Origin of the sequence: Rhizobium sp. BE258 (assembly GCF_031457345.1) — a bacterium.
GTDB lineage: Bacteria > Pseudomonadota > Alphaproteobacteria > Rhizobiales > Rhizobiaceae > Rhizobium.
The window spans coordinates 508584-734899 of the sequence record NZ_JAVDWL010000004.1 but is presented as its reverse complement, the minus strand read 5'-3'; the positions used below and the strand labels follow the sequence as shown (position 1 = coordinate 734899).

The 226316-nt window shown below is 57.0% G+C and carries 228 protein-coding genes and 4 pseudogenes (2 of these 232 cut by a window edge); 119 read left to right on the top strand and 113 right to left on the bottom strand.

Features of this window, described 5'->3' with window-relative positions; all coding sequences use genetic code 11:
- The 3 genes from J2X43_RS18145 to J2X43_RS18135 all read right to left on the bottom strand — a co-directional run.
- Positions 1 to 185, bottom strand: partial view of a YafY family protein gene (locus tag J2X43_RS18145; protein WP_112517590.1) — the start only. 532 nt of this gene lie to the left of the window's left edge; 185 of the gene's 717 nt are visible here — the first part of the coding sequence; the start codon lies at positions 183 to 185; its stop codon lies off the left edge, out of view.
- 568 nt (positions 186 to 753) lie between these two features.
- On the bottom strand, positions 754 to 972 hold the full coding sequence (locus J2X43_RS18140) for a hypothetical protein (protein ID WP_310295934.1): 219 nt from the start codon (positions 970 to 972) through the stop codon (positions 754 to 756).
- Positions 973 to 1290: 318 nt separating this feature from the next.
- On the bottom strand, positions 1291 to 3117 hold the full coding sequence (locus J2X43_RS18135) for a glycoside hydrolase family 15 protein (protein ID WP_405049620.1): 1827 nt from the start codon (positions 3115 to 3117) through the stop codon (positions 1291 to 1293).
- Between the two features lie 1505 nt (positions 3118 to 4622).
- Here J2X43_RS18135 and J2X43_RS18130 point away from each other — a divergent pair.
- Positions 4623 to 4949, top strand: coding sequence for a hypothetical protein (locus J2X43_RS18130; RefSeq protein ID WP_310295930.1), 327 nt, complete (start codon positions 4623 to 4625; stop codon positions 4947 to 4949).
- A gap of 357 nt (positions 4950 to 5306) precedes the next feature.
- On the opposite strand, the gene J2X43_RS18125 is transcribed toward J2X43_RS18130, so the two are convergent.
- The 4 genes from J2X43_RS18125 to J2X43_RS18110 all read right to left on the bottom strand — a co-directional run bounded on the left by J2X43_RS18125 (position 5307) and on the right by J2X43_RS18110 (position 10155).
- Positions 5307 to 6365, bottom strand: coding sequence for an HD domain-containing phosphohydrolase (locus tag J2X43_RS18125; protein ID WP_310295928.1), 1059 nt, complete (start codon positions 6363 to 6365; stop codon positions 5307 to 5309).
- Between the two features lie 10 nt (positions 6366 to 6375).
- Positions 6376 to 8571 (bottom strand): ATP-binding protein, encoded by a 2196-nt coding sequence (locus J2X43_RS18120; RefSeq protein WP_310295926.1) that lies wholly within the window; start codon positions 8569 to 8571, stop codon positions 6376 to 6378.
- Positions 8571 to 9071 (bottom strand): molybdopterin-dependent oxidoreductase, encoded by a 501-nt coding sequence (locus J2X43_RS18115; RefSeq protein WP_310295924.1) that lies wholly within the window; start codon positions 9069 to 9071, stop codon positions 8571 to 8573. The genes J2X43_RS18120 and J2X43_RS18115 overlap by 1 nt, the downstream gene beginning before the upstream one ends.
- Positions 9072 to 9420: 349 nt before the next feature.
- A complete protein-coding gene (locus tag J2X43_RS18110) occupies positions 9421 to 10155 on the bottom strand; it encodes an autoinducer binding domain-containing protein (RefSeq protein ID WP_310295922.1) in 735 nt (244 codons plus the stop codon).
- 905 nt (positions 10156 to 11060) lie between these two features.
- Between J2X43_RS18110 and J2X43_RS18105 the strand changes: the two genes are divergently transcribed.
- The 7 genes from J2X43_RS18105 to J2X43_RS18070 all read left to right on the top strand — a co-directional run bounded on the left by J2X43_RS18105 (position 11061) and on the right by J2X43_RS18070 (position 17640).
- Positions 11061 to 12833, top strand: coding sequence for a PAS domain-containing methyl-accepting chemotaxis protein (locus J2X43_RS18105; protein WP_310295920.1), 1773 nt, complete (start codon positions 11061 to 11063; stop codon positions 12831 to 12833).
- Entirely contained in the window at positions 12833 to 13333 is a 501-nt protein-coding gene (locus J2X43_RS18100; RefSeq protein ID WP_310295919.1) for a chemotaxis protein CheW, read from the top strand. The genes J2X43_RS18105 and J2X43_RS18100 overlap by 1 nt, the downstream gene beginning before the upstream one ends.
- A gap of 34 nt (positions 13334 to 13367) precedes the next feature.
- Positions 13368 to 13538, top strand: a complete 171-nt coding sequence (locus J2X43_RS18095) for a hypothetical protein (RefSeq protein ID WP_310295917.1) — start codon at positions 13368 to 13370, stop codon at positions 13536 to 13538.
- A 343-nt stretch (positions 13539 to 13881) separates the two neighbouring features.
- Positions 13882 to 14106 carry a hypothetical protein gene (locus J2X43_RS18090; RefSeq protein ID WP_310295915.1) on the top strand — a complete coding sequence of 75 codons (225 nt, stop codon included), beginning with the start codon at positions 13882 to 13884 and terminating at the stop codon, positions 14104 to 14106.
- A 242-nt stretch (positions 14107 to 14348) separates the two neighbouring features.
- The gene (locus tag J2X43_RS18085; RefSeq protein WP_310295913.1) at positions 14349 to 15860 is read left to right on the top strand and encodes a globin-coupled sensor protein; all 1512 of its coding nucleotides are present in this window, start codon (positions 14349 to 14351) and stop codon (positions 15858 to 15860) included.
- Positions 15861 to 15930: 70 nt separating this feature from the next.
- The gene (locus J2X43_RS18080; protein WP_310295912.1) at positions 15931 to 16239 is read left to right on the top strand and encodes a metalloregulator ArsR/SmtB family transcription factor; all 309 of its coding nucleotides are present in this window, start codon (positions 15931 to 15933) and stop codon (positions 16237 to 16239) included.
- A 1068-nt stretch (positions 16240 to 17307) separates the two neighbouring features.
- The gene (locus J2X43_RS18070) at positions 17308 to 17640 is read left to right on the top strand and encodes a hypothetical protein (protein WP_310295911.1); all 333 of its coding nucleotides are present in this window, start codon (positions 17308 to 17310) and stop codon (positions 17638 to 17640) included.
- On the opposite strand, the gene J2X43_RS18065 is transcribed toward J2X43_RS18070, so the two are convergent.
- The 3 genes from J2X43_RS18065 to J2X43_RS18055 all read right to left on the bottom strand — a co-directional run bounded on the left by J2X43_RS18065 (position 17613) and on the right by J2X43_RS18055 (position 19442).
- Positions 17613 to 18296, bottom strand: a complete 684-nt coding sequence (locus tag J2X43_RS18065; RefSeq protein WP_310295910.1) for a CBS domain-containing protein — start codon at positions 18294 to 18296, stop codon at positions 17613 to 17615. The two genes, J2X43_RS18070 and J2X43_RS18065, sit on opposite strands and share 28 nt — an antisense overlap.
- 91 nt (positions 18297 to 18387) lie before the next feature.
- Positions 18388 to 18894, bottom strand: a complete 507-nt coding sequence (locus tag J2X43_RS18060) for a cytochrome b (RefSeq protein WP_310295908.1) — start codon at positions 18892 to 18894, stop codon at positions 18388 to 18390.
- A 53-nt stretch (positions 18895 to 18947) separates the two neighbouring features.
- Positions 18948 to 19442, bottom strand: coding sequence for a sulfocyanin-like copper-binding protein (locus J2X43_RS18055; RefSeq protein WP_310295906.1), 495 nt, complete (start codon positions 19440 to 19442; stop codon positions 18948 to 18950).
- A gap of 463 nt (positions 19443 to 19905) precedes the next feature.
- Here J2X43_RS18055 and J2X43_RS18050 point away from each other — a divergent pair, with 463 nt between their 5' ends.
- The 3 genes from J2X43_RS18050 to J2X43_RS18040 all read left to right on the top strand — a co-directional run bounded on the left by J2X43_RS18050 (position 19906) and on the right by J2X43_RS18040 (position 26546).
- On the top strand, positions 19906 to 21450 hold the full coding sequence (locus J2X43_RS18050; RefSeq protein WP_310295904.1) for a hypothetical protein: 1545 nt from the start codon (positions 19906 to 19908) through the stop codon (positions 21448 to 21450).
- Positions 21451 to 21723: 273 nt separating this feature from the next.
- Complete coding sequence (locus tag J2X43_RS18045; protein WP_310295902.1) at positions 21724 to 22944, top strand: ATP-binding protein; 1221 nt, start codon at positions 21724 to 21726, stop codon at positions 22942 to 22944.
- 314 nt (positions 22945 to 23258) lie between these two features.
- Positions 23259 to 26546, top strand: a complete 3288-nt coding sequence (locus J2X43_RS18040; protein WP_310295900.1) for a DEAD/DEAH box helicase — start codon at positions 23259 to 23261, stop codon at positions 26544 to 26546.
- 155 nt (positions 26547 to 26701) lie between these two features.
- Here J2X43_RS18040 and J2X43_RS18035 read toward each other — a convergent pair.
- A pseudogene (locus tag J2X43_RS18035) lies at positions 26702 to 27468 on the bottom strand (SDR family NAD(P)-dependent oxidoreductase).
- A 211-nt stretch (positions 27469 to 27679) separates the two neighbouring features.
- Here J2X43_RS18035 and J2X43_RS18030 point away from each other — a divergent pair.
- Positions 27680 to 27901 carry a hypothetical protein gene (locus J2X43_RS18030; protein WP_112446096.1) on the top strand — a complete coding sequence of 74 codons (222 nt, stop codon included), beginning with the start codon at positions 27680 to 27682 and terminating at the stop codon, positions 27899 to 27901.
- A 668-nt stretch (positions 27902 to 28569) separates the two neighbouring features.
- Here the strand turns inward: J2X43_RS18030 and J2X43_RS18025 are convergent.
- Positions 28570 to 28878: a hypothetical protein gene (locus tag J2X43_RS18025; RefSeq protein WP_310295897.1), complete on the bottom strand. Its 309-nt coding sequence runs from the start codon at positions 28876 to 28878 to the stop codon at positions 28570 to 28572.
- Between the two features lie 621 nt (positions 28879 to 29499).
- Complete coding sequence (locus J2X43_RS18020) at positions 29500 to 30477, bottom strand: 3'-5' exonuclease (protein WP_405049606.1); 978 nt, start codon at positions 30475 to 30477, stop codon at positions 29500 to 29502.
- A 286-nt stretch (positions 30478 to 30763) separates the two neighbouring features.
- Here J2X43_RS18020 and J2X43_RS18015 point away from each other — a divergent pair, with 286 nt between their 5' ends.
- The 3 genes from J2X43_RS18015 to J2X43_RS18005 are packed head-to-tail and all read left to right on the top strand — an operon-like array spanning position 30764 to position 31651.
- The gene (locus tag J2X43_RS18015) at positions 30764 to 31123 is read left to right on the top strand and encodes a hypothetical protein (RefSeq protein WP_310295895.1); all 360 of its coding nucleotides are present in this window, start codon (positions 30764 to 30766) and stop codon (positions 31121 to 31123) included.
- Positions 31123 to 31335 carry a hypothetical protein gene (locus J2X43_RS18010; protein WP_310295893.1) on the top strand — a complete coding sequence of 71 codons (213 nt, stop codon included), beginning with the start codon at positions 31123 to 31125 and terminating at the stop codon, positions 31333 to 31335. Before J2X43_RS18015 ends, J2X43_RS18010 begins: the two co-directional genes overlap by 1 nt.
- Before the next feature lies 1 nt (position 31336).
- Positions 31337 to 31651 (top strand): hypothetical protein, encoded by a 315-nt coding sequence (locus J2X43_RS18005; RefSeq protein WP_310295891.1) that lies wholly within the window; start codon positions 31337 to 31339, stop codon positions 31649 to 31651.
- A 559-nt stretch (positions 31652 to 32210) separates the two neighbouring features.
- On the opposite strand, the pseudogene J2X43_RS18000 reads toward J2X43_RS18005, so the two are convergent.
- From J2X43_RS18000 to J2X43_RS17985, 4 genes and pseudogenes are all read right to left on the bottom strand, one after another.
- A pseudogene (locus J2X43_RS18000) lies at positions 32211 to 32459 on the bottom strand (aminoglycoside phosphotransferase); the annotation flags it as partial.
- A gap of 76 nt (positions 32460 to 32535) precedes the next feature.
- Complete coding sequence (locus J2X43_RS17995) at positions 32536 to 35799, bottom strand: error-prone DNA polymerase (protein WP_310295888.1); 3264 nt, start codon at positions 35797 to 35799, stop codon at positions 32536 to 32538.
- Positions 35796 to 37307, bottom strand: a complete 1512-nt coding sequence (locus tag J2X43_RS17990) for a DNA polymerase Y family protein (RefSeq protein WP_310295886.1) — start codon at positions 37305 to 37307, stop codon at positions 35796 to 35798. The genes J2X43_RS17995 and J2X43_RS17990 overlap by 4 nt, the downstream gene beginning before the upstream one ends.
- On the bottom strand, positions 37228 to 37983 hold the full coding sequence (locus tag J2X43_RS17985; protein WP_310295884.1) for an ImuA family protein: 756 nt from the start codon (positions 37981 to 37983) through the stop codon (positions 37228 to 37230). Before J2X43_RS17985 ends, J2X43_RS17990 begins: the two co-directional genes overlap by 80 nt.
- Positions 37984 to 38179: 196 nt before the next feature.
- Here J2X43_RS17985 and J2X43_RS17980 point away from each other — a divergent pair, with 196 nt between their 5' ends.
- The 3 genes from J2X43_RS17980 to J2X43_RS17970 all read left to right on the top strand — a co-directional run bounded on the left by J2X43_RS17980 (position 38180) and on the right by J2X43_RS17970 (position 40515).
- Positions 38180 to 38443, top strand: coding sequence for a hypothetical protein (locus J2X43_RS17980; protein ID WP_310295882.1), 264 nt, complete (start codon positions 38180 to 38182; stop codon positions 38441 to 38443).
- Between the two features lie 40 nt (positions 38444 to 38483).
- Positions 38484 to 39584: a DNA polymerase IV gene (gene dinB, locus J2X43_RS17975; protein ID WP_310295880.1), complete on the top strand. Its 1101-nt coding sequence runs from the start codon at positions 38484 to 38486 to the stop codon at positions 39582 to 39584.
- 157 nt (positions 39585 to 39741) lie between these two features.
- Complete coding sequence (locus tag J2X43_RS17970) at positions 39742 to 40515, top strand: SOS response-associated peptidase (RefSeq protein WP_310295878.1); 774 nt, start codon at positions 39742 to 39744, stop codon at positions 40513 to 40515.
- A gap of 93 nt (positions 40516 to 40608) precedes the next feature.
- Here J2X43_RS17970 and J2X43_RS17965 read toward each other — a convergent pair whose 3' ends face one another.
- The 3 genes from J2X43_RS17965 to J2X43_RS17955 form a co-directional block, all read right to left on the bottom strand.
- Entirely contained in the window at positions 40609 to 40848 is a 240-nt protein-coding gene (locus tag J2X43_RS17965; protein ID WP_310295876.1) for a hypothetical protein, read from the bottom strand.
- Positions 40849 to 40929: 81 nt separating this feature from the next.
- Complete coding sequence (locus J2X43_RS17960) at positions 40930 to 41400, bottom strand: metallophosphoesterase (RefSeq protein WP_310295874.1); 471 nt, start codon at positions 41398 to 41400, stop codon at positions 40930 to 40932.
- Between the two features lie 270 nt (positions 41401 to 41670).
- Positions 41671 to 42846 carry an NAD(P)/FAD-dependent oxidoreductase gene (locus J2X43_RS17955; RefSeq protein WP_310295872.1) on the bottom strand — a complete coding sequence of 392 codons (1176 nt, stop codon included), beginning with the start codon at positions 42844 to 42846 and terminating at the stop codon, positions 41671 to 41673.
- A gap of 41 nt (positions 42847 to 42887) precedes the next feature.
- On the opposite strand from J2X43_RS17955, the gene J2X43_RS17950 reads away from it, so the two are divergent.
- The gene (locus tag J2X43_RS17950) at positions 42888 to 43583 is read left to right on the top strand and encodes a TetR/AcrR family transcriptional regulator (RefSeq protein WP_310295871.1); all 696 of its coding nucleotides are present in this window, start codon (positions 42888 to 42890) and stop codon (positions 43581 to 43583) included.
- 103 nt (positions 43584 to 43686) lie between these two features.
- Entirely contained in the window at positions 43687 to 44145 is a 459-nt protein-coding gene (locus tag J2X43_RS17945; RefSeq protein WP_112386556.1) for a hypothetical protein, read from the top strand.
- A 24-nt stretch (positions 44146 to 44169) separates the two neighbouring features.
- Here J2X43_RS17945 and J2X43_RS17940 read toward each other — a convergent pair whose 3' ends face one another.
- From J2X43_RS17940 to J2X43_RS17920, 5 genes are all read right to left on the bottom strand, one after another.
- Complete coding sequence (locus J2X43_RS17940; protein WP_112386557.1) at positions 44170 to 44484, bottom strand: chaperone modulator CbpM; 315 nt, start codon at positions 44482 to 44484, stop codon at positions 44170 to 44172.
- Positions 44485 to 44493: 9 nt separating this feature from the next.
- The gene (locus J2X43_RS17935; protein ID WP_112386558.1) at positions 44494 to 45396 is read right to left on the bottom strand and encodes a DnaJ C-terminal domain-containing protein; all 903 of its coding nucleotides are present in this window, start codon (positions 45394 to 45396) and stop codon (positions 44494 to 44496) included.
- A gap of 263 nt (positions 45397 to 45659) precedes the next feature.
- Entirely contained in the window at positions 45660 to 46016 is a 357-nt protein-coding gene (locus J2X43_RS17930) for a VOC family protein (RefSeq protein ID WP_112386559.1), read from the bottom strand.
- A gap of 94 nt (positions 46017 to 46110) precedes the next feature.
- The gene (locus J2X43_RS17925) at positions 46111 to 46746 is read right to left on the bottom strand and encodes a glutamine cyclotransferase (protein ID WP_310295868.1); all 636 of its coding nucleotides are present in this window, start codon (positions 46744 to 46746) and stop codon (positions 46111 to 46113) included.
- A 30-nt stretch (positions 46747 to 46776) separates the two neighbouring features.
- Positions 46777 to 47997 (bottom strand): HTH domain-containing protein, encoded by a 1221-nt coding sequence (locus J2X43_RS17920; protein WP_112446092.1) that lies wholly within the window; start codon positions 47995 to 47997, stop codon positions 46777 to 46779.
- 110 nt (positions 47998 to 48107) lie between these two features.
- Between J2X43_RS17920 and J2X43_RS17915 the strand changes: the two genes are divergently transcribed.
- Both J2X43_RS17915 and J2X43_RS17910 read left to right on the top strand, forming a co-directional pair.
- Positions 48108 to 48899, top strand: a complete 792-nt coding sequence (locus J2X43_RS17915) for a DUF899 family protein (protein WP_310295866.1) — start codon at positions 48108 to 48110, stop codon at positions 48897 to 48899.
- Between the two features lie 4 nt (positions 48900 to 48903).
- Complete coding sequence (locus tag J2X43_RS17910) at positions 48904 to 49176, top strand: hypothetical protein (protein ID WP_310295864.1); 273 nt, start codon at positions 48904 to 48906, stop codon at positions 49174 to 49176.
- Here J2X43_RS17910 and J2X43_RS17905 read toward each other — a convergent pair whose 3' ends face one another.
- Complete coding sequence (locus J2X43_RS17905) at positions 49177 to 49887, bottom strand: YafY family protein (RefSeq protein ID WP_112386564.1); 711 nt, start codon at positions 49885 to 49887, stop codon at positions 49177 to 49179.
- 88 nt (positions 49888 to 49975) lie between these two features.
- Here J2X43_RS17905 and J2X43_RS17900 point away from each other — a divergent pair, with 88 nt between their 5' ends.
- The 4 genes from J2X43_RS17900 (at position 49976) to J2X43_RS17885 (ending at position 53980) form a co-directional block, all read left to right on the top strand.
- On the top strand, positions 49976 to 50374 hold the full coding sequence (locus tag J2X43_RS17900) for a VOC family protein (RefSeq protein ID WP_112386565.1): 399 nt from the start codon (positions 49976 to 49978) through the stop codon (positions 50372 to 50374).
- A gap of 350 nt (positions 50375 to 50724) precedes the next feature.
- A complete protein-coding gene (locus J2X43_RS17895; RefSeq protein WP_310295858.1) occupies positions 50725 to 52245 on the top strand; it encodes a mechanosensitive ion channel family protein in 1521 nt (506 codons plus the stop codon).
- Between the two features lie 155 nt (positions 52246 to 52400).
- Positions 52401 to 53447 (top strand): catalase family peroxidase, encoded by a 1047-nt coding sequence (locus J2X43_RS17890; RefSeq protein WP_310295857.1) that lies wholly within the window; start codon positions 52401 to 52403, stop codon positions 53445 to 53447.
- Positions 53444 to 53980, top strand: coding sequence for a cytochrome b/b6 domain-containing protein (locus tag J2X43_RS17885; protein WP_310295856.1), 537 nt, complete (start codon positions 53444 to 53446; stop codon positions 53978 to 53980). The genes J2X43_RS17890 and J2X43_RS17885 overlap by 4 nt, the downstream gene beginning before the upstream one ends.
- Before the next feature lie 136 nt (positions 53981 to 54116).
- Here J2X43_RS17885 and J2X43_RS17880 read toward each other — a convergent pair whose 3' ends face one another.
- Positions 54117 to 54419 (bottom strand): BA14K family protein, encoded by a 303-nt coding sequence (locus tag J2X43_RS17880; protein ID WP_310296031.1) that lies wholly within the window; start codon positions 54417 to 54419, stop codon positions 54117 to 54119.
- A 369-nt stretch (positions 54420 to 54788) separates the two neighbouring features.
- Between J2X43_RS17880 and J2X43_RS17875 the strand changes: the two genes are divergently transcribed.
- Positions 54789 to 55304 (top strand): ACT domain-containing protein, encoded by a 516-nt coding sequence (locus J2X43_RS17875; RefSeq protein WP_310295855.1) that lies wholly within the window; start codon positions 54789 to 54791, stop codon positions 55302 to 55304.
- Between the two features lie 79 nt (positions 55305 to 55383).
- Here the strand turns inward: J2X43_RS17875 and J2X43_RS17870 are convergent, their stop codons facing one another.
- Complete coding sequence (locus tag J2X43_RS17870) at positions 55384 to 56361, bottom strand: magnesium transporter CorA family protein (RefSeq protein ID WP_310295853.1); 978 nt, start codon at positions 56359 to 56361, stop codon at positions 55384 to 55386.
- Positions 56362 to 56457: 96 nt separating this feature from the next.
- Positions 56458 to 56826, bottom strand: coding sequence for a hypothetical protein (locus J2X43_RS17865; RefSeq protein ID WP_310295851.1), 369 nt, complete (start codon positions 56824 to 56826; stop codon positions 56458 to 56460).
- Positions 56827 to 57377: 551 nt separating this feature from the next.
- Between J2X43_RS17865 and J2X43_RS17860 the strand changes: the two genes are divergently transcribed.
- On the top strand, positions 57378 to 57755 hold the full coding sequence (locus J2X43_RS17860) for a hypothetical protein (protein ID WP_112538801.1): 378 nt from the start codon (positions 57378 to 57380) through the stop codon (positions 57753 to 57755).
- Positions 57756 to 57957: 202 nt separating this feature from the next.
- Here the strand turns inward: J2X43_RS17860 and J2X43_RS17855 are convergent, their stop codons facing one another.
- Entirely contained in the window at positions 57958 to 58353 is a 396-nt protein-coding gene (locus J2X43_RS17855; RefSeq protein ID WP_310295849.1) for a nuclear transport factor 2 family protein, read from the bottom strand.
- 26 nt (positions 58354 to 58379) lie between these two features.
- The gene (locus tag J2X43_RS17850) at positions 58380 to 59129 is read right to left on the bottom strand and encodes a glucose 1-dehydrogenase (protein WP_310295847.1); all 750 of its coding nucleotides are present in this window, start codon (positions 59127 to 59129) and stop codon (positions 58380 to 58382) included.
- Positions 59130 to 59235: 106 nt separating this feature from the next.
- Here J2X43_RS17850 and J2X43_RS17845 point away from each other — a divergent pair, with 106 nt between their 5' ends.
- From J2X43_RS17845 to J2X43_RS17820, 6 genes and pseudogenes are all read left to right on the top strand, one after another.
- On the top strand, positions 59236 to 60138 hold the full coding sequence (locus J2X43_RS17845; protein ID WP_310296029.1) for a LysR family transcriptional regulator: 903 nt from the start codon (positions 59236 to 59238) through the stop codon (positions 60136 to 60138).
- Between the two features lie 716 nt (positions 60139 to 60854).
- Entirely contained in the window at positions 60855 to 61145 is a 291-nt protein-coding gene (locus tag J2X43_RS17840) for a hypothetical protein (protein WP_310295845.1), read from the top strand.
- Between the two features lie 98 nt (positions 61146 to 61243).
- Positions 61244 to 61492, top strand: a complete 249-nt coding sequence (locus J2X43_RS17835; protein ID WP_310296027.1) for a DUF1488 domain-containing protein — start codon at positions 61244 to 61246, stop codon at positions 61490 to 61492.
- 106 nt (positions 61493 to 61598) lie between these two features.
- Positions 61599 to 61733, top strand: a complete 135-nt coding sequence (locus J2X43_RS17830; protein ID WP_310295843.1) for a hypothetical protein — start codon at positions 61599 to 61601, stop codon at positions 61731 to 61733.
- Positions 61734 to 62339: 606 nt separating this feature from the next.
- Positions 62340 to 63065, top strand: coding sequence for a Crp/Fnr family transcriptional regulator (locus J2X43_RS17825; RefSeq protein WP_310295841.1), 726 nt, complete (start codon positions 62340 to 62342; stop codon positions 63063 to 63065).
- Between the two features lie 710 nt (positions 63066 to 63775).
- Positions 63776 to 64181, top strand: a pseudogene (locus J2X43_RS17820) (alpha/beta fold hydrolase); the annotation flags it as partial.
- A gap of 82 nt (positions 64182 to 64263) precedes the next feature.
- Here J2X43_RS17820 and J2X43_RS17815 read toward each other — a convergent pair.
- Together J2X43_RS17815 and J2X43_RS17810 are read right to left on the bottom strand one after the other, a co-directional pair.
- Positions 64264 to 65091 carry a PHB depolymerase family esterase gene (locus tag J2X43_RS17815; RefSeq protein WP_310295839.1) on the bottom strand — a complete coding sequence of 276 codons (828 nt, stop codon included), beginning with the start codon at positions 65089 to 65091 and terminating at the stop codon, positions 64264 to 64266.
- A 163-nt stretch (positions 65092 to 65254) separates the two neighbouring features.
- Entirely contained in the window at positions 65255 to 65707 is a 453-nt protein-coding gene (locus J2X43_RS17810) for an NUDIX hydrolase (RefSeq protein WP_310295837.1), read from the bottom strand.
- 103 nt (positions 65708 to 65810) lie between these two features.
- Between J2X43_RS17810 and J2X43_RS17805 the strand changes: the two genes are divergently transcribed.
- The 4 genes from J2X43_RS17805 (at position 65811) to J2X43_RS17790 (ending at position 69188) form a co-directional block, all read left to right on the top strand.
- Complete coding sequence (locus J2X43_RS17805) at positions 65811 to 67262, top strand: CHAD domain-containing protein (RefSeq protein ID WP_310295835.1); 1452 nt, start codon at positions 65811 to 65813, stop codon at positions 67260 to 67262.
- Positions 67263 to 67818: 556 nt separating this feature from the next.
- A complete protein-coding gene (locus J2X43_RS17800) occupies positions 67819 to 68118 on the top strand; it encodes a hypothetical protein (protein ID WP_310295833.1) in 300 nt (99 codons plus the stop codon).
- Between the two features lie 101 nt (positions 68119 to 68219).
- Entirely contained in the window at positions 68220 to 68519 is a 300-nt protein-coding gene (locus J2X43_RS17795) for a hypothetical protein (RefSeq protein WP_310295831.1), read from the top strand.
- A gap of 198 nt (positions 68520 to 68717) precedes the next feature.
- Positions 68718 to 69188 (top strand): hypothetical protein, encoded by a 471-nt coding sequence (locus J2X43_RS17790; RefSeq protein ID WP_310295829.1) that lies wholly within the window; start codon positions 68718 to 68720, stop codon positions 69186 to 69188.
- Positions 69189 to 69344: 156 nt separating this feature from the next.
- Here the strand turns inward: J2X43_RS17790 and J2X43_RS17785 are convergent, their stop codons facing one another.
- Both J2X43_RS17785 and J2X43_RS17780 read right to left on the bottom strand, forming a co-directional pair.
- A complete protein-coding gene (locus J2X43_RS17785; protein WP_310295827.1) occupies positions 69345 to 69581 on the bottom strand; it encodes a DUF2934 domain-containing protein in 237 nt (78 codons plus the stop codon).
- 479 nt (positions 69582 to 70060) lie between these two features.
- Positions 70061 to 71749, bottom strand: a complete 1689-nt coding sequence (locus tag J2X43_RS17780) for an FAD/NAD(P)-binding protein (RefSeq protein WP_310295825.1) — start codon at positions 71747 to 71749, stop codon at positions 70061 to 70063.
- A gap of 272 nt (positions 71750 to 72021) precedes the next feature.
- Between J2X43_RS17780 and J2X43_RS17775 the strand changes: the two genes are divergently transcribed.
- Entirely contained in the window at positions 72022 to 72570 is a 549-nt protein-coding gene (locus J2X43_RS17775) for a response regulator (protein ID WP_112386587.1), read from the top strand.
- Positions 72571 to 73013: 443 nt separating this feature from the next.
- On the opposite strand, the gene J2X43_RS17770 is transcribed toward J2X43_RS17775, so the two are convergent.
- Both J2X43_RS17770 and J2X43_RS17765 read right to left on the bottom strand, forming a co-directional pair.
- A complete protein-coding gene (locus J2X43_RS17770) occupies positions 73014 to 73625 on the bottom strand; it encodes a general stress protein (protein ID WP_310295823.1) in 612 nt (203 codons plus the stop codon).
- 20 nt (positions 73626 to 73645) lie between these two features.
- A complete protein-coding gene (locus J2X43_RS17765) occupies positions 73646 to 73957 on the bottom strand; it encodes a PepSY domain-containing protein (protein WP_112386589.1) in 312 nt (103 codons plus the stop codon).
- Between the two features lie 785 nt (positions 73958 to 74742).
- Between J2X43_RS17765 and J2X43_RS17760 the strand changes: the two genes are divergently transcribed.
- On the top strand, positions 74743 to 74934 hold the full coding sequence (locus tag J2X43_RS17760; protein WP_112386590.1) for a CsbD family protein: 192 nt from the start codon (positions 74743 to 74745) through the stop codon (positions 74932 to 74934).
- Between the two features lie 158 nt (positions 74935 to 75092).
- Here the strand turns inward: J2X43_RS17760 and ligD (J2X43_RS17755) are convergent, their stop codons facing one another.
- The 3 genes from ligD (J2X43_RS17755) to J2X43_RS17745 form a co-directional block, all read right to left on the bottom strand.
- The gene (ligD, locus tag J2X43_RS17755; protein ID WP_310295821.1) at positions 75093 to 77747 is read right to left on the bottom strand and encodes a DNA ligase D; all 2655 of its coding nucleotides are present in this window, start codon (positions 77745 to 77747) and stop codon (positions 75093 to 75095) included.
- A 754-nt stretch (positions 77748 to 78501) separates the two neighbouring features.
- The gene (locus J2X43_RS17750) at positions 78502 to 78885 is read right to left on the bottom strand and encodes a response regulator (protein WP_112386592.1); all 384 of its coding nucleotides are present in this window, start codon (positions 78883 to 78885) and stop codon (positions 78502 to 78504) included.
- A 17-nt stretch (positions 78886 to 78902) separates the two neighbouring features.
- On the bottom strand, positions 78903 to 79136 hold the full coding sequence (locus tag J2X43_RS17745; RefSeq protein ID WP_112386593.1) for a hypothetical protein: 234 nt from the start codon (positions 79134 to 79136) through the stop codon (positions 78903 to 78905).
- A gap of 320 nt (positions 79137 to 79456) precedes the next feature.
- Between J2X43_RS17745 and J2X43_RS17740 the strand changes: the two genes are divergently transcribed.
- Positions 79457 to 79981 carry a sigma-70 family RNA polymerase sigma factor gene (locus tag J2X43_RS17740; protein WP_310295817.1) on the top strand — a complete coding sequence of 175 codons (525 nt, stop codon included), beginning with the start codon at positions 79457 to 79459 and terminating at the stop codon, positions 79979 to 79981.
- Positions 79982 to 80002: 21 nt separating this feature from the next.
- On the opposite strand, the gene J2X43_RS17735 is transcribed toward J2X43_RS17740, so the two are convergent.
- The 4 genes from J2X43_RS17735 to J2X43_RS17720 all read right to left on the bottom strand — a co-directional run bounded on the left by J2X43_RS17735 (position 80003) and on the right by J2X43_RS17720 (position 83116).
- Positions 80003 to 80731 carry a Crp/Fnr family transcriptional regulator gene (locus J2X43_RS17735; RefSeq protein WP_310295816.1) on the bottom strand — a complete coding sequence of 243 codons (729 nt, stop codon included), beginning with the start codon at positions 80729 to 80731 and terminating at the stop codon, positions 80003 to 80005.
- A gap of 110 nt (positions 80732 to 80841) precedes the next feature.
- Complete coding sequence (locus tag J2X43_RS17730) at positions 80842 to 81333, bottom strand: DUF892 family protein (protein WP_310295814.1); 492 nt, start codon at positions 81331 to 81333, stop codon at positions 80842 to 80844.
- A 322-nt stretch (positions 81334 to 81655) separates the two neighbouring features.
- Positions 81656 to 81799, bottom strand: coding sequence for a hypothetical protein (locus tag J2X43_RS17725; protein WP_162702755.1), 144 nt, complete (start codon positions 81797 to 81799; stop codon positions 81656 to 81658).
- 180 nt (positions 81800 to 81979) lie between these two features.
- Positions 81980 to 83116: an NAD(P)/FAD-dependent oxidoreductase gene (locus tag J2X43_RS17720; RefSeq protein ID WP_310295812.1), complete on the bottom strand. Its 1137-nt coding sequence runs from the start codon at positions 83114 to 83116 to the stop codon at positions 81980 to 81982.
- Positions 83117 to 83260: 144 nt separating this feature from the next.
- On the opposite strand from J2X43_RS17720, the gene J2X43_RS17715 reads away from it, so the two are divergent.
- Complete coding sequence (locus J2X43_RS17715) at positions 83261 to 84301, top strand: phosphatidylglycerol lysyltransferase domain-containing protein (RefSeq protein WP_310295810.1); 1041 nt, start codon at positions 83261 to 83263, stop codon at positions 84299 to 84301.
- Positions 84302 to 84381: 80 nt separating this feature from the next.
- On the opposite strand, the gene J2X43_RS17710 is transcribed toward J2X43_RS17715, so the two are convergent.
- The 3 genes from J2X43_RS17710 to J2X43_RS17700 all read right to left on the bottom strand — a co-directional run bounded on the left by J2X43_RS17710 (position 84382) and on the right by J2X43_RS17700 (position 86642).
- Complete coding sequence (locus J2X43_RS17710) at positions 84382 to 85071, bottom strand: AprI/Inh family metalloprotease inhibitor (RefSeq protein ID WP_310295808.1); 690 nt, start codon at positions 85069 to 85071, stop codon at positions 84382 to 84384.
- Positions 85072 to 85862: 791 nt separating this feature from the next.
- The gene (locus J2X43_RS17705) at positions 85863 to 86240 is read right to left on the bottom strand and encodes a response regulator (protein ID WP_112390517.1); all 378 of its coding nucleotides are present in this window, start codon (positions 86238 to 86240) and stop codon (positions 85863 to 85865) included.
- A 258-nt stretch (positions 86241 to 86498) separates the two neighbouring features.
- Positions 86499 to 86642 carry a DUF1127 domain-containing protein gene (locus J2X43_RS17700; protein ID WP_112390516.1) on the bottom strand — a complete coding sequence of 48 codons (144 nt, stop codon included), beginning with the start codon at positions 86640 to 86642 and terminating at the stop codon, positions 86499 to 86501.
- A 122-nt stretch (positions 86643 to 86764) separates the two neighbouring features.
- Here J2X43_RS17700 and J2X43_RS17695 point away from each other — a divergent pair, with 122 nt between their 5' ends.
- From J2X43_RS17695 to J2X43_RS17685, 4 genes are all read left to right on the top strand, one after another.
- The gene (locus J2X43_RS17695; protein WP_162706086.1) at positions 86765 to 87127 is read left to right on the top strand and encodes a hypothetical protein; all 363 of its coding nucleotides are present in this window, start codon (positions 86765 to 86767) and stop codon (positions 87125 to 87127) included.
- A 214-nt stretch (positions 87128 to 87341) separates the two neighbouring features.
- Complete coding sequence (locus tag J2X43_RS31135) at positions 87342 to 87587, top strand: DUF982 domain-containing protein (protein WP_112444211.1); 246 nt, start codon at positions 87342 to 87344, stop codon at positions 87585 to 87587.
- A gap of 61 nt (positions 87588 to 87648) precedes the next feature.
- Positions 87649 to 87903, top strand: a complete 255-nt coding sequence (locus J2X43_RS17690) for a hypothetical protein (protein WP_112444213.1) — start codon at positions 87649 to 87651, stop codon at positions 87901 to 87903.
- Between the two features lie 195 nt (positions 87904 to 88098).
- Positions 88099 to 88644: a hypothetical protein gene (locus J2X43_RS17685; RefSeq protein ID WP_310296025.1), complete on the top strand. Its 546-nt coding sequence runs from the start codon at positions 88099 to 88101 to the stop codon at positions 88642 to 88644.
- 177 nt (positions 88645 to 88821) lie between these two features.
- Here the strand turns inward: J2X43_RS17685 and J2X43_RS17680 are convergent, their stop codons facing one another.
- A complete protein-coding gene (locus tag J2X43_RS17680) occupies positions 88822 to 89661 on the bottom strand; it encodes a DUF1932 domain-containing protein (RefSeq protein ID WP_310295806.1) in 840 nt (279 codons plus the stop codon).
- A gap of 190 nt (positions 89662 to 89851) precedes the next feature.
- Here J2X43_RS17680 and J2X43_RS17675 point away from each other — a divergent pair, with 190 nt between their 5' ends.
- Entirely contained in the window at positions 89852 to 90739 is an 888-nt protein-coding gene (locus J2X43_RS17675) for an adenylate/guanylate cyclase domain-containing protein (RefSeq protein WP_112444217.1), read from the top strand.
- A 186-nt stretch (positions 90740 to 90925) separates the two neighbouring features.
- Positions 90926 to 91909: a L,D-transpeptidase gene (locus tag J2X43_RS17670; protein WP_405049619.1), complete on the top strand. Its 984-nt coding sequence runs from the start codon at positions 90926 to 90928 to the stop codon at positions 91907 to 91909.
- A gap of 144 nt (positions 91910 to 92053) precedes the next feature.
- Here J2X43_RS17670 and J2X43_RS17665 read toward each other — a convergent pair whose 3' ends face one another.
- Entirely contained in the window at positions 92054 to 93463 is a 1410-nt protein-coding gene (locus tag J2X43_RS17665) for a peroxidase (RefSeq protein WP_112390510.1), read from the bottom strand.
- Positions 93464 to 94716: 1253 nt separating this feature from the next.
- On the opposite strand from J2X43_RS17665, the gene J2X43_RS17660 reads away from it, so the two are divergent.
- A complete protein-coding gene (locus J2X43_RS17660) occupies positions 94717 to 95217 on the top strand; it encodes a cupin domain-containing protein (protein ID WP_310295803.1) in 501 nt (166 codons plus the stop codon).
- Positions 95218 to 96308: 1091 nt separating this feature from the next.
- Here the strand turns inward: J2X43_RS17660 and J2X43_RS17655 are convergent.
- The 10 genes from J2X43_RS17655 to J2X43_RS17610 form a co-directional block, all read right to left on the bottom strand.
- Positions 96309 to 96686, bottom strand: a complete 378-nt coding sequence (locus J2X43_RS17655) for a helix-turn-helix domain-containing protein (protein ID WP_112517533.1) — start codon at positions 96684 to 96686, stop codon at positions 96309 to 96311.
- Positions 96687 to 97486: 800 nt separating this feature from the next.
- The gene (locus tag J2X43_RS17650) at positions 97487 to 97642 is read right to left on the bottom strand and encodes an entericidin A/B family lipoprotein (RefSeq protein ID WP_112390507.1); all 156 of its coding nucleotides are present in this window, start codon (positions 97640 to 97642) and stop codon (positions 97487 to 97489) included.
- Between the two features lie 420 nt (positions 97643 to 98062).
- The gene (locus J2X43_RS17645) at positions 98063 to 98437 is read right to left on the bottom strand and encodes a hypothetical protein (protein ID WP_310295800.1); all 375 of its coding nucleotides are present in this window, start codon (positions 98435 to 98437) and stop codon (positions 98063 to 98065) included.
- Positions 98438 to 98732: 295 nt separating this feature from the next.
- Positions 98733 to 99155 (bottom strand): PilZ domain-containing protein, encoded by a 423-nt coding sequence (locus J2X43_RS17640; RefSeq protein WP_162702752.1) that lies wholly within the window; start codon positions 99153 to 99155, stop codon positions 98733 to 98735.
- A gap of 14 nt (positions 99156 to 99169) precedes the next feature.
- Complete coding sequence (locus tag J2X43_RS17635) at positions 99170 to 100957, bottom strand: EAL domain-containing protein (protein WP_310295799.1); 1788 nt, start codon at positions 100955 to 100957, stop codon at positions 99170 to 99172.
- A 1157-nt stretch (positions 100958 to 102114) separates the two neighbouring features.
- Complete coding sequence (locus J2X43_RS17630) at positions 102115 to 103101, bottom strand: DJ-1/PfpI family protein (protein ID WP_310295797.1); 987 nt, start codon at positions 103099 to 103101, stop codon at positions 102115 to 102117.
- Positions 103102 to 103625: 524 nt separating this feature from the next.
- Positions 103626 to 104324 carry a DUF899 family protein gene (locus J2X43_RS17625; RefSeq protein ID WP_112444222.1) on the bottom strand — a complete coding sequence of 233 codons (699 nt, stop codon included), beginning with the start codon at positions 104322 to 104324 and terminating at the stop codon, positions 103626 to 103628.
- Between the two features lie 97 nt (positions 104325 to 104421).
- Positions 104422 to 104754 carry a hypothetical protein gene (locus J2X43_RS17620; RefSeq protein ID WP_112517526.1) on the bottom strand — a complete coding sequence of 111 codons (333 nt, stop codon included), beginning with the start codon at positions 104752 to 104754 and terminating at the stop codon, positions 104422 to 104424.
- Positions 104754 to 105545: an exodeoxyribonuclease III gene (gene xth / locus J2X43_RS17615; RefSeq protein WP_310295794.1), complete on the bottom strand. Its 792-nt coding sequence runs from the start codon at positions 105543 to 105545 to the stop codon at positions 104754 to 104756. The genes J2X43_RS17620 and xth overlap by 1 nt, the downstream gene beginning before the upstream one ends.
- A 94-nt stretch (positions 105546 to 105639) precedes the next feature.
- Complete coding sequence (locus J2X43_RS17610) at positions 105640 to 106128, bottom strand: hypothetical protein (RefSeq protein ID WP_310295792.1); 489 nt, start codon at positions 106126 to 106128, stop codon at positions 105640 to 105642.
- A gap of 988 nt (positions 106129 to 107116) precedes the next feature.
- Between J2X43_RS17610 and J2X43_RS17605 the strand changes: the two genes are divergently transcribed.
- The 3 genes from J2X43_RS17605 to J2X43_RS17595 all read left to right on the top strand — a co-directional run bounded on the left by J2X43_RS17605 (position 107117) and on the right by J2X43_RS17595 (position 108342).
- On the top strand, positions 107117 to 107254 hold the full coding sequence (locus J2X43_RS17605; protein WP_162702750.1) for a hypothetical protein: 138 nt from the start codon (positions 107117 to 107119) through the stop codon (positions 107252 to 107254).
- Positions 107255 to 107762: 508 nt separating this feature from the next.
- Positions 107763 to 107981, top strand: coding sequence for a hypothetical protein (locus J2X43_RS17600; protein WP_310295789.1), 219 nt, complete (start codon positions 107763 to 107765; stop codon positions 107979 to 107981).
- 19 nt (positions 107982 to 108000) lie between these two features.
- Positions 108001 to 108342, top strand: a complete 342-nt coding sequence (locus tag J2X43_RS17595) for a hypothetical protein (RefSeq protein ID WP_112390497.1) — start codon at positions 108001 to 108003, stop codon at positions 108340 to 108342.
- Positions 108343 to 109207: 865 nt separating this feature from the next.
- Here the strand turns inward: J2X43_RS17595 and J2X43_RS17585 are convergent.
- Entirely contained in the window at positions 109208 to 109780 is a 573-nt protein-coding gene (locus J2X43_RS17585; RefSeq protein WP_112390494.1) for a TetR/AcrR family transcriptional regulator, read from the bottom strand.
- Between the two features lie 134 nt (positions 109781 to 109914).
- Here J2X43_RS17585 and J2X43_RS17580 point away from each other — a divergent pair, with 134 nt between their 5' ends.
- A complete protein-coding gene (locus J2X43_RS17580) occupies positions 109915 to 110262 on the top strand; it encodes a DoxX family protein (protein ID WP_310295784.1) in 348 nt (115 codons plus the stop codon).
- A gap of 105 nt (positions 110263 to 110367) precedes the next feature.
- Positions 110368 to 110940 (top strand): flavodoxin family protein, encoded by a 573-nt coding sequence (locus tag J2X43_RS17575; RefSeq protein WP_310295782.1) that lies wholly within the window; start codon positions 110368 to 110370, stop codon positions 110938 to 110940.
- 123 nt (positions 110941 to 111063) lie between these two features.
- Here J2X43_RS17575 and J2X43_RS17570 read toward each other — a convergent pair whose 3' ends face one another.
- A complete protein-coding gene (locus J2X43_RS17570; RefSeq protein WP_112390491.1) occupies positions 111064 to 111453 on the bottom strand; it encodes a helix-turn-helix domain-containing protein in 390 nt (129 codons plus the stop codon).
- 85 nt (positions 111454 to 111538) lie between these two features.
- Here J2X43_RS17570 and J2X43_RS17565 point away from each other — a divergent pair, with 85 nt between their 5' ends.
- Positions 111539 to 112270 (top strand): SDR family oxidoreductase, encoded by a 732-nt coding sequence (locus J2X43_RS17565; RefSeq protein ID WP_310295780.1) that lies wholly within the window; start codon positions 111539 to 111541, stop codon positions 112268 to 112270.
- Between the two features lie 808 nt (positions 112271 to 113078).
- On the opposite strand, the gene J2X43_RS17560 is transcribed toward J2X43_RS17565, so the two are convergent.
- Positions 113079 to 113483, bottom strand: a complete 405-nt coding sequence (locus J2X43_RS17560; protein ID WP_310295778.1) for a PAS domain-containing protein — start codon at positions 113481 to 113483, stop codon at positions 113079 to 113081.
- A 976-nt stretch (positions 113484 to 114459) separates the two neighbouring features.
- On the opposite strand from J2X43_RS17560, the gene J2X43_RS17555 reads away from it, so the two are divergent.
- Entirely contained in the window at positions 114460 to 115362 is a 903-nt protein-coding gene (locus tag J2X43_RS17555) for a hypothetical protein (protein ID WP_310295776.1), read from the top strand.
- Positions 115363 to 115561: 199 nt separating this feature from the next.
- Here J2X43_RS17555 and J2X43_RS17550 read toward each other — a convergent pair whose 3' ends face one another.
- Positions 115562 to 115741 carry a DUF3309 domain-containing protein gene (locus tag J2X43_RS17550; protein WP_310295774.1) on the bottom strand — a complete coding sequence of 60 codons (180 nt, stop codon included), beginning with the start codon at positions 115739 to 115741 and terminating at the stop codon, positions 115562 to 115564.
- A 330-nt stretch (positions 115742 to 116071) separates the two neighbouring features.
- Here J2X43_RS17550 and J2X43_RS17545 point away from each other — a divergent pair, with 330 nt between their 5' ends.
- The 6 genes from J2X43_RS17545 to J2X43_RS17520 all read left to right on the top strand — a co-directional run bounded on the left by J2X43_RS17545 (position 116072) and on the right by J2X43_RS17520 (position 120161).
- A complete protein-coding gene (locus tag J2X43_RS17545) occupies positions 116072 to 116233 on the top strand; it encodes a hypothetical protein (RefSeq protein ID WP_310295772.1) in 162 nt (53 codons plus the stop codon).
- Between the two features lie 879 nt (positions 116234 to 117112).
- Entirely contained in the window at positions 117113 to 118030 is a 918-nt protein-coding gene (locus J2X43_RS17540) for a Ku protein (RefSeq protein WP_310295770.1), read from the top strand.
- A gap of 13 nt (positions 118031 to 118043) precedes the next feature.
- The gene (locus tag J2X43_RS17535; protein ID WP_310295768.1) at positions 118044 to 118874 is read left to right on the top strand and encodes a Ku protein; all 831 of its coding nucleotides are present in this window, start codon (positions 118044 to 118046) and stop codon (positions 118872 to 118874) included.
- The gene (locus J2X43_RS17530) at positions 118861 to 119124 is read left to right on the top strand and encodes a hypothetical protein (RefSeq protein ID WP_310295766.1); all 264 of its coding nucleotides are present in this window, start codon (positions 118861 to 118863) and stop codon (positions 119122 to 119124) included. The genes J2X43_RS17535 and J2X43_RS17530 overlap by 14 nt, the downstream gene beginning before the upstream one ends.
- Positions 119125 to 119782: 658 nt before the next feature.
- A complete protein-coding gene (locus tag J2X43_RS17525) occupies positions 119783 to 119944 on the top strand; it encodes a hypothetical protein (RefSeq protein ID WP_310295764.1) in 162 nt (53 codons plus the stop codon).
- The gene (locus J2X43_RS17520; RefSeq protein ID WP_310295762.1) at positions 119934 to 120161 is read left to right on the top strand and encodes a hypothetical protein; all 228 of its coding nucleotides are present in this window, start codon (positions 119934 to 119936) and stop codon (positions 120159 to 120161) included. The genes J2X43_RS17525 and J2X43_RS17520 overlap by 11 nt, the downstream gene beginning before the upstream one ends.
- Before the next feature lie 461 nt (positions 120162 to 120622).
- On the opposite strand, the gene J2X43_RS17515 is transcribed toward J2X43_RS17520, so the two are convergent.
- The 6 genes from J2X43_RS17515 to J2X43_RS17490 all read right to left on the bottom strand — a co-directional run bounded on the left by J2X43_RS17515 (position 120623) and on the right by J2X43_RS17490 (position 125099).
- Positions 120623 to 121096, bottom strand: coding sequence for a GNAT family N-acetyltransferase (locus J2X43_RS17515; RefSeq protein ID WP_310295760.1), 474 nt, complete (start codon positions 121094 to 121096; stop codon positions 120623 to 120625).
- A gap of 92 nt (positions 121097 to 121188) precedes the next feature.
- The gene (locus J2X43_RS17510) at positions 121189 to 121371 is read right to left on the bottom strand and encodes a hypothetical protein (RefSeq protein ID WP_310295758.1); all 183 of its coding nucleotides are present in this window, start codon (positions 121369 to 121371) and stop codon (positions 121189 to 121191) included.
- Between the two features lie 89 nt (positions 121372 to 121460).
- Positions 121461 to 121652: a hypothetical protein gene (locus J2X43_RS17505; protein ID WP_310295756.1), complete on the bottom strand. Its 192-nt coding sequence runs from the start codon at positions 121650 to 121652 to the stop codon at positions 121461 to 121463.
- A gap of 281 nt (positions 121653 to 121933) precedes the next feature.
- Entirely contained in the window at positions 121934 to 122857 is a 924-nt protein-coding gene (locus J2X43_RS17500; RefSeq protein WP_310295755.1) for a hypothetical protein, read from the bottom strand.
- A complete protein-coding gene (locus J2X43_RS17495) occupies positions 122847 to 124322 on the bottom strand; it encodes an N-6 DNA methylase (protein ID WP_310295753.1) in 1476 nt (491 codons plus the stop codon). Before J2X43_RS17495 ends, J2X43_RS17500 begins: the two co-directional genes overlap by 11 nt.
- Positions 124323 to 124955: 633 nt before the next feature.
- Positions 124956 to 125099, bottom strand: coding sequence for a hypothetical protein (locus J2X43_RS17490; RefSeq protein WP_310296040.1), 144 nt, complete (start codon positions 125097 to 125099; stop codon positions 124956 to 124958).
- A gap of 793 nt (positions 125100 to 125892) precedes the next feature.
- Here J2X43_RS17490 and J2X43_RS17485 point away from each other — a divergent pair.
- Positions 125893 to 127296, top strand: coding sequence for an efflux transporter outer membrane subunit (locus J2X43_RS17485; protein WP_310295751.1), 1404 nt, complete (start codon positions 125893 to 125895; stop codon positions 127294 to 127296).
- 17 nt (positions 127297 to 127313) lie between these two features.
- Here the strand turns inward: J2X43_RS17485 and J2X43_RS17480 are convergent, their stop codons facing one another.
- Entirely contained in the window at positions 127314 to 128084 is a 771-nt protein-coding gene (locus tag J2X43_RS17480) for a metallophosphoesterase (protein ID WP_310295749.1), read from the bottom strand.
- Positions 128085 to 128610: 526 nt separating this feature from the next.
- On the opposite strand from J2X43_RS17480, the gene J2X43_RS17475 reads away from it, so the two are divergent.
- The 20 genes from J2X43_RS17475 to J2X43_RS17380 all read left to right on the top strand — a co-directional run bounded on the left by J2X43_RS17475 (position 128611) and on the right by J2X43_RS17380 (position 152133).
- The gene (locus J2X43_RS17475; protein WP_310295747.1) at positions 128611 to 130047 is read left to right on the top strand and encodes a glutamate-1-semialdehyde 2,1-aminomutase; all 1437 of its coding nucleotides are present in this window, start codon (positions 128611 to 128613) and stop codon (positions 130045 to 130047) included.
- Between the two features lie 133 nt (positions 130048 to 130180).
- Entirely contained in the window at positions 130181 to 131419 is a 1239-nt protein-coding gene (locus tag J2X43_RS17470) for a class I SAM-dependent methyltransferase (RefSeq protein WP_310295746.1), read from the top strand.
- On the top strand, positions 131416 to 132729 hold the full coding sequence (locus J2X43_RS17465; protein WP_310295745.1) for a DUF4910 domain-containing protein: 1314 nt from the start codon (positions 131416 to 131418) through the stop codon (positions 132727 to 132729). Before J2X43_RS17470 ends, J2X43_RS17465 begins: the two co-directional genes overlap by 4 nt.
- Positions 132726 to 133463 (top strand): SDR family NAD(P)-dependent oxidoreductase, encoded by a 738-nt coding sequence (locus J2X43_RS17460; RefSeq protein WP_310295743.1) that lies wholly within the window; start codon positions 132726 to 132728, stop codon positions 133461 to 133463. The genes J2X43_RS17465 and J2X43_RS17460 overlap by 4 nt, the downstream gene beginning before the upstream one ends.
- A gap of 457 nt (positions 133464 to 133920) precedes the next feature.
- Positions 133921 to 134745: a family 16 glycosylhydrolase gene (locus tag J2X43_RS17455; protein WP_405049618.1), complete on the top strand. Its 825-nt coding sequence runs from the start codon at positions 133921 to 133923 to the stop codon at positions 134743 to 134745.
- Entirely contained in the window at positions 134745 to 135929 is a 1185-nt protein-coding gene (locus J2X43_RS17450) for a glycosyltransferase (protein WP_310295739.1), read from the top strand. Before J2X43_RS17455 ends, J2X43_RS17450 begins: the two co-directional genes overlap by 1 nt.
- Positions 135930 to 135941: 12 nt before the next feature.
- On the top strand, positions 135942 to 136934 hold the full coding sequence (locus J2X43_RS17445; protein WP_405049605.1) for a glycosyltransferase family 2 protein: 993 nt from the start codon (positions 135942 to 135944) through the stop codon (positions 136932 to 136934).
- Positions 136931 to 137869: a glycosyltransferase family 2 protein gene (locus J2X43_RS17440; RefSeq protein ID WP_405049604.1), complete on the top strand. Its 939-nt coding sequence runs from the start codon at positions 136931 to 136933 to the stop codon at positions 137867 to 137869. Before J2X43_RS17445 ends, J2X43_RS17440 begins: the two co-directional genes overlap by 4 nt.
- Entirely contained in the window at positions 137859 to 138824 is a 966-nt protein-coding gene (locus J2X43_RS17435) for a glycosyltransferase family 2 protein (RefSeq protein ID WP_310295732.1), read from the top strand. Before J2X43_RS17440 ends, J2X43_RS17435 begins: the two co-directional genes overlap by 11 nt.
- The gene (locus J2X43_RS17430; RefSeq protein ID WP_310295730.1) at positions 138821 to 141202 is read left to right on the top strand and encodes a GNVR domain-containing protein; all 2382 of its coding nucleotides are present in this window, start codon (positions 138821 to 138823) and stop codon (positions 141200 to 141202) included. Before J2X43_RS17435 ends, J2X43_RS17430 begins: the two co-directional genes overlap by 4 nt.
- 44 nt (positions 141203 to 141246) lie before the next feature.
- Positions 141247 to 142326, top strand: coding sequence for an NAD(P)-dependent oxidoreductase (locus tag J2X43_RS17425; protein WP_310295728.1), 1080 nt, complete (start codon positions 141247 to 141249; stop codon positions 142324 to 142326).
- 17 nt (positions 142327 to 142343) lie between these two features.
- Entirely contained in the window at positions 142344 to 142934 is a 591-nt protein-coding gene (gene rfbC, locus J2X43_RS17420) for a dTDP-4-dehydrorhamnose 3,5-epimerase (RefSeq protein WP_310295726.1), read from the top strand.
- A gap of 62 nt (positions 142935 to 142996) precedes the next feature.
- The gene (gene rfbF / locus J2X43_RS17415) at positions 142997 to 143773 is read left to right on the top strand and encodes a glucose-1-phosphate cytidylyltransferase (RefSeq protein ID WP_310295724.1); all 777 of its coding nucleotides are present in this window, start codon (positions 142997 to 142999) and stop codon (positions 143771 to 143773) included.
- A gap of 212 nt (positions 143774 to 143985) precedes the next feature.
- Positions 143986 to 144669 (top strand): sugar transferase, encoded by a 684-nt coding sequence (locus J2X43_RS17410; protein WP_310295723.1) that lies wholly within the window; start codon positions 143986 to 143988, stop codon positions 144667 to 144669.
- Between the two features lie 29 nt (positions 144670 to 144698).
- The gene (locus J2X43_RS17405) at positions 144699 to 145991 is read left to right on the top strand and encodes a polysaccharide biosynthesis/export family protein (protein WP_310295721.1); all 1293 of its coding nucleotides are present in this window, start codon (positions 144699 to 144701) and stop codon (positions 145989 to 145991) included.
- Between the two features lie 12 nt (positions 145992 to 146003).
- A complete protein-coding gene (locus J2X43_RS17400; RefSeq protein WP_310295719.1) occupies positions 146004 to 147302 on the top strand; it encodes an O-antigen ligase in 1299 nt (432 codons plus the stop codon).
- Entirely contained in the window at positions 147299 to 148450 is a 1152-nt protein-coding gene (locus tag J2X43_RS17395) for an acyltransferase (RefSeq protein WP_310295717.1), read from the top strand. The genes J2X43_RS17400 and J2X43_RS17395 overlap by 4 nt, the downstream gene beginning before the upstream one ends.
- Positions 148451 to 148541: 91 nt before the next feature.
- Entirely contained in the window at positions 148542 to 149504 is a 963-nt protein-coding gene (locus J2X43_RS17390; protein WP_310295715.1) for a glycosyltransferase family A protein, read from the top strand.
- Between the two features lie 51 nt (positions 149505 to 149555).
- Positions 149556 to 150635 (top strand): glycosyltransferase family 8 protein, encoded by a 1080-nt coding sequence (locus tag J2X43_RS17385; RefSeq protein WP_310295713.1) that lies wholly within the window; start codon positions 149556 to 149558, stop codon positions 150633 to 150635.
- Positions 150636 to 150684: 49 nt separating this feature from the next.
- The gene (locus J2X43_RS17380) at positions 150685 to 152133 is read left to right on the top strand and encodes an oligosaccharide flippase family protein (RefSeq protein WP_310295710.1); all 1449 of its coding nucleotides are present in this window, start codon (positions 150685 to 150687) and stop codon (positions 152131 to 152133) included.
- A 312-nt stretch (positions 152134 to 152445) separates the two neighbouring features.
- Here the strand turns inward: J2X43_RS17380 and J2X43_RS17375 are convergent, their stop codons facing one another.
- Positions 152446 to 152712 carry a hypothetical protein gene (locus J2X43_RS17375; RefSeq protein ID WP_310295708.1) on the bottom strand — a complete coding sequence of 89 codons (267 nt, stop codon included), beginning with the start codon at positions 152710 to 152712 and terminating at the stop codon, positions 152446 to 152448.
- On the opposite strand from J2X43_RS17375, the gene J2X43_RS17370 reads away from it, so the two are divergent.
- The gene (locus J2X43_RS17370; protein ID WP_310295707.1) at positions 152713 to 153261 is read left to right on the top strand and encodes a hypothetical protein; all 549 of its coding nucleotides are present in this window, start codon (positions 152713 to 152715) and stop codon (positions 153259 to 153261) included.
- Between the two features lie 3 nt (positions 153262 to 153264).
- Here the strand turns inward: J2X43_RS17370 and J2X43_RS17365 are convergent, their stop codons facing one another.
- Positions 153265 to 153897, bottom strand: coding sequence for a sugar transferase (locus J2X43_RS17365; RefSeq protein ID WP_310295705.1), 633 nt, complete (start codon positions 153895 to 153897; stop codon positions 153265 to 153267).
- 420 nt (positions 153898 to 154317) lie between these two features.
- Between J2X43_RS17365 and J2X43_RS17360 the strand changes: the two genes are divergently transcribed.
- Both J2X43_RS17360 and J2X43_RS17355 read left to right on the top strand, forming a co-directional pair.
- Positions 154318 to 154587, top strand: a complete 270-nt coding sequence (locus J2X43_RS17360) for an exopolysaccharide production repressor protein (RefSeq protein WP_310295704.1) — start codon at positions 154318 to 154320, stop codon at positions 154585 to 154587.
- A gap of 64 nt (positions 154588 to 154651) precedes the next feature.
- The gene (locus tag J2X43_RS17355; RefSeq protein ID WP_310295701.1) at positions 154652 to 155788 is read left to right on the top strand and encodes an NAD(P)/FAD-dependent oxidoreductase; all 1137 of its coding nucleotides are present in this window, start codon (positions 154652 to 154654) and stop codon (positions 155786 to 155788) included.
- Positions 155789 to 155793: 5 nt separating this feature from the next.
- Here J2X43_RS17355 and J2X43_RS17350 read toward each other — a convergent pair whose 3' ends face one another.
- Both J2X43_RS17350 and J2X43_RS17345 read right to left on the bottom strand, forming a co-directional pair.
- Entirely contained in the window at positions 155794 to 156840 is a 1047-nt protein-coding gene (locus tag J2X43_RS17350; protein ID WP_310295699.1) for a glycosyltransferase family 2 protein, read from the bottom strand.
- Positions 156833 to 157087, bottom strand: a complete 255-nt coding sequence (locus tag J2X43_RS17345; RefSeq protein WP_310295697.1) for a hypothetical protein — start codon at positions 157085 to 157087, stop codon at positions 156833 to 156835. The genes J2X43_RS17350 and J2X43_RS17345 overlap by 8 nt, the downstream gene beginning before the upstream one ends.
- 299 nt (positions 157088 to 157386) lie before the next feature.
- Here J2X43_RS17345 and J2X43_RS17340 point away from each other — a divergent pair, with 299 nt between their 5' ends.
- On the top strand, positions 157387 to 159012 hold the full coding sequence (locus J2X43_RS17340; protein ID WP_310295695.1) for a GMC oxidoreductase: 1626 nt from the start codon (positions 157387 to 157389) through the stop codon (positions 159010 to 159012).
- Positions 159013 to 159136: 124 nt separating this feature from the next.
- Positions 159137 to 160144 carry an acyltransferase gene (locus J2X43_RS17335; protein WP_310295693.1) on the top strand — a complete coding sequence of 336 codons (1008 nt, stop codon included), beginning with the start codon at positions 159137 to 159139 and terminating at the stop codon, positions 160142 to 160144.
- A gap of 23 nt (positions 160145 to 160167) precedes the next feature.
- On the opposite strand, the gene J2X43_RS17330 is transcribed toward J2X43_RS17335, so the two are convergent.
- From J2X43_RS17330 to J2X43_RS17305, 6 genes are all read right to left on the bottom strand, one after another.
- Positions 160168 to 162072 carry an acyltransferase family protein gene (locus tag J2X43_RS17330; protein WP_310295691.1) on the bottom strand — a complete coding sequence of 635 codons (1905 nt, stop codon included), beginning with the start codon at positions 162070 to 162072 and terminating at the stop codon, positions 160168 to 160170.
- A 1229-nt stretch (positions 162073 to 163301) separates the two neighbouring features.
- The gene (locus tag J2X43_RS17325; protein ID WP_310295690.1) at positions 163302 to 164390 is read right to left on the bottom strand and encodes a hypothetical protein; all 1089 of its coding nucleotides are present in this window, start codon (positions 164388 to 164390) and stop codon (positions 163302 to 163304) included.
- A gap of 513 nt (positions 164391 to 164903) precedes the next feature.
- Positions 164904 to 165590: a hypothetical protein gene (locus J2X43_RS17320; RefSeq protein ID WP_310296021.1), complete on the bottom strand. Its 687-nt coding sequence runs from the start codon at positions 165588 to 165590 to the stop codon at positions 164904 to 164906.
- A gap of 357 nt (positions 165591 to 165947) precedes the next feature.
- Positions 165948 to 166493 (bottom strand): hypothetical protein, encoded by a 546-nt coding sequence (locus J2X43_RS17315; protein WP_310295689.1) that lies wholly within the window; start codon positions 166491 to 166493, stop codon positions 165948 to 165950.
- Positions 166494 to 166522: 29 nt separating this feature from the next.
- Positions 166523 to 167101 (bottom strand): hypothetical protein, encoded by a 579-nt coding sequence (locus J2X43_RS17310; protein ID WP_310295687.1) that lies wholly within the window; start codon positions 167099 to 167101, stop codon positions 166523 to 166525.
- A 106-nt stretch (positions 167102 to 167207) separates the two neighbouring features.
- On the bottom strand, positions 167208 to 167633 hold the full coding sequence (locus tag J2X43_RS17305; protein WP_310295685.1) for a SyrB-like regulator: 426 nt from the start codon (positions 167631 to 167633) through the stop codon (positions 167208 to 167210).
- Positions 167634 to 168208: 575 nt separating this feature from the next.
- Here J2X43_RS17305 and J2X43_RS17300 point away from each other — a divergent pair.
- Both J2X43_RS17300 and J2X43_RS17295 read left to right on the top strand, forming a co-directional pair.
- The gene (locus J2X43_RS17300; protein WP_310295684.1) at positions 168209 to 168445 is read left to right on the top strand and encodes a hypothetical protein; all 237 of its coding nucleotides are present in this window, start codon (positions 168209 to 168211) and stop codon (positions 168443 to 168445) included.
- 126 nt (positions 168446 to 168571) lie between these two features.
- Positions 168572 to 168784, top strand: a complete 213-nt coding sequence (locus J2X43_RS17295; RefSeq protein WP_310295682.1) for a hypothetical protein — start codon at positions 168572 to 168574, stop codon at positions 168782 to 168784.
- On the opposite strand, the gene J2X43_RS17290 is transcribed toward J2X43_RS17295, so the two are convergent.
- From J2X43_RS17290 to J2X43_RS17275, 4 genes are all read right to left on the bottom strand, one after another.
- On the bottom strand, positions 168749 to 169657 hold the full coding sequence (locus tag J2X43_RS17290; RefSeq protein WP_310295680.1) for a hypothetical protein: 909 nt from the start codon (positions 169655 to 169657) through the stop codon (positions 168749 to 168751). The two genes, J2X43_RS17295 and J2X43_RS17290, sit on opposite strands and share 36 nt — an antisense overlap.
- Before the next feature lie 1124 nt (positions 169658 to 170781).
- On the bottom strand, positions 170782 to 170985 hold the full coding sequence (locus J2X43_RS17285) for a hypothetical protein (protein WP_310295678.1): 204 nt from the start codon (positions 170983 to 170985) through the stop codon (positions 170782 to 170784).
- 161 nt (positions 170986 to 171146) lie between these two features.
- On the bottom strand, positions 171147 to 171737 hold the full coding sequence (locus J2X43_RS31130) for a LysR substrate-binding domain-containing protein (protein ID WP_405049617.1): 591 nt from the start codon (positions 171735 to 171737) through the stop codon (positions 171147 to 171149).
- Positions 171738 to 171822: 85 nt separating this feature from the next.
- Positions 171823 to 172026 (bottom strand): LysR family transcriptional regulator, encoded by a 204-nt coding sequence (locus tag J2X43_RS17275; RefSeq protein ID WP_310295674.1) that lies wholly within the window; start codon positions 172024 to 172026, stop codon positions 171823 to 171825.
- Between the two features lie 287 nt (positions 172027 to 172313).
- Between J2X43_RS17275 and J2X43_RS17270 the strand changes: the two genes are divergently transcribed.
- Complete coding sequence (locus J2X43_RS17270; RefSeq protein WP_405049616.1) at positions 172314 to 172589, top strand: ArsR/SmtB family transcription factor; 276 nt, start codon at positions 172314 to 172316, stop codon at positions 172587 to 172589.
- Positions 172590 to 173286: 697 nt separating this feature from the next.
- Here the strand turns inward: J2X43_RS17270 and J2X43_RS17265 are convergent.
- Positions 173287 to 173412, bottom strand: a complete 126-nt coding sequence (locus tag J2X43_RS17265; protein WP_310295670.1) for a hypothetical protein — start codon at positions 173410 to 173412, stop codon at positions 173287 to 173289.
- A 191-nt stretch (positions 173413 to 173603) separates the two neighbouring features.
- On the opposite strand from J2X43_RS17265, the gene J2X43_RS17260 reads away from it, so the two are divergent.
- The 3 genes and pseudogenes from J2X43_RS17260 to J2X43_RS17250 all read left to right on the top strand — a co-directional run bounded on the left by J2X43_RS17260 (position 173604) and on the right by J2X43_RS17250 (position 175648).
- Positions 173604 to 173840 (top strand): hypothetical protein, encoded by a 237-nt coding sequence (locus J2X43_RS17260; protein WP_310295668.1) that lies wholly within the window; start codon positions 173604 to 173606, stop codon positions 173838 to 173840.
- A 465-nt stretch (positions 173841 to 174305) separates the two neighbouring features.
- Positions 174306 to 174767, top strand: a pseudogene (locus J2X43_RS17255) (transposase); the annotation flags it as partial.
- Between the two features lie 314 nt (positions 174768 to 175081).
- Positions 175082 to 175648 (top strand): pyridoxamine 5'-phosphate oxidase family protein, encoded by a 567-nt coding sequence (locus J2X43_RS17250; RefSeq protein ID WP_310295666.1) that lies wholly within the window; start codon positions 175082 to 175084, stop codon positions 175646 to 175648.
- Positions 175649 to 176190: 542 nt separating this feature from the next.
- On the opposite strand, the gene J2X43_RS17245 is transcribed toward J2X43_RS17250, so the two are convergent.
- Entirely contained in the window at positions 176191 to 177147 is a 957-nt protein-coding gene (locus tag J2X43_RS17245) for a YbhN family protein (RefSeq protein ID WP_310295664.1), read from the bottom strand.
- Between the two features lie 684 nt (positions 177148 to 177831).
- On the opposite strand from J2X43_RS17245, the gene J2X43_RS17240 reads away from it, so the two are divergent.
- Positions 177832 to 178329: a hypothetical protein gene (locus tag J2X43_RS17240; RefSeq protein ID WP_310295662.1), complete on the top strand. Its 498-nt coding sequence runs from the start codon at positions 177832 to 177834 to the stop codon at positions 178327 to 178329.
- A gap of 196 nt (positions 178330 to 178525) precedes the next feature.
- Here the strand turns inward: J2X43_RS17240 and J2X43_RS17235 are convergent, their stop codons facing one another.
- A complete protein-coding gene (locus J2X43_RS17235) occupies positions 178526 to 180256 on the bottom strand; it encodes a hypothetical protein (RefSeq protein WP_310295660.1) in 1731 nt (576 codons plus the stop codon).
- A 183-nt stretch (positions 180257 to 180439) separates the two neighbouring features.
- Between J2X43_RS17235 and J2X43_RS17230 the strand changes: the two genes are divergently transcribed.
- Together J2X43_RS17230 and J2X43_RS17225 are read left to right on the top strand one after the other, a co-directional pair.
- Positions 180440 to 181003: a transglutaminase-like cysteine peptidase gene (locus J2X43_RS17230; RefSeq protein ID WP_310295658.1), complete on the top strand. Its 564-nt coding sequence runs from the start codon at positions 180440 to 180442 to the stop codon at positions 181001 to 181003.
- Positions 181004 to 181045: 42 nt separating this feature from the next.
- Complete coding sequence (locus J2X43_RS17225; RefSeq protein WP_310295656.1) at positions 181046 to 181279, top strand: hypothetical protein; 234 nt, start codon at positions 181046 to 181048, stop codon at positions 181277 to 181279.
- 255 nt (positions 181280 to 181534) lie between these two features.
- Here J2X43_RS17225 and J2X43_RS17220 read toward each other — a convergent pair whose 3' ends face one another.
- The 7 genes from J2X43_RS17220 to J2X43_RS17190 all read right to left on the bottom strand — a co-directional run bounded on the left by J2X43_RS17220 (position 181535) and on the right by J2X43_RS17190 (position 189507).
- Positions 181535 to 182299, bottom strand: a complete 765-nt coding sequence (locus J2X43_RS17220; RefSeq protein ID WP_310295654.1) for an exonuclease domain-containing protein — start codon at positions 182297 to 182299, stop codon at positions 181535 to 181537.
- A gap of 490 nt (positions 182300 to 182789) precedes the next feature.
- Positions 182790 to 183689 (bottom strand): sugar phosphate isomerase/epimerase, encoded by a 900-nt coding sequence (locus tag J2X43_RS17215; protein ID WP_310296019.1) that lies wholly within the window; start codon positions 183687 to 183689, stop codon positions 182790 to 182792.
- A gap of 77 nt (positions 183690 to 183766) precedes the next feature.
- Complete coding sequence (locus J2X43_RS17210) at positions 183767 to 184705, bottom strand: ABC transporter substrate-binding protein (RefSeq protein WP_112389159.1); 939 nt, start codon at positions 184703 to 184705, stop codon at positions 183767 to 183769.
- Positions 184706 to 184770: 65 nt separating this feature from the next.
- A complete protein-coding gene (locus J2X43_RS17205) occupies positions 184771 to 185754 on the bottom strand; it encodes an ABC transporter permease subunit (RefSeq protein WP_310295649.1) in 984 nt (327 codons plus the stop codon).
- 29 nt (positions 185755 to 185783) lie between these two features.
- A complete protein-coding gene (locus J2X43_RS17200; protein WP_310295648.1) occupies positions 185784 to 187328 on the bottom strand; it encodes a sugar ABC transporter ATP-binding protein in 1545 nt (514 codons plus the stop codon).
- Positions 187325 to 188731, bottom strand: a complete 1407-nt coding sequence (locus J2X43_RS17195) for a carbohydrate kinase (protein ID WP_310295646.1) — start codon at positions 188729 to 188731, stop codon at positions 187325 to 187327. Before J2X43_RS17195 ends, J2X43_RS17200 begins: the two co-directional genes overlap by 4 nt.
- Positions 188731 to 189507 (bottom strand): DeoR/GlpR family DNA-binding transcription regulator, encoded by a 777-nt coding sequence (locus J2X43_RS17190; RefSeq protein WP_112389163.1) that lies wholly within the window; start codon positions 189505 to 189507, stop codon positions 188731 to 188733. Before J2X43_RS17190 ends, J2X43_RS17195 begins: the two co-directional genes overlap by 1 nt.
- Positions 189508 to 189699: 192 nt before the next feature.
- Between J2X43_RS17190 and J2X43_RS17185 the strand changes: the two genes are divergently transcribed.
- From J2X43_RS17185 to J2X43_RS17175, 3 genes are read left to right on the top strand one after another with little or no spacing between them, the layout of a single operon-like run.
- Entirely contained in the window at positions 189700 to 190782 is a 1083-nt protein-coding gene (locus J2X43_RS17185; protein WP_310295644.1) for a class II aldolase/adducin family protein, read from the top strand.
- The gene (locus J2X43_RS17180; protein WP_310295641.1) at positions 190779 to 192059 is read left to right on the top strand and encodes an FGGY-family carbohydrate kinase; all 1281 of its coding nucleotides are present in this window, start codon (positions 190779 to 190781) and stop codon (positions 192057 to 192059) included. Before J2X43_RS17185 ends, J2X43_RS17180 begins: the two co-directional genes overlap by 4 nt.
- Positions 192052 to 192900, top strand: a complete 849-nt coding sequence (locus J2X43_RS17175) for a TIGR01459 family HAD-type hydrolase (RefSeq protein WP_310295639.1) — start codon at positions 192052 to 192054, stop codon at positions 192898 to 192900. The genes J2X43_RS17180 and J2X43_RS17175 overlap by 8 nt, the downstream gene beginning before the upstream one ends.
- Positions 192901 to 192952: 52 nt before the next feature.
- Here J2X43_RS17175 and J2X43_RS17170 read toward each other — a convergent pair whose 3' ends face one another.
- Positions 192953 to 194179 (bottom strand): adenylate/guanylate cyclase domain-containing protein, encoded by a 1227-nt coding sequence (locus tag J2X43_RS17170; protein ID WP_310295637.1) that lies wholly within the window; start codon positions 194177 to 194179, stop codon positions 192953 to 192955.
- 600 nt (positions 194180 to 194779) lie between these two features.
- On the opposite strand from J2X43_RS17170, the gene J2X43_RS17165 reads away from it, so the two are divergent.
- From J2X43_RS17165 to J2X43_RS31125, 3 genes are read left to right on the top strand one after another with little or no spacing between them, the layout of a single operon-like run.
- Positions 194780 to 195688: a Ku protein gene (locus tag J2X43_RS17165; protein WP_310295634.1), complete on the top strand. Its 909-nt coding sequence runs from the start codon at positions 194780 to 194782 to the stop codon at positions 195686 to 195688.
- A gap of 10 nt (positions 195689 to 195698) precedes the next feature.
- Entirely contained in the window at positions 195699 to 196511 is an 813-nt protein-coding gene (locus J2X43_RS17160; protein WP_310295632.1) for a Ku protein, read from the top strand.
- A gap of 3 nt (positions 196512 to 196514) precedes the next feature.
- On the top strand, positions 196515 to 196856 hold the full coding sequence (locus J2X43_RS31125; protein WP_405049603.1) for a DUF982 domain-containing protein: 342 nt from the start codon (positions 196515 to 196517) through the stop codon (positions 196854 to 196856).
- Positions 196857 to 197518: 662 nt separating this feature from the next.
- On the opposite strand, the gene J2X43_RS17155 is transcribed toward J2X43_RS31125, so the two are convergent.
- Positions 197519 to 197779 (bottom strand): DUF982 domain-containing protein, encoded by a 261-nt coding sequence (locus J2X43_RS17155; protein WP_112389171.1) that lies wholly within the window; start codon positions 197777 to 197779, stop codon positions 197519 to 197521.
- Between the two features lie 225 nt (positions 197780 to 198004).
- Here J2X43_RS17155 and J2X43_RS17150 point away from each other — a divergent pair, with 225 nt between their 5' ends.
- From J2X43_RS17150 to J2X43_RS17140, 3 genes are all read left to right on the top strand, one after another.
- A complete protein-coding gene (locus tag J2X43_RS17150) occupies positions 198005 to 198241 on the top strand; it encodes a hypothetical protein (protein ID WP_112444268.1) in 237 nt (78 codons plus the stop codon).
- A gap of 141 nt (positions 198242 to 198382) precedes the next feature.
- Positions 198383 to 198526, top strand: coding sequence for a hypothetical protein (locus J2X43_RS17145; protein ID WP_310295630.1), 144 nt, complete (start codon positions 198383 to 198385; stop codon positions 198524 to 198526).
- 589 nt (positions 198527 to 199115) lie between these two features.
- Positions 199116 to 199487, top strand: a complete 372-nt coding sequence (locus tag J2X43_RS17140) for a response regulator (protein WP_310295627.1) — start codon at positions 199116 to 199118, stop codon at positions 199485 to 199487.
- Positions 199488 to 201219: 1732 nt separating this feature from the next.
- Here the strand turns inward: J2X43_RS17140 and mctP are convergent.
- The 7 genes from mctP to J2X43_RS17105 form a co-directional block, all read right to left on the bottom strand.
- On the bottom strand, positions 201220 to 202698 hold the full coding sequence (mctP, locus tag J2X43_RS17135; protein ID WP_310295626.1) for a monocarboxylate uptake permease MctP: 1479 nt from the start codon (positions 202696 to 202698) through the stop codon (positions 201220 to 201222).
- The gene (locus tag J2X43_RS17130; protein ID WP_112444283.1) at positions 202688 to 202888 is read right to left on the bottom strand and encodes a DUF3311 domain-containing protein; all 201 of its coding nucleotides are present in this window, start codon (positions 202886 to 202888) and stop codon (positions 202688 to 202690) included. The genes mctP and J2X43_RS17130 overlap by 11 nt, the downstream gene beginning before the upstream one ends.
- A 192-nt stretch (positions 202889 to 203080) precedes the next feature.
- A complete protein-coding gene (locus J2X43_RS17125) occupies positions 203081 to 203731 on the bottom strand; it encodes a response regulator transcription factor (protein ID WP_310295623.1) in 651 nt (216 codons plus the stop codon).
- Positions 203728 to 205107, bottom strand: a complete 1380-nt coding sequence (locus J2X43_RS17120) for a cache domain-containing protein (protein ID WP_310295621.1) — start codon at positions 205105 to 205107, stop codon at positions 203728 to 203730. Before J2X43_RS17120 ends, J2X43_RS17125 begins: the two co-directional genes overlap by 4 nt.
- 1131 nt (positions 205108 to 206238) lie before the next feature.
- Positions 206239 to 206688, bottom strand: a complete 450-nt coding sequence (locus J2X43_RS17115; protein ID WP_310295619.1) for a helix-turn-helix domain-containing protein — start codon at positions 206686 to 206688, stop codon at positions 206239 to 206241.
- 94 nt (positions 206689 to 206782) lie between these two features.
- Complete coding sequence (locus J2X43_RS17110; RefSeq protein ID WP_310295617.1) at positions 206783 to 207154, bottom strand: hypothetical protein; 372 nt, start codon at positions 207152 to 207154, stop codon at positions 206783 to 206785.
- A 25-nt stretch (positions 207155 to 207179) separates the two neighbouring features.
- A complete protein-coding gene (locus J2X43_RS17105; protein WP_310295615.1) occupies positions 207180 to 207530 on the bottom strand; it encodes an ethanolamine utilization protein in 351 nt (116 codons plus the stop codon).
- Positions 207531 to 207681: 151 nt separating this feature from the next.
- Here J2X43_RS17105 and queC point away from each other — a divergent pair, with 151 nt between their 5' ends.
- The 8 genes from queC (at position 207682) to J2X43_RS17065 (ending at position 213731) form a co-directional block, all read left to right on the top strand.
- A complete protein-coding gene (gene queC, locus J2X43_RS17100; protein WP_310295613.1) occupies positions 207682 to 208392 on the top strand; it encodes a 7-cyano-7-deazaguanine synthase QueC in 711 nt (236 codons plus the stop codon).
- Positions 208392 to 208748: a 6-carboxytetrahydropterin synthase QueD gene (queD, locus tag J2X43_RS17095; RefSeq protein ID WP_112517489.1), complete on the top strand. Its 357-nt coding sequence runs from the start codon at positions 208392 to 208394 to the stop codon at positions 208746 to 208748. The genes queC and queD overlap by 1 nt, the downstream gene beginning before the upstream one ends.
- A complete protein-coding gene (gene queE, locus J2X43_RS17090) occupies positions 208745 to 209470 on the top strand; it encodes a 7-carboxy-7-deazaguanine synthase QueE (protein ID WP_112389186.1) in 726 nt (241 codons plus the stop codon). The genes queD and queE overlap by 4 nt, the downstream gene beginning before the upstream one ends.
- Positions 209471 to 209821: 351 nt before the next feature.
- Complete coding sequence (locus J2X43_RS17085; protein ID WP_310295608.1) at positions 209822 to 210547, top strand: SOS response-associated peptidase; 726 nt, start codon at positions 209822 to 209824, stop codon at positions 210545 to 210547.
- 104 nt (positions 210548 to 210651) lie between these two features.
- Positions 210652 to 210843 (top strand): CsbD family protein, encoded by a 192-nt coding sequence (locus J2X43_RS17080; protein WP_112517488.1) that lies wholly within the window; start codon positions 210652 to 210654, stop codon positions 210841 to 210843.
- A 127-nt stretch (positions 210844 to 210970) separates the two neighbouring features.
- Complete coding sequence (locus J2X43_RS17075; RefSeq protein WP_162698886.1) at positions 210971 to 211153, top strand: hypothetical protein; 183 nt, start codon at positions 210971 to 210973, stop codon at positions 211151 to 211153.
- Between the two features lie 1204 nt (positions 211154 to 212357).
- Positions 212358 to 213395, top strand: coding sequence for a non-homologous end-joining DNA ligase (gene ligD, locus J2X43_RS17070; protein ID WP_310295604.1), 1038 nt, complete (start codon positions 212358 to 212360; stop codon positions 213393 to 213395).
- Between the two features lie 96 nt (positions 213396 to 213491).
- Positions 213492 to 213731 (top strand): hypothetical protein, encoded by a 240-nt coding sequence (locus J2X43_RS17065; RefSeq protein WP_310295602.1) that lies wholly within the window; start codon positions 213492 to 213494, stop codon positions 213729 to 213731.
- A 324-nt stretch (positions 213732 to 214055) separates the two neighbouring features.
- On the opposite strand, the gene J2X43_RS17060 is transcribed toward J2X43_RS17065, so the two are convergent.
- Positions 214056 to 214244, bottom strand: coding sequence for a hypothetical protein (locus J2X43_RS17060; protein WP_112540929.1), 189 nt, complete (start codon positions 214242 to 214244; stop codon positions 214056 to 214058).
- A 13-nt stretch (positions 214245 to 214257) separates the two neighbouring features.
- Here J2X43_RS17060 and amyA point away from each other — a divergent pair, with 13 nt between their 5' ends.
- On the top strand, positions 214258 to 215745 hold the full coding sequence (gene amyA / locus J2X43_RS17055) for an alpha-amylase (protein ID WP_310295600.1): 1488 nt from the start codon (positions 214258 to 214260) through the stop codon (positions 215743 to 215745).
- Positions 215746 to 216061: 316 nt separating this feature from the next.
- Here amyA and J2X43_RS17050 read toward each other — a convergent pair whose 3' ends face one another.
- From J2X43_RS17050 to J2X43_RS17040, 3 genes are all read right to left on the bottom strand, one after another.
- Entirely contained in the window at positions 216062 to 216328 is a 267-nt protein-coding gene (locus J2X43_RS17050) for a hypothetical protein (protein WP_310295598.1), read from the bottom strand.
- Positions 216329 to 216407: 79 nt separating this feature from the next.
- On the bottom strand, positions 216408 to 216605 hold the full coding sequence (locus J2X43_RS17045) for a hypothetical protein (protein WP_112389195.1): 198 nt from the start codon (positions 216603 to 216605) through the stop codon (positions 216408 to 216410).
- Positions 216606 to 216882: 277 nt separating this feature from the next.
- A complete protein-coding gene (locus J2X43_RS17040) occupies positions 216883 to 217134 on the bottom strand; it encodes a hypothetical protein (protein ID WP_310295594.1) in 252 nt (83 codons plus the stop codon).
- A gap of 76 nt (positions 217135 to 217210) precedes the next feature.
- Between J2X43_RS17040 and J2X43_RS17035 the strand changes: the two genes are divergently transcribed.
- Positions 217211 to 218089, top strand: coding sequence for a Ku protein (locus J2X43_RS17035; RefSeq protein WP_310295592.1), 879 nt, complete (start codon positions 217211 to 217213; stop codon positions 218087 to 218089).
- Between the two features lie 14 nt (positions 218090 to 218103).
- Positions 218104 to 218922: a Ku protein gene (locus J2X43_RS17030; protein ID WP_310295590.1), complete on the top strand. Its 819-nt coding sequence runs from the start codon at positions 218104 to 218106 to the stop codon at positions 218920 to 218922.
- Between the two features lie 81 nt (positions 218923 to 219003).
- Here the strand turns inward: J2X43_RS17030 and J2X43_RS17025 are convergent, their stop codons facing one another.
- Positions 219004 to 219192 (bottom strand): helix-turn-helix domain-containing protein, encoded by a 189-nt coding sequence (locus J2X43_RS17025; protein WP_310295588.1) that lies wholly within the window; start codon positions 219190 to 219192, stop codon positions 219004 to 219006.
- 155 nt (positions 219193 to 219347) lie between these two features.
- Here J2X43_RS17025 and J2X43_RS17020 point away from each other — a divergent pair, with 155 nt between their 5' ends.
- Positions 219348 to 219542, top strand: coding sequence for a hypothetical protein (locus J2X43_RS17020; RefSeq protein ID WP_310295586.1), 195 nt, complete (start codon positions 219348 to 219350; stop codon positions 219540 to 219542).
- A gap of 559 nt (positions 219543 to 220101) precedes the next feature.
- Here J2X43_RS17020 and J2X43_RS17015 read toward each other — a convergent pair.
- Entirely contained in the window at positions 220102 to 220314 is a 213-nt protein-coding gene (locus J2X43_RS17015) for a hypothetical protein (protein WP_310295584.1), read from the bottom strand.
- 602 nt (positions 220315 to 220916) lie between these two features.
- Here J2X43_RS17015 and J2X43_RS17010 point away from each other — a divergent pair.
- The gene (locus tag J2X43_RS17010; RefSeq protein WP_310295582.1) at positions 220917 to 222599 is read left to right on the top strand and encodes an adenylate/guanylate cyclase domain-containing protein; all 1683 of its coding nucleotides are present in this window, start codon (positions 220917 to 220919) and stop codon (positions 222597 to 222599) included.
- A gap of 670 nt (positions 222600 to 223269) precedes the next feature.
- On the opposite strand, the gene J2X43_RS17005 is transcribed toward J2X43_RS17010, so the two are convergent.
- The 4 genes from J2X43_RS17005 to J2X43_RS16990 all read right to left on the bottom strand — a co-directional run.
- Positions 223270 to 223620, bottom strand: coding sequence for a hypothetical protein (locus J2X43_RS17005; RefSeq protein WP_310295580.1), 351 nt, complete (start codon positions 223618 to 223620; stop codon positions 223270 to 223272).
- 66 nt (positions 223621 to 223686) lie between these two features.
- Positions 223687 to 224451: a glutamine amidotransferase gene (locus J2X43_RS17000; RefSeq protein WP_310295577.1), complete on the bottom strand. Its 765-nt coding sequence runs from the start codon at positions 224449 to 224451 to the stop codon at positions 223687 to 223689.
- Between the two features lie 57 nt (positions 224452 to 224508).
- Positions 224509 to 225513: a rhamnose ABC transporter substrate-binding protein gene (locus J2X43_RS16995; RefSeq protein ID WP_310295575.1), complete on the bottom strand. Its 1005-nt coding sequence runs from the start codon at positions 225511 to 225513 to the stop codon at positions 224509 to 224511.
- Between the two features lie 54 nt (positions 225514 to 225567).
- Positions 225568 to 226316, bottom strand: partial view of an ABC transporter permease gene (locus J2X43_RS16990; RefSeq protein ID WP_310295573.1) — the 3' portion only. It continues 262 nt past the right edge of the window; only the last 749 of its 1011 coding nucleotides appear in the window; the start codon falls outside the window, past its right edge — the gene reads right to left on this strand; it ends in the stop codon at positions 225568 to 225570.

Here is a 226316-nt window from a genome sequence, read left to right as displayed (position 1 = left end):
CGCAGTAGAAACCCGACGCCCGCCTGCCCGTCGAGAGGTGCTCCGAGCAGACGAAGCGTTTCGATGTCCCGATATACGCTTCTTTCGGAGATCCCAAGTTCCTGCGCCAGCTCCAGCGCGGTTACCGGCGTTCGTCGTGTGCGAAGCATGCCCAGCATTTCGAAGAGGCGGCTCGTTCTCGACATTCAGCGAATGGTCCTGTCTTTCGGTCTGAGATATCTAGTGCTTTCGCGGGCGGCGTCCAAGAAGGGACATCTATTGGAAATTCCGCGCCTTCACTTTAAGGGTATCGATGTGACGATCGCGTTCGTCCATGTCCCTGACCTTGGGCGACGTCGTGTCCCCCATTATCGGTACGATGTCGTTGTTCCGCCGCCGCCCGAGACGCACGAGTCGTACGCCGCGATGGCATCGTGTTCGATACAGGAGATCCTTTAGAGCTTTTCGATGCCGACCATCGTCCCATGCGGCAGGCAAAACGACCCGGTCGTCAGACGTCGCCCCGTGCAGTTGCTACATCAGGCGTGTCTAGTTATTAACCGCAACGCACCTCGTGTTCTTTTTGGCTGCTCCGCAACATAGAAATCATCGTCGACGAAGCGATGGACGACATCGTGGCGACCGGCCTTTCGTGCGAGGCCGTCAAAGCACACGACGCGTTGCTCGAATGGAGCAAGGGGCCGGATTCCGCGGTCTGGTTTGGCATGTCGTGGGCCGACGGGGTTCGCCCAGCGTGGCCTAAGCCGCCTGCCCTTAAGGCAGCGCGCCGGGCCATTCGTTCGAAGGTTCCTCGGCCTCCGCACCCGGCCTGTCTTCGGCCGGGTCTGGATCGCGGTCGTATGCCTTCTGTAGGGTTCCGATTTCATCGACGATCGCGTCATAGACGTCGCACTGCTTGGCACCTTTCACGACTAGAGAGTCGACCAAGTCTTCGAGCTGGTCACGTAGATTGTCTTTCCAGTCGCCGCTCATTTGCGATCCTCGGGCTGCAGTCTAACGCCCGTGCAGAGCATCCCCCATGTCGAGTAGCGAGTGGAACTTCTTGAGATCGGCGCCCCGCCGTCGTCCGGTTCCGGATCCGGAAGCGGTTCTTCGCCCGGAATTCGATCGGGGTCCGGCGGATTGTCGAGCGGGGGCACTTTCGGCGGCGGCGCGACTGGCTCGAATGGGACTGACATTTGGCATTCCTCCTCGTTTGTGAGAACGCGGAGGATGAAGGCAAGTTCCGGCGGCGATCGAGCCCGACCATCACCTGTGCTCAGTCAAAGCAAAATGCACCACAGGCCTATTTTACGGACGCCATTCTTGGCTGTTTCGATCATCAAGCTCCCGGTCGAGATAGAACGCAGCGCTGATCAAGGCCAAATGGGTAAAAGCTTGCGGGAAATTGCCGGCTAGTCGCGCCTGGGCGTCGAACTCTTCGGCGTAAAGTCCGAGATGGTTGGCGTAGTTCAAGGCCGCTTCGAAAACCCTGCGAGCTTTCTGACTCTTCCCTGCCCGAGCCAGGCACTCAGCATACCAGAATGAGCAGGCGGAAAAAGCGCCCTCTTCCCCGTCGAGGCCGTCGTCGCTTCTGTACCGGTGAACGACGCCGTCGTCAGCCAACTGTGCGCCAATAGCCTCCAGCGTTGAAAGCCACCGCGGATCGGTTGCGCTAACGAACCTCACAAGCGGCATCAGGAGAAGCGAGGCGTCGAGCATTTCGCCGTCCTTGGTCTGGACAAAGTGACCCTTCTCTTTATTCCAGAAGTTGGTCCAGATATCGTTATAGATATCGTTCCTCACGTCTTGCCACTTGACGAAAGGAGCGGCTAGCGATCGTTTCGTCGCCAGACGGATTCCGCGGTCGACCGCCACCCAGCACATGAGCCGCGAATGAAGGAATTCCTGGGGCTCTCGGCGCATCTCCCAGATCCCAGCATCAGGATCCTGCCAGTGGTCGCAGACGTACTCGATCACCTCGCGGACGCCCTCCCAGTGATCGTGAGAGATCGCATGCCCATATTTGTTGCTCAAATAAATTGAATCGAGGAGCTCGCCGTATATGTCGAGCTGGGACTGCTCGGACGCCTTGTTGCCAACACGCACAGGTGTGGCGCCGCCATATCCTCGTAGATGATCGAGGTTGATCTCGTCTGGCACCTCTCCACCATCTACCGCGTACATGATCTTCAGGCGGCCGCCAGCGTCGCATGCGGCTGCACGCTGCCCGATCCAGTTGTTAAATGCCATCGCCTCTTGTCGATAGCCAAGCCTCATCAGCGCGTAGACCGTGAAGGATGCGTCTCTGATCCAAGTGGCACGGTAATCCCAATTGCGGCTGCCGCCCGGCGCCTCAGGCAAACCGAACGTTGCCGCAGCGATCACTGAACCGTGTTTGCGCGACGTCATGAGCTTCAACGTCAGCGCGGAACGGTTGACCATTTCGCGCCACCGCCCGCGGTAGGTCGACTGCCTTGCCCAGTCCTGCCAAAAGGCGACGGTCTGGTCCTCCATCCTTTGAGGTGTCTCATCGAACCCGTCGTCGCCGTCGTCGAGTATGAAATCGACGACCTCGCCCGCGCGGAGCGTGATCTGCGCGGTGACGGCGCCGTCGATCTCGCCGAGTGGTGCGCCCGCCACCAGCCGCACCACCTCGCCATTGGGATGTCGCCAGGTGGCTGTGACGCCATCAAGCTGCGGGGATATTCGTTTGGAGGCGTAATCGAATCTCGGGGAGCAGGTCGCGCGGATCGTCATCGTGCCTCGGGTCGCTCTGAACCGTCGGACCAGCATGCTGGACCCATCGCTACGCCGGTTCTTCACATACATGAAGTCCGTAAGCTCTCCGCTGGCCTCGTTCGCCATCCATCGTGTCAGCAAGACGTTCGTGTCCGGAAAGTATTGTTGGGTTACGCGGGCATTGGGAAGGTCCGGTGCGATCTGAAACATTCCGCCGCGCTCCGGATCGAGCAATGCAGCGAATATCGACGGGCTGTCGAAGTCAGGCCAACACAGGAAGTCGATCGTACCGTCTGTCGCGACGAGCGCGATCGTCGCAAGATCGCCAATGACGCCGTGGCTCTCTATTGTTCGCGGAATATTCGCCACGGCGCGCGCCGTAACATCCGCGTCCATCGCACTCCCCGTCACCTCGATTTTGTTATCCATCGCGTCCTCTTTCTAGTCTGTGATGCACCGTGCCCGCTACTTGGCGATCTGGCGCACCTGACATAAACGACAAGGAAGAGCATGCTGAAGGCCGCTATAGGGAGTGCCGGCCCTTGTACAATCGGTGCTTCTATTGGGTAATCCACGCAATCGGGGTGCAGGCGCCGACATCCGCGACCGTCGTGCGAACCGACCACGAACGGCGGATTCCATTCGGTTCAATTCTGATGCGGCTATAGACCTAGGGCGGCGACCTAGAGCGGACCAGCCTGGCACCACAAGGTGCTGTAGTCGGCAATCTTCACGTGGATCAGCGCGCTTGCAAGGCCTTGGACGGGGCGGGGTCGGTTTCGCGAAGTCATGCGCCCTGAATCTGATGGTTACCGTACCGCCAGTCGTTGCCTTCAGGTCGCCTCCGGCCGTGATCCCGAGGCTTGCCAGCCCCACTTTCACGCCCCCACTCACGGTTTTGGTGACAGTGATACCCATCTGATAGGAGTTTCCATCGGACTGCGCTTTCGGAAGCCGAAGGCAAATGTCGCTTGCATCGCTTCCGGTCTGCAACGCCGCGGCCCAGAGGTTGATCATTGCCCTTGCCAGTGGGGCGGGATCGAGGATTCGCTTATCGAACGTGATGGGATAAGGGCTGGTAACGACGTCTTCCGATAATACGAAGCGCTGCAATGGCATAGTCTAGAGCTATGCCGATCCCCCGTTCCATTGCTCGGTGCATTTTGTGCCAAAACCTGCCGGCGCCCTCTTCCCGATTGTCGAGATCCCAGACGGCCATAGGGTCCCGGTGAAGGCGAGACGCCCGGGGCCGAATGGCATACGACCCCGCCTGCCAGCGGGCGACAATCCTCCCCGAGCAGATCATGGTCTCCTTCATCGAACGAAAGCGTGCTTCGTGTTACAACCTAAAGGCTCGCCAGTTCCTGGCGTCGACTTCCGTTCTTGATGGGGCGGTGGTGGGGTTGGCCCAAAATAATGTCGGCGCTAAAGTTGCGCAAACGCAAACGCGCGTGGAGCTGCCGCCATGTTCTTCCATAAAGACGATTCGATGCTGTCGCCAGACGAGCTCGCCATCTGCCAACGAGTGTTCAACCATATCTGCACAGTTAAGCAGGTCGCTCTCGACATGCATCGAGAAGAGATTGCAAAGCAAATCCTTCTCGCATGTCGCAATGGCATCAAAGACGAGAAATCTCTCATGAGACTGCTACTTTAATGCGTTGCTCGGCTTCCAGCGTTGTCGTTGGCGAGATCCAAAGCTAAGCAGAACGCGCCCCCTGGCGAGCGCGCTTCCCAATGGCGCTAAAGCCGAAGGAGGGAAGGCTTACGCCGCCAAAATTGAATTGAGATAAGTCGAGAGTTCCGTAAAACTTTAGTGATCGCGTAGTGGGAACATGTGGGATGAACGTAGGTTTGCTTCCTGTCACCAAATGAAAACTATTCCTGAAGGAGGAAACCCTATGAAAATGAAACTTGTGGCAGCATCGCTTCTCGCACTCGGCATGGCGACTTCAATGTCCTACGCTCAGTCCAATCCCGTTCCGAACAATATGGCGACGGACAAGAACGCCAATGAAGATGCCGGCGGCGGCGCTGGCAGCAGCGATAGCTCCGGAACCAAGATGATGAAGCCGATGAGCACAGATTCCACCACGACCAACAGTACCATGAATAAGAACTCGACAGACTGTAAGGACGGCTCGAACACCAAGGGCGCTTTGCAAACGCAGGCCGGCAAAAGCGATGCTACTCCCCAAGGTGTAGCTTGCGGCGAGAACAATCAGTAAATCTCGTTTGATCGAGAACGAGGCCGGATTTTCCGGCCTTTTTCTTTGCCTAAATAAATGGCCCGCAGACAATGATCGGGCGGTGGGGCTGCCTTAGCAGTCCTAGTCGACATACTTGTACCGGCTCAAGAATTTCCAGACCGACATATCATGCCGTCTATCGAGGCTATGCTGGGATTGCGGGGCGGAATCGAGCCTCGCAACGCCAATCGCAGTTCCACTGGACGCACCTTCATAGCTATGTCGCCGATTAGGAAGGACGAGAACCTTTAGGCCAGTGAACATTACCTGGACGACCTTGAGAAAGGTACCAACGGGCCAGAGGCTGGTTGCTTCCACCCCTCACGCAGGTGTTGCCTAAGCGCTCATCTGCAACACCTGCACACCATCCTGCAAGGCATCGCGGGCGGCGAGAATCGCCGGCAGGGCTTGTTCGAAGGCGCGGACACAATCGGGGTCGAACTGGGAGCCCGATCTGTCGCGGATGTGATCGACGGCCTGGTTCACCGACCAGGCTTCCTTGTAGGGGCGTGCCGTCGTCAGGGCGTCGAAATTGTCGGCCACGGCGACGATTCGGCCGGATATCGGGATTTCGTCTCCGGCCAGGCGGCGAGGATAGCCCTGGCCGTCCCAGCGTTCGTGGTGGCTTGCAGCGATGGTAGCAGCAAGCTGGAGGAGGCTGGACTTGGATTCGCGCAGGATATCGCAGCCGAGCAGGGTGTGCTTCTGCATGGCCGCGAACTCCTGTTCTGTCAGCTTGCCCTTTTTCAGCAGAACGGCATCGGGAATGCCGACCTTGCCGATGTCATGCATGGGGGCAGCAAGGCGGATGTCGGAACATTCCTGGACCGAGAGCCCCAGGGCACGCGCGATCAGCTGCGAATATTCGCCGACGCGCTTGGTATGGAGGCCGGTCTCAGCGTCCTTAAAACTGGCAGCGATCGACAGGCGATCGATGATTTCTTCTTCCCGCTCGCGGATCTCAGAGGTCGCCTTGTCGACCTCCTCGCGCAGCCATTCGGCCTTGTCGGCCAGCTTGTTGCGTGCATCGACAAGGGCGATGAGGTTTCTCATCCGCGCCCGGAATTCCAGCGGATTGACGGGCTTGTTGAGAAAATCGATCGAGCCGGCATCAAGACATGCCATGCGGGTCGCCATATCGGTGTCGGCGGTGATCATCACCACCGGCTTGCCGCGGTAGCGCTCGAACATCTCGATCTCGCGCAGCAGCTCGACGCCGTTGTATCCGGGCATCTGGTAGTCAATGACGGCGATATCGTATTCCAGCTTCGGCAGGGCAGCGAGAACCTCAGACGGGTCGAGGAAGGAGATTGCCTCGCAACCCGGCAGCTTGGAGACCAGCTTCGAAAGCAGCACGAGGTTGGTCTGATTGTCGTCGACAAGTAGAATTCGCATCCATTCCTCCTTACGCTGCATAGGCCTGCCGTTGCTCATCAACGGCCTTGGCTATCTCAAGCAGTTCATGTTGATCGACCGGCGCCTCGCGCAGGCGCTGCGCACGGTCGGCGATATCCTGGAGCCCGACATTGCCGGCCGCGCCCTTTAGGCTGTGCAGCATGCGGTCGAGCGTCCGGGGATCGCCCTCTCTGAGGGCAACGGCGAGCCCCGACAGGATCGAAACGGCGTCCGAAAAGAAGCTGTCGAGCAGCTCCGCAAGACCATCCTCGCCGAGGACCTCGATCAGTTCGCGCTGCCGGTCGTTGACCTTGACCTCGACAGTCGGCTTGCGATCAGGAGCCGATGGCTCACCGGGGCGCTGCCCCGCAATCACGGCCGCCAGCTGCGCAAGCGTCAGCGGTTTTGACTGGAAATCGGACATTCCCGCTTCGACACAGAGACTGCGGTCGTCGTCGGAGGCATTCGCCGTCATCGCAACGATCGGAATGTTGCAGACAGGCGCCTGCATCTGGCGGATGTGGCGCGTCGCCTCGATGCCGTCCATGTTCGGCATCTGCATATCCATCAGCACCAAGTCGAAATCCCGCTCCGACAGCGCCATCACCGCTTCGAGGCCGTCGCTTGCCACCACGAAATCCTGATGCAGATGGCGAAGAAAGCCAGCGGCCACCTGCTGATTGACCAAGTTGTCCTCGACCAGCAGAACCCGCAGCGGCGGCAGGCTGCTCGCGTCAGGACCCTTGTCGCGCGGTCCGCCTGCCACGGGCAGAACCTCAGCAACCGGCTGGGCCGGAATCTCGAACCAGAACGTGCTACCCGCGCCGGTGACACTGGCGACGCCGATCGTGCCGCCGAGCGCATCGATGATCTCTTTGCAGATGGTGAGGCCCAGACCGGTGCCGCCATATTTGCGGCTGATCGTTGCATCGACTTGCGAGAACGGTTTGAACAGCTTTTCCTGGCCGGCCTCATCGATGCCAATGCCGGTATCGCTGACCGCGAGCCGGATGACAGGCGTTCCCTCGCTCATGCCGCGCGTCATCTTCAGCACGACGGCACCATCAGACGTAAACTTCACTGCATTGCTGAGGAGATTGAGCACGACCTGACGGACGCGCGTGGCATCGGTGAGGATCCAATCTGCGGCGCCGGCATCGCCGATATCGGCTACCAGCGTGTCGCCGTTTTCGGCGGCCCGGTCCTGCATCATTTCGACGGCGCTGGTGACCACCTCGACGATATTGACAGGCGCCAGGCTGACATCGATGCGGCCGGTCTCCATCTTCGCAAAATCAAGGATTTCATTGAGGATCTCCAGAAGCGTCTGGCCGGACCGGCGGATGGTCTGCACGCCCATCTTGGCCTTGTCAGGGAGGTCGCCGAGTTCAAGCAGCTCGGCGGTGCCGAGAATGGCATTCAGCGGCGTGCGGACTTCGTGACCCATGGTTGCCATAAACTGCGACTTGGCACGATTGCCGGCCTCGGCACTCGAATAGGCCTCCCGCAATTCCCGCACCAGGCCTTCGAAGGCAAGACCAGCCGAGCGCACGGACCGGAGCTGGCGGCGAAGACTGAAGACGAGGAAGCCGACGCTGGCGGCAAGCACCACGGTCAGGGCGCCGGTCTTGATCTGCAGCATCTGCAATGCGTCGCGCGCTTCGGCGCGGTCGGTGCTGACCTTGTTGTTGACCTGCGTCAGCAGCGCTTCCGTATTCTTGACCAGCGGCGCGATATCGTCCGCAAAACCCTGCAGCCGGTCCCTGTCGATCGACTTGCCCTTGGCCAGCGCGTCGAACCAGGAGGCTTCGAACATCACCAGCGGCTCGATCTTCTTGACGATTTCGCCAAGCTGAGGATCTTCGGAAAGCCGCAGGTCGAAATTCGCCCGCTTCAGAATGCTCATGCGCGAGTAGAGGATGTCATATCGGGTGGAAAGCGCTTTGGCGGCCTTCGATGAGAAATCGCCGGTGGCGAGCATGATATTGGCTTCCTCATTCAGGCGGCGTGCTTCGCGGTCCAGCTGATAGACCGACCAGAGCGCGTTCTCGCGCACGCCGTCCTGAAGAGCTTCATATCGCTGATAGATGCCCGACATGAGGTAGATGAGCCCGATCAGAAGGACCATCGCGAAAGCCTGCAGCAGTGCCGTGGCCTTGCTGACCTTCCTGATCACGTCTCCGTTTGCGCGGGCACCGTCAGGCATCACTTCACCTCGATCGCCTTGATCTGCCAGACGGAGCGCGAGAAATAGTTCTCGTTGTAAAGCGAGCCGTCCTTGTCGAAGGGATAAACCAGGAAGACAGGGCCCTTGTCGCGGATCGACATGACTTGGCCGTCCATGCGTGTCGCCAGCATGGTGTCGAGCTTGGCGGCATCCTCGAACGGTACGTCTGCCGCATAGTCGTTCAGTGCAACGAGCTTGAGATCCGAGCCATGCGCACCGGCGGCATCAAGGACGGCGCGGAAAAGCGGTCCCGAGAACTCCACCTTGCCCGTCGTCCAGGGCGTTTCCATGCTGCCGGAGCGGCCTTGCAGCGCTTCCAGCATCTGCAGGTCGAACTGCGCGGTGCCATCGACATTGGGATGATCGAGATTGCCGGTGATCGTCAAGATGACGTCGCCCTTGGGGGCATCGAGAGCGAATGAAGGCATGGGGAGGAGGGCGACGGCGGCGAATGCCACCGAAGTGAGAAGCTGACGCATGTAAACACCTTGAAAGATCAGCGGCGATTGGCGCTGGATGTCACGACGGCATGCCTTGAGGGCGGCGTCCGATGCACTGGAACGCAGGAATGCGTGTCAGGTCATTGCCGACATCATGTCAGCCTAGGCAGTGATGCCCGGACACCCCAAAACTAGGGAGGATTCCTTCACATTTCATAAATCTGATAAAGCAAAATCTAAATAGAACCCCGATTATGGGGTGCGAAGGAAAAACAGCGTTAAGAAAACGGTGAGCGACAAAGTAAATGAAAGCTCTACGCGCATGAATACCGCCGATGTGCCGCCGCACATCGCCAGCTGCCGCCAGGAAATAGAAGGCAATTGCCTATCAGGCGATGAGCCGGCGCCGGATCGCTTCGGCGATGGCCTGCGTCCGGTTGGCAGCGCCTAGCTTTTTGGTTGCAGACTTTATGTAACTGTTGACGGTCTCGAGCTGATAGCCGGTCGCCTTGCCGATACCCTCGCTCGTCAACCCCAGGCTTGCCTGGGAAAGGCACGCCATCTCACCCTTGGAAAGCCGCATCTGTTCAGCGGCGTAGCGCTCCATCAACGGCTTGGTGAAAGCGGTGTGCACAGCCTCCGAGACGAGTTCCAGAAAATTGATCTCATCTTTGTCGAAAGGTGTCTGGCGCGTATAGCCGACAGCTCCGTAGACGACCTCGTCGCGGAAGATGGGCACGATCGTCCGGTTGAAGACCCCGAATGTCCGCTGCAGATAGAGAAGCCTCTGAGGCACCTCGCAATTGGCATAGACCTCGCTCTCGACGACAACCTTTGTCGATGACTTTGCAGCAAGGACGAACGGATCGATCTGAGGAATTTTATCGCCCATATAGGCTTCAATGAAGGCCGGCGGCAGATCGGTATCAATGGAAAAGCCCTGGCCGAACCGGTAGTGATCGACATCCAGACCCGAAATGAAGATGTAGTCGAAGGGCACGGCCTTGCGCAGCCGATCGATCATATCGTTCTGACCGAAATAGCGATGCTTCGGCACGGACCGCAGATCGATATAGTCGTCCAGGGCATCTGGCGAGAGAACGGAAAGGGCGCTGACGGGCATTGCTAAGCACTCGATAGTTGCGGGGTTATCCCAGTTATGGCTTTCGAGCATTAACTGGAGCTTAACAAGGATTTCGGCGGAAACCCGCGGGTCGCGCCGCAGGAGTGGCCATTGGTCAAATGACGCCCGCTACGACATGTTAGCCCCCTCCTCTCGAGTCACCTCGCGAAACCACCAGATTATTGCGGGTTGATCAATATCATCGATCACTAAACCTTGGCGTCGCAAATTAACTCGAACTTAAGATTTAAACCTCAAAGGTAGACCATCGGTTGAACGAACATTCTGCGATACCGCAATCGGCGTTGAAGACTGGTCCAGGAGATTTAGCGGTAGATCTCCGATCAGTGCCAGGCAGGGGGCAGATTGTAGATGACGGGGTCTTCGAGCTGGTGAAGACCGCCGTTTTTCGCCTTTTTTCAAATTCCTGCGACACCTATTGATCAGAGATCAAGGCACAAACAAATCGCCTACCATCCGATGACGGACCGCTTGAGGCATATTCCAGCGTCTCATCTAAACATCTGACATTTATCAATTTTCCTGCTTACGCCCGACCGGTGTTCGGCGGCGAAGCGTTGCGCGGCACACAGCTGCTGACCACCGCAGCGCTCAGGCGGTCGAGTGAGCGAAAATCTCGAAACCGCACATTTGCTCATCTTTGAATATTCGAATTCACATTTCATCAACAAATCCCTCCTATTTATGGGGTAGCGAGCGACTTTAGACAGACTGGCCACCTTCAACGGCTTCGGATGTCGCCCCAGCAGAGAGTCTCTCGCCGTAAGTCAACCGAACGTCCACCGTCGAACATCGGCGAAACCAGCTAGGTTCCCTGCGTCTACCGCACTGCGGCAGCGATCGAAGATCCATGCCCAGACGATGCAGCGAGCCGGAGGAGAAACATGAAACTACCGCTCATCCCCGCCTCCGACGCGGAGCGCGTCCTGCAGGCTATGCATCGCTCGCAGGCAATCATTGAGTTCGATCTCACCGGTCGCATTCTCACTGCCAACGAGAATTTCTGTGCCGTTCTCGGCTATCAGCTCGCCGAAATTGTCGGCCAGCATCACCGCATTTTCGTCGATCCCGCTGAAAGCGCTTCACTAGACTATCGTGACTTCTGGGCAAGGCTCGCTGGCGGCCAGTATGACCGCAGGCAGTACCGCCGGATCGCAAAGGGCGGCCGCGACGTCTGGATCGAGGCGTCCTACAACCCCGTCCTTCGTGGCGGAAAACCCTACAAGGTCGTGAAATTCGCAACCGACATCACGGTGACCAGACTGAAAGCCGCCGAAGATGCCGGCAAGATCGATGCGCTCTCACGCGCCCAGGCCGTTATCGAATTCACGCCCGCCGGCGAAGTCATCACCGCCAACGAAAACTTCCTGAACACGCTCGGCTACCAGCGGTCTGAAATCCAGGGCAAGCATCACTCGATGTTCTGCGACCCCGCATATATCCGTACGGCTGAATATTCCCGTTTCTGGGAACGTCTTCGTGGCGGCGAGTTCATGGCGGAAGAGTTCACGCGCTTCGGCCGCAACGGCAATGCCGTCTATATTCAGGCCTCCTACAATCCAATCTTCGGGCTTGATGGCAAGGTCTTCAAGGTCGTCAAATTTGCAACGGATGTAACCGGGCGCGTCAACAACGTTCTCGAGCTCGGCGCCGGTCTTCAGAAGCTGTCGGAAGGCGATCTTTGCGCCGCAATTGGCGAGCCCTTCATTCCTTCGCTTGACCGGCTTCGTCAGGACTTCAACGCTACGGCAGTCAGACTGCGCGACACCCTGAAGAATGTCGGCGAGAATGCCAGGGCGATCGCCTCCGGATCGGCCGAAGTGCGTTCTGCAGCCGATGACCTCTCCAAGCGCACCGAGCAGCAGGCTGCCTCGGTCGAAGAAACGGCAGCCGCGCTCGATGAGATCACGCAGACGGTTGCCGATTCCAGCCGCCGCGCCGAAGAAGCTGGACGCCTCGTCGGCGATGCGAAGAAAAGCGCCGAAAAATCCGGGATTGTCGTCGGCCGTGCAATCGACGCGATGAGCGCCATCGACAAGTCCTCCAAGGAAATCGCCAACATCATCGGTGTGATCGACGATATAGCGTTCCAGACCAATCTCCTGGCGCTCAACGCCGGTGTTGAGGCGGCCCGCGCCGGGGAAGCCGGCAAAGGTTTTGCGGTCGTGGCGCAGGAGGTCCGGGAGCTCGCGCAGCGCTCTGCCACCGCCGCCAAGGAGATAAAAGCGCTCATCAACCAGTCTACTGATCAGGTGAAGTCCGGAGTTGAGCTGGTGGCAGAGACCGGACAGGCACTCGAGCGCATCGTCTCTCAGGTCCAGGAGATCAACACCAATGTCGCGGCGATCGTCGAGGGGGCCCGTGAACAGGCAATCGGTCTGCGCGAGATCAATGTGGCGGTGAATACCATGGACCAGGGAACGCAGCAGAACGCCGCCATGGTCGAGGAATCGAACGCGGCCTCGCACAGCCTTGCCGGTGAGGCGCAATCGCTGTTCCGGCTCATCTCGCAGTTCAAGGTCGGCAATGACGCGCCCGCCCTCGCTCACGAAGCCGAACCGCTTCAAGAGACGAGATCGCCGGCGCGCCAGCTGCGCCGGGATCTGTCGCGTGCGTTCAACGGCAATGCCGCCGTCGCCCAATGGGAGGACTTCTGATGAACTCCACGACCGAAACCGGCTCCACAGCCGCCGTCGACATCATTGCCTTCAGGTTGCGTGACCAGGCATTTTGCGTCCGGACCACAAGCGTGCGCGAAATTCGGGGATGGTCTGCCTGCACACCGATCCCCCATGCGCCTACCGATGGCCTCGGTGTGATGAACCTTCGCGGAAGTGTCATCCCGATCATCGACCTTGCCGGCAGGCTGGGCATGGGTGCCAATCCGGGCAACGAACGCTGTGCAATCGTCGTCGCTGACGTCGACTCGACAATGATCGGCTTCGTCGTCGACCGGGTATCTGACATCCTGACCATCGACGAAAAGCAGATCCAGCCTGTCCCGAAGATCGCTGTCGGCTTCGACACGAAATTCGCCAGGGGCGTCATCGCTCAGGCGGAGACGATGACCTGCTTCCTCGACTTTTCGGCGATGTTCGCCGGCGATGGCTCCATAGACGGCTTCGAAGATGACCCGCTTTTCGCCGCAAGCCATTGACCTTGTCGAGTCTTTGCTCGAGGCGGGATGCGATATGTGGGCCGTTGGCACCGGCTACTATATCGGCGAGCCCGGTGAGGGCCCCGAGGCCGCAGTCGTTCGCGCGATCCTTCGTGACTTCGGGCCCCGGCGCCATTTGACCGCGGATATCTCGGGCTATCTCAGATCGATCGGCCGGGACATAGAGACCGACTGTACCGAGTGAACATGAGAGGGGCGGCCATCGCCCCTCCTCACCACCCCGGCGACGTGGCACCAACTTGACGCGAAGCATTCTTGGCCTCGATCAAAGAGACCGTTGCGGGACTGCGATAGTGTTTGCTTCGCGGGTCGGGACATTCCCGTGTCAAGATAGGGCAACGGATCCAGGATCAGTCCGTCCAGAGCCTCTCCGGATTATCCTCCCCGCAATTCCTGCGCGCCATCGAAGTGCAGTGATGCATCCTCATTATTTTCGAAACCTTTGAAACGCTAAGGCATTCATTAAATACCTGGCCCATCTTGGGTGGGCGCGCCCGGAAAATGCTTTCACAGCAAAAGAAAACGCGATGAATGCACATGACCGCGCAAGCGAACAGCTCCCCTATCCACAACTCGTCAAACGCGTCGAAGTTCTTGAAGAGCGGATGCGCGCTCATTTCCGCGCCATCGCGATCATCGCTGCAGTGCATGCAGAGTCGCCCAACGCATTGGCGGATATGCTTGCCGTTTACAGGGACCGGCATCTCCCTGGGCGGGAGATGATAGAACGCAGCGCTGGTCGGATGTGGTGATCGCCAACTGAGCCACTGCGATCATCAGCATCATCGAGGCGCGAACCTTTGCCGGCCTCCGCGTCATCAAGGGTGGCATCTCCTAGAATTGCCTCTTTCCGGCCGTGATCTGCAGCCATCCCTTCGAGCGAGGCGAGCGCTCCGGAGCGGCCCCCCTAAATGTGACAACCCTAATTTTAGGGGTAACTTATAATTGACTATTAACCATCTCGGCACAACCTCGCCTCAAACTAGGAGGCACCATGACCCGCACGAACACTGGTAACGACATCAACGACAGACTGGATTTCGTCAATCTGGACGAGGACGCGCGCCGCGCTCTGCTGGAGACCAAGCCGGTGATTGCATCGGCAGTCTCGGCGGCGCTCGAGATCTTCTATGCCAAGGCGACAACCCACCCGCTCACCTCCCGCTTTTTCTCCGACAAGGGGCATGTCGAACATGCCAAATCGCGCCAGGCGAAACATTGGGAGGCGATCACCACCGGCCGCTATGACAATGATTATGTCGAAGCCGTCTCCGCGGTCGGCCGCACGCACGCCCGTCTGGGGCTGGAGCCGCGATGGTATATCGGCGGCTACGCGCTGATCCTCGATGGTATTGTCCGCTCGCTGATCGCCAAGGAACTCAGCGGGCTCCTGACCCGGAAGAAATCGGCCTCGCTGCAGAGGCGTCTCAGTGCAGTCATCAAGGCGGCGCTGATCGATATGGACTACGGCATCACCGTCTATCTCGATGTCCTCGCGGCCCAGCGGGATCGAGCCGAACAGGAACGGCAGGCTGCCAAGGCACGCCAGGACGAGGCTCTGAGTGCCCTGTCTCACGCGCTTTCGAAACTCGCGTCAGGCGATCTGACCGCCCGGATCGATACCGAACTTGCCGAAGAATTCGGCAGCCTGAAGACCGACCTCAACACGTCAGTCGAGGCGCTGGCAACCGCAATGCAGCGTGTCGATGGCTCTGTTCAGCGGGTCAGGGCCGAAGCCAGAAATATCTCGAAGGCTGCCGATGACATTGCCCAGAGAACCGAGCGGCAGGCCTCGGCGCTCGAACAGAGTGCCGCCGCGATCGAGGAGATAACCACGATTGCCGATCAGGCCGCCGTCCGCACCAAGGAGGTTCAGAAGATCGTCAGAGATTCGACCGCCGAGGCCGAGCAATCACGCGCCGTCGTCGGGCACGCCGTCGCAGCGATGCAGAAGATCCAGTCCTCGTCACAGCGAATGACCGACATCATCGGCGCGATCGACGATATCGCGTTCCAGACCAACCTGCTTGCGCTCAACGCCGGCGTCGAAGCTGCACGCGCCGGCGAACAGGGAAAGGGCTTCGCAGTCGTCGCACAGGAGGTCCGTGAACTCGCACAGAGATCGGCCGTCGCCGCCCGCGAAATCAAGGACCTGATCGAGCAGTCCGGCGATGACGTCTGCCGCGGCGTCGAGCTCGTCGGCAAGGCGGGTGATGCCCTCTCCTCGATCGGAAACCGGGTCACCGAAATCGACCGCACCATCGACGCCATCGCGCAATCGGCGCGCGAGCAGGCCACCGGTATCGGCGAGATCAACGCGGCCGTTCGGTCGATGGATCAGATAACCCAGAAAAACGCGGCGCTGATGGAAGAGACAAGCGCCTCCTGTCAGGGACTGCTCGGCGTCGGCGACGAACTCGCCGTCCTTGTCGGCGAGTTCAAGACGAGGTCGGCCGGGCGCCCAGCCGAGGTTGTGACGATGCAAAGGCGGGCATCTCTCGGCTGACGGTCGCCATGAAAGACCACTGCAATCGAATGCGCATAGTTCTGACATCCCCCAACGAGGAGTAAATTCGATGATCGCTGAGGATACCGCACTGGCCGATTACCTGTCAGCGCTTGCCAATTCCAACCGCCTCGCCGTTCTGAGAACGCTCGCTGACGGCGAAGCATCGGTCAAGCAACTGGCGGCCTGCGTCGGCCTCAGCCGATCCGCGCTCTCCCAACACCTTGCCATCCTGAGGCGGCAAAAGCTCGTCGCAACACGCCGCGACGCCCGGACGATATTCTATTCGTTGTCGAACCAACGCAGTGAGAAGGCACTGTCACTGGTGAACAAGATCCTGTTTCCCTACGGAATCCAGATGTCGTTGTTTGGATTCTGATGTCCCGATTACCATCGGGGATGTGGCGAGTTCGTTGCGAAGTGCAGGCAAGCGACCACACCTCGGGCGGCGCTGTTTGATATGTCATTCTGTGGAAAGACCAATGTTTTCGGCCGCGGGATTCGGCTGCTCTTTGTCCCACAGCGTCGCCAATTGCTTTCCTGGGGGCACCCGACCAAACGCAAAATCCCTACGAGGGCTCTGTCTATACTGGGGATAAATCGGAATCGTTGGTTGCGGGGCATGTTTGCGCCGAGACTTGCAAAAGTCGTCACAAGATCCCGCCAGTCCGACCTATCCATGCAATGCTGCCGTCAGCCAAGACTTATATCGATATCCCGCATCAATGGCCTCTGCTGACCTGACACGTAATGAGCGCCGAACGAACGTTAGCCAGACCTACGCCTCGGACGAGGCTCATGCGGCAGCGGCGTCAGCCTTCGAACCAAGGATCTCGTCGACCTGACGATCACGATCGCCGCGATGAACGCCTTCAACCGCTTGGGCGCGCCATTCCGGCTTCCGGTGGCGGCAAAGGCTTGAGCCTCGAAATCAACCTTGAACGCCTTGTCGCTCGGCGAATGACGACTGGCCGTCCCCTCAGGCGAGCATCCGTGTCGCCAAATCCCGAAGCCGTACGGCGTTCTGCTTATCAAGGGCATACGCCCTTGAGTGCGACGGGACAAAAAACGCAGGTGAACCAGATCAAGGCGGTGTCCGACACTGGCGCGAGGGGCGGATAGTCAGTCGGCGGGAAATGCGCTTTAAACCAGCCTTTCTTCGCCGAACTGTCGCCTCACATGCGCCGTTTCGTCATCCTGGATCGAGGAGGTTCACCCATCGCCCTTCTGGATTTCCATCCGATATTCGAGGACGGCATTTTGAAGGGATACACTGCGGCCTTCAAACGCAAGCTCGTCGGAACGACACCCATGCAGAGATTAGTCTCACGAAATTCGCAGCAGGCGTTTTCGTGAGTAGGGACACGCACGCGTCACGCTGGGCTGTCGCCACTTGCCGCCATCGCCGCTAGGGGATTCACGGAGAGCGGCTTCTGGCGGAAGCTGTTTGAACGCGCTCAGACAGGATCCAAAAACGCATATCTTCAATCTTCGTGGTCAGGCAGCTTTCAAGCAACGCTTTCACGGCGAGGAGGCGGCGACTTACATCGCTTCCAAGCACAAGTCCCCGATGGACGGTTGCTCTGCTTCACCTTTTAAAGAGACTCAGATCTCTTCTAGCAATGCGGCGGACGACAGTACCCTCCCGGCTGCCGTCATCTCACTTCCCGTTGCGTCCATCGATCACTGCGGCGAGTACAACGTCGCGTCGGTGACGCCGCGATCATTTCGGAAGTTCCTCTGGCATCGTTTTTACGACCGGAAGCGGCTCAACATCTGATAGGCAATCGTGATTCTGTTCTCGACGCCTACAACGCCTCGGACGCTTTCAGCAGCGACCCTGGCGGCTTCGCGCTCGAGCTCAGACTCGACCTCGCCTGTAAGCGTTACGACGCCATCGACCACTGCAGCTTTGACGTTCGCCGGCATGAGCCCTAGCTCGGCTTGCAGCCGGCTGCGTACGGCCGTGGCAACAGCGTCGTCTCCTGTAGCGGTGCAGTCTTTTGGAATTTCGAGCAGTGCACGCATCAGGTCCCTGCGGCTGATTATGCCGACTAGCCTGCCATTCTCGACGACTGGCAGATGCTTGACTTCGTGAGCGAGCATGAGTTCGGCAAGTTGGCTCCCGGTAGACGTGAGCGTGGCGCCGATGCCGGGTGACGACATGACATCCTTGACGCGCCAGCTCCTGGCTTTGAGATAATCTGCAAGCGCGTCCGCCCTGTCACGCGTGTGTGGTACGGAACGTCTTGTCCAGGAAGATGCCACGCGCCGGATCAGGTCGCCTTCGGTCACGATTCCGGTCAGCCTTCCCTCTGCGTCAACGACGGGCACGGCTCCTATCTTATTGGCGTTGACGATCTCGATCGCTTGTCTGACGTTGTGCCCCTCGTCTATTGTCGTGACGGGGGACGTCATTATGTCTTTGGCCAGCATCACCTTGCCTCCTGGTCTGTGGAGGCGATTGAAGCTTATATTTCGACAGGACGCTTTGATCGGGATCAATCGGGGCACTTCTGCAGCAAGCTCATCCGACCGTCATTCGCCTCAAGACGTTCGTCTTCCAATAGAATTGATGAGCAAGCGCGCCAAGGATATGGGCGGCGATGACGATCCAGAGTACAACTTTCAGCACCTCGGCGTGTACCTCTCCCATGCGGTCGTAACCGAAGTAAAACGCTGCCATCCCGCTGATCGGCAATGCGAAAAGAAGCAGGTAAAGCGTAGCGTGGGCGCCTTTGGCTGCAAAGGTCAGGACGTAAGGTTCCTCGGCGGGCGCGGGAGGCGTTCCCTGAATGAAGCGCAGCACGAGGCGGATACTGATCAGCAACAGTATCGAAATTCCGACATACGCATGGAGATTGGCGCCTGCCAATTGCGCATCAGTTGCCGAACCGGTGTGTTCGATCGCCCGCTGCCACTCGCTCATGCCGTCAGGCAAAAGCAGATTGTAGAAGACGAGCAGCGCCGACAGCCAATGAAGGATGCGTTGCGGCAAGGAGTACGCCGTCGGGTTTTGTGTCAACTTCTTCATCGTCGTCTCCTTGCCACTGATTCTGCTTATACTTATCTTTGACGGGGAAGCCTTTATTTCGTGACGGTCAACATCGCATGCATGCCGGCCTCATAGTGGCCCTTGATATTGCACAGAAGGAGATAGGAGCCAGCAGTGAGGTTCGCCTTCAACTGCCCGTCAGCGCCAGGCTTGAGCTCGGAGACCTCCCCCATGCTCTTCAACTGCTTTTCATCGACGCGATGTTTGCCGGCGACAACGTGGACGGTCGCGTCGGGGGACTTCAATTTGACCAAAACCATCTCGTGTTCCTCCGTCACCGCATCATTATGCACCATGAACACGGTATCGCCGGCCTTGATGGTTGGCTGATCAACCGACAGAGTCATCGGACCACCTCCCTCCCCTCCCTCAACGACCCTGACTGTGGTCGCTGCCAAAGCTGGGGTGACAGCGCCGGCCAGTGCGAAAGCTACCAGAACTCCTCGTATAATCTTCACGTCAGTCGCCTCTCGGTGGTTGAACCAGACCCGCCTAGCCAGTGAAGCTGACGCCTTCCTGAACGTCATTGCTTAATCACCGACCCGCGGTACCACGCCAACGCCAGTTCAGTATCTCCGGCATTCCTCCCCATGGTCTCGCACATATGCGCGGTGCCGGGCGAGTTTTTCATGCAGAAAGGCGACGGCTTGAGGGTGTTTCTCGGCTAGACCGGGAACTCGCGCGATGGCTTCAAGGGCCAAATTACCTTGCTAAGTATCTGGAAAGATTGGTTGCGGGGGCACGCAGCCAACGATTCCTGCGATTGGTTGAGCGAGAAATACCAAAGCTGGCAGCGTAATGAGCTTGAGATAGCGTCATCTGAAATTGCGTAAAAACGGCGGCATTCGGCGGTGAAAAAGTTCGAATAGCATAGGATCGAATAGTGAATTTCGGCACTACTTCGGTTGCAAATTGTTCTTTTTTTGTTCTAAATGATGCTACTCAGATTCTTTTCTCGGCAACCCACGATCGCTCCTTTACATAATTGCCATGGAACACCGCTTCACGCGCCAAGACCTCTATGACCGCGTTTGGTCGAAGCCGATGTCGCACCTGGTTGTCGAACTCGGGACCACGACTGGCAATCTCAGCACATTGCTGCGACGCGCCGATATTCCAACGCCATCGTCCGGGCATTGGATGCGGAAGGAGTTCGGAAAGCCTGTCGAGCAGCCACCTTTGCCGCCGGCACCATCTGGATGTGTCGAGCCGCTGGTGCTGGATACCGAGAAGCCGAGCGTTAAGCGCAAACTGAAGTATTTCAAAACGGACACAGCTGCAGTTTCTGTCGGGACACAGCAGGCTCCGGTGTCCCCTGCTGAAGATCCAGTACAGGCCACGCCAAAGCGACGCCCGACACAGCCGACGACGATGACACGAGAAGAACTCTATGGCGGGGTATGGAAGACACCGATGTCGCGTTTGGCCGAGGATTATGGGATCAGCGGCAACGGTCTCGCAAAGATTTGCGATCGGGAAGATATCCCGTATCCACCACGCGGATATTGGGCGAAGCATGCAGTGGGCAAAGCACCGAAACAGACGCCATTGCCGAAATCGAGCAGCACACACTCCATCACCATTCGTCCAACACCGTTGCCACCGCCTCCCATCGAGCTGCCGTTGGAGGTCAAGCTACAGGTGGAGAAAGCCCGTGCGAGTGAGTCCGCTATTGCGGTGCCTGAACGCCTTCTGAGGCCCCACGCAGTCATCGCCTCATGGCTCACGGAGCACGAACAGAAAAAACGTCGAGCCCGAAGTGAGCGCGATCCATGGAGGCGCAATCTTTATGACCCTGGCGATTTCTCCGAAACGGACCACCGTAAACACCGCATTCTGGATGTGTTGTTCAAGGCGATTGAGCGCCACGGCGGAAAGGTTAAGCAGGGAGAGCGAGGCGTCCTGTTTGCTGAGGTTCTAGGCGAAAAAGTGGAGTTTCAGGTTCGCGAGAAGCAAAAGCAGGAACGTCGGGCTCTGACCGATAACGAAAAGCGATTCAGATCACCTGGCGACAACGGCTGGAAAAAGGAACTGGTGCCGACAGGATGGCTCGTTTTCGAGATCAAAACCTGGCAGTGGCCGAGTGGTCTTCCTCGTCAATGGCTTGAATCCGAAAAACAGCCGATGGAGGGCATGCTGCCGGACATACTGGCCACCTTCGTTGCAGCCGGACCATTGCTCGTTCAACAGCGCAAGGATCGAGAGGCGGCGGAGCGCGAGCGCCAACTGGCCGATCAGCGCCGCTATGAAGAACAGCGGCGTCGCAAGCGCGATGCTAACCGCTGGCGACGCTTCCGGGAGTTAGCGCAGGACTGGCACGAACTCGCCGCCGTGCGCGATTTCCTGGCAGCGCTGCGATCAATGAACGTCACGCCCACCGCCGAAATCGATGGTCGCAGCGTTGAAGAGTGGATCGTATGGGCGGAGGAATGGCTCCAGCGGGCTGATCCAACTGCCGGCGGCATCGGCAGCCTCTTCGAGCAGGTCGCTGAAATCACCGATTGGACCTACCGAGATTTACCAAGTGGACGCTGAGTAAGCGTTGCGATCGTATTTGGACATCGTGGTCTCTGCAGCAGGTGCCAGAAGCCTCTACTCGAGCCATAAACCGTCACGGCAAACTCACTTACGCCCGAATTCTGAGGGGCGTTGCGGGTCTCGCCGCTGCAGAGGGTGCGTCGGCAACGAACCGCCGGCCGGAAGGGATCCTTCTTCCCAGATTACGACCATGCAAGTTCCAATTAGCGGGACATTGACTTCCAATCAGCCGAGAACGATAGTTCCAATCGTCCGAGATTCGAGGGAAGCATGTTCGAAAGGTTTGTAGAGCAGCGGGCGGAGGAAGCCCTTTTGGATACTCCGGTCGTCCTCATCGTAGGACCGCGCCGGGCCGGCAAGACTACACTTGTCCGAAAGATGGGAGAAGCCGGCCGAACTTATATCACCCTCGACGATCAGACGGTTCTCGAAGCCGCCCAATCCGATCCTGCCGGCTTCATTCGGGGCCTGGATAGAGCCATCATCGACGAGATTCAGCGTGCGCCAGACCTGCTGCTGGCGATCAAGAAGACAGTCGATGAGGACTATCGTCCGGGCAGGTTTCTACTTACCGGGTCAGCAAACGTGCTGACTTTACCGCGGATTGCGGACAGCTTGGCCGGGCGAATGGAGACCATCCGAATGCTGCCGCTGGCAAGGGCCGAGATCGAAGGCCGGACGCCGTCCTTTCTGGAACACCTTTTCGACGGAAAGCTAAAGAGCCCGCGGAACTCTATCATCGGAGACGACTTCGTCCAACTCGTTCTGCTCGGGGGATTCCCCGAAGCGATCAGCCGCAACAGCGAACGACGACGGCAAGATTGGGCGCGGTCCTATCTGACTTCTATCCTGACGCGAGATCTCCGGGACATTGCCGATGTGGAGAAGCTGACCGAGCTGCCGAAGTTCGTGCGGCTATTGGCCGAACATACAAGCCAATTGGTCAACTATTCGCAGTTCGGCGGCAGCATCAACGTCAGTCACAAGACTGGGCAGCGTTATGTCGGCCTGCTCGAACAGGTGTTCCTGGTCGCAACGGTACAGCCTTGGTTCACCAATACGCTGAAGCGTATCGTCAAGACGCCCAAGCTGCATTTCCTCGATTCAGGTCTGCTGGCCAGTGTGCGCGGGCTCACCTTCGACCGAGTGAAGGCGGATCGCGGAGCATTCGGCGCGCTGCTGGAGAGCTTCGTGTTTTCCGAAGTTCTGAAGCTAATGACGGCGTCGAACCTGCGGTTGACACCATATCATTTCCGGGATCGGGACATGCGCGAGGTGGACATCGTACTGGAACGCGACGATGGGATGATCGCTGGCATCGAGGTCAAGGCCAGCGCCACGGTCAAGGCCGGCGATTTCGGAGGGCTCCGCGCACTTGCAGAGGCCTGCGGCGATCGTTTCGCCTTCGGCGTCGTTCTCTATGACAGCACTGATGTGGTGCCGTTCGGCGACAAGCTGGCCGCAGCGCCGCTGTCCAGCATGTGGGGCTGAGAATGGTCGCAGAAGCCAAAGGGAGGACCATGCAACACATCGTCGGCCAACGTGTCTGTAGCCGAGAAAAGAAGAAAAGCAAAAAAATCGGGAAATCCCTTTCCGGGTTTCCCGCTGCAGCGCGATCAATTGGACGAGCGTACCTCATGGCCGCTCGCGAACCGCTGCTGCGCAGAGCAAGGGGGTGAGATGGCTCGATTTGAACCTGCGGTCTTCAGGTTATGAGCAAAGAGATCCGCTCTAATGGAACACCCTGATCGAGAAGCCGTTTCTCCAAGCTGGTAAAGTCGCCAGCGAGAGAATGGCAGGTTCCTGTGAGCGTCGTTGAGTCCAGAGATGAAGATGCCTCCACGCTCCCTGATCCGGCCGATCACGCCCAAGTCTGCAACCCTCCGCCGGGTGTCGTAGCGACTAGGCTGGCTGCAGCTTTACAAAGCTTCGAGCTCCCCCTGTGCTATGTGGCACTAAGCGAAGGCGCGGCTGCCAGAATTGCTGAGGCACTCAGTGCGCTGGTTCCTGAGATCGAGGTGATCGTTTTTTCGCCTTGGGACTGCCTGCCCTATGACCGGGTGCCACCATCGGCACATTGTATGGGCCTGCGAATGGATGCTCTACGCATTTGGAGCATGCGGAGCGGCGGGCCGCGGCTGTTTTTGACCTCGTTGGACGCAACACTCCAACGTATTCCGCCAGCGACCGTCATCTCGAAAAGCCATATCGAGCTTGTAGTGGGAAAGCCGTTCGATCGTGATGCGTTTTCCGACTTCGTCCAGCGGGCCAACTATCAGGAAGAAGGTGTCGCGGACGACCCAGGCGAGCTCGCGGTTAGAGAAGGCGTCATCGACATCTACCCTGCCGGCGCGCCCGGTCCGATGCGCATCGTTCTGTCGGAGGATGAGAAGGTCGAGGAACTCAGAGGTTTTGACCGCTTAACGCAGCGGACAGAAAGCTATCTCGACCAAGTGACGTTCGGTCCGGCATCCGAAGCCATTTATTATGATGGTTTTACAGAAGACCATGCTCCGGCTCTGGAGACGATGGAACAACTGCTGCTGCGCCTTTATCAAGACATGCCGACCGTGTTTGACGTACTCGGCGATGCCACTTTCCTTCTGGCTCCCGGCGCAACCGAACGTGTGGAACGCCACCTCGAGATTATCGAAGATGCTCGCCAGTCCCGCGAGGCGTTCGACGATATGGAGCACCCCTCCTCCCGTTCTCTCTATCTGGATAGGGATGAGTGGAAACGGCTCTCCACCAACGTTTTCACAAACGGATTTGATCTCGGAAAGGGACATAAGGTTCCAAAAGAAATATCACGCGCAGACCAGCGCAAAGCCTTGGTCGAATTCGCGCAAGGTCATCTGCACAACGGGCTGAAGGTTTTGATTGCTGGGCAGGGCAAAACGGCCGAAGCGATCGGTCGGCGTTTGGCAAAATCAGCCGGGAAAGCGCCAAGGTCCGTCGACACATGGGAGGCGGTCTTGGAGGCACAGCCTGGCACCCTCTTAAGCTTGGCCTGCGACTTAGAGCAAGGTTTTGTCGACGTCGGGCAGAATGTCGTCGTCATTGCCGCAACCGATAGAGCGGGTGGGATAGCGAATTCGAGTGCCGTTCTGGCGGCAGCAGAGCTTCGAATAGGCGACGTTGTCGTTCACGAAGACCATGGCATCGGCGTCCTGAAAAATTTGGAAAACATCACCGTGGACGACGTCTCTCGGGACGCGGCTCGCTTGGAATATCGCGATGGCGGCTCTCTCCTCGTGCCGATGGAGGAGTTTGGAAAATTATGGCGTTACGGCGCCGAGCCCGAAGCAATCACACTCGATCGCCTCCGCACGGACGTCTGGCAGAGGAGACGCGACGAAATCCAGGCAGACATTCAGTCTACCGCGCGTCATTTTATGACGGTTGCGAAACAGAGGCAGGCTGCGCAAGCAGAAAGATTTGTGCCACCGCGTCTCGAATTTTCTGCCTTCGCCCGTCGTTTTCCATTTTCCGAAACTCCTGATCAGGCCGACGCCATCCAGGCTGTCCTCTCCGATCTCGCCTCCGGACAAGCCATGAACCGTCTCGTTTGCGGAGATGTCGGCTTTGGCAAGACCGAAGTCGCGTTACGCGCAGCAGCAGCGGTCGCACTTTGCGGTGGACAGGTGGCTGTCATTGCACCAACCACAGTGCTCGCTCGACAACACTTTGCCACCTTCAAACATCGGTTCGCGGGGACCGGCATCGCGGTCGGCATGCTGTCTCGACTGCTCAAGCCAAGTGAGGCGAAAAAGACCAGGGCTGCACTTGCCGAGGGCGAGATCCGCATCATCATCGCGACCCAGGCGATCCTTTCGAAAGAGGTTCGTTTCGCACGTCTTTCCCTGGTGATCGTGGACGAGGAGCACCGGTTTGGCCTGAAAGAAAAGCGGGCGATGAACAGCCTAGCACCATCTCTTCACACTCTGTCCATGTCGGCCACGCCGATCCCGCGGACATTGCAATTGGCGATGGTGGGCGTTCAAGAGGTCAGCCTGCTGACCACGCCACCATCTAGGCGCAGGCCCGTCCGCACGTCAATTGCGCCGTTCGACCCGGCGTCCTTGCGGACAGGCCTGATGAGGGAATACCGGCGCCGCGGCCAGAGTTTTGTCGTAGTGCCGCGTATCGAGGACATAGAACAGGTCGAAATACTGTTGCAGAAGATCGTTCCGGGACTTTCGGTCAAGGTCGCGCACGGCAAGATGCCGGCAGCGGCTATGGATGAAGCAATAGTCGGTTTTGCGCAAGGCGATGGCGACGTCCTTCTCGCCACGAACATCATTGAAAATGGCCTCGATGTCCCGCGCGCCAACACGATGTTTATCTGGCAAGCCGATCGGTTCGGCCTCGCTCAGCTCCATCAGTTGCGCGGACGTGTCGGGCGCGGAGCGGTCCAGGGCATCGTTACTCTTTTCACCCAACAGGACGCTGAGCTGGCTGAGGAAACGCGCTTACGGCTTTCAACCTTGGTCGAAAACGACCGACTGGGCGCTGGGGTCGCAATCAGCCTCCGCGATCTCGATCTTCGCGGCGGCGGCGATATCGCTGGCGAAGATCAGGCGGGCCATATGAAAGCGATCGGTATCGAGCTCTATCAAAAGCTGCTTGCAGACGCCGTCGCAAGATTTCGTTGGCAGCCGTCAGGCGTGCAACAGCGCGCGATCGTCAACCTAGGAAACGTCGGGACAATCCCGTCGGACTATGTGTCGGATCCAGCAGTCAGACTTAACCTCTACGCCAAACTGCTGCGGGCATCCGCGGTCAGTGAATTGAACGATCTCGCAGACGAATTCGAAGATAGGTTTGGCCAACCGCCGCACGACGTACTGCTTCTCTTGAGGACGGCAAGACTGCAGCTTATCGCGGGACGGTTGGGTGTTGCCAAGCTTGAGGCCGGGCCAAAAGCGCTTGCAATGACCTTGACAGAGAAGACGTCCGCGAAGCTTGTGGCAGCGTCGACGAAAGCCGGGGCGGTTCGGCGAGAGGAGCGGCTGATATTCGACGCCTCAAGCCTGGCCGGCGAGGACCCCTCCCATTTCTTCGACCGGGTTCTATCGGCAGTAACAGAATAGGGGTTGCAAGAAACATCGAAACAGAAAGACTCAGAAGAGCGGACCGCTCTTGACGGGAGGCGAACCGGCAGCCCCGCTGTTAAGCTACTTTTGCGCGCGCGGTGGAGGCCATTCGTCCTAGCCTCTAAGCAAATATCGTGCGTAGTCAGCGTTCGTCAGCCAAGACTGACACCAGTGATCTCGGCAAGCCTCATTATCCAAGCGATCTTGATAACCGACGTCGCCAACGGCGGCCGAGGGCGGTTGCAGTTGGCGATGGTACCAATAATGACCGCTCACCTTGGCCCTTGCGTCGTCGCTGACGGACAGCCATACCTGCGTGCGATGGCCGTCCTCGAGATCGCCAGGCGCGCCTGCTCCGCCCATCTTCGTCGGAGCCCAGCCTGGATCAACCGCGCTGCTGACGACGCCAGGCCGATATCTCGCGACTGCTGCAGCGAGGGTTGCAACATGAAGCTTGCTCTCGGAATAAGCGGTGACTGGGCTCCATGCGCGCCTCTTCCAATCGATATCGTCCAACGAGGTCCCGGCGTTTCTATGCATGCCGCTGCTAAGGTAGATCAGCCGCGTGGGCGGCCGATCAGTGCTGTCAGGGTGTACGGCGCAAGTACGTTGACTGCGAGCATCGTCGGGTGGCCTTCGGAAGTCGGATTGCGGCTCGCTTGGTGATAGACGCCCGCATTGTGAACCAACGCATCAGCACCGCCGATAGCGTTGACCTGATCGGCGATTGAACGGGCTGGCCAGCGCTCGAAAGGTCGCCAATGACGATGTCCGCCAAGTTTCCAGTTATTGAGGCCAATACGGCCGCGCGTTCTTTCGAGCGGGCATGCAGGATTACGCGGTGCCCGGCGTCCATCAAGGTTTCAGCTGCGGCACGCCCCAGCCCATCAGTGGATCCGGTGACAAAAATGCAACTCATACGGTTTCCATGTTTACGTCATCCCAGTCGGCCGATCGGGTGTCTGAAGCCATTGGACAGCGCTTTCGAGTTGCGATGTCAAGCAGTCGTGACATCCCAGCCAGAAGCACAACGGCAAAGCAGCAATATGCGCCTGGGGATGATGCTAAGCGAGGGATACTCATTTTTGAAAATCCTGATATGATCCGGGGCAGTTGTGGGAGTAGGTGGTATGAAGAGTCTAGTACCTGAGGCTTTCTATTGGGCTCGTTCCGACAGGCACACCGATGGCAAGACGACCATCGTTCAAGTGTCCTCGGTCTTCGGCGAGGATCCGGATTATTGGACCATCGCAGTTCCGGGTTCCGACCAACATTGCATGATAAGCGACTTTGAGATCATCGCGCTTGTCGAACCGTTGGACGGTTATCCACTTCAACATGCGGCCGAATAATTCCGCTTTTGAAGGGCGGAGAAAAGGCACACAACTTCAACTCCTGTATCAGGATTGAAGTGCTCAACATTACGTCGCCGGACGAGGTTCCGCTAATTTCTGACCGTAATTGTCCGCTCCAGTGCTGCCCCCGAGCATAGCCTACCTTGGTTGGACATGACAAACTCGACGAAATCTTGTCAAACTCATGGAACCGCGGGCCCCGCGAAGCTTCAGAAGTATGCATGATGACTGTAAAGTCCGCGCGCGCTCCGTGCAGGTTGACATCGAACTTGGCCGGCGGATCAGGGAAGGCGCAAGCTCATCGGAGTGTCTAAGAACACTCTTGAAGCGCAGCTGGGTCACATTCCCGCACATTTAAAAATTTGAGAAGTGCCAAAAACGCGTTAGGTCAAGCCGTGTATGGGCAATCGCCCAGATTTTGGGACTGTCGCCCCTGCCCTTTTCGGACATTGCGGCGGCCAGGATGCCGCCATCGTTCGAAGTCCCTGCCATCGAACAGTTGGACGGGTGTCCTGACCGGCTGAACTTGAAAAGGGTTCTCGCGAAAATCCGCGATGAAACGGCCCATGGATCGATCATCGCGCTCGTGACGGCGCTCTCAGAAGGCTAAGTGTCTGAGTGTTGAGCGCCGCTGAAATTTTTCAGATGTCGCGATACAGCGTTTGCTATTTGCCGAGCCAGTGGTACTCGGCGATCGAGGCTTTACCGGTCTTCTTGTCGTAAAGGCAGATGAGACTGACGTTCACCTTCGACTTGCCCTTGCCTGTCTGCCCTCGCATGAGCAGAGCAATCTTGCCAGCTGCATCATCGAAGACAACAGGGGCAGATGCCTCTGGTGTGTTCAGGCCCGACTGACCAATACATGTCCCGTTTACCTTGGCAAAAAGCGCGTTCCAGGCCGCATCGCTGGACGCATATGCTGCCTGTGATAGGCAAAGCGCGAAGCCTGCCGCGGCAAGCGTTAGTCTAGTCATAGTAAGGTCCTTTCTGCGAATTTGAATCAGGTGTTTCCAATGCTTCGTCGCTGGTCAACGAGGCCAAACCAAGGCGGTCCCCGGACCGTCAGCCGTCGGGATGTCAGATCGAAACTCTGTGATACATCTGCGGCTGTTGGCGAGCCCCTAACCGGCGGGTCCGAGCTGAGGAGATCGGTGCGTCTGCAGGCCGGGTGTGATCCTCGATCGATCGGATCCTGCGCATGGATCAATTTTCTGGTCTCTCCATCCGAGGCAATGTGCAGGGTTCTGAGCGTTTCTGCTGCGCTCAACAACGCTGTGGACCACCCAAGCAACTGAGAATAATCCACATTAGCTGATGCGTTGAATAGCGCGATGATCTGATCGTTTCGTGTGCCGGTGCCGGCAATCCGAGCGCTCCGCGCAGGCCACTAATTTCGACAATTGCACGAGTGAGCTGCTGACTTCTAGGTGCCGCAGTTTCTCGATCTCGTTAGCTGCCTTTGCCAACTGGGCAATGAAGCTTGTGGTCATGTGATGCCGGTCACCCTGATGCCCGGTCGCTGCCGACGTCTTCCTGGTCGTCGATCATGTGGTGCCAGTAAGCTCACCTAGCTCTTCGCAATCGTCTCCCAAGCGTCAGCTTTTGAACCGTTCGAAAGCAGTCATATATCTCACCGGCGGGTCGGCTTCTTCCCATCCATAGATTTCAGCGCGCAGGTAGTTGATCTCATCCTGGACCCTGTGCTCCTCGATTTCGATCCACCAGGATTTCGGCCCGCCGTCGCTTCCATCTGACCACCGGTAGCCGCGCATCTTCAATTGATCCTTCATCTCGAAGGGACTGTGTTCGGCAAAAATGCGCGCACGGTTCTGCTGGCTCGACAGATAAAGTTCCGAGAACGGCGAGCTGGCGCTATCGCCATGACCGCGATCGAGGATTTCCAGTAGCGCGAAACAGTCATCGACCGCGCGATGCGCCTCATGAAAGTAGCCAGCCTGGCCGATCAGATATCCAAGCTTGTTGCCTTCGAATCCGCGTGCGGCCCAATCGATTTCTGAAACCGAGCAGGCCCAGGCTTTGCGATCGAACAAAGGTGAAAATGCTTCGAAAAACGGCCGGTCGAACCTGGCGTAGTGGGCGATGACCAGATCCGCGGGTTCGACCAGCGATCGCAATTGCTGCGGGTCGATCATATGGCCGGCCACCATTTCGTCAGTAATCCCGGTCAGCCGCGTGATTTCCTCCGGAATCGGCCTGGTCGGCTGGTGTAGCGCGCTGTAGACGCCAGTCACGTCGCCAATCGCCCCCTGCTCGTCAAAGGAGAAGGCGACAATACCGATCTCGATGATTTCGTCTTCTCGATGGTTCAATCCGGTCGTCTCTGCATCAACGAGGACGCCTCTCCGGAGAAAGCCGGGACGTGGAAACGGCACGATCGGCCGGGGCTCAAGCTTGGTGAGGACGCGATAGCGGCCGGTTGCCTCCAGCTGCCGAACAAGCCCGCCTTCGCTGTCAGCGGTGACCACTCGCTTGACGCTACGCCGTCGCCGTGGGCCAAGTGCCGCTGCCTCAGCCTCATCATCATCTGTAAAGAAATCGAACTGCTGCGTCACGCGCCTGTCTCGGATTGATTTCCGGTCAATCAGCTTTAGTCGATTCCCTTGCGCAGATCAGGTGAAATTGCGCCTAGGGGCACAATTCGAAATCAACTGGCGCAGGAGTGCCCAAGCAGACCATCATGACGGGTGACAAGGGGAGGCGCCTGCTTTGGCTCTCCCAATAGATCCGGATTGATCATGTTGACTTCGTAAAAAAACAGAACATAATAGGAACATATAAGGCGAATGCGGCCGCCAATCCGACAGTGAGCAATGGAGAGCGAGGATGTTTGCGCGAAGGATGAACCGTGGCAGCAACGATAATAGCGCTGATGGCTTCGACATGTATATGACGCCTGCTGAGGACGCTTCTGGGCTCGAAATGCATCCTGAGTTGATCCGGATGGTCGGCCTGCGGGTCGCTGGCAGTGTGCGCTTTGCTGTGGCCTGCGCCTTTTGCGTTCCCGACGCCGGCCCCTTTGGCGAGATCGAAATTGCAATAGACGAAGACACAGGACAGGCTTGCGGCTTGCATCGTCTACGCAATCCCGATCGGATCGTCAAAGCGCTCTGGTTTGACTGGAGCGGGACGGTCGATGATGCCGTTGGTGGTGTCTACGATCGCATAATCGCGCATTACCGCCATCAGGAGATGCTCTGATGCCGGAGGCGACCGCTGCACCTATCCTGCTCGTCTCCGCAAGCGAAGACGTTCGCGCAGCGCTTTCATGGCACGACGGTGACGCCTTGGCAACGATCGCTACCCTGATTGAGGATTGCCGTCATCTGAGGGAGCAACTGGCGCATCCCGAAGCTTCGATGAGCGTCGGCTTTGCCCGGGGATGGACGGCCTTATATGAGCGGAGCACCTGACATGCTCGACAAGGTAGCGCCGCGCAAGGCGCTTTTTCGCGCTGCGTTTCGCGACTGGTGGGATGCCCAGCTTCCGTCGTTTCGCGTGCGGACCGACTATAGCAGTGCAAGGTTGATCTTCCGCGCAGGCTATGCGTCGGGCCGCAACCGTGATCTCTCGAGATATACTTTCAAAGCGGGCCGGTTTCGTATCACGGTCTGGGCGGACGGACCTGCCGAGGCCAAGCAGAAAGCCAGAGAAGAGGCTGATTTTCGCCCCACCCGCAAAGGATGGAGTGCTCCGAAGGGCGGCTGGAACCTGGAGGAATTAAAGTGAGCGATATCGATAGACCGGTCCTGCAGCGCGCGCCTGTCCTTGTGGCACGACGCTGCCATTGCGGCGACTGGGCGGGTTTTCCCTTCGGCAAAGGTGAGAACCAGGAATGGTAGTGCTGGAAACATTATCCCTACAAGACATCTTCGCGCCTTGAGGCCGCGAAAGTGGCAGCGATGCTTGAGCGACACGTAGCGTGATGTGTTGTATCGCCTTCAAGGCAATTGAAGCTGAAGGGACGAGCAACGATGATTGTCGTGCCCGCCGAAACATTGCTCGACGCGGCGATGGGGCAAGGACTGGGGCTCGCCAAAAAGATCGCGTTGAAGACGGCCGATGCAGATCAGGTGAAAAAACTCTCTGGGCCAGAGGCTCTACTGCTCTTTGCGGAAGCCATTCAGCTACATGAACGGGCCATGCATCCGAAAAGTAAGGTGAAAAGAATGGCAGCCGTTTCGGCTTGCTTCTCGCCATCGCGGTCCCCTTCAGATGAGTGGGGTGCCTCGACATGGCGATCCGGGTCGGCGTCCTGTCCGTCGCAATCCACAGCGCTCTGGATCGATCAGGTTTCTCGAACTTCGGCAAGCCTCTTGACTGCGTAGTCGTCGCGCCAGCAGACGGCGGCTTCCCAGGCAGCTGCTGCCTGAGCGGCAATATCATACGCGCCGTCGTCGAGGGCGGCGGCGTTTTCGGGCAGCGCCAGATCAAGATCTGCGGCATCGACATGCGCTTCATCCCAGTCGATCAGCGCGACATTGTTTCCGAAAACGCGGATGTTGCGGCGATTGTTCGGGTTGCCGTGAACAACACATGCGTTGATCAGTGACGGAACAGATAATGGAGATTTGAGTCCCCAAAATGTCAGTTCCTATGCGTGGCTGCCCTCGTCAATGGAAGTTCCGACTTTTCACTTTGAGCGTGTCGATATGCAAGTCTGGAATGTAGATATCCCTGACTTTGGGTATAGGCGCCCGATCGCGTGAATCCGGACTACCGGGCGATCCATGAGCGAACTCGTCGCCCCTGCCCGTCGGCAATTTGAAATCGACATGGCGATCGGCCAAACCCGTTAGATCGCTGGAAAGGTCAAACAGCTGCTGGGCGACTAGGTGAACCACGTCGCCTTCCCGCTGTATCCTGCCGTTGATCGCCATCATCGATGACCCCAATACCACCTGACGCCTCTTCTCAAATAGCGACGGCCAGACGACCACATTCGCTGGCCCGGTCTCGTCTTCGATCGTGATGAACATGACGCCCTTGGCGCTCCCAGGCTTCTGCCGGACGAGCACAAGCCCTGCCGTCATCAGCCAGCGACCGTCGCAGGCATTCATGGCATCCGAACAAGTCACGATGTTCCGTTTTTCGAGGTCGTGTCTCAGGAAGCTGATCGGGTGGCCACGGAGTGTCAGCCCGACATGGCCGTAGTCCTGGATGACGTTGTGGCCGTCGGTCATTTGCCGTAGGTGGACCTCCGGCTCCTGTTGCTCGGCGATGACTGCAGCTTCGCGCTCAGCGGCCGCCGCAAACAACGGCAAGGGTTCATCGCGTAGCGCCTTGATTGCCCACAGCGCGTCACGCCGCTCCAGTTCAAGGGAGGGCAGGAAGGCGTCGGCCTCGGCCAACTGGACGAGCGCCTCCGTTGGGACGTTGGATCGCCGCCAGGCGTCGTCGACGCTTTCAAACACGCGGTTCATGCGCGCCGCAATAATGCGCGCGGCGTCGGCGACGGCCAACCCTTTCACCATTCGCATCCCAAGCCGGACGGCATGCCGCCCGGTGTCGCCGATCTCCTCGAGAGTGCAGTCCCACCGGGATCGGTTGATGCAGACGGGCCGGACTTCCACGCAGTGGTTTCGGGCGTCTCCGACGATCTGGGCAGGCGCGTAGAAACCCATCGGCTGGGAGTTCAAAAGCGCAGCGCAGAAGACGTCCGGGAAGTGACACTTCACGTAGTTGGACGCGTAGGCAATAAGGGCGAAAGAGGCGGCGTGGCTTTCCGGGAAACCGTAACTTCCGAAGCCCTCCAGCTGACTGAATGTTTTCTCAGCGAATTCAGCGGAATATCCGTTTGTGATCATACCGGACACGAGCTTGTCCTTGAACCGGGAGACGCCACCTGTGAACTTGAACGTCGCCATCGACTTGCGGAGTTGATCCGCCTCACCCCCACTGAAGCCGGCGCAGACCATGGCGACTTTCATGGCGCTTTCCTGGAACAGCGGGACGCCAAGCGTTTTGCCGAGGACGGCCTCTAGTTCCGGCGTCGGATACTCGATCTTCTCTTTCCCCTCTCGCCTGCGCAGATAAGGATGCACCATATCCCCCTGAATGGGACCCGGGCGGACAATCGCCACCTGGATGACGAGGTCGTAGAATGTCTGCGGCTTCAGTCGTGGCAACATCGCCATTTGTGCGCGGCTTTCGACCTGGAAGGTTCCAAGTGTGTCGGCTTTGCGGATCATCGCGTAGGTCGCAGGGTCTTCCTGCGGTATCGAGGCAAGATCGAGCGGCTCATGTTTGTGGTCGCGGATAAGATCGAACGCCTTCTGCATGCAGGTCAGCATGCCAAGTGCCAAGACGTCCACCTTCATGAACTTGAGAGCTTCGACGTCATCCTTGTCCCACTCGATGATCTGGCGATCGGCCATGCTCGCGGGTTCGATGGGGACGAGGTCATCGAGGCGGTCATGTGTCAGGACGAAACCGCCCGGGTGCTGGCCGAGGTGACGCGGCGCTCCCATCAGCTGCTGGGCCAGCTTCAACGTCAGTGCCAGACGACGGTCTGCGGGGTTCAAACCTTGTGTCTTCAGTCGGTCATCGCTGATCAGTTCCTCGGACCAGTGCCACATCCCCGACGACAAGGCTTTGATGATGTCCTCCGGTAGACCCAGAGCCTTGCCGACATCCCGGATCGCGCCCCGGGCGCGGTATCGGGTGACCGTGGAGCAGAGGGCGGCCTTCTCCTTGCCGTAGGTTTTGTAAATCCACTGGATGACCTGCTCGCGCCGTTCGTGCTCGAAGTCGACATCGATGTCAGGCGGCTCGTCGCGCTCCTTTGAAACGAAGCGCTCAAAGAGGAGATCATTGGTTTCCGGGTCGATGCTGGTGATCCCGAGGATATAGCAGATAGCCGAGTTTGCCGCCGATCCGCGCCCCTGACACAGGATACCTTGGCTTCTGGCGAACTTGACGATGCTGAACACGGTCAGGAAGTACGGCGCGTAGCGCATCTCCTTGATGAGATCGAGCTCGTGCCGGATAGAACGCAAAACCTTCCGTGGGAGGCCTTCGGGATATCGCTGCGGGATGTATTCCCGTACGTAATGCTCAAGGGATTGCTGGGCATCCATGCCGGGCACAATCGCCTCCTCAGGATACTGGTATGTCAGCTCCTCCAGCGAGAATTTGCAGCGCTCGACGATATCCATCGTGCGTGCAAGTGCATCTGGATAGCGCTGGAACAGCCGCTCCATTTCTTGCGGTGGCTTGAGGTAGCGGTCAGCATGCCGTTCGCGCTCGAAGCCGACCTCATCGATCGTGGTGTTGTTGCGAATGCAGGTGACGATATCCTGCAATTGTCGCCGTCCGGGTTCGTGGAAGAGGACGTCGTTGGTGACAACAGTGCGCACACGATGCCTGGCCGCCAGATTGGAAATCTCATGTAGCCGCAGCTGGTCGTTCGGCCGCCGGCGCAGCGCGAGCGAGACATAGGCACGATTACCGAAGATCTCGGCCATCTTCCGGAGTTGGACGGCACAGGTTTCATCCGGGAGATCGGGGACGAGGACCGCGATGAGACCCTCTGCGTAGGCCCCGACGTCATCGAGGTGGAGAATGCAGTTGTCCTTCCCTCCCCGGCTCTTTCCAAGCGTGATCAGCCTCGTCAGGCGGGAGTACGCAGCTCTGTCCATTGGGTAAACGAGCATCGACATGCCGTCGTGAAGATCGAGGCGGCAACCGACGACAAGTCTGATGCCGGTGGCACGGGACGCTTCAAGCGCGCGGACGATGCCAGCAAGTGAGTTCCGGTCCACGACGCCCAAGGCTTCGATGCCCAATTGCTTGGCGGTGGCAAACAGCTCGTCTGCCGAGGATGCCCCCCGTAAGAAACTGAAGTGGGTCGTGACCTGAAGCTCGGCGTAGCTCATGCGAATATCCCGTGCACGAACCACTCGCGCGAGCCGGTGGCAGGGTCAACGCCGTCGCCGCGCCGGAAAATCCATAGGCGCTCGCCGCCCTCGCCTTCGATGACGAAGTAATCCCGAACGGCGTCGAATTCACCGTCGCGCCGCCACCACTCTCCAAATACCCGTTCAGGACCGTCAGCGCGGATGACCTTCATCTTTCGTCCGCGCCATGTGATGCTCGCAGGCGGATAGTCCGGCATGAGCGCAATCGCTTCGATCCGGTCGGGTTGTGCCAGCAGTCGGACCGGCCGAGGCCAGTGATGCACCCAGGTCTCGTCCGAGATTGAGGCTGCCGCCGCGATCCGCGCGACACTTCGCTCGGGAACGTCGGAGGCAACAGGAGCGACGCGATAGACCCGCTGGCCGCGATTGCCGAAGATGTCAATCAGCGGCGTGATATCGGGCGTCTCCTCCTCGACCAGTGCGGAGACCTTTTGAAACTCTTCGAAAGGTTCTGCCCTGACGGCCACCAGGGTCAGCTTCTCAATTCCGAAACCCGGCTCGATTGTCTCAGTGCGGTCGCGAAAGAGCTTCTTCAGCCAAACGACATCACGCGACGGCTTTGCCGTTCCGGAACGAACGGCTTGGCGAGTGCCGTCGATCTTTTCGATAATCAGGTCGGCGCGGCGAACACCAAGGCCATGGCGCTGAAGTTCAGCCACCAGGCGGATGATCAAATAGCCGACGTATTTGTCGATCGTCTCGGCGGCCCCGATGGGCTCGGCAAACACACGGCTGACCTCGATCAGCTCAGCGGCTCGGATAGGCTCGATTGGCTCTGCGATGCGTCCGAACATCTGGTCGAGCCGGCGGCCGATCTCAGGACCGAAACGAAGGGCGAGCGGCGCACGAGGTGTTGCCGACAGCTCTCCGATCGTCTTGAAGCCAAGCGTGTGAAGGTCGCCGACGATCTTGGACGAGAGCCGCAGCATTGAGAGCGGCAGCTTCTCGACGGCACGTACGGTCTCGCCCACTGGTACGATCACGCTCTCCTGCCGAGTTGCCCGGGCGCAGGCGTGTGCTGCCCCCCACGTGTCGGCAATAGCAACGCGGGCCGACAGCTTTTTGGCGCGGAAACGGTTGGCGATCCCGGAGACCATCAACGGCTCCCCGCCCTGAAGATGATCGGCCCCCTCGGTGTCCATGATGATCCCGTCAGGGGCATCGACAGCGACGAGCGGCGAATACTGGCCCAAGGCCCAGAGGGTGATCCGTTCGAGTGCCGCTGCATCGGCCACCGGATCGGCGTCGACCAGCATCAACCCATGAAAGATCGCCTGGGCCTTGGCAGCAGGCATACCGACACGGACGCCCGATTTCCTGGCTGCAGCATCGGCGCCCGATACCCACCTTTTCGACCCACTGCGGGCGATCACGGCGATGGCCTGCTCAACGGGAATAGAAGGATCGGCTCGCCTGATCCTGTCCGTCGCCAGCTCCGGAAGATAGATTGATACGACCCTTGGCATCACACGCTCCTACGAAATACTCAGCGCACTCGCCCGCTTTCACTCTTATAAGCTCTAACCGCCACTGTGCTCGACCGACGCCTTGCACAGGAAGCTCCTCGCTCGGAGTGACACTCACCCGCCACCGCGTGGCCGAAGCCGTCGGTTGGCCGAAGTCCCTGGCTTCTGTCTGTCGTCGCCAGCGCCTGACGATCAGCCCCATGGTTCCAGACTTCTCCGCGGCAAGCTGAAGGCGACGCGACTTGGTCATCGGCAACCGCACCAGCTCGCCGACCACGGCACCCAGACCGCCATAGCCCAGGGCCTCCTCCATGTTGGCGATGACGTCGTCCTCGCTGGCGGACTCGACAAAAACGACCCGCTTCGGATGGAGGCCCGCCTGCGCCAGCGCAGGGAAAAACAGGTCCGGTCTTGCAAGGCACCAGACAATCTGGCCCTTGGTGCGGGCAGCAATGCCAGCTACGAAAAGTGCCGCCGCCGCGCCGTCGACAGTTCCCGCGCCGCCGCCGGCAAATTCATGCAGAGCGCCATAGGCCAGGCCTCCGCCTGGCAGGCGATCATCGATGTCGGGTATGTCGAAGGGTAGGACCCGCTTCGGACGCGAAGATGGACCTTCGAGATGCTGAATGCGTTCCCGAAGCTCGGAGATCACGAGATTTGCGGCACCGTGCGCCAAAATTGACCTCTGTCAAAAGCGGGTTTCCATTCTGCACAAAAGCAAGTATGTTCCTTGTTTGTTCCTGATTGGCATTTGAGTCAATCGTCATGTTTGGGCAGATACTCGTGGTCCAACATTCGTCCACAGCGGCTCGACGCGCGATCAGGAAGCAAAATCAATGCGGTAGAAAGAGCTCGTCCACAGATAGGCAAAAATGACAAAGATAAGAAAAAATTCCTTTAAAGATGGGATTATTCTCCGGCAGGTTCGATGCAAGGTTCTCATTGTCGCATGCCGGGCATGTGGTCGCAGCGACGAGATGAATCGCAAGGCAGTTGTGCAGCGGCATGGCGCGGCAATCCCGATACGTAACTTGCGTCGCCGGCTGGCATTGGGATGCGAGAGAATGAATGCCGCCGACGGGATAGACAGGTGCCAGCTCGATGTGGCGGCGAAGCCGGAAACCAGGGAGGCCTGATGCGACCCGGTGGTGGATGGCGCATGATGTGGAATGAGAGATGAGTGCCGAACCGGACAGCCCCGCACCAGAGCGAGTGCGCAAGATCATTCACGTTGACATGGATGCCTTCTATGCATCTGTAGAACAGCGCGACAATCCCGAACTTCGCGGAAAGCCGATCGCCGTTGGTGGCGCTGAGGCCCGCGGCGTCGTCGCAGCCGCAAGCTATGAGGCACGCGCGTTCGGCGTGCGTTCGGCAATGCCATCCGTGACGGCCAAGCGAAAATGCCCGGATCTGATTTTCGTCAAGCCGCGATTTGACGTCTACAAGTCGGTCTCCCTCGATATCAGGGCGATCTTTTCCGAGTACACGCCGCTGGTCGAGCCACTGTCACTGGATGAGGCTTATCTCGACGTCACCGAAAATCTCAAGGGAATAGAGATCGCAACCGAGATCGCGCTCGAAATCCGTGAAAAGATCAAGGCGGTGACAGGGCTCAATGCGTCAGCCGGCATTTCCTACAACAAATTCCTGGCTAAGATGGCGAGCGACCTCAACAAGCCAAACGGACAGGCAGTTATCACGCCGAAGAATGGTCCGGGATTTGTGGCAGCGCTGCCAGTGAAGAAGTTCCACGGCGTCGGACCGGCGACAGCCGAGAAAATGCTGCGCCTCGGCATTGAGACCGGTGCAGATCTTAGAGGCAAGGATCTTGCGTTTCTCGTCAGTCATTTCGGAAAATCAGGACCCTACTACTACGGGATTGCCCGCGGCATCGACGACCGCCAGGTCAAGCCTGATCGGGTTCGCAAATCTGTGGGCGCCGAGGACACGTTCGCGTCCGATATTCATGCCTATGGCCCGGCGATGGATGGCATGATGCCGCTCATTGCCAAAGTCTGGCGCTATTGCGAAGCAAACAGCATTGCCGCAAAGACCGTAACGCTCAAGGTCAAATATTCCGACTTCACGCAGATCACGCGCTCCCGAACGCTGGAAAAAGGATTAAGTTCGGAAGGCGCGATCGAAGACGGCATCCGCCTTCTGCTCGAAGGAGTCTTTCCGGTGTCAAAAGGCATCCGGCTTCTCGGCGTGACGCTCTCGTCCCTGGAGCCTAGGACGCAGCCGTGCACCGAACAACTCTCGCTGACCTGGTAGATCCTTGCATAGTAAGCCACAAGTCTCATTCGGCGACAGATGGCGCGGCCTTGCGGACTTGCTGCTTCGAAGGAGTTCCGTGCTTGACTGAGGTAACGATTTTATTGGCAGGTGCAGCCGCATCGGCTACCGTCGAGGAAATCGGAGGCGGGGATCGATGTGTACGCTCTATCGCATGGAAGACAAGGACTGGGTTACGAAATGGGCTCAGGACGCCGAGAGCCTGATTAACCCGATGCCCGCCTACCAGATCTATACCGACCAGCTTGCGCCAGTCATCAGGAACGTGGCTGACGGTCGCAGGCAGGTCGCAAATTGCCGTTGGGGCCTTCCAGCGCCTTTCTACCTGCAAAAAGCAGCGGCGGAGGCGCGTGCTGCAAAAGCCAGGGCAAAGGGTCTAACTGTCGACATGGAGGAGTTGATCCGCATGGAGCCAGACCGCGGGACACCAAACGTGCGCAAATTGAACCTGCCGCATTGGAAGCGATGGTTCGGTATCGAACACCGGTGCCTGGTGCCGGTAACGTCATTTGCCGAACCCGATCCAAAAAGCAAGACTGGCAAAGAGGCGACACCCAACGCATGGTTTTCTGCCGCTCCCGAAAAGCCGCTGATGTTTTTTGCTGGACTGTGGGTGGCGCAATGGAAAAGTGTCAGAAAGGTCAAAGACGGTCTGACAACTGATGATCTTTTTGGCTTCCTGACCACGGATCCCAATAACGCCGTCCGGCCCGTGCACGAGAAAGCGATGCCTGTGCTCCTGCGCACACGCGAGGAAACTGAACTGTGGATGACGGCACCCTGGGACGAAGCAAAGGTGCTCGCCCGCCCACTGCCGGACGATGCCATCATGATCACTTCGCGTGAGCCCTACCAATACAGCATCGTCTCGAAAACGGGTGAGCGACTTGCCGAGCCAGCTCTACCGTAAAAATCGTGGCCCAGTCGCACGCGAAATCCGGCATCGGGGAAATTCGGACCTGACACTTTGGCGGGCAAGCGTGCAGTGTATCGCTGGCCCCGCTTACGACATCCATTCCTCCACGCTGATCCCGCCATTAGCGGCAATGCCGGTGCAGAGGAAATGAGAAAGCCTGTCATGGCGAATGACGGCGGCGCTGAGCCTGCCCGTCCGGTAGGCGGCGGTGTCGAGCGCAATGCGATTTTGGTAGATTTCGGGCCACAGAGAGTTCGTGATGGTGTGGCCATGCACGACGATATGGTCGAACTGATCGACGTGATCGAGAATCCCGCACGGATCCATCGCAAGTCGTAATCGGTCTGTGCGGCGAGAGGGACGCCGGGGCGCACACCTGCATGCACAAAGCAGAAGCTGCCGGCAACCTCATGGGTCACCGCGCCGTTCAGGAGGCCGATATGATGTGGAAAACGCTCGCGTATCTCGGTTAGGTACCGGCTGGCGTGAATAAGCGCTGACGGTCGCAACGCCGCCCCAATCCATCCAATTGGTTGCATCGTCCTCAGCGAGCTCGTCGCGTAGCAGCGAGCGCAGGTAATGATCATGGTTTCCCAATACGAGCCGCGAGCCGGGATAGCGATCGAGAGCGGAAGAAACGAGATCAAGAACCTCTGGGCTGCGCGGACCCCGGTCGATGAGATCGCCAAGAAACATGATGACGGGCTGCGAGCTACCAGCGCGCTGAATGGCGGCGATATGGCCGAGGAGCGCCTCAAGAAGATCGGCGCGTCCGTGAATGTCGCCGATTGCGTAAATATCGGACAATGAAGACTGGCTCCTGATTGCGATTTTCTGGCGGTAGGTCGCGCTCGATTGGGATGGACAAGAATTTTTCACCGGAGCCGACCTGCTCCGGTTACCTTGCGGGTGGGCGTCAGCGCAAGCACTTCTTGGGGCGATGACCCTTGCAGCCGATGGATTGGTGTCTGCTGCATTTTACCGCGTTCGGTGGGCGATGATCCCGACGCCAATTGCAATCTCTGATCGGTCGGCTATCGAGATCATCGACTTTCCCGGTGTATAGAGGTCACGGTACCCCATCGTGGCACTCTTGCAAGGTCCCGGCGATCCTCTCCGCCGAGGGTTTTTCCGGAGCCGGCCCACGGATCAGGCCTTGGTTGCCGCCTTAGGCTTGCCGAGCAGATCCTGCGCAAATGCCTCAACAAGGCCGTAGGGCGCGTCTTCGGCAAACATCAGCTGGACCAGTTCTGCGGCTTCGATCGCAGCCGAATGGCTGCGCGGGAAGAGTTGCTGTTCGTAGCAAGCAAGTGCCGTCTCGATATCGCCAGGGCTGGCTGCAATGCTTTTGCCAAGCTCGGCGCCATCGAGCATGGCGAGATTGGCCCCTTCACCGGACGGGATCATCAGATGGGCCGCATCACCAAGCAAGGTGACGCCTGAAACCCGTTCCCATCGGTGGTCTTGCGGAAGCGTATGAAGGACGCGCGCGACCAGGTTACGCTCGCAATCGGTGATCAGGGCGGTCAGTTCTGGCGCCCAGCCTTTAAACTCCGCTGCGATCATGGTCTTCGCGCTGGCGGGATCGGAGAAGTCAATGGCATCGATCCAATGCTTCGGCCGATTTAACGCGACATAGGCATGGAGCACGGCATTGGGTTCCCGGTGTGCCATGATTCCCTTGCCGGGCGCGAGACCAAACATCGAGCCGCCGCCAACGGCCGCTGCAGTTGCGGGGTGGCGAGTGTCTGCGTCGTGAAGCCAGGTTTCAACAAACGTCGTTCCCGAATAGACGGGCTTGGCGCCCGAGACGAGGGAGCGAACTTTCGACCACGCGCCGTCGGCGCCAACCAGCAGGTCGGCCACGGCAGTCGAACCGTTGTCAAACGAAAGAAAATGCCTTCCTCTCCCGAGACGTTCGGCGGTCCTCAGTTTATGTCCCCATAATACCGTGCCGGGCGGAAGAGAATCCAGAAGGATCCGCCGCAGTTCGCCACGCTGAACTTCAGGACGGCCGCCAGTGCCATCGTCAGGATTGTCCATCAGGACGTTGCCGTGCATGTCGAGCGCGCGCGACTGCTGCCCTCCAGGATGCACAAGGGCCAGAAACTGTTCATAGAGGTCGGCGTCGCGCAACGCCAGCTGGCCGTTGAAATCGTGGATGTCGAGCATCCCGCCCTGAGGCCGGGCATCGCGATCGGCATCCGCTTCATAGACGGTTGCGGCAATGCCGTGGATATGGAGGACGCGGGCAAGCGTGAGGCCGCCTAGCCCTGCGCCGATAATTGAAACGTTCACGAACAATCTCCTTGAATGGAATGTCATTCCATAGTTGGAATGACATTCCATTCGTGTCAATATCAACTATGAAAAAAGACAGCAGACGACGGTCCGATTCGCTGACGAGGCAACGCATTATCGAGGCGGCGATAGAGCTGCTTGACATCGCCGGCACACGCGGCCTGACCTTCCCGACGCTGGCCGCACACCTCACCACCGGGGCCGGAGCGATATATTATCATGTTGCCCACAAGGCAGATCTCCTGATCGCGGCCTGCGACGCAGCTGTCGAAGCCGTCTTGGCGCCGACCTGCGGAGCATCACCGTTTTTGGAAATCCGTGAAGTTTCGCTCGCTCTCTTCGATGAGGTCGATAAAAGGCCCTGGATAGCTACGGCCCTTGCCCAGGCACCAGGATCGATGCCATCGATCCGGATCCTCGAACGGTTCGGGCAGCAGATCCGAAAGATGGGGATTGATCCGGCGGTCGAGTGGTCGGTCGTGGCCGCCCTATTGAACTATGTTCTGGGTGTTGGGGGGCAGAATGCTGCCAATGCCGAGATGGCCCGCGACCTCGGCCTCGATCGAGAATTATTCCTCCGCGCAATGGCAAAGGACTGGTCTAACCTCAATGCCGCTGCGTTTCCGTTCACCCGCAGTGTGGCGGCTCATCTGCCGGCACACGATGATAGGGCAGATTTCCTGACCGGGCTCGATCTCATCCTGGCGGGTATTAGTGAGCTTGCGACATGGCAGGGACCAGACGGCAGATCACACCTTTAACAACGGCTCATCGGCGTTGGGCCCTCCTCCAAATCTGTGCCTGCCCTAGTTCTTGATTGCACGACCACTTTCGCGCCACCAAATGCCAGACCGGAGTTTGCAGATGGAATTGAACCGCGTTGAATGGAGCCATCCGAAGACAGCGACTGCCTACAGCCTGGAACACCACAATTTCGAGTTCTCGCTACGCCGGAACAAGGGCGGCAAGAATCTGGAGACGCTGCAGTTCGGCACAGACGACAATTTCGAAAGCGCTCCCTTCCCTATCAACGAGAAGTCGGTGTTGGATTACTTCCATGCCCACGAAGAACGGCTGAAGGCACTGTTCACCTTTTCCTTCAAAACCGACGAGGCGTTCCAAGATCGGGCAAATGACTGGGGAAGCGAATTTCCCGAAGCCGAGATTTTCGTCATCTGGGCCGATTCAAATATGGCCGCGTCTCGCTGGGTGGCGGTCGGTTTCGAAAAGGCCGAAGACGCGGAGGTCTTCAAGCACAAATATGTCGACCACCCAGCCAATGCCGAGTTCGAATACAAGAGCACGATGAGCAAGAATGAATGACCTGGCAGGCGTTCTCTGCGGGCATCAGCCCCGATTGAGTGCGCGGCCGAGTGCATTCTGGACCGCGATGTCCTGCGTCGCGATGGCATCCATCAACAAACGCATCCGTTCGCGCAGACTGTGGAGCTGGTCGACAAGATCAATGACCACGTCGATGCCTGCATCATTGACCCCCATGCTTCCGATCAGGTCTAGAATCAAGCGACCCCTTGCCACGTCGGCATCCTCGTAGGAAAAAGCGTCGGGAGATCCAACCGGGATGATCCATCGCTCCTCGACCCACATCTGAAGGGTTGACGTTTCAATCCTCAGGGTACGGCAATATTCAAGCTCGTCCATCGCCTCCTCCTATGTACGCCGCGGATCATGTGACTTGCCCGCTTCCCAGTTGGTCATGAATTCGTTCAACTCTGCGTCCGGCGTGCCCTGCAACACGATCTTCAGGACGACGTATTGATCGCCATGGCCACCATGCTTGTTTGGAAAACCCTTGCCCTTGAGACGAAGCGTCTTGCCGGTGCTGGAATTTGGTGGAACCGAAAGGAACACCGCGCCGGACAGGGTCGGGACCTCCACCTTTGCGCCGAGAACCGCCTCGCGGATTGAAATAGGGACTTCGGTCCTGACGTCATCGCCCTCAAGGGAGAACTGCCTGTCAGGCAGAACGTGGATTTCGATGAGGGCGTCGCCGGCCGGTCCGTCATTATGGCCCGGTGCGCCTTTTCCACGAAGGCGCAGGATCTGGCCGTCCCGGACACCAGCCGGGATCTTGAGCTCCAGGGTCCCGCCTTCGGGAAGCGAAACCGTCCTCTTGCCACCGTTCGCCGCCTCGCGAAGACTGACCTCCAGTCGATACTGCAGGTCGCCACCTTGGTAAGACGCATTGCCCCTGCTCCTTGCTCCGGAAAAGAAGCTCGAAAAGATGTCGTCTCTGTCACCGAAATCGGCAAAACCGCCTGCATTATGATAACGGGCGCCGCTGGCCTGATCCGCAGCATAGTCACGATAGTAGCTCCGCTGTTGCTGCCCTGCGCCCGTCTCGTCGATCTCACCCCTGTCAAATTTGGCGCGCTTGTCTTCGTCACCCAAGATTGCGTAGGCGGCTGACGCTGCCTTGAATTTCTCCTCCGATGCAGCGTCTCCAGGATTGAGGTCTGGATGCAGTTTCTTGGCAAGCTTGCGGTATGCGGTCTGAATTTCCTTCTGCGATGCGCCTTTTGCCACACCCAGTGTTTCGTAGGGGTTCGCCATGAGTATCCCGCCATGCACCTTTGTTACATAAGAGATAGTGCTGGCGACTTTGCCTGCAAGAACCTTGCGGCGTAACACCAGGGGGCTGTCAGGGCGTGCATGAAACGGCTTACATAACGACGGGTGCGCGACCATCGCAGTTGATCTGCACATGGATCGCCAGGTTTCCCGCACCTCTTGCCCGGTTGGCGCTCAATTGCTGTTGGCTGTCCGGATTACCTTGATCCGGTTGGCCGTGTGAAAGCCGTGCCGGCGACGCGAGCCTAACGAGTGAACGCTCTTGAGGGCGGTTCAGCAAGCGTGATGCGGTTGCCGTCTGGATCGGAAATCTGTGCAATCCGGCCATAGTCACCCTGGGCTTCACCCACAAGCTGCACACCGATCTTCCGAAGGGCATTTCTGGCATCGGCCATATCAGGCACGACTATCGTCAATCGGCCGGAACCGGCCGTATCACGATCCTCGAATACCTGAATGTTCGCTCCGGCAACATCGCGCCATTGGATCAATCGCGCCATCGGGCGATCGTCGGCTTCCCGACCGAATAGATAGCTGTAAAATTCTTCTGCCTTCTTGATGTCGGTGGTCGCGAGTGCGGCGTAGACCCCTTGGATTTGCATCTGCCTAGCTCCGCTCGAATCCATTCACTCCTGAAATGATCGAACGCCGCGAAGCGTTCCATTTGCCATGAGAGGGCAGCGTTGCGCCTTGATTTCACGGTCGCGGTCTCCTGATTGCCCGAACCACGGATTGCGTTCCGCCACCGGCAAAGAAGCGATCCTTCCCGTCAGATTCCAAGCCGGAAACGCCGATCCCTTCGGGCATCTCGAGGCGTACCAGAACCTCGCCTGTCCCCGGATCAATACGGCGTACATCGCTGACGTCGCCTTCCCACGTCCCATGCCACAGTTCACCGTCGACCCAGGTGACGCCGGTCACGACCCGATCGGATTCGATGGTCCGCTTGATGGCGCCGGTATCCGGATCGATCTCATGGATTTTGCGGCCGCGATGCTGGCCGACCCAAAGGCTGCCTTCACACCAGGCGAGCCCGGAATCGCCACCGTTTCCGGGCGCCGGAATGGTCGACAGGACCGTGCCGGTCTGAGGGTCGATTTTGATGATCCGATCCTCGGCGATCTGGTAGAGAGAGCGGCCGTCGAATGCGGTCCCTGCATGCGATGCAACATGGATCGTGCTTACCTCGCTACCTGTTTCCGGATCCAGCGCATGGAGCTTCTCGCCGGAAGCGAACCAGATATGCTGCCCGTCGAAGGTCACGCCGTTGACCCTTTGGGCACTATCGAAAGGACCGTATTCACGGATGATCTCGGCTGCGGATCGCTTCATGCCTATTCCTCCATCATTATTTTCGCGACGCTAGCCGCTCGGGAGCGGTCCCGGGAGTAACAATGTTGTCGGGAAACCGATTGCCGGCGTGCTGATCCAGCGCCGCGCCGGTCCATTGCCTACGCTTTCGACCTTGCCCGACGCAGCAAGTGTTTCAAGTGCGCGCTGGACCGTGCGCGTGCTGATCCCGAGCGCGATCGATAAAGCCGAACTCGACCAGCTTTCACCGTCGGCAAGGAGGGCGAGCACAGTACCGTTCTCATTATCGATCGGCGGTGCCAGCACCGCGACATCGGCGCCGTTGGCAGGCAGGAGAACGAAGCCGTCCTGTGTGGCCTCGATGGTCACAAGCCCTTCTAGCGCGGCGCGCAGCCGCCCGACTTCGACCCGCAGACGGGCACGATGGGATTCGTCTACATGGCGCGCACCGAAGGCACGGGCGAGCAGAACGCCGCGCGGCAAGTCATCCGGTGCAGCCTCGGCCAACGCGCGCGCCAGTGAAAACAACACTGGCCTTCCAGCCAAGGAAACGATTCGGGAGCCACGACGGATGGTGAAGCGGCAGGCATCAATGATAAGGCCATCAGAGGAAAGGAGTGCCTCGACCTCATCGAGGTAAAGGGTGCGTTCGTCGCCGTGGACAATTCTTCGGCCCGCGGGCTCATCGAGAACATGAGCTGCGTTTTGCACTTCCGCAACAAGAGCCGGAATATCGGCGTCCCTTGCCGCAGATGCCGCGCGCGCAAAAGCCGCGCGGGCGATCTGGATCTTTAGCCGGCGGACTGCAATGCCGGCGACGGTCAGCTCCAGGCTTGCTCTTGCGGCGGGCGGCAATGGCGATGGATCGAGCATCGCAAGCAGCGTCTCCGCTTCTTCGAGGCGGCCGACAAGCAGCAGGCGGCGAATCTGCAGATTTCGGGCATGGGCTGCATTCGGCCTGTCGCCGTGCCGCTCGAGCGTCTGGCGCGCCATCTCCAGAGCCTTTTCAGGCCAGCTGAGGTCGCGGCTCACAAGGGCGATCTCACCTTCCGCCAGCTTGCAGCGGGCGCGAGCCAGCTCTTCGCGGGAGGTGAAGGCGCGGTGAGCGTTTTTCAGGAGCGCCTTGGCCCGCTCGAAATCACCGAGCTGGGCAAGTGCAATTCCTCTGAGAGCGAGCGCCGGAGCATCGCCACGCAGCGCGACGCGTTTCATAGCGCCGAGCACATCGCCGGCCGCGAGCGCTTGCGCCGCAGCCGTGATCATCGAGTCCATTGAAATCCCGTCACACTTGTAACTCCCACCCTCCGGTCAATCAGACCTAGGGTAACGCCGATCTGCCGGCTACGTGAAGCGCCTGCAGAATTTTGATGAGGAGAAAGATGATGACGACCACTGTGACTGGCACGCGCGAGGCATGGCTTTCAGCCCGGCTTGCCCTTCTTGAAGAAGAAAAAGAGCTGACAAGGCGCAGCGACGAAATCGCGGAGCACCGCCGCCAGCTCCCCTGGGTGAAGATCGACAAACAATATCAGTTGCAGACAGATGCGGGCATCGTGCCTCTTTCGGCGCTCTTCCGGGGGCGCTCGCAGCTCCTCGTCTACCACTTCATGTTCGGCACGGACTATACAGCGGGCTGCCCCTCCTGTTCATCGATAGCTGACGGGTTCAACGGCATTTTCGTACATCTGGAAAACCATGACGTCGCCTTCTGGGCCGTTTCGCGCGGACCACTCGTCAAACTGCAGCAATTCAAGAAGCGTATGGGATGGACCTTCGACTGGGCGTCTTCAGCGGAAAGTGATTTCAATCACGACTTCAATGTCTGGTTCACGCCGGAGGAGCAGGTGAACGGTGGCATCGAGTACAACTATCGCCGTGAGCCACCGATGCCCGAACCGCTCGCCGAGACGGTGCAACAATGGGAGCTCAAGGGCAGCGAGGGGCCCATCGCGCAGATCGCTTCGATGACGGGCACTGATGTAGCAACCTATACACGCGACCGGCCAGGTGTGAGCTCCTTTGCCTTGCATGGCGGCGAGATTTATCACACCTATTCATCCTACGCCCGCGGGCTGGATGGCCTCTGGGGCATGTATCAATGGCTCGACCGGGCACCACTCGGGCGCAATGAGGAAGGCGTCTGGTGGCGCCATCACGATCGCTACGGAGTCTAGCGCCGTGCGCAGATCGTTCATTCACAACGGCATGGCCGGCGCTTCCGCCGGCCGATATCGGACCACGGCGATCAGCCGCTTTCTACACCTTGCCGCCGCTCCTGTCTTTGGCGTCATGGCTTTCCTGAATGCTGGCGATCGATCAACAATGACGATCTGTGCCAGCGACGGCGGCTCGATGCTAAGCGGGATGGTGCTGATGTATGTGCTGATGGCGATTGCCCATCTTGTCCCGTGGGTGCATCTGCTCGGCAAGCGGCACAACCGTGACACCTGATCAGGTGTTGAATGGGAATGCTGAAGGATCCCGGGCGTTTCGCCACCTTTCCCAACGACGCCGCAGTTCGCCTTTTCGCAAGCCGATAGGCTCTTCAAGAACTTCGGCGGCAATCATCCTATCGGTACGAAAATGGCGGAAATCGCTTCGGGTCTCACACCATGCGATCAGCATCCGATAGGCTTCAGCATAACCGAGAATGACTGGCCAAACGATCCGCTCCGTGTGCTCCCCACGCTCGCTGTGATAGCGGAGCCTGATCTTCATACCGGTGCGGATGGCGCTGCGAAGCTGCCTTGCGTCGACGATCTCTGCGGCATCGCCGGCTTTCGGCTTGGTGCCAATGCTCGGTTCAGCAATGTGGGGGCGCAGTCTTTCCGGTATGGCATCAGCGATTTTGGCAATCAGATCGCGGGCAGCAGCTGCAAGCGATGGGTCGGAATGCTGTGCAACCCACTGGGCGCCAAGCACGGCCGCCTCGATCTCATCAGGTGTGAGCATGAGGGGCGGCATGTCGTAGTCTGAATCGAGAATATAGCCCAAGCCCGCTTCGCCAGCGATCGGGACACGTTGACCAATCAAATCGGCCATGTCCCGATAGACTGTGCGGATCGAGATCTCCAGCTCGCCGGCAAGCATGGTTGCCGTTACCGGACGCGACGAGCGACGAAGGATCTGGATGATTTGGAAAAGACGGTCGGCACGACGCATGGCTCACTCCTGCTGCCACCATGCTGTCAGGAGGCTTCGCTTACAAGGTCTCAATGCCGACCAAGCGGCGTTATTGGAGAGATAGATCATGAGACTTGCATCCACCCGCCTTATCGTCAGCGACATCACCGCCGCCGTTTCGTTTTACGAACTGGTGACGGATACCGCCGCTGACTGGCTGGCGCCGGTCTTTGCCGAGATAGTGACGCCTGGCGCGACATTGGCGATCGGCGCAGCCGAGACCGTGGGTCTCTTCATGGCCGGAACCGCCACGCCGGGCGCCAACCGGTCCGCGATACTCGAATTTTTGGTCGATGATATCGATGCGGAGTTCTCACGCCTTAAGAGCAATGTCGAAGTGGTGCACGAGCCAAAACTGCTACCTTGGGGCAATCGCACCTTCCAGTTCAGAGACCCTGAGGGCACGCTAGTATCGTTCTTCATGCCCGCGACGGAAGAAGCAAGAGCTCGGTTTGGCAGCCGCTGATGGCGCTCCAGACGCGAGCATTGTCAACGTTCGTGAAGCAAGAAGCGGTGCCGGATGCATATGTACGGCCAGGAAAATGCTTCACACGAAGAAGTTCTCATTTGGAAGGGAGCTGCGTCTTTTCATCGAAAAGATCTATGAAAACAATATCTATCCTAGACGCCGCGATATCGGTCGCCGAGCCTTGCTCGGGAAGGTCGACCGGATGGCCCGGTAAAAACTATCGCTGCGCGAAGGTAGGTCTTGAATGGTTCAGAATAGGCAGAATGGTGCGAAGATTCCTGTTGACCGTCGATTGCCACCATGCGGCGCTGGGGTAAGGTTGGTTCGGGCATCATCCAGGAGACGCCATGTCAGACCCATTTTCTACGCTGATAGGCCGTGTTCTCGGTGACCCGATCTCTCAGTTCGTGACCCTTGTGGTCTTGATTCTGACAGCGAGAGTCTTTGCAAGAGGACGGCCCGCGCTGCGGTTTTCCGCTCACGTCGTGTTTTTCGTGATGCTGACGGTCCTGCTGATCGCCAACGGTGTCGCGCCATGGTCGACCGATATGACGGCCGAGGATCTGACACACCGTTTGTTTCTCGGCCTTGCGAAAACGACGTGGTGGATCGGCACTGCAATGGTCCTTGTCGCTTCGGTTCGGCTGTTTCTGATTTTCGAGCGAAATCCGAGAGAGGGCCGGCTGATACAGGATCTGCTTGTGGGCATCATCTACGTCGGCGCGGCTCTCTCGATTATTGCCTTCGTGTTCAGTCTGCCGGTCGGCACCCTGATCGCCACATCCGGCGTTTTCGCAATCGTCCTTGGTCTGGCACTGCAAAGTACCCTCAACGACGTTTTTTCCGGCATCGCACTGAATCTCGGCCGGCCCTATAATGTCGGCGATTGGATTGTGCTTGACGACAATGTTCAGGGCCGGGTGGTGGAGACGAACTGGCGCTCCACTCACCTGCTGAGCGGCACCAACGATCTGATCATCGTGCCGAACAGCGCGCTTGCGAAGGCTCGTCTGACGAACCTCACCGCTCCCGACGAGGTCCATGGCGCTACCGTGACGGTTCGAATGCTTCCAACCCGCAGCCCGGCAACGATTGAACAGGCAATGCAGGCGGTCTTGCTCAGCGCCAATTCCATTCTCAAATCTCCGCCTCCATCCGTTTCGATTGTCGGCATGGATGCATCAGGCGTTGATGTTGAGCTCTCCTTCCGCGTGTCGGGGATTTCGAAGATCGCAGCGGCACGAAATGAGATCTACGACCTTGCCTACAGGCATGCCAAAGCGGCTGGAATACAGCTCGGTCCACCGGCCAACGCATCGGCCGGCATAATTCAGGTTCAGGATGCGACATCCAAACACCCGGGAACTCCCTGGAGGCTCCTGAGCTCGATAGGGTTGTTCTCCACTCTGACAGAGGACGAAAGGGAGAACCTTGCGCAGGAGATGAAGCGGCTGACCTTCAAACAGGATGTCGTCATCGCTGCCCAGGACGCTGCTTTGACGTCCCTGATGATCGTGCGAAGCGGGGTGGTCGTCGTCGAGCGTGAGATTGAAGGGGTCATGAGCGAGATCACGAGATTGGCGCCTGGCGACCTGTTTGGCGAACGTGGGGTCCTCATGGGTGCGGTCGAACCGGCCAGAATGCGCGCGCTCACCTTTGTCGTCGTCTACGAAATCTCTAAAGAGGTCCTGGCTGGCGTCATGCGAGACCGTCCTGGACTTGCAGAAGAGCTCGGACTGCTATTGACGCGACGCGTCGAAAGCGAGATTCACCTTTCAAACGACTTGAGGCAATCAGCAGATCAGCACCCGACCTCGATTACAGCAAGAATCCGTCATCTTTTTCAGGTTCCGCATTCGGGGCATTGAGGCCGCCTCCACCGCGACCTCCGATTTGACCGCGATGGACAACAATGCCATTCTTCAAAACCTGAAAGCAGGTGAAGCATCCCCAGCACCACTTGTCGTCGCATCACAATCGATTTCCAGCATCACAGAAAAACTGAAACGACGGAGAGTTTTTCATGCCGGGCTCGCAGCATTCCGCCCTCGGATCCCTCGTGCTGATCAGTGCAGTCGTGGGCTTCAGCGTCGGCGCCTTTGCATACACTGCCGGATGGCTCACACCCGGACGCCTAACACCCATGGAGCTTGTCGCCGCTCTGGCGCCTCCTGGCGGACCCGCGCTGGGGCATCGGAGAAATCATGCGAAGGGGGTGTGCTTCACGGGCAACTTCGAAGCCAATGGCAACGCTGTCGCGCTTTCGAAGGCACCGTTGTTCATCGCGGGACGATATCCGGTTCTCGGACGTTTCAACCTCGCAACGCCTGATCCCAACGCAGCAGATCCTACCGTGCGCGTGCGCGGCATCGGTGTGCAAATTTCAGCTCCGGACGGTAACGTCTGGCGCATGGCGCTGATTGACCCGCCCGTCTTCGCGGTTTCGACGCCGCAGGGATTTTATGACCTGCTCGAGGCTTCAAAGAGCAAGAACCCTGATGCCATGAAGGGCTTTGTGGCAGCACATCCCGAATTTGCCGCATTCGGCGAGTGGGCAAGCAAGGCCCCTTGGACAGCCAGCTATGCCGAGGTGACCTTCAATAGCCTGAATGCATTCATCTTTACGAATGGTGACGGGGCCAAGAACGCGGTGCGTTGGTCACTGCGGCCCGAAACTCAGCCTGTGACGATCGCAGTTGAGGATTTCGCAAAGTTGGGCCCCAATCATCTTGAAGAGGACATCATCGACCGTGTATCCAAGTCGCCCCAGCGCTGGACCCTTGTTCTGACAGTCGCCGACCCTTCAGATCCAACATCCGATCCGACAAAGGCCTGGCCGCCTGAACGAAGGACGGTGGAAGCTGGAACGCTTGTGGTGGAAAAAATCGAGCAAGAGGCGGACGGCCCGTGCCGGGATATCAATTTCGACCCGACAGTTCTGCCGGACGGCATCGAAGTTTCCGATGATCCATTTCCTGCAGCACGATCGGCTGCCTATGCCAGATCCTATGATCTTCGAACCAGTGAAGCGAGCCAGTATCCCCGAACAGCAGCGAGCGCGAAACCATGACCGGCATCACAACACGTTTCTCTTCCGCCCAGCGTCTGTTGCACTGGCTGGTGGCTGTCGGAATTCTGGCCATGCTATTCATCGGCGTCGGGATGGTCTCGACGATCGGTCAGCGGTACGTTGCGTTGCTGGTGACACACAAGACTCTGGGAATCCTCATCCTCGTTCTCGCCGTGGTTCGTCTTGTGGTCCGTTTCATATCGGGTGCCCCGGCTCTGCCACCAGATCTACCGCTGCCGATGAAACTCGCTGCCCATCTGTCGCATCTTGCATTATACCTGCTGATGATCGCCATGCCGCTCATTGGTTGGGCGATGATGTCGGCAGCGGCCTATCCGATTGTGCTCTATGGCGGTGTCCGTCTTCCCCCGATCCTGCCGCAGAGCGCGAGCCTGCACGCTGTACTCTGGAGCGCACATTTCTATCTGGCCTTCGCGTTTTTCGCACTCGTCGTGATGCATCTCGCGGCCGCACTGTTTCACGGGTTGGTTCGCCGCGACGGGGTTCTTCAGACAATGTTGCCAGGCAAATAGTGCCTTTGCTTGGACGGCGTTATCTCACGAGATGTGAATAAGAACGCGTACGTGCCTCGCAGAAACGCCGATCGGACCAAGCCGTTTCATTCGCGGTCAGCCGCTAACGTTTCGCAAGGTATCCGGTGTGCTCGGGCTATCTGGATGCCACCTCGCTAGGCGCACGCGGACCCTCGCAAGCCCTTCGCGGGCCGTCATAGGGCTGGTAGGTGTTGTCCTCGACACGGTATGACTGGTAACGGGCAGAGCACCATGAGGCGGCCGCGGCCGTCACGGACGTAGGCTGGACACTTTCAGCAGCCGTAACGGTGGTCGAAGGACCGCTTTCATAAGGCGAGTAGCAGGTACGAGTCTGGCCGCTGAACGAGCGGTAAGTATTGGTCTTCTCATCGAAGGAGCGATAGCGGTCAATGCACCAGCTCAAATGCTGGCTCGACATTGCCGTGTTCACGACTGGTGCGGCGACTGTGGCCGGGCCTTTGGCAAGACCCGTATTCGCAGATGGTTGCGCGAGGGCGTATGTCGAAAACTGAGCCGGAACCCTTTCGAACGACTGAGCCGACCGATCAATCCTGACTGGCGCTGTAGTCCACAGGTCCGATGCGGTTTCGCTTGCGAATGTATGGCGTTCGGGCGCTGCCATAATGATGGACGCGATCGAAGCTGCCGCAATGCAGGAGCCGACTGCGCAGGTGATTCCAGAACCCAACAATGCAATGGTCTTCATGACGTCCCCGAGGCAAAATAAACTTGTCGGATCAGAGAACGCGAGACACTGAAAATCGTTCACTATCGGGAGGGATAATCGTTGACGATCGAGACCGACAGTAAGTGCTGCAATGCGGTTGTCAGTTTCAGAACAGCTGGCGGACCTGCAGATTATTCCATTCTCCAATGTGAAAATAGATCTCCCCGGGAAACCTGCATGCCTACAATCAAGATTGCTGAACTCGATGGCGAATACGCGATAGTTCAATTGGACGCCACCGCAGAGTTGCCCGGATGGTGGTCCGGACCAGGCTTTGGATCTGTAAGCCGCGGGGACGACGAACTATCGATCGTATGCCTGGCTGACCGTGTGCCTGACGGCGTTTCCAAAGACGGCGGGTGGACGGCTTTCAAGTTCATTGGCCCGTTCGCGTTCGGGGAGACGGGCATCGTCCTGTCGGTCATACGTCCACTTTCGGAAAATGGTGTCGGTATATTCCTGGTATCCACCTTCAATGGCGACTACCTATTGCTGAAGCAGTACGACGTTGAGCGGTCACGAGGTCTGTTGTTGGAAGCAGGACACGAGCTCGTCTCGCTGGCACCCGCTTTCTAAAGTCTCACCCGAGGCCCCCGGCAGAGCCGAGCATCCCGGTCGACAATTCACAGCCTCCGATTCCGCAAACTGGGGATTCTCAAAACCATCCCCGCCGCCAGAACCAGACCAGAGGCGCGATGGCGCTCAGGATGATGGCCGTCCAGGCAAACGGGTAACCCCACTCCCAGCCCAACTCCGGCATGAACTTGAAATTCATGCCCCATATGCCGGCCAACAGGGTCGGGGGCACGCCGACCACCGAGGCGATCGTTAGCACTTTGAAGATGTCGTTCTGCTCGATGGTGATGAAGCCGAGAACTGCGTCCAGGAGAAATTGGGTCTTGTCCGAAAGATGCGTTTCGTAGTCGCTCAACGAGGAGACGTCCTTGGTCACCGCGTGGAGCTGGTCGCGGAATTCGTCCGACAACATCTCGTGACACACATCCAAGGTAAATGAGGCCATCCTGCCAATGCCGAGGAGGACATCGCGGGCCTTCGAGGATCGATCGCCGAGCGCGCCGACTTTAGAAAGCGCGCGTCGCAACGTAAAGTTGGCACTGCGGGGAGAGGCCGAACCTTTGAGGTTTCCTTTGAAGACCGTCCGGGACACCTGGTCTACTGCGGCGGCCAGATGCTCAAGAACATCAGCACCACGGTCGACGATGGCCTCCAGTAGCGCCACGAAAACACCCATGCCGCTGGCAAGCGTTTCATCGTGTTTTATCCGTTCCGCAACAGCATCGAAAGCCGGCAAGTCGTCGAAGCGGATGGTCACCAGAAAGTCAGGGCCGACGATAAAGCCTGCCGGCGAGAGCTCGGCGTGCTCGGTTGTAGCATGACCAACGACGGGTGCGCTCAGGTAAAGCCGGTCCCCCTCTTTGGAAAGCCTGCTCGATACCTCAATTTCGCTCAGGGCATCGCGTGTTGGAACTCTTACCCTTGCACGCCGCTCGACGAATGCGATCTCCTCTTCGTCGGGATCGAGGAGGTCCATCCAGATGACGTGACCAGGCAATGAGTCATCGGCTGCACCTGCCCTGACGGCTCCGTCAATGTCGCGATAGATTTTCAGCAAAGTCGGCTCCTGGGGGCGGCGATAGCAGGGATAGATACGATGTCGTTGCCTCAGCCGCGAGGTGCCAAAAGGTCGCCGGGTCTATTTTGGGGGCCGTCAGTCAGCGTCGTCGGTTGCCTTCGGAAACAGCTGGGTCACGTTGGAACCGGTCGTCTTGTTGACCTGACGCGCCGTCCGTGTGCTTTGCCGGCTTTCCCCCGAGCTTTGCAGGACGCGGACAAAGCCCTCCCCCTGCCGATAATAATCAGGCTTGTCGGGCATACGTAGCGCGTACTCGCTGACCAGACGGTCGATCAGGTCCATCGCTTGCGCCGCAAGGACTGTGTAGCCTTCCCGCCGACGCTCGAAGAAGCCATCAAAATTTCGAGCCGAGAGATCGAGCGCATCAAGGGCACGTCCCAAGTTAAGGACGCGATTGCCAAGCCACATGATTTCATCGGCAATTTCCTCATCAAGGAGCTCCAAGCGATCCGGCGATGGCAACGCCAGGACCGGATCGGGAGTGTGGAGACGAACTTGTCCTCGTTCATCGGATTGAATTCCGGGGTGTCGTGAACGGCTGAATAGCTCGACCCCACGAAGTCGTCCAAAGCCAGAACCGCCTGCATGGCCGCGCTTCGTTCATCAGAGGCTGACCGCCTGCGGGAAAGGACGGACGTAAAAGTGGGAATCAGCGCCCCAAGTGTGACGCAACCTGCCCCAAGGATCGCTCCGATTGCCAGCAGGCCCTGTGAAGTCTCGAAAAATTGCTGCAATCATCACCTCGTTACTCAAGGAGCTTAGCGGCAGAGATTCATAATCGAATCGTCTCCAGTCTGCCCATCGTGCGCCGCGATCGTTGCGGCACAAAGCTCAAAGGTGAGACGCCCACAAGCGGCCGGACCACCGCGACCGTGTTTACCTCCAGCCGGAGACACACTGAAGGTCATATGGCACTCCGTTCGCGACTTTCTGCGGGAGGGCATTGACCAACCCGTTGCCGAGCACGATTTATTCGGCACTAGGAGCCCGTCGTCATGCTTGTCACCGTCTTTATCTTTATTTTTACAGTACTCGGCGTGCTGGCCGCTCGCTACCTCGTCGTCAAAACGAAACTGACGGAAAAGTCTATCGACGACGCGATTTCGCGAAGAATGCGGACTTCAACGGCGATGTTGGAAATGCGCAATCTTCACGAAATGAATGGCATCATGCGCAACCTCCTGATCGATCTTGTTGAAACCGATGAGCTCGCATACCGGGCCGGCGGCACAGATGTGACGCCTGGTGACAAGAGGCGGCTGTTGGCGCTTCGAGAGGCTCGCAGGCGCGAGGTCTGCGCTGAAACCATTGTGTTCTTGAAGCAGACGGGAGGTTTTCCGGCTTCAACGAAAACAAGCAAGACCAAGGGTTGATCGCGTCGCCGGAGGCGACGCGTCAAGGAGCCAACGTGTTGGCGACAGATCGTGGGCCATACGACGGTCGAGCTCTTCTGCCCGATCTCCGACCGTCGCAAATCGACTACGCCGAGACCTGTTTTTAATTATCAAGAAGTGACGGACGGCAGGCGTATCAGGCCCGTTTACTAGGCGAGAACTTGTCTTGGAGATCCGCCGGTCATTGATCATCGTTCAAAGCCGGACTGGTCGGATCAGGCGCACCATCAAAGAACAGGTAAACGGCGGCGATCCGGCCATCTCTTACGACGATGAAGTCGGTGCCCGCATAGGCCGGCGGTTCACCCGGCACACCCGACACCCAGCGCAAGCGTCCCGCCTTATCATGCAGCACGTCAGCACGCCCGAGCGTCGAGTATCGGAATGTCGGATGCAAGGCTCGGATGATCCCAGCTATCCGGACGATTTCGTCTCGTCCGCGATAGATCCCGTGTGGTTCGACGAACACGGCATCGTCATGAAAGATTTCTTCGGCGACCTCTCGCCGGAGGGTATCGTCCCCCTCCCCGAAAATGCCCTGAAGGTTGCGCTCAAGAAGCGTGGCGATATCAGCCATGATGGTTCTCCCTTGCGGCGATGAGCCTAGATCTGTGCCTGGCCGCCATCGACGAACAGCTCGACACCGTTGATGAAGGAAGCGTCGTCCGAAGCCAGGAACAGCACGGCCTTAGCGATCTCTTCGGGCTGACCAACGCGGCCTGCCGGAATGAGGCCGGCAAGGTAGTTCTTGGTGTTCTCGGCGCTTTGGCCGTTGCCGAACAACTCGTTGAGGCCAGCTGTATCGGTCACGCCCGGGGAGATCGCGTTGACGCGGATATGGCGATCTTTCAAATCGAGGATCCAATTGCGCGCGAAATTGCGCACCGCCGCCTTTGTCGCAGAATAGACGCTGAAGGCCGGCGTGCCGGAAATGCTGGTCGTCGATGAGGTGATGATGATCGAGGCCCCGTCGCGCAGAAGCGGCAGTGCCTTTTGAACAGTGAATAGCGTGCCCTTCACGTTGGTATCGAAAGTTTTCTGATAGTGCTCCTCGCTGATTGCGCCGAGCGGCGCCATCTCGCCGCCTCCGGCATTGGCGAAGACGACGTCGATATGGCCATGGTTCTGCTGGACGGCGTCGTAGAGGCGGTCGATATCGACGAGCTTGCTCATGTCGGCCTGCACGCCGGTGACGCGGCCGCCTATCGTCTTGACGGCTGCATCAAGCGCATCTTTGCGCCGGCCGGTGATGAAAACCGATGCGCCTGCCTGCGAAAATGCCTGTGCTGTCGCAAGTCCGATGCCGCTTGTGCCGCCCGTGACGATTACAACCTTGTTTTCAAAAGTTCTCATTGTGTTGCTCCTTGTGGACGGCCTAGTGCCGTTGAAAAAACATGACAGCGGAACGATTATGCAAATAGCCGTCAAATCTGTTACCCATCGTTCCAAACGGAGAACGATGATGCGGTACGATCTGAATGACCTTGTCTATTTTGCGGAAGTGGTCGCCCACGGCGGGTTCGCGGCGGCGGGCCGCGCACTGCGCGAACCCAAGTCGAAACTCAGTCGGCGGGTGGCAGGACTGGAGGCTCGCCTTGGTGTCCGTCTTATCGAACGCTCAAGCCGGCGTTTCCGCGTAACCGATGTTGGCAAGTCCTTCTACGAGCGTTGCAGGGCCATGATGACGGAAGCCGAACGTGCTGAGGCGCTCGTTGCCGAAGCGCAATCGGAGCCGCATGGGACGATCCGCATGAGTTGTCCGACCGGGCTCGTCGAGGCGATCTCTCCGCTCGTCACGCGCTTCCTTGTTCAATACCCAAAAGTTCGCTTGCAGCTGGTGGCTATCGACCGCCCGGTGGATCTCATCGAGGAGCGGATCGACGTGGCCTTGCGCGTGCGCACCTCACTGGAAGGCGATGCCTCGTTGACGATGCGCTCACTTGGAAACTCGACCCGAATCCTCGTGGCCAGCCCGCAGATCGCAAGCCGCATTGGCTCGGTCGAGGACCTTGCTGCTCAACCAACGCTATCGACCACCGACGATCAGGGCGAAGTAAACTGGTTCCTGGAGACCGACGAGGGCCGGATGCATACGTTGCGACACGAACCAAGGATTGGCTGCGCCGACTTCACTGCCGTCCGCACGGCAGCCCTTGCCGGCCTCGGCGTGGCACTACTTCCAGATCATAGCTGCAGACAGGCACTGGGCGAAGGCAAGCTGGTGCGTGTTCTTCCCGCTTGGCGCGGCATGAAAGGGCTTGTCCATCTGGTTTTCACGACAAGGCGCGGCCTGCCGCCAGCGGTGCGCAAATTTATCGATGGGCTTGCGGCAGGATTCCCGAAAGACGTCCTGGCTGAGTGACGATCGAGATGCGTTTTTAGCTCTGCGCCGCTAACAACTCGGAAGCTTGCGTCCGAGCGCGAGGAAGCTCGCATCGGCCCATTGAGACCGACCGACTGAGCGCTTTCATATAGATCTCTGTGCTCCTAAAACTCGCTTCTCATTGGACACTGGCCAGGAAACTAGAAACGCAGCATTGCCGATATTGTGCTGTAGCGTCTGCTCATATTTCCGAACCTTCGAGGGTCTTTCATCATCAGGATTTTCCATGCAATGTAAGATAGTCTTCCCGTCGTGGTCCTTGCATCAAACGGACGGCAAGACAGCGCGGGTCAATGTGCGACATGTTGCGATTTTCCTTTGCACTTGGTTGAAGCGAAATCTGCCAGCTGCCTCTCGCTCCTGGAGGGATGCGTCCCTTCCGGATTGAGCGCCAGGAAAAGTCACAATACACGATCGTTCGATATCACTCTCGTCATCGCTCGCGAAACGCCGGATGGGCTTCTGTGTTTCCGCCACCGGTTCTGTCCAGAGCCTTTCGTTGGCGCTGGATGATAAGGCCAACGGCCATCAACTTCGCTTTACAGACAGCGATTATTCCTCCGGTTTCGATGAAGGCTCGTATTCGTTTGCTTTCTTCGCTCTAGAAGCGCAGGGTTCTTCCTTCAGTAAGCCATGTCCAGGGCGCTGCTGCTTTAGGGTCATCACGCCCTAGCCCCGACCGAAAGGAGGACACAATGTCTTCCGCACTTTCGCCTCCCCTTCTAACAGTCGCCGATATCAACTTTCTTCAAAATGTGCTGAAAGATGCGGGCTACTCAAGCCACGAGCTGACAGGCACGCGCGTGACACCCGCAGGGAAACTACTGATCAAATCGTTTCAGGCAGGGATGGAACATCCGGTGGATCTTCAAACCGAGCTCGAAAATCACTTTGGTCGTTACGAAATGAAAACCCGCGTATCGAGTAAAGCGCTACATCCGTTCGCAATCCCAGGCTTACCGCACCGCGACACGACTGCCACGTAATAACGCCGCTCGCCAGCAAACTTCGGAAGTCAGTTGGTCGCTTGATTGGCGTCATTGGTTTGCGCCATAAAACTGCGAAAATTAAAGGTCGGACCAAGATGTCGCTAGTGTTTCCCAACCGAAGCCGAAGTTTCGACGAAATAAAGAACGGCGTACGCTTCACCGGATACGACGGCATGTTTGAAGTCAAATTCCTGGTTGAGGCGTCAGCGTTGAAGCAGAGGACGGCGGCGCGGTGCCTCAGCGCATTCGACAGCGACCGGGCATCAGTGCTGGAAGCGGCAGCCAAACTCTATGAGCGACGCCGAAGCAATAACCTGACACTCAGTCTCCAGGATATGGCTTGAACTGCCTGATAACGCAACCGCCGGCATTGGCAGATTTCAACGGCAGCCTTTCACGGAGAACAACATGATTAGGTTCAGATCGTCAGACGGCAATGAAGCGAGATCGATGGAAATCGCACTAGAGCTGAAAAAACTGGATGCCGAGATGGCGTCCCCCGATATCAAGGAATCCAGACATGCGGAGCTTAATGCCCTCTATCGAAAGTTGAGCGCAGAGCGAGATGTGCTGACGACACGGTGAGTGTATGCCGTCATGTATTCCGGAAACGTGCGCTACGTCACCACCGAACAGTTGAGCTTGATCGCAGAACTTCTGGGGGATTCTGGCCACAGCACAAATGTATGGGTCAATGCGCCTCCAATCTCGCTGCAAGATTGCTGATCAGACTTGTCCAAGCGAGGTATGACCGACCCAATCGATCTTGCTTGCGAGCTTGAATTGAAGGTGGGAGGGAGGCGAGAGCCCGTTGCACTCCTCAGATCAATCCGGCAACTGACAGACCGTGGTTTCTCGATTCACTTCGGCCCCGAACGACCGTAGCTCTCGCGGTTCTTTCTTATGTAGGCCCTCAACCTCTTGTTTAAAGGCTTTCTGGCAGCGGGTCGTAGCGCCGGGGCCCGATAGAAATGGACGATACCGGACAGACTATAGAGCGTTTTTGCTGAACGTCAGGCCTACACGCGAAGTTTCCAACGTCCGATAAAGTGCACAGGGCTGGCGGCCAATTGTCGGTCAAGATAATCCGACATAAACGAATTGTCGGAGACTAGGCTCTGATCATCGGTTGCAATCAATCTGACGCACCGACTTTGAGACCCGATTGCTCTTGCCTCACGAGGACGAGCAATGCCGGAGATTGCAAAATTACTTTTCCGAAACAATCTCTTAGCCAAGTTGGCGAGGAGCGATCTCGATAGAGTTCGCCCGTTCTTGGAGAAGGTTGATCTCCCGCGTAATGCAAGTCTAGCCGAGCCTGGTACCATCAGCGACTACACCTATTTTCCAGAAACGGGTATCGGCTCGATCGTTGTGGGTCCTCCTGATGGGCGCAAATCTGAAATCGCGCTGTTCGGACGAGAAGGCTTGGCGCCCACCTCCGGAATCGCGGGGACTTCGTCCTTGCCCTATCATGTCTTTATGCACGTTGACGGTTGGGGCTTCCGAATCGCAAATGTTCATCTCCAGGCGGCGATGGCCGAGAGCGTCTCGCTTCGGAATTTTCTGACAAGATACCTTCAGGCAGCGTCGGTCCAAATTGCCTATACAGCGTACACAAACGCCGCTCATCAGCTCGAAGCACGTTTAGCGCGCTGGCTCCTGATGTGTCACGATCGTTCCAACGGGGACCAGATCCATCTCACCCACAAACTTATCAGCATCATGCTGGCGGTGCGCCGCCAAAGCGTTACAGAAATGCTCCATATTCTTGAGGGAAAGCACCTCATCGCAGCGGCGAGAACCTATGTAACAATACGGGACCGGGCGGGGCTCCTCGCAGTGGCGGGCGACGCCTATGGGGTGCCGGAACGAGAATACATGGCAAATATCGGCAGTCTGAAGCCGACAGCCTAGCTTTATTGCAATTCAGGTCTTTTTAGACCTTGGGGCGTTCCGTATCGCTTCCGCTTCGTCTGCTGCCGTTTGCCTGGCGAATATTTCAGCGACAATCTCTACAACATCTGATGTTGACGTGCCCTTCGCCATCTCAGCTCTAATTCTTGCCATCACTAGTTTTTTGTTATCTATCAACGCTTACTCGCCTTCGAGACAGACTTGCTACGATGGTGCAGACCGGGTTCAGCTGTGAAGACGGCCACGCTCCACCTACGCGCCGGGCATACTGTGTTTCTTGATCGTGCTTCCGACTGCGCGCAAACCGGAACATCGCTGGCCGCTCGCGAAAGAGTGTAAGTTGCCGACGGACTTTGTCCTAGTAGATTGCTCAGGGTGGCTGATGCGCCTTACCATCGGCCGTCCAATCCGAATCGCAAGGGGGCCGGCGATCTCGATAAGGACTAGAGCCTCTAAGCAATTGTTGCCTAACGCCTCAAATGCACGTTACCGGACATTTATGCAAGCCAGTGGCAAATCTTTCTCAAAGGTGAACAAACCAGAAATACGACTATGTCCAATTATTAATTTGCGCTGAGAATTAACGTGAACATATCATACATATCCTCAGAACATACCCAAGGAATTGTTGGTATGGAACGCACTTACTCGATTAATTCGTTATGAGCAATGCTTGTGGCCGCGTTGCGATAAATGCACGCTTGAAGACATTGTTCGACGGTCCGCGATCAGCACTCGCTGCCAACCGGTCGAAATTCGTCCGTGATTTCCCGGTGGCCCCGTTTTATGGTTTCAACCGTGAACGCGCAGCTGTGCAGGAAGCGGTGATCCAGAACAGGTGGTGGCAGGGCTCGATGGGCGCCGCAAAAGCACACTAGGACGGCATCAAGGCTTTTCTGAAACGGACCAGACCGAAGATGTCAGTCAATATCGGTCTCCACCCTGGTACTGCACGGTGAAGATGATCAGATAGTCCCACTCGCCGATGCTGCGTGCAAGTCAATCAAGCTTCTAAGAAATGGCATCACCAAGACCTATACGGCCTTTTCGCACGGCATGCTCGCCGTCAATGCCGATGTCTTGAATGCTGACTTGCTGGCGTTCCTTCAGATCTAACGGACAATCGCGATGTTGCGCGAGCAGAACTGCGAATAGCTGGCAGCGTCATGGACGCCCACGGGCAACTGCCGTGACCAACTCAGCGTCTAGGCAGCTCCCACAACCGCATCAATTCAAGAGGCGCTGAAACGTTGGTCGCGAGCACGAAGGGGTCTTTGATGCGCTGGGCGCCGCCGCGCGATTTGATGGGAAGACCATGGGCCATGCCTGCGATCGAATAGAAAGATACTGCGGACCCATTGGCAGCCTTCCACGAATGCAGGTGGCCCCAGGTCTTTGTTTGGACGTCACCTGATCGGCGATCGATGTTCATGGCTCCCAGCCATTGGTCGATGCTGGTATCTGCGTTCGCCGGGTTGACGACGCGATCAGCCGTTCCGTGCCAGATGGTAATTGGGGGCCACAACCGCGGTTTAGGCGAGATGGTCGTGATCCTGCGACCCCATCCCTCAGTGGGCGCGGCAGCGCCAGATTTCATCGCACGAAGAGCCGACATCGCGTCGCGAACGGCCCCAACCGGCATTCCGCCGACGATCGCCGCACCCGCAAAAAGATCTGGATAGGTTGCCAACAGGACTGCGGTCATGGCCCCACCGGCTGAAAGCCCGACTATGAAAACGCGGTTCGCGTTGATCTTATGCCGGCTACTGGCATATTCGATCATCTGCTTGATGGAGAGCAACTCGCCGCGGTCGCGGGCGATGGCGCTGGGGCGAAACCAGTTGAAGCATAACTGCGAATTATTGCTTCTCGTCTGCTCTGGATAGAGAATAACAAAGCCCCTGTCCCTTGCCAGCCGCGAGAAGCCGGAAGCGGCATCCAGACTTTCGGGTGTCTGCCCGCATCCGTGCAAAACAACCACCAGCGCCGGCTTTTTCGGCAGGTTGACAGGTAAAAAGGATTTCATGACGAGCCGCCCGGGATTGGTGCCGACCCCACCGTTGTCACGAGCCGCGGCGAGGCGCTTCGTCTCCGCTTGCGCGCCGGCGGCTGCAGAACGGCTTCCAAGATCTCTGCGACTTTCTTTTGCGAGCGGATTGCCCTCGACAGCGATTTAGCAAAGCTGAACGTCAACGGCCCATGGCTTCCAGCTTTTCGAGCAAGGCCTGAAGGCCCGGCTGGACGGCGTCACGAACGGCGGCCTTCAGTGTAAACCACTTCTGTTTCCGCACCGCTTTCTCGGGGAAGTCTGCCGACAGTCTGGAAACCTCAAGGAGATGGACGGCAACCTGGTAGCGAAGCGGTGAGCTATCCTTTGTATAGCTGAACGTACCGAAAACTTCTCTGTCGACCGCGCCAACCACACCGGCCTCTTCGAAAGATTCCCGTCCCGCGGCGAGATAACTGGTCTCACCGGGATCGAGGTGCCCTTTTGGAACGCCCCAGCGACCGTTCCTGCGACTGCCAACGAGAAGGATGCTGAATTCTCCCTTTTCATTGCGACGATAGCAGATCGCCCCGGCCTGCTGGATGTAACGAGCTGACGTCGTGGTCAAAGAGAACGAGGGGTCATCCGAGAGCATATTGCTTTTCGATTTTTTTCTAACTTTCATCAAAGCGCTGTACCACTGAACTATGACAGCTAGGTCGGCGTTTGAGAGCGACCACTACGAACTGGAGTCGATCGTGTCATCCGAGACCGAAATTAAGCTCGACCTTTCAGATGAAGCGACAGAGGGCCTTCTCGGTTCCCATCTGCTTGGCGAACCTGCGAAGATTTTGAAGCAACGATCGACCTACTTCGATACGAGGGATCGAGCGCTTTGGCAGGAAGGGTACACGCTGCGCATACGAGAGGTTGGTGAAGCGCACGTGCAGACCGTGAAAGCCACCGGCCCGGCCCGGTCGCTTTTTGCGCGATCGGAATGGGAAGCGCCGATCGGGGGGGATGAACCCGTCCTCGACCACACTAGCCCACTTGTCGGCAAGTTTGGCACCAACCTGAAGCTGGAGCCGGTCTTTGACGTTTTGATCGAACGACGCCAATGGGACCTTGAGGAAAACGGCTCGCGCATCGAAGTTGTCATCGACCGGGGTGAAATCATATCGGGCGACCGTCGTTTCCCCATACGCGAAGCCGAAATCGAACTGAAGGATGGAAAGATCAGCGACCTTTTCGTTTGCGCGAGAAAGATCGACGGCGTCGCAGGCTTTCGGTTCGGCATGCGCTCCAAAGCTGAACGGGGCTTCGCGCTGATTGAGGCGCAAAAACAGGCTTTCAAGGCCGAGCGCGTCGATCTCGAACCGGACATGAATGCGGCCAGCGCGTTCCAGGCGATTGCCTTATCCTGCGTCCGGCAATTTCGGCTAAACGAGGACATACTTCTCCAGAAGCGGAACCCAGAGGCTCTGCATCAGGCGCGCGTCGCTCTTCGCCGGCTGAGGTCTGCCTTCTCGCTGTTCAAGATGTTCATCCCCGGCAGCGAACCGGAGCGGCTGAAAGAGGAGCTTCGATGGATTGCCGCGGTCCTGGGCGAGGCTCGGAACGTCGATGTGCTCCTTGTAAAAGCCACCAATGCCGATATCGTCTCCAGGCTGAAAGCGGCCAAAGAGGCCGCTTATCGTGACGCGATAGAAGCCTTGGGTTCATCGAGAGCGAGAGCGCTGATGCTCGACCTCTTCGAATGGCTCGAATGTGGCGAATACCTCCCGGGAATGGGGAGCGCAATGGCGGATATACCGAGTGCTCAGGAGTTTGCGGTGCGTGTGTTGGACAAACAGCGCAAGCGGATAAAGAAGGCCGGGCACAATCTGATGAAGGTCGATGACGAGCATCGCCATGAGGTTCGCAAGGACGCAAAGAAGCTTCGCTATACCACCGAATTCTTCGTTTCGCTGTTCGAGAACAAGCGCGCAGCGCGCCGGCACAGGAAATTTCTTGCCGCGATGGAAGCGCTCCAGGATGACCTCGGCGCCTTGAACGATCTGGCTACCGGGCATGAAGTGCTTGAGAAGCATGGCCTCGCCGAGCATCCCGCAAGAGCGTCCGTGGTGTCTCATGCAGACAAGGAGGCGCTGATCGAAAAGGCGCAAGCATCGCTCGACGATCTTCTCGACGCGAAGCGGTTCTGGCGGTAACTGGCGAGCGTCATGTCATTTGCCACCGGGAGAGCGCACTGTCTAACGAGGCGGCACCGGCTATCGACCTATCATCCAGGGTGGTCGGTTCCTGTCAATCAAGCCGAAATCCAGTATGAGATACTCTCGCTCTGCAATCAGCGTAAAGCGGCGAAACTTGCTCATCTCACGCCACCATGGCCCGAGACGATAGCTCTCGATAACGGGAGAGGAGAGTTGCCCTTTAACGGATCGCTTCCGCCAAGCTGGCGCCAGAGGGTTCGCCCACCCGCTCGTGTATGGGCGAACCCTATCCCCTACGCGCCGTCGGGGCGGGCATTGCGATATGCCCGTGTCGCTTAGATCAGCCGGACAGGCCTCAGGATACTGACCTAATAGAGCTACTGCACGGTATCGGCCCCCCCGATCAGCAGTCTGGGGCTTGGCGGTGACTGTCACCGCCAAGAATTCGTTTGCTATTGTTTGTCGTTGAGAGCAGGTTGACTGCCTTGGCAGCCATTGAACGGGCGCTGCCGATTGAGGCTGTCAAGCTTCGCCCCGACCGAAAGGAGGACTTATGTCTTCCGAAATCAGCACTTCCCATCTGGAAACAGAAGACCTGACGATGCTTCAGGGCATCCTTGTAAGCTGCGGCTATACAGGAAATATCTCGGTACACTCAGACGGCCATATGAACGCTGCAGCCAAGCTTTTAATTAAGCTCTTCCGTGAAGGTGTGAAAGATCCGGCTCAGCTTGCTAACGCGCTGCACCGAAATTTCGACATGACCGATACGGGATCCAAAATCCTGCCGTTTTCGGGCCCGCATAGATATGCCGTTCACGGCGTAACGCCTCAAGGGCGTCGCGTTCACTAACAAGGCTACATAGCTGCTTTTTCGAAACGAGTACGCGCGCGACTGGACTACGGTATTCGCATTGGCAGGTCGTGCGTCCTTCAGAAATAGAGGACTTGAGAATGAGCCACATATCTGAAGGTCAGAGACTGCTGAGGCTCATTTTGAAACGAGCGAATTACGCGACGTCCGATATCCGAGCCGACCCCGGTGAACCGCATTTGGCAGAAATCGAGATCATCCGCCGAATTGAAGGCGCGACCATAGCTGCTGAGAATTATCCGGCGTCTCGACGGCAGCGCTTGAACTCTGATCCTGCTGCCCTGGCCGCCTGGGAGAACGAGGGGGGTGCGGTGCGTTCCAAGCAAAGCCGGCCCAGGCGATTTCATCATTTCGCCCCTCAGAACGATCCCATCGATTGAAGCATCGATCCGTCAAGTTCAGCGCGCGGATCAAAAGGATATTGGCTGAGAGAGAATGGCATAGCCAGCCAAGGGGACTGCGTCCATTATAGTCCCGTGGTTTTGTTCAATTGATCAAAACTGTTGTTTGAAGGTGGCAACACCTCGGCGCGTAGTATCGCATTTACAAAGTTTTCCGGATCCACGCGGTGGCAGTGAATGTCCAATCGATCTTCAGTTGAAGTGTTAGGAAAAGGCATAGTCGAGGACGAGCGCCACATCGCCGGAGGTCATCGTCCCTTAAAGCCAACAGCAGCAAACAATGAAAGACATTACTGGGCCCCCAATTGCGATAGCTGTGCCTTCAAGAGCACTCGTTTCGCGCTAGCAACGTCCCGAGATGCCGCCTACCTCACGAGCGGGCTCGACACGAGCCCGATCCCAAGGAAACGGATCAATGCCATGAAGACAACTGTTAAAAGCATTTCCATCACTCGGCCCTTCCAACTAGCTGGGATGGCCAAGCCACACCCGGCGGGGACCTTTGACCTGCGGATTGATGAAGAGCCGATTGACGTGATGTGGGAAGCCTATCATCGGACGATGACGCTTATTTTGAAATCGAATGGTCTCATCGAGGCTTGGCCTATATCCGAAGAAGATCTGGAAAAGGTGCTGGCCGTTAGTTAACGGCATTGATCCGCTTTCTTTGACGGCCGCGGCGTCGAGACTGCAATCAGCAAATTGCAGCCGGGACGAGGTCCACACTGTGCTAGTGGCCCACACAAAGGTGGGCCAACTTGATTTCTGGCACTGGTCCAAGCCGGCTTGGGTATGTTGACGAAATCAATCCGGAGCGCCACTGGATGGCGGCCTGTCGATCGGCGCCGCCTTTTTTCTATTTTTGCGGTTGAATTCATCGGAGGCGTGTTGGTTGGCTTCAGTGACCGCGGCTGCCTCCTCTTCGGTCTTCTCATGCTGCTCTTCCGCCCGACGCCAGTGGTCGTCATGCTGGCCGTCTGGGCGGCCTTCTTCCTCCCAGATCTTGTAGGCGCGCTCACGTTGGTCTTGATCTCTATCCATCGACGTTCTCCTGTTGGCGACTGATAATCGCGAAGTCCGTCCAATGTTCCTGGAAGCGCGTCGAAGATTTCCCGATGGAACGAAACTCTCCGTGAAGGGCGGCATTCGCCGGAAACACGAGCTGGCCACCCCAAGAGGATCGAATGACGAAACACACTGACGACTACAACCAGGTGGGGGCCGATTTCGGTAATGCCGTGAACATGGCGCGATCGGAACAGGACCAGTGACTACACACCGACGGAAGCCGTGAGAGGGGCTAGATAAAAGGATGGTGGCGCGGGAACGTTCGGTCACCCGGAAGCCGGCTCTTACAGCGGAACGGTCATCGAGATGACCAAACGCTGCGCCATCAATATGCTTGCAATCAGGAATGAAGACCCCGACTTGTTGCGTGCCATAGTCAGAGGGCGCGGCCGTCGGTTCGAAATCTATGGCGCCGTTATCCGCGAGGGAGTAGTTTCGGTCACTGTAGTGGTCTACGTGGCTTCCCTGGAGCCGTCGAACTGAAACAACCGCTCGTCCCTGCTGATTGAGGCTAGGATGGCGCGCGCCACTCGCTTCCCGAGTTCATGCGAGCTGGTGATTCCCTGGACGAAGGGAAGCTTGTGAAGGAGAAACGGTACGGAGACGCAGTAGAGATGATTGGTCAGGTCTGGTCCGACGCGCGGCCGAAAGTCTTCATCGATGTCGATGCCCCCGGTCCTACGGAAAGAAGCGTTGGCCTTGTCCAATTCCCGAATTGTGGTCTGTGCGTCCTTCAAGACGTCGGCGCGCCGCAGGCTCGGGAACGGAAGGTCCGATGCCGACAGTGCATGCTGGCCGGTGGCGTCAATGAACGCCGAAAAGCTCATACTCAGGGTGTCCGTGCTGACGATGGTACCAGGTTCGTCGTCGGTGCGTTGGATATCGTAATCGTCGCCTAAGGCGCGCACATGAAGTTTGCCGACATTGTGCAGGGCCAGTAGGCGTTCGACGGATTGGTGGGGGACGGTAGCATAGTCGTCAACGAACACCGTTTTGAAGTGCTCGTGGAAACGCTTTAGGTCGCTGTCATTAAAGTGGGGCACAGCGAGGGCGACGACCTCATGCATGCGCAGGATCGCATAGCGCCATTCTACTGTCGAGCGAGTTGCCTTGTTAGCTTTTGCCTCAGAGAGATTTCTCGCCGCCCACACGAACGGGTCTGCCTCTTCACGGACCCGGAAATACCTGTCGGCGATATCCTCGACCGTCGACAGTCCCAGTCCTATCCTTGCGGCATAGTCCGGATCGGTCAGGACAATCTCCTGTTTGAAGAGTTCGAAGACCTCGTCCAGGAGACGATCGGGAACGTCGGAAATCAGTCTTTCGACAGCGCTCTTCGTGCACACGACAAGAGGCCTGTAGGGAATTGGACAGTAGAAATCCGCTTCCGGAAGCAATCCCTTGCGTGACATCATGGTGAGGTGAAAACCCTCGCTGTCGGGCTCTGGTTGATAGTGGAGCGTATCATCCTCGTCACGAAGGAACATGCCATGGGCTGTGGCCACGGAAACGACGGCGTCGATTCCGCTCAGCGAGGTCCCGAGGACACCCACCTCGACTGGCCCAATCCGCCGGATCGCGTCGGCGGGCCATGGAGACGAGAAGTAGCCTGGTGCGACCTCGGTGTTTTCCGGCCAGTCATGACCTGTGGCCATTATGACGTGACCGAATTGGGCTTCGCCAGCCTCGCCGCCGCGACGTGCGAATGACAGGGAGATATCGTCTCTCCCGAGCTTGATATCGAGGATTTTGTGACCGGCTTTCACGTCGATGGCGTGACGCGCCGCAATCCCGCGCTTCACAAGCATCCAAAACTGGTCTGCAAAATAGTCCCCAAGCACGACGCGGGGATAGAACTCACGGTCACCAATCGCTCGTCGTTCTATGCCCAGTACGCGCAGCTCATCGTCAGTTCTGGAGCTAAGCCAATCGACAAGGCTCTCGCAGATCGGCGGGATCTCGATACTAGCGATGTTGGCCAGCATCGCGCGGTCGTTTACGGCCGGATGGTACGGCGTCCCCTTCCCGGCATCTGGCGTCTCCTCGAAGATCGTAATGGAAAGCGGCCTCTCCGACGCGATGAGGCCCTTCAACGCATAAATGCCAGTTGGACCCGATCCGATAATAGCTATCCGTGTCATAAAGTCTTTCGATAGTCGCGCCAGAATGGGCGGAGGAAGTTGGGGAGTAAGGAACGTGGGCTGATCCACATGGTTCCGATGTCTCCTGATCCGACTGTGAACACGTTCTCTCACAGGCCCCCGGAATCGCGTCAAGTACTCGGAAATTCGCGGAACCAAATCAAGGCTTCCGCATTTTTCTCCGCCTGTGCAAACGGGGGCAGCAGCAGTCCTCGCTGACCGCTTTTGGATTTCCGGCACACATGCCCACTTCACGCTTGCGAGACCTAGCTATGGATCAAAATAGAAACGATTGGACCGCCGCACGTGCCTATGCTCTTTGGGAGCAAGCTGGACGTCCCTTTGGGCAGGACGATAAACACTGGGCACAGGCCGTGCTCGAACGTGATCTGCTTGAGCTGACACGCGCCTCGAAGGATGGTGCAGAGGTAATCTCACGCGCACGCCCAAACACGCCGGACCGTTTCGCAATGAGCCACAGCGTCCTTATCGTTGAGGACGAGCCCCAGCTCCGCTACAACTTTGTCGATTTCCTTGATGAGGCAGGACATAGTACGTTTGAAGCAGCGAACGCCGACGAAGCCCTTATTCACCTCAGAAATAACAAGATCGATATTCTCTTCACGGACGTCGATATGCCCGGAAGTGTGGACGGCCTAGGTCTGGCTGCGACGGTTCGCACTCGCTGGCCTCAAATCAGAATCATCGTCACGTCCGGATTGATCACGCTTGCCCATCACGATGACGAACTTGGCATTTCGTTTCTCGCAAAGCCGGCATCGGGATTTGAACTGCTTGGACTGATTGCTTCCGGCGGTTAGCCAGCGCGGAAACTTCCCCAGAAGTTGCTCAACGATCGATCCCGAGCCGTCGGAGTGACGCCACTCGACCAACGGCAAAACCATCCCACGATGGAAGCTTGATAGACGCGGCCGCTTGGTCGGAAGTTCTGCGCCCCAATTGAGAGGAGCTGCCGTGACCTCTGTCGCGTCCCAAGCCATTCGATCGGCGAACCTGACGCCAGTGGTTGGAGTCGTTCGGTCGTCCTCGACGCTATAGGACAACAATGGTGGGGTCTGGTCAGGTCGCTCGGTGGCGGACAGGTTCGTGCGTCCACTTCACGAGCGAAGGCATGCGGCGATCGGGAACTCGTTCTGATTGACCAGTCGACACGGGAGCAGCTGAGGAAACGAGGGCGCTACGGCGTTCCTGTAAGAAAAGCCCCGCATAGGCTGCGAGGCTTCCCCTTTTTGTGTTGATGTGGTTACAGACGATTGTCACGATACCGGTCGCGTTCAGCGGCGATCTGCGCCGGCGTGTAGGGATCCGCAGCTTCGTCGAAGCGTGTCCAACCCTGCTCGGTGTAGCTCGCACGGCGAGCGGCGACATCGACGCGCGACGAGTTGAGGATCGCCTCGGCAGGTGCACGTTGGTCATCTTCGACACGGGCTGTCACGACGGAGCCGCCACGACGAACACTCTCTGCGTAGAAGTTCGCGTCCTCCTCCGGCACGCCGGAATCAATCATTGCGCCGACAATACCGCCAACTGCGCCGCCCGCAACCGCACCAGCAACCGCACCGGCTGCAGCCGCAGCAAGCCAGCCAGCAGCAACGACGGGGCCGACGCCGGGAATCGCAAGCATGCCGAGGCCTGTCAGGAGGCCACCTGCGCCCCCCGCGACTGCGCCGATACCGGCGCCGGTGCCTGCACCTTCGCCCGCTCGGTTGCCCTGCCCCTGGATATCGGGGTCGCCATTGGCCTTATTGGTGACAATGCTGATATCGTCCGAGGGGACGCCGGCCTCTTCGAGCGCCTTCACGGCTGCCTTGGCGTCGTCGTAATGGTCGTAAAGTCCTGTGATCGTGGTTTTCATGGGAATTTCTCCGTTATGTTTTATTTGGCGAGCGTGACGTTGCCCTGGAAGTCCAAAGAGACCATTGCTGGCTTGCCATCCTTGGAAGCGGTCGCGCGCCAGACGCCCTGGTCGTCCAGCTTCAGGCCGGATACATCCTTGTAACCGGCTTCCTCGATCCGCGATTTTGCCTGATCTTCGGTGAAGCTGTTTTTGCCAGCGACTGGGGCGCCAGGGTTCTGCTCGGTGTTGACCGCAGGCGTCGTCTGCGAGGTGGTTGGCGTCTGGCTCTGTGCGAAAGCGGCAGATGCTACAAGCACAAGGCTCGCGGTGAGAAGGGTGATTTTCTTCATTGGTGTTACCTCCTGTTGGGTGGAACGGAAACACGTTGAAAACCTAGAAGTTCCAATGATTTGTTCGCGAGGCTGTTGCAACTCGTTTCTTGAACACTATGCGAGATGGACGCGCTTTCAAGCAGTTCGAAACCGTCGCGCTTGACGTGAACAGCGTTCCGAGCAGAGTTGCCCAAGGCCGGGCGTGGACGGCTCGCAAAGGTGGTTCGCCGCAGGGCGACATGGGTCTCTGCAGATTTTTGAGCGAACTTCGGCGCACCCTGCCCTTCTCGACGTAGGCTACCGGGTTTATTTCGCCGACAGTCGAAAGTGTGGGCCCGATCCCTGCAAAGCGCGTGGCGCACCATGCCGCGTCGCCGGTTAGCACGCCCCGAACTTTGACTAGCGATACTTCTGGCAGAGACTTCGTCCCCGTCACCCCGACCTATGAATCGCCCACTGTCACATTGAGTCATCGAGGCTCCTCCTCACCAGAGACGAAGAGCTCACGGGTGGCCGGCCGATGCCCTCGACGTTGACGACCTGATCGTACTCTGCAGAGTGCCGTTTCTGAGCGAAACCTCTACACCGTAGCCGGTCGCGGCGAGGGTGCCGGAATCGTCGAAGCTTAACGTCACACTTCAGCCCCCTTCCTGACGAGTTTTGTTGAAGATCAAATCGGCTGTGCATGCAGTGTGGTCAGATCCATCAGCCGGAGCATCAAAGGAGTGCCTGATGGAACAATCTCTTGAGACTGCCGTTGACATCCCACTGATACAATTCAGGTTCTGAAAAGGAGAAATTCGATGGGCAGCACAGCTGACAAGGTTTCCGGTAAGGCGAACGAACTCGCAGGCAAAGCCCGTCAGGGTGTCGGCAAAGCCACTGGCGACCGCGAGATGCAAGCCAACGGTATTGCGCAGGAAGCCAAGGGCGACGCGCAGCAGGCCAAAGGTGAAGCCAAGGATGCAGTCAAGAAGGTTGTCGACAAAGCGTAAGCTTCTGTTGGCGTGAAGAAGGCCCACCAGAGGTGCTACCCGGTGGGCCTTTTTTGTTACCGTCCGCGTGCGAGACTGTCGGCATAGTGGTTGCCTGCGTTGCTGCCAACGGTCCTCCTTCCAGCGATGGACACTCGAATGACCTGACGTTCGATATGCTATACGGCTCTCGTCTTTCCTCTACTTAGTCGCTTCATCGCCTGTTCGAGGGAGCGCTGACTATCACAGTAACCCTCCCACGCGCTGCTGTTCGTTAAATGCCCCGGCACGGTACGGATGGTATATCGCTTTGGGTCGAGACCTGCCTTCACCTGTGTCCAGTTCAGCGGCATCGACACGGTCGCACCAGGACGAGCGCGCGGCGAAAGCGGTGCGACTGCGGTCGAAGTTCGATCATTGCGCAGGTAGTCCAGGAAGATGCGGCCATTCCTCTGAGCCTTGGACATCTTAATGAGGTAGAGGTCCGGACTATCCCTTGCCATCTCCTGGCAGACATCATGTGCAAACGCCTTACCTTCATCCCATGACAGCTTCTTGCCCTTCGGCACCAATAGCGGCGTCACCACATGGAGGCCCTTTCCTCCAGTCGTCTTGCAAAAACTGACGAGGCCCAGTTCCTCCAACCGGTCCCGAATTTCCCGTGCCCCTTCAACGACGGTCGAGAAATCGACGTCAGGACCGGGATCGAGGTCGAACACCAGGCGACCCGGTACTTCCGGCTGGCCTGGCTCACAGTTCCATGGATGAAGCTCGGTGCCACCAATCTGCGCGATTGCTGCCAACCCTTCAACGCGGTCGATCTGCAGGTAGGGTGCCTTGTCGCCCTTGACCTTCACTTGTTCGATGAGGTTGGAGGTCCCCTGCATGGCATGGCGCTGGAAGAATTGCTCTCCGCCAATCCCATCCGGCGTCCGGATGATCGAGCATGGCCGTCCCTCGATGTGTTCGATGAGCCATGGGCCAACGGCTTCGTAATACTTCGCCAGATCGACCTTCGTAACCGGGTCGTCATCGAGAGCGTCAGGCCACAGGGCTTTGTCTGGGCTAGAGATCAAAACGCCCATGACGTCGACTTTCGCGCCCTTCCGATATTTTGATGGCTTCGGTGTCGTTGGCTTGTCGGTTGTCGGGTCCGGGACATCGGTCGCCGCCGGTTTTGCTGGCTTCTCAGCCTCCACCTCGCGTGCTGGCTTGTCCTCACGCAGCCCTTTGAACGCTGCTTGCCTGACCTGTCCATCAGCGGTCCAGCCGGCAAACTCAATTTCCGCGACCAGTTCTGGCTTAAGCCACACAATATCCGGGGTCTTCTTCGGTGCGCCAATCCCGGTGAACGGTGACCTTGATGCTTCCATTTTCTTGAGGCGCGACAGCAGCTCGGCGACGACGCTGGCCTTGTAGCCCGTTCCTACCCGACCCACGTAGACGAAATGACTACCGCGATTGACACCGACGAGCAGCGACCGGAACTTACCGCTCGTGGTCGCGTATGCTCCGATGACGACCTCGTGCCCTGCCCGGCATTTGGACTTAGCCCAGGTTTTCGTCCTCCCTGATTCATAGGCGGCGTCGGCCTTCTTCGAGACGATCCCTTCAAGAGAAAGCTTGCATGCTGACCGCAAAACAGCGTCTCCGCCGGTCTCGAAGTGTTCGACGAACCTCAGGCGCGGATCATCACCAGCGTCGGACAACAATGTCGCCAACCTCTCCTTGCGCCCTGACAACGGAAGCTCGCGGAGGTCTTCGGCACCTTCAAACATCAGATCGAAAGCGAAGTAGACAAGGTCATCGGTCTTGCCTTCCGAAAGGGCGGCCTGCAGCGCCGCAAAATCCGGGGCGCCATGCTCATCAAGGGCGCAAATCTCTCCGTCAATGATCGCGTCGGGCAGATTTGATCCCGAATGAGCGATAGCAGGATACTTGGATGTCCAGTCCAATCCCTTCCGAGTCTTCAGAGCCACCTCGCCGTCCTGAATGCGCATCTGTATGCGGTATCCGTCGAACTTGATCTCGTGAATCCAGCCGGAGGACGTTGGCGGCCGCTCCAATGTTTCACACAGCTGCGGCTCCACAAACTCAGGCATGTCAGAGACAGCAGCTTTGCGATCTGCTTTAGCCTTGGTGTTCGTTCCGGCTTTCCGACCTTCATTGGCAAGTCCTTCGCTGCTATCCCAGACGGCGTCTGCCCCAACGGCACTTCCTGTTGTCATGAACGTTTTCGGCTTTCGGCCCTTTCCCAAAGCAATCGCTTCCATCGTCCTCCCCGACGCTACCGACGTATCATTATCGTCGAGCACTGCTGCGCCATCTTCCTCGACCGAATAATCGTCATGGTGCTTGATCAGCAGCCAGTTGGTACGTTTTTCACCTTCCTTGCCACGCATTCGAACGAGAACAAAGCTACCGTGAAGGCGGTCGCCATCGAGGGTGAACTTGAAATCGCCTTTCGCCAAGGCTTGTTCTGGGCTCTTGTTTCCTTCTGGTTCCCAGTATCCACGGTCCCATAGCATGACAGTGCCGCCACCATATTGTCCCTTTGGAATGGTGCCTTCAAAATCACCGTAGTCGAGGGGATGATCCTCGACCTCGACGGCCAATCGTTTGTCCTGGGGATTGAGCGACGGTCCTTTGGTGATAGCCCAAGATTTGAAAACGCCGTCGAGTTCGAGGCGTAGGTCATAGTGGAGACGGGTCGCATCATGCTTTTGAATGACGAAACGCAGGCGGTTTGACGACTTAATGGTAGTCTCCCCGCTGGGCTCAGCGGTCTTATTGAAATCTCGCTTGGCGCGGTACTTGGAAAGATTGTCAGCCATGGCGTCTTTTCCGTGTTGATGAACAGTCGAAATGTCCCAACCTTAATCAAGGTTCCCCACCGGGGGTGCGGGCGATTTGCATTCACCATTCGGCCAGGGGGAACGAGTCAGCCTTGCACTTGAGAAAATTATTACTGGCGGGGTACGGCACGCTACGACTACGATTCTAAGCTTAAGACGGGCTGGCCGGGCAGCCGCAGGCCGAGGCGCACGCTTTATCCTGACACCCAGGAAAGTGCAAAGTGAATGCCTGTAAAATCCTGCTCGGTCACCCGAACGACGAATCGCTCTCCTCGAAGGATAAGATCAACAGCCGACTGTTTCATTCTTCGTCCCATAATCGGTGGAAATTCGTTGGGTGCGTCGGAACCGTAGGAGACACTGAGATTTGCGCGCTTTGCCCAATACAGTGAGCAACTCGGTTTTGCTCGTATATCCGGCCTGCTAGGTCGAAGAGGCGCGACGCCAGGGAGCATCCCTCCATGCTGTCCGGAGTGACGCGGTGTGTTGCGCAGTACTCTGCCATGGCCTCGAATGCCGGGGTCACGTCATCCTTGAACGAAATCGCGGAATAGCTCCGACATAGATCGCCCTCCCTGTTAGAGGGGCGAGAGCTCGTATCAACTCCCAAGCGGTCGCTGCCACTGCATTCCGACCGACGATCCAACATACGCCCATCGGTGGATGCTGGGGGTGACGCCGTGAGGTAGTACGGCGAATGTTCTGCATTTCCAAGTTCACTTATGAACGAGCGTCAATGGCGGGTCGCTGACTGGGCCACCGCGACGGCCAATGCGATCACCATTTGCTCCTGCTTGAGAGGCTCTTTCAAAACCGGCACCTTGCCAAAACGCTGTAGCAGCTGCGGTTCGTCGTTTTCTGTTATGAAGACGAAGGGGATCCGATGGGCGAGCAGTCGATCAGCTAGGGAAACCACGCCTGCGAGTTGGACCCGAACACTGACAACGGCGGCATCGACGACCGCGTGATTGATAACCTCGATTGCTTCCGGCACATTCGGATAAGGACCTACGATTTCGCTTCCTTGATCTTCTAGGGAAAGCACTGTTTCGCTGGCCCGGTGATAGTCGTCGTCGACGACAAGGACGTGTTTGCCTATTAGGTCGCTAAAGGTCATCAACAATCCTCTCAAGACTATGACTGGATGTTATCGTTTGATGCAGAGGAGATGACTTCCATCGACCGATGCAGGTCGGCGCTGAGCGCCTCGCGAGTGGCGGCTCCGAAGGCGATCAGATTGAGGGCAATTGAAGCCGCCTGTTTGGCCAGCTGTGTTTCGAGCGAGTTACCCGTAGCCTCGGCCCACTCGGTGAAAACATCTTGAAAAAGCTGAAGTTGTTCTGCATCTGTGAGGTCATCGATTAACATGGTGTCGCTTTCTGTTGCCGAGCGCGCGTGTTCTCTCCCAATCGGCCGGCCTGTAGCAGCGGCCGATGTTCCGGATACACCGAATTACCAGTTATTTGGCATGAATTGTCCGTTTCCGGACATGTTATTCGCTTCGAGAAAGAGCCCCTTGCATAGAGAAGCCTGCTATATCACTCCATAAGTTATTACAATTAAAGCGTAATTGACCAATTCAAATTCGTAAAACTGAGGCGAGACAAAGTAAATGCGTTCGCTATCGTACGTAAATCGGCGGGAACGTCCACGTGGGCACTGCGTTGTGGCTCTTTGGGAGATCGTCAATGCTACACTTACCAGCAAGCGCAGCGCGTAGCCGCGAAATCGTCGAACTGATGCCGGCTCTACGGAAATTTGCTTACCGCTTTACATCCAACGAAAACGACGCCGACGACCTCGTTCAAGAAGTGCTAAAGCGTGCCATTGAACATCTGGATCAGTACTCTGCCGGAACGAGCATGAAATCCTGGATGTTCACCATTATGCGCAACCTTTACGCCACCCGATACAAGGCTGCTAAACGCGAAAGCTGCGGTCTGATTTCCGACGTGGCATTGCAAGATGTGCCGGTGGCAGCCAGTCAGGACTGGAAAATGCGTGCAATTGACGTGAATACAGCGCTGCTTCGTCTTTCCAGCAACGAGCGTGAGGCACTGATGCTTGTCTCCGCCGGTGTGTCTTATATTGAAGCTGCACACTCCGGCGGTTGCGAAATCGGGACGATAAAAAGCCGGGTTTCTCGGGCTCGCCACCACTTGGCCGACCTTTTGGGAGATGCCAGTGTGGGGGAGGCGACTGCAGCTTCGTGACAAGCAAGCGTCAAAGGAACCTTACCAGCGTCGTTGCCCCAGGGTCTGCCCAGTCAGTCTCAGGTATTCTCGTTCGGCTGGACCATATGTGCTCCCTGCAAAGAGAATGAGAGCCTCGCGATTTTTAATTGTGATCATAGAGCGGCTTGTGCCGATGAGACCGTGCTTTTCGAGGACGTGAAGCGCGTCGGTCACGCTCGGACGCCTCACCCCCAGCATGACAGATAGGAACTCATGCGTCAGAGGAAATGCGCTTGACAGCATGCGGTCGTGGACCATGAGCAGCCAACGCGCCAACCTCTGGTCGATATGGGTCTTGCCATTGCAAAGCGTTGTGTAGGCAAGCTGAATGGTGGCGGACCGCGCATAGCGCAAGAGCGACCGTCTCAGTTGATGAGACTGGAAGACGGCGGCTGCAAAAATCGGCGTCGCTATTCTAACCCCTTCGCCAGGCACCTGCATATAGCACTCGAATGGAGTTTGGTCGTCATCGTAGAGAAGCGACGCGCCTGTGAAACCTTCACGACCAATGAGGCCAACCTCGATCTGCAGACCATCGCGTGTTTGGGCGACAACGGAAGCGAGCCCGCTCTCGATAAAGTAGACGAAGTCTATCGGCTGGTGGACCACTTCCAATCGGTGTTTGGCTGGCAAGTCGATGCGTTCGAAATGCGATGCCAACCTCTCGTATGTGGTGTCCGGCATGCTTTGTAGCAGCAGATTTTGGGTCGAATGGCGGATGTGGTCCAACAGCGCTCTACCTCCAGGCGTCAAAGCACGAGACGTCGCGTCGATGTGGAGCAATATGTCTCATCGCTCATCGTAGATGGACGGCTGCGGTTTTCACGCGGCCGTAACCGTCAGGCCGCAGCCGCATTGACGGTCGTTTCAGCGATTTCCGACAGCAACTCGTCGGTCTCCTCTTCCTCATTGAGAGTGAGAGCAAGGAGGTGTGCAACCTCATCCAGACCGAGCGTTTTGGCCCAGGTCACCATCGTACCGCAGCGGCTGATCTCGGAGTGTTCCACTGCCTGCGCGCCGGCAAGCAGTCCTGGGTGGAGAGCGTCGGTCCCCTGAAGTTCTTCCATGACCTCTTTGCCTTCATCGATGATACCGAGAATGGCTTTACAGGTCTTTTGATCGGCTGGCTTGCCGAGGAGTTCGAAGGCTTCTTCCAATCGCTGGACGTGCACTTCGGTTTGTGCACGATGGGTCTCGAAAGCTTCCTTCAGCTCCATCGACTGTGCAGCATCGGCCATCTTCGGAAGAGCATTGAGGATTTGCTTCTCCGCGAAATAAATGTCCCTCATCGTTTCGGAGAGGGGGTCACTAAGGTGTTTTGATCCTGCCATTTTCGCGTTCCCTTTGATCGTCGTTGGGGGTTCGACGTAGGGACATCGAAATGAGTGAGCATGTTAAGCGAACCTCACAGACAACGATCCACTCCTGCGCCACCAAGCGGTCACTAAAGACTGACCGGCACTTGGGACTCCCTAACTGGGACCACCATGGATAGTTCCTTCCAACGCCGCGACTAGGTCAGCTTGTTGACAGTGGGGCAATTTCGAAACGGCTGGTCCTGCCACTCAATCGCCAGTAGCCGTCGTGAGGCCAAGCTGCGCTAGGTTCTGAGGCAGAGCTGCCTGGCAGACAAGCGCCTTGCAATAGAGCCATCTACGCGACCCGTCTTCGCTCGGACTCCGCCTTAATCGCGGCGTCCTTTGCCATCTTTATCAAGTAGGCGACGAACGGTTGATCGCTGAGTTCGGCAAGTTTCTTGGCTGCTTCAAGATGATCGATCAGATGAGCCTGCGACATTCAAACCTCCATTTGCAAATATATATTCATGTTTGCTAACGAACCTTAACCGAGGCTTAATACGCGAGTTTCGTCCGCCACCGGACAACCACAAGAGGCTAAAGGAGCAGCAGGCGCTGCCAGGCCACGGCAATCGCTCGGGCGATCCCGTTTTGAAGGCAACAACACGTTGGACGAGGTCTAGGTGAACTGACGATATCTTCGTGCGCGAATAGCAATGGCTATCTGACGGGACTCACGCCGCACATTGTGAAAATAGCTGATTAGGCCCGGTGTCATACCAACAAACCATAGGCCTTCGTAGGCGTTGCTCTGCCGAATACTCACCCCTTCCGTTCCGTCCAAGGCGGGAATTAGGCTTCCGAGGCCCGCGCCGTATCCCGTGGCGGCAATTATGATCTCTGGATCGATGGATGTGCCGTCCGCAAGGGAAACCATGTCTCCCGAAAATCCCAAGACCTCCGACACGACTTTCGTCCGCCCGTCCCTGATCGAGCGGATTGCCCCGTCATCGACAGGAATGGCGATTTGTTCATTCGAGAGACGCGTCGCTGCACCCTTGTGGGCCGCTGGAAGTCCTGTGTCCGCCAGGCTTCCGAACGCCAAAAACTGCGTCAAGGCGATCGAAACGTCCGCGACCTTCGAGGGCAGCGCGGCTACCAACGGTGACAATCGATGGACTGCAATTCCATGCAAACGTTTCGGTAGGATAGTCGAGCCGCTACGAACTGAGACCCACGTCTGGGCCGGACGAACCCTAGAAAGGTGGTTGAGGACGTCGAAACCGGAATTGCCTCCGCCTATGACCAGAACCCGCTTTCCCTCGTACTGCTTGGCATCACCGAATTGGGATGAGTGGATCAGCAAGCCGCGGTAGCCGTCACCCCCTTGCAAAATGGGCATGACGGGGTAGCGATCCCTGCCCGTCGCGATGACGACGTTCCGAGCCCGGACCGACGCGGCGTTGATTTGCATTGTGAAACAGTCGTCAGTTCGCCTAATGTCTGAAACCGTCACACCGTGCTCAACGGACAGATCGTGCCGTCGCGCGAACTCCTGGAGATGAACCGCTACGTCTGTCCTTCGTGGAAAGGCCGGCGTTCCACGGGGGTACTCCAAGCGCGGCAGGTGGGACACGCTCCTGTGTGTATTCAGAGACAGCTGGGGATGGCGATCGAGCCAAGTTTGACCAATCTTATCATCTTTATCGAAGATACGCGCAGCTATACCTGCGCGTTTGAGCTCGTACGCGGCGGTCAGTCCCGCGAGTCCTCCCCCGACGATCACGGCCTTCTCGATTGTGTCATCGGATTCCATGACACAACATCGCACGGCCGTGCCGAATAGCAACAGTGTTCGGCCAAAAGCGCCTTTAGAATCCCCTAAAACAGTATTCGCGTTAGGTAACTGATGTTGCCTCTGGCACTGCTAGGATGCTGGCTTCCAGCGGGGGGATTCGAGATGCCGGGTGTTCGCAGTTTCATCGATTCAGTGTTCGATCGCCGCGTGGCTAACCTTCCGAACACGCCATATCCCAACGAAGAAAAGCTCGATCTCTGTCGAAAACATGGAGATTTCTCCTTAGCTTATTCGACAGCGGTTCAAGGAAACCTGCGCCATTACGGCGATGATAGCGGATACTTGGCCTACGCCACCAAGATGGGCCACACCTTTGTCCTTGGTGATCCGGTGGCCGCCCCAATCGAAAGACGCAAATACATTGAAGGCTTTGTGAAAGCCGCAGGCCGCCCCTGTTTTGTTCAGATCGGGGCGCAGACGGCTTCCGTGCTGGCTGGGCTCGGTTACCGCGTCAATCGCATGGGCGTGGACACCCGTCTCACACTTGACACCCATGACTTCGCTGGCAAGCGAAACGAGACCGTACGTTATTCTGAGCGCTGGCTTATCAAAAAAGGCTTCTCGATAGTAGAATGCGATGGGACGAAGACCACGCAAGAGCAGATCGAAGCCGTTTCAGAAGACTGGAGATCGGGTCGAATCGTCAACCGGCGGGAAATGTGCTTCCTCAACAGGCCTTTTTTAAGTGCCCTGTCACCAGACATGCGCCGCTTTCTCATCCTTGATCCGGACAACCGTCCTGTCGCAATCCTCGATTTCGATCCGCTCTTCAGTAATGGCGCCGTGACTGGATATACCGCCGCCTTCAAGCGGAAGTTCACGGGGACGACATCCCACGCCGAAATCGGGCTGACTAAGTTCGCGGCGGACCGCTTTCGGGAGGAAGGACGCGCTGTTGTGACATTAGGCCTCTCGCCTCTTGCGGCCATCGGGCGGAGCGGATTTTTGGAAAGTGGATTTTGGAGAAGCCTGTTCAAGCGTGCTTTCGACTCCCGTGCTGTGAATACCCATATTTTCAACCTCCAAGGTCAAGCCGCCTTCAAACGAAGGTTCCATGGCGACGAGGAACCGATGTACATCGCCTTCAAACGGCGGACGCCCTTAGAGATTCTTGCTCTTCTTCGGCTTCTTAAAACCCTCTAAGGACGCTTTTTGCGAGTTCAAAGCGGGTGGATTAGCCATCCTGGGCGAGGCAATCGTCACCGCGCCGTCCGGTCGTTGTGTTACCTCTTCTCCCGTTGAAGCCGGTACTTCCCATCATCGGTCACGAAGCCGTCGGCAGCTGGCATCCAGCCGTAAGACGATTCCTCTCCTGCGGAGAAGGACAGATAAATCTCGGAAATCTGCCAAAAGGTAATTTTGGTCTTTCGGACAGTGGCATTGCAGTCTTTGGAGAGTTCAAGGGCGTTTGCATCGTCGTAGCCCGCCGCTGGAGTATCAAGTAGGGTGACATGGCATAGTGTCTTCCCTTTTCGATCCAACAGAGCCCACGTTCCGGAAACAGCCTTCTTGGTGGGTACTCTTTCCATTGTGCCTGGTTCGGGCACCAAGTAGACCGCCGTCTCGACCTCCAGCGGCGTGCGCCACGGTCCGCCCTCCTGTTCTTCGAAACCGAGTACGGATTTCCGAGTGGCATCGCGGAAGACAATGCCAGGTTCGGCAAAGTCCCATGCAGCAAGCATGTCATGATATGGCGGCCCGCACGGACTTTCTTCAGTTAGCGCGTATCCACCGATCGTCTTGTCCTTTGACAGTTGCACTCTGCAACCGAGCGAACCATCGGCGGAAGCGATGAGCCAGGTCCCCGTAGTCGCCTCGACGATGTCGTCGCTGACCTGCGCCAGCGCGGGTGAAGCAAAAATACTGAGTGAGGCACTGACAATTGCCAGAGAAATACCTCGGAGCCCAAACATGAAATCCCCCGTCGCCTCGTTGCGTCGATCGCAAAGTGTCACGTTAGCCCGACGCCGTACAGAGTGGACGTCTCTTCTGGGCGAGCATTGGCGGGCTAGCCAATACGATGGATTTCGAGGATGCGAGGACTTTTCCCTAAACGGGAGGTCGAAACCTCACTGTGGGACGACGTTTCTGAAACCTGACAGCTTCTGGGAGCTAGGGTTGGTATCTGCTAAACCGGACGCCCAGGACGGTGCAAAATGAAAGCCTCAAAATCCGTCGTCCGGAGCTCGGTACCCTGCCGACGAAACTCCCTCCCCGAAGAATGAGATCAACAGCTGCTGTTTCATGGGTTGCCCCGTGATAGGGGGAAGAGATTGATGAGGTGCGTTGGGGATCGTGCGAACCACTAACATGGCCGTGCCTCGCCCAAAGCAGCCAACAACTCGGTTTTGGTCGTATATCCGGCCTGCAGAAGGTCGAATAGGCGCGATGCCAAGGAGCATCCCTCCATGCTGTCCGGAGTGACGCGGTGCGTTGCACAGTACTCAGCCATGGCCTCGAATACCGGGGTCACGTCATCATTGAACGAAATCGCGCGGAATAGCTCCGACATAGATCGCCCTCCCTGTTAGAGGGGCGAGAGCTGGTACCAACTCCCAAGCGGTCGCTGCCATTGCATTCCGACCGACGATCCAACATAGGCCCATCGGTCAGCACTGCCAATTAACTTTGACATCGTCCATTAGCGGACGAACACCGCATCGGCGACCGATTGATCCGAGGCGGTCGACGGTCCACCTCCCCCTCAGCAGATCGCCGTCATTTGCCGAATATGATTTGCCACCTCAGTGGCCTTGTATGGCTTGGGAAGAAATTTTCCATCTATGTCAAACGCACTGCCCGCCAGGTCATGATGCCCAGACGTCAAAATGATCTTGATCGGCGGCCATCTGTCGCGAACGAAGGCGGCGAGCTTAATCCCATCCATGCTGCCTGGCATATCGATGTCGGTGAACAAAGCGTGGATCGTAGGATTCGCCTGAATGATGGCAATAGCTTCGTCCGCGTTAGACGCCTCGAACACAAGGAAGCCCTCGTCCTCAAGCTCACCGGCGATCGATATCCGCAGGAGTGGCTCGTCTTCTACGACAACCACGGCGATAGGTTTAATGTTCGCTGCCATTTCTTCTCTGTGAGAATACGTCGTAGGCCAACTCAACCGATTGTACGGTTGCGAACATAACTGTCCTCAAGCGGTTCGGGTTCAAGTTGTCAATAAAAATAAAGATATGTCTTTGCGTTGGAAGAATAGGTTGGGCCGCGCAGGGCATATCGCCAGAAATTCCGGTACGACGAGAAGCCGATTTGAAACATCAGTGAATAATGAAAAAGCGCCCGCCGAATATCGGCAAGCGCTCCAGAATTGGCTGTCCGCTATCGGTTAGAGAGAGGCAGCACGTGCGATGTTGCGGATGTCGCTGCGATCAATACCGAGATCGTGGAGTTCGCGATTGGACATGCGGCCCAGTTCGGAGACCGTCTGACGATACTTGCGCCAGTTCTTCAGAGTGCGTGCTACGTTCATGACTATCCCCTTTCGTGGGCTTTCGAAACACAGCTGCCAGTCCTTGGCGCTTCATTTGTCTCGATGACCACTATGTAATGGAGGTCCGGCTAATTTTGCAGCGCTAAGGCGCGATCCCAGCCATGCAGAAAGCGCATAACCTGATTAAAAAGTCATCAAGTCACCGCGTTGCGTGGATCAACCATGGCAGAAGATTTGCCGCCGCTGCCGGCGTACTGTCCCATGAGAACGGCAGCGCGCTGATCGCTCCTTCTTTCAGCGAAGCCCTAGCGACTGGAAACGTGGATTGCGCCGGCGTCGCCAAAGATGCGATGGAGGGTCGGTATCTGGTCGGCTTTGACCATTACCGAGACGATGATTTCGCCGCCGAGCGCAGCATCCATTCTAGTGCCGTGGTTTACCGAGGGAGCATCGCCACCGTTTGGTATTACTCCCGAGCTGTTCGAGTGGCCGCTGGGTTCCACAAAAATATCGGCGCGGTCTAGCCCCGCGTGTTGGACCAGATGTTCGATAGCGAGGTCGGCACCCTCGCGAGCCTGAAAAGTTGCGGTAACGGTCTTCGTGCTCTTGTCCGACATAACGATCTCCATTCAATCTCTGTCTAAGGGCTGGCCGTCCCTAATGTTCCCTCCGGATCCGGAACGTATGTTCGCCGAACGTGTTACGGACTGATATCGACATCGGAGACATTGGACTCTCATGACTTCGGCGGGCTGGTCCAAGACAGTTGTAGTGCAAATCAGACCACGATCGGGTTTTATACCTGTTTCGAACACGCGGACCGCATTTGACCTTCTGATTTCGCGATGGCCAGTCACTTCCGGAAAGGCTTTCTGGGCCGCCCAGGAAATCTGCCTCGCAGCGATGGATCGCAGGGTGCCACACGAAGACGCGCGGCTTGCATTTATCGCCGCCGCGAAGGAAGCAAACATCTCTATGGACTGAGATTGCAGCGTCACCGGGCACCAGCAAGACTGGTGAAAGAACCCGCGGACTGGAGAACATCGTGACGCTGATCGAGGTCATTAATCTGTGCCGTGAAGACTTGGCTGACGAGTCCATAGGAGTTCGCCGCAGCTGGGAGGATTTGTTTCGGTACACTCTCAAACACTACCCGGAGCGAACCGCCCTCGGCCAATTCAACCCGAACGATCTCGAAAAACGATTGCTGGCTTCCGGAGTGAATAGAGCCATCGTCAATGGTTACGTGATGCGATGGCGAGAGGTGATCGAGCGACCTAGAAGCAGGGCCGCCGAATAACCATCAGGCCATCGCGTATTCCCAACCATCGTCAGCCAGTACTCCGCAGTCGGGGAAGGGACCACCGTTACGATCTTCCTGCCTCGTCACGCGGCTGCGGAAGCCAGTCCGGCCACCGCAAAGGCAGAACCTAGCGACTTCCAGTCCGAAAGTGGAGAGACCGTACTGGTGATTGGCGACGAGGCATTGGTCCGCATGCTGGTCGTCGATGTACTCGGGGACGCCGGCTATTGCACGTTGGAAGCCGGTGACGGTCCGGAAGGATTAAAGATACTGCGTCCGGACGTGAGGATTGATCTCCTGATCACAGACGTCGGGCTACCGAACGGAATGAACGGCCGGCAGGTCGCCGACGCGGCGTGTGAGCTTCGTCCCGAACTCAAAGTCATGTTCGTGGACTGGCTATGCCGAAACCGGGGTTCTCGGGCATGGTCATCTCGAACCCGGCATGCAGGTCACCACCAAGTCTTTCGACATAGGCACACACACGAAGCGGGTACAGGAATTGATCAAGTCCTGATCGGGGGCGAAATCTTCTTTGAACGGGCGATGGATGGGCCGCAATCGAGGCCCTATCGTCCGTCTCCATCGCGAGCGGTGTCCTGCCAGCCGACCTCGCAAACAGTCTGCGGGGCCATTGCTACCGGCCTCGAGATCGATGATGCGATCTACGACAACTGCTTTGGATCGGCCGCATCTATCAGTTCTCAGAAGCCCTGGCTCGGCTCGGGATGCTGCTGACGGTCGCCGAGACAGGGTCACTGGCCGGGAAACTGCCTTCGAGCCCCTCCTCTAATTCGTCTTCCAATTCCGCCTGATCTACCGTTGGCTAGCGTTCGGAACGGCCCCGAGGCCGTTGCTGCCGGCATCAAAGTTCCCATTGCTGAGTGCATCGTAGCGATTGATACTGCCCTCGGGTTATCCCATCGCCAGCATTTCGGATAAAGATGCCGCCAGTCCCTGCTCACCCGAATTGTCGACCGCCATCTTCTGAAAAACGGCCGCCATCCCATCAAATACTCTTGCACCAGGCGCATTCGCGCCGAGGAAGGCGGCGATCTCTTCCATCTCGGCCACCCAGCGATAAGCCTTCGGATACATATCAGGAATGCTTGTCGAAAGCTTCGCCAAAAGCTGGGGCTGGCTTTCAGCCAGTTCGGACATGAGCGCCCTGTCAGCTCCGCTCTTTGCCGCAGCCAAGAGCATCGTGGTCGCCAATCCAATCAAGCCTTTGTTGATGCCCGCATAGCTCATCTTCAGGCCAGAGGCTGCACCCAAGCCGCTATCTATCAAACGAGCATCGAGACCGTATTCCACGAGGACCGGGACAACCTGCCCGGCTGCCCCGCTGACATAGAGGCGTGGGCCGTACTTGCCCGGCTCCGGCGGTCCACCGATGATACAGCCATCCAGCACGATCGTGCCGCTTTGATCGGAAGCATCAGCAACCTTGGCCACCGTCTCTGGCGACACGGCGTTGCAGTCAATAAAGACGCCGACAGACTTCTCTGCACGCGCTAGCCTGCCTATCTGTTCGGCTACAGCCAATGCCTGTGATGGCGGAACGATGGACAGAATGATGTCCGACGCCAGCAGTGCTTTTAGATCAGCGTCCTTGATCCCCGAAGCCGTCGCCCGTTCTCGTGTTTGAGCCGAGCGACCTTCAAGGTGAGTGACGATCTCTGCGCCCGAGCAGAGCAGTGTCCTGGCCACAGCACTGCCCATCGCACCCATTCCAATCACTGCGATCTTCGTCACGGCATCTCTCCAGCGTTCTTGTTCATCTCGAAACTAGAGGCGCCAGAGTTTGGTGCAAGCGTGGGGAACCGGTCTTGTCAGCTAAAGGACATTCGTTTTAGGGCAAAGATCGCCGTTAGACCATGTCGCGGAACAACCTTGCGAGATTACACATTCTATTGAAAACACGAACCGTCGGATCGGATCGATCTTGGAAGCACCACCCCTGCAACGAAAACTCGCCGCGATTTTGGCCGCGGACGTCGAGGGTTACTCGCGGCTGATGCATGTCAACGAAGAGCGAACCCTTGCAATACTCACAAGCCATCGGACAGTGGTCGATGGGCTGATTGAAAGTGCGAACGGCCAGATATTCGGAACGGCCGGCGACAGTGTCCTTGCCGAATTTCCAAGCGTCGTCCAGGCGTTCAACTGCGCGATAGCAATTCAGCTTGCCATCGGCCGCGCGAACGCCGATGAGGCGCCAGATCATCAGATGAATTTCCGCATTGGCATCAACATCGGAGACGTGATGGTCAAGGATGGAGACATTTTTGGCGATGGTGTCAACATCGCGGCGCGCCTTGAGGGCTTAGCCGAGATTGGCGGAATCTGTGTGACGAGGGGTGTTCGCGATCACCTCCGCGATCGGGTCGCGGCCAAATTCGAGGACATGGGGGAGCATAGCGTCAAGAACATTCCCCGGCCTATTCGCGTATTTAAGGTGTTGTTTGACCCGGGCTACGACCCCATGCTGTCAGTGCCGAAATCCATCGACTCGCCGTCGAAGGACGCGACAATGGTCGTTGAGGGCGACGCCGCCGAGGTGGCGTTCTGGGAGTCGATCCGCGACGACGATGATGGTGCAGAGCTTCGAATCTATCTTGAGCGCTATCCAAACGGAACCTTTGCCGACCTCGCCCGGACACGCCTTGATCGTGGCCCGACGACCAGCGAGGATCCCGCAGTGGAGGTGTCGTTTTGGGAAAGCGTTCGCGACAGCGGCAATCCGGAAATGATTGAAGCTTATCTTCGACGCTATCCGACCGGGAAATTTGTAAGCCTTGCTGAGATTATTACAGGTCAGAAGTCGCAGTGAGGACAAAAGCTCGATTGCACGATGGGCAACATGCGAGGATCGATCGAGATGACGTCTTATCGCTTCAAGACTTCATTACTCCTCAAAATCTAACAGATGCAGCAACCTGCATGGAATGCATGCGTTCGTACGACAGTGATCGTGAGCGACGATGGAACATCAGAGGGGTTGGCAGCATTAGGCGCAATGATGAAAACATTCCTTCTCAACTCCGTCATCTCCCTCGCGTCGGTGGGAGCAGTTCACGCTCAAGATTTATCGCGCGAGGTGATTAATAACGCTGATCTCTCATCCTTCTCGTCTGAGATTAGCAAGGAAAGCGCGCCGAACGACCAGCCCGATCCCGTGACCATTTACCTTCAGGTGTTGCTAGATCGTGCTGGCGCATCTCCGGGGGTCATTGACGGACTGGATGGCGCAAATGTTCGGAAAGCCATCTCGGGATTCGAAATGCTGCAGGGACTTCCGGTCGACGGGAAGTTGGACGCTGACGTTGTAGCGCGTCTTTCCGATGATAAGGGCGTCGTCGGGCCCTACATCATTTCCCCTGATGACGGCGACGACATCGTTGCAGAGATTCCGAAAGACTACGCCGAACAGGCAAAAATGACCCATCTAGGGTACACCAGCATCGCCGAAAAATTGGCTGAGCGTTTCCATATGGACGTCGACCTTATGTATGCGCTGAACCCGACAGCGCAATTTGTCCCTGGCGAAACGTTGTCCGTGGCCGTAATCGGCGCTCCCCGAACAGGAAACGTTAAGCGGATTGAGGCGCATCGCAAGGCAGGCGAGCTTGTTGCCTACGATGCGAACGACAAAGTCCTGGCCATATATCCCGCGACAATTGGCAGCGAGGATAATCCCTCCCCTTCAGGCAAGCACAAGGTCAACGGCGTGGCTCGCAATCCGCCATATGTCTACAATCCCAAAATCAACTTTCAGCAAGGCAAGAACAAGACGAAACTCACACTTCCGAGCGGTCCTAACAACCCGGTGGGCACCGTCTGGATCGATCTTTCGGAACCGACCTACGGCATCCACGGTACGCCAGAACCGTCACTGATCGACAAGGCCGGCTCTCACGGATGTGTCCGGCTTACGAATTGGGACGTCGAAGAGCTGAGCAGCATGGTCAAACCTGGGGTCATTGTCGAGTTTGACCAGTAGAATGTTGGCGACGCTTATGCCGCGGCCTGGGTCACCTAGCTTAAATCGCCCTATTGTCAGCATTGAGCTGTGTTGAGTGCCTTGATAGACCGCAGCAGCCGTGGTGAAAAAAGGAGGTCGGCGATGATTGCTGACCTCCTTACCTCAGAGGGCCCTAAGGAAGGCCAGTGACGGCATAAAGAAGTATTCTCCACCCTTCATGGTGACGGCTCGCTGCACAGCGGGTGTCGTCATCAGGGCAGCGGGATTTCCCCACTCAGTCGTTCCCTCCATGTCTGGGCGTTGGCCGTCACTCGGCATCTGGCCGATAACGGGGTCGACACCGGGCGAAGGAAAGCCGGCCGGCACCCGTGGGAAACCTGGGTTATTCGCCCAGTTCTTTTGCGTGAACTCGAACTGGTTGCCGATATCGCTGTTAAAGGCCATAAACAGAAGGCCGACGTTTTTGTCCGGCTTGTTGTCAATCCGGCCGTCATTCGGATTGTCAGTCCTGACGCCATAGGTCTGTCCTCGTCGCGCCATTAGGTGCTTGCGTTCACCATCCTGATCTTCGAACCCGCCCGACCCACGTGGATTGGTTTTCCTGATATGTCCGGAGAACGGACACTTCGCGCCGTTCTTGTCGCTGAAATAGTTGAAGTTGTTGGGCACCGGAGATTCAACTCCGTCTTCGAACTGCATAGTGACGGGGGTGCCGTCCTCAAAGCGGCCGACAACCATGGCTCCCGCTATTTCGTTTTCTGCACCGAAGAGCCGATCGGCCAGCTTCTCCTCTTCCTCCTTGAAGAGCCGAACATTTTGCTCGAGTTTGCGATAAACGAAATAGCTTCCAAAATGCACGGTTGGATCGGGGGCCGCCGGATCAGCGACGATGACCTGGCCAAGCGGGAAGTCGGGGTTCCAGTTTGCGGTCCCATCGGTCCCGTTCTCCTCGCCCTCGATATCTTCTGTGAGGAAGAGCGGCTGGCTGCGTCCATCGACATAGCCGAAATGCTCGATCCCTTGGCCGTTGTTGTTGTGCAGGCCCAACCCATCCTGCGAGCCGACAATTTTGACGCCGTAGGAGCTGTTGATCAGGTTGACGACTTGGTCGTGCGCAGCAACCTTTGTCTCGTTGAGCATATCTCCGATAAGGACAACGGCGTGAATGTCATCGCCAAAGTACGGGTCCCAGGTACTGGCATCGGGATCGTTTAGCTCGGACATCTGCATCCCGCTACCAAAGAGACTGTCGCCCGGTGTCTGGGTTATTCCGAGTTTGTCGTAGCCCTTCTTTGTGAGACCAACGCCGACATAGGGTGTTCCAGCCACAGGCGGCGTTGACTTGAACGCCTCGATTTCGTCCAGGTGTTGCTTGGCCGATTTCATCATCGAATTCGATAAAGTCTTGAGAAAGCTCTTCGAACCCGCTTGATCGTCGAATTGGAGAAAGAGTAGGGTCAAAAACTCCCGAACGTGAGCTTTTATGATGTTGGGTTGTAGACTATCCAGCATAGTTGCATCGTCGGGCGCTGCATTCTTCCAGGATATAGACGTGTTCAACGTTACTGACATCTTGCGCTCCTCCATTAGAGACGGCGCATGGAGGCTCTGACCATGTATTAGAGTCAACGCAACTATGATTTCTGGGTTTATATTTTCCAGTTGCAATGAGCGGGAAAGACCTAGCCCCCTTCGAGATTTAGGGGAATTTGACCTGATCTGGACCAAACTCGCGGTGTTGTCCCGGGGAACTTTCCGGCTGTCGCTCGGGGCATCGGCGCAATTCCGGACACCGAGATAGTGTTTAATCTACCTCCCGAGGCAGGTCTTTACGCACTTCGACCCAGTCCGCGAAATGGGGTTCGGTGTCCTCTGCCAGTTCTACAGGGCGCTTCATCTCGGGAAAATGACCTCCCTCGGCATGGTCTCCCCATCGCACAACGGTGGAGACGCGTTCCACCCATGAACGCGGAGGCATGGGCAACTCCTTTGCAAAAGGCGATAGGGGGCGGGCGTAGTGATCCGCTGGCCCGGTTGGAAAGACAAAGGATGTCCCCGGCTCTCCTTGCAAAGCCGCAATGACACTCCAGCGACCACATGGAAATCTCGGTCAGCAGTGTGTGCATACGGAACGCCTTTGGAGGTTTGGGCGTCCTCGTAATCATTATCACATTGACGATGTTTGGGCTGCGGTCTGAGCCAAATTTTTGCGCGATCCTATCTAAACTTTCGAAGCAACTCTTTTTGCCGAATGTTCGTCGAACGGTCCTGCAAGGAACCAATACAGGTCAACCCGCGTTTATGGGGCGCTGGCTTGTTCCTCTGCCGGCTATGTCACTCTCGCGACTCGCCCCGCCACAAGCGGGGCTTTCTTTTGAATTGCTGAAGCGTGACGACCGATGGCCGTCTCGGTCATGCCGGCCAAGTCGAGCTAGGCCGGTGCACTCAAGTGATTGGATCCACGGCGGTGACGCAGGGATTACGGTTTGCACTTGTCCCCCTTGCGATATGGGTGCGTTTCAGTTTCAAAATTCTACTAAAGCGCTAGTGACTTGAGGCGGTAGCCTGGTGCATCGACAGCGAGCGGCCTCGCTAAGGACCTAGACGGGGGAACCTTCACGCGACATGTTGCATTGTCACAATATGGGAGTGATGGAGGAGAGCATGAACGATCGGACAGCCGGATATCTGATCGCAGCTGAGGTCAGTGGATTATTCTGGATCGCGGCCGCCGTTGCAGCGTGGAACCTTTTTTGAACGTCACCACGGGGCAAAGCGGCGACAGCCATTGCAAGGTTGTCAGCCACGGAGGCCGGAGGCAGCAAGTGGACATCGAAAAACTGATCTTCGACGCGAGCGCGTGGGTTCCTAACAACCCTTCCCTTCCCGTTTTGCTTTACCGTGGCGTCTTCATCACCAAGGATGGATCGGAGGAGTTTGCGAGACTGTTTGCTTCGCATGGCTGGACGGGACTGTGGCGGAACGGTGTGTTTGACTACCAGCATTATCATTCGGGCGCGCATGAGGTGCTAGGCGTCGGCAAAGGCCACGCCAAGCTGCTGATCGGCGGGCCTGATGGGAACGAAATCAACTTGAGCGCTGGAGATTGTGTTCTTCTCCCAGCCGGCACAGGCCACATGCGGATTGATGCTAGTGACGATTTTGAGGTAGTCGGCGCTTATCCCAGTGGACAAGAAGCGGACATCCAAACTTCACCGCCTTCAAAGGCAGTTTGCGCCCGGATAGCCCGCCTACATCTGCCCGAGACTGACCCCGTGCAAGGGACCAGCGGTCCCGCTGTCGTCGCATGGTCACGGCTAATCTAGTTGGTTGGATGCCTGAGACTCCCTACTCCGAGGCTGTTTTCGGACCGAACGTCGCCAGATCTGGTCGGTTTGAAAGTTGCGATCGTTAGCACGTCTAAGGACTTCGATGGGTCGGCAACCCTTTGGCTTTTACGAATGCTTGACACTTGGAAGCTATCGTCCGTGAGCGCGATAGATAGTGCGTTCGCGTTTCTCTCCCTTAGGGTTCAGCATGACATCTCCCGCGATCTCTTTGTCAGCCGCGATCTTGATTTTAGCCCTTCTGGTGGCTGCAAACCCCTTTGGCCACGATCTTGTTGACCCGCAGACGACAGCAAGCATTGAGACCCACTGAAACTCCTATTTCTTATTGTCGTGGTCGACAGCTATTCAGTTGTCCGCATAGTCAATAATTCGAATTTCGAACCAATCCGTGTCCAATTTTTAGGAAGCAACGTCTCAAAATTGGTGAAGTGGCGTCTCTGCATCGCGGTCTGTCTTGCAGAATGCAGACCTTTCCAGCTGTTCGAAATTCTTGAATCTAGGAAGACTGAGCCCACAGCCGGGGCGCTCTGCCGGTCCAGCCCATATCTGGGGATTAGACCGACTTGCATAAAGGGGTAGTTTCATGGCACGAACCTGGAGCGACCGCGACAAAATGAACTCGATAACTAGGACCGGCTGCACCCGTGCTCAAGCTGCGCGTAGCGCGTTAACGAGCAAACTGGGATACCTGGCTATCGCCGCGCTGGCGATGTTGGTGTGGGCAAGCGAAGAAGCCCCGCTGTCTACCGAACACCTAGCCATGAGAGACGCTGCGGTCCGTCAGAGTCTGCACTGACGGAATCGAATGGGTGTGCGGCCCTGGGGCATGTCTACGCCCATCAGGCGCTAGCATCAGGGTACGCCCATCGTCGGTACTCGGTCTCCGAGAAAGCCGACGATAAGTACCGTAGACATATTCAAAGGCTGGCAGTCGATTTTCATGGCGTTTCTACTGGACACGCTGGAGACCGAAAGGCAGACGGGATGGTCGATTTCGTCGATCTAGACGACTGCGCCCGGCGTGGCCAACGCCGGCCTCGCCGGTAATAAATCAAACCATCCGCCAATCAGTCGTCGCGTTCGCCTTCGTCGCCTCCAGTGGATTGAAGCAATCTGAAGACCGCGTCTTGAACCTTGTCCGGCGATGCTGCGAAATATCTCAGAAGACGCTGGCCCCGTTTGGTCATGGCCAAGTCTGTCGACTTCGGACGCAGCGGAACCTCCTCGCCCGGACCTTCCCCCGATCCCTCTTCCAAGAAATAGAGGATCGAAACCCCGAAGAGGGCGGCGACGTTGTTGAGCGTCGTGGCTGCAATGCGGTTTGCACCACGTTCATATTTTTGAACCTGTTGAAATGTGATCCCAAGATGGTCGGCTACGACTGTCTGACTTAACCCAGCAGAAAGGCGCGCGACCCGCAGGCGCATTCCGATGAGGGCATCCATGTCGGTCACGCGGCGTGGGTTATGGTCTGGATTACTAACGTTAGCGATGTCGCGGCTCCCATTGGTTGAGAAAAGCCAACTCTATCAGTCGGCCCTCATTATGCGAGAGGTTTTGGTCGGTAGTCTTCGTTTTAGCCGCTGCCAGACGTTGACAGGCGTCGGCTCCTCGTCAAGTCAGCCGACGCTCGGCCGCCCAGCGCTGCTTCCAAGCGACCTGTTGAAGGCGACGGCTGTGGCCGGCGTGATCCTTATGATGTTCACGACGAGTTCGATTGGTTCGAGAATCTTCGACGAGTGCAAAAAGCTCCGCCTGTCACTACGCAATTCCATCGCTTGGCGAAGTGCAAAATCGCGTGAACCTTCCGAGGGCGCTTGTTGCGCAGATAAGGACGGCACCCCCGCCTATCGACCCGACGCCGTTGATCAAGTCCTCGATGATGCGTGGCGTTGCCTCGGCGTTTTTGCGCTGGATAGGTTCAGGCCACCTGACTGAACCCGCACGCAGCTACGGCCACGTGCGGAAAGATCGGCTGGCCGGCGCTTCACTCGCTCCGGTCCCGATGCCTTGGCGGTCACTTCGTTGAGGAAATGCCGGAAGCAAAGACATGCGGCCATCAAACTGGCCTAGACAAAAAAAGCCCGTCGCATTCCGGTGCGACGGGCTTTTGGCATATAGGGGTTTCGATCATCTTATTCTACTGCCCCGACCTAGTGATGGATAAAGAGATCCGCAGTTAATACCATTCAGCCAAAAGGCGTAGCGAGTGCAGAATAAATCCCACCCCCTATCTGTGCCTCACTTAGTTCGAGGCTGCGCGGTTCACTCGGTGGCCAGCGTTCTGTGTAGCGTCCACCGTATTGGCGGTGTCTTTGCCCATGCCGCGGATTGTGTTGCCGCAGCTAGAGAGCGCCACAGTCAACAGCGTTGCAGCGGCAATTGCAGTTATGATTTTCATGTGAGGTTTCCTTTGCACCTAAGGAAACACTAACTTCGCAAACCGCTCGAAGTTCCGGATCGGCCGTCTTTTACCAGCTTAAGAAGTTCACGATAAGTCCGCATTTCGAAGCGCGATGGTGACGCCATCAGTAAGCGCGACACCGGGACATTCTTTTTGGAACTGTTGGACTGCCTTTGCGATGCCGGCTCCAACAGATCTTGCAGACAATACCGCAAGTTTATGGACATATCGCTCGACGCCCTCGTGGGTGAAGACGACTTCGAGAATGGTCGTGTTCTCTCGGATATTGCGTATCACGTTCATTTACTCGGTTAGCGCAAAAAGAAGGCCGCACTCATTGGGGAGCGCGGCCGATAGATACCAGCTACTTCCTGGGGGAAAGAGCACAAAGCATGCTCGGCTTTGGTTAATTTTGAATTAACCGTTCCAGCCCATGGCGCGGCACTGCTTCTCCGCTACTTGTCGAGCGTCATCGAGGCTGTTGTACTTCCCCTGCAGTTCATACCGTCGCCCGTTGAACGAGAAGTAGGCACTCTTATCGATCCTGTTAAACGTCACCATCGGCGCCTGCTCTTTATCGCTCATGTGGGTCTTCCATTCTGTTGGTGACGATAAACCCGCATCGCACCCGTCTGGTTCCAGTACTTCCTCTATCAAGACGCGTTTTCCGGTCGTTAATGTGTTTCGGGGTTGAATAGGCTGTGACCGGCCAAGAACACAATTTACTTGTCCGATTGCCTTACGCATATTGATGGCAATCATTTCGATCGGCGTGAGCGGGATCATCAGCATTGCGGTCGTCCTCTGGCTTACAGAACCATGCCGAGCAGGAGGCAGGCTACGGGCGACAGGTCCAGATTGAAAGCGAACGCGGCAAACCGGAGCAAGACATACGCCGCAATGATTGCCACCGCCGTGAGGTTGCAGCGTCCTTGGCAGGTCACCTGGTCCTCTTTCCGGCCAACCGACTTTGATGGAGATCGTCGCCCGAGCGCCGTAGCCGCCGCTGTCGGAAAGCTCTCAGACTTTCCTTTTCATTGGGCAATGATCGCAGTGTCGACTATACCCCGATCCGAGAACATCAAGATTATTCAGCCGGCGACTCCCACTGCAGAGCGCTACCAACTGGTTGTACCAGCTCATTTCGCAAAAGGCCCTTCAAACTGAATAACGGTGCCAGCGGAAATCTCAGGAGAGCGAAGGCTTCAACAATGCGTCGAGGTTGTTCCTTTATGAACTCGACTGCGAGAAGACTCTCTTCTCTTCGTTTTACGGCACAACCGATGGAGTACTCGAAGTTGCCAATCACGATGTAAAAGTGTTCAGGTATTTCTGCAGAGACGCTGATTAGCGCTCCTCCCTGCGAGACCTCCAACATAACGGCACGACACGATGAAATCGGCTGCTTGAGCGTTTTTTTGTAAGCAAGCCGCACAGCGGCTTTGCATTTGAAGCGCTTGTGTTTTCTGGCATCTACTGGAGCAATCTTTGTTAAGTAATGCCTGTTCATGTCCAGAATCCAATTCATTTATGGACAGATACTGGTAACGCACGTGCAGGTGCGTCCATTGCTTCGCTCCCCATCCGTGCCAGGTTAATTGCGAAGCTTTCTGCGTCGGTTGGGATTCCGAATAGGTAGCCTTGGCCGACCCGACAGCCCATTTCGCCAAGCGTTGCACGCTGTACTTCCGTCTCCACGCCCTCCGCGACCACCGTCAGGCCAAGGGCGCGTCCCAGCTCGATAACAGCGCGGACGATCACCCGCCTGGCGGGTCTGGTTGCGAGTTCGCTGACAAACGTTCGGTCTATCTTGATTTCGGTAACTGGGAACGTCTCAAGGGAGCGCAGGTTCGAATAGCCAGTGCCAAAGTCGTCAACTGAGAGACCGACTCCAATCTGTCGCAGCTGCTGGAATGCGTCCATGACGCCGGGCGTATCGCTAAGGAACATGCTTTCGGTAATCTCGAGGGTCAGCCACTCCGGTTCAGCACCGGTCAGATGCAGGACGCGGTTTAGCATTTCAGCCATGTCATGCTGGAGAAATTCCCCGGCCGACACGTTCACGGAAAAGCGAAGTGCCTTGTCGCGGTGCGCGTTGATCCGCCGGGCGAACGTCGCAACTGTGGTCAGGCTCCGTTCGGTCAGATCAAGTAACAGACCTGATCGCTCAGCGGTCTCAATGAAGCCGCCGGGGAGTTGGCTGCCGAACAGGGGATGGTTCCAGCGAATCAAGGCTTCCGCGCCGAGCCACTCACCGGTGATTAGGTCTACTTGGGGCTGGAAGTGATACACGAATTCGTCGTTCGCGACCGCGACCTTCAACTCGCGTGTCATCCTGACGCGTCGGCTGGCTTGCTCGTGGTCGGACTCGCGAAACCGCCGCGGACCACCCAACGGATCAGATTTGGCTGCCCGAAGGGCAGTACCGGCGTTCCGGATCAATGAAATGGCACTGCCCACTGGCCTGCCTACAGCATATCCGATGGAGAAGCGCAGTGAGACACTGGCACCTGCCACCACGAAGTCGGCTGCGAGCGACGCGGAAACCAGCTTTACCGTCGGGTCTGCACTTGGTTCATCCTGGAGCTCGAAGGCGAGGGCGAACTCGTTCGCGCCCATCCGACCCACTAGTGCAGCGCCCATGTCACGCAGCCGCCGCCCGGTTTCACAGAGCAGAGCATCCCCGACGTCGAAACCGTATCCGGTGTTGAGATCATGAAAGCTGACAACATCCAGCTTCACAACCAGAAGGATCGTCTCGGCATTGGTTTCGAAGCGTCCCTCGGCGGCTTGGATAAATGATTGACGGTTCAAGCAGCCCGTGGTCCCGTCGAGGTTTGCGACACGATCCAGCGCTATATGCGCTTGGCGAAGCGCTGATACATCGCGCAGTATTCCGACGTAGAACAGTTCGTCCCCAACCCAGGCGGGCCTAAGACTAAGACTATTCCAGAAGGCCGAACCGTCCTTTCGATAGTTTTGCAACGTTTCGTCCACTGGCTCGGCCGCCCCGATCGCAGCGCGAATGCGAGCGATCTCGGGTTGCTCACGCTCATTGCCTTGCAGGTAGCGGCAGTCTTTGCCGATAACCTCGGTTCGAGAGTATCCAGTCAGATGTTCGAAGGCCCTGTTTACGTAGAGCAACGGCGAATTGGCACCTAAACGCTTTGCGATGGCGATCCCGTCCGTCATTTCCTCGACAAGTGTCGGAAGAATGGACCTGACGGCGTCAGCGCTCAGAGGCCCATTGTCGGCCGTGCCCCGCGCACGCCTCATGAAGTCCGGCTGTTTGAGTTTCTCAACTTCTTCCATGACAGAAACATGGACTGTGAGCCGAGGCGGGGCAACGTGCAGCCGGGGCCGTCTCAGGACAACCATCAACCGCTTTCGGACAAACTCGGTCTTGCACCTTCGCCAGACTTCCGGAGGCGATCCCTGTGGTCAGACGGTGTCAATCCGACACTCAAAACGAAGGCGAGCGCATCGCTTATTGCAATCCAAAACCACTTCTTTCTGCGATCGATATGATTGACAGCCGGCTCCTCAAAAAGAGAGCCCGCGACGTCAATCTGACATAGACGGATGTCCACAGCGCGACACCATCGCAATCGAAATTGCGGCGTTGCGCCAAAACCTCCCACGGCGGCTGTTTACCGAGATTTACTGGTAAAATCCCAGGCTCGAGCTCCCACTCGAGATGCCGTGGCACCACGACGGGTCCGAACGGCGCGGCATGAAGGCTTTCAGTCGCACCGCGGCTCATTCGGCAGACATATTCATCGGGAGGGTTTTCCGGTGGTAGATCGCCAACGCGCGAACCACGGGGTCGCCGGGACTAAAACAGTAACGCCGATCGGAGATCGCGCCGATTGGCGGGACGAAACATCAGGTGACGTCGAAGCAAAACGTCCTCGCCACAGCCTGCATGCGTTGTAACGCTCCAAGCTTCTTATGGCCGTCCGAATATAGCTAACGACTGTGCGCTGACAGCTTCGTCCAGTGGCGGTCTTGCCCCTGCGCACCACTCAAAGCACTTCCGTTCGCGTCGGCTGGGTGAGATGCCACTCGCGCGATCAGGGTTGGCAGACCCTTGAGAGCGTTAAGAAGCTTCGTCACGTGTATCAAAGTGACGTCACCTCCAATACCTTTTCGGCGAAGCCCCAAGCGGTGACGACAAAAGAGGATTGTTTGTGATCCGAATTGTGTAGCGTGGACGCGAAGGTTGCTGGGATGGCGAAGTTGCGGAGCAACTAGCACGAGCGGGCGCAGCCCGGCGGGGCCTCTTTTTAGTGCCGAATATTTGCCTGCCGCCGCTCACGGACACCACGCACTTGAGGAAATGGACGCAAGGCCCGGCGCGCGCTTTATAAAGTCCACCTGTTGGAGCTTCTCAATGTCTGCCATGACATAAACATGGACTCCGACCCAAGCTGGGGAAACCTGCAGCCGAGGCGGTTCCAGGGCAACCATCAGCCGTTTTCGGACAAACTCGATCTTGCTCCTTCGCCAGACGTTCGGAAGCGATCGCGGTAATCAGACGGCGTCACTCCGACATGCGATAGGAAGGCGCGGCGCATCGCACTTGCCGATCCAAAACCGCATCTTTCTGCGATCAACGTGATCGACAGCCGGCTCCCTTCTAAGAGGAAGCGTGCGACATCGATACGCGTCAGGTCGACATAGTCGGATGGCGTTATCCCAACCTCCTGCGAAAAGACGCGCGTGAAGTTCCGTGCGCTCATCGCCGCGATTTTCGCCAAGGCGGTGACCGAAAGGTCCGCTGTAGCATGGTTCAGAATGTATTCCTGGACTTTGCGTAGACGGCTGCGGTCGATTGCCTGCGCCGCCAGATGCACGCTGAACTGCGATTGGTCACCTGGTCGCTTCAGGAACACGACAAGCCGCCGGGCAACGTAAAGCGCCGCCTCGCGGCCGAGGTCCTCTTCAACGAGAGAAAGCCCGAGATCGATTGCGGCGCTGGACCCGGCCGACGTGATCATCGCACCGTCTCGGACAAAAACACGATCGCTTTCCACCTGCGCCTCAGGGAAGCGCTCGCCAAGCAAGGACGCGAACTGCCAGTGAGTGGTGACACGTCGGCCTGCGAGTAAACCGGCTTCGCCGAGCAGGAATGCCCCTGTGCATACGGAGCCGTAGCGCCGGGTCTCGGGGACGGTATTGGCCAACCAGTCGATAACCTGTCTGCCCGGGGAACGGGGAACGCCGGCGCTCCCGGCTACGAGCAACGTGTCTGGGTCACCTGGATACGCATCGAAAGTGCAATCGGGCAGAACCCTGAGCCCTGATGCGCAACGGATCGAGCCAGCTTCTTCTGCTGTGATGGCAACGTCATAGAAGTTCTTGCCAACACGGGCGTTTGCTTCGGCGAACACGTCCATGAGCCCGGCAAGTTCCAGTGAATGCACGTCCGTGGGCACGAAAATGACAATCCGCATGGGGATATCTTTCGCCGCGCGAGGACTCAAATCTCTCGACGAGCATTTTTGCGTCGACGCCGGTCCTGGCCAACGACAGTCGCACAGTGCCGCCAGGTCGTCAAAGTCAAACGCATCGAGTGATTGCCAACCGAGAGACGGTCCATCTCTGACATTTGCGAGGAAGAGATCCACAATGGCCGACTGCGGTCTTCCGCTTCGCGCCAATGCGGTCATTGGGCATGATGTTTTCAATGGCCGCTGCCGACCCTTGAATCACTTTGGCTGACTGAAGGAATTCGTTTACATTTTGGGGCAACTCGCGCCGGCCGGCGGCCTTTCGCGCCTCGCAGCCAACTGATCGGCCTCCATCGCAATTTGACCGCTTCCGACTTTGCCTGATTGGAGGAGCTTGAAGATCTCTTTTGAGAGAAGCGCGCATATCGAAAGAAGACCTGCTCTTTCAACGACGGACGCTCTGGCAGCTAGTCCACCGGCGCGCCGGCGTGGCGGCGCCACCTACGCCGACTGTCGAAGCCGCCAGATCAATAGTTGAGCTTCGGGTACCAGTCCGTGCCGCGTCCGGCCGGCGTCATGTCCAGTATATTCCAGAGGGGTGCGATATCGACAGCGCCTCGCGGATCCTGCCCGGGATCAGCGGCATCGGCAGGCATCTCGCCGTTGTAAAAAACGCGAACCGTGTTTCCGTCCTTCTGGTAAACGGTGAATGCCGGGTACTCATAGCCCTTGTCGTCGAGCAGTCCGAGGTCTCTGGCATAATCGTCGCCGACGGTCTCTATGAAATCGAGGTCGTGCCAGCCGCGCTCCATCGCAAACGCCCGCTGCCTCTCGACCGGGCTGCGCCCAAGGATCTTGAACGCAACCCGTTGCTTCACGTCGGCGCCGTTCCCATTCGCGCCGCCTAGGAAGTTCGTGCACATGGGGCAAGGCCTCTCGCGCTGCGGACCGAACATCCAAAAATAGGTCACCAAGGTGTGATGCTTTCCGAACAGGTCGGCCAAAGCCAGCTCGCGGCCATTTTCGTCCTTGAAACGATAGTCTTTCTCGACGACAGGGCCAGGAGGAAGCCGCATGCGCTGTTCTGCCAGTTTGGTAAGATATCGCCGGGCTTCGATCTCTTCCGCAAGGAGAGCCGTTCTCGCCGCGGCGTATTCGGCGGTTTCGTTCGGAAATCTGCTGACGCGCTTCGCTGCCAGTTCCGTTGCGGACCTTAACTCGCTCATATCATGTCTCTCCCTTGCTCCGCTTATTCACGTGACATGATAACTAGACGTATGAAGGGGGCCGTTGCCGACAAGGTCGATCCGATTTTTTCGACCGTTATTGACGGCCGCCTGTCATTCGTCGATGCCAAGCCGCATAAGACGTCGTCTTTGCCATGTGACGATTGAGATCAGGCGTGCCGTCATCCCACCACACCGGCCCCCGCTCGCCGAGCGCAATCTTCGCAGCATCGATCGCCTTGCGCACCGCACGCAGCCGCATATCGTCGTCGCCGGCTTCCTTTACCGCCCTTCGAGCAGCCATCAGCTCCGCCACCAAGCGAGTGCGCGTTTCTTCGGGGAGGCTTGGGTTCGTCTTTCGCCAGAGCCGGCCGCGCACAATGATGTATCGGCCGTCAGGTGTCTGTAGAGGTGTGTTCTGCGCTGCCATCAGCCGTGCACCAGGGCTGCCAGATCAAGCTCGATCATGACGGGCGCATGATCGCTCGTGTGTTCCCAGCCCCGAGGCTTCCTGCGCACTTCTGCCGATTGGAGTGACGAGGCGATGGCCGGGCTGAGCAGGAAGTGGTCGATCCGCAAGCCGGCGTCGCGCTCGAACGAGTTCCTCCAGTATTTCCAGAAGGTGTAGATGCGCTCGTGCGGATGCAGATGCCGGACGGCATCGGTCCACCCCTGTGCTACGAGATCCGCATAGGCCCGGCGGACTTCCGGCCGGAACAGCGCGTCGTCCAGCCACCGCTCCGGCTTGTAGACGTCGATATCCGCCGGCATGACGTTGTAGTCACCGGCCAGCACGACTGGCACCTCCAGTTCGAGCAGCTCCGCGGCGTATTCCTGAAGTCGTCGAAACCACGCGAGTTTGTAGTCCCACTTCGGGCCGGGGGCGGGATTCCCGTTCGGCAGATAGAGCGCCCCGATGAGGATGCCGTCGACGGCGGCTTCGATATAGCGGCTGTGCGCGTCGCTCGGATCGCCGGGCAGCCCCTTTCTGGTAAGATGGGGATTCTGACCTCGCGTCAGGATCGCGACGCCATTCCAGCTCTTCTGCCCGTTCCAAACCGCGCCGTACCCGGCTTTCTCAAGCTCTTCTCGTGGGAATTTATCATCGGCGGTCTTCAGTTCCTGAAGGCAGACAACGTCGGGCCTGTCCTCCTTCAGCCATTTCAGGAGGACAGGCAATCGGCCCAAGACGCCGTTCACATTGTACGTGGCAATTTTCAAAAAATCCCCCGATAGAGCGTTTGAGCCTGTCCGGTGAACATCGGCAGATCGTCGACCAGTGCCGACTATAGTCTCATCGAGTGGGTCGGGTTCGTCAACGCGTCGCTCCGAATACGAAGGCGAGCGCAGCGACGATTGCGACCGCCGCGATGGGACGCTCGCGGATCCGCGCCTCGATGTCCTGCACGTAACCGCGGACTTCGGACTTGGCGAGCGACTTGGCTCCCGAGGCGATTTCGCTTGCGGTGTCGCCCAGGCGATCAACGTCCCGTCCAAGAGCGCGAACGCCATCTCTCCCGGCGCGGACACCGTCGAACGCAGGACGACCTTCGCCCGTCGATCGGAGCGCCTCGTCGACCAGCGCATAGTCATCCTCACCTTCCGGCTTCTGCCTCACGCGGTCGGCAGCGTCAGTGTCTGTTCGACCGGAGGGCACTGTGGTGTGCGTGGCGGAAACCGGATCCGACGCGGGGAAGGTGTCTTCAAGCCCAGTCTCGAGATCGCCCTTCGAAGCTCGTTTGCGCTGGGCTTCCTGCTCGATTTCCATCGATCGTACCGCGGGGGAATTTTTAGGGTCTGGCATTTCCGTTCTCCTTTGTGGGGAAGGAAGTCCGGCGTCGTCCCTAAGTTCCATCGCGCCTAACAAACTTTATCTCACCTTTGACCTGGTGGTGCTAAACCAGTCCTTCGCCGCCGATCCTGCATACGCACAGACGACACGAACCAGCCGACCTATCATTTCCTAACACCCGACCACCAAGGCGTCCGGTCCGGGGGGCGAGCTACGTGTTCGAAACGGAACAGGGCCGCGTTGGAAGAGGCGCGAACGCCACTTGGGAGACGGCGGCCGGGCGTCTTCCGACCGCCGACTTCGACACGATCCGTCGGGGTTTGAGCAGAGCACACCAGTTTGCGCCCGCAGATTCTCGACGAGAAAGACAAAGCAAGCAATACCCATCTCTAGTAGCGAGGCGCATGAAGGCGAAACGAGGAGAGCCCAACAATGACGTTTGACCTTCAGGGCAGGTCAGTTCCCCAAAATCGGCCGCACACCACGAGGTAGCGCGCGTCCGGCGTTAGAGAGGCCCGAGCTCGTTGACGCTGCTGTTACCGGCTGCCCGGAAGGCTCTGGGGCTGATCAAGATCATCGATCGAATGGCTCTGGCTCATTCCGTCTTCCACCGGCCGGTCGCCTTCGCAAGCGTCTCACGGATGACCGTTGGGAGGTAGTCGAAATGTTCGTCCACCAGCTTGCACGAGCGAACCTTGGGTGAAGCTGGACCGGCCCTCCTCAGATATTGGCCGATGTCCGCGGAGGCGATGGTCGCCGCATCGGACTGGAATACCCCATCTTTCGAACCACCCGCCTGTTGGTCGCAGTCCGTGTTCCAGCCGTCCAACCACCGGAGCCGCGAGCTACTCTCGCGACTTGCCCCCAGCGCGGAGAGTCGTTTTTCGCGAAAAGCGAAAACGGCTCGCCGTCATTTGAACGGGAGAGATAATCATCCTGCAGCAGGCGTAATCCATATTGGCAAATTGTGAGAAAATCCGACCTTTAGCATGCTCAGACAATGGAAACGCTGCCGTCTCGCCTACGATTATCTTGGATCGTCGCCATCATGCTCTTCACCTTCGCTGGGATGTGGATGATCGATGAGTTCTTCATCAACGTCGAGCAAGAGGTTGAATATCTGCAAGACGAGGAGTGAGCAGGAACCTGTTTTGGTGCTGTTGTCACGCTTGCGTCACGCGACGCCGTTCACCTTTTGTGATTAATTATCCGCGCTGATGCGACCTGGCGGACCACCCGGGAGCATTTCGTGGGACGTACCTGTATGTCGTGGCGAGCTTTTTAATCATTCGCTCGCGCGATGCTGGAACGAATTCCTCTTCTCGGCCCTTTGTCATCAGGCTCCTGGAGGAGGACATGTGATGGTATGGCTGATTGGAATTTCGATTGGACTATCGTTGCCCTGGATAATTCGTTGGAACGCGCTTCTGAACGCCTTCTGTTTCAACGGACCAAGTTCAGGGTTCGCGCTCTGGGGGTTGATCAGCATCATCACGATCCCGATTTCGACCGTTGCAGCCTTCTTCGCCCGCGAAATGCTTTGATGGAACATCGGACGGGCGTGGAGGTAATCCGCACGCCATCACGGAACATTTGCCTCCAGGGTTGATTATAGCGCGCGAACAGAACCCATTTGCGAGATACACATGAAGTTAAGTGAGCTGACTGAAATCTATCGCCGCGGCGGGCGTAAAGAGCTTATCAGCGCCATGGAAGAATTCTCGCAAGCTGAAAAGGCCCAAATGCTTGAGGACATAGGATTGGCGCGGCGCATCGGCCCTGGGCGAGCTCAGGAGAAAACCGCGCTCCAGCCGCTGCTGCGCCTGCCCGCTGGAACAATTACTCTCTCCCAATGTTTCAGATGATCAAACGGAGAACATCGAAATGCACAGAACCATCAAGTTTATACTGATCGGGCTCGCTGCAATGAGCGGCCTGACGGTTGCTCCGGTTATCGCCGGGGCACAGGACATGGAATTGCGAGTCGGACCTGGCGGTGTCGGGATTTATGACCCTAATCGTGACGATGACCGATATGATCGCAGACGAGACCGAGGATGCGATCCGGACGACGCGCTTGACATTGCCCGTGGTGAGGGCCTTCGTCGTGCGCAGATCCTGCGCGTCACGCCCCGAAGCATCGTCATTCAGGGGTATACCCGTCGCGGCCCGGAGCGCATGCAGTTTGCCAACCGTCGCGGATGCCCGGAGATCACCCGGCGGTAAGGGAACGAAGCTAGGCATGAGCGCTGCGATGCTCTTGGAACTGCGTCTTTCAGTCAGCGCTCTATCCCCTATTGCAGGCTCCGGTTTTTGCTGGGGCTTTCTCTCTAGAACGAAATTGAGAGCACCGTCAGGCGCTGTACGACCCCCAGTCGTTCATTAAGTGGCCGCTGCGATTCCTGATATGTTCTTTGCCACTCATTTCCACAAGCAAATCGTTCGCTGATCTGGGTTTTCGACGTTACCGTCGAGGACGGCAAGCTGAGGGCGATCATGGAATACATTGATGCCTAGGCGCTTGACCGCGCATCAGCTTGGTGGTTCTTGCGCGGAAAGCGACTGGCGCGAGCAGCTGGTCAAAATTGGGCGTCGAAGAACATGCGCGGCTATCACAGTCTGCGAGGCTAAGGATGTGGGTTGTCCGCCGCCGATTGGGGCACGTCCAGCTCTATGGTGGCATTCGGCAAAGGACGGGCCGCCGCCCGCTCCCAATCTCGACGAACACCCAGAGACTGACAGCGGGGAACATCCTGGCGGCCAAACTGTTCCTGCAAGACACGAACATGGAGGAACTGAAATGTCTGAAGACCTAAAGGTTGGATTCACTGGGGCTCCGTCAGAACCTGCTACCGGCGTCCGTAAGGTCGCCAGTGACGCATTGGATGCCGTGAAGCGGGAGACGAGCGCCGTCGCGGCGGGCGCGGTCGATCACCCGCACACAGCCACCAGTCTTTTTCTCGGCGTGGGCGCACTGGCATTCGTGGTTGGTTATGTGTTTGGCCGTGGGTATGGGAATGACAGCTCCTCTTGGCGATAGCCGAGCTGTTAGGCTCCCCGCCTCGCTCCGCTCGGGAGCCGCGGGTTAAGGTCAGTCACCTGTCGCAAACATTGCAACAATGAGCCTCACCCGCTCGGCGCGATGCGAGGCCCTTATTCGACCGTGGCGTTCAAGCTCTGCCAATCCGTGTAAAGCTGCCCAGAAATATTCTGTCGCGACCTCGGGGTCAGAGCAAAACGGTTCCACGACGACCATCATAGCGCCAAATGTATCTCGCAGCACTTTGGGCGTATCGGACTTGGCGAATCGAAGGCCACTCGGCAGGACGAACATGGCTTCGTACAGAGCTGGCCTTTCGAAAGCGAATACGAGATAGGCCGTCGCAACGTCTCGGAGTGCGTCTATCGGAGGTGCGCCGTCGCGAACAGAGGCCCGCAACGTCGGGCCTAACTCCGCAAAGCCCTCGAGCGCGACCGCGCCGACGATCGCGTCGCGATTTTCAAAATGGGCGTACAGGACCGGCTGACTGTATTCGATCTCTTGTGCAAGGCGTCGTACGGTGACGGAAGCCCAACCATCACGTTGCGCCAGCGTTCGCGCCGCGGCGACGATCCGCTGTTCCCGTTCCAGTCTCTCACGCTCTTTTCGCTCGCTGATACCCATTTTTTCACCGTCGATCCATGCAGGAAAGACTTTAGCGACCCTAATTAATCAGGGCAATGGTTGACAATCTAGCATCGCTAGATTTAAGTTCATCGCTATCGTAACTGGGCGATTGAACCGAAGGGTCTTTCCAAATGTCCTACCTCATATCGTTTTCACCGGGCGATGCGGCGACGCTCGCGGCCGCTGCGGCATTTCTCGTGGGCAGCATCGTCAACGCCACCGCCCTTAAGACAATCCGCGATGAATTCGTCCGGTACGGATTTCCATGGTGGTGGTGCTGGGTTACCGCTTTGCTGGAATTCACGACAGCCATTCTCCTCGTCCTCCGTCCGACATTTGCGATCGGCGCTGCGCTAGGATCATGCATTATGATCGCCGCAATCTTCGCTGTCGTCCAAGCACGTGACCTCCGTCACACCCTGGCGCCGGCGGTCTTCCTACTTCTGCTCATGATCGCGATTACGGTCCAGGTCTCATAACCTCGGCGACAAGCCTTTAACCTCAACCACCATCAAACAGAAACACTTCGAAACCGCGCCGACTCCCGTCGGCGAGGCGCAAAAACACGGCTAAAGGAGCCAGGCATGACCGTCCACTCACCTTCAAGTATCGTCGTCGTTTATCATTCTGGCTACGGCCATACCCACCGCATGGCTGAGTCGGTCGCCAAGGGAGCCGGAGCAGCGCTCCACGCCATTGATGCCGAGGGTAACTTGTCGGAAGACGGATGGGCGGCGCTCGATGCGGCCGATGCCATCATTTTCGGCGCACCCACCTACATGGGCGGACCAAGCTGGCAGTTTAAGAGATTCGCCGATGCATCTTCGAAGCCATGGTTCTCCGCAAAATGGCAAGACAAGATTTTCGGTGGATTCACGAACAGCGCCAGCCTCAACGGTGACAAGCTAAACACGCTGCAATACTTCGTTCTTCTGGCGGGGCAACACGGTGGTTCCTGGGTCAGCCTGGCTATCAAGCCATCAAACATCAAGGCGTCGCTACGAAACGATGTAAATCGGATGGGATCGTATATCGGCCCGATGGCGCAATCCGACGCCGACGCGCCCCCCGAGGAGATGTCGGTCGGCGATCTTGAAACCGCACGTCTATACGGGGCGCGAGTTGCTGGAATTGCGCGGCATATGTCCACTCGATGAGTTCGACCGAGAAAGTTGGCAAAGCTCCGTACCCTTCCGCGCTATCCGCGGTAGGGTTTTGAGCAGCCACTCCCAAGGCCACTTGGGCGACACCCGACGGCCTATCTCAACGGCCGAGGTGGCTTAGCCCTTGGCCGCCTTGTCGTAGCGTACAGACGCAGCCTCGATGTGAGGCCCATTTTCGAGCGACCATGCGCAAAGCGCTTCGAACGGCTCGCGGAGCGAATGGCCAAGCGGCGTAATCGCATACTCGACGCCGATCGGTTGCGTTGACAATACGGTCCTTGTCACAAGGCCGTTTCGCTCGAGCCGCTTCAATGCATCGGCAAGCGCCTTGTGGGTGATTCCGTTCAGACGCCGTTTGATCTCGTTGAAACGCGAAGGTTTCGGGCAGATCACAGTGAGGATCAAGATTGTCCACTTGTCGGCGATCTTGTCGAGAACAGGACGCACAACGGTCATGTTGTTGAGAGCGCACTGAGAAAGGGTTTCGAGGTCGGTATACTGGTCCATATCTAAGCTACTCAAGGTGCGTAATTGATATCAGATTTACGACGTATATCATCTTCGGACCATCAATAGGAAGGCAGGACGTAGAATGGCCCGTATGCAGGACAAAGTCGCGCTCGTCGTAGGCGGCGCAAAGGGAATTGGTTTGGCGATCGCAAACCGGCTGGCTGCCGAGGGAGCGACTGTCTTCATCACTAGCCGTCGGATTGACGATGTCGAAAAGGCTGCCGCCGAAATCGGCGATAAGGTAGTGGGCATCTCGGCAAACGCAAGTTCTCCAGAAGACATGGTAAACGTCGTGACTCAAGTTCAGCAGGCGAATGGACGTATCGATGCGCTCGTCCTAAACGCCGGAATTTCAGAGCCCGCCCAAATTAGCGAGGAAACGGTTGAACATTTCGACCGTCACTTCGACGTCAACGTACGAGGAACGGTTTTCGCTTTACAGGCAGCTTTGCCGGCAATGCAAGAAGGGAGCTCAGCCGTGCTCATAGGTTCAATCGCGGATGTCGCTGGCATCCCGGCCTACGGCACGTACGCCGCGACAAAAGCTGCGCTTCGATCCTATGCGAGGACATGGACGGCCGAACTGGCCAGCAGGGGTATACGGGTAAATGTCGTCGCTCCTGGGCCTACTGATACTGAGATGATGGCAGCGGTGCCTGAGGACGTCCGCGAGGCCTTGATCGCGCCCATACCCTTGGGACGGATGGCACGTCCAGCTGAAGTTGCAGCGGCAACGCTGTTCTTGCTGAGCGACGAGGCGAGCTATATCGCCGGCGCTGAGCTGTGTGTCGATGGGGGCATGCGCCAAGTGTAGGAATTCTAACTGAACAAATTCGGACGTTCCAGCTCCGCCTGGAGCGTCTGACGCTCACCCAATCCTCTCCATCGTCAATTAAAATTCCGGCTTTTCACCTTCAGAATATCGATGTGCCATTCCGGTGTGCCGGGTCTTTACGGCCGCCCGATAAAACTGGGCGATTATGTGAACCTGTCGCCCGACCGCTGGATTGTCCGCTGGAGCAAATTGGGCGTGTCTGATCTTTGCTGATTTCGCAAGGTAGTCCGCCCGATGGGCGCCGCGATGTCGCCAAGATCTTCCGCATCGCGTGAGAGCGTGTTTTAAGCTGAGGATCCGGGGCCCGGTGGCGCAGCGCTCGGAGGTGGAGGCCGAAGATGCTGACAAAGCCGAGGATAATGCACCCTCCGACATTCCGGAGGAACGCCGATCAAGCTCGATGATGCCGGCATCCGCATCGATCTGAAGAGGATCCGGGGGGCCAAAAGTGATGTTAGTCAAGATCGGACGTTTGTTAGATTAAAAATGGACGGCATTTCACCTTAAACTGGACGGTCATTGATTTAAGAATGGCCGTATGACTGATCATTCGAATTCGAAGCCCCGACGCGAGCCTCTGTGCATCCGTCTGAGACTGAAGCCTGCCGTCCTCAGAGAGTAGCCATGGAGCGGGTCGCAAGGCCGCTAGCAAGCGGAAGGACGGGCGGTGTCAGGACGCCCGTTGGAGACCGATAGCAGCAACGCCCAGTAATCCACCACCGCCAACTGGCCTTGATCCAAAGCCAGGTGCTTGCTCCCCGACCCTATAGTTCAAGGGTTGGCGGCTTCAGTGATTGGCATCCTGCTGTTCATTCTCTGCGATGATCACCATGCCTGAATATGCCACGAGTGTACCGTCTCGCGTATGAAACGCTCTGCCGAAGGCCGCGACGGCTTGATAGGTGTGTTCAAAACTACGAACCCGGTAGACTTGCTGCTGCGGGATGTCCGCCACGATCGTATCTGTTATCGCTTTTGCCAGTGCTGGCCGGTCCTCGGGATGAACTTTGTCAAGGTAGGAATCAAGGGGTAAGCCGTGTTTGGCGTCACCTGGGTCGACACCAAAAAGACGAGCGACAGCGCCGTCAGCAAACACGAGATTAGACCGTATATCCCAGGTGTAGATGCCCGGCTCGCCCGGCAATTCTACGCCCACTTCAGTCGAGAATACTCGGCCAACTCCAATGGACATTGCTGCTCCCCTTGAATTGTTAAGGAGAAGCTAATGCTACGTCGAACAACTTCAAGACGCATGGACGTTGTGTCCAAACTATCGTTCAGCTCGATTTGGCTGCTAGACGATTTAGCATTTCAACCAAGTCCGACACCGATCTGGCATTTGATTTTTCTTGGATCACGTCATCAGACACATGTCCGTTTATTAGGCCAGAAAGCCGGTTCAAATGAGTTGATAGTGCAGATTGGTGAGACGTCTTCTTCGGCAGCGCCGACGCGCCCCTAGACTGTTCTAGGAGCCGTGCGAGGATCTTCTCAATACCGTGCCTCTTGGTGTTTATATCGGATAACATGGACGTGCCTCAAATCGGTGTGAAGTGTCCTTATATTCAGATCGTGACACTTATGCCAGAACAATAGAATGACATTCAATTTACCGGGCCTATCAATCTAGGGTCATTGACGGAGCGTCGGTTGAAATATCATTGGGAGCCTTTGGAACCAGCGGGGAGTGCCGACAAGCCTTGGTTTTGTGAAGAACGACGAAATCGGCACTCATTTTACCGACGTAGACATGCCCGGAAGCGTTTTGTCGCCAAGCCAGCTTCGGGTTCAAGTTACTTGAGTTGATCGCCTCTACAGCTGCTTAATCAAACAGTTCAGATCGGCTTGGTTGCTGCGTGAGCCCCACTGGCGCGCCCCAACGCAAGCGATATGGTCACGCAAAGTGGCAACCCAACGGACGGCTGACGTCGTTACAAACTGATCGTCATAAGGCCGCGAGGTTTTAATGTACTAGCAAGCCAAGTCCCGGCTTCAACTCAACCCGAATAAAGCTCTGGAACCATTGTGCAACTCCCTCGTTTCATGCTCGCAAGATATTCATTTCAAAAGGAGTTTTCATCATGGGTCGCGGCATTCTACTCTGGCTTCTCGGTGTTCCTCTACCGATCATAATCCTTCTCGCTCTTTTTGTAAGATAGGGGTCAAAGATGTCTCTTTTGGAATCACAGGGAGGTATTCCCGTCGAATCCTCCAGATCCGCCATCTCATGGGGCCCGATTTTGGGGGGCGCTTTCGCGGCCATCGGCGTCACGCTCATTCTCTTACTTCTTGGCTCTGGTGTTGGCCTGACGATGGTCTCGCCCTGGTCTGGGGAGAGCAGCTCCGCGGCCACCGTAGGCATTACAGCCGCGATCTGGCTTGTCGTCGTTCAATGGCTCTCTTCGGCGCTTGGCGGTTACTTGACTGGACGGCTCCGGACGAAATGGGCAGCCATCCATACTGACGAAGTCTTCTTCCGAGACACTGCCCACGGCTTCATCAGCTGGGCCATATCGACGGTTTTCGTGGTGGGTTTTCTGGCTTCGTCTCTAACCTCGCTGGCAGGCGCGGGCGCAAGTGCTGCAGGTGCTGCGGCAACGGCGGCTGGAGCGGCTACAGCGGCGTCCACCACTTCGACACAACCCGATCTCGCGACTTCCTATTTCACAGATGCCCTTCTGCGGCCTGAGCGCGTCAGCACGAATGCTTCAAGGGACGACGGCGCGGCTTCGGCCGAGATTTCGAGAATTCTGTTGAACGACGCCGCGAAGGGCGAGATTCCGGAAGGCGACAGGACCTACATCGCGAGCATCGTTGCCGCTCGGAGCGGATTGTCAGAGGCGGACGCCCGTACTCGGGTAGACGCGGTCCTCAAGCAAATCGACGACGCTAAGGTTGCCGCGCAGACTGCTGCTGACAAGGCAAGAAAGGCCGCAGCTACGACGGCGCTTGTCGGATCGATCTCACTTCTCATCGGTGCCTTTATTGCTAGTGCCGCTGCAGCTCTTGGCGGTCGCCAGCGCGACGATGAAGAGGATGTCCTCCTGATGGGCCGCGGCCCGTTCGCGTAATCCGTGGGCAAAATATTCCGTCGATGGTGTCACCATCGACGGATTTCCCTTCTATGCAGGTGTTCCCACCGTTTCAACACGAACTTATAACTGTTACGGCGCTTTCCGTGGCTTACGTTTGCCAAAAAAACCGTGGGTAGGAGACCCACGGTTTCATATTTTTTTCTGAGGACAGTCGGCCCCCCCTCCGCCGCGTATGTCACACAGGAGCTACGGCGCCTCCATGGAGCCCACCCAACAGCCAGAGAACGATCAAGACGACGATAATCAGACCGAGGACGCCGCCGAGCCCGCGGCCTCCATAACGGCCGTGAGCATAGTAGCCGCCGCCGCCGCCTAGCACGAGGATTAACACGACAATAATCAAAAGGGTACTCATGCGTTTTCTCCGAGTTTCTACGAATCAAATGACTTCGACCCGGACCTAAAATGACAGCATTCGCGGCCCAGCTACCGTAAACACTGGACACGCTGGGATTGTTCCCGCTCTAGGCGATCTCCAAGAATATCCGGTCGGCGACGAGAACACATCAACGAGCCGTTGAACATTCCCGCGCCAATGCCCTTCGAGCTGACTCAAGAGTGTTACCGATGAGGGGCGGCTATGGAATTCCGTCCGCAGAACCACCATATCTCACCCAAGCGGCAGCAGTCCCTTCGAGAGGGCCATTGATAGCGCTGCATCACCACAGAAGCACAGGAGAACATCATGACTGACGCCAAGGGCGCACCTGCGTCCGAAAAACCTTACGACGCAATCACGCTAGCGAAGAAACACAGGATCTCCGTCGAGGACGCACAGACGATCATCGAGGAGCACGGAGACAATCGGAAGCTCGTCGACAAGGCCGCCAGGCGCATCGCTGCCTAGCTCGCGGGTCAAGGAGTTCGAGCATGACTATACAGAAAGGAAGGGCAGTCGAGGCTGCGTTGACGAAGACGCAGCGCGATGCAGTAAATGCGATCCGACGGTTTCGTCACCAACGGAAAGTCGGCAGTACGTGGCTGGTCGGAGACCGTCGTCTCTCTCGGGGTGTCATTTCTGATTTGGAGAAGATGAGGCTTGTCCGAGAGGTGACGGCAGGGGGCAGTCCCGTCCTCACATACATCGGTGAAGGCGACTGAGACCATAGGCAACGGCTCCTCATTCCTGCAAATGAAAAGGGCGCTTCTCGACATCACGTCGGAGCGCCCTTGTTCGGAGATGGCGACGTTGCGGCGGGGCCATCGTCCGAGAACAGTATCTGAGCGGATTCGCAAATGCCTCGCAAGTGACGCCTTTCTTCCCGCTTTCGATGGGGCAAGCTCTACCCACATCCTTTCCACTGTCTATCCACAGGGTATCCGCAGGCTAACTGATTGATCTCAGGGCACTCTCGCCTTTCGCCGCCATGGTGTGGATAAATCGAGTGCGACGAAATGGTTACAGAGGGCTTTCCATTGGCCGAAACGGGATTCCGTTTAAGAGTCGATAGGACTATTGTCGCCAACGCTTTCCTTGAGAGCAGGCGGCGGACCTCGGAGAGCGCGGCGGCGAGCACTCGATGCTCCCGCCGCTTCCACGCCCTGGCGAAACGGCCATCTTCCACCGTCTACGACCTGAAGTCGAACTCCACTCGCCGAGCTGCGCACCGGAATCAATTTCTGAGCGCGATTCCGTAAGTCATTGAAAAATGATTCGTTTCGAGTCGGAACGAATCACCCTCGCACGTCTTTGAATCACGACCCAAGTGATTCGGAGTGGAGCGTCATGGCATCGGGACACCGCGCACAGTGGAAAGGCTTTCTTAAATTTGGTGAAGTGAGCTGCGGCGTGGCCCTCTATACAGCGGCCAGCACATCCGAGCGCATCACTTTCAACACGATCAACAAGGCGACGGGTAACCGCGTTAATCGCGTGTTCGTCGACAGCGAGACCGAAGAACGGGTTGAGCGGGAATCTCAGACCAAAGGCTTCGAGATCGAGAACGGGCAATACATCATCATCGATCCCGAGGAAGTAGCAGCGACAATCCCGGAGAGCAACAAGACGCTCGAGATCGACGCTTTCATCCCATGCTCCGAAGTCGACGATGTGTATTTCGACAAGCCTTATTACCTGACCCCGGACAAAATGGGTGCCGACGCTTTCGTGGCCCTTCGCGACGGCATGAAGAAGTCGAACGTCGCAGCCATTGCTAGAGCTGTCCTGTTCCGCCGGGTGCGCTCGGTGTTGATCCGCCCCCATGGCAAGGGCCTGGTGGCAACCACCATGAACTACGACTACGAGGTTCGCTCCTCGAAGAAGGCGTTCGAGGAAGTTCCTAAGCTGAAGATCGAGGGCGAGATGCTCGATCTCGCCAAGCATATCATCAGCACGAAGAAGGGCACGTTCGATCCGGCCACGTTCGACGACCGCTATGAAGCCGCCCTCGCTGAATTGGTGAAAGCCAAGATCGAAGGCAAGGAGCTGCCGAAGGCAAGAAAGGTCGAAGTCTCGAAGCCGAACGACCTGCTAGCCGCCCTCCGCGAGAGCGCCGGATTGCTGAAGTCTGGGGCGTCCACCGAGTCCAAACCGAAACGCACTGCGGCCAATGCCAATCAGGGCACAGGTCGGCAGCGCGCCGCGCGCGGGGTGGCCGCGAAGGCCGCCTCCTCCAAGGCTGCCCCGCAGCGCAAGGCAAGCTGAGGGAGATCGATCGATGGCACCCAAATATTATTGGAAAGGCTACCTCAAGCTCTCGCTCCTCACCTGCCCCGTGGCGATGACCCCGGCGATGTCCGAGTCCGAGAGGGTCCGCTTCCACACCCTCAACAAAGACACTGGAAACCGGGTCGTTTCGCAGTACGTCGACTCCGTGACCGGAAAGGCACTGAAGCAAGGCGCAGAGGCCAAAGGCTATGTCCGTGGCGAGAATGACTATGTGATCCTCACGGACGACGATCTGGATCGGGTCGCTCTCGACACCGTTAAGACCATCGACATCGAGAAATTCGTCCCCGCGGATTCGATCGACTGGGTTTATTTGGAGAAGCCCCACTATCTCACGCCCGACAACGCCGTCGGCAACGAGGCCTTCGCGGTTATCAGAAATGCCATGAAGTCGGACAACGTCGTCGGCGTGTCGAAACTCGTGATCGGTCGCCGCGAGCGCGCTGTCATCCTCGAACCCCGCGAGGAAGGCATTGTCCTATGGTCACTCCGTTTCGGCGACGAAGTTCGTCCGGAGGAAAGCTATTTCGAGGACATCGAGGACAAAGCCGATCCCGACCTGATCCCGCTGGTGCAGAAACTGATAAAGCAGAAATCGGCACACTGGTCGCCCGACATGGTCAGCGATCCAATACAGCCGAGCCTGCTGAATCTGATAGCCGAGAAGAAGAAGGCGATGAAGCCGAAGAAGGCGGCCAGAGGCAAACGTTCGGATGCCGCTCCGAAGGATAACGTCGTCAACATAATGGATGCTATGAGGAAGAGCGTCGATGCCGATCTCCGAGGTAGGAAGGCGGCCTCATCCCATGCATCTTCTTGAAACCAAAGTCGCTCACGAAAAGACAGGGTGGCGCGTAGACTTTCTTGGCGACCACGGGGAGTTGGTGTCGATCAAGGTCGCTGACGGGCACGCATTCAGCGAGGAAGAGGCCATCGTTCACGCCAAGGAGGTAATGGTGCAACTGACTGCATTTGGCACCCGCGGTGGCGGTCGAAGCATTAACGCCTATGACGCTGCGAGCAATGGCAACTTCGACGACGACGAGCCGCCGTTCGGTACTTGGCACTGACATGTGACATTTGGCAGATGGCACGCGTGAATGAGACGTTTTTTCCTCACACGCCTGATGTCGCGGCTTCACGCTGCCTTCAAGCGAAGCTGTGCCTGGGGCAATGGTGGCTCGCTTGATGAAGGTGAATGGCATTATCGCTGAAGATCCGGAAGACGACAGACGCCAATTAAAGCGCCTTTTACAGTTCCAAAAAAGCGCGGCCGCTGTGTTCGTTCCGGGCACGGTCGGGCTACAATCTCGGAATAGTGCGACGGCGTACCAACACTGTCACGAAAGCATCGCCCAAATGCAGAGATGCAAATCCGGCTGCCATGGGGTCGAACTACGCGATAGTCCGGCTTGTATACCTACCCCTTGACTATTGCTTCATGAATGGCGCGCGCGACCTCAGGCTTGTCGCTCATCGAGATAGCACAATATGGTTGGCCCCGCTCAGCACTAAGGGCATGAAAGGCAAAAAGCGCTGCAAGTGGAGCATGCCCGTAACACCGTGTCTGAGTTGAGGTTCCGGGTGAATAAGCCTTCTACGCCAGCACGTGTGAGTGCCGCATCGCATTTCATCCATCCTTGTCTGGGTCGCGTAGCCTTCCTGTCGAGTCCAATCGGTGGAACAGACCGCTCTCGCCGTCGTTACTGCATGAGTATGGAGAAGAGCATGACACGCTACCTTGACACGCCGACTGCCGCGGAGCCGCCAAAGCCTGACCTGAACACGCACATCCGCACCAATCCCAGAGTGAAGGGAATACTATGGACGGCGGGAATTGGCATGGGACTTCTCATCGTGATCGCTGCGGTGATTTCTCATGTCCTATAAGCATGCCAGATCGGTCGATAGCCGCACCCATGTCAGAGAGGATCGCTACCAGGCAATCCCGGGCGAGGACGGCTGGACGGTGGTGGATCGCTTGAGCGGTCTTCCAGCGGCTTCCAACGGCCGCGACTTCATCAAACTAAGAAAAACAGACGCGCGCGACATTTCAAATGAACTCAATAATTGCGAAAGAGAGGGCAAGCCCAGCCCGCTACTGTAATCCTCTGATCGAATTTTGCGCATCAGTGCTTACACGGGAAATCCACATACTTTGACAACTGAGCGGCCCGCCGGCAGCTATTCCGGGGTGTTGGGCCGCTTTTAGAGGCTTCTTCGTAACGGCGGATGTCAGGGCGCCATTCAACTGCCTTTGACGATCGCATAAATTATTTTACGGAAAACCAGCGACCCAACTGCTGGAGAAAAGCATGCGCTCGGGATCGCCATCGAGGTCCTCGGTGATATCGAAAGCAATTAAGCGCTCGACGACCCCATCGAAGTCATGCATCCGCAATGCGAGATGCCAGCTGTTGCGATCAATCGCCGGCCACTTACGGGACGTTCCTTCGTGGTCTACCGCGTAGGATAGGGGCGAAGTTTTGAGATCCGCCGTGATGATCGATGCGTGATGCAGAGCAGGAACGGGATTCTGTCTTCGAACCGCCAGCGCGCAATGCGAGGTCAGGGACCAGAACCATCTAGTGACCAGCACTTGCAGACCGTCGTTTCGGTTGTCCGATACGTTCGAAAACCCATCCGCTCGTAGTACGCCTGTGCAATGTCGTTGGCTATTCCGATAAAGGCCTCGATTTTCTCAAGCCCCGCTTCGATGGCCGCCTGTCGGGTCGTCTCGAACAGCTCGCGCCCGACACCAGTCCTGGCTGCGTCTGGAGAGACATGCGTGCCGACGATGCCCCATCCAACTGGCGTGTCATAGAGATTATCATCAGTCGCTCGGATCAGCGATTGAAAGCCGAGTAGGTTTCCGTTGTCGTCCTCGGCCAGGGAACAGCGGATGCCAGCCGGATTGTCGATATAATGCTCGCGAACGAATTCGACGTCTGCTCTTGCCGTCCGCTTTCCGGCAGCAACCAGCTGCTTGAGCATTTCACTCATAGGAAGAGCGTCTTCAGCCTCTGCTATCCGAATCTTCACTGTAACCTCCCTCCGGAGCTGTGGTGATCGACCGCCGGCCGTCTCAAGATGTCGGCCGCACCGGGAATGTAGGTCGAGACAGCACGACCACGCTAGAGTTGACGACCCTGGTTTTGAGCCTGTTCCAGTGCCAGCGCGTGGCGTTCTTTCTTTGCCTCGCGTCTACGCTGTTCCGCTGTCAGGAAATTTCGTGCCGTTTGCGCGAAGCTTTGACGCGGCTCGTGTTTCCGTAAGTTGGAGAAGTCGCTGGGCTGTGATGCCGAATTTTCGGTCATGGGTGTTTCCTCAATTGCCGGGAGAGAACGCGCCAAGCAGTGAAAGGGTACGGCGTCTGCCTGATTTTTTCATGAGGATGGTATTGTCGTCACGATCGGCCTTCCATCGCCTGGATCATCATCATCGTATAGTCATCCATTGCAGGCGGCGGCACGTCGTTTTTGATCGCCTGCTCCGGCAGGATTTTATGCGCTGGATTGCCACCATGCGCGAATTGACGCGCAGACTTCTTTGCTCGGCTTGCCTTCAGGTCGATGCCGTTGTCTTTGTTGCGTGACATCTTTGTGCTCCGTCTGCGACTTGATTCCGTCATGAACGGCAAGGAAGGAAATTCGTTCCGTGCGGAGTGGCCCGCGAAAAGGAAGAGAAGTGCGTCTCTCACTCGGCCAATGCCTGAATTTCAGGCGTTGACCCTACATCCTGTCGATCTTCCCAAAATGAGCGGGTAAATCACGTTCGCCAAATGTCGTCGTAATACATCACAAGTGGCGGGGATCAAGCGGTAGAACCCGATCTTGAACAAGGTCCGGTACCGACACGGCTTAGCGACGCTGGGCACTGCTACCCAGCTGTTCTGGCGCCGTACATCTGATTGTTGACCTGAATCAAAGCCGGCGAACTGATATCCCACTCGAGCCTACGTGTCACGCGGCTCAGATCTGGCGCGCTGGTAACGAAGCGCTCGTCGTAACGGAGATAGAGTGTCTCGAAGAAACTGGTCGTTGCAAGCGGGCTGGTTTCAGGGGGGAAAGGTTCGAAAAGCTTGTTCTTGGTGGGGCCTTCCATTTCGACCAGGCCGAAACCGATTGCTTCATAGCGGCTGACATCGTCACGGATCCCACGGCGCCCGACAAGCTCGCGCAGCGCATTGTGGAAGCGGACGATCCCGGCCACCGGCTCGCCGCCGATTGCAATCGCAATGTCGTTGGCCGCCAGGGCCTTCGCGGGGGCAGTCTCATTGCTGACGTCGTCAACAGCTTCGGCAGCGATATCGAGCGCGCGTTCCGTTTGTCGGTTTGCCCGCAGCAGGACGAGATAGCCGAGGACGAGAGCCGGATAGGTGATATGCAAGTTGGTGCATTCGCCGATCGTCTCTTCCATGCGATTGGTCAGGTTACGGAACGCACCGGTTACGCCCTTGCAGGAGACAGCGAGTACGGGGCCGATCCCTTCCCTGGTCACGACAACATCGACGTTCTTGGTTTTTAGGCCGCCGAGCACAGTTCGTTCGCCGCCGCCGGCGACGGATGGATCATAGTGGAGAATAGGCACGCGGCCAGATTTGCGCTCTACCCGAAATGGCGGTCGCGGCGTGATGTCGACTGGATCGAAGCCTCCCTCGATCACCAGCCGGCAGGCAACATACCAATGCAGAGGCTTGATGTGGCTAGCACTTTGCGTCTTGCCTGAGAATTCCGCGAATTCCCTGAGCGCGTCTGCTTCGGTCGTCCAACGGCATACATTACCTTCGATTTCAGTCGGCATAGTGTCTCCAGCGCTGAAGCGTCTGGATGGAGTCCAAAATTGCCTCGGAGGACTTCTTGCCTGTCAGGCGACCAGCCGGAAAGAGAATGTTGCCGGCTTCACGCGGCTCCAGCTTCAGCATTCCACCTCCAAGCGCGTGGCCTTCGATCTCGCAGCTCAACCGGACGAAAGGCGTTTCCCACGAGGGGAGGAGTTTCGCTGCGAGCTTACGGTCGCGCAGCCTCACAGCGTGGACACTGTTTGTGCAGGTAACACCTGCGTCGTTTTTGACAAGGCTCGCTGCGCGGCCCGACATGTACTGAAGGATGTAATCGGGCTCCTGGACATCGGGAACCGAATACCAGGGGTCCCTCACCCGGCATTTATAGGCTTGCCGGGCTTGCCGACCAGGATTGCTATTGAGATAGCGCCTGACTGTGGCCGGCACTTCCTGTCCGCGGCCGATCTTGAGCAGCAGCATTGCCTGGTCATTGGCCTGCCAATCCGTCACAGTAGACTGGGTGATAGCGTCTTTCGGGAGCGAGCGCGCGTTGCGCACCGAGGGCTTGAGGAACTGTGATGGGATCCCAAGTTTCTCAGCCAGGGACGGTTTCAGGTGGAAGAAGTCGTTGTCGCCGCTAACATAACCGATCCCAACGGCTGCGAATTCCGAAAACCGACGGCTGTCCGGGTCCGCCGCGGCGCCCTGATAAATCTCTCTTACCTCTTCCGACATTAGGTACGGCCGCAATCTGCTATTCCAGATAGAACGCCACTCTCCGACGTCGACAAAGGTTGTCGCCGCGGGCGGTTGTGCGGCCGGTCTGTATTGATCTACGACTGACAGCTCGATGCGATCGGTCTTTTCGCCGAAGCCGTCGGCATAGAGAAGCCAGCAATCTTCGGACAGTTGCGGGAAGAGCTTCTGGCGCACGGCGACGATTTTCACCTGCCGGAACGAGGCGACGAGATACTCGATCAGCGGCGCAGCATAAGGAGCGTGGCCGATCTCGGCCGGCACGACAAAAGCCAGACGGCCGCCGGCCTTCAAAAGCGTAGCTGTCGACACCAAGAACGGCGCCCATGATGATGTCAGGCCGCTGAAGCGTGCGCCATGCGTTAAGCAATGGGCGAGAGCGCGTTTGCGCATGTCGCCCTTGAAGGTCTGGTAGCGGATGAAGGGCGGATTGCCGGCTGCACACTCGAAGCGCTCCGACGTCTCCGCCGCCCAGGTGAAGAAATCGCCCTCGTGCACGAGCGACCAGGGAGCGCGGTCCATGGCAGAGCGCGCTGATACGAAGTCCTGCTCGATGCCGACGGAATTGCGGTGGTGGACAAGGAAGTTGCCATCGCCGCAGGATGGATCAAGCAGCCGATCGTCGTCATGACGCAGCGCCCAACGTACGAGGGCGGCCGCAATATCATCCGGCGTGAAATACGCGCCCGATTGCTTCTGCGGCAGTCGAATCGATTGTCCTGTGTCCATGGCGCCACCTTAGGGAAATGGGAGTGCTTTTCAAACATAGCCTTGCCGGAGTTTCAAGAACATAAATAGAACAAAGATAGCTTATATTGGTTTGAACATCCTTGCTTTCGGCAAGGCGCCGCCGCTCGAGGGTTCTGCGCGCGCGTCAAAAACTTAGAGCTTGAAGCAGTTTTCCCGGTGCCACTGCAGAAGTCATGGGTGTGGCAGGCCTCTCGAATGATCGTGACGGTACGCTCCTGGAAGAGGGCGTACGATGTCTTCGGCGGCTGCTTTGAAACGGGCTGGTCGTCCGTGTGGCGGGTGCCATTATATCGCTCTCGCCGCCCATTACACCCGCGGATGCAGACCAAGGTCGGCGCAATGCGCGGTACTTTCCATACTGGCAGCCTAAACTTGTCGAGAATCACCGCTCTTGATCGGATATGAACTGCCGACCTTGCCGCTCGTCTCGCAAGTAGATGATCGGACAAAAAACTTCCGGGGAGAAGCATAGCGGAGCTGAAGCCCTGAGATTTGTTGCGAACCACGACTGAGTTGGAGCCGGCCCCGTCGTCCTGAGAAAGTGGTCACCGACAATCTCGCTGACAAAGGCGTCGAGATCCACATCGCAGATTGGTATGACTGACGCCCAAATCAAGCATTTTTCTTGCAAATATAAAAATCTGGACGGGAATGCCCGTGGGTCATCATGTCGAGCTTTTTGAGGCGGAAATCGATCGTCTGGCGCGTGGCGAGCGCTACGGCAATGAGCCGTGAATTTATCCCCGGCCAGATCATCGCCTATCCGTATCTCGGGGCTTGGCAGAACGACCGGGGAGAGACAGAAGGGCGCAAGTCGCGTCGGACTTGCGTCGTCGCGCGGGCCGCACCGCTAAGGACGGCCTCACCCTCCTTGCTCTTTTCGCTGTCACAACGAAGGCCCGCCGCGAGCCTCGCAGAAAAAGGCGGCGCTCAGCTATGAAAACGACGTCCAAGACCCATCGCTGACAGGCAGGGGTTTTCAGTGCGTCCTACCAGACGTGCGACTTCGTCGATCGATTTCCCGGGATAACGCCGCAGCAATAGCTCGGCATTTGACGATATGAGATCGCAAAGGAAATTAAGCGGGTACCGCGAAGGATTGTGCAGAAACGCCTGAAGTAGCGCGTCAAACTCCAACAAGCGTCGTCTATCCTGCAAACTGTCCACCCCTTAATACTTCGCCCCCGACCATCAAACCCAAAGCGTTTGGCCGGTCAATTCATCCTTATGGCTTAGCACATTCGACTGCCCGTGCTTTTTCGGTATCAGTGCTGCGACGCTGGGCGAACCGCGGTGCGGTAGCATCCAATGCCGTCGCAGTTACTGCACTTGGCAAGGCGCCTGCACTTGATATTACTGCCTAGTGTGACTGATATGGCACAGTATTTTGAAATTCTAAGCTGAAGAATTCTTCCCCATATGCTTGAGTTATCGGAGAAGATAGGCGCAACGGGTGCTTCGCCCTCTCGCGCGCGACAGTTATTGATCGAGGGGATCAGGTAAGTTGCGGCTTTATGGATTGTACTTTGCCGGTTTCATTACCGTAAGCATGTCACTTTCGGGCTGCGTGAGCGGTCCGGATCATGTCCCCCCGGAGATGCCGCTTCCCGCGAAGTTCGGTGAAGGCGGGGTCAAGAGCAATGGTGATGTTGCGACCGCCCAGTGGTGGACGGCCTATCGCGACCAGCGGCTGAACGCGCTGGTGGCCCAGGGCATCGGCCAGAACCTCGACGTGCTGCAGGCGCTGGAGCGCATCAACGCTGCCGAAGCCCAGGTGACAGTCGCCGGTGCAGGCGCGCTGCCGAGCCTCGTCGTCGGTGCTTCCCATACTGTCAGCGGCCAGATGGGCAACCTTCGCACCCGCTCCGGCGCCACCAACACCACCGCCGGTGAGGCCAATGTCTCCTGGCTGCTCGATCTGTTCGGCGAATATCGCCGTTCGAAGGAAAGCGCGCTGGCATCGCTGGATTCGGCTTACGCCACCGCCGACGTCGCCAAGCTCACCTTCCTCCAGGATCTGGTCAACAGCTATATCGACGCTCGTTACTACCAGGAACGCATCGCGCTCTCCCAGGCAAACCTGAAGTCGCGCCGCGAGACCTTCGATCTCACCAAGTTCCAGCTCGAAGCCGGTGCGGCCTCGCGCCTCGACGTCGTCCAGGCCGAAGGTCTGGTGCAGTCGACCCAGGCCGAAATCCCCGGTCTCGAAACCAACTTCCGGGTTGCCGCCCATCACATCGCCACACTGCTCGGCCTGCCGGCCTCTTCGCTGGTCAGCGATCTCCAGAAGGGCTCGCATCAGCCGGTGTTCCGTGGCGGCCTGCAGGCCGGCATTCCGGCTGACCTGATCCGCAACCGTCCCGATATCCGCAAGGCCGAACGGGATCTGGCCGCTGCCACCGCCAATATCGGCGTGGCCGAGGCACAGCTCTATCCGTCGATCTCGCTGTCCGGCTCGATCTCGCCCTCCTATGTCCGCCCGGTCGGCGGCAATGGCGGCCTGACCACCTGGTCCTTCGGCCCGACGCTGAATCTGCCGATCTTCGACGGCGGCCGCCTGCGCGCCAATGTCGACATCACCAAGTCGGATGCCAAGGCCGCCTATCTCGCCTGGAAGTCTGCGGTGCTGAGCGCCGTCGAGCAGGTCGAGAACGCGCTGTCGGCGGTCCGCCGCGATGCGCAGACGGTTCAGGCCCTGCGTGCCCAGGTGAAGACCACCCAGGAATCGCTTGAGCTCTCGACCGCCAGCTACAAGGACGGCGCGTCCTCGCTGCTCGACGTTCTCGATGCCCAGCGCAACGTCTCGACGGCCCAGGCAAGCCTGGCCGCCGCCGTCCAGCAGATGGCCAAGGACTACGTCTCGCTCAACGTCGCCGTCGGCGGCGGCTATGCGCCAGATGGCGCAAAGCCCTCGACCGAAGCAAAGATCGAGACGTTCGCCGTCAAACCGTAGGAGCCGGCTCGGGCGATCTAAAGGAAAGTGATTTCGCCGTTTGCGATCTTTAGGATCGACAATGCGCCAGTCGCTGCTGCAGCGGTATCGATGGCAAGACGTTGGCGGCCGAAGGTCGGTTCGAGGACGGGCGTGTGCCCGTGGATAACAAAAATGGGAAGTCCCGGTCCGTCGCTTAGAAACGGTTCGCGGATCCACATCAAGTCGGTATCGGTCTGGCGTTTCAGATCGACGCCGGGGCGCACGCCAGCGTGAACGAAAAGCAGCTTTCCGATCTGCAAACAAACCGGAAAGGATTCAATCAATGCAATATGCTGCTCGTCGACCATCTCGATGACCAGTCTATGCAGTCCGCGAAGGCCCTTCATTCGCACTGTTTGCTCGACGTCGATGCCATATGAGGCAAGTGTTTCTGTCCCGGCAAAGTCGATCCATTCGCCCAGCATCGCCGGGTGACGGTACATGCGAGCAAACTCATCATCATGATTGCCAGCAAGCATGATGCGCCTGTAACCATGAGCAACAGGCGAAGATAGTCGCTCCAAGACCGAGCGACTGTCGGGACCGCGATCAATGTAGTCGCCCAGCAGGACGATGAGCTTCCGTCCGGGTGTAGACGTGCCGTCTTCATAGATCCGACGCTCCGCCTCTCCAAATTCTCTGCAGCAGCCATGGATGTCGCTGATCGCGTAGATCGCAGCGAACTCGTCATCAGGCAGTGTCAGCCGAGATCTGCCGTTCGCATTCTGCGTGCGTGAACGATGCCATAGCATGGGAAAGTGGAACATTGCTCCATGAACTTCAGTGAAAACCACCTCCGCACTACAGGAAATTCCTTAACTGAAGCTCAAGTTCAAATCACGCCATTTAACGTTTGCGTGTTTGCCGCGATCGAAGGACTCGCCAGTACTTCTGCCTCCTGCCATAAACTTAGGCGTTCCGCTCCATTTCTGCCCCGTTAACGTTGTGATTAACACAAAATTAATACTGGTTTACAGCGTTAAACTTTGCTGATAGCCTTTAATAAGTAGCAGTGGAGTATTGTGTATTTGCGTAACTCTCCTGATGGTTTTGCCCGATCTGAGCGCCGTGCAGTGCTGCAATTGCAGTGCTGGGACGACGCGTATAGCGTAAATATAGCCGCTCGATTAGAAAAGCCATTACAACCGGCAGACAGCATATCATCCGAAACGATGTCGCAGGCTCCCGGCGCTTTACCTCTGCTCCCTTCTCACAAACGCGCGCAACGTTGGATTTCCAAACCCTTTGGCTATCCATGCGCGAACGCATTTCGCTCGGCAGGGGTCAGTTGTCATGGCGCATATCATTTCGTGTTTTGAAGCATCCAACACTTTAAGAGAGCGCGCCAAGCGGATCATCCCAGGCGGCGCTCACACCTATGCGAAGGGTGATGACCAGTATCCGGTCCTTTCGCCCGGCTTTATCGCTCGTGGCCATGGGGCACATGTCTGGGACGTCGACGGCAACCGCTATATCGAATACGGCATGGGCAATCGCGCGGTATCGCTCGGCCATGCTTATCCAAAGGTCTTGAGGGCCGTCGAACGGGAAATCAAGAACGGTGCAAACTTCACCCGGCCGGCGTCAATCGAGGTGGCATGCGCCAGCGCGTTCCTCGATACGATCGAGAAGGCGGAGATGGTGAAGTTCTGCAAAGACGGATCGCACGCGACCTCGGGCGCCGTCAGATTGGCACGCGCGGTGACGGGTCGCAGCATGGTCGCGCGCTGCGCCGATCACCCATTCTTCTCGACTGACGACTGGTTTATCGGAACGACACCGATGAATGCCGGTATCCCAAAGGAAGTGCAGGAACTAACGCTGTCCTTTAAATATAACGACATCCAGGGCGCAAGGTCACTGTTCAAGCAGCATCGGGGGAAAATTGCAGCGGTCATTTTGGAACCGTCGAAAGGCGATGAGCCGAAAGACGGCTTCCTGTATCGCCTTCGCGACCTTTGCCACGAGAATGGAGCGCTGTTCATTCTCGACGAAATGATTACCGGATTTCGCTGGCATCTGAATGGGGCACAAGCCTTCTATGATATTGAACCCGACCTTTCCTGCTTCGGCAAAGCGCTCGGGAACGGTTTCGCGATCTCCGCGCTTGCAGGGAAGCGTGAGTTCATGGAACTCGGCGGGATTGAGCAGCGTGAAAAGCCAAGGGTCTTCCTCCTGTCGACAACCCATGGTGCGGAAACGCATGCCATGGCAGCGGCGATCGCAACGATACAGGTCTACCATGAAGAACCTGTCATCGAGCACCTGATGGAAATGGGAGAACTGCTGCGGGCCGGTGTGAGTGAGATTGCCGCCCAGCACGGCCTCTCGGAGCATTTTTATGCCTCTGGGTTTGCAAGCAATCTCGTCTACGGCACCCTCGATCAAGAGCGCATGCCCTCGCAGGCCTTCCGCACGCTGTTCCTACAAGAACTCATAAAGCGCGGTGTCCTGGCGCCGTCTCTCGTTGTGAGCTACACGCACACGAAGCGCGATATCCGAAAGACCCTCGACGCCGTCGACGGAGCGCTGAAGGTCTATCGCAAGGCGCTTGAGAATGGCGTCTCAAACTACCTCGTTGGCAGGCCATCGGATGTTGTTTTCCGGGCGACAAATCGCTTCGTTGCACCGCCGGCGGAGGTTCCGACGCTGATGCCGGAACTTCAGCGCCGCGCACCGCAGCGTGAATCCGACTTTCATTCAGCCGGCTCCAGTTTTACGTTCCCTTAGTAAACCCACAAATTTTTATGAGTATAAGGATCCGCTATATGCTTTCCTGCGCTGGGGACACGTGTGGGCAAGCCAATCAATCTCCTGTCATGAGCCAGCCATAAGCTGGCACCGCAATATTCGAGGGGCCGATATGACACATTTTTCTTGCCGTTTCTGCGCTGCAGAGCTGACCGAAACAGTTGTAGATCTTGGAGCATCACCGCTTGCCAATTCCTATATAGATCTCGACAAGACGCAGCGGGCCGAGCCCTTCTATTCGCTTCACACCTATGTGTGTACGCAGTGCTATCTCGTGCAGGTTCCGCCGATGGCACCACGTGAAGACATTTTCGACAGCGAATACGCCTACTTCTCGTCTTACTCGGCTTCCGTTCTGGAGCACGCCCGCCAGTATGTCGAAGAGATGATGGATCGCTTTTTGTTTACCGAAAATCATCAGGTTATCGAAGTCGCGAGCAACGATGGTTACCTGCTCAAGAACTTCAAGGCACGCGGCGTCCCCGTCCTGGGGATTGAGCCGTCGGGAAATGTTGCCGCTGTTGCGGAAGCCGCCGGCATTCCAAGCCGAGTGCAGTTCTTCGGTGTCGAGACTGCGACGCAACTCGTTGCAGAGGGTATCAAGGCAGATCTTTTGATCGGCAATAATGTTCTAGCACATGTGCCAGACATCAATGACTTTGTTGGCGGCATCAAAAAAGTGCTTGGGCCAACTGGTGTTGTCACGATCGAATTTCCGCACCTGATGAAGATGCTGGATCTCAACTACTATGACACAATCTACCATGAGCACTATTCGTATCTGTCCCTTTTCAGCGCCGAAAAAATTTTCGCCCTTCACGGAATGACGATCTTTGACGTTGATGAAATTAAACCTCAAGGTGGATCATTGCGTATCTATGCGCGTCACACCGAAGACAGTTCTCATCCGCTCACCCCCAGGGTCGACGCGTTGCGCAGCCGCGAGGTCGATGGTGGCGTCAATTCACTGGCCCGCTACAAGACGTTTGCCGATCAGGTCCATCGCACGAAACGAGAGCTCTTGAAGTTCCTGTTCCAGGCAAAGGAGGATGGAAAGACGGTTGTCGCCTACGGCGCACCCGCCAAAGGCAACACTCTCCTGAATTTCTGCGGTATCAAGACCGACCTTATCGACTACACGGTTGATGTCAGCCCGCACAAGCAGAACCGCTTGCTGCCCGGTACACGCATTCCGATCCATGCGCCGGACATGATTGCCGAGACAAAGCCCGATTACGTCCTCATCCTCCCCTGGAACATCCGTGACGAAATCGTTAGCCAGATGAAGGATGTTGCCTCCTGGGGCGGTCGGTTCGTTGTTCCTCTTCCTGAAGTTGAGGTGCTTGCTTGATCAAGCATCAGATCGCTGAGCCGGATGGCGCCGGCGCGCGAATGAGTGCGCTTATGGGCGAACTGTTTCCAATATGCAGAAGCATTACTGGCGACGGCGTCAGACGAACGCTCGACATTATCTCAAGGCAAATACCGCTCGAAATACATTCCGTGCCTTCAGGAACGGCCGCCTTCGACTGGACGGTTCCAAAGGAATGGAAGATCCGTGCGGCCTTTGTGGAGGACGATCAGGGCCATCGGGTGATCGACTTTTCTGATCATAACCTGCACATCGTCAGCTATTCTGCTCCGCTCGACCAGACTGTTTCCCTTGAGGAGCTCCAGGCCCATCTGCACTCCGATCCGAGCCAGCCGGACGCCATCCCCTATCGCACATCCTATTACAAGGAAGACTGGGGTTTTTGTCTTGCGCACAGCGTTCGCAAGACCTTGGCGCCCGGAAACTATCACGTCAAAATAGACAGCGAGTTGTTTGCCGGCGAACTGACCTGGGGTGAGGCTTTCATAAGGGGTGAAACGAGTGACGAGATCGTCATTTCAGCCCATATCTGCCACCCGTCCCTTGCCAATGACAATCTCTCCGGCATCGCAGTCTGCGTCGAACTGATACGTGCTGCGTTGAAAGCGAATCCTCGTCATTCAATCAGGGTTTTGTTCATTCCCGGAACGATCGGCTCGATTGTCTGGCTGTCCCAAAATCAGGCCCGCCTTTCGCACATCAAGCATGGCCTGGTGGCAGTCAATCTCGGTGATAGCGGCCAGATGCACTATAAGCGCAGCCGTTATGGGCACGCAGAGATAGATCGAGCGGTCGAGTATATCCTGAACACGGCAGCCCCCGCACATGTCCTGCGTGACTTTTCGCCCTATGGCTACGATGAGCGGCAGTTTTGCTCGCCTGGGATCAACCTGCCGTTCGGCTGCTTGTCGCGCACGCCGTACGGGGAGTTTCCCGAATACCACACGTCAAACGACAATCTAGCGTTTATCTCGCAGAGTTCACTCGAACACTCGCTCCAGGTTTATCAATCGGTGCTGAACCTCATTGATCGAAACCGCCGTCTCATCAATCTGAAGCCACAATGCGAGCCGCAACTTGGCAAGCGCGGCCTCTATGGCGCACTTGGCGGCCAATCGGATACCAAGACGCGGCAATTGGCGATGCTATGGGTATTGAATTACTCTGATGGAGGGCACGATTTGCTCGATATCGCCTGCCGTTCAAAGATCGATTTCGACATTATCGCCGATGTTGCTGATGTCTTAATCGATCATCAGCTTCTTTCGCAGGCATCGGAGGCATCATGAGCGGGCCGCAGGTTGTGACCCGAAGGGTAGCCGTGGTGACCGGGGCCGCAAGCGGCATCGGTCAGGCAATCGTCTCAGCAATGGCTGCGGATGGGGTTGCGATCCATGCGCTTACGAGGGGACCCATTCCGGCGCTCTCGATCCGACACGGAGCATCGATCAGCTGGCATCATGTCGACCTTGCCGATGATCTGGCGATTGCCGAATTCGTTGCGCGCCTGCGTTCATCCGAACGTGGAATCGACTACCTCGTCCATAGTGCCGGACAGTTTCAGTCGGGGCTGGTCAGTGAAACACGAATTGACGTCCTGGACGATGCTTGGCGCGTCAACGCGCGCGCTCCGTATCTTTTGACACAACTTCTCATACCTAGCCTAGTCCAGTGCAAAGGGTTCGTCGCGTTCATCAACTCAAGCGTGTGGATGAACCCGCGTAAAGAGCTTTCCGCATACACGATGAGCAAGTATGCGTTGAAGGCGCTTGCCGACAGCCTGCGCGCCGAATTGAACACTTATGATGTGAGAGTGGTTTCCATCTTCCCGGGCAAGACCGCTACCCCCATGCAGCAATCCATCCATGATGCGCGGTCGGCCTCATACCGGCCGGACGTCCTTCTGCAGCCGGAGTCCATCGCCGCAGCGCTTATGGGGGCCTTGAAAATGCCGCCGTCCTGCGAAGTCACGGATATTTTTCTGCGACCGGCGAATACCACACCGGCAAACTTCCAGGAATAGTACAGACTGATTGTTATAGCGAAGTGACATCAAGACTCGGATGCTGTTTACTTGTCTCATATCGAACCAAGAGCAAATCACAATATGTATCGATTTGAAACTTAATCATAAAATCAACATTTTAGCAGATAACGGCGTTAATTTTCTGTTGCCACTACGATTATTCTCGAATACCTTAAGAACATAAATACCTATGCACTCGTCTAGGGACGGAACGTGACTCGATTGATCGAATAGATATTCGAGTGTTACACTCTTTTGGTGTGTAGGCCGGGAATTGAAACTTGACGCGCGGTTCGCCGCGCCGGTTTCGCTTTCCTGTTACAAGAAGAATCGAAAGTTAAGCCTTGGCGTACACGCGCCATTGAAGACGTGCATTTGTTTTTCGTTGTCGTTTAGGCTTCTTATGATGTGCTTCGATCTGAGCTTTTGGAATCAATGGTCAGCAAAGAAATGGATGGCTCTGGCGGCCGCCACGGCCTGCGCGGCATTGGCAGCTGCGTCTCCAGCTACGGCGGACAGCACAACTCCCGGTGATGGACATCAAGCCACTGGATCCTCGTTTTTCGAGGATTTCGACTCAGTTGACGCCAACTTCTGGTACATTTCCGACGGTTGGACAAACGGGCCGCATCAAAACTGCACGTGGTCGCAGTCGATGATTTCGACAAAGGCTGGTCTCTTGACGCTACGCCTCGAAGAAAATGAGCAGTCCAAGGCGTTCCTGTGCGGTGAAATCCAGACGCGGCAGGCTTTCGGCCATGGCACCTATGAGGCACGGCTGAAGTCGGCAACGGGCTCTGGCCTGAACTCTGCGTTCTTCTCCTTCATCGGCCCGGCTGATCAGCAGGAACACGACGAGATCGACTTTGAAGTCCTCGGCAAGGATCTTGGTGCAGTCCAGGTCAACCAATATGTCAAGGCAAAGGGCGGCAATGAAAAGCTCGTTGCACTTAATGCCCCTGCCGATCAAGATTTCAACGACTTTGCATTCATTTGGGAGACAGATCGACTGCGCTATTTCGTCAATGGCAACCTTGTGCAGGATGTGACCGACAAGGCCGTCATCCCGACGGCGCGCCAAAAGATCTTCCTGTCGCTATGGGGGACCGACACGCTGACGAACTGGATGGGCCCATTTTCCTATTCGGGCCCTGCGTCGATGCAAGTTGATTGGATTGCCTTCACCGCAGCCGGCCAGCGCTGCCTGTTCAAAGCTTCGATCACGTGCAACGACGCCATCGCCACGCGCACGTCTGATGAGGTCAAGGAAGGCCAGTGATGACCCACGTCCTTTACCTCGTTCACGATTTGACTGATCCCGCCGTGCGGCGGCGCGTCATTGCTCTCAAACAGGGTGGCGCAAGTGTCGATATCGTCGGATTTGCCCGTGCTGCCGTTCCTGATGACATCGAGGGCGTCTTTCCGCGCGTGATCGGAAGGACCAAGGACGGGCACTTTGTCCAGCGCTGCCTCGCCGTCTTAAAAGCACGACGAAAACTTCGCTCGATCCTGAAAGATCTGGCGCAGCCTGATGTGATCATTGCCAGAAATCTGGAGACGCTGTCGTTGACCAGCAAGGTCAACAGGCTCACCGGCGAGCCGGTCCCCGTTGTTTTTGAGTGCCTTGACATCCACCGGCTGCTTCTTGGACAAGGTGGGGTCGGCAAGGCAATGCGGCTTCTTGAACGCTGGTGCGGCCGCCATGTATGCGCCGTCATCACAAGTTCGCCAGCCTTCAAGACGAATTATTTCGATAGCCTTTCCCTGTTGCGCGCGCCCGTTCATCTGCTTGAGAATAAGGTCGTCCAGCTCGATGATGACGTGCAGGTTTCAGCCTTGCCGCGCAGCGACGATCGTCCCTGGCGTATCGGCTGGTTCGGCGCGCTTCGCTGCCGCAAGTCGTTCAAGCTTCTCTCTCACTTTTCGCGCATGGCTGGAGGTCGGGTCGAAATCATCCTTCGCGGTCGACCCGCTTATCGCGAATTTGATGATTTCGATGCCGAGATCGCTGCTGAACCATTCATGCGTTTCGAGGGACCCTACCGCAATCCGGAGGACCTCAGCGCAATCTACGGCGAAGTCGATTTCGCTTGGGCCGTTGACTGCTTCGAAGAGGGTCAAAATTCCAAGTGGCTTTTGCCCAACAGGCTCTATGAGGGATGCCTCTATGGAGCAGTGCCGATCGCCCTTGACGGCACGCAGACTGCTGCAACGCTCAATAGCCGCGGGATCGGAATGACCATCAACGATGTGACGCCATTTGCCTTGGCGCGCATCTTCGATGGCATGACCTATGAGACCTATCGCAAGCTTGCCAGCAACATTGCAGCTCTTGACAAAAGCAATTGGGTGTACGGCCCGTCGCAATGTCGGGAATTGGTCGCCTGGTTGGGCTCTTTGCGCCCCTTACCCGGCGAACAGCGTTCCGACGCAGTCTCCACCAGCTCTTCCTTCGCTATATAGAATGGATCGATGATGCCTCGCCAAAAAATCACCGACTGCTGCCTCATCGTCATACCCTGCCTCAACGAGCGGAACCATATTGGTGGGCTTCTATCGAGGCTGTCTGACGCCTTGCCGGAAGATGGCTGGCGCATCGTTGTCGCTGACGGCGGCAGCAAGGACGGTTCGCAAGATATTGTGAAGGCAGCTGTCGCACATGATGCGCGCATCGTTCTCCTCAACAACCCAAAGCGGCTGCAGAGTGCGGCGATCAATCTGGCTGTTGCGCGGTTTGGCGATCAGTTCGAATATTTCATTCGGATGGATGCGCATGGCGAGTATCCCGACGATTACTGCCTCGACCTCATTACGGATGCCAGCGAAACCGATGCAGATTCGATCGTCGTATCGCTCAAGACCATTGGCTTCAACAGCGTGCAGCGCGCAGCAGCCGTTGCGCAGAATTCGAAGATTGGCAATGGCGGGTCGGCGCACCGCAATTCCACGACAGGTGCCTATGTCGACCACGGACATCACGCCCTGATGCGCGTGCGAGCCTTCCTTGCCGTAGGCGGTTATGACGAGACCTTTGCGCATAACGAGGATGCCGAGCTCGATTTTCGCCTCAAGAAGTCAGGCTATAAGATCTGGATGAGCGGGCGCACGGCGATGGTCTATCATCCGCGCGCCAGCATCGGTGCCCTGTTTAAGCAGTATTTGAACTATGGAAGGGGTCGCGCGAAAAACCTGCGCAAGCATAAGACCATACCGGCACCGCGCCAGGCACTTCCTCTCGCGGTGGCACCTGCCATTGTCGGGGCAGGTCTCGCGCTGTTCTTCTGGGCAGCCTTGTTGCCCGCCTTCCTCTGGGCGATCACCTGCGTCGGCTACGGCTTCTACCTCAAAATCAGAGAGGATATGCCAAATGGACCGCTTGCTGGCCTGATGGCGATGGTGATGCATTTTGCGTGGTCGACCGGCTTCTGGTTCGAAATCCTGCGGCGTCCCATTGGGGGCAGGCCATGATGGCGACGGTCGAGATCGATATTGCTGTCTGCACGTACCGACGGCCGTTTTTGCGCGAGACGCTTGCTTCTCTCGCCAAGTTGAAAACGCCTCAAGGCATTGCAATTCGTGTTATCGTTTCTGACAATGATACGACGCCCAGTGCACGGGCGCTGGTTGAGAGCCAGAAGGCTGCTTTACCGTTTCCGCTGGTCTATCTTCACAGTCCAGCCTCCAATATTTCGATCGCACGCAACGCGTGTCTCGATGCGGCAAGCGGCGACTACCTGGCGTTCATCGACGATGATGAATTGGTGACGCCGAAGTGGTTGTCGGCACTCTTTTTGCGGGCAAGCGAGACCAAAGCGGCCGTCGTACTCGGCCCCGTGCGCGCCATCTACGGACGCGATGCCCATCCGCTCATGGCACGCGCAGACTTCCATTCGACAAAACCCGTCGTCGTCAACGGACAAATCATCACCGGCTATACCTGCAACGCATTGATCGACAGGCACGCGCCCTCGATTGCTGGGCGCAGGTTTGACCTGTCCCTCGGCCGAAGCGGTGGCGAAGATACGGCATTTTTCTCGGAGGTTTTCCGGGCCGGCGGCGCCATCGCGTATAGCGAAGGCGCCATCGTCCTGGAGCCTGTCACACGCGAAAGGACGAATTTCGGCTGGCTTGCGCGCCGTCGATTCCGCTCAGGCCAAACGCATGCGCGTCTACTTATATTGGGGGGGACTCATCCTTTACCCACAGCGGTATTGGCGTCGGCGAAGGCCGGCATATGCCTTATGGGCGCGGTGATCTTTGCCGCCAATCCGGTCAGCCGCTGGCGATTTGTACTGCGTGGCATTCTTCATGCAGGTGTGGTTGCCGGCTCACTTGGACTAAGACCTCTGACACTTTACGGCCAGGCGTTGGCGACGGGGAGAGAAAAACCTCATGGCGCCTGATATTACCTATGTCATAGCAGCCTACAACGCTGAAGACAGCGTCGAGCGGGCAATCGCGAGCGCGTTGGCGCAAACGGGCGTGAACGTCGAGGTCGTGGTCTGTGACGATTGCTCAACCGACGGATCGGCAAGCGTCATTGCGCGTATCGCACAGCACGATGAACGCGTCCGGTATCTGCGCATGGATCGCAACAGCGGCCCGGCCGCTGCCCGTAATGCGGCAATTATGCATGCCACAGGCCGTTGGATCAGCATCCTCGATGCCGACGACACGATCGAAGCCTGGCGTAGCGAGAGATTGCTTGCAAGGGACGACGAAGCTGTGGCTGCGATCGTGGACAACATCGTCATTCACTCGTCCGATGGCGAGCGCTTGCTCTACGACATCGGGCACCTTGCCTCGATGCCACGCCTCGAGCTGCCGTTTTTCATCGACCATAATATGGTGTTTAGCGGGCGATTCAATTTCGGCTATGTCAAACCGCTCGTGCGCAGACGCTTTCTTGCAGACCACGGTATTAGCTATGATGAAAATCTGCGGATCGGTGAAGATTACCTGTTCATGGCGTCGATCTTGGCGTCTGGGGGTGTGTGTTTAGTCGAGCCCGTTGCGGGCTATCGCTACACGTCTGCGGCCGGCTCAGTTTCCCATGTGATGAAGAGTTCCGACGTCGCAGCGATGCTCGATGGGGATCGACGTTTTCTTGCGAGACACAAGCTGTCCCAGCAAGCGGACGCCGCACAGGCCAGGCGCACGACCAATCTGAAACGGGCGTTTGCCTATCTACGGATCGTCGATGAATTAAAGGCAAAAAGCCTTGGAGGTGCTCTTCGCGAGATTGCTGCAAATCCGGCAGCAACCTGGCTTCTCAGAATGCCCGTCGTTTCACGACTGAAGTCGTCAATGGCGGCAATATCTTCCCTCCCCTCGGCACCAAGGCATCTATCAAAATGAACGAGCTGATCGGAAAAGCCAAAATTGCGCAGGACGCCGTTCGCCCGTTCCTGACACAGTCATCCCCGTTGCGCGCTCAAGAGGCAGGCGAAGAGAAGTTTATCGATGTCGAGCGGGTCATGCAGATCGCTCGCCGCCAGGCCAAGATCGTCGCACTTTTTGCAGCAATCGGTCTGTTGATCGGAGTCGCTCAGCTTGCTCTCGCGACCTATTACTACACGGCAAGTACAAGCATTTTGATTGACGATGATCTGTCCAGATTTGCTGGCGACGTTTCTCCGGCGCCAGCAAATATGGAGGCAGACAAGAAAATCATGAGCCAGGTCGCGATCCTGAAATCGAGCTCGCTTGCGGCCAAGGTTGTTGAAACCAAGAAGCTCTACGACATCCCGGAATTTATCAATCCGCCGGTTTCGATGACGCAACACGTCAAGAATCTGGCGAAGGGCACGATGGACCTGCTATCTGGCAAGTCAGGAGATGGCGGATCGGTCGATGAACTCAATGTACGCAAGGGAACAGCCATCGCCGTCCTGCTGGAAAATCTGCGGGTCGAGCAGCAGCCGCAAAGCTACGTCATCGACCTTTACTTTACCTCCACGGATCCAGCCCTTGCAGCGATGATCACCAACTCTTACGCCGAGGCCTATCTGTCAGACAAGCTCGACGCCAATTTCGAGGCCTCTCAGCGTGCGACCGTCTGGCTCCGTACGCGCCTGACGGACCTCAAGGACCAGAGCCAGGAGGCCGCTCTGCGTGTCGAGCGCTATCGCGCCGACAACGGACTGACCTCGACAAAGGGATCGCTGCTGTCTGAGGAACAGCTGTCGGACATTTCAGCGCAATACATCCTTGCCCAAGCAGACAGTGCCAAGGCTCTGGCGCTTTACAACCAGTATAAGGCGATCGTTGCAGCCGGTCAGCAGAATGCAGTTGACAATGCCGCAACGGTGTCGGACCAAGACGGCTCGACCGTCATTGCAACGCTTAGAACCCGCTATCTCAACGTTATCAAGCGCGCGCAGGAAATCGAGGGCCGTTTCGGCCCGCAGCATCCTCAGGCGGTGGCGCTTCGCAAGGAGCAGGATGACGTCGGCCGGCAGATCTTCGACGAATTGAAGCAGATGACCGAAAGCTACCGCAACCAATACGAGGTGGCTATGTCACGTGAAGCATCCCTCAAGGAGGGCTTGTCGAAGATTACCGGACAGACTTCGGCGGCCAACGAGTCACTGGTGCAACTGAAGGATCTTGAGCGTAACGCCGAGGCCATCAGCGATCTCTATAAGACCTATCTGACGAAATACCAGGAAACGGCGCAGAACCAGTCTTTCCCGATATCGTCGGCACGGGTGATCTCGCCCGCCTCGCCACCAACGGACGCGTCGAGCCCGAAGCGGAGCCTAACGCTTGCAGGCTCTTTGATTCTCGGGGCATTGTTTGGCATGGGCTTCGGCTTCTGGCGTGAGGTACGCGAAGGCACTTTCCGCCTTGGCGACGAGCTGACAGCCATGCTCGGCGTCAAATTCCTCGGCTACCTGCCACAAATACCAGGCGCATTGCGTCCCTCGTCGGATGATCCTACCACTCTCGTTGCCAATCCGGATGTCGAGACGATGCGCTTTGCGATCAAATCAGGTGGCTCGAAATTCGCCGAAACGCTCAGACATGCGAAAATAGTCACCGACGCGATGCTTGGGACACAAGGATGCAAGGTTATTGGCGTCGTATCGGTGCTGCCGGGCGAGGGTAAGAGCACGATCGCGGCGAACCTTGCCTGCCTCTTGGCCTCCAGTCCGGCTAAAGTATTGCTGATCGATGCCGATCTGCGCCGGGGTTCACTGACGCAAGGGCTTGGAATTCCCTTTGATACCGGCTGGACCGAGGCCTTGAACGGCAGTGTAAACTGGCGCGACACCGTCGTCGTGGATCACCAAAGCAATGTCAGCGTGTTGGCAACACCACGACACGTGAAAGTTTTCAACACAAGCGAGATGATCTCCGGCCCAGCAATGGCGATTACGCTTGAGGAAGCGCGTGGCGAATACAATTACATCGTCGTCGATCTGCCTCCGATCGGACCCGTCTTTGACGCCAAGGCTTTTGAACCGTTAGCCGATGGCTTTTTGCTTGTCTCGGAATGGGGTGCAACGCCACGTGCACTTCTCAAATCGACGCTGGAAGATGAGCCGGCAATCGCAGCAAAGCTGCTGGGTGCCGTTCTCAACAAAGCCGACCTGCAAAAGCTTTCCACCTATGGCGGCCTCGGCAGTTCTGAAGCACTCTTCAACCGCTATTCCAGCTACTACCTCGAGCAGAGCGAGCCGATTATGAAAACGCGCACACGCAGACGGCGCAATCTTCGACTGACCAAGTAATTAGAGAACGAACACAAGCAACCGATCGTGTTGGAGTAAATGTCATGAAAATCCTTGTCACCGGCAACATGGGCTATGTCGGGCCGACGGTCACCGCTCATCTCAGGCAAACTATTCCCAGTGCTGAGATCGTCGGTGTCGATAGCGGCCTTTTTGCGCATTGCCTGACCCAGCAGGCGCTTCCCGAACGGCTTCTCGACAGCCAGGTCTTTGCCGATGTGCGTGACTTGCCTGAGGCAGTTTTTCAGGGCGTCGATGCCGTTGTGCACTTGGCAGCCGTGTCCAACGACCCAATGGGTGGACGTTTCGAGGCTGTCACCGATGAGATCAATCACCGGGCGACCGTCAAAACCGCTTCAATGGCTGCAAAGGCGGGAGTCAAGGCATTTGTGTTTGCGTCAAGTTGCTCGATGTACGGCTTTGCCGAAGGTGGCGCGCGCCGCGAGACAGACGCGCTCAATCCACTGACTGCCTACGCACGCTCGAAGGTAGCTGCCGAGATCGGTCTTGCAGAGATAGCCCGCGAAACAGGCCTGCGTGTAAGCGCACTAAGATTTTCGACGGCGTGCGGATTTTCCGGTCGCACCCGTCTCGATCTCGTTCTCAACGATTTCGTCGCATCGGCGCTGACAACCGGCAAGGTGTCAGTGCTTTCGGACGGCACGCCATGGCGTCCGCTTATTCACGTACGGGACATGGCACGCGCGATCGAGTGGTCGTTGGCTCGCAATGGCGAGCGTTTCCTTGCGGTGAACGTCGGGACTGAAAGCTGGAACTATCAGGTGCGTGAGCTTGCGGATGCCGTCGCGCAGGCGATCCCCGGAACAACGGTCGATATAAATCGCGACGCACCGCCGGATCGGCGCAGCTATAAGGTCAATTTTGATCTCTACCGCTCTATCGCCCCGTCCCATCAGCCGCTGGTGACACTTTCCGAAGCAGTGGAAGATTTGAAAATAGGTCTCAGTTCCTATGGGTTGCGAGACGCCAATTACAGGAATTCTGGCCTCGTGCGCCTGAATGTCCTGTCGGGTGCGATCGATGCCGGCACGCTCTCCAGCGACCTGCGGTTTGTCAAAGTCGAAGACCAACAGCCCCTGATGCGCCAGAGGAGTGTTGCCTGAAAAGGTGACCGATAGCTATGCGATACATACCCACTCCCCTGCCCGGCGCATTTGTCATCGACCTCGAGGTCCGCGGCGATGAACGTGGCTTCTTTGCAAGGCAATTCTGCACACTCGAAGCGTCTGAGGCAGGGATCAATCCACATATCGCTCAGATCAATATCACCTTAAGTGCCAAGGCCGGAACGCTAAGGGGCATGCATTACCAGCTGGAACCGCATGGCGAAACGAAAATGGTCAGATGCCTGCGGGGAGAGATCTACGATTGCATCCTCGATCTTCGTCCGCATTCGCCGACATTTGGCCAATCCTATGGCGACGTCCTCACAGCGGCTAACCGCCGGACGATGTATGTGCCCAAAGGGTTTGCCCATGGCCTGATCACGCTGACGGATGATGTAGAAATCCTCTATCTGATGGGCAGCGAATATGAGCCGTCGTCGGAACGAGGCATTCGTTTCGATGATCCGGCTTTCAACATCGCGTGGCCAAGGCAACCGCGGGAAGTCTCTCTAAAGGACGAAAGCTGGCCAGCCTTCGATCCGTCTTGGCATGGGATCGGCACATTTGCCGACCTCTGGCCGCGCGAGCCGGTGCCTGCTGGATGATGCAGCCGCGCAATCCGGATGCAACTGACTGAAATCATTATTCGACGTAAATGAGGACGAGCATGAAAGTTGTAATTTTTGCCGGCGGTTACGGCAGTAGGCTTTCTGAAGAGACCACACTTCGACCCAAGCCAATGGTCGAGGTCGGTGGAAGGCCAATCATCTGGCATATCATGAAGATCTACTCGCATTACGGCTTCAACGATTTCGTCGTGTTGGCCGGCTACAAGGCCGAGTATATCAAAAATTACTTCATCAACTATGCCATGCTCAATAGCGACTTCACCGTCGATCTGGCGTCGGGGTCGTTTACCTGGGTGCGCCCCTCTGTCGAGCCCTGGACAGTAACTGTCCTCGACACTGGCCTGAACACAATGACCGGCGGACGGCTGAAGCGTGCGCAGGATGTCATTGGCAATGAGCGCTTTCTGTTGACCTATGGTGACGGCGTTTCCAACACCAATATCAACGAGGCGGTCTCTCTCCACGAGAAAAACGGCAACTGGATCACATTGACGGCCGTGACGCAGCCTGGTCGCTATGGGGCGCTCGGCTTGTCGGAAGATGGCACGCGCGTTCACGCTTTTCGCGAAAAGCGGATCGGCGACGGTGGCCTGATCAATGGAGGCTTCTTCGTTTGTGAACCGGACGTTTTTTCGCTGATCGATGGTGACGATGTGATGTGGGAAGAGGGTCCGATGGAACGCGCCCTTCATATGGGCAAGGTCGGTTCGCACTGGCATCAGGGCTTCTGGCAAAGCATGGATTCACTGCGCGACAAGATCGTGCTCGAGAACATGTGGGAAAGTGGCAAGGCGCCATGGAAGTTGTGGGCGTGACGCTTTTCGATTGACTTGCATGAAAAATCGGAAACGTGAATAAGAATCACGTTTTCAAGGGTTGAAATGGTTAAATTAAGCATTGCCGTTAATCTAACCTGGAATTTTTCGGCAACACCAAAGTATATTTTACCGTTTTCGATAAATGAAATATTGCGTTTGTATTCGCGTTAGTTAACAGTTCCTTAGTGTGCTTGCGTAGGAGCTTCATGATGAAGCAGGATTTGAAAATTGGTGAAGTCGCAGCCATTGCCGACTGCAGGCAGGTCCGTCCGGCCAAACCGCTCGGGGGCCTGCGCAAGCGGATATTCGACATTGGCGCGACGATGGTTTTGCTTGTCCTGTTCAGTCCGCTCCTGGCGCTGATCGCGCTGATGGTCAAACTCTCCGATGGAGGGGCGGTCTTTTACGGTCATTTGCGGGTCGGGCACAATGAAAAGCCGTTCCGATGCCTGAAGTTTCGCACGATGGTGCCGGACTCGAGCGCCAAGCTCGCGGCCCATCTGGCGGCAAACCCTGCGGCGCTTGCGGAATGGACCGCAACCAGAAAGCTTAAACACGACGTCCGCGTTACGCCGGTCGGACGCGTGCTTCGCAAGCTCAGCCTCGATGAACTGCCGCAGCTGATCAACGTTCTTCAAGGCGATATGAGCCTTGTCGGGCCCCGCCCGATCATCGGTGAAGAAATGCTGCTCTACGGCGAATATGCCGACAGCTATCTCAGCTCGCGGCCGGGGTTAACGGGCAAATGGCAAGTGAGCGGCCGCAGCGACACCACCTATGAAGAGCGTGTCAGCCTCGACAATAGCTACGTGCAGAATTGGACACTGTCCGGGGACCTGTGGATTATACTTAAAACCGTCCCCGTTGTACTTTTCGCCAAGGGAGCTTGTTAGGAAAATTCCTCCAGAAAAGGAAGCGCATCATGCTTCAGTTTCCAGATTCTGCCACTGGGTCGGTGACTGGCCCAACCGTCGCCGCAGTCGCGCTCAGGTTGATCGTCTGCATCTTGTCTGCGTTGGCGGTACAGCTTGCGTTCGCCGCCAACGCAAGTGCCGAACCGTATCGGCTTGGCATCATGGACAAGGTCAGCATCAAGGTCGTCGAATGGCAAACGGCGGAAGGTCAATTCAGGGAATGGCCAGGGATTACAGGCGAATATATCGTCGGACCTAACGGCGATCTCGCATTGCCATTTGCCGGTGAAATGAAGGCCATCGGGCAAACGACAAGCGACATTGCCAAGGAGATCTCAAAAAATCTCCAGGACAAATTCGGATTGGCCGACGCCCCTGCCGCGTCGGTCGAAATCATCGAGTTTCGTCCCCTCTTTGTCGCAGGTGAGGTCCATACGCCCGGCAAATACCCCTACGATCCGGAAATGACCGTTCTCAAGGCGGTCAGTCTGGCTGGCGGTATGCGCCGCGGCCTGGATGAAGGGCAGCGCTTCGAGCGCGATTTCATCAATGCCAGGGGCAGCTATGACGTTTTGGTGACGGAACGCGCCCGCTTGATGGCAAAAAAGGCACGCCTGACCGCGGAAGGCTCCGAGCAGCAGAAAGTGACGGCACCAGAAGCGATTGCCCAAGTTCCTGGCGCTGACGAAATGGTAGCCGATGAACTGGCCATCCTGGAAACCAACAAGAATGCCTTCGATCTTCGACTGAAGGGGCTTGACGAACTTCAGACCCTCTACAGCAGCGAGGTCGTCTCACTCGATAAAAAGGTCGACAATCAGAACCGTCAGGTCGACCTCTATAAAAAAGAACTCGAAAAGACCGCCAAGCTTGTAGACCAGGGTCTTGCCGTCAGTTCGCGGGCGCTTGGTCTTGAGACGACGCTTGCTGACACTCAAGCCAATCTTCTCGACCTTGATGCCGCCTCGCTGCGCGCAAAGCAGGAGATGAACAAAGCAGCGCTCGATACGATCGACTTGAAAAATGAACGCAAGTCGAAGATCGCTTTGGACATGCAGGAGACAAAGTCGAAGCTCGATGAAAACGCGCTTCAGATGAACATGTACCGACAGTTGATGACAGAGGCGCTGGTCAACGCTCCTAACGCTGCTCTGGTTACGGGCGTCGATGCAGATAAATTGGTCAATTACACGATCGTGCGCACGGTCTCCGGCAAGGTGCAGGAAATTCCCGCAAATGAAGCAACGACCGTCCAACCTGGTGACCTCGTCAAGGTGACGATCGCCAACGAAAAATCGTAACGGACCGGCCCAATGGCAACGCTGCGCATCAGCATAGACGCTTTGATAATGCCGGTCAGGAATGACCGGTTGGCGATCGTCGCGGTGTGCCTAACGACCTTCATGATCGCCTACGCGCCGCTATTTGGACCTATTTTCATCCTCGGTTTTTATGCCCTTTGGTTCCCCCTGCTTTTCATCGGCGCCAAACGGATCATCGGCGATCCAAGACCCTACTACTGGATCTTGCCATTTTCACTTTTTGCCTGCATCTCGGCTGCATGGTCGCCCGTGGCCGGTCTGACGATCAGGGGTGGGCTGCAATATCTAACGACCATTGTCTGCGCTTTGATTGCAGCACGCGTGGTGAGCGTGCGAGCTTTGACGATCGGGCTTTGCATAGGCTCCTGCGCAGTTCTCATCTATTCCCTGCTGTTTGGCCAGTTCAGTTACGATCCGCTCGACGGCGTGTATTCCTTTATCGGGGCGTTCGGGTCGAAGAACCAGCTCGGAATATTTGCGTCTCTTGCAGTCCTGTCGGCTTTTGGGGTGCTGTTTGCAATCAAGGCAGGGCGCATACTGCGTGCCATGGCTCTGGCGTCAGGCGCGTTCGGTACCTTTTCGCTCTATGCGGCACAGTCTGCGACGTCGACGATTACCATCGCAGCTGCGATCGGCGCGACCACCGGCGCACTCTTGCTTGCGAAATTTTCGCCGCGGCATCGCACAGTGTTTTTTACCACTGCGGTACCGGCCGCATTGGTTAGCGTCATCATCGCCATGACGTCAGGACTTTATGGCGCGATCCTTGGCGTGTTTGGCAAGGATACGACCTTGACCGGGCGAACCTATCTCTGGCAGCGAGGCTTTGAAATCGCCCATGAACAACCAATACTCGGTATTGGTTATCAGGGATTCTGGGTTCAGGGCTTTTCGCGCCCGGAAGTGCTCTGGCAGCAATTCTACATCACTTCCCGCACCGGCTTTCACTTCCACAACACCTACATCGAAACCATGGTCGAACTCGGCTATGTCGGGCTGTTTTTGTTGAGCACCATCGTGGTAGGCACGTTCGCTGGTTATATTTACCGGCTGTTGACCGCAACGCGCCGCGACGATCTTGTGCTGTTTGGCATTACCGCGCTGTTCTTGGCGCGCTCCTTCGTCGAGGTCGACTTTCTCAATCAGTACACGATCGGAACATTTCTCGTCTTCTACGCCGCTGGCATGCTTGCCAAACCCCAGCGCGAACGGATCGAGGCGGGCCATCGCGTATTTCTAGGCCGAAACACCCTTTCCTCTCGTGGATTCAACTCTGGAGCAGTCATTTGACAAAGCGATCGATCTCGGCGCCCCTGCCAGATGGCGAGCAAAATGAAGGACAGTTCTACGCGCTCCATCTCTTGCGCGGCGTTGCAGCAGTCCTGGTGATGCTCCTCCACCTACATGGATATCTGAGCAACGAACCGAACTTCGTCGCAAGCGGCCATCTCGCGGTCGACCTCTTCTTCCTTCTAAGCGGATATGTCATCGCCTATGCCTATGAGGGAAAGCTGACGGCCGGCTTGAGCTACCGATCGTTCATTGCGGCGCGCCTCGTGCGCTTAGCCCCACTCTACCTCCTTTCCGTCCTCTTTGCAGCTCTGGCCGTCTGCGTGGCAATTCTCGACTATGGTTTTGGGGCCTATTCTCGTCTTCACCTGGTCGCGACATTCGCGTTCTCGACGCTCCTCATTCCAACTCCACCTGCCCTATCGACCTTTCCGGATATCCTCTTTCCGCAGAATGGGCCGGCATGGTCCCTATTTTTCGAACTGCTCGTCAACCTCGCCTATGGAGCGATCGGCGTGCAGCTTAGTCGGCGCGCGCTTATCGGAGTTATTACGCTTTCGGGTGCCACATTGATCGCAGCGGCATTTTGGTACGGTACGCTAGAGGGCGGAGCGACATGGCTGACCTATCCCGCAGCGGTTCCGCGCGTCGTCTTTTCATTTTCGCTTGGTGTCTTCATTTTCCGCTATTTTCGTCAGCCAATCATCAGATCGAGATGGGTTCTGCCGATCCTCATGCTGATCATGACAACAGTTGTTTTGGTTTACGACCCTGGCGACCGCCTGCGCCCGTTCTACAATCTCGCTGCCGTTATGATCGTTTGGCCAGCCACTGTTGCGCTCTTCGCAACCGTGCGGTTTGGAAGACTGTGGACGCGGATTAGTTCATCACTCGGCGAAGCCTCTTACGGTGTCTATGTCATGCACACGCCGGTTCTCAATCTGGTTGTCGCAATATCAGAATGGATGACCCGGACGAAATGGGCCGGACATGGACTCGTTTTTGCAGCCTGCAGTCTGATGGCTGCCATTTCATTGTCAAATTTCGCCAACGCCCTGTACGACCGCCCTATGCGAAAAGTGCTGGCCGCTGCCGTCTTTCGATCAAGTCGATCACATCGGTCAGCAGATATCGCGGGCCGGCAATGAGAGCGGACCCTGCGCCACCAGCAAAGCGATGCTCGGAAATGAAGCGCTATCAGCCCCTTGCACGGTCGAGTTCGCTAAGTGAGGTAATACTATGAATCAGCCTCTCGTCGCTGTCGTCACACCGACCTATAATGGCGCCCGTTACCTGGACGAAGCATTGGCGAGTGTTCAGGCGCAGGACTATCCAAACCTTGTTCACGTCATTCTGGACAATTGCAGTTCCGACGATACGGCGGAAGTAATCGACCGGCACACAGGCGGGCGCGTTGCGATCTTGCGACATCGTAACCCTGTGATCCTCGATCAGCGGCAAAACTGGACGCGCGCTTTCGAACTCGTTCCCCCGAGTGCGGTCTACGTCCGCTATCTATGCGACGACGACACAATGACGCCATCGTCAATTTCCGAAATGACGGCACTTGGCGAGGCGCATTCAACGATTGGGGTGATCGGCTGCTTGCACGATTGTGCTGGCGCCGTACAGGATTTTTTTTGGCCGAAAAGCAGGTCGATTTTCGATGGCATTGAGGCGGCGCGAATGGCGCTTCTTCGCCAAGGCGTGCTGATGCCGGTTCAAATGCTGTGGCGAAAGAGCGTTATGGACCAGCTTGACCCACTCTTTTCGGACGCGATGGACGGCAGCTGGGACATGGACACAGTCTTCCGGATGCTTGCGATCAGCGATTTCGGGTTCGTCCATAAGCCGCTCGGTTTCACGCGGGTGCATGACAATACCATGACGGCGCAACGCTATTCGGGAAAGACACGTGCGTGGACGCGTGATGGCCTTCAACTCATAACACGTCACGGACCGATGGCATTCGGCAGTGACTACCAGATGCAGCTAGCGACCTTTCGACGCTATTACATAAGGCGGCTGTTCAAGTGGTGGAGAGAGGACGGCGGCAGACAGCATCTGCAACCGCATTTCGACGCGCTGTCAAAGGCAGGCCTGGGCGTCAACAGGCAGTCCGTGAGCGATGCGGTTCTTGACTGGATTTTTGTCAAAGCCGGACTTCGAAACGGGTGGCGAGGCTATCCCGGCTGGCAATAGCCAAAACAGTAAACGCAATCCTGGGCATGACGCCCTGGCTGGAGAAGGAACATGAACGATCCTGTATTCGATGCCGGCCTGGTCCGGTCTTCGCTTCAGCCGAAAGCGACGGACGTGCCGCTTCTCCGTTCGCTAGCGAATATTAATCCAAAGTCTGATTTCCGGTTGGCGATAGATCAGGCCTCGGAAGTGCCTTCGAAGCTCGACGGAGCGTTTGTTGATGATCGCATTCACGTGGCTTTCGGTCTAGACGCTGCCTATCTCGCCCATGCTGGTGTCGTCGTTAAATCGATGGTGGCGAACGCTCCGGGCGCGAAGTTTTGCTTCATGATCCTTCATGATGACATATCGGCCTTGGCGAGATCGGAATTTGAGCGTTGCGGCGAAGGCCACCAGTTTCTGTGGCTGAAGATTGACGAACCGGCGGTGCTAGCCATGCCTGGCAAGCGCCACATTAGCCGCGCTGGCTATTTTCGACTGATGATTACCGAGCTTGCGCCGGCGGGAGTAAAGCGGGTCGTTTATCTTGACGGTGACCTCGTGGTGACCGGCGATATCCGAGAGCTCTACCGCACAAACCTCGGCCAATTCGCTATCGGCGCAATCAGCGACGTTGGCATGGACGCCCGCTTGTTCGCTGATCGTTTCGCACTCGCGCCGCAGCGACTTGGCTATTTCAATTCGGGCGTACTTGTTCTTGATCTTGAAAAGCTTCGGACTTCGAACGACTTTCGCAGGACAAGGGAACTGCTGGAGGCGCGCATCGATGACATGGAATATGGTGATCAATGCGCGCTCAACGTGATTTTCTGGCAACGTTGGATGGCAGTCGACATGCTGTGGAATGTGCAGCGCAGGATGCTGATGCCCAACGAAGGCAAACCCTGCTTTGCAAATCTTGATGAGATGAGAACCGGCTATCGTCCAAAGATCATTCATTTCACGGAGCACAATAAACCTTGGTCCGTTGACGCTTGGCACCCCCTCGTGTGGACCTATTACCGCTATCTCGATCGAACGCCCTACTCTTTGCACGTCCGCAAGATAGCCAAGGTCACACGACTGCGAGAAATTCGCCGACGTATCAAGACATTCATCAACTGGCAGCGCTTGAAACGAAACCAGACCTAGCGCCTCGTCAGCAAAGGGCGCCACCCGCATCCGACCCGGAAGATCAAACATGAATGAACGAACCATCGCTTCGGCGTTTCGAAGCGGCATTGCCTGGAACACGCTCAACGCCGTGTTTTCTCAAGGCGCAGGATTTGTGATCTTCATTATCCTGGCGCAAGTGCTGGAGCCCGCAATTTTCGGCGCTGTCGCCCTATCGGCGATCCTTGCAGATTTTGTCGCGATCGATGGGCGTTATGCCGGCATGGACGCCATCTTGCAGCGTGGCAAATTTGAAAAAGAGGATTTGAACGGTGCTTTTGCTTCGTTGTCGTTGGTGGCCGGACCTGTCGCACTCCTCCTGGTCTTTGCCGGACCTCTCGTCGGCTCTTTCGAACAGGCGCCGCTTGTCAGCTATTACATGCCGGTCTTCGGGACCCTTCTGATCTTCACGCCATGGCTTTCAGTCATGGACGCTCTCATCATGCGAGAACTTGGCTTTAAAACTTTCGCAAAACGCAACATGCTGTCAACGGTGGCCGGAGGGCTTGCGGGCATTGCCTTTGCATTTACTGACCTGGCTCTGTGGGCACTTCCTGCACAGCGCATCGTTTCCACACTGGTTGTCGTCATCTTCGAATTTATTCATACGCGCTGGGTGCCAGGTGTTACCACAGATTCGGCGTCAAAGCGGGATATTTTGCGGCGTTTCATTCCACTTTGGTTGGTTGCCGCCATCAATATCTCGATGCAGCGTGCTGCCATGTTGGTCTTCGGCATTCGCTTCGACAGCACAACTGTGGGCCTGTTCCGCGCAGCCGATCGGATCAGCGAATCCTTGCAAAACCCGGTAATCAGCCCCCTCTTTGCTCTTTGGTTTCCCCTGATGAGCAAGGTGCGCGGCGATGTGGCGGCGGAAGCAAGGGTTTATACCGCAATAATACGCACCTCGGCTTTTGTGGCACTGCCGGCCTTTGCCGGCTTGGCAATCGTTGCCCCGGATCTCATCCAAGCCCTCTTGCCGGCAACATATGATGGCGCCGCACCTATCCTGAAAGCAGTCGCAATCACAGCATTGATGATTCCGGTGGTCTGGTTCAACCCAATTGCGATGAATGCCCTTTCGATGAACAGGCTATCCCTGCAATACTCGACGTGCGTGGCGGCAACCTGCATCGGGGCGCTTGTCGCTATTCCAACCAGCTCGCCAGCGGCCGCGGTCTATGTCATGTCGGCGCCCGCACTTGCCTACGGGATTTATGGCAACATTATATTGCTGCGAAGACTACAGCTTTCAATCTTCGGACATTATCTCGGATTGTTGCCGGCCATCCTTGCGGCAGGCGTCATGGCAGCCATAACCGTCTTCGTCCGAGAAGCCCTTCTGAGCGACCTTCCCGCGCTCGGGCGGCTCGCAATTTGCGCGGCATGCGGCGCGTCTGTCTATGCCGCAACGCTCCTTTTGTTCAGTCGGCGTTGGACGAACGAGAGGATTCAGCTCCTGGTCGGACGCGGTTAGTAACTCTTGAGCAAGATTCACAGTCTAGGTTCTTCCCCATAGCGGAAGGATCGTGATGCCGTGAGAAGACACACACTTGCGAATGCGACGTGCATGTCCCTTATGCTTTGGTCACTTATTATTTGGGGTTTTTCACATTTCTGGCATTAAGACAGTAAAAGTTACAACCCTCTAATGGTGAGAGTTGAGGCATTTTTGTCTCATATTAGTATTGATGCGCGCATTTAATTGTCATTTGGCACCTTTTGGACTGGCTATTGAGCGCCATTATTTTAATAGTACTCTGTCAAATTGCCAAAGTGTCCAGTCATGCTACATGAAGAGATCATATTGCCGGCCGCTGAAGCGTCGGCAGCATCCCTCCTGGAACAGCTCGTCCATATAGGGGCGGCGGACCTTGCGTTTCTCTATTATTATCATCTTGGCCATTTCACGTTGGTGATGTGCCGCCCGGGAGAAGAAACGCGTATTGAGGTCCTGCCCCATTTCGAAGAGAAGACCGGGGAAGCGGCAGAAGCCTATTTCCGGCAGTTTGCGGCAGCGATTTTGCATGTGTCGGAAAACGAGCTTGCTCTTCACATGACGAGGTCCATCTCACCCGCGCATGGCTTTGCGAATGGCGCGATAGGCATCAGCCGCCGGCGGGCGGCAGACCGCGATGCGATGTTGCAGGAGACGATGTCGGCAGCATCATATCTTTTCGGTTACCTGTTGCGGTCGCTTGGCGAGCTTAGCGACGCAAGTCCGAGCGACGAAAAGGGAAGTGAACTTGTTTTGCTTCGGACGCTGGACGCAATCTCACTGATACTCGGTGCGCGCATACTTGTGGCCGAGATCACCGAGACATCGGCTGGGAGACAGCGCCTCATTGCACTGCTGCTGCTGCTCATTTCCCTGTCGACATGCTCTCGCGAGGCTGCCGGTCCGTTGCTTGTGGCCATCCGCACAGCCGACAGGACGATTGCTATTGAATTGGAACTTGCGGCCGCAGAGAGCGGCCGCGTTATGGCTCTGATCGGTAAGGAGACATCTCCGATCCGCGCCGTGGTAACCGCGCTTCGAGCCTCTATCGGATTTTCGTCGGCCTTCGGCGGCCGCACGGCCGCAATTACGGTCAACGCCCGCTAGACCTCAAAATTTGGCAAGTGTTGCTGGGCCGGTGGTCTGACGCGCCAAAGCCCCGACGATGATCCTAAGATCGCTACGAAAGCTCCATGTTGCTGCGTAGGTAGCGTCAGCGACCTCATCGCGTGCTATCAGGCCGGGTCGGCACATTGGCGCCCCTAAATTCTCAGAGCGTTGATGTCTTGACGCGGGATATGCTGGCGGGCCGACAAGGCTCATGTCACCCAAAATGATATTGAAAAGCTGCGGCAACTCATCCAGTCCAACTTGCTTTAAAACCCTGCCAACGGGGGTGCAATATTGATTCTCGTCTATGTGCCCTGTTGTCATGAACGCGGCGAGTTCTTCGGGCCGAGATGAGATCTGACTGCTCCAGCGCTGCTGCCAATCTGCGCGAAGAGTGCGAAATCCATATCGCTCGAAAATCCAGCCATCCGGCGTTTGTGCATAGTGCGCTTGAAAGATTGGGCCGCCATCAAACAGTTTCACCAAGCAGGCGATCAGGAAAAGAAGCGGCAGTAGCATGAGGACGAGCAAAATGGCCACAGCAACGTCAAACCGACGCTTCAGCCTGCTGTCAGCAGGTCTGGGGATGTCAAGATTGGTTAAGACATGCATCTGATCTTGGTTCGAACGCATCGTGAATCTCGCTAAACAGATGAAGCGATTAGATGAACATCAGAACTACAATTCAAGCATAAATAACCGATCTACTCCTAATGGGGTAGACCAATCTCCAACGCGTGGCATTACGAACACAGGCGGACACGTATTTAACTACGCTTCGTGACCAATCTCTAGCGAAAATGCATCACGTGCGGGTAACTAATATGAAATACAACTATTAGTCCGTCAAACTCTACAATTGGCCCTCCACGTTTGCAAAGAATGGACATTAATACCGATCGCAATCACTATTTTTAAGGGGTTGTGCAACGCATCCCCATGCCGTTAATTGCTTCTATCACATCGTTGAATTGGCTGACATAGCTCTTTGAGAGTAGTTGATGGGTGATAACCATCTACGAAATTTGGCCTGGCCCGGACTGGAGGGGTTTTATGTACGCACCTAAAGTTTTCGTATGCATGATTGGTGTGCTCCTGATCTTTTCAGCATCGCTGTGGACGATATCCGGGTCCTTCGTACTGGCACTTTTCGATACTTTTGTTTGCGCGATCATCCTACAAGTTGGTTATTTCATTGGCGTGCTGGTGTTAATTGCACGTGAAAAGCCGCAACGCGCACCAGAAACTTCCGGAAGAGGCGTGGTTGAGTTTGAGCAAACCGCTGAAAAGGCGATCAAGCCGTCTGAGCAAGGCACTTTTTGAATGTCCATGCCCCGTAATGCTTCTGGTCCATGCTAGATCTCCTTCAATCTCCGGCAGGTTTTGAATGGACCGTTTAAGGACCGATGCGGTGGTCATTGGCGCGGGTGTCGTTGGGCTAGCCGTTGCGCGCAGGCTTGCGCTTGCAGGCTTGGAGACCATTATCCTTGAACAAGCCGATCAGATTGGTTCTGTAACATCCTCCCGCAATTCTGAAGTCGTCCACGCTGGAATCTACTATCCGACTGGTTCGATAAAAGCTCGGACCTGCGTTGCTGGGCGTGAAGCTCTCTATGCGTATTGCGAGGCGCGTCAAATCCGAGCAGAGCGCGTGGGGAAACTTCTCGTTTGCGTTAGCGATGACGAGCGGCCCAAACTGCAGGCGATCGCCGAGGCCGCCAAAAGAAACGGGGTGCGAGACCTCGTGCGCCTGGCGCCGGATGAGACCGCCGCGCTGGAGCCGGAGGTCAACTGCACGGCAGCGATCTTCTCACCCTCCACCGGCATTATTGACAGCCACGCCTACATGTTGGCGCTACGGGCTGATTTTGAGGCATCCGGCGGGATGATTGCCTTTCTTACTCCGGCATTGTCTATCGAAGCTTCAAGCAGCGGCCATGTCATCTCCTGCGGCGGGCAGGAGCCGGCCGTCATCGAGGCCCGCTTTGTCGTCAATAGCGCCGGCCACGGAGCGCCTCCGCTTGCCAGAAAAACGGCTGGCCTCAACAAGGACGGGATGCCTGACCAGTGGTTCGCGAAGGGCAATTATTTCTCGCTTGAGGGGCGCCAGCCGTTTCGCCATCTCGTTTATCCGATGCCCGACCGGGCCGGCCTGGGCGTTCACGCAACCATCGATCTTGCGGGGCGCTGCCGGTTCGGTCCGGATGTCGAATGGATTGGCGCCGATGGGCCGATTGCGGTTGATGCCCGCCGGGCGACGAGTTTCTACAATGCCATCCGCCGCTACTGGCCCCATTTGCAAGATGACACGCTCATCCCTGACTATGCAGGTATTCGGCCGAAGATCCACAGCGAGGCAATGCCTATGCCCGACTTTCGAATTGATGGGCCAAGTGGTCATGGCATCGCCGGCCTCGTCAATCTTTTCGGCATCGAAAGCCCTGGCTTGACTGCATCGCTTGCAATCGCTTCCCATGTCGCAAGCTTGTTAAGCCTCGCCCGGCCTGACGATCTTCTTTTCTGAGGCTATCAGGATTTTGTCGTCTTGAAAGTTTTCGAGAATGCAAGGCGCAGAGCGGTCCTGGAAATCGCGGGATCACAACCAAACCATTTTGCAAGGATTGCGAGGCCCGCGAGCCTGCCTGACTTGATTTGGCGCAAAATGCCCCACAGCATTAATTGACGGGCTTGTTCTTTGCGTCGAGAAAGCGCCAGGTGAATGGGCTTGCGATCATCGAGCCGCCCGCCCAAGATCTTCAGTGCCAAGAACGTCGAAAATTGCTGAGCGGCGAACGCAGGGTCATGGCTGGTTACCGAATGGAAGATATTGACGCCATCTCCTCGCCTTGCAGCAATCCGCGGATCCAGCAGGACGCACCCGCTCACCAAGGCGCAGTCAGCAAAAAACAAAACATCCTCGGCAGCATGACGAAGTGCCGGAACGAAACGCACGGTTTTCGCAGTTGCCCCAGCGATAACCATGCACGATACGTGTAGATAGGACCAGTCCTCAAGCATCAGGTCTGTCAAATTGTCTGTTTTCAAGATGACCGGGTCGCCTGAAACGATGCTGACGTCTTGGCGCCCGGCAAGGCTGTCAACATTAACGTGATAGGTGAAATCCTCGCCACCATCGATCGAACCAAAATAACAAGCCGCGCCGTGCTGGCCCATCTCGGCGAGAGCGTTGGCAAGATGGTTCGGATCCCAGACGTCGTCGGAATCAAGAAAGGCGACGTACCGCGTCAGGCAGCCGACAGCGTCAAGCCCGCTGTTTCGGGCGGCCGCCGGCCCGCCATTCGCGCGATCAACGATCCTGATCCTAGCGCAATCCTCGGGGCTGAACTCCTCTAGTTCGAGCGAGGCTGGGATCGGGGATTGGTCGTCGACAATAATGACGTCAACATATGGGTGGGTTTGCCGAACAACTGAGCGAACCGCTCGTGCAAGTATACCGCTCTGCTTCTGGAAATAGGGTATGATGACCGCAACTCGTGCAATCGCGCTGCGCTCATTCTGATGTTCCGGGCGGGTACCGGAGACGCCCGCATTGGTGGTTGCCAGCCTGTCACCCACGGAAACGGACGGTCGATACGGCCTCGCATCTGGAAAAATAACTGTTCTGCCGATCCATGAGGAATGTGCAGATGTCTCCGCCGCAGGCCTCCTTCAAGTCATCGACCGACAGGCCGAAGAATTCCGCCGTCGCAGTGAAGCGCGCGGCATTTTCGCACTGTTCGGATGGAGCGAGGTTGAAAACATCTTCGCGAATAAAAGTTGGAACATGCTCAAGAATAAAGTTCTCGATAAGGGAATTAGACACCTACCAGCCTCCGAACGACAAGCTTGCTGAGACTGTCGGATTTCTACCCCCCGACAATTCATCAGAAGCGCTTCCATTGAGCAACATCCGCCGTAAAATCACCTGAGATCAGCCAAAAGTAAAGTGCAACTTGGATTATCCGGTAACGGTCGCGTGCTCATATCATGTTTTCTTTGATAGTTTCCTATTCCACCATTATGTCACATATACTTCAGCCGGACCGCATTTAATTCTTGCTGTCGATTTGCTGCAATGCAATATTGGAGGTGATCTACTCCCCGTTGCGAGGGGGCTCCGCAATGATTACAGGTCGCATTGAAGGCATAGCAGATCGTTTTGACGCAGTTATAGTTGGCGCCGGCCCTGTTGGGCTTACGCTTGCAAGTGAAATACGTCGCGAAGACCGACGGGTGCTCGTCATCGAGTCCGGCGGACTTCAACCGACCGCTACTGCACGTGCGCTTTCAGAGGCGCTGGTGCTCGACCCAACCATCCACGACGATGTGCGGATCTGTGTTTCGCGCCAATATGGCGGAACCAGCAATCTCTGGACGGGCCGGTGCCTGCCCTATGACAGGATCGACTTCGAGCCGCGCTTCGATAATGCAGTCTGGCCAATCGCATTCGAAGATATCGAGAACTACTATTCCAAGGCGCTTGCCTATGCCAATTGCGGGAGCGGTTTTTACGATGAAGCCGAAGACTCGATCTCCGATACGCGTTTTGCGATCAATCATATCGAGCGCTATTGCCGTGATCCAAAGATCTTCCGCGCTCGGCGCAAGGCGATCGAGGCTGATCCGAACATTTCGATCATTTTGAATACCACGGTGGTGGATTTTGCGCTCGACGAGGGCGGGGTGGTCACCCACATCATTGCCAGACACAAGAATGGCCTATCCTATCGCTTTTCGTGCAAGGCAGTGGTGCTGGCGAGCGGAGGGCTTGAGGCCGCTCGCCTCCTGCTGTCGATGCGCCGACGCCGCGCAGATCTGTTCGGCGGTAAAGATGGGCCGCTTGGGCGCTATTATATGGGCCATTTGTTTGGTCATCTTGCCGAGCTGACTTTCGCAACCGACGAGATGGCAAAGCTCTTCGATTATCGCCTCGATGGGACAGATGCCTATATTCGAAGGCGCATCGTTGCCTCGGACCGTCTGCTCGAAAAAGGCGGCCTACCGAATATTGCCTTCTGGCCTGACGTTCCGACGCTCTCGGACCCTCGACACGAGAGCGCTTTTCTGTCTGCCGCATATCTGGCGCTCAGCGTCGGCCCGCTCGGCCGCCGCCTCACCCCCGAAGTCATCCGCCGTCATCACGCCGGGAAACTCAACGATTTGTCCGGGCATTTGAGAAATGTGGCCAGAGATCCTTGCGACATCGCGCGCCAACTACCCGTATATCTTAAGAACCGTTATGCCCGACGCCTTAAGAAGCCGGGGTTCTTTGTCCTGAACAGCCAGCGCACCTATCGCCTCGCTTATCACGCCGAGCACTATCCCGATGCCAGCAGCCGTGTCACACTTTCCGACACTGTAGATGCGTCTTTTCTGCCGAGGCTGTCGATCGATCTGAAAATTCCTGAAAACAATTTGGCGGCCGTCGTGCGAGCCCATCGCGTCCTTGTCGATTGGCTCGAGAATGCCGGGATCGGGCGGCTTGCATTCGGCGGCAATGATGACCTCGCGCTGTCGCGTCTCGTCAACCGTGCCCGGCATGGGACGCACCAGATCGGAATAACAAGAATGGGGAGTAACAGACAAGACGGCGTCGTCGATCGTAATTTGAAGATCTTCGATCTCCAGAATGCCTATATTGCGAGCTCATCGGTTTTTGTCACATCGAGCCAGGCGAACCCCACCCTAACGGCCATGGCTTTTGCCGTGAGACTGTCAGAACATCTTTGCCGGTCAAATTGGATTTGAACAAGCAAAGGCGATTACGCGCGCGCGTGGAATTAACGATACTTGATCAAACCTGGATTGACGAACGGTGTGGACGATACTCTACTCCTGAAAAGGCAATGATGACTTTACCAGGGGCGAGTTCGTGCAACAAATCAACACCGTCCAATATCTACGCGGGCTCGCTGCGCTCGGCGTGCTGATTTTCCACGTCAGTGAACGCTATAATCTGGGATTCGACATCGGCGCAGCCGGCGTTGACCTGTTTTTCGTTATCAGCGGGGTCATCATGTGGGTGACGACCGATCGATCGCGCGTCACGCCTGAGGCGTTCATATCCCGGCGGATACGGCGCGTCGTACCACTCTACTGGCTGGTGACAGCTGTTACCTTCGTTGCTCTTTGCCTAAAGCCGGACTTCTTCTTCGAGCACGATGGGTCGTGGCACAATCTCTTTTATTCGCTTGCATTCCTTCCATCGCCTGAGACTGGTCTTCATCCAGTCGTCGTCCAGGGCTGGACGCTCACATACGAAATGGGCTTCTATTTGATCTTTGCCGCGACGCTGGTCTTCAAGGGGACCGTCCGCCTATTGAGCGCCATTGCCGTTCTGACCGGATTGGTAGTCGTCTCCACAATGACGTCTTCGCCGTACCTCGCCATCGCCGGCAATCCGGTCATACTAGAATTTGGCGCCGGCTTGTTGATCGGCTTTGCGTGGTGCCGTTCACATCTTCTGTCTGTTTCGGTCGCTACCACTGTTGCTCTTTGCGCCGTTGTTACAATTGCCGTCAGCCCGTACCTGGCCGGCGACATTCATCGGGCGCTGAAATTTGGCTTACCGGCAGCCTTACTCGTCTATGCAATGGTCAGCCTAGAGGGCGTTCTTGCGAGACATCCATTCAAGCCTTTGCTCTTGCTTGGCAACGCATCTTATTCTCTGTACCTCTGGCACGTGCTGTTTGGCGTTGTCATTTTAGCCGTGCTCTTGCGGTCCGGACTTCCCAAAATCGCCTTTGCGCCGATTGAAATTGGGGGTGCGCTCGGCCTGTCGCTTCTGGCATACGGCTTCATTGAAAAACCAATGCAGGCCTATTTCAGTAAAAAGCGAAAAACGGCTGGCTTGGCAGCGGAAACCAGCGCAGTCGCCTGATCGTGGAGCCTCTTGGACCGCTGCTAGCGTGATGCCGATTGTAGAGGGAAAAGACGCTTTATCAGCCGTGTGCTGCCAAAGTTTGAAAGATGGCCCGAGTCAAAATAAAGCATTCGCCCCTCGTCGATGTAAGGGCAAATGCCGTCATCGCATTCGATGGCGATCGGGTCGATAAAATCTGCACCCTCAGCCTGTGCCTTGAGTTCGCCGTTAAAGCTCGGCGCAATGACGGTGGACCAGAGTGCCGTCGCGTCGGTAATGCCCGCCTTGCGATAGGCAATGACATCGACATTGGTGACGAACATCGGCGACTGTCCGATCACGATCACACGAAGACCCTTGGCAGTCAGGCTTGAGACGGTGTCCTGCAGCAGGTCGAGCCCGCGCAATTGCAGATCGACCCAGCGTCCAGACAGGATGACCGTCTTGACGTTTAAGGCATCGACAATCTCAAGTGCCTTGCGGTTGAAGTCCTGACACCGTGGCCGGGCGTAAGAATAATAAGCCAGAATCGGCGGGCAGCCAGCCTCGGTATATTGATAGACCGTGCTCCCGATCAGAGGAGCGTTCGCAGCTAGGCCTGGCGCGTAATGGGCAGCATAGGAATCTCCCCAAAGCAACGTGACCGGCCCGCTCCCCGAGGTCAGCACGCAACTCTTGCTATCCCAATTTTCGAAAGTGTTATCGTCCTCGAAAAAGCAGGTGCCGTTGCGCCAGGTTAGCGCGGCCGGGGCTGCACCATTCGTCGACGAGACAAGAGCCGCGACATCCTTTGCACGGGCTTCGACTGCGATTTGGTAATCAGGAAAGCGGTTCTTAAAGCCGCTGTTCGCAACGCCCACATAACCCGCAAGCGTCAACACAGCAAGACTTCCCAGTGATGCACCGATTACAGACGCCCTTGACCAAGTAAAGGTGTTCGAGCGGAACGGGCTTTCAACGAAGCGCCATGAGAATACGGCAAGGGCGAGACTAAGAATGACGATGGCCAAGGCGTGCCACGGGCTTGGCTCCTCAAGCGTTGCGTAGCGTAGGAAGACTGTAACCGGCCAATGTGCCAGATAGAGCGAATAGGAGATCTGCCCAATGAAGACGATCGGGCTGAGGGAAAGAATACGGTCTGCCAGAGAACTGTTTCGGCCGCCGCTGTAAATGATGCATGCTGCGCCAAGACATGGAGCAATTGCCGCAAACCCGGGAAATGGCGTGGCTTCAGAATACGAGGTTACTGCAAACCCAATGAGCGCCAGCCCGGAAAGTCCGATCAGGCTGTTGACTGGCTGGCCGAACGGGTTTTTTACTTTTCCGATCGCCAGCATGCTTCCCACGAGCAGTTCCCAGCTTCGTGTCGGCAGGAGGAAGAAATTGGCGGTCGGGGCGACGGAAGTCGCATAAATGCTGAGGGCGAATGAGACTGCTGCCGCAAGCGCAACGACGATCAGTCGGCTGCTGCGCCGCAAGGGGCTGATCAGCCAGAGCGCCAACGGCATGACGATGTAGAACTGTTCTTCTACAGCTAGCGACCAAGTGTGCAGGAGCGGTCGCAAATGGGCGCTGTTTTCGAAATAGCCGGAGAATTTCCAGAAATAGATATTGGACGTGAAAGTGCCGACAGACAGCAAACTCTTGGCGTAGTCCTCCAGAAAAGACGGCAGCAAAACAAACCATGCGATGACAGTGGTCAACAGCACGAAGAAAAGCAGCGCAGGCACGATACGCCGAAACCGCCGCTCGTAAAATTCGCCTATTGAGAAGCGACCTTGGCTCAGCGATTCATCGATAATTCGAGTGATGAGATATCCCGAAATGACGAAAAATATGTCGACGCCGATGTACCCCCCCGGAAAACCGGAGACACCCGCATGGAACAGAACGACAGGAATGACGGCTATAGCACGCAAACCATCGATCTCAGGCCGATACTTCATGATTTCCCTCTCCACCAAGCATCCAGCGAAGGTTATAGGGCGGTCAAAAAGACGGAGAGTCAACGCGTGATGGCCATGCCCTCAACACTTATTATTACATATGGAGCAGTTAACTTTCGGCATTCTCCACGCTATATTAAAAAACGACTGTAAAGCGCTTGAAATGAGCGCAAGCTGTCCTGCTGCTTGCGATGCTTTGACGGGGCCAATCGCGAGAAAGCTTCATTCTCTATTAATTCATCGCAGCCGTGCGGAAGATGAAATAGATAGTTCGGTAGCTATTTAGACAATGAAGATTTCGAGCTCGGATTTGGTCGCCTTGGGACCCACCATGGGGGCAGCCATGGTGGGTCGGCTCCACCCCTTAAGGTGCAGCTAACCTCTCAGGAGGCACTGGCAGTGGGACATTACAGCGCGACAAAAACAACTCCGCAATAAGGCTTAAGATAGACCTGATGGTAGCGACCCTATACGCTTCAGCGCCCAGCATCGTCGGTCTATCCACAGCTTGATCGATCACCTGAGCAATTATCGCTTAACGCTTGAAAATGCAAAGACCCGCTGAATTCCGGTACAGCGGGTCTTCGCGCACTTGGGCGAAAGTGCAAAGCCTCTTTGGGAGGACGATCGGAGTAATCCCAATTGTTGCCGGGCTTGGCAAGCCATCCAATAGAGGTAGATGGCACGCAATGCTTTCGGATTCGCCACGGAAGCTGGCGCAGATGGCCCTTCCAGCCGTTGGGGCTGGAGGACCGGCGATGGGTCGTCTTGGACCCGTCGCGTCTACGACGTTCCTTTCAGCTCTCCAACTAAGCGCAAACAGTGCGACGTCGCTAGCCGCCGGGCGGCGGGAAGCTTCGACGAGAGAGCGCAATATAGTTCGTGCATCGTTCTTGTCGCATTGTTTTGAACAGGGGACAGTGCAAGTCGACAACTGCTCGTCAATGCTGGGAGCGTCCGGAATACAAGCCCACCTGTCGGCGCGGACTGACGAGCCCAAAATCGGAACAAAAGGTAGAACCTGTCGTCTCGGATCGGGATTGGTGAGAGCGAAGCGCTCGAAGTGAGCATTAAACCAGCGGTGGATGCTGCGATATCGAGGCCGGCGCTGCCTTGATCTGAAGGGTGTCAATGCCGGCAGCTTGCCTAACGAGATCCCGAAACAGCCACCGCAGACTGCGAAATGTGGCCCCATTCAAGCGGGTCATCCTGCCCGCGTGAGGCAGCCCTCAGATCGAACGCACGGAAAGCGAGTTGAGAAGCCAGGAGGAATCGATCGCGATGTCGATGCTGACGTCATTTAGAAATGCCCAGATCTCGTCGGCAAGTCCCACATAGATCCAGACTTTGACATTTTCCTCGATGGCCATCGTTGTATAGAGGTTGACGATCCTGCGCTGGCCAGGTTGCACCTGCGTCGTATCGCCCGGATAGCTTTCCCCATCGCCGCTGCAGCTAATGCCGGCTACAAACCATTGATCGCTGGTTTCGTTGGCGGGATCTACATCTTCCCAGTTCCAGAATACCGCCAGCACCAACCGGCTGCGTGTCGATGCGTTGAAGTCGGACCAGCCGAATTCATCCTCGGTAACCACCGAGTGGTGGCAGTAGAGGCTTTGCAAATCCGCCTTGACCTGCAGGATGCCGGTTCTCAACGTCTTGAAGCGCACTAGGTAGCCCGTCTCACGCCTGACGCTTATGATATCGACGTCGGAGGCATCGTGATTGCGGGCGACAATTTTCGACCCAAGCCGGGAGGTCCCGTCGAGATAGGAGTCGTTCGCGATCACTCGTCCGTCACCAGTCGCCTGATTTTGAATGAATCGATCCCAGGAGCCCATAAACGGAGGGCGGAAGACCTTCTCGCGGTTCGGGTCAGGCAGTGGCGTCCAGATGATCGGGGGCGGCGATGCAAACCAGTCCGGACTACTGCCGACGACCGTCTCGCTGTAGCGAAACCGGTTGCTTGCGCCCGCGAATGTCGTTGCGACCTGACGATGGGCCGCGTCCTGGATCTTTTTCAAGGCGGAAAAGTCCACCCCTACCTGCTCGGCGGCAATCAACGACCGGAATCTATCACCGGGTCCGCGAACATCGCCCGACCGCTCCTTCATGATTGCTGTTCGAATTTTTCGCCTGAGATCATCGGAGAGAATTTCGTTGCGCTGCTTCGAGACAGTCTTGCTCAAACCCTGCAGCGCATCTGCGCGCGATTGCCATGCCATCGACTGATTCTTCTCGTGAATAGCTTCCAGCATATCGAGTTCGGGATGCTCGGCACCCGATCGTGCCGGCTGAATGCTTTGATCTGCAGCCATGATAGCCTCCTGGGGACGGGAAGGCCTCAGGGTATCACCGACCACTCCTGCTTGAATACACAGCAATTCGGGCTATCGCAGAGATTGCGCTAGGGCTAATCATGCTCCTGGGCTTTACAATCGTTTCCCGGCCTAGCAACCCACCCAGAGGCATAACGCTACGACAGAGATGGGTATCATGGCCCGGGCAGGTTGCCGTCGCTGAAACGGCAATGCTTGTGCGGGCAAATGAGCAAGCCCCATCATGTCCAGGCATCTGGCCATGGGGGACACTGCTGTTTTACAGGCGTCAAAGTAGCTCTGTCTCAGCCGATCGAACGAAACTCGCGTGAGCGCTGGGCCTCGATCATGAGCACGTCAATATTGTTTCCTAACTCGGTCCACAGGCAACGGAATTAATCCAATACTCGGAATTGGCGCTGTTTTGCGGCCAACTGAAGAAGATTCGCCGGCAGATGAACACTTGCAGCCTGCCAAGATGGCGCCTTGCAATGTTACAGGAATGTCGTTTCTCTAGCCGCCGACACCCGGCGTCCAGCCCTCGTCGCCTGTCTTGGGGAAGAGCTGCGTTACATTGGAGCCGTTGGCCGGAAGGGGGCCGGAAATAGGTTTAGCTCGCAATCGCCGTTCGCCAGCCGCCTGCACAACCGATGCCAACCCCTCGCGCTGCTGATAATAGTCGGGCTTCTCCGGAAGATGGAGTTCAAATTCGGCGCACATCCGTTCAATAAGATCCATCGCCTTGGCGGCTAGAACCGCATAGCCTTCCTGGCGACGTTCAAAGAAGCTGTCGAAACCGGGGCTCGAGAGATCGAGACTGTCCAGCGCGTTCCCAAGGTTGGCGACGCGGTTGGAAAGCCACAGGGTCTCGTTGAAAAACTCGTCTCCGAGCAACATCGTATCTTCAGCCGACGGCAGAACAAGGATGGGGTCGGGAGTGTGAAAGACGAATTCACCCTCGTTGACGGGGTTAAACTCCGGCTCGTCGTTGGCTGCGGCGTAAGCGGCGCCAACGAAATCGTCCAAAGCAAGGACGGTCAGCATCGCAAACCTGCGCGCGTCCGCCTTCTCGACGCGTCTGCGCCCTCCACTCGCCCATCGTAACGCGCTCGGCACGATCGAACCGGCCGCAAAACCGCCCGCTCCGATGATTGCTCCGATCACCATGATGCCCTGCGTTGTCTCGAAAAACTGCGTCAAACACCCACCTCGTAACGTTCGAGAAGTGACTTGCATCGGTCGCACGCAGCACGGAATCACGACCGGCTTCTGCAGTGTGCCTCGCTTGGAAGCGATTGGAAATGCTTCTCTTAAAATGCGACCCGACCGGACAGCTTTCAAGGGCCGGGCCGCTATCATATCTGACATAATAGGTGGGCCTTGAGGCCCTTCATTCCACAAGCGGTGCCGGCTCATGAGCGCGCCATTGCCGGCGGAGAGAAGATGGAAGTCGCAATTCAGGCACTTCCGCCGATCGACTGGTTTTCGCTCACCTCAATTTGCAAGACTTGCTTCGCTCGTACGAACTGGACAAGGCCTTAGAATATCGAGCGAATTTCAGGTGTTGAACCGCGCAAGCCTTCCCCGAAGCTCTGCGTTTTCCGTAATCAGCCGCGCATGCAGCATCTGCCGCAGGCGATAGTTCTCTGCTTCGAGTTCGGAAAGTTCGTCCGCACGCAGGACTGCAACCTGTTTTGCTCGTCGCTGCCGGACGGGCGATCGCGAAACACGTTCTGGCTTGCCGGGCTGTCTAGCGGCAGCAACGGTATGGACAACCTCATCCAGGCCGGCACTATCGGTTTGAGCGGTGCCATGCGCTAAAGCCTCGCGCTGTGTCTCTCGTGCCTCTGCTTCAGCTGGTAAACTCAATGCTTGCTTCGCAGTGCCTTCTGAAGACACGGACCTGTCGCGATGATCGGATTGAACCGCGTGGGTCAAGGTCTTGGCTGAAATAGCAGGCGCCTGCTCCTCGCCCCTGTCCGCTTCAGTTTCGCGCGTTAGCGCCTCAAGGTCAGTGCCGCTCCAGATGGAGGCTTTTGTGCCACGGGTTCGGCGGCGCGATTGCCTTACTTCGACAACGAAGGCTCGCTGTTGTCTTCTCATGTCATTCCTATGTCACGTGTTCGGGTCCATCAGCCGCGTGTAAAACGCGCATGCATCGCCTTAAGGTGTTCGTTCTGCGCGCGCAACTTGGCAGCCAACTGGCGCCTCAATTGCCTGATCTGGTCATCCAGCTCGGCAGCTTCGGAAACCAAAGCCGGTTCAGCTTTCAATGGTTCAACGCCAGCCCGTAATTTGGAGCGCTTGGCCGGCGGGGAAACCGGCGGCATGGTCGATGTGTCTGCAGGCGGCGTGCCCGTTTCGGCGGTATTGGCTTGCGGCTTTTGAGCCCTTTTGCCCGGCACACGAGCCTTTTGCTTTGGCTGCCTGACCGGGGGCGGCTGCGTTGCCTCGCCAGCGATTACTACCAATGGCGTCTTGCCAGTCTCTGTCCCATCACTATCAGCTGGCGCATTCCCCGCAGAACGATCCTCGTAGATGCTGCTGTTGGTCGAGGTGGGCTGAAGGTCGACCAGGGTCTGTGGCGACGTAGGAGCCTGCACCATCTTGCCGGCAGGATCCTCATGCAGGGCGTGATGTTCTTCGCCGCTTTCCCTGTTCGCATCGCGGCGCGAGATGAACTGGCCCAGTAGTTTCCATGGTGATTTCATGTGACATATCCCGAACATATTGCAGCCGGGGCCGCGGCGCGAACCCGGTTGCCAGACCTAGGGACCTAGGATCGGCGGCAGCCTGAGCAACCGCCGTCTGTGGTAACTACTTGACGCCAAGCTTCTTGCGAAGGTCGACATTTTCGGCGCGGAGTTTGTCACCGAGCTGCTTGCGCAGGCGCTTGTTCTCGTCTTCGAGCTTCAGGAGTTCGGTCATCTCATCGGCGGCGGAAGAAATCGCGACCGTCGTTGCAGTCTGTGCCGCAGCGCGCTTGCGCCCATCAACCTTTGGACCCTCCACCTTGGCTTTGCCTCTACGGCGTACCACAGGCTGGGCATCTGGCTTCGTCTCGTCAGCCTTTACTGCGGCGCTCTTGCGCCCTCTTCCGGTCGTGACAGCTGCGACAGGAGCAGCAGTGGGCGCAACCTTAGGCGTACGGGGAGCACGTTTCTTCTTTTCCGGAGCAGATGCAATCGGAGCAACAGCCGCCGTGTCGGCGGCAGCAGGGTTCTGGGTAATTTCGTCGGCCATCGGTTTTCTCCCTTTAAAGGCGAACATGTTGTCGGATGTCCAATGCGCAGAGTCAATTGAGCCGCTTGGACGGCATAATGACTAGCAAGCGAATCTTGTCCGGAGGCGACCTCGTTTCTTCCGGTCTCTTTCACAGCGGACGCATCGATCGGCCGGTTGCGCACGGTCAGGTGAAATGTCGATGGCGAAAGATTATGTCTGGCAAGGAGGCACACCTGAACCTATCGTCTGAAACGAGGAGCTGACAAACTACTCAGGCCGGATCAAATGCGGAGCCCGCCGCGCGTCAAGCGGGGGTCAGCGGGCTCCTGCCGCGAGGCGGCGAAGCAACTTGGAACGCGCAGCTGATTCGATCCAAGCGCGGCATTCTCCGCTCCACAAGCATTCCGCAATAGGTTTAAATTCGGGTGAAAGCCGTGCCGTTTTGAGACGCCTCTCTTGTACGAGCGTAAGGACACAATACGCCATGTCATCCTGGTGTGAATGCGGGCCGGTATAGTTTCGCGCGATAATCCGACCTCTTACCCCAATATGGGGCAAGACATCGGGAGCAAACTATTGTATCGAATCGGGTCATGCGCGCCGGGCTCTACCAAATCGTCCATTCGATCTTCGCCGTTACCGTCACCGCGGTATTTCTGGCATTGATATTTGTCGCGCCATTCGTCTCGGCAGGGTTCGTGGCCGTTGCTATCGTATACGGGGGATGGTCGATCTGGCATTTGGTGCCACTTTGCCATCTTTCCCTGATTGCAGGAGCGATCTACTTGGTCGGACCCGCATTCCGCAAGCCGCGCTTCTCCCTGACGTGATATCAGACACCTCGCCATACTGGCTGCGTCCTAGCGTTTACCTTGAAGCTTAAGATTAACAGCAGGTTATATTTGAACCCCTTCGCGGCTGTCCGCTATCACCTCCAAGAGTAATCGGAGGGTAACATGCTGGAAGCAACACAGTATATCGTCGAAAATCCCCTTGGCGGTCTTATCAGGGACAGGTTTGCTCTACGCGGACGCCTGGCCGAAATCGGGCTTAATCATGAGGCTTTTTCATTGTCGTCGGAAACATCCGGCACGATGGCCCTCACCTTCTGGGAGCCCGACCGGATCGAGGCGTTAAGGATTCTCGCGAAACTGCAAGCCATGACGTGAGCGGTAGTCGATCTGGGGAACGGGTTCGCCCGGCCGGCTCGGATTTATCGCCTGCGCGGCGTCTGCGGGTGTTTCCCCAAACTCGGCCATCCGATCACGCAATTTGCGAGGGTCGATACCTACGCGCTTTGCAAACGACGTCACGGAAAAGCGCTTGCCGTTCTCGACGAACCAGACAGGCTCCAGTTTCTTCGTGCGGCGCTTGCGCGCCCACCGGCAATTGCCGGGCTCAAATGGCTTGCTCAGGTCGATCCGGCGCAAGACGGCGCCTTTCGGACGCTTTCCGAGATCTGCAAGAAAGGTTTCAAACGAGTCAATCCAGCGCCGATCGATGGTTACGCCGGCGCCGCCGTGACTGGCATAGCAGCGATCGTTGGGATTGAGGCATTTGCCTTTCATGCCCTGGTAGGCCTTGAACGTCGGCGTCGCCGCATATCCGCAACGGTGGCCATGCTTGAATGATCGCTGCCGGTTTGCCTCGGCGCGCAGGCACCCGCAGCTCCGCGTTCGGCCAGAACGAACAGGCTCGAGAAACGCGGTAAGTTCGCCACCACAATCGCAGCGAAAATTCCATCGCGTATGCTTGCCGGCATTTTCGGCACGCGAAACCGCAACGAGCCGCCCAAATCGCTGATTTACAATGTCGGATGCCGGCATGTCAGAAAACGGGTCCGTCTTTGAGGTTTGACTAGCACGCTTTGGCGGCAGAGGAAACCTTCCGTCGCGGTCGAGCGTTTGCGCCACGTCAGAGTGGGGCCAGAGTTTGACGGTATCTGGCTTGGAAATCTCGCGCTTTCTGCGGATGGCGCCGGCGCATGCTCTTGCCAAGGAACGGGAGCGTTTAAAGCGACGCACGGTCTGTCGATAGAGCAATCAACGCCCCCCGGAAGACGTAGCACGATGCCTTGTTGAGGCCACCACCATCGTTTGACTGCGACGACCGCGTCTTTGGTGCGTTGCGCCCTTCCAACGAGAAAGACCCGCCCGGGGGTTAACAGGGCGGGTCTCGATCAGGAGGGCAGAATGGGCGCACCTCGCGTGTCCCATGTGGACCGAGATGAGCTTAGCCGAACTCCACCATCGGGCGGGCCATACCAGCCCGATCGGGCTATGTACGGGTTACTTACGCATTACAAAAGCCGCACACAAACGGTCGGCTGAACCTTTGCAGTTCCCTTGGGTGTAATCAATTCATCCGAAATGAGGATGTGAATAACGTGATTTGAAGGTGTGCAAACGCAAACGGGCGCGGAGCGAACGCGAGGGCCGCCGATCCTCACCGTGATGATAGCCTGCATGCATGATGCGGACTCGCAATGGACTTGCTTCGCTCGACCAGACAGATCAAATCTTATCGAGGGTTCTCCCCGGCACGGTTATGCGCAAACCGGCCGTTTCGGTCGCAGTCCTGATTGATGTCAACTTGACTGTGAAGCCGTCAAGCGGATCGCCGCTGCCTCTGCTGCCGGCCAGTCGCTCCGAGCGAGCTTCCTGATGTGGGTCATAGGACCAGATAGGCCAAGCCGCCCCAGAACCCGCCGATGACCATGATGATGGCGGTAACCGCACCGACGATCTCCAGTTTTTCTTTCATTATCGACGTCCCCTGTTTTTGTCTGCGAAGACAAGCAAGTTCAGCAGGAAGGATCAAACTGATCCTGCCGGTAAGCTTATCAGGTAAGGTTAAGGTGCCCGATTAGTGCGGCGCGAGGGAACGTCGCGGAAGAACCGCGCCGTTCGTACAGGCTTTCAAGCCGCCGATCATCCTGTTCATTTGCGATCATCCGGCCGACAATCAACGGTCGGAAAGAGCCGCATCCAACATTGTAGGATGGCTGGAGCGATGCGATGCGCCGGACCGGCACAATCATGACACCGCCGATCTTACCAGATCGAAAGGAAGCCGACGGGCTCGGCATGGTCATAGAGGACGAAACCGATGAGCATCGTCAAAACAATTAGAGTTGTCAGAACCTCAGATACGATCAGCCGCCTCATCACGGTACCCAAATTTCGTCCGATGGCTCTCCCGCGATCTCGCGGAGTTCCGATGCGCTGACGGCAATCAATGCTTCGTACTGGTCGCCAATCATTCTATTAAATTGCTTGCGAACGCCATATTCGTGCGACGACCCAAGATTTTCCATGGTGTCGATCGTCTTCAGAATATGATCGCGGATGCCACTAGGTTCGCCCGTCATCAGTTGCTCGTTGTTTCAGTTATCCCTCAACCTGCACGAAGACGCCTGGAACGCACGCCGCGTGCATCCATTACGCCATCACTATCTAACCTCTGGCAGGCTAAAATCACCTTGGCCGTTCGGCTTAAGCCGGATACCCGGATTTTTGGGCCTGATGCCGTCTATTCAGTATTTTGAACGAAGAAGTCGATAAGCACACGGCCGGCTGGGGAATTTCCCTGCGGGTTGGAAAGCGGCGTCCGCCGGGCTCCAATCGGGAAGGATCCGGACAAGCCGCCCGGCCGCAAGATCGTCACGGCAGGTGACCTCGGCAACATTGCAACACCGCGACCTGAGCGCAACGCCGCCATGAAAGCGGGAATACTTCTGCAGGCAAGGCGAGCCCTTTTCCTGACAATCGCAACTTCGTTGTTCGGGCCGGACATCTGCAGGTGTTCCTCATCATTGAAGCTAGTCGCCGTCAGCAAAGGAGCCTGCTCGAGTTCAGAAATTGAGGCAATCGGGCCAGCCCTTTGTAAGAAGTCCGGGCTGGCTACCAGGACCGAGGACGTCTTGCCCAAACGCCGCATGACGATGCTGGATTGCGTTTCATGCGTGCGGCTCGAACGGATTCCAACATCGATCCCCTCACCGACAAGATCACTATTGTGCTCAGTTCCGACCACCTGAACGGAAACATCCGGATAGCGCTTGAGAAAATTTGGGACCGTCCGGGTGACGACGAGATCGACGAATGGCGTCGGACATCCCAGCCGGGCAAGCCCCTGCGGCCGCTCCTGAGCGCTGATGACTGCATTTCTCGCGTCCTCGGCGGCCTGTAGGATCGCGACGCAGCGTTCATAGAAAGCTCTTCCGATCTCCGTTACGCGAAAATTGCGCGTTGAGCGCTCTATCAGCCGCGCTCAACTCATCCTCAAGTTTCTGGATGCGAATACTGAGTTTCGATCTTACAATGCCAAGGCTGCAGCTGGCTGCCGAATAACCGCCAAGGGCGACGACAGCGGTGAAGTATCGACGGTCATTCAGGTCGTTGACCGACATTGCTGTCTTCATTTCGACGCACCGGTGTAGGTTCTCGACCACGCCAGCGTTGCGCCAAGCTTCAAGATGTTCAGCTCATCAACGTCAAGCTCAAGTGCTGAGCATCGTTAAGCGAATACCTCTAGGCGCGAACCGCGGACCTCAACAATGATCTTTGGTTGCTTCCGTTTTTGCAGCCGGTAGATTATCGCTAGCCGTAATTGCGGTACATCACCTTACGGAAGGCGTACAGTTTGAGCGACGAACACGAGAGATTGGCTGAAAAGAAAGCCGCCCTTCTTTCCGCTATGGCCAATCCCAACCGGCTAAAGATCTTGCTGGCGTTGTCGAGGGGCGAAACATCCGTGGGCAATCTTGAGCAGTATGTTGAGCTTTCGCAATCAGCGCTCTCCCAGCACCTCGCCAAGCTTCGGCACGACAAATTGGTCTCCACGAGACGGAGCGCCCAGACCATTTACTACGCAACACGCGATCCTCGCGTTCTCAAGATGCTGTCGGTTCTGGACGAGATTTTCGTTCAGAACCAACGGGCCGGCAGACACGCGCAATCGTCCGCCAAATGACCAACACCTGCAATCTCGCAGATTGTATTTCGCGTTCGCAACACGATCTTGAGTTGTTCACATTTATCGCACCTTATATTAGTGATTACTAATTTGCGTTGCAGCAGCCGATGACAGGGATGTCCGTGAGAGGCCTTTGGCGAATTCGCTTGAGACTGATGCGGGGGCTGCCATCCGGGGCAAGATTCAGTGCTAAGACCGTCGCGCCTGATATGAAACCATCCTCGGGTCAAAATCTCGCATCGCCGATTGAAACGTCGCTGGGAGCGTTTAGCACCATCAACCAGAGATTGGCGAAGCGAATTCTCTGGTTGTCCGGTACATCCGCGAATGTTGAAAGACTATTCGATATGCAGGAAGCGGCAGCTCCGGGGATCTTCACCCCGCCCAACGCGAAAGCGGCGGCTGGCATCGGGCGGGGTGAACAACGGCAACGTAACATGCCGTAACGAGGACCATGCAACGAGCCTATCGTCACCGCATCCTGTTAAATCGGATTAAGTCTTCATCGAGGATCAAGGTAGCAGGATCAGGATCTGCATATTAAAAGCATAGCGGCGGGAAACGAGCCGTCCATCGATCGCATGCCGATGACCGCTTTGAAAGTGCTACACCGGGTATTGCTGACGCTATCGATCGGCATCGACCGTGACCCTCTTGGCAGTAGATTGAGCTGAACAGCATCCACAGGCGCCATTTAGGGATCGGCTTTGTTGGAGCCACCGTTCGGTCCCGCAACCGCATGTTCGAGCAGCTTCAGCAGCCCTGCAATAATCAGGACGACAGCAAATGCAATTGGTACTCCGACAGTCAGCATGAACATCGACGCTCCCCCACCGCTTATCTTGTCAGTTTTGCCGTACCTGACGAGAACACAACCGGGCCATACGACTTAAGCCGAATTGGATCCCTGTGCCCGCTTCTCGCTACGATCACGCCGTTATCCCCCTGATAGCCAAGATGTGCTGCACCGAATTTTGCGCGATTTTGACGTTATGGCATGCAGGAGGAAACATGACGATTTTGCGTTTGGCATTATGTTTGATCGGTGCGTCTTTTGTGGTTGCCGCTGGGCTGATCCACTATGCGCTTTCTCACCCCGCTGCCGTTGGCATAGCCGAGATCGATACGGTTTGTTGCACACATGTCCAGCAGCAACTGTTCGTATGGTTCACCTCGCTTTGCACAGCAACGCCAGGAGCAGGGGTCATTGTCTGGGCAAGCCACCTGTGGGAATGGCACGAGGTGTAGGGCCGGGTAGTCCAACCGTAGAATTGCCATGAGTTCGATAGCATGCTTACTTAATTTCTGGCAGCACCGCAGCCGCCGGTCTCGCCCCAGGGGAGGCCTAGGACCCGTCGCGAAATCCTCACGGTGTGTCTTTTGCATTGGAATGCACTCCCGCCGGGCCTACCTCGTAGCTAAGTGCACCGATCTATCCCCAGCAACTGCCGTATTCATTGGGCGACAGCGGAGGCCGCAGGGCGCTCCCTGTACGTGCCGCAGCGACAATACCTGCACCGCCATGTGCACCAGCGGGAGGGCTCCATTTTCGTAGTGGACTAGAACCTCGCCGTACCGCGTTCGCGCAAAGGAAGCGGACGCTCGCGTCAGCCCGGCCAGCTTCGTCTGATAAAGGCACTATTGATTATGGGGTGGCCCGCCACGAGGACATCGAGTATGATGATCTGCCATTGAAGGAAGACGAGCCGATCCATAACGATTTCAATTTTGGGTATCGATATAGGCAAAAATAGCTGCAGCGTTGTCGGCGTCGAAGACAAAGGTGCGGTAACTGGTCGTCGAACGATGCGGCGGCAGACGCTAATTGATTTTGTCAGCAGGTTCCGACCTGCATCATCGCTATGAAAGCGTGCTTTGGTGCTCACCATCAGGGTCGGCTTTTTAGGTCCCAGGGGCATGAGGTCCGACTGATGTCACCGGAGTATGTCCGCCCTTATGTGAAGGCTCAGAAGAACGATGACCGGGATGCGGAGGGCATAGCAGAAGCCGCTTCGCGGCGCGTTCAGAGGCTGGTTGCCGAACTTCGAGACGAGTGGAAGATGCTCGACACCAAGATAGCAGCTCTCAATGCGAGTTCTTGGCTCTGGCCCGAGATTATCTTGCACTCGACGGCTAACGTCTATACCAGGAATTGGAGTATTGAACGCCACAGCGGATTGGTGCCGGCTCCTGATTTCCTCTTCCAAGATTTCTGGCCGAGCCCAGAGTTGCGGAACGGCAAGCGTAAAGCGAGTGTACGGGAATTGGACTGGCAAAATCCCAAGTGTTGGAAGGATCGCCTTCTTCAGCATTCAATTCAGCTGCGGCTACCTTCAGGGATCAAAGCCTGAATATCGACGGAAGCCACACGAGAGCTTCCTAATGCATCGACAATCCACACACATGCTGAGATGATGCCGATCTGAGATGTCGGTTGCAACGATAGCGCTAGCGTCGGGACGACTCCGTCAATATGGACAATTCACCGGATGAACCTAGCCGAAATAGATGCAGAAACTTGGCATGCCCTTGAAAGGGCAGGTAAGGAAGCGCTATCCGGTTTTCGATACGTCAACCTTTGCACCGTGGATGTGAACAATCGCCCTCAGGCTCGCCTCGTCGTTCTGCGATCCGCGGACCCGAAACGGCGTACCATGGAAATCCACACCGACATCCGAAGCCAGAAATGGACCGAAATCGGTAACAACCCCTCAGCGACGGTTCTTGGGTTCGACCCCGAACAGGGGTTGCAGCTTCGACTCCAAGGCACCGCATTCCTCTATCCTCCGGAGACTGAAATCGCGGTGGACGCCTGGAGCCGTCTGCCGTCTTGGACGAGGGCTACTTACACTGGGGGGCCACCGGGCAATACGGCGCCCAGCAGCTCGACCAGCGCCGAACCGGAGAATGACGACGGCAGGGCAGTCTTTGGGGTCATCGTCTTCAGAGCCAATGCATTGGACTGGTTTAAACTTGCGCGTGGCGACAACAGAAGAGCGACGTTTCGATACGGCCCTGACGGAGCGCTGGTCGATAGTCGCTCGATCAACCCCTGACGCAAGCCTCATCCAACGGCCGCGACCAAACGTCATCGGGACTGGGATTTGGATAGTTTCAAATGGTTCAGTACTGGGTTGATACAACGATCGACGAGGAAGCGCGAGCCGTCGATCGGCATATGTGGGGTTTCGCAACGCGTCACGAGGCCGACGACGTAGTCGCTTCCCAGCTGCCGGGTCCTCCGCCGCAAAATGGAGAGTTCTGGTCTAACGCCCCTGATCGCATCAAGGATGATGCGCATTCGCGATCCGCCATAGCACGTCACCACTTGCCGCTACGTGGCTCGAAATGGCTATCGCACTCGTGACAGTCGAGAATCCTATGCGAAAGAAGCAAGCAGCGCCGAGGCGGCATGGCATCATTTCACGGCTGTTTCGACGATGATATCGGACGGTGCGGCCCTTGGCGAGGACATGTCTTTCAACTTGGCTCCGGACCCATCCCTGTTACTGCCGTCGGGATCGCTGGCTGAACCCGTAATCGCGATTGTGGGAGATTGAAAGCCCGTTGCCGCGCCAAAGGCAACGGGCGTCGATGATCATGCTGAAGCAGGCTCGGGCGCCGCCGCCGAACCGATCCTTGCCTTGCGTGCCCGAAACATCGCCTCGACGATCAGCGACAGAGGGAACCCGATGAAGAACGGGATGAAGAAGTAAATCGCTCTGAATGCCACGAGTGATCCGATGGACGCCTGATCGCCCATGACGTGTCGCACGGTTGCTTCGAGAACGCCCAAGCCGCCAGGCGCGTGCGTTATGAGGATCGCGACATTTGCCAGCGCAAACGCTGTCGCCGCTTTCAGGTAGCTGACATCGGCATTCGCTGCCATGACCTCGCGAAGACATGCGGAAACCAAAGCGAAATTGAGCGTACCGATAACGACCTGCGCCAGTGCGATTTTCAATGTCGGCATCTCGAACGTCCAAGAACGGACTTTGAGCGGTGTTCTCAAACGAGCTGCCAGCACCAAGTATCCCGCGACAGTTATGATGCACCCTACCCCGATCATCCTGACAGTGAGCTCACCTAATCGTAGGACCCCAGCAGCGTCGCCCGGATTTAAAATCATGACAATCCCGGACAACATAGCCATGCCAATGCCGACCGTCACGCCCGACAACAGGACAATCTTGGCGACATCTTCCGTGCTCATCCCCCAGTGCGCGTAGTAGCGGTATCGGAGAGCCCCGCTGCTCAACCCCGACATCCCCACGCTTTGACCTATCGATAGAGCGATGAATGAAGCGAGGCCGATCTTTGGATAGGCGAGATCGTTCCTGACGTAGCGGACCCCAGCCCAGTCGAACCCGGTTAGGCAGACATAAGAGCCGAGTGCAAACAGCAGTGCCATCGCGAGATTGTACGCCGGAATCTCGCTGACTGACCCGGTGATGTCGCTGAGCGAATATTCCCGAAACGTATGATAGAGAAGGTATCCAGCGACGCCGAAACCGACGACAAGCATCAGATATGTGATTATCTTTTTTCGGGTCATGATCGCTCGCCATTCGAAGATTTCCTTCGAACGGCCGTTCGGTCAATTTGGTTCCCTAGGGTATCGGCGAACTCGCCTGCCCAGCGTTTATAGCTGCGCGCTGTGCCGTCTGACGCTCGCCATCCTGCGCAGGCGCAGCCAAGTCTTCTATTCCTCTGCGCATCTCCTTGATCCCGTGCGCAAGAACGAATTGGCGGACGAATTTGACATTTTTCAACTGGTAAGGGTTCAATCCCGTCGAGAAGCGGTTCCCCCAGCTTCGTAAACAAAATATCGAACTCATTGATTAAATGCATGAAATCGTCATCCGCCATGGTCGAGATTTCGCCGATAGCCTCGGACGTGGACAAAATAAATCGCGTGGATAGCATCCCAGTTTGGCACCGCGGATGCCGGCAAGGGTGAATCCTGCAGTTTGTCGAGAGCTTCGATGATCCGGACCCGCCTCCGCTGAAGCGAGTTTAGCTTGACGCGAGCAACGCGGATTTCTGAAACTACAGCGAGCCGGGTACCACGCTTATCGCAGGATGAGACCGTCGTCATGCCCCAGTGTAGCGGCCAAAAAATCCCTTTCCGCCGCATGTGAAGCCCGTGCTCCAGGCAATCAATAAAATCTTAGCGCGCGAATGAACCGGATCATCATTGGCGCATTCTAGGCTGCAGAATGTAGGAGATTTCTGCACCATGAACGGTTTTGCTGCCGCATCCGGAAAGATCGCCATGTCGATCGGCCTTGTCTTCATCGCGATGGGTGCTGCTTCGGCCGTCACAGAGCGTCCGGTGAAAGCCACGGTTCTGGATACGCAGGCTCAGCCCGTTTGGACATCGATCCCTGTGCGGGTTGATCGCTCGAAGCAAACCTACGAACGGATAGCGGGTCGCGAAGCCGTTGATGCTTACCCGATCAAATTTCGGGCGGGAACCATGTTCACGATCATCGATGGAGCTACATTTGAAGCCAATGGAGTGCGGATTGTTCTTGCCGGTGCGAAACCGCTGGAGCGTCGGAAAATTTGCGAGGACGCCGGCAAACGCACTGCGTGCGGAACACGTGCTTTTGTCATCATGACTAAAGCCTTGAGGGGCAAGTTCGTGGATTGCAGGGCGGTGGCCGATGGTCTTTTTGAATGCAGGTCAAATGGCAGAAAGCTTTCGCAGCTTTTGGCTGCAATCAATGCTTGACCTGACACGTACGCAGCTTGGAACTGGATTTGCGCCCAATCCCTGATTATCAGGCGCAAAAAAAGTCTGACGGAAAACCCATCCATCTCCGGACCTTGACAGATACCTGCAAAGCCCAGGCCGGTACTTGGCACGTCTACGGAATAAGGCCGACAACGTGTCGGCCTTATTCGCTTATCAATCGATCAGCTTGATTTCAACCTCGGCCGCCGCTCTTCGAGCCACCAGCGCCATCACCGTTGCCCTTGGACCCACCGCCATTATCGCTGCTGGCTTTGGAGCCACCGCCGTTGTCGCTGCCGCCCTTGGAGCCACCGCCGTTATCGCTGCCGCCTTTGGAGCCGCCACCATTGTCGCTGCCGCCCTTGGAGCCACCGCCGTTGTCGCTGCCGCCCTTGGAGCCGCCACCATTGTCGCTGCTGCCCTTCGAGCCGCCGCCATTGTCGCTACCACCCTTGGAGCCGCCGCCATTGTCGCTGCCACCCTTGGAACCGCCACTATTATCGCTGCCGCCCTTGGAGCCGCCGCCATTGTCGCTGCCACCCTTGGAACCGCCACCATTATCGCTGCTGCCCTTCGAGCCGCCGCCATTGTCGCTGCCACCCTTGGAACCGCCGCCATTATCGCTGTCGCCCTTGGAGCCACCACCATTATCGCTGCTGCCCTTCGAGCCGCCGCCATTATCGCTGCTGCTCTTGGAGTCAGCGCCGTTGTCACCGCTACCCTTGGAGCCGCTGTTGTCACCATCGCCGCTGGATTTATTGTCGGATGATGACTTGCTACCCGTTCCGCCCGGTGCACCGTCGTTCTTTGTATTGCCCGAATCCGTGCCAGGCGAAGCATCATTCTTGCCGCCGCGACCCGGTTTGTTGTCGTTCGAGCCGTTTTGGTCCGATCGGCCATTTTCGCCGGAGTCACCGTGCTTTCCGTCCGACCCCTTAGAGCCATCGCCGGTCGTGCCACCATCGCGCTTGTCGGGACGACCTCCGCCATGCGTCTGGTCATTGCCTTCCGGCTTACCCTGCGATCCACGTGGATCCTTCGAGCCTACCTGGCCGTTGTCATCGCTTTTGTCGCGCCCATCGTTCCCATTCTTGCCGTGATCTTTACGGTCGTCGCCGCGGCTGCCCTTGTCGCCATCGCCAGCCTTGGTGTGGTTATCGTGATCACCCTTGCCACGTCCATCCTTGTTATTTTCCCCACGGCCGTCACGATCGCCTTTCGGCCGATCTTTATCATTGTCGCGACCCTTATGATCATCTCCGCGGCCCTTGCCGTGATCGCGGTCGTCGTGGTCGCGCCCCTTGCCCGGGCCATTGTGATGATCATCCCTTTCACCGCCCTGATGGTCGTGAGTTTTGCCTCCACCGTTGTTGCCATGGTGTTTGCCCCCGCCTTCGTGATCATGGTCGCGATCACGGCCATTGTGACCATGCCCCCTGCCAGGGCCGTCATGGCCGTGCTTGCCGCCGACATGGTGGCCGTGATGTCCGCCGTGATGATGCCCATGGTCTCCGCCAGGACCTTCGCCGCCATTGCCGGGGTCGCCGCCGTTATCCCCGCCATTTCCATCGTCGCCGCCGTTGTCTCCACCGCTACCAGTGTCTCCACCGCCATTGCCGGTGTCGCCACTGTTGTCCGAACCGCCCCCATTCCCTTCGCCGTCACCCTCGCCCTGGCTGCCACCTGGCGCGACAGGGTTGGAGGCCTGCTTTCCACCGCTCGACTTCCTCTGCTGGCCGCCATTGCCATTGTCGTCGTCGAAACTCGAATCCATCACTGCAGCGGTCGGCAGGCACAGCCGATACTCGAGGGTACCGGGAATTGCGCTTTTGCAATTCAGAACGGAAGGTGCTGCCATGCCCATGCTGCTGCTTGCCAGAAGGTAAGCAACGGCGACGCTATACTTCGCTGCTTTGCGGATCATTGTTGATATCTCCCAAAGTTAACAAATCGCTAACAAGGGCTATTGTTATATTTGCAAAGCGTTAATCCGAAGAATAATCTGTGGATGACCTGTATAGTTCTTAAGATATAGTTAAGTATAATATTTTAATAAAAATACTACGAATCACGTATCGTCACCGCATCTGCAATCGAGACGACGGTTATGGCTCGCCTGTTTGGACTATTTTCTCTAATCTTCTTTTCGGCGCAAATTCAGGCATTTGGGGGAGACTTTCTACCCGCGGCCCGCGCCGTTGGAGCGCCGGTAGGATTTGCATCGGCATGCGCAAAATACAGCTGGCTATGCCGCCAAAAAGGCGGAAACAACGTCGATCCCCGCACCGCGATGACGATGCTAGAAAACGCGACGCGAACGGTGAATCGTCGCGTCACGCCGGTCAATGACGTTGGAGGCGACATCTGGACCTTGCCTACAAACGGGCGAGGTGATTGCGAAGACTACGCTTTGGCGAAGATGAAAGAGCTGATTGACGCTGGATTTCCGGCAACGAAGCTTGCTCTTTCTGTCGTCATCGGGCCTCGGGATCAGAACCACGTCGTGCTAATCGCGCGCGTCGACGGCACCGACTATGTCCTGGACAACCTCAACAACAGCGTGAAGCCCTGGCGCCGCACGCCCTATACATATCTTGCGACGCAGGATTTCAACAGCAGATCCTCGTGGCACGTAACGCTCGCCGGCCCCAGAGCTGGCGAGTTTTCTTGATCACCACGGGCTCTGCTCGCAGTCTCATGAGACCGGACCACCATGGCCACCTTGTCAAATCATTTCGATCAAATTGCCAAAGGGCTTGAGGAGCACAAGAACAAGATCGCCGCCCTCGACGCGGAAATAGAGTCTTTGGGCCTTGCCGATCAGCAGGCCAAGTATCTTGCGCTCCTGATCCGCCTAAAAAGGGAATATGCGCAGATACACCAGCAATATGAAGGGCTGTCGGAGGCCTGCCTTTCGATCATGCTCGAGGAGGCGAGGCTTCGATAGAAAGCGCAAGCAGATACGCCGGTCTACCCCAGACTCCAATGCAATTGTCTCTAGCAGGGCTCCTCCAGAGTTGGACATCCCTCGCCAGTCGGGGTACTGTATGCAAGGCCGCTTGAGACCGCTCTTACGACCGTTTTCCGCCTCGGTTGGGACGCTCTCTCGGTCTCCATCAGGATGAGCCTGATTGCTGCTCAATTCCAGGAAACTTGAAACCTGCGTTTGCGTTGTTGATCCCCCGCCGTGGCAGCTCATTGATTACAGCAAACTGCCTTGGCTCGGCTCGCTATCGACGTCAGCTACCGATGCTGCTCCTCGCCTAACCATCTCGGTTTCGGCGGTAAACCGGACATCTCGATCACGATCCATCAAGAACTGCTCGACGACCTTAGAGTCTATCAAATCCCAAGACTTACCGCGGTCAGGTCCGGATGGCACCCGGGGCAGAAGTCCCGGCTCAGCACTCCACGCGAGCAGCCGTTCAATTGACGACACGTTGAGCATGTCGCGAAGATGGTGCGCGGTGACGTAGGCGTCCGGCATAGCCCGATGAGCTGGAAGTCCTAGCTGGTGGATAAGGCCTTCAGGCATTCGCTGGTAGCGAAGCATCTGGTTCGAAAATCGTTGCAGATGCGGCCATAACCTCATCGCGCACTTCCACGTGCATATCCATTGCGCGCCGCCCGTCAGGCGTGGGGTGCAGTAACGCTGCTCGAAACTGGCGCGGTGGGCAGCCAACGCGACAACCGGTCGGGTGGGCTGAAGCACCGAAGCTGCGACTTCCTTCCATAGAGGCGCTCCCGCCAGATCGCTATCACGGATATGGTGGACGGCCATCGTTTCGGCGGAAATCGGACGGCCTGGATTGACCAGGAGCGAACCGCGCTCGAGATCGAGCTGCCAGCGACCGTCGTCCGTTTGTATCACATCCTGCCAACCGATTTCGCACACGTCATGCGGACCGTTGCCACCAGTCTCGAGGTCAATCACACGGACAATGGTCTGTTTTGGTATCTGCGCCATCCGCTATCCGAAGCACCTGCCGATCACAGCTGTTCTCATCGCACGAACCCAATCTTCGAGCTCGGTTTCCGCGCTCCGGAACTGAACTAGGGCCAGGCTGGATTTCCGACAAGTTTGGCTGCTGACCAATGTGGCCAGGCCACGCATTGATGGCATCGCCGTCCTGAAGAGCTCGCCAGACGTTGACGATAACCGACAGATGGTTCGGGAAATTACTTCAGAGACTGGATGAAGAAAGCATGTGGGACGACACGGCTGTTATTGTCACCACCGAGAGCCCCTCGAGTGACCACAATGGCGGCGCAAAGGTGCCCTTCTCATTCCTGCAGCAGTGGCCGGTTTAGGCCGATAGCTGATCTCAGCCATTCCCATGCCGATACCTACTCGTATGGCCCTGCATAAAATACGACCCAAGATTGTTGCAGGCATCTGATCGGCATTCCCCCGCGCGATTAGTGAGGGGATTGCTTGGTCGCAGCCTAAGTCGCCGCTATTTCCAGGACAAATGTTTCGCTTTAACCAACTGCGCTTTCAATTTTGCTGTTTCAAGCCCGAGTTGGATGAAGGATCGTGCATGCTTCGAAAGTGCTACATTGTCGTCCCACAGATTTCTCCAGATTGCGGTCTTCAACGAGAGATCTCTATCCACGATGCTGGTTGAAAAGGACTCGAACGTTACGTAGTCGTCCCAACCGATTGCCACGAGCGCATCGAAAATTGCCGAAAAATCGATGTTGCCTGTCCCAAGATACCCGCGATGGCTTTCGCCAATGTGCACATAGCCGATCTTGTCGGCTGCATTACGAATCGCGAGGCCAACGTCGGCTTCCTCAATGTTCATATGGAATGTGTCGAGATGCAGCAGAACATTCGACGCGCCGGTGTCAGCGATGTACGCCAATCCTTGCGCTGCGGTGTTAAGCATATTGCTTTCGAAGCGATTGACGATTTCAAGGTTCAACGTGACCCCGGACCGGCTGGCACGCTCGGCTACACGAGATAACGTCGTCACGCTTGTGTCCCAGCCCCGCTGTGTTAGCGCCTGTTCCTGTTTTCCATGAGCTGAGCTCAGAATCCCGGCGAGCTTGGATCCACCAAGTTCACTTACGAGTGCGACGGCGCGGTCGAGGATTGCTTCGCCGTTTGCGACGACAGACGGCTCTTCGCTGGATATGTCGCCATCAAGTGGAAGCCCCATGCTGACAGCTACATCAAGGTCTAGTTCTTTGATGCGAGAAGCCAGCCATTTGACATCAACCAGCTCTGGGTCGAGATACGAGAACTCAACGAGCTTGAAACCCAATTCATGAGAGCGAACGAGCGTCTGCTCCAGCTCGTCTTTAGAGGACCCGGCACTCCAGACAAATGAGTGAACGCCTATTTTAGCCATCGAAACAATTCCTGTTCGTTCATGAATTCGTGACGATCCGCCGATGTCGAGCATCGGCGGATCGTCTGAAGGACGGGTTAGCGGGCTGCTGTCCAGCCCTTGTAGTCCTTGATGTTGTCAGCAGTGATGAGCTGCGGATCGAGAAGTACGGTGTCTTGGGCGGGCTTTTTGCCGTTCAGTACATCGACTGCCATCTTTAGCGAGTCACCGGCCATGGTGTACGGATCCTGCGATGCAGATGCTTTGATCATCGAGTTACCGCTTGCGAGCGACTTCTCGATGTCAGGTGCGCCGTCCACGGCGGTGAAGAAGAATTCGTTGCGGTTCAGCTGCTTGGCTGCAAGCTCCGCACCAATAGCTGTCGGGTCGTTGATCGCAAAGACCGCGTCAATCTTGTCGAACCGGGTGAGGAGACCCTGCATGACCGCAAGACCGCCATCGCGTGAGCCCTGAGCGTTCTGATCGTCCGACAGAATTTTAATATCAGGGCTTTTTGCAAGCACGTTCTTGCAGCCCTGGACGCGATCGATGATCGACGAGGAGGCCGGACCATTAATGATTACAACGTCACCCTTGCCCTTGAGCTGATCGACAATATAACCACAAGCCTCTTCACCGGCCTTGATATTGTTGGTCATGACCGTGACATCAGCGCCCGGCGCGGACACGTCGAAGGCGGCGACAATAACGCCGGCTGCCTGGGCCTTCTTGACAGCCGGGGCAATCGCCTTGGCGTCAACAGCGTTCAGCATGATGATGTCAACGCCGGCCGCAACGAAGCTGTCCATCTGCGAAACCTGTTTGTTGAGGTCATAGTCAGCGGAAACCGAGGTGACCTGAACATTTGGATTGATCTCCTTTGCGCGGTCTTCGATCCCCTTGATCGTTGCCACGAAGAACGGATTGCCAAGCAGACCGACGGAGATGCCGATCTTTTGGAGATCCTTTGCCGATGCCGGCATCGTAATCGCGGCCGCGATGGCAGTGCCCATGAGCAGTTTAGAGAACAAACGCATACTTTCCTCCATAATGGCGCTCCCTGCGCCCGTGATCCGGTAACCCCGGTCCCTCAAGCAGCACGTCATGTGCGGCTAAGTCCTTTCAGCCTGTAGCGGTCAAGTGCCACGGCAACGATGATGACAAGTCCCTTGATGATGTACTGCCAAATGTCCGAGACACCGACGAGGATGAGGCCGTTGGAGAGCACAGCGATGATCAGTGCTCCGATCAGCGTCCCCCAGATCGACCCGACACCGCCGACAAAGCTGGTTCCGCCGAGGATGACCGCAGCGATGGCATCCAGCTCATAGGCTTGCCCGAGCTGCAGGCCATTTGCGGCATAGAGGCGTGCAGCCGACATAACGCCGCCTACGCCCGACAGAAGGCCTGACATCGAATACACAAAAAGCAGAACTAGCGGAACTTTGATCCCGGTGAGCCGAGCAGCTTCGACATTGCCCCCGACGGCATAAATCCAGGTGCCAAGCACTGTCCGCTTGAGAACGAACCAGGAGATGACGATGGTTGCGAGGGCGATGATCGCCAGCCAGGGAATGCCGAGCAGCGAACCGTTCCCGATGAAGTCGAACGGAAGATCGGCGTTGAACACGGTTGTGTCATTGCCGAGAAGGCGCGCAATGCCGCGCATTGCGGTCAGCGACCCGAGCGTCACGATGAACGGTGGAAGCTTGAGAAACGAGATAATGACACCGTTGACGACGCCGCAGGCAAGTCCCACACCGATAGCGGCGGGAATGCCCAGCATACCGATATCGGGCCAAAGCGAAACGATGACGCCGACCATCGCCGACGCCGCCAGGATCGATCCGACGGACAAGTCGATGCCGCCAGTGAGGATGACGAACGTCATACCGGCTGCAAGCACCGTATTGATCGAAGCTTGCTGCGTGACGATGGACAGGTTGTTGACGCTGAGAAACCGTCCGCTCAACAGATGAAAGCCGATCGCCAAGATCACTAGCACCGGCAGCATACCGAGCGCGGTCAATGTCGATCGAAACTTTGCCTTGTTGGCATTCGTCTGTTCTGTGGGTGTCGCGGTCATATTCTCATCCCGTCTTTTTGCTTTTGGTCTCAGGCAACTTTGGATACCGAACCGGTGGAGAAGGCCATGATAGCTTCCTGGCTGATTGGCTGGTCCCGCGTCGCCAAAACCTCTCCAGCGATGCGGCCCTCGCGCATGACGAGGACGCGGTCAGCAATGCCAAGGATTTCAGGCAAGTCGCTGGAGATCACGACGATGGCGATCCCGGTCTGTGCCAGTTCGTCGATGATCCGGTAGATTTCGGATTTGGCACCGACGTCGACACCACGTGTAGGCTCGTCGAAAATAATGACCTTTGGTTTGGTTTCCAACAACCGCGCGATCAGCGCCTTTTGCTGGTTGCCGCCGGAAAGCGCTCCGACGTTCACGCTTGCGCTCAGTGTGCGGATCGAAAGCGATTTTATTGCACGAGCAGCACGTTCCTTCGCAGCGGCAAAATTCAAGATGCCTCCGCGGCTAGCATCCTTGCCGATGACACCGATATTGATGTTTTCGGTTATCGTCATGTCAAGGAAAAGGCCGAGACCTTTCCGGTCTTCCGTCAGATAGACAATACCCGCATCCATTGCGTCCCGCGGACCGCCGATTGCGAGTTCAACACCTTCGAGCGTGACGGTGCCTGTGGCCTTGCGATCGGCTCCAAAGATGAGGCGTGCAAGTTCCGTGCGTCCCGAACCGACAAGGCCGGCGATGCCAAGCACTTCGCCTGCCTTCGCGTCGAATGAGCAATCATGCACGCGGCGGCCGTCACCCAAGCCCTTAACCGACAGAATGGTCTTGGCGGCTTGCTGTGGAGCGCCGTGCTCTTTCTTGTAAAACGAGGATAGGTCCCGGCCCACCATCATGGAAACGAGCTTTTCAGCCGAGAGATTCTCGCGCTCTAGCGTTCCGACATACGCGCTGTCCCGCAGGACGCTGACGCGATCGGCGAGTGCGTAGATTTCTTCCATTCGATGGCTGATATAAATGATGGCGATGCCGCGTGCCTTCAGCCCGCCGATGACTTCGAATAGCCGCTCCGTTTCCCTCGAGGTTAGGGAAGTCGTCGGCTCGTCCATGACGATGATTTTGGCGTTCGTCGTCAAAGCGCGGGCAATTTCCACCATCTGCCGCTCGCCAAGAGATAGCGTCGCGACGAGTTGAGACGGACCGAAGGAAATACCCAACTGCTTGAGGATCGGCGCAACCTTTGCGCGGGCGGCGGCTTTGTCGACGACGCCATAGCGAGAGGGCTCTGCCCCAAGAAACATATTTTGGGCAACCGTAAGATTGGGTGCGAGTGAAAGCTCCTGGTAAATGACAGAGATACCGTTGGCCTTGGCCTTGATCGGATCTCCAGCAACGATGGGCTTACCGTCCACCAGAACCGCGCCGCCAGGGTCGGCCGTATACGCGCCGGAAAGCACTTTCATCAACGTCGACTTGCCGGCGCCGTTTTCGCCCATGAGAGCGTGAACCTCACCTGGATATACTGTGAGCGAAACATTCGTCAGCGCCTTCGTGCTTGCGAAGGTCTTGCTGATGTTCCGCATCTCCAGCACAGGGCCAAGAGTTTTGGTGTCGGTTGCGCTCATGCGTGAAGCTCCTTCTTGGGCGTCGCCATATCGGGTCCTTCGATTTCCACCAAAGCGCGCCACGTGTCGGCATAAGCCTCAAGCCCGAAAAGTTGCAGCGGTTCAGCCATCTTCGTCTTGTTTGCGAACGGCTTTTTACTCATCGTTTCGAAGACCAGTGCAGCCGCACCGAACGCGCTGCCTTCGGCAGTCGCGCTGGTGAAAATGGCTTGGGAAGGCCGCAGTTGCGCGAGAAGCTCGGCATACAGACCTGTTTTTACAAGGCCGCCGTCGATAACGATCGGGTTAGTCGACCGGATCAGATCGAGTGAGAAATTGGTCATTAGTGCGACGTAGAGTAGCGCGGCGGCTGCACGTTCTTCACCGTCGATCTCAGGGCCGACAAATCGTCCCTCGCAACCTTGCATCGGGCCGCCAGGTGCAAACGATGGCAGTGCAAATACTCCCTTGGCGATAACCCGGGAGACCGCATCGATACTCACGCTCCTGTTCCAACCTCCGCTGGCAAGATCATACTCCCTGCCGCCCATGAACCTAATCGTTGGGGTAGGCTTGCCGTCTACAGTGACGTTGGCGAGCATGTCTCGATGTTCATCAAGCGCTTCTAGAGGACAAGCGGAATTGAATATGACCACCCAGGTGCCGGTCGATACCAGCGTGAAATCATCGAAGCCGATAGAGCGGTAGTAATAAAGGGCGGAGTTGCTGTCGTGGACGCCATTGTGGACCACTATTGAGCCGGCAGAGTCGCCTCCTTCAAGAGCGTCCCATTCGCCGAGCGCCGTCCCTGCCCGCTCGAAAACCGGCATTTTTTCTCGCCAGCCTCGACTATCGACCAGACTGCTGAAGTCGTCCTTCAGCGGTGCCCACAGGTGGGAATGGCATCCGACGTAGGAAACTTCGGAGACCATCTTGCCGGAAAACTTCCAGGACCAGAATTGCGGATAAGGCAGGATAGCTTCTACGCGCTGGAAGTCGTCCGGGTTCCTAGCCTCCAACCAAAGCATATGTCGTCCGTAATTGAACCCAAGCGGCAACCGAGGAGAGTAGGTTTCGTTAAATGTTGGGACTAGCATGTCAATGCGACCTGCAAGCGGCTGTGGAGGTTCTTGCTCATAGTCGAGGATGGGGTGAACGAGACGACCCTGTTCCACGAGTGCAAATGTGCACCCGTGGCCCGAGAACATGACGTGCCCGACGCCATGGTCTTCAATCGCCTTCGATAGCGTTATCTTCATCCAGCTGAAAAGAGCATCGTCATCGAGCACGCGAAGGCCTGCATGCTCGATCCAAAGGGGTTTTGTGCGATCTTCCGACAGCACTGACCCATCCTCCCCGAAAATAAAGAGCTTGGAGTTCGTTTTGCCAAGATCGAATACCGCAACTGATCTCGAAGCCGTCATCACTGTCCTCCGAGAGTGGCGATCATGATCGTGACGCCGGCATCTTCAAGCATCTTCGCTCCGGCGTCGGAAAGTCCATCATCGATAACGATCGTACCAATCCTTGAAAGGGGGAGGACGATGTTGCGTGGCTGGATCGAAAGCTTCCTACTGTCGGCCAAAAGCACGATCTCGTCGGCGCAGCTGCTGAGCTCGCCGATGGCCTTGGTCAGGAGGGGATGCGATTCCAGAAGACCTTCGCTGCCAATGCCTTGCGTACCGAGAAAGAACCGGGAGGCAAAGAAGTCAGGCGCTCCAGCCGACGCGTCATGGACAATGCCAGGTTCGCGGTACAGCACTCCGCCCGCCAGTGTCAGATTGCAGGTGCCGTGCTCGCCAAGGTAGGCCGCGAGCGGCATTGAATTGGTATAGAGCCGGACATTTCGGCGCGCCAACTGCAAGCCGAGTTGATAGCAAGTCGATCCCGCATGGACGATGATCGAGTCGCCGTCACGAACGAGGCTCGCAGCCTTCTCCGCAATCGCCCGCTTGGCATCGACTGCGATGTCCCGGTTCTCATCGTAGGGCCGCGCCGACAACCGTGCCGAAGCTGACGATTCATTCGCCGATATCCCACCATAAACTTTTCGAGCGACGCCGGTCTCATCCAGCTTGTCGATGTCACGGCGGATCGTCGCCGGAGAAACGCCAAGGCGCTCCTGCAAATCTCGGACAGACGCAAACGGCCTCTCGCGAAGTAGCTCCGTGATCAGACGATGTCGATCGGAATCGTTCAATTCAATCCTCCGTGACGCTTCTCCCTCAGCGTCAATGAGGAACAATAATCACAGCATCGCTTACATCGCAATACCGAAGCTTACATTTCTTCACGGTTGACGACATTCAATCATATAAATAGGATCACGAAAAAGTTTGCTCAAAAAAGCAGATGCCGGAGCGAGCATGTTTCAACTTGGGAGGAAAGAGACGTGTCAAAAACCGACTTGAGGGGTACAGCGCCTTTCAAATCCTTCCTTCGCTTGTCGCGCGAGATTGGAAATGACATCCTCAAAACCCAAGGCGCGGGCGGGAACACGTCCATCAAGCAGGACGGCGTTATGTGGGTGAAGGCCTCCGGCACGTGGCTCTCCAAAGCCGAAGATCAAGACATAATGGTTCCCGTCGTCGTCGATCCGCTGTTGAGAGCCTTGCGCGATAGCGATCCGCGCGCGGAGAAATCCACCGATTTCATCGTTTCCGAGCTGAACTCCACCGGTTTACGACCATCGATTGAAACGAGTTTCCACGCTGCACTCGGCAGTCCGGTGGTCGCGCACTATCACTGCGTGAACGCGATAGCACTTTCTGTTCTAGAGGATCGCGAAGAAGAACTGAGTGCACGAATGAGCCTTCTCACGGACCTCAAATGGGGCATGATACCCTACCGGCGTCCGGGGACGCCGCTCGCACGCGAAATCGAGAAAGCCGCAGCGTCGAAGCCCGATGTTCTCATCCTTTTCAATCATGGCATAATCGTTTGCGGCGACTCGGTTGAAGACGTGGCGGCGAGAATCAAGAGGGTGACGGATGCTCTGACGTCTGAGCCACGTCAATCTGGTGGGTTGGATATCGAAGCGCTGACGACGATGGCGCAAGGATCGAACTTTCACCCTGCTCAAGACATTAGAAGTCACTCGATCGCTCTGTCGGAGACCAACCGATCGGCCGCGCTTGGCGGCTCCCTCTATCCTGATCACGTGATATTTCTCGGCACCGAAATTGGTGTGCTCGAAGACGGGAAAAGCGCGACGGACTATGAGGCCGCGTTGACACGAGAAGGACGCGATATTCCCAAAATGCTCCTGGTTCCCGGTAAGGGCGTCCTGCTCTCCAGTGCCCTTACCGCCGGTGGTGAAGTCATGGCCCGGTGCCTTGCCGAAGTCGTCAGCCGAATTCCGGAGGGCAAAGCCGTGGCCTATCTTTCCAAGAGCGACGAGCATGAGCTCACTCATTGGGAGGCCGAGCAGTATCGCCAAGCACTCGACCGCGACTCCGTGAGGCAGCCTGCGTGACCAAAAAATCGAGCCAGGCCGTTGCACTCGGCATCGACATCGGCACTTCGGGCGCCCGCGCCTGTGCCATCGACGGAGACGGCAATCAAGTCGCGTTCGCTTCATCACCCTTCAGATCGCCAGACGAACTTCGTCAACCAGAGGCATGGTGGATCCGGGTGCAGGAGGCGTTACAAGCCGTAGCCCAGAAGGTGGATTTCACCTCTCTAAAAGGTGTGGCCGTCGATGGCACCTCCGGGACCGTGCTGGCCCTCGACGCTTCGAACGAGCCCAACGGATCAGTGCTCATGTACAATGAGCCCTGCCCCGACATTGCGGTGGTTGAGCGGATCGCTGCAAACGCACCATCAGGGGCAACCGCGACCGGTGCGAATTCCGGTCTTGCACGCGCCGTCCACCTTTCGAAAGCTCCGGCTGTCGCAACCGTGGTGCACCAAGCCGACTGGATTTTGATGAAGCTCGGGTGCCCCGGGAGGATCAGCGACGAAAACAACGCTCTCAAGACGGGTTATGATCTGAACCGAGGCTTGTGGCCGGCTTGGCTTGAGGCCGCTGACATGGATATATCTAAACTTCCGACAGTTTATCGCGCAGGCGAGCCAATCGCATCGGTCGGAGGCTATCTTCACCAGCTTGGACTTCCGCAATCCGCCACATTCCACGCAGGAACGACGGACGGGTGCGCTTCATTTCTAGCCACGGGTGCGTCTAGTGTTGGCGATGCGGTGACCGCACTTGGATCTACGATCGTACTCAAACTCGCGTCTGACAAACCCATCAATGCCCCACAATACGGCATCTATTCCCATCGTGTTGGCGAGTTCTGGCTGGTTGGCGGCGCTTCGAATAGCGGCGGCAATGTCTTGCGCGCTCTGATCGGAGACGAACGCCTGGACGAGCTGACACGCACGATCGATCCTGAACGACGGTTGGGTCTGAATTTTTATCCGCTTCTGCGGCCCGGTGAGCGATTTCCGGTCAACGACCCGCACTACTTGCCGCGCCTCAGTCCTCGACCAGCCGACGAAGGTATGTTTTTTCAGGCTCTCCTGGAGGGGATGACGGAGATCGAGCGGCTCGGTTACGAACGGCTGCGCGAACTCGGTTCTCCTATTTTGGCAAGCCTCAGAACTGTTGGCGGCGGGGCGAAAAATCCGGCTTGGACAAGAATGAGGGAAAAAGCGCTGGGCATCGATATAGTGCCAGCCAAGTCAGTCGAAGCCGCGACAGGTACCGCCGCGATGGTTCTATCCCACCTGGACGACGAAAATGCGTGAACCGCTACCGATCACCCTGGAACAGCTATCGGACCGATACGATGTCTTTTTTGTCGACCAGTTCGGAGTACTGAGAGACGACACCGGTCCCTACGAAGGAGCTATCGAGGCGTTGTCTCGATTGGCTACCACAGGCAAGATGATAGTCATCCTTTCTAATTCGGGAAGAAACGGCGAATACAACTCCGAACGCCTGGTCAAGCTAGGTTTTGCTGCGGACAGCTTCGACTTTTTTGTAACCTCGGGCGATGTCGCTTACGAGGTGCTTTCCTCCCCCGGATCGACGATTGTTCGCGGTTCGCCCTGCCTCACGATTTCAAGCGGTGGAGATCGAAATCTTGCCGACCGTCTTGGCCTCGTCTCCACCGAACACGCATTGGATGCTCAGCTCATCATAATTTCGGGCAGCGAGTCTGAGCGCGTCGCGATGGATGACTACCGCGAAATGCTGCGCCCCGCTGCCGAGAAACACATTCCCTGCGTTTGTACCAATCCCGACATCCACAAGCTCCACAATGGAGCTACCCTCGCAGGAGCAGGGAGCATAGCCCGGCTTTACGAGGCATTGGGCGGAACGGTGACGTGGTTTGGCAAGCCACATCCCGAGATCTACGAGCATGCTGTACGCATCGCCGGCATTAACGATCGACGCCGCGTTGTCTGCGTTGGTGACAGCATCGAGCACGACATCCTCGGCGCGAAAACGTCCGGCTTTGATTCCGCGCTTGTCCGTACCGGAATACTCGCGGAGAACACTGACGAGCAACTGGCGCATTTGTTCAATTCGGTTCGCGCGGAAGCAACCTATATAATGCCGGCTTTTAGGAACCTTGGGACATAGTCGGCAGCTAAGCGCTAATCAGGAGGTGCGAGCGCCTGTCCTGAGCAAAATGTCAGGCGGTTGATGGATCGGCAATTCCATACACCCTTACCGGCGACGCGAGGCCCCTAAGGGAATGCGACCCAAGCTCCACAAATGTTTCGTTCAGGCTAGCTGAATGCACGAAATCGGAAGATAGAAGGACGGGCCGCTGGAGCAATTTCGTAAGCTCCTCTAACCGGGAGGCGACATTGACTGCAGGACCAATCGCTGTGAAATCCAGCCGCTTTCGAGAACCGATGTTCCCATACATGACATCGCCAACGTGAACGCCGATTCCATACCTTAGTGGCGTTTTCCCCCTACCTGCTAGCTTGAGGTTTAAGTCGTCCATGCGCCTGCGACCGTCTTCGATGGATTGCAGGAGGTCTGCGCAGGCGTTCGGATTATCCAGTGGAAAGATAGCAAGGAGTCCGTCGCCCATGAATTTCAAGATTTCGCCGCCTCTGGCTTCTATGGGTTCGCATAAGGCATCGAAATAGCCATTGAGAATTTCGATAACGTCATCGCGCGGCCAAAGATCGGATAGCGCCGTGAAATCGCGGAGGTCGCAAATCATGATCGCGGCGCTCACGGTCTTGCCGCTGCCGCGCGTCGTGGCACCCGCAAGAATTTCGGCGCTCGCATGTGGGCCCACGTAAGTCTCCAACAAGGTGCGAGCCATAGCGTTTTTCATCCGGATTTCGCTGACCAAGGCGAGCGCGGGTAACAGATCCCGCAGGTAGTTCACCTCGTGTTCAGAGAACCCGCCAACTTGCCTGGTCGCGAAAGTTATGACATGGCGTTTGCCCAATGTGTGATCGATCGGCCAAGCGACATAGTCGGTGAACCCTTCTCGACGAAGCTCATCGAAGAGTTGAAACTGGCCCATGCCATCGTCATGCCGGTCGAGGCGTTGCCGAACTTCAGATGCTCCATTGTAAATTTCCGTGGCCGGTCTACGAAGGAACATCTCGGTAGTATCAACGTCGTAGTCGAACGTGTCGATATGGGCGTTTTGTACACCCGGCAGCCACAGGATCCTCGCACCTTGCCACTGCGGGTGCTGGATCCTGAGGTGAAGCGAAGACCTAGCGACCGGAACACCGCCAGCAACCAGACGCTCGCACAAATCGACGAGAAGATTGTCAAGAAATCGCTGGGAATAGGTCTCGTTTACGAGCCAGTCGAGAACCGCACGACGCTCTAAGGGCCATTTTCCGTCGGTCGTGCCTGGAGGGAAATGCGAAATATTGTACACCGAAATTCTCCTAAGACCACATTCTAGGCGCGTCACTTGATCGGGGAAAGAAAATTATGCCGGGTGTTTTGCTTCCGATCCTTTGCATGCCAGCGTTGGCGCACGACTTTCGATCGGCAGCGCGCAGCTGCTAAGTTCGATACCGGATCGAGGATGGGGGCGCTGCATTGTTCGTTTGTCGGCGACACGAGCGAAGAAGCGCCGATTTCAACTGACGCGTGGATCTCATGCTGCCGCGCGTCAATAAATCCAGGAAAATAGCGCCGGTGGAGGAGGCGCTAAAAGTGATGCTCGGAATTGAGCATAGGAGTGGACAGGAGGACGAAGACGGACCTGCGTCAAAAACCAATAGGTTGGTCTCGGCTCCTGGGCGCCGGCAGCGGTACCGGCTCCCTCGCTTACCGGTGGAGCGGCCGTACCTTGCGTACGGGCCAGCAGCTGCTCTTGCCGTCGTTACACGAGACCGACGCCCCAGCATTTCGGCGTGAATCAATTTCCTAAGAAGATTCCATAAGCCATTGAAAAATGATTCGTTTTGAGTCGGAACGAATCACGCTCGCACGTCTTTGAGTCGCGTATTAGTGATTCGGAGTATGGCTTATGGCATCGGGACATAGAGCGCAGTGGAAGGGCTTTCTCAAGTTCGGCGAAGTAAGCTGTGGCGTCGCCCTTTATACCGCGGCCAGCACGTCAGAGCGCATCACCTTCAATTCCATCAACAAGGTTACGGGCAACCGGGTCAACCGCGTCTTCATCGACAGCGAGACCGAAGAACGTGTCGAGCGGGAAGACCAGACTAAGGGGTTCGAGATTGAAAACGGCCAGTACATCGTCATAGACCCGGAGGAAGTTGCCGCAACGATCCCCGAGAGCAACAAGACGCTGGATGTTCAAGCCTTCATCCCGAGTTCGGAAGTCGATGATATCTATTTCGACAAGCCCTACTATCTGACGCCGGACAAGATGGGCGCTGACGCCTTCGCGGCCCTCAGAGACGGGATGAGGAAGTCGAAAGTCGCCGCTATCGCGAGGGCCGTGCTGTTTCGGCGGATGCGAACCGTCCTCATCCGGCCGCAAGGCAACGGTCTAGTGGCAACCACGCTGAACTACGACTACGAGGTCCGATCTTCCAGGAAGGCATTCGAGGATATGCCGAAGCTGAAGATCGAGGGCGAGATGCTCGCGCTCGCCAAGCACATTATCGGCACAAAGCGGGGCGAGTTCGATCCGGCGTCATTCGAAGACCGCTACGAGGCGGCGCTTGCCGAGTTGGTGAAGGCAAAGATCGAAGGAAAGGCGCTGCCGAAGCGCAAGAGCGTCGAGGTTTCCAAGCCGAGCGACCTGCTTGCCGCCCTTCGCGAGAGTGCGGGGTTAATGAAAACCGCCTCTCAAAAACCGAAACGCACTGCGGCCAATGCCAATGCTGGCACTGGCAGGCAGCGCGCCGCGCGCGGAGCAGCCGAGAAGGCCGCCTCCTCCAAGGCTGTTCCGCAGCGCAAAGCAAGTTAGGAGCTAAAAAATGGCACTCCGCCCCTACTGGAAAGGGTATTTGAAGCTCTCGCTGGTCACTTGCCCGGTGAACATGAGCCCGGCGACCTCGGAGTCGGAAAAGGTGCGATTCCACACGCTAAACAGGCTCACCGGAAACAGGGTAGTTTCGCAATATATCGACTCCGTCACTGGCAAGCCGGTCAAGGACGGGAACGATGCCAAAGGATACGCTCGAGGTGAAAATGACTACGTCATACTCACCGACGAAGACCTTGACGCGGTTGCACTCGAGACCGTCAAGACGATCGACATAGAAAAGTTCGTTCCCGCGGACAGTATTGCTTCCGTCTACCTCGAGAAGCCGCACTACCTTATGCCGGACAATTCGGTGGGCAACGAGGCTTTCGCCGTCATCCGCGACGCAATGAAAGCCGACAAGGTCGTCGGAATATCGAAGCTCGTTATCGGGCGGCGTGAGCGGGCCGTGATCCTCGAGCCCCGGGAAGAAGGCATCGTCCTTTGGTCGTTGCGGTTCGGCGATGAAGTTCGCCCGGAAGAATCCTACTTTGAGGACATCGACAACGAGGCCGATCCCGACTTGATCCCACTTGTGCAGCAACTCATCAAGAAGAAATCCGCGCATTGGTCACCTGACATGGCCAGCGACCCCATACAGGATAGCCTTCTCAAGCTTATTGCCAAGAAGAAGAAAGCGATGAAGCCTTCCAACAAGACGGCAAGGGGCAAGCCGGATGCTTCGGCCAAGTCCAACGTCGTCAACATCATGGATGCACTTCGCAAATCAGTTGCGGCAGAATTGAAGTCAGGAAAGGCAAGGTGAGCGATGGACGGCATCCTTGTGACGTCAATCAAGGAGATCGCCGTTGCCCTGCCCGGCAACGAGCATTTTGCGACCGCATCCACGATTTCAGGACTTTTGGGCATTCTGACTTCTGAGAAATGGCCGCGTCGAGTCAACGACATGTCATGGCGGCACGCATTCGCCGCCGGCTTGCGATCGCTACAAGGCGAGCTTGAGCCGGCGCAGGCCCGGAAGGCCTTCGTCGCTGCCGCTCGCGATGCACACCTCAAAGTCCTGCCTGACGACGAACAGCTAATCAGAAATCGGAGGGGTGCGAAGAGGAGACGTTCGTCGGTTAGCTGGAGGCATCCTGAGGTAGGATAGGCAAGGCGGACAATTCTCGCCGTGATGAAAGGCGAACGAAAGGTATCTGACGGCCTTTCAGGCGGCAGACACCGAGGAGCGCGATCGCGAGCTGGCCAAGGAACCGCAACGCCGTTTCCGCCTCTTCCACCAAAATCATGTGTCCGACGCCCTTCACCACCTTCAAGGTCACATCAAACCCGGCCGCTTCCAGCTGGCGCGCGGCCGATGTCGAGGCGGTGGGTGGAATTGTTCGGTCCGCTGAGCCAGTAAGAGCACTGAGGTTCCGTGTTCGGAACGACCCAGATGGCGCGAGTGGCAAGGGTCCGGCGAAGCTCACCAAAGCGCCGATCTTCCACCGGCCAGACGCTACCGCATCGAGCGAAGGCGCCAGCGTTGAAGAGAACTCTTTGCCGCTGCGCTGGCCGAACTAGCACCCCACCCGGCTCAACGATCTTGACCCCGATGAGGAGAGCCGCGAGTTCGTAGAAATAGCGATTTTGGGAATCCCTCCAAGGCAAACTTTGAAGCGTTTTATAAGAAATCATAGGAAGGCCGACGACGCCAGCGCCCGAGCTTACGTTGATGTAGAGGCTTGAACGGTTTTCGCGAAAATGTGGAAGGGTCTCGCGAACAACGTCCATGACCCCGAACAAGTTGACGTCGAACTGCTCCTTCGCCCATCAATGCACGATCGTGATTACTCCCACGCCGACCTCTTCCGCGGCTTTGATGAGCGCCCGCCTCGCGAGTTCAGGGGCAACCTCACCGAGCTTAGCGTCTAGACACGCCTTGATCGCGATGACGTAGTCTTCACCGTCCTCGTCAGGCCATAGGTTAAGCAGCACTGTGGCCATGTCGTCGAGCGTCCTGATCTTGTACGCCTCGCGATCCTCCAGCACCAACATCAGCGTCGAAAACTCTTGCGAGCTGTACCGGTTCATGACACTTGCGCTCCATCACCTTTACCGAATGGAAACCGTGCAAGAACCGTTCCCGTTTGGATCGACGCTGGACGAGATCGGTTTTGTGCCGGCGGCGAAACGGTGGTCATTCGCTCCCGCCGCAGTTCGAGCCATCGCAACCGGCCCCCGAAATCCTCCCCATTTGACAGCGAGTGTTGCCACTGCGCTATAGTCGATACGGTGACGGAAAGCTGGGGGAATGACATGGCGACGACCGATTGGCCGAGAGAGCCGTTGACTGCGGAAACGATGCTGGTACTGGATCGCATCCTGTCCGATTGGTGCGCGGAGCGTTCTTGTGACAAGGGCAGCGACGAAGGTCAGGTCACAGCGAAGATGCTGGTCGACTGGTTCGAATTCGGCATCCACGATGAGCGGGAGTTGGCGCGGCTTGTTCGTGATACCGCGATGCTGGACCTCAAGACGCCTGAGCGGCCTTGACGATGAGGGGCTTTTCCCTTTCCTTCATTGCCGATCGCGATCACAACGCTGGCGGGACTTCCCGCACAAGCGCAATCGTCTCAACTCCATACCATGCTGGATAGGATCGCGGGCACTCTGGACGTGTCGAGCATACTATATATGAAGGAAGGCAAGCTGTCGGGTTGCCAGCTCGTGTTCGATGCCATGATCCGCGACTACTCCTATCGACAGGACCGCTTTATCAAAGTTTCCGGAGGTGTCGGCTTCATGCACAACGGCAGCCCCGAACCGCCGCTGAGATAGATCGTGAAGGTGGTCGTCACCGAGGTAGCGCAGGTGAATGGGGAAACTGGCAGCCGACCGCTTCGGCGGCGCGGCCGCCAAGGAGGCATTTCGGAGCGGCAACCCGCTTCCTACGGCCCTTAAGAAATATCCTGAGGCCCATATCCGGATGAGAGACGAGTTCAGCAAGCTGATGGCCTCAGGCATGTCAACATTCGACGTGCGAAAACGGGTAGATGCCACGTTGGGCGTCGAGTTTCGAAGGAACCAATTTGAGCAATCGCGCAAACGCCTCTGCGGACCTTTGTAAGCGGCGCGCTACCTTAGAGGCTCTAGCCCCTGTTTTTTGCCATTCTAAAGGCTGCCTGTCCTGATCTACGTCGCGGACTGAGTAGATGGCAGCATCGAGGACACTGGCATGTCTGCGATGTGAGCGCTTGCGATGCGCGGCTTTTACGGTACCGATGCCCGTTTTCGGGCTGAGAAGGATTAAGCTTCGGGCTCTACGCCATTTCTGGGTCGATCCCTGATATCAGGATCGGGGTAACACAAATAGTTAGAGGTTTTCCCCGATTTTGCCACCCTCACCTTCACGCACCCTGGAGACTGAATGACCCTCGCACGCATTTTAACAGTTGACGACTCTGCTAGCATTCGCCTTACGATCAATGTCACACTTTCCAACGCAGGCTACTCCGTCGTCGAGGCCGGCGACGGCGCTGAAGGTCTAGCCGCAGCGCAACAGGACGTCTTCGACCTGATCATCACCGATCTAAACATGCCCGGCATGGACGGCTTGCAGATGATCGAAGCAATCCGGAAACAGCCAATCGGAGCGGGCGTCCCGATAATCTTCCTGTCGACGGAATCCGATGGCGATGTGAAGGCACAGGCCAAGGCGGCCGGAGCGACGGGGTGGTTGACAAAGCCTTTTGATCCCGAAACCCTGATCAAGATCGTGCGCAAGGTTATCGGTCGTTAGCGGCTAGCCGATTTCATCAAGTACGGAGTTAGCGTGCGACGCGTTCAGGTTTCAGGCCGGGCCAGAACTGCTATGATCTCGCCGATCATCGCTTCGTTGCCTTTGCCATCCGGATGGTAACACCACGCGGTTGCTCGACCGGATGCGGCACGGCGGGAGAACGCTACGAAGGGTTCGTTCGCTGGGATGAAAGCTCCTACGTAGCATCCAACAGGTCTTCCGGGCGCGTCGCCAGGAGTGAGACCTGATGTGGCCAGACCGTGAAAGATTTTTGCTGATGTCTGAGACTGCCGCGAGCAGCTTTCGATTGATACTGGCCACCCAGCGACAAATTAGTCCGCCCCTCACTTCTGCTCTCGTTGAAGTCGGTACTTCCCATCATCGGTCACGAAGCCGTCGGCAACTGGCATCCAGCCGTGAGACGATTCTTCTCCTGCGGAGAAGGACAGATAAATCTCGGAAATCTGCCAAAAGGTAATTTGGTCTTTCGGACAGTGGCGCTGCAATCTTGAGAGAGTTCAAGGGCGTTGGCATCGTCATAAGCGATCAGTGCGCCTCCCGCCAAGCGTTCCGGGAACTGCAGCACTCACTGTGTGGTCATAATGAACCTCTTCAACGCATACATGATGGAGTGGCTAAAACGAAGTTTCGAGATAAGCACGGTGTCAGGTGAACTTTGGGCTACTGGATTTTGTTGTGGAATAGCCAGCGTCGAGCGTCCGTTTTTGATCGGCCACGCGCCTCACATGGACTTCCCCGGCGTCTGACCGGATAGCAACTGTGAGGCGGGGCCAGAGTCTAGGACTTGGGCAAGTCCGCCGTATTGATCCTAAATCAGTTTTTCTGCCCTGATCCTGCCCGACGTGATCGATTTGTGATATGAGATCGGCGAAGGGATTGTGATCGGAAGTTTCGTCCGTAGTACGAGTAAGGCCGTCGATGAAGTGTTCGTCGCCGGTATGGAGATCGAAACTCGTGCGTGCGGTGATATCGCGCTGAATCATGTTTTTCGCTTTTAGTGATTTGGCCACGAAACGCATCAACCCGAGATAGGTTCTAGTTGTGGGCGTTTCCCTCATGTACCGTCAATTTCCCAAGAATCCCCGGCGTTGCCAATAGGGTTGCTGCAGGGTCTGTACGGTCAGCCCGGGAGTTCCCCGCTCCGCTGGACTTTCGCTAATCCGATTTCGAGGACGGCGTCCATATCGCGCCTGAGATCGCCGTTAGACGCTTGGTAGCGCGCTATCGACGGCCTGGCCATCATAGCCAAATACTGCGGGCTCTCGACTGCATCGTCTGTTACAGCGTTGATACCGGCAACCCAAGCTGCTCGGAATAGATCGGCGTCGAGTTGTTCGCGGGGCATTGGCTTTCCTGTTTGGACGTTAATCGTCTAGGCACTGATAGGTTCCTCCAGCACCGAATTGCGTATCCCGAAAATTGCCCTGACGGCCGTTGACGACTGAATCTCGCGTGCCTAAAAGGCCAGCGTTGCGCTTCGCTGAGAAGGCGACCACGGGGAGGTTCGGTTTTACGAGGAGACCGAACCTCTGCCGACCTTAGGCCGCCGGCCCACGGTTGCCGACCATCTCGGAACAGTGTCCAAGATAGCAGCGAAGGCCCTATCCAGAATGCTGGGCTAGCAGACACCCGCGCATGCTGGGCGAAGCGGTGGCGATGAAGGCACGCCGTTTACCAGCGCGCCTTCACCATTGTCAGAAATCGCCAAACTTCAGTGCGCGGTCGAGACTGAACGCTTGGCAGTCAAAAGGCTCAGAACGACGGCGATCAGGATATTGGCGGCAAGAGCGAGCAGGCCCGTGTACATCGTAAAGCTGACGTCCCCGATCGCGACCAAGTGGAGAGGCTTCCACCCCGCGTCCCAAACCAGATAAGTCCCCCCGAAGAACCCGACAAACCAACCTGCAAGCAAGGCCGGGGCACGGAACCAGTTCGTGTAAAGGCCGAAGACCAGCGCCGGGAGCGTCTGTAGTATCCAGATGCCACCGAGGAGCTGCAGGTCGAGAGCGAACTGCGTCGGCAGGAAGAGGATGACAAGCAGAGCGCCGATCTTGACGACCAACGAGGTAATCTTGGCGACCTTCGCCTCCCCCGCATCGCTGACATGGGGGTTGACGTAGGCCTTCCAGAAATTGCGGGTGAAGAGGTTGGCCGCCCCGATACTCATGACAGCCGCCGGTACAAGCGCGCCGATGGCGATTGCCGCAAAGGCGAAACCGGAGAACCATCCCGAAAAGAGGGTTTTGAACAGAGCCGGGACGACGTCGTTGGCGCTGTCAAGCTTGAGGCCGGCTGCGTGTCCCATATAGCCGAGCAGGGCCAAGAGTCCGAGCAGCAGGGTATAGGCGGGCAGCAGCACGGCGTTCTTTCGGATCGTATTGCCACTGTTGGAGGCGAAGATGCCGGTCAGCGTGTGGGGATACATGAAGGCCGCGAGCGCCGAACCGAGCGCCAGCGTCGCGTAGGCGACATACTGGTTGCCACCGAGCAGCAAATTGCCGGAACCCTTTGCCTGGAGGGCAGCGTCCGCCGAAGCGAAAACATTGGCATAGCCTCCGAGCTTCGAGGGGATGAGCGCCACGGCCGCGATCACCACGATATAGATCATGATGTCCTTGACGAAAGCAATCAACGCCGGAGCGCGCAGGCCTGCAGAATATGTGTAGAGCGCCAGCACAATGAATGCGATCGCTAGCGGAAGCTCGCCGTGAAGGCCAAGCCCCTTGAGGACGGCGGTCATGCCGACCAGCTGCAGAGCGATGTATGGCATCGTCGCGATAACGCCGGTTGCGGCGACCGCAAGCTCGAGGCCTCGCGAACCATACTGGCCGTGCACGACGTCACCTGCGGTCACATAGCCGAAGTCCTTGGCACGCTTCCAGAGAACCGGCATGACCATGAAGACGAAGGGGTAGACGATGATCGTGTAAGGCAGTGCGAAGAAGCCATAAGCACCGACCGTGTAAACGAGCGCCGGCACGGCGATCACGGTGTAGGCCGTGTAGAAGTCGCCACCGACCAGGAACCAGGTGATCCAGGTGCCGAACGAGCGGCCGCCAAGGCCCCATTCGTCGATATGGGCAAGCGTTTCCGGCTTGCGCCAACGGGCTGCGACGAAGCCCATGACAGTGACCAGAATGAAGAAAAAGATGAAGACGGCCAGCGCCGTGGTGTCGATCTCAGTCGTCATGGCGCACGCTCCGATAGGCGATCCAGATGAGGAAAGCGGTGATCGGCACCCACGCGAGCTGGTACCAGTAGAAGAACGGAAAGCCGAAGAGCGACGGCTCACTGAAATTGTAGAAGGGCACCCATAGAAGCCCAATATACGGAATTACCAGCAGCCAGAGCGCTGCTTTACTGGTGGGTTTCGTGTCCACGTCATCGATCCTCTCGAAAACCGGCCCAAAATCAGCTTTGGCCGGAGAGGCACCGATCGTCAGCGTATCGGCCTATGGCCGCACGCAACGCGAGTTCCTCCCCAGGCACAGGTCCTCCCCCATGCGCATGTCATGGGCTAGCCCTTGGAGCGGTCAGATCGCAAGAGGCCGATCTGCCATTCTGCCCGGCGTCTACCCACTACTGGGTAGCGTAACCAGGCGCTCGGGATGTTCTAGGACGAAACGAACCAATTCTGCCGTGGACGAGACACCGAGTTTACGCTTGAGGTTTTTCCGATGTGTCTCGACGGTGGCCTCGGAAATCCCGAGCAGCCCTGAAATGTCCCGGTTGCTTTTGCCGCTTGCGATAAGAGTGGCGACCTCGTGTTCTCGTTGAGTGATCGTTTCCGGCTGCGCCTCTCTCCCCTGACTAAGCAAGGTTTCGCGAATAGCAGGCGAGAAGTAGGTCTCGCCACGGGCAACGGCTTCTATCGCCTCTACGATCTCTGCCGTTGGGACGTCCTTGAGGACGTAACCGGAGGCTCCGCGGAGGATCGACGACGAGATGTACTCGCGGGTGTCGTGCATCGACAGCATCACGACATGGGCAGCATGGTGGCGAGCCTTCACCATTGAGATGGCGTCAATCCCGCTAATCGTGGGCATGTTGATGTCCAGCAGAACAACGGTCGGCCGTTTCTCGGCAACCAGGGGCAAGGCCGTCTCAACGTCGAACGCCACGCCAACCACCTCGATCCCGGAGTAAGTGTTCAGCACTCCGCGAAGACCCTCGGCGACGACGGGGTGGTTGTCGATCAGGATAACCGATATTGGCCCAGTCACGCTGCTGCCCCGCTGTCAGCGACCGGCTGGCTGGCGGATCTAGGCAACATAAGAAGCAGGCGCGTCCCATTTGCGTCTCCGTCGATCAACAGAACGCCGCCGAAGTGCCCTATCCGCTCGCGCATGTTTTCCATCCCAAGCCCCCTTGCCTGTGGGGCTCGACTGAAATCGACGCCGCGTCCATCGTCGGAAATATGCATGCGGGTCCGTCCACGCTCGTTCCACAAGCGGAGCGACACACGGCTTGCGCCGGCGTGTCGCTCGACGTTGCTCAACGCTTCCTGGGTCACCCTGAACAGTGCCGTGCGGGCATCGGGAACAAGATCATCGACAAAGCCGTCCGCATCCAGCGAGATCGCGACGCCCGAACGAGCAGAAAACTTCTCGGAAAGGTTCTTGATCGCGGCAACGAGGCCGATGTCATCAAGGGCGCGAGGCCGAAGGTCGTGGGATATGTTTCTGATCTCACGGATCGTGGTATTAAGCGTCGAGATCGTTTCCTCGATCGCGCGGTTCAGCTCGGGCGAAACGTCGCCAGCCCGCCTGCCTGCCAGTTCCATCGCGTAACGGACGCCCAGCAATTCCTGAGAAATGCCATCATGCAGCTCGCGGGCGAGCCTCGACCTCTCCCTTTCCTGGGTCTCGATCACCCGTTGCGTCAGCTGCTTTTGCACCGCGTTTGCAAGCTTTCGCTGGTCGAAAGTCACGAAAATGCAGGTGGCGAAGACGATGAACACAGCAGGCAACGCGAACAATGCAACAAGGACGAAACTTTGCCGGGTTCGATCCTGGATCGCCACGTTGGCAGCTCTGGCCTGTGCTGCCACGTCGTCCAGGTAAGCTCCCGTTCCGAGTATCCAATTCCACTTGGGCAGAGCGACCACATACGAAATCTTGTCGGACAGCGCGCCCGTCGATGGTTGTTGCCATTTGTATCGATGATAACCGCCACCGCCCCGCGCTGTCTTAATCAGTTCGCTGATGACCCGATCCCCATCGGGATCGACGAGGCTCATCCAGTTCTTGCCGTTTCTAAAGAGCTGTCGGGGATGGACGACGCTGTTGCCATCGAAGTCATACACAAAGAAATAGCCGTCCTTGCCGTAGTCGAGAGACATGAGTATTTCCGATACGCGTGCCTTGGCTTCAACGTCGTCCGGTGCCGCAGTGGAATAGATCGAGTTGATCGAGGACAGGGCAACGTTTGTCAGGTTTGCGATCTCAGCTTGCTTTGAGCTCAGCATGCTTTGTTGAAACGCTTCGATGTTCGATTTTGCAAGGCGTGTGGACTGCCAAGTCAGGAACATCGTAACGGCGATCGTCACGACTATCAGCGGGGCAACGGCCAACGTCATCAGCTTCTGTCTAAAGGTCATCTCGCCTCCCGCGGGTCGACTGATGTTACCTCAGGGGCTGAAATCAGGCGAGTAGGATGCCAACCCCTTTTTGCGTCAAGCAGCGACTGAACGTCCGCCGACCTTGTCTGCTCTTTTTACGAATGATCGACACTTGGAAGATATCGTCCGCTGGCGCGATAGGTAGTGCGTTCCCGTTTCTCTATCCAAGGTTCAGCATGGCATCCCGTCTGGTTTCCTTGTCCGCTGCGATCGTTGTCCTGACCCTTCAAGTGGCTGCAAACCCTTTTGGCCACGATCTTGCCCACCCACAGACGACAGCGAGCATTGGGTCGTGCTGAAACTACCATCTTTGTTGTCCGATATGTCGCACGACCGCGAAAAACTGTTCGGCTGCCCGAACAAGCAATCATTCGAACTTCGAAGGAATTTGCGCCCGATCCTTAGGGAGTATCGTCTCAAACCTAGTAACGTTGACGGCTCTGCACTTTGGTTTTTTCTGCAGAATCAGTAGCTTACCAGATGTTCGAAATTCTGGAATCTGGGAGTACAAACCGACCGAGACCGCGCAAGTATTTCCTAGACACCGCGCACAGGTGACCATATCCCTCCAGCCCAGATCTGGGGATTGGACCGACTCAAAGAAAGGCGTAGCTTCCCCGGACGAACCTGGAGCGAGCGCGATTACATGAACTCGATAACTAGGACCGGCTGCACCCGTGCTCAGGCTGCGCGGAGCGCCATAACTAGCAAACTTGGCTATCTCGGGGTCGCCGCGCTGGCGATGTTGGTGTGGGCAAGCGAAGAAGCCCCGCTGTCTACAAAACACGTAGCCATGAGAGACCCCGCGGTCCATCAGACTTTGCAGTGACGGCATCCCATGGATGTGGCCTCCGGGGCTTGCCTACATCCGTCCGCGCGCTACCATCAAGGCATGCCCCATCTTCGATACCAGGTCTCCAAGAACGCTGACGACCAGTACTGGTCAATCATCGACATCTTCACAGGCTGGCCAGTCGATTTTCACGGTGTCTTGTTGGACACGCTGGAAGCCGAGGAGGCCGACAGGATGGTGGATGTTGTCAATATGGGCGACTGCGCCCGCCGAGGCCAACTCCGACCTCTCCGGTAACAAATCAATCCATCCACCAGTCAGTCGTCGCTTTCTCCTTCGTCGCCTCCAGTGGCTTGAAGCAACCTGAAGACCGCGTTTTGAACCTTGTCCGGCGACGCCGCGAAATATCTCAGTAGCCGTTGGCCCCGTTTGGTCATGGCCAAGTCTGTCGACTTTGGCCGCAGCGGCACCTCCGCGGACGCAACTTCCCCCGATCCTTCTTCCAAGAAATAAAGGATCGAAACCCCGAAGAGGGCAGCGACTTTGTTGAGCGTCGTGGCCGCAATGCGGTTTGCACCACGTTCATATTTCTGTACCTGTTGGAATGTAATCCCCAGATGGTCGGCGACGACCGTTTGACTTAATCCAGCGGAAACTCGGGCGACACGAAGACGCATTCCGATGAGGACATCCATGTCGGTCACGCGGCGTGGATTATGATCTGCATTGTTGACGCTGGTAATGTCGCTATCCTCCCTGATTGACAAGCGCCATCTGTATCAATGGGCGTTGACGAAGCGAATGGTTTTAGTCGGCGACAGTCGTTTTTTTGCTTTTCAGACTGCCATCGACTGGTCCCAGTCACCTCAGCCATCGCTCGGCCGCGTCGGCGCTGTTTTCAGGCGACGTATTGAACGCGATGGCGGTGCCCGGCGCAACCCGGATGACTGTGTTGACGACGAGTTCAAATAACTTAAGATTGCTCGGTGGAATGCGGATACCCCCGCCAATCACCACGCAATCCCAGTGCTCGGCGAGTGAGGCTTCGACATCTGCCTGAGCCGTCGCTGGCAGTAGAGCGCAGAAGCCAGCGTCCCAACCCCTACTCTGCATGTCGGAGAGGGTCAGCCTGATGCCCACGGCAATTTTCTCATTGGTAAGCTCAGCCGGCAGGGATGGATCGGAGGTATCGACCGCGTCAGGATGGATGCCGATCAAAAGAACCCGTTTCATTATTAAGCCCTCATGTTGGCCGGCTCTATTCGTGATGTTCGGCCCAATGCGGATAGGTTACATACGCCGTGAGAGCCCCCTCGCCTTCCGTCGTGATCGTAACGGCCTCCCCCTTGGGCATGTAGACAATCTGACCTGGACCGGCCGTGACTGTGCCGGCCCCGGTAGAAACGGCGAGCCGCCCTTCGATGACGATCATGACATCGTCAACCGCCATCGTTTCGGTCAATGTTTGGTTGGGCGCGTAGCGGCCGTATCCGACGGTGATAGGTCCGCCGTGGCGCTCATCGACGAGGTTGCCCACAAAAATATCCGCATCTTGTCCGGGTGACTTGGTAAGGTCTGCATCTGCGAGGCTGAATTTCTGGACCTTCATAATTCTCTCCATTTCTCTGCGAAGCAGGTAGAGCGGGCCAACCGATCGCCAAGACTCAACGCTCCCCCTTCCCACGATGGCTTTTTCCGAATAGAAGCGCTCCGCTAACCGGTCGCAGCCCACCCGGTTCATCAAAACAAGGGATCACAACATGAAAGTACTCGTCGTCTGCTCCGGCGGACTGGACTCCGTTTCGCTTGCACATAGGGTCGCAACGGAAAACCAACTTATCGGCCTCATCTCATTCAATTATGGCCAGCGCCACAACAAGGAGATCGGGTACGCGGCTCGCTGCGCGGAGCGGCTCGGCGTCCTACACCACGTCCTGGACATCCGTTCGATCGGCGCGCACCTGACAGGGTCGGCACTGACTGATGACGTCGAGGTGCCGGATGGCCACTACGCCGAAGAGACCATGAAGTCGACGGTCGTCCCGAACCGGAATGCCATCATGCTTTCGATCGCATTCGGTCTTGCAGCCGCGCAAAAGGCTGACGCTGTCGCAGTGGCCGTCCACGGCGGAGACCATTTCATCTACCCCGACTGCCGGCCCGATTTCATCGACGCATTTCAAACCATGCAGGCGCGCGCGCTGGATGGATATGCAGACGTCAGTCTACTCGCCCCATACGTCAACCTCTCGAAGGCTGCTATCGTCGTTGATGGGGCAAATCACAGCACTCCCTTTGCCGAGACCTGGTCCTGCTATAAAGGGGGCGAACGCCACTGTGGCCGCTGCGGCACCTGTGTCGAGCGGCGCGAGGCGTTCCACCTCGCCGGGCACACCGATCCCACGGATTACGAGGACCCGAACTTCTGGTCCGAAGCCGTGTCGCGCTATTCGGCGGAAGAGGTGCGTTGATGTACCGGATCACCAAGGAATTTCATTTCTCGGCGTCGCATCAGCTGAGCCACCTGCCCGCCGATCACCAGTGTGCCAGGCTCCATGGGCACAATTACATCGTGGTTGTCGAGCTTGCGGCTGCCGAGCTCGACGCCGACGGCTTTGTCCGGGACTACAGCGACCTCTCGATCCTGAAGCGTTACATCGACGACACTTTGGATCACAGGCATCTCAACGATGTCTTCGGGCATGAAAAGGTGACGTCTGAATTTCTGGCCAGACACTTCTTCGAGTGGTGCAGGGAGCGCTTCCCGGAGACTTCCTCGGTCAGGGTGAGCGAGACGCCCAAGACCTGGGCGGAGTATCGCCCGTGACCGCCGATATCCGGGTAAGCGAAATCTTCGGGCCAACCATCCAAGGCGAAGGGGCTCTGATCGGACTGCCCACCGTGTTCGTTCGGACTGGCGGCTGCGACTACCGATGTAGTTGGTGCGACAGCCTTCATGCCGTGGACAGCGAGTTCCGGCACGATTGGCGTCCGATGTCCGCAGCTGACGTTCTGGCAGAGGTCGACGATCTCGCGGGCGGAATACCTCTGACGATTTCGCTCTCCGGCGGCAATCCCGCCATCCAGCCTCTTGGACCGCTCATCGACCTCGGACATGAGCGAGGCTACCGGTTCGCCTTGGAAACGCAGGGCAGTATCGCAAAGGACTGGTTCGGACGGCTTGATGCACTCGTTCTGAGCCCCAAGCCGCCCTCCAGCGGAATGGACCCCGACTGGGAGGCTTTCTCGTCTTGCCTCAGCTTGGCGGCGGACCGTCCGCAGACCGTGATCAAGATGGTGGTGTTCGACGATGCCGACTACGCGTTTGCTCGAGGCGTCGCCAATCGGTTTCCCGCCTACCCCATCTTTCTCCAACCAGGAAACCACACCCCACCGCCCCCGACAGAAGAAGAGGCTGTCGTCGACATCGATGGCGTGATGGACCGAATGCACTGGCTGGTCGGCAAGGTCACCGAGGATCGTTGGTTCGAAGCGAGGGTACTGCCGCAGCTGCATGTCCTCCTGTGGGGGAACAAGCGCGGCGTCTGACCACCTTCCCACCGAGCCGTTGGATATGACGACTAACGTTCAGGGTTGGGCTGCCAGCCCCGGGTCATTCCTCTACTCATCCATCTCGTCGCCGTGTCCAGCTGGTCGCGCAGGTGCTGACGATCCGCAATCAACGATTCGATCATGGCGCGGAGGTGTCCTCCGTCCCACGCGATGGCTCGCTCAACAGATTCTGGAGGGGTTTCGGAAATCTTTTCTGCTGCTGCGATGGCTTTACCCTTAGAGGATTTACGAAGACAGGTACGACGGCATGCTGACGGCCGAGATCGACAGGCTTGAACATCGAAAGGAAGTGCTCGACCTTTCGAACGACGATTGAGGGGGCAATCCATGTGCAAGGCCTACAACAGGACGACCAACCAGCAAGCCATTCGATCCTTTGTGGCAATAACACACGACATCATTGGCAACATGGAGCAGTCCATCGATGTGTTCCCGGACCGCTTTGCCCCAATCGTCAGGAACAACGAAGATCGGCGTGAGCTGGCGATGGTGCGCTGGGGCCTGCCTTCCTCCAGCAAGGCTCTCCTTAATGCAGCCGGCAAGCGGACCGACAAGCTCCGGGCCAAGGGCAAGACCTTCGACTTCAACGAACTGCTCAAGATGGAGCCTGACGGCGGCACGACCAACATTCGAAATACATCCAGCCAGCACTGGAAGCGCTGGCTCGGCGTGCAGAACCATTGTGTGGTCCCATTCACCCGGTTCGCCGAGCCTGACCCGGCAAGCAAGATCGAGGGAGGCCGGACACCGAATGCGTGGTTCGCCAGTACGGGTGACGATCCACTGATGTTCTTTGCCGGTCTATGGGTCAAGAACTGGACCAGTGTTCGAAAGGTCAAGGATGGTCTGGTGACCATCGATCTATTCGCCTTCTTGACCACCGAGCCGAATGGGGTCGTCGCTTCAATCCATCAGAAGGCAATGCGGGTCATCCTGACAGCCAAGGAGGAGGTTGAAACCTGGCTGACAGCTCCCTGGGAGAAGGCAAAGGCGCTGCAACGGCCCCTGCCCGACGAGCTCGTGAAGATCGAGCCGGTTATGGATGCAGCATGATTGGACGTCGTAAGCCGGCGGCGAGTGTCCGGGCATGGAACGATCTGGTACGACCGCCGTTGATATCTCACTGAAACAATTCAGTTTCTAAAAGGAGAAATTCGATGGGCAGCACAGCTGACAAGGTTTCCGGTAAGGCAAACGAATTCGCGGGCAAAGCCCGTCAGGGCGTAGGCAAAGCCACCGACGACCGTGAGATGCAGGCCAAGGGCATTGCGCAGGAAGCCAAGGGCGATGCGCAACAGGCTAAGGGCGAAGCCAAAGAAGCAGTCAAGAAGGTTGTCGACAAAGCGTAAGCTTCTGTTGATGTCTGAGGGCCCACCGCAATGCTACCCGGTGGGCCTTTTGCGTTGCCATCGTCGCAATTCGTAGTCTCTATGTTCCGATCGTCTTCAGCTGGCCCTTTTTTCTGGCACTGACTGCATGGACATCACCCATTTCATCGCGCATCCGGTTCAGGTCGGCAATCGGCTTCGCGCCCGCGTTATCTCCGCAAGAAAACCGCCAACATTGATGACCGCAGTGAAGCTCCTCAAATATGGTCTAGGAGCCGGCGACGGTGAAGGCTTGGTCATCATGGCCCTTCACCTCGCGACCGCGAGCTAGATCCTTTCAGCCACATGTCAGCATTCACGCCCCGCCCTCGATCTCGCGGGTCAAACCATTCCCCGCCGAACTTCGAAATGAACGCTTCCGCTCCCGCTCGCGTCGCGAAGCAATTCACCTTGTAGGTTTGTCCCTCGAAGGTGATTGAGTTGATCATACTGCAACGGAGTAACCGATTGCAGTAAAGAGCCTGCTCATCCGAAAGGCTCCCTTCAGAATGGACGGCTAGGATGGCAACCTGATATGGCCATCCACGATCTATGGTCGTTTGCGTCAAGCGTTTGCCCATGAACGTTGGTCCCTGTGATCCTTATCAAAAGAGTTGACATTCTAAAGCAATCGGAACAAAAAGGGAACAAATAATCTTGCCCTCTCCTCCAGACAGAGCTTGCCAAATGAGTGACATAGACTGCCCAACGCTCGAGCGCTCACCTGTTCTCGCTGCCCACAAGTGCGAATGCGGGGATTGGGCAGGGTTCGGTTTTGGCAAAGGTGCGCAGCAAAACTACTGGTGCTGGAAACACTACCCTTACAAGACCTCTGCCAGGTTGGAAGCTGCTGAAATTGCAGAGACGTTGGCCAGCAAGGTTGCTTGAGGGTTCCGATCGCTAGTCGGCCCTGCAATCTAGACTCGGTGGTCACGTCGGCAACTGCGGCGAGGACATAGATCGCGCCCGAGGCCTGGATCGTCCAGGTCACAGACGTCCAGACGACAATGCCGAGCGGTTCAAAACCACATCCGCCCGAAACGTGATTTAGCAGTTCGTCTCACGCTAGACAGGCTTGAGAGGCGGCCTTCCATTTCGATAAACGAAGAAAAACCCTCACAGCCACTGTGAGGGTTTTCCTTTGCTGATCTAAGGGAGGTCAGCGGTGAACGTTGCGTGCTTGGGTTAAAGCTGGATACGTTCTTCTATGGAACTAGCGGCGCTTTGCGGCGCGTCAAGAAATCCAGGCAAAAAAAATAGCGCCGTGGAGGTGGCGCTAAAGGTGATGCTCAGGAATGAGCATAGGAGCGGACAGGATGACGAAGAGGATCAGTCATCAAGCCCATTCCCAATTTAACGCACCCGTCTCATAAGCCAATACGTCAGTCATGACTTTCCTTAGACGCCGAATTCCCGAAGAGGAACGAATCGGTTGCGAAACGATTGAGTCCAGAATTGAAGAGGCAATCCCGACCTTTCGATAAGGGCCCGATCTTATGCGTAGTCGATCCAAACCATTGTTGCGAGACGACCAAATTGCAAAGTCGGCTCCCCGGAAAACGCGAGACCCTGCTCAACCAAATTTGCCATTCGATGCGATCCCCGATCGAATCGAGCCAGCCCTCGCCTTGCTTAGGTCGAAGGCACCCAGCGGCTCTGACTGGACGTTCGAGGTCAAATTCGATGGCTACAGGGTAGCGGTCCATATCGAGCCTAACGGCATTCGCATTCTGACGCGCGGTGGCCATGACTGGACGTCTCGATTTCCCACGATCGCCGAGGCGGCAAGAGACTTGGGTGTCGGCTCGGCGATACTGGATGGCGAGGCCGTCGTGCTCGACAACCGGGGTCGCTCGGACTTCAGCGCATTGCAGCGATCCCTCGGCGGTCGGGGCGGTAAACGGGTCTCGACGGAAGCGGTCTTCTTCGCCTTCGACCTTCTATACTTTGACGGTCACCTGCTGACAAACACCGAGCTGTCGGTTCGTCGTCACTTGCTCACGGATTTCCTCGACGGCGCGACGGGTGCAATACAGCTCTCTGAAGAGGTCGATGGTGATGGCGACAAGCTCCTCGAAACGGCCCGCTCACACGGCCTGGAAGGCATCATTGCCAAGAACCGGGAGAGCAAATACCGATCTGGGCGAACTGGCGATTGGCTCAAGATCAAATGTGTCCAGAGCGAAAGCTTCATCGTCGTCGGGTATGAGCAAAGCAGCGTTGCGCGCGGTGGAATTGGCAGCCTCCTCTTAGCGGCGCGCCACGGGAATGAATGGAAGTACGTTGGCTCCGTCGGAACAGGGTTCAAAGAGCGTGATGTTGTCGATTTGAAGCGGATGCTCGACAAACTCGCAACAAAAAGCCCGGCGGTCTCAATGAAAGGAAAACGACTGGTTTTCTCTCAGCCGACATTGATTGCAGAAATTGACTTCAGGGGGTGGACCACAGACGGACATCTTCGACATGCGTCGTACAAAGGCCTGCGTGAGAAACAGGACAATGCTTCGGTCTATGAATTTCTGAACGAGGAATGAGAAAGCCGGCCAATCGGTCAATCCGCTGCGCACTTGTTCTTTACTTCACGTCGTCCCCCAACTAGTCAGCTCGCTCGACTCATATGTGGACTGAACATGATGATGCAGAGATACCTCTGGACGTTGGACCGAAACGACCGGCAAACCCGTGGCGGTCTTTCCACGGAGGCCGAACTTATAGATGTCTTGGTCGCCGAAGACCTGCCATGCATCATGCCGCCCGACTGGCTCGTTGCGACGATGCAGATGGATATTGATGGAAACGGTATCGCAATCCACGAGTCCACTGCGGCCGCAGGGAACATGTGGAAGCTTGAACTAAGGGTGGTCGCGTGATGGTCGGTGCGGCCCACTTGAGCCGCACCACTTTGATGACAACTCGCCGTGCATATCGGCCTTCGCCAAACTCTTAAGAATTCGCTCGTCGGACAATGGCTTCCCGATGACCTCGACTGCGCGGTCCAGCCATGACAGACCTCTCAAGAGGGACGTTCACGAAGGTCACTTTATTCCATAGCGTCAATTAGCCGTCAGGCCAAGGCGGCTCCATTCGACCCATCTGCTATTTATCGCGTGCATCCTGGAACAAATGTTCACGATGGGCATTCTTCCCGCGCGATTAGCGAGGGCCTTCATGTGAGCAACCATTTTCAAACAAAATCAATGATAAAGAGCGGAGCCCGACAGGTTTTCCGAGTCGACGATTTTGTTGACCGGTACAATCTGGACGAAAAGCAAAGACGCGATCTTGTGGCCCTTTTCGGGCAATTCGCAACGCTTCACGAGCTGCTGATAAACAGCCGCCTCCCCCGAGACAGCCGATAGTCGGCCTGGTGTCGCAACATCCATTTTCAGGAACCTGATGAGCAAACGTACCCTCTTCCAATTCTTTCATTGGTACTCTCCAGGAGATGGGCACCTCTGGAATGAGGTAGCTGAAAAGGCTCCTTACCTCTCACAGATCGGAATCACCGACGTGTGGTTGCCGCCCGCCTATAAAGGCGCGTCTGGCGCTTCATCGGTCGGATATGACACCTACGATCTTTTCGACCTCGGGGAATTTGACCAGAAGGGCAGCGTGACTACCAAATATGGTGTCAAGGCAGCCTTTGAGAACGCTTGCAGGGCTCTTGTCGACCATGGCTTGCGGCCGATCCATGATGTCGTGCTGAACCACAAAATGGGAGCGGACGAAAAGGAAAGCGTGATCGTGCGGCGCGTGAACTCCGAAGATCGAACGCAGATCGAGGACGACGACCTGAAGGCCCTTGCCTACACCCGGTTCACTTTCCCCGGCAGAGCTGGCAAGTACTCCGAATTCATCTGGGACAAGCAGTGCTTCAGCGGCGTCGACGTGATTGAGCAGCCAGATGAGGCCGGCGTCTTCCGGCTGATGAACGAATATGGCGAAGGCCAATGGAACGATGAGGTCGATGACGAGCTTGGCAATTTCGACTACCTGATGGGAGCCGATGTCGAGTTCCGTAATAACGCGGTCTACGAAGAACTGAAATATTGGGGACGCTGGTTCTCCGAGCAGGTGCCTGTTGCAGGATTTCGCCTGGATGCGGCGAAACACATCCCGGCGTGGTTTTTTAAGGATTGGGTCGGCCATATGCGCGACGCGGTCGGGACCGATCTATTCGTCGTCGCCGAATACTGGCACCCCGATATGACGACGCTTACAAACTATCTGGAACTCGTCGACAAGCAACTGATGCTTTTCGACGTTGCGCTCCACCACCGATTCCATGATGCCTCAAAGGCCGGTGGAGAATTCGACATGCGGACTATCTTCGATGGATCGCTCGTGTCTTCAATTCCAGACCACGCCGTCACTCTCGTCGATAATCACGACACACAGCCCCTGCAATCGCTGGAAGCGACAGTCGAGCCCTGGTTCAAGCCCCTTGCCTACGCCTTGATCCTTTTGCGCGAACACGGCACGCCCTGCGTTTTCTATCCGGATCTGTATGGCGCGGAATACAGTGACAAGGCCGTAGACGGCAGCCAGCAGACGGTGAACATGCCGGCAATCACCTGCTTGTCCAAGCTGGTAGAAGCGCGCAAGCGGTTCGGCAATGGCCCGCAGAGTGAACATTTCGACGACGCGCGTGTGATCGGTTTCGTCCGTCACGGAACCGAGCGCGAGCCGGGTTGCGTGGTTGTTATGTCCAATGGCGGGGAAGGACAAATATCCGTTGATCTTGGCCTAGGCCATTCGAGCACCTCCTTTGTTGACTTTCTGGGTCATCGTGAAGGCGAGATAACAACTGATGACAGCGGTCGCGCCGATTTCCCAACCAACGGAGGAAGTGTCAGCGTTTGGGTTCGACAAGATGCTTTATAGTAAGCGTCAGGAAGACTTTACCCAGCCGATGTCGTCCGTCGCCGAATTCGAAGTACGGCTGTGATCAGATCTTTGATCAGTAAAACGCCCTCACCAATCGGATACGAAAATTCATCAAGTCCTGATCTGGCTGTAATCTTCTCGTCTCGACCCTTGGATGTCCAGTGGGTCGCATTGCTTCGGCGAGATGGCTGCACAAAGCGTGCGGATATTCCGCGACGCTTCAAACCCGGGGTCCGGGAGACTACTGCCAATTTTCACGAGACAGGCTCACCACGCAGGCCTCAAAAGCGGATCAGGTCAAACCGAGCTGCACCTAGACCACCTCAGTCCGGTCGTCGAGCTCGCCAGCCAAGGTGTCGTAGATACTCACTCCTTCGCCTGGAACACTCGGCGAAAGATCGTCCACACCGAATGATGTGATCTGTACCATCATCTCTTTCGCGCGCAATATCGCCGCGCTCTCATCTCCAGCCGCGTCGGAAGCCATACGGACAGAGATCATCTCATTTCCCTCACCGTGAAATTCGACAGTCAGGGTTCCCTCGGTGGTTTTGGCAACATTCGTATTGAGCAACTGCATGTGAATTTCTCCTGTTAAATTGCCGCAGCGGTGGACCCGTGCAGCGAGCGTCTTGTGCAGGGCCGCGACAGCTGCGCCTTTAATCAGACACATCGCGGGGAGCGGTCTCGCGTTCGACCAACGCCTCCCTCGCCTGCCTCAGTCTTTTGGTCTTGATGGCGCGGAGCTGCCGCTCCTCTTCCAGCGTCTGCATTGCAATGCGATCCGTTTGTTCTCGGGCGTCGATACGCGCCTGCTGTGAACTCGCCTGTCGCCGTTTCGATACGTGTTCGTCCATGGAAATCACACTTTCATATGCGCCAGAGGCGCATGTCCAAGTTCTGTTCGGACGCGCTTGGTTGGGATGAAATCGCGCCGGACGGGTGGGGCGCTCGACTGCCGTTTCGTTGGCCATAGGAAGAAATCGGAAAAATTCCCATGTTCACCATCCCCGTCACGTCCGATTGACACGGTCGCGATCTCGGAAGGGTAATGCCGGTCAAACGACGATGTTCCGACGATTGTTGCTACGTCCGGTGCCGTACAGTGCACATACGACCACGACGCTCTTTCGTTCAGTGGTATGCCGACGATGACGGAGCGGTTGCCTTCGTCGCCATCGGTCCATTGTAGTTCTGGATCAAATGATCGGTGATCTGCCGTTCGTCAAAACCAAGGGTGTACAGCGCGATAGCGGATGTACAGAGAACGTCGGCGACCTTGTGGTCGAACGCAACTTGGTGGACGCGAAACCAGGTCACGACCGCGTTCAACAGGATCGGACCGCTTCTGCCAGCTTCGCCATTGTCTTCTTGATGCCGCGACATTTCTTCCCCTCGATCATGGCTAGGAACGAAAGCATGAACAGGGAGTTGAGCAAAAGGTTCCAGAGGGAGTTACGACATGGCCGCTCATCGCGCTCAGTGGAAGGGTCACATCAAGATCGGCGAGCTCAGCTGTGGTGTCGGTCTCTATACGGCGGCTTCCACGTCGGATCGCATCACCTTCCATACCGTGAACGCGGCCACGGGTAACCGGGTCCGCCGGGAGTTCATCGACAGCGAAACCGAAGAAACTGTTGAGCGTGACGAACAGGTCAAGGGTTTCGACGTCGGAGACAACCAGTACATCATGATCGACCCGGAAGAAGTGACGGCTGTCATTCCGGATTCTGACAAGATGCTGGAAATTGAAGCCTTCCTGCCCTGCTCCGACATTGACGATGTCTATTTTGACAAGCCCTATTATCTCGTGCCTACGGATGATGTCTCTGAGGATGTGTTCGCCGGACTTCGTGAAGCGCTCAAGGAAGCGAGCGTCACGGCAATCGCGAGGACTGTTCTGTTCCGTCGGATGCGGACTGTTTTGATCCGAGCCCACGGACGGGGCCTGATCGCCACCACCCTCAATTTCGATTACGAGGTCCGTTCCTCTGAAGAGGCATTCAAAGAAATGCCGTCGATCAAGGTCGACGGTGAAATGCTTGATCTCGCCAAACACATCATCAGCACCAAGAAGGGCGATTTCGACCCTGCCCAGTTCGAGGACCGATATGAGAAAGCGCTCGCAGACCTGGCGAAGGCAAAGGCCGAGGGCAAGACTCTTCCCAAGCCGAAGCCCGTCAAGGTTTCCAAGCCAAACGATCTTCTCAAGGCATTGCGTGAAAGCGCCGGCATGGGAAAAGCCAAGCCTAAGAAGGCTGCCAACGCCAACGCCCGGAGGTCCAAAAAGGCGGTCGCGGACAAATCGAACGGCAAAACCCCACAGAAGAAAGCCAGCTAGGAGGAAGATCACCCATGGCCCCGCGTCGCCCATACTGGAGAGGATATCTCAAACTTTCGCTGGTCACCTGCCCTGTCGCCATGAGCCCCGCGACTTCCGATAGCGAGAAGGTCCGTTTCCATACGCTCAACAAACAGACCGGAAACCGTGTCGTGTCACAATTCGTGGATTCGGTGACCGGAAAGTCCGTCAAGGAGGAGAACGAGGCGAAGGGGTACGAACGCGGCGAGAACGATTATGTTTTGCTCACCGATGACGAGTTGGAATCAGTCGAGCTGGAGACGGTTCGCACAATCGATATCGAGAAGTTCGTTCCCCGTGAAAGCATCGAGTGGGTGTATCTGGAGACGCCGCACTATCTCATGCCGAACGACAAGATCGGGAATGAGGCGTTTGCGGTGATCCGGGATGCCATGGAAGCCGACGACGTCCTCGGTATCTCCAGGGTTGTCATCGGCAGGCGAGAACGCGCCGTCGTTCTGGAGCCTCGCGGCAAGGGCATTGTCGTCTGGACCCTCCGTTTTGGCGACGAGGTCCGTCCTGAGGGAGAGTACTTCCAGGAAATTGAGAAGAAAGCCGATCCTAAGACCGTCGAGGTCATCAAGAAGATGATCAAGCCGCGGATGGAGAAATGGTCGCCCTCGATGGTGACTGATCCAATACAGGAAAGTCTGCTGAAGCTTATCGCCTCGAAGAAGAAAGGGTTGAAACCCACTCGGAAGACCGACAGCAAAAAGGACAAGTCGGAGAAGCCGTCGAATGTCATCAACATCATGGATGCGTTGAAGAAGAGTGTTGAAGCCGACCTGAAAGGTCGCAGGAAAAGTGGATGACGGTCCCGCTGCAGGAGGTGCGCGATAGCCGCTTGAGTGTCGGCATGTGAATGCGACGTCACGCAACCCCACACCCGCTTGTTAGTAGACGATCCCTGCTCGCAGTGCCGCGGCTACGAGCGCCGTATCCTTGTAGACGGAAAAGGTTTCCTTCAACCTGTCGATATGCGTTCGCACGGTGTGGACCGAAATCCCAAGAATGTCGGCGATTTCTTGCGCGCTCTTCCCGTCGCACATCAAGACGAGGACTTCACGTTCACGCGCGGACACAAGGTACTCCATCCAATTGATATGGGAATGGATCCCCAGATTTCATCGTCGTGCCACCAAAAACGACAGCTTGGATCGCCTTAGCATTATATTTGAAACATCTAATTAACTGAATGCGCGCATTCTCATAACACTCGCAACGCATGGCCTTAGTCATGGATGGACAGCCCGAGATACCTAGCGCGGTCAGCCTCGTGATTGGCGCGGTCGCCGGCACGATCGCAGTGAAAATCGCCATCCTCTACAGCCTGACGGGAATTCCGCATGTTTTGGGCGTCCTCGTTCTTATCATCGCCCTGACGCAGTTTGGGTTGCGGTTCGTTAGCCAATTCTGGCGCGATTCGATCTAGAAACTTTTGGGGAACCAACACAGGCGCAGCCGCGTTCACGGTGCGCTGGCATGTTCCTATCCCAGCTATGTCACTCTCGCGACTCGCCCCGCCCTCAAGCGGGGCTTTCTTTTGCTTGGTCATACAGGCAAATCATTGGAGGCTGACCTTAGGAGGACGAACGTTAAAGGCTCGCCCCGGCTTGAGAAACGAGCCTTCCACCTTACGGCGGCTGCGCAACTGGCTGAGCATTGCAGCGGACCCTAACTTCTATGATCATCGATGGTTCCCCCTCGACAGAACGCCACAGCTTCGTCGACGGGGATCAACGTGCCCAGAAGCGCACCGGAATTGAACCATTCACTGCGCCTGTCGTCACGATCAACTCCTTCAACGCATTGAAGATGGAGTTGCAAAACGAAGTTCCGAGATAAGCATGGTGTAACGTGAGCTTTAGTTTCGGAGGCACTGGAACGAGTTGCGGGTCGCACCGTTGTCTTCGGAACCTACGGGTTCCGCGCGCCTCGCATGGACTTCCCCGGCGTCTGACCGGATAGCAACTGTGAGGCGCGGCCAGAATTCACGAAAGCTCCGGCAAGTCTGCCGTATCGATTTCTAAATCAGTTTCTCTGCCCCGATCCTCGACACGATCGATTCGTGAGAGAAGATCGGCGAAGGGATCGTGACCGGAATTTTCAGGTCCATACAACGATTGAAGCCGTCGGCGGAGATTTGCATCGCCGGCATGGAGGTCGAAACTCGGGCGTGCGCTGATATGATTGCGCTGAATCATGTGTCTCGCTTCAGTTGATGAGAATTTGAAACGCGTCAACCAGAGATCGGTTCCAGTCGCCGCTCATTTTCCCTCAGCGCCGTCAATCTCCGCAAAAATTACCGAGCCTTGCCAATAGAGTTGCTGCCAATTGAGTCTGATCTCCACGTTAGCCCGGAGTCCGCCGGTCCGCTCGACTGTCCTGATCCGATTCGACGCTTGGTAGCGAGCTATCGACGGCCGAGCCATCGGTCACGCTTTCGTTCAAGCTGTCAAGCCGAACCGTAACGAGCAAGGCCGTACAACCTGTCCAGTCCGCCGAGAAGCAAATGGGCGGCCGGAAAGGATGGGTCGGAGGTATCGACCGCGTCAGGATGGATGCCGATCAAAGGATCTAGCTCCATTGCCGAGCCTTCATGTGGGTCCGCTCTAGCCTCTGGAGCTCTCAGTCAATCTCCCCTAAAATCTCAGTTTCTTGTAATGTCTGATAGTCCGGTAGCTTGTACCTAGACAGGGAGCTACCAATCGGACTTAATTGTGCTGAAGGAAGAGCCCGACGCAATGAAAACCGTGCCCATCCTGGAAGGTCGCTCATGACCCCTGCTCCGACGTCGAGAAGATCCATGGCCATATTCGCCGCCGACGTCGTAGGCTACTCACGCATGATGTCCGACGATGAAGACGGCGCGCTTGCGAGCGTCAGGTTACTGCATACCGAAGTCCTTAGCCCGCGCATCGCATCAGGCGGCGGACGTACGATCAAGCTCATGGGTGACGGACTGCTCGCAACATTTGATGATGCAGGTTCCGCAGTCTCGATCGCTTTGCAGATTCAGCATCTGATCGCGAGTGGGGCAACGCCTCCCGGGATGAAGCCGTTGAAAGTCCGCATAGGCGTCAATTTTGCAGACGTGATGACAGTTGACGACGACGTCTTCGGAGATGGTGTTAACAGCGCTGCTCGTCTGGAAGCCGGGGCCATATCTGGGGGAATCTGCATTTCGCATTCGGCCTATTTGGAATCTCCGGCAGACCTGCGCGAGCAGTTCGTCGACGGTGGAGCGATCCAGCTCAAGAATATCCCTAATCCTGTTCGGGTCTGGCACTGGCCGAAAGCGCCGGACCGAGAGCGCTCACTTCGCAGCGTCGTGGCGATCCTGCCCTTCCGGCGCGCGAGCGCCGACACTGAAGAACTCCTAGTCGATGGTTTCACCGAAGATGTCATATCCGGGCTTGCGAGATTCAGAAGTCTTTCCGTGATTGCCGCATCGTCCGCATTTGCCGTTCGCGACGAGCCTCAGGATCTGAAGAATCTTGGGCGCAAACTCGGTGCCAACTATCTGGTTTCCGGAGACATCCGTCGGATCGGAACCGAGCTAGCCGTATCCGTGCGCATCGTCCAATCAGATACCGAACGGCTGGTTTGGTCGGAAAAGTACCGCCAAACGGCTGACGACGTATTCGCCATCCAGGACGACATCGTGAGGATGATCATCGCCAGCCTCGTCGGCCAAATCGAAAGTGCCGACTATCGGGAATCCGCCCGGCGGCCTCCCGATAATCTCGCGGCCTATGAGTTCTATCTGCGTGGCCTTGTGCACCTGAGAGGGTATGAGCCCGACGACAATGAAAAGGCAGTGAAGATGTTCGAAGCGGCGGTTATTGGTGACAGTGGTTTTGCGCTGGCGCATGCTTATCTTGCACTTGCTCGTATTGCCGTTGGCGGGTACGCGAATGCTCCGGCCGACGTACTTCACGACAGCGTCGCCCTGGCGCGACACGCTGTAAAACTGGATGAGGGAGAGTCCGGCGCCCACCGAGTCCTGGGGCTTGCCCATCTGTACCTGAAGGACTTCGAGAACTCAGAACGCGAATTCCGTCTGGCCTGCAAACTCAATCCTAGTGATGCAAGCGCGCTGGTGCAGCTCGGCGGATTGCTCGCGCGCCGCAATCGCATCGAGGAGGCCTTGCCTTGGGTCCAGGAAGGTATGCGTCTCAACCCTTACCCTCCGCATTGGTATCATGCGGTACTCGGCAATCTTTTGTATTTCAAAAATGATTATCTCGGCGCGCTGTCCGCGTTACACCAACTGCCCAATCCTGGAAAGTATACGAAAGCCAGGATCTTGGCCTGCCTCTCAATGGCGGGTCGAGTAGACGAAGCGTCTTCGTATGCGGCAGGCTTGATCGAAGAGTATCCGGACCTGACAATAAGCGAGTTTCTGAGCCGAGGCCTGGTCGTGGAGACGCCCGAGCAAATTCAGCATTTTCGGCGCGGCTTGGAAGGGACAGGGTTGCCGGGCTGATTTTCGCAATCAGTAGCGAGGCAGTTTCTTTCCGGGAAACTCTGGCAGATTGATTAAACGCTAGATCATAAAAACTCTGGATATCAACCCCTTGAGATCGAACTAACGTAACGTCAGCGGCAGTTGCAGTCGCTAGGGATTGCCTGTCACTCACCCTGAACCGGTCTTCGCAGGGGATCCCGTCACTGCCGCCTGTCGACCAATAGGTTTCACTCACTTGATCTCGAGTTGCTCCGGCGATCGACAAACCGCCAATTGAAGGCATGACTACAATACCGTGATGAACCGATATCGATGGACGCTGGAGCCGCAGGCCTTAGCTAAGTCAATAACCTCGCCGAGTTAAGTGTCATGATCACTTGTGTCAGGTTTTGTGTCGCGAAGACCCTCTAACTAATTGATTCTCTGTGCACGCTGATGTCAAATCCCGTGACGCGCGACACTGTGGCACCTGTGTCGAGCGGCGCGTCATCTCGCCGGGCACATCGACCCTATTGAACAAGAAGGGCCCGAACTTCTGGTCCGAAGCGTTCAGGCGTTACTCCGTGGAAGAGGTGCGCTGGTGCACCGGATCACCAAGGAGTTCCATTTCTGGGCGTCCGTCAGCAACCTCTCGGTCTTGGAGCACCTGACACATCCTATTCAGGAAAAGTGGCTCTCACTCGGGCATTTAGCCGGCCGGCCGCAGCCTCGATTTGATCTGTGCATTCGAGGACTGTATCGAAAGCGCGCGCCAGTCCCCACGAGTGCCCTCGCGCTGGCGAATATGCGCAATGTACTGAGCCCGCGCCTCCCGCATCGTGATGTGACCGGCGGCCCACTCCTCAACGAGTTCGGCAAATTTCGGATCGCTGTCAACTGCTATGCCCATGCTGGCAGCCCTCGCCAATGCTTTGGCGGCTGCGGCGCGCCGATGTTCAATCATGTTCGGATCCAAGATTCGCTGAAGCCGGAAGATGCCAGAGGTGATCGCCTCTTGCAGTAGCAGGATGGCAACACCCGCAATGGTGCTCGACCGCATTGGAAACGGCCAGACAGTGGCGATACTAGATCAAACCACTGCCCTGGCGTTTATGAAAGCGCCCCGTCAGATCTGGCGGACAAGCCATCTGACCATGTTCGCCATCAGCACGTCATACCCGTCCCATTCCATAAACTCTGTCGATAGCCAATGAGGACCGATATCGCTCATCCACGCCAGTGATCGGCCTTTGCCAAAGTCCCGGACAGCCAAAAGAGGCAGCCCTTCTCCGCGCCGGTCACAATGAACAAGGGTCGTTGAACCATCTTGCGGGCGTTCTGCCACCCTGTTCATGCCCAAAAGGTAGGGTATCGGCGTTGTGATGCCACGCAGGATTGGGTGGTCTGGCTCGGTGATGCGGGGATCCAAACCCTCAGGCGCCTCGAGGCCATCCGGTCCGGCATAGATCTTGACGGGAAGCGCATCGTCCACGTCCGTATCATGAAACAGGGCTAGTCCGTCGATCCCCTGAAAACTGCAATAGCCTCCCGCCATCATCAACGACCCACCCTCCAGAACCCACTGGCGCAGCAGCTCGAGGCGATTGACCGAGCGGCGGCCTTTCCTGGTCTCCGGCGTATAGAGCAACGAGAGCGCCCCGACGTCCGAAAGGATGACGGCTGCGTATTCCGAAAGCTGCTCTTTTGTCGTGGGGAACTCGCTTTCGCACCGCTCTCCACCGATCTGGGTCACGTCAAACCCATGTCTTGTCAGGGCTTCGATCCAGCGAAGTCCTCCATTGGAAAAGCGAGCTGACGCGCTGACCTCATAGCCTTTCGACGCAAATGAGGTCACGTGAAAAGTCTCGCCAGCGAGAAGGACCGGCTTCATTTCGTTCTCCGATTTTTGTTGGAGGTGGAGCGCTGGTAGCGCTCCACCGGTCAGAAATCAGAACTTGAATTCATCGACGTTCTTCGGGGTGACGATCTCGGCTGGCCCAAGAAGCACTTCGCCCTTCGCACCGACCTTGTAGGACCCCAGGCGTCCGGCCTCGAAGCTCTCGCCCTCCTTGCCCGTCACCTTGCAAGACGCCACCGCCTGCGCTGCGTAATAGGTCAGGTAGCCGAGATCCTTGACGTTCCACCAGATGTCCTGAACCGATCCGTTCTGGATGTATTTCTTGATCAGCGTCGCCGGTGCCAATCCCGTCAGCTTGACCTTGCCAAGTAGGCCCGCCTGATCCATGGCGCGTGCGGCTGCGGGCAGGCCTATGCCAGCGGGAATGATGATACCTTTCAGGTTGGGAAAGGCCTGTGCAAGCGCTAGCGCCTGTTGCTGGTTGACCTGCTCGCTTTCCTGGCCGTAGGCGACCTGGACCAGCTTCATCTTCTCGTATTTCTTGTCGCCCGCCATGCGCTTCTTCATGAAGTCGATCCAGGCGTTCTGGTTGGTTGCTGTCGGCGTCGATGACAGGATTGCAAACTCTCCGTCGTAGTTGATCATCTGACCCATCGATTCCAGCATCATCTCCGCCAGGCTGTCGCCGGCGGCCTGGTTCAGGAAGAGTGTTCTTGCTGCCTGCGAAACGTCTGAATCGTATGAGACGACCTTGACGCCCTCCTTTTCGGCGCGGCGCAATGCGGGTGCGACCGCATTCGCGTCATTGGCAGAGATTGCGATCACACCGACCTTCTGGGAAACCAGATTATTGATGAAGTCGATCTGGGCCTCAGCGGTCGCTTGCGACGGCGCCTGCTTGACCGCCTTGCCACCGATCTCCTTGGCCGCCTCTTCGGCACCGGTCTGGGCGACCTGGAAATAGGGATCTGTATCGAGCTTCGGCAGGAAGCCGACGGTCACTGGCTCCTTGGCGCATTCGGCGGCCTGCGCTGCGGCAAACGGCGCAACCAGGCACGACGCAACAAGAAGCGATCGAATAAGTTGGGATGTCATGCTGTTTCCTCCTCCAATGGATCCGGTACGATGTGGACAGGCCAGTCCCGGAAACTACTTGCCTGGTTTGATGTCGAACTTGCGAAGTCTGGCTCTGGCAAAGACACGTTCGGCCGCGTTGCTGGCAACGAGCGACAGGATCAGAAGCAGGCCGATGACAGTCCCCTGTGCATCCCCGCCGATCTGCAGAAGGCCGAGCACGTTTCTGATGGTGGCGACCAATAAGAGCGCCCACAGCACGCCCGTCAGTTTGCCCCGCCCGCCAAACACACTGATGCCTCCGAGCAGTGCGATGGTGATCACATCGAGCTCGATCCCGAGCGCGTTGTTTGCCCGCGCATTGGCCAGGCGTGCCGTGTAGACCATGCCGGCTGCGGCACAGACGACGCCTGATGTCACAAAAAGACCGAAGACCAACCGTGCGAGGCGAATGCCGGAGTAACGGGCAGCATCCGGGCTGCCGCCGACCGCATAGATGCGTCGTCCAAGCGGCATTTTTTGCAGGATCACGGCAAAGATCGGGGCAAGGATCAGGAATGGGACGATCGTTTCCGGGATCGGCGAGTTGCCAAGCGTGTCTATTCCGGAATCAAGGAAGCTATCCGGAAATTCGTTGATCGATCCTGACCCCAGGAGAATATAGCCGATGCCTCGAAAGAGAGCCATTGTGCCAAGGGTCACCACCAGCGATGGCAGCCCGAGCGCCGTCACCAGAATGCCATTGAACGCCCCGCACAGCCCGCCCGCAATCAACGTCAATGGAATTGCAGCAACAAGAGGCATCCCTGATTGGACCAAAAGGC

Excerpts from the sequence above, each read along its gene's own strand:
- J2X43_RS17850 (WP_310295847.1), bottom strand. The coding sequence starts at position 59,129 with ATGAGAACTTTTGAAAACAAGGTTGTAATCGTCACGGGCGGCACAAGC.
- J2X43_RS17215 (WP_310296019.1), bottom strand. The coding sequence starts at position 183,689 with ATGGCTAAAATAGGCGTTCACTCATTTGTCTGGAGTGCCGGGTCCTCT.
- J2X43_RS17525 (WP_310295764.1), top strand. The coding sequence starts at position 119,783 with ATGACACGCTACCTTGACACGCCGACTGCCGCGGAGCCGCCAAAGCCT.
- J2X43_RS17155 (WP_112389171.1), bottom strand. The coding sequence starts at position 197,779 with ATGAACCGGTACAGCTCGCAAGAGTTTTCGACGCTGATGTTGGTGCTG.
- J2X43_RS17550 (WP_310295774.1), bottom strand. The coding sequence starts at position 115,741 with ATGAGTACCCTTTTGATTATTGTCGTGTTAATCCTCGTGCTAGGCGGC.
- J2X43_RS17955 (WP_310295872.1), bottom strand. The coding sequence starts at position 42,846 with ATGACATTCCATTCAAGGAGATTGTTCGTGAACGTTTCAATTATCGGC.
- J2X43_RS31135 (WP_112444211.1), top strand. The coding sequence starts at position 87,342 with ATGACTTCGGCGGGCTGGTCCAAGACAGTTGTAGTGCAAATCAGACCA.
- J2X43_RS17900 (WP_112386565.1), top strand. The coding sequence starts at position 49,976 with ATGAGACTTGCATCCACCCGCCTTATCGTCAGCGACATCACCGCCGCC.
- J2X43_RS17315 (WP_310295689.1), bottom strand. The coding sequence starts at position 166,493 with ATGAGAAGACAACAGCGAGCCTTCGTTGTCGAAGTAAGGCAATCGCGC.
- J2X43_RS17145 (WP_310295630.1), top strand. The coding sequence starts at position 198,383 with ATGAAGGAAGGCAAGCTGTCGGGTTGCCAGCTCGTGTTCGATGCCATG.
- rfbF (WP_310295724.1), top strand. The coding sequence starts at position 142,997 with ATGAAAGTTGTAATTTTTGCCGGCGGTTACGGCAGTAGGCTTTCTGAA.
- J2X43_RS17730 (WP_310295814.1), bottom strand. The coding sequence starts at position 81,333 with ATGGCAGGATCAAAACACCTTAGTGACCCCCTCTCCGAAACGATGAGG.
- J2X43_RS17105 (WP_310295615.1), bottom strand. The coding sequence starts at position 207,530 with ATGAAGGTCCAGAAATTCAGCCTCGCAGATGCAGACCTTACCAAGTCA.
- J2X43_RS17075 (WP_162698886.1), top strand. The coding sequence starts at position 210,971 with ATGGACATCACCCATTTCATCGCGCATCCGGTTCAGGTCGGCAATCGG.
- J2X43_RS17360 (WP_310295704.1), top strand. The coding sequence starts at position 154,318 with ATGTACGCACCTAAAGTTTTCGTATGCATGATTGGTGTGCTCCTGATC.
- J2X43_RS18085 (WP_310295913.1), top strand. The coding sequence starts at position 14,349 with ATGACCCGCACGAACACTGGTAACGACATCAACGACAGACTGGATTTC.
- J2X43_RS17885 (WP_310295856.1), top strand. The coding sequence starts at position 53,444 with ATGACCGGCATCACAACACGTTTCTCTTCCGCCCAGCGTCTGTTGCAC.
- J2X43_RS17905 (WP_112386564.1), bottom strand. The coding sequence starts at position 49,887 with ATGCGTCGTGCCGACCGTCTTTTCCAAATCATCCAGATCCTTCGTCGC.
- J2X43_RS17520 (WP_310295762.1), top strand. The coding sequence starts at position 119,934 with ATGTCCTATAAGCATGCCAGATCGGTCGATAGCCGCACCCATGTCAGA.
- J2X43_RS17880 (WP_310296031.1), bottom strand. The coding sequence starts at position 54,419 with ATGTCGAGCCAGCATTTGAGCTGGTGCATTGACCGCTATCGCTCCTTC.
- J2X43_RS17040 (WP_310295594.1), bottom strand. The coding sequence starts at position 217,134 with ATGTCGCGGCATCAAGAAGACAATGGCGAAGCTGGCAGAAGCGGTCCG.
- J2X43_RS17065 (WP_310295602.1), top strand. The coding sequence starts at position 213,492 with ATGATGATGCAGAGATACCTCTGGACGTTGGACCGAAACGACCGGCAA.
- J2X43_RS17060 (WP_112540929.1), bottom strand. The coding sequence starts at position 214,244 with ATGGATGTTGCGACACCAGGCCGACTATCGGCTGTCTCGGGGGAGGCG.
- J2X43_RS17545 (WP_310295772.1), top strand. The coding sequence starts at position 116,072 with ATGACTGACGCCAAGGGCGCACCTGCGTCCGAAAAACCTTACGACGCA.
- J2X43_RS17760 (WP_112386590.1), top strand. The coding sequence starts at position 74,743 with ATGGGCAGCACAGCTGACAAGGTTTCCGGTAAGGCGAACGAACTCGCA.
- J2X43_RS17275 (WP_310295674.1), bottom strand. The coding sequence starts at position 172,026 with ATGTCGGTCAACGACCTGAATGACCGTCGATACTTCACCGCTGTCGTC.
- J2X43_RS17370 (WP_310295707.1), top strand. The coding sequence starts at position 152,713 with ATGACGAGGTCCATCTCACCCGCGCATGGCTTTGCGAATGGCGCGATA.
- J2X43_RS17670 (WP_405049619.1), top strand. The coding sequence starts at position 90,926 with ATGATGAAAACATTCCTTCTCAACTCCGTCATCTCCCTCGCGTCGGTG.
- J2X43_RS17175 (WP_310295639.1), top strand. The coding sequence starts at position 192,052 with ATGCGTGAACCGCTACCGATCACCCTGGAACAGCTATCGGACCGATAC.
- J2X43_RS17435 (WP_310295732.1), top strand. The coding sequence starts at position 137,859 with ATGGCGCCTGATATTACCTATGTCATAGCAGCCTACAACGCTGAAGAC.
- J2X43_RS17950 (WP_310295871.1), top strand. The coding sequence starts at position 42,888 with ATGAAAAAAGACAGCAGACGACGGTCCGATTCGCTGACGAGGCAACGC.
- J2X43_RS17720 (WP_310295812.1), bottom strand. The coding sequence starts at position 83,116 with ATGGAATCCGATGACACAATCGAGAAGGCCGTGATCGTCGGGGGAGGA.
- J2X43_RS17925 (WP_310295868.1), bottom strand. The coding sequence starts at position 46,746 with ATGAAGCGATCCGCAGCCGAGATCATCCGTGAATACGGTCCTTTCGAT.
- J2X43_RS17830 (WP_310295843.1), top strand. The coding sequence starts at position 61,599 with ATGGAAATCGCACTAGAGCTGAAAAAACTGGATGCCGAGATGGCGTCC.
- J2X43_RS17945 (WP_112386556.1), top strand. The coding sequence starts at position 43,687 with ATGGAATTGAACCGCGTTGAATGGAGCCATCCGAAGACAGCGACTGCC.
- J2X43_RS17860 (WP_112538801.1), top strand. The coding sequence starts at position 57,378 with ATGCTTGTCACCGTCTTTATCTTTATTTTTACAGTACTCGGCGTGCTG.
- J2X43_RS17425 (WP_310295728.1), top strand. The coding sequence starts at position 141,247 with ATGAAAATCCTTGTCACCGGCAACATGGGCTATGTCGGGCCGACGGTC.
- J2X43_RS18010 (WP_310295893.1), top strand. The coding sequence starts at position 31,123 with ATGCCGGAGGCGACCGCTGCACCTATCCTGCTCGTCTCCGCAAGCGAA.
- J2X43_RS17990 (WP_310295886.1), bottom strand. The coding sequence starts at position 37,307 with ATGCCAAGGGTCGTATCAATCTATCTTCCGGAGCTGGCGACGGACAGG.
- J2X43_RS17005 (WP_310295580.1), bottom strand. The coding sequence starts at position 223,620 with ATGCGGTCGAGCACCATTGCGGGTGTTGCCATCCTGCTACTGCAAGAG.
- J2X43_RS17935 (WP_112386558.1), bottom strand. The coding sequence starts at position 45,396 with ATGGCGAACCCCTACGAAACACTGGGTGTGGCAAAAGGCGCATCGCAG.
- queC (WP_310295613.1), top strand. The coding sequence starts at position 207,682 with ATGAAAGTACTCGTCGTCTGCTCCGGCGGACTGGACTCCGTTTCGCTT.
- J2X43_RS17085 (WP_310295608.1), top strand. The coding sequence starts at position 209,822 with ATGTGCAAGGCCTACAACAGGACGACCAACCAGCAAGCCATTCGATCC.
- J2X43_RS18060 (WP_310295908.1), bottom strand. The coding sequence starts at position 18,894 with ATGAAGAAGTTGACACAAAACCCGACGGCGTACTCCTTGCCGCAACGC.
- J2X43_RS18045 (WP_310295902.1), top strand. The coding sequence starts at position 21,724 with ATGTTCGAAAGGTTTGTAGAGCAGCGGGCGGAGGAAGCCCTTTTGGAT.
- J2X43_RS17120 (WP_310295621.1), bottom strand. The coding sequence starts at position 205,107 with ATGACCTTTAGACAGAAGCTGATGACGTTGGCCGTTGCCCCGCTGATA.
- J2X43_RS17620 (WP_112517526.1), bottom strand. The coding sequence starts at position 104,754 with ATGGCAGCGCAGAACACACCTCTACAGACACCTGACGGCCGATACATC.
- J2X43_RS18130 (WP_310295930.1), top strand. The coding sequence starts at position 4,623 with ATGAAAATGAAACTTGTGGCAGCATCGCTTCTCGCACTCGGCATGGCG.
- J2X43_RS17340 (WP_310295695.1), top strand. The coding sequence starts at position 157,387 with ATGATTACAGGTCGCATTGAAGGCATAGCAGATCGTTTTGACGCAGTT.
- J2X43_RS17815 (WP_310295839.1), bottom strand. The coding sequence starts at position 65,091 with ATGAAATCCTTTTTACCTGTCAACCTGCCGAAAAAGCCGGCGCTGGTG.
- J2X43_RS17765 (WP_112386589.1), bottom strand. The coding sequence starts at position 73,957 with ATGAAGAAAATCACCCTTCTCACCGCGAGCCTTGTGCTTGTAGCATCT.
- J2X43_RS17780 (WP_310295825.1), bottom strand. The coding sequence starts at position 71,749 with ATGACACGGATAGCTATTATCGGATCGGGTCCAACTGGCATTTATGCG.
- J2X43_RS17540 (WP_310295770.1), top strand. The coding sequence starts at position 117,113 with ATGGCATCGGGACACCGCGCACAGTGGAAAGGCTTTCTTAAATTTGGT.
- J2X43_RS17695 (WP_162706086.1), top strand. The coding sequence starts at position 86,765 with ATGCAGAAAGCGCATAACCTGATTAAAAAGTCATCAAGTCACCGCGTT.
- J2X43_RS17940 (WP_112386557.1), bottom strand. The coding sequence starts at position 44,484 with ATGGACGAGCTTGAATATTGCCGTACCCTGAGGATTGAAACGTCAACC.
- J2X43_RS18095 (WP_310295917.1), top strand. The coding sequence starts at position 13,368 with ATGTGGGCCGTTGGCACCGGCTACTATATCGGCGAGCCCGGTGAGGGC.
- J2X43_RS17915 (WP_310295866.1), top strand. The coding sequence starts at position 48,108 with ATGACGACCACTGTGACTGGCACGCGCGAGGCATGGCTTTCAGCCCGG.
- J2X43_RS17840 (WP_310295845.1), top strand. The coding sequence starts at position 60,855 with ATGTCTTCCGCACTTTCGCCTCCCCTTCTAACAGTCGCCGATATCAAC.
- J2X43_RS17810 (WP_310295837.1), bottom strand. The coding sequence starts at position 65,707 with ATGCTCTCGGATGACCCCTCGTTCTCTTTGACCACGACGTCAGCTCGT.
- J2X43_RS17165 (WP_310295634.1), top strand. The coding sequence starts at position 194,780 with ATGGCATCGGGACATAGAGCGCAGTGGAAGGGCTTTCTCAAGTTCGGC.
- J2X43_RS17665 (WP_112390510.1), bottom strand. The coding sequence starts at position 93,463 with ATGTCAGTAACGTTGAACACGTCTATATCCTGGAAGAATGCAGCGCCC.
- J2X43_RS17305 (WP_310295685.1), bottom strand. The coding sequence starts at position 167,633 with ATGGCCGACGAAATTACCCAGAACCCTGCTGCCGCCGACACGGCGGCT.
- J2X43_RS17365 (WP_310295705.1), bottom strand. The coding sequence starts at position 153,897 with ATGCGTTCGAACCAAGATCAGATGCATGTCTTAACCAATCTTGACATC.
- J2X43_RS17240 (WP_310295662.1), top strand. The coding sequence starts at position 177,832 with ATGAACGGTTTTGCTGCCGCATCCGGAAAGATCGCCATGTCGATCGGC.
- J2X43_RS17920 (WP_112446092.1), bottom strand. The coding sequence starts at position 47,997 with ATGGACTCGATGATCACGGCTGCGGCGCAAGCGCTCGCGGCCGGCGAT.
- J2X43_RS17205 (WP_310295649.1), bottom strand. The coding sequence starts at position 185,754 with ATGACCGCGACACCCACAGAACAGACGAATGCCAACAAGGCAAAGTTT.
- J2X43_RS17970 (WP_310295878.1), top strand. The coding sequence starts at position 39,742 with ATGTGTACGCTCTATCGCATGGAAGACAAGGACTGGGTTACGAAATGG.
- J2X43_RS17210 (WP_112389159.1), bottom strand. The coding sequence starts at position 184,705 with ATGCGTTTGTTCTCTAAACTGCTCATGGGCACTGCCATCGCGGCCGCG.
- J2X43_RS17750 (WP_112386592.1), bottom strand. The coding sequence starts at position 78,885 with ATGACCTTTAGCGACCTAATAGGCAAACACGTCCTTGTCGTCGACGAC.
- J2X43_RS18050 (WP_310295904.1), top strand. The coding sequence starts at position 19,906 with ATGGAACACCGCTTCACGCGCCAAGACCTCTATGACCGCGTTTGGTCG.
- J2X43_RS17685 (WP_310296025.1), top strand. The coding sequence starts at position 88,099 with ATGCTGGTCGTCGATGTACTCGGGGACGCCGGCTATTGCACGTTGGAA.
- J2X43_RS17405 (WP_310295721.1), top strand. The coding sequence starts at position 144,699 with ATGCTTCAGTTTCCAGATTCTGCCACTGGGTCGGTGACTGGCCCAACC.
- J2X43_RS18080 (WP_310295912.1), top strand. The coding sequence starts at position 15,931 with ATGATCGCTGAGGATACCGCACTGGCCGATTACCTGTCAGCGCTTGCC.
- J2X43_RS18105 (WP_310295920.1), top strand. The coding sequence starts at position 11,061 with ATGAAACTACCGCTCATCCCCGCCTCCGACGCGGAGCGCGTCCTGCAG.
- J2X43_RS18090 (WP_310295915.1), top strand. The coding sequence starts at position 13,882 with ATGAATGCACATGACCGCGCAAGCGAACAGCTCCCCTATCCACAACTC.
- J2X43_RS17500 (WP_310295755.1), bottom strand. The coding sequence starts at position 122,857 with ATGCCGACTGAAATCGAAGGTAATGTATGCCGTTGGACGACCGAAGCA.
- J2X43_RS17110 (WP_310295617.1), bottom strand. The coding sequence starts at position 207,154 with ATGAAACGGGTTCTTTTGATCGGCATCCATCCTGACGCGGTCGATACC.
- J2X43_RS17795 (WP_310295831.1), top strand. The coding sequence starts at position 68,220 with ATGAGCCACATATCTGAAGGTCAGAGACTGCTGAGGCTCATTTTGAAA.
- J2X43_RS17895 (WP_310295858.1), top strand. The coding sequence starts at position 50,725 with ATGTCAGACCCATTTTCTACGCTGATAGGCCGTGTTCTCGGTGACCCG.
- J2X43_RS17480 (WP_310295749.1), bottom strand. The coding sequence starts at position 128,084 with ATGTTCCACTTTCCCATGCTATGGCATCGTTCACGCACGCAGAATGCG.
- J2X43_RS17740 (WP_310295817.1), top strand. The coding sequence starts at position 79,457 with ATGCTACACTTACCAGCAAGCGCAGCGCGTAGCCGCGAAATCGTCGAA.
- J2X43_RS17260 (WP_310295668.1), top strand. The coding sequence starts at position 173,604 with ATGACGATTTTGCGTTTGGCATTATGTTTGATCGGTGCGTCTTTTGTG.
- J2X43_RS17475 (WP_310295747.1), top strand. The coding sequence starts at position 128,611 with ATGGCGCATATCATTTCGTGTTTTGAAGCATCCAACACTTTAAGAGAG.
- J2X43_RS17530 (WP_310295766.1), top strand. The coding sequence starts at position 118,861 with ATGCATCTTCTTGAAACCAAAGTCGCTCACGAAAAGACAGGGTGGCGC.
- J2X43_RS17630 (WP_310295797.1), bottom strand. The coding sequence starts at position 103,101 with ATGCGGATTGTCATTTTCGTGCCCACGGACGTGCATTCACTGGAACTT.
- mctP (WP_310295626.1), bottom strand. The coding sequence starts at position 202,698 with ATGACGACTGAGATCGACACCACGGCGCTGGCCGTCTTCATCTTTTTC.
- J2X43_RS17000 (WP_310295577.1), bottom strand. The coding sequence starts at position 224,451 with ATGAAGCCGGTCCTTCTCGCTGGCGAGACTTTTCACGTGACCTCATTT.
- J2X43_RS17015 (WP_310295584.1), bottom strand. The coding sequence starts at position 220,314 with ATGATTCAGCGCAATCATATCAGCGCACGCCCGAGTTTCGACCTCCAT.
- J2X43_RS17725 (WP_162702755.1), bottom strand. The coding sequence starts at position 81,799 with ATGTCGCAGGCTCATCTGATCGATCATCTTGAAGCAGCCAAGAAACTT.
- J2X43_RS17385 (WP_310295713.1), top strand. The coding sequence starts at position 149,556 with ATGAACGATCCTGTATTCGATGCCGGCCTGGTCCGGTCTTCGCTTCAG.
- queD (WP_112517489.1), top strand. The coding sequence starts at position 208,392 with ATGTACCGGATCACCAAGGAATTTCATTTCTCGGCGTCGCATCAGCTG.
- J2X43_RS17235 (WP_310295660.1), bottom strand. The coding sequence starts at position 180,256 with ATGATCCGCAAAGCAGCGAAGTATAGCGTCGCCGTTGCTTACCTTCTG.
- J2X43_RS18120 (WP_310295926.1), bottom strand. The coding sequence starts at position 8,571 with ATGCCTGACGGTGCCCGCGCAAACGGAGACGTGATCAGGAAGGTCAGC.
- J2X43_RS17825 (WP_310295841.1), top strand. The coding sequence starts at position 62,340 with ATGCCGGAGATTGCAAAATTACTTTTCCGAAACAATCTCTTAGCCAAG.
- J2X43_RS17855 (WP_310295849.1), bottom strand. The coding sequence starts at position 58,353 with ATGGCTGATATCGCCACGCTTCTTGAGCGCAACCTTCAGGGCATTTTC.
- J2X43_RS17330 (WP_310295691.1), bottom strand. The coding sequence starts at position 162,072 with ATGAAGTATCGGCCTGAGATCGATGGTTTGCGTGCTATAGCCGTCATT.
- J2X43_RS18115 (WP_310295924.1), bottom strand. The coding sequence starts at position 9,071 with ATGCGTCAGCTTCTCACTTCGGTGGCATTCGCCGCCGTCGCCCTCCTC.
- J2X43_RS17710 (WP_310295808.1), bottom strand. The coding sequence starts at position 85,071 with ATGTTTGGGCTCCGAGGTATTTCTCTGGCAATTGTCAGTGCCTCACTC.
- J2X43_RS17790 (WP_310295829.1), top strand. The coding sequence starts at position 68,718 with ATGTCCAATCGATCTTCAGTTGAAGTGTTAGGAAAAGGCATAGTCGAG.
- J2X43_RS17785 (WP_310295827.1), bottom strand. The coding sequence starts at position 69,581 with ATGGATAGAGATCAAGACCAACGTGAGCGCGCCTACAAGATCTGGGAG.
- J2X43_RS17245 (WP_310295664.1), bottom strand. The coding sequence starts at position 177,147 with ATGACCCGAAAAAAGATAATCACATATCTGATGCTTGTCGTCGGTTTC.
- rfbC (WP_310295726.1), top strand. The coding sequence starts at position 142,344 with ATGCGATACATACCCACTCCCCTGCCCGGCGCATTTGTCATCGACCTC.
- J2X43_RS17200 (WP_310295648.1), bottom strand. The coding sequence starts at position 187,328 with ATGAGCGCAACCGACACCAAAACTCTTGGCCCTGTGCTGGAGATGCGG.
- J2X43_RS17610 (WP_310295792.1), bottom strand. The coding sequence starts at position 106,128 with ATGCCAGACCCTAAAAATTCCCCCGCGGTACGATCGATGGAAATCGAG.
- J2X43_RS17485 (WP_310295751.1), top strand. The coding sequence starts at position 125,893 with ATGTCACTTTCGGGCTGCGTGAGCGGTCCGGATCATGTCCCCCCGGAG.
- J2X43_RS17995 (WP_310295888.1), bottom strand. The coding sequence starts at position 35,799 with ATGAGCTACGCCGAGCTTCAGGTCACGACCCACTTCAGTTTCTTACGG.
- J2X43_RS17745 (WP_112386593.1), bottom strand. The coding sequence starts at position 79,136 with ATGTTAATCGATGACCTCACAGATGCAGAACAACTTCAGCTTTTTCAA.
- J2X43_RS17645 (WP_310295800.1), bottom strand. The coding sequence starts at position 98,437 with ATGCTGATGATCCCGCTCACGCCGATCGAAATGATTGCCATCAATATG.
- J2X43_RS17440 (WP_405049604.1), top strand. The coding sequence starts at position 136,931 with ATGATGGCGACGGTCGAGATCGATATTGCTGTCTGCACGTACCGACGG.
- J2X43_RS17035 (WP_310295592.1), top strand. The coding sequence starts at position 217,211 with ATGGCCGCTCATCGCGCTCAGTGGAAGGGTCACATCAAGATCGGCGAG.
- J2X43_RS17230 (WP_310295658.1), top strand. The coding sequence starts at position 180,440 with ATGGCTCGCCTGTTTGGACTATTTTCTCTAATCTTCTTTTCGGCGCAA.
- J2X43_RS17635 (WP_310295799.1), bottom strand. The coding sequence starts at position 100,957 with ATGGAAGAAGTTGAGAAACTCAAACAGCCGGACTTCATGAGGCGTGCG.
- J2X43_RS17890 (WP_310295857.1), top strand. The coding sequence starts at position 52,401 with ATGCCGGGCTCGCAGCATTCCGCCCTCGGATCCCTCGTGCTGATCAGT.
- J2X43_RS17600 (WP_310295789.1), top strand. The coding sequence starts at position 107,763 with ATGAAGTTAAGTGAGCTGACTGAAATCTATCGCCGCGGCGGGCGTAAA.
- J2X43_RS17640 (WP_162702752.1), bottom strand. The coding sequence starts at position 99,155 with ATGAACAGGCATTACTTAACAAAGATTGCTCCAGTAGATGCCAGAAAA.
- J2X43_RS17565 (WP_310295780.1), top strand. The coding sequence starts at position 111,539 with ATGGCCCGTATGCAGGACAAAGTCGCGCTCGTCGTAGGCGGCGCAAAG.
- J2X43_RS17020 (WP_310295586.1), top strand. The coding sequence starts at position 219,348 with ATGGATGGACAGCCCGAGATACCTAGCGCGGTCAGCCTCGTGATTGGC.
- J2X43_RS17775 (WP_112386587.1), top strand. The coding sequence starts at position 72,022 with ATGGATCAAAATAGAAACGATTGGACCGCCGCACGTGCCTATGCTCTT.
- J2X43_RS18005 (WP_310295891.1), top strand. The coding sequence starts at position 31,337 with ATGCTCGACAAGGTAGCGCCGCGCAAGGCGCTTTTTCGCGCTGCGTTT.
- J2X43_RS17715 (WP_310295810.1), top strand. The coding sequence starts at position 83,261 with ATGCCGGGTGTTCGCAGTTTCATCGATTCAGTGTTCGATCGCCGCGTG.
- J2X43_RS17930 (WP_112386559.1), bottom strand. The coding sequence starts at position 46,016 with ATGCAAATCCAAGGGGTCTACGCCGCACTCGCGACCACCGACATCAAG.
- J2X43_RS17560 (WP_310295778.1), bottom strand. The coding sequence starts at position 113,483 with ATGTCCATTGGAGTTGGCCGAGTATTCTCGACTGAAGTGGGCGTAGAA.
- J2X43_RS17045 (WP_112389195.1), bottom strand. The coding sequence starts at position 216,605 with ATGGACGAACACGTATCGAAACGGCGACAGGCGAGTTCACAGCAGGCG.
- amyA (WP_310295600.1), top strand. The coding sequence starts at position 214,258 with ATGAGCAAACGTACCCTCTTCCAATTCTTTCATTGGTACTCTCCAGGA.
- J2X43_RS17845 (WP_310296029.1), top strand. The coding sequence starts at position 59,236 with ATGATGCGGTACGATCTGAATGACCTTGTCTATTTTGCGGAAGTGGTC.
- J2X43_RS18110 (WP_310295922.1), bottom strand. The coding sequence starts at position 10,155 with ATGCCCGTCAGCGCCCTTTCCGTTCTCTCGCCAGATGCCCTGGACGAC.
- J2X43_RS17585 (WP_112390494.1), bottom strand. The coding sequence starts at position 109,780 with ATGGGTATCAGCGAGCGAAAAGAGCGTGAGAGACTGGAACGGGAACAG.
- J2X43_RS17445 (WP_405049605.1), top strand. The coding sequence starts at position 135,942 with ATGCCTCGCCAAAAAATCACCGACTGCTGCCTCATCGTCATACCCTGC.
- J2X43_RS17535 (WP_310295768.1), top strand. The coding sequence starts at position 118,044 with ATGGCACCCAAATATTATTGGAAAGGCTACCTCAAGCTCTCGCTCCTC.
- J2X43_RS17300 (WP_310295684.1), top strand. The coding sequence starts at position 168,209 with ATGCGCGCCGGGCTCTACCAAATCGTCCATTCGATCTTCGCCGTTACC.
- J2X43_RS17965 (WP_310295876.1), bottom strand. The coding sequence starts at position 40,848 with ATGGATCCGTGCGGGATTCTCGATCACGTCGATCAGTTCGACCATATC.
- J2X43_RS17505 (WP_310295756.1), bottom strand. The coding sequence starts at position 121,652 with ATGTCACGCAACAAAGACAACGGCATCGACCTGAAGGCAAGCCGAGCA.
- J2X43_RS31125 (WP_405049603.1), top strand. The coding sequence starts at position 196,515 with ATGGACGGCATCCTTGTGACGTCAATCAAGGAGATCGCCGTTGCCCTG.
- J2X43_RS18030 (WP_112446096.1), top strand. The coding sequence starts at position 27,680 with ATGAAGAGTCTAGTACCTGAGGCTTTCTATTGGGCTCGTTCCGACAGG.
- J2X43_RS18055 (WP_310295906.1), bottom strand. The coding sequence starts at position 19,442 with ATGACGTTCAGGAAGGCGTCAGCTTCACTGGCTAGGCGGGTCTGGTTC.
- J2X43_RS17575 (WP_310295782.1), top strand. The coding sequence starts at position 110,368 with ATGACCGTCCACTCACCTTCAAGTATCGTCGTCGTTTATCATTCTGGC.
- J2X43_RS18015 (WP_310295895.1), top strand. The coding sequence starts at position 30,764 with ATGAACCGTGGCAGCAACGATAATAGCGCTGATGGCTTCGACATGTAT.
- J2X43_RS17580 (WP_310295784.1), top strand. The coding sequence starts at position 109,915 with ATGTCCTACCTCATATCGTTTTCACCGGGCGATGCGGCGACGCTCGCG.
- J2X43_RS17030 (WP_310295590.1), top strand. The coding sequence starts at position 218,104 with ATGGCCCCGCGTCGCCCATACTGGAGAGGATATCTCAAACTTTCGCTG.
- J2X43_RS17325 (WP_310295690.1), bottom strand. The coding sequence starts at position 164,390 with ATGGCTGCAGATCAAAGCATTCAGCCGGCACGATCGGGTGCCGAGCAT.
- J2X43_RS18100 (WP_310295919.1), top strand. The coding sequence starts at position 12,833 with ATGAACTCCACGACCGAAACCGGCTCCACAGCCGCCGTCGACATCATT.
- J2X43_RS17050 (WP_310295598.1), bottom strand. The coding sequence starts at position 216,328 with ATGCAGTTGCTCAATACGAATGTTGCCAAAACCACCGAGGGAACCCTG.
- J2X43_RS17380 (WP_310295710.1), top strand. The coding sequence starts at position 150,685 with ATGAATGAACGAACCATCGCTTCGGCGTTTCGAAGCGGCATTGCCTGG.
- J2X43_RS17470 (WP_310295746.1), top strand. The coding sequence starts at position 130,181 with ATGACACATTTTTCTTGCCGTTTCTGCGCTGCAGAGCTGACCGAAACA.
- J2X43_RS17800 (WP_310295833.1), top strand. The coding sequence starts at position 67,819 with ATGTCTTCCGAAATCAGCACTTCCCATCTGGAAACAGAAGACCTGACG.
- J2X43_RS17655 (WP_112517533.1), bottom strand. The coding sequence starts at position 96,686 with ATGGATGCCCTCATCGGAATGCGCCTGCGGGTCGCGCGCCTTTCTGCT.
- J2X43_RS17150 (WP_112444268.1), top strand. The coding sequence starts at position 198,005 with ATGGCGACGACCGATTGGCCGAGAGAGCCGTTGACTGCGGAAACGATG.
- J2X43_RS18135 (WP_405049620.1), bottom strand. The coding sequence starts at position 3,117 with ATGGACGCGGATGTTACGGCGCGCGCCGTGGCGAATATTCCGCGAACA.
- J2X43_RS17510 (WP_310295758.1), bottom strand. The coding sequence starts at position 121,371 with ATGACCGAAAATTCGGCATCACAGCCCAGCGACTTCTCCAACTTACGG.
- J2X43_RS17270 (WP_405049616.1), top strand. The coding sequence starts at position 172,314 with ATGGCCAATCCCAACCGGCTAAAGATCTTGCTGGCGTTGTCGAGGGGC.
- J2X43_RS17390 (WP_310295715.1), top strand. The coding sequence starts at position 148,542 with ATGAATCAGCCTCTCGTCGCTGTCGTCACACCGACCTATAATGGCGCC.
- J2X43_RS17495 (WP_310295753.1), bottom strand. The coding sequence starts at position 124,322 with ATGGACACAGGACAATCGATTCGACTGCCGCAGAAGCAATCGGGCGCG.
- J2X43_RS17595 (WP_112390497.1), top strand. The coding sequence starts at position 108,001 with ATGCACAGAACCATCAAGTTTATACTGATCGGGCTCGCTGCAATGAGC.
- J2X43_RS17490 (WP_310296040.1), bottom strand. The coding sequence starts at position 125,099 with ATGATCTGGCCGGGGATAAATTCACGGCTCATTGCCGTAGCGCTCGCC.
- J2X43_RS17455 (WP_405049618.1), top strand. The coding sequence starts at position 133,921 with ATGGCTCTGGCGGCCGCCACGGCCTGCGCGGCATTGGCAGCTGCGTCT.
- dinB (WP_310295880.1), top strand. The coding sequence starts at position 38,484 with ATGAGTGCCGAACCGGACAGCCCCGCACCAGAGCGAGTGCGCAAGATC.
- J2X43_RS18140 (WP_310295934.1), bottom strand. The coding sequence starts at position 972 with ATGAGCGGCGACTGGAAAGACAATCTACGTGACCAGCTCGAAGACTTG.
- ligD (WP_310295604.1), top strand. The coding sequence starts at position 212,358 with ATGCGTAGTCGATCCAAACCATTGTTGCGAGACGACCAAATTGCAAAG.
- J2X43_RS17705 (WP_112390517.1), bottom strand. The coding sequence starts at position 86,240 with ATGGCAGCGAACATTAAACCTATCGCCGTGGTTGTCGTAGAAGACGAG.
- J2X43_RS17140 (WP_310295627.1), top strand. The coding sequence starts at position 199,116 with ATGACCCTCGCACGCATTTTAACAGTTGACGACTCTGCTAGCATTCGC.
- ligD (WP_310295821.1), bottom strand. The coding sequence starts at position 77,747 with ATGGCTGACAATCTTTCCAAGTACCGCGCCAAGCGAGATTTCAATAAG.
- J2X43_RS17225 (WP_310295656.1), top strand. The coding sequence starts at position 181,046 with ATGGCCACCTTGTCAAATCATTTCGATCAAATTGCCAAAGGGCTTGAG.
- J2X43_RS17980 (WP_310295882.1), top strand. The coding sequence starts at position 38,180 with ATGACAAAGATAAGAAAAAATTCCTTTAAAGATGGGATTATTCTCCGG.
- J2X43_RS18065 (WP_310295910.1), bottom strand. The coding sequence starts at position 18,296 with ATGCTGGCCAAAGACATAATGACGTCCCCCGTCACGACAATAGACGAG.
- J2X43_RS17160 (WP_310295632.1), top strand. The coding sequence starts at position 195,699 with ATGGCACTCCGCCCCTACTGGAAAGGGTATTTGAAGCTCTCGCTGGTC.
- J2X43_RS17650 (WP_112390507.1), bottom strand. The coding sequence starts at position 97,642 with ATGAAAATCATAACTGCAATTGCCGCTGCAACGCTGTTGACTGTGGCG.
- J2X43_RS17250 (WP_310295666.1), top strand. The coding sequence starts at position 175,082 with ATGAACCTAGCCGAAATAGATGCAGAAACTTGGCATGCCCTTGAAAGG.
- J2X43_RS17355 (WP_310295701.1), top strand. The coding sequence starts at position 154,652 with ATGGACCGTTTAAGGACCGATGCGGTGGTCATTGGCGCGGGTGTCGTT.
- J2X43_RS17450 (WP_310295739.1), top strand. The coding sequence starts at position 134,745 with ATGACCCACGTCCTTTACCTCGTTCACGATTTGACTGATCCCGCCGTG.
- J2X43_RS17400 (WP_310295719.1), top strand. The coding sequence starts at position 146,004 with ATGGCAACGCTGCGCATCAGCATAGACGCTTTGATAATGCCGGTCAGG.
- J2X43_RS17460 (WP_310295743.1), top strand. The coding sequence starts at position 132,726 with ATGAGCGGGCCGCAGGTTGTGACCCGAAGGGTAGCCGTGGTGACCGGG.
- J2X43_RS17430 (WP_310295730.1), top strand. The coding sequence starts at position 138,821 with ATGAACGAGCTGATCGGAAAAGCCAAAATTGCGCAGGACGCCGTTCGC.
- J2X43_RS17195 (WP_310295646.1), bottom strand. The coding sequence starts at position 188,731 with ATGACGGCTTCGAGATCAGTTGCGGTATTCGATCTTGGCAAAACGAAC.
- J2X43_RS17410 (WP_310295723.1), top strand. The coding sequence starts at position 143,986 with ATGAAGCAGGATTTGAAAATTGGTGAAGTCGCAGCCATTGCCGACTGC.
- J2X43_RS18025 (WP_310295897.1), bottom strand. The coding sequence starts at position 28,878 with ATGACTAGACTAACGCTTGCCGCGGCAGGCTTCGCGCTTTGCCTATCA.
- J2X43_RS17265 (WP_310295670.1), bottom strand. The coding sequence starts at position 173,412 with ATGTTCATGCTGACTGTCGGAGTACCAATTGCATTTGCTGTCGTCCTG.
- J2X43_RS17625 (WP_112444222.1), bottom strand. The coding sequence starts at position 104,324 with ATGAGCGAGTTAAGGTCCGCAACGGAACTGGCAGCGAAGCGCGTCAGC.
- J2X43_RS18125 (WP_310295928.1), bottom strand. The coding sequence starts at position 6,365 with ATGCGAATTCTACTTGTCGACGACAATCAGACCAACCTCGTGCTGCTT.
- J2X43_RS17080 (WP_112517488.1), top strand. The coding sequence starts at position 210,652 with ATGGGCAGCACAGCTGACAAGGTTTCCGGTAAGGCAAACGAATTCGCG.
- J2X43_RS17555 (WP_310295776.1), top strand. The coding sequence starts at position 114,460 with ATGTCTCTTTTGGAATCACAGGGAGGTATTCCCGTCGAATCCTCCAGA.
- J2X43_RS17835 (WP_310296027.1), top strand. The coding sequence starts at position 61,244 with ATGTCGCTAGTGTTTCCCAACCGAAGCCGAAGTTTCGACGAAATAAAG.
- J2X43_RS17310 (WP_310295687.1), bottom strand. The coding sequence starts at position 167,101 with ATGAAATCACCATGGAAACTACTGGGCCAGTTCATCTCGCGCCGCGAT.
- J2X43_RS17295 (WP_310295682.1), top strand. The coding sequence starts at position 168,572 with ATGCTGGAAGCAACACAGTATATCGTCGAAAATCCCCTTGGCGGTCTT.
- J2X43_RS17285 (WP_310295678.1), bottom strand. The coding sequence starts at position 170,985 with ATGACGGGCGAACCTAGTGGCATCCGCGATCATATTCTGAAGACGATC.
- J2X43_RS17700 (WP_112390516.1), bottom strand. The coding sequence starts at position 86,642 with ATGAACGTAGCACGCACTCTGAAGAACTGGCGCAAGTATCGTCAGACG.
- J2X43_RS17220 (WP_310295654.1), bottom strand. The coding sequence starts at position 182,299 with ATGGCGCAGATACCAAAACAGACCATTGTCCGTGTGATTGACCTCGAG.
- J2X43_RS17605 (WP_162702750.1), top strand. The coding sequence starts at position 107,117 with ATGGAAACGCTGCCGTCTCGCCTACGATTATCTTGGATCGTCGCCATC.
- J2X43_RS16995 (WP_310295575.1), bottom strand. The coding sequence starts at position 225,513 with ATGACATCCCAACTTATTCGATCGCTTCTTGTTGCGTCGTGCCTGGTT.
- J2X43_RS17010 (WP_310295582.1), top strand. The coding sequence starts at position 220,917 with ATGGCCATATTCGCCGCCGACGTCGTAGGCTACTCACGCATGATGTCC.
- J2X43_RS17770 (WP_310295823.1), bottom strand. The coding sequence starts at position 73,625 with ATGAAAACCACGATCACAGGACTTTACGACCATTACGACGACGCCAAG.
- J2X43_RS17570 (WP_112390491.1), bottom strand. The coding sequence starts at position 111,453 with ATGGACCAGTATACCGACCTCGAAACCCTTTCTCAGTGCGCTCTCAAC.